Raw genomic sequence first — 219,131 nt, forward strand, 5'->3', positions numbered from 1 at the left:
GGAATGACGGACCGAACCGACGCCCCGGACCCCGCCCGCGACGGCGCCACCCTGTCCGGCCGCCCCACGGCGGCCCACGACGACGCCCGGTGCGCGCGGCCGCCCCTCCCCCGCCGGGATGACGGACCGGACCGACGCCGGAGTGACGGACCGGCCCGCCGCCGAGGTGACGGACCGGCCCGCCGACCCAAACCCCGCCCGCGACTGCCACCCTGTTCGGCCCGCCCCACGGCGGCCCCCCTGTCCGGCCCGCCCGGGGTGGCTGCCGCGTCCGGCCCCGTCCCGGGGCGGCGGGTGAGGCAGATCACGGCCGATCGGACCGGTTCCGCATGCAACCTTTCCGGCCAATGGCTGGTCATGTACGTGCAAACGCACGGCCAGACCGCGACCCCACCGCTCCGGCCTTCCCCGCCAACCGCTGCTCAATGCTGCAGCGCGTACGGACCCCGAAGAGGTCTTCATGAAGCTTCGCCGCGCACTCGCGGCCGCCGCTGCGACGGCCGCCATCGCTCCCGCCGCGCTTCTCGCGGCCCCGGCCGCGTACGCCGACACGCCCGAGCCGACTCCGTCGACCACCGCCTCGTCGACGTCCGAGACGCCGGCGCCGACGCCGTCCGCGACCACCGACCCCGCGCCGTCCGCCCCGGCCACCACGCCGGCCCCGACGCCCACGCCCACGCCCACCGCCTCCCAGAGCACCGGGACGCCGACTCCGACGCCCACGCCGACCCCGAGCGCCTCCCAGAGCACCGGCACGCCGACCCCGTCGCCCACGCCGACCGAGGACGAGGACCCGGTCTGCGAGGACGAGTCCGACGAGGCCATGATCAGCACCACCCTGCGCGGGCTGCCGAGCAAGGTCGTCGCCGGCTCCGGCTGGGTGAACTTCACCTTCCGCGCCACCAACGTCTCCGACAAGTCCATGAAGTCGGTCGACGCGTACGTCTCGCTCGGCGCGATCGACGCGGACGACTTCGACGACGTCTCCAAGTACCTCACGGTGCAGTGGTACGACGAGGAGAACGGCTGGACGACGATCGACGACGAGGTCGGCTACTTCGCCTCGATCGCCGAGCTGAAGGCCGACGAGTACGCGGACGCCAAGCTGCGCCTGAAGGTCGACGCCAAGACCCCGGGCAGCTACGGCTTCGCCGTCGCCATCGGCGCCTACCACGACGAGGACGACGTCTGCGGCTTCTCCGAGGCCATGGACTACGAGTTCGACGTGCTGGTCGCGGGCACCAAGCCGGGCGGCGAGGTGCCGCCGGCCGAGGGCAAGCCGAGTGACGAGACCCCCAAGCCGGCGCCTCAGGGCGGCCTGGAGGAGCTGCCGGTCACCGGCGAGCTCGCCGAGACCGGTTCCTCCTCCGCGCTGCCGACGATCGCCGTGATCGGCGGCGTCGCGATGGTCGCGGGCGCGGGTGCGATCTTCGTCGTCCGCCGTCGCCGTACCGCCGGCGCCGCAGCCTGACGTGACCGCGCGGGCGCCGCACGCGTGACCGCGGCGCCTCCCCGGCACTCCCTGTGAGGGGCCGTTTCCCGGACCGGTTCGGTTCCGGGGACGGCCCCTCACCGCGTCCGGGCGCGGGCCGCGGGCTACGCCGGCGCGGCCGCCTCCGGGTCGCCGTCCTCCGGGCCGGCGGCCCCGGGCCCCGGCTCCCCGGACGGCTTCGGCGGCACCACCGGCACCGGCACCGTGACCGTCAGCCGCAGCGCCCCGAAGGCGTCCGCCGGGACCGCCGGCCGGCGGGGCGGCACCGGCGCCAGCCGCCGGTAGGGGCGGCCCTGCTCGGGCCGGGGGTCCGGCTCGCCCTTGTTCGGCCACAGCGACATGGCCCGCTCCGCCTGCGCGGTGATGGTCAGCGAGGGGTTGACGCCCAGGTTGGCGGAGACCGACGCCCCGTCCACCACCGAGATGCCGGGGTGGCCGAACAGCCGGTGGTAGGGGTCGATGACGCCGTGCTCGGCGTCCTGGCCGATCGGGCAGCCGCCGAGGAAGTGCGCGGTCAGCGGGGTGCCCATCAGTTCGCCGACGTTGCTGCCCGCGATGCCGTTGATGGACTCGGCGAGCAGCCGGGCGCCCTCGGCGCCCTCGGGGATGTGGTCCGGGTTGGGTTCGCCGTGGCCCTGCCGGGCGGTCAGCAGGCCCTTGCCCGGTCCCTTCGCCCTGCGGTAGGTGGTGAGCGAGTTGTCGTGGGTCTGCATGACCAGTCCGATGATGGTCCGCTCCGACCAGCGGCGGTAGTTGACCATCCGGACCGCGTTGCCGGGCTGCCGCAGGTTGGCGCCGATGAACTGGAGCCAGCGCGGCACCTTCCCGCCGTACGGGATCTGCAGGATGGACAGCGGGGCCATCGCGTTGGAGCCCTTGCCGTACCGGACCGGTTCGATGTGGGTGGTCTCGTTGGGGTGGATGGACGAGGTGATCGCCACCCCCCGGCTGAAGTCCACCCGCCTGCCGAAGTCCACCTTGGCGCCGTCGCGCTTCCTGCGGTAGCGCCGGTCGGTGGTCTGCGCCCCGACCAGCGCCTCGGAGTTGGTGCGGGTCAGCTCGCCCAGTCTGGGCGAGATGCGCGGCAGCAGTCCGGCGTCCCGCATCCGGTGCAGCAGGGTCTGGGTGCCGTAGGTGCCCGCCGCGATCACCACCCGCCGCGCGCGGAGCACCGTCCGCCTGCCCTTGCGCCGCCGGTCGGTGGGGACGGTGACGACGCGGTACCCGCCGTCCGGCTCCTCGGTGACCGCGATCGCGGTGGTCATCGGGTGCACCACCGCGCCGGCCTGCTCGGCGAGGTACAGGTAGTTCTCGTTGAGGGTGTTCTTGGCGCCGTGCCGGCAGCCCGTCATGCACTCGCCGCACTCGGTGCACGCCCGGCGGGCGGGTCCCGCGCCGCCGAAGTACGGGTCGGGGACGCCGGCGCCGGGCTCGGCGCGCACCGCTCCCCCGGCGTCGTCGCCGTCGCCGAAGAACACCCCGACCGGGGCCATGTGGAAGGTGTCGCCGACGCCCATCTTCTCCGCCGCGTCCTTGAGGTGGACGTCGGAGGGGGTCATGGTCCGGTTGAGCCGCACCCCGAGCATCCGCTGCGCCTGCGCGTAGTACGGCTTCAGCTCCTCCTGCCAGTCGGTGATGTGGCCCCACTGCGGGTCCCGGAAGAACGGCGTGGGCGGGACGTACAGCGTGTTGGCGTAGTTGAGGGAGCCGCCGCCCACCCCGGCCCCGGCGAGCACCATCACCTTGCCCAGCACGTGGATGCGCTGGATGCCGTAGAGGCCGAGGGCCGGGGCCCACAGGTAGTTGCGCAGGTCCCAGGAGTTCTTCGGCAGGGTCTCGCGGGTGTAGCGGCGGCCCGCCTCCAGGACGCCGACGCGGTATCCCTTCTCGGTGAGGCGCAGCGCCGACACCGATCCGCCGAAGCCGGAGCCGATGACGAGGACGTCGTAGTCGGGACCGCCGGTCCCGGCGGTGCTGCGGTGGCCGCCGGCGGCGGGCCGGCCGGCCTGGTTTCGGGCACGCTTGACCCGTGACACTGGTACCTCCATCGGCTGCGTCCGGCCCGGGGGCGGATCGGGGGCGGCGGCAGGGAACGTGGTGCGTGCGGCGCCGGGGCGGCGGCGGGGTGCCGCCCCGGGCGCCGGATGTCAGCGCATGCGCAGGGCCTTCAGGGCGCGCAGGCTGTGGTTGAGGAACGCCGCGTACTTCTCGTCGTCCATGCCGAAGGCGGGGCCCAGTGGCAGCACGCGCTGGTGGGCGACGGTCTGCGCCTCGGTGTACTTCATGATGCCCTCGGAGCCGTGGCGGCGGCCCAGTCCGGAGTCGCCCATCCCGCCCATCGGGGCCCGGGCGCTGCCGTAGGCGGCGGCGTAGCCCTCGTTGACGTTGACCGTGCCGGCCCGCAGGCGGGCGGCGACCGCCCGGCCGCGGCGGCCGTCGGCGGTCCACACGCTGGCGTTCAGCCCGTACGGTGTGGCGTTGGCGAGCGCGACCGCCTCGTCCTCGTCGGTGAACCGGTAGACCGACACCACCGGGCCGAAGGTCTCCTCCTCGCAGACCGTCATCGAGGTACCGACGCCGTCCAGGATGGTGGGCTCGTGGAAGAGCGGGCCGATGTCCGGGCGGGCCCGGCCTCCGGCGACCACCGTGGCGCCCTTGTCGACGGCGTCCCGCACATGGCGGGTGACGGTCTCCAGCTGACGCCGGGAGACCAGGGAGCCCATGTCGGCGCCGTACGCCAGCGGGGTGCCCAGCCGCATCGCCCTGGTGCGGGCGGCGAACCGGGCCAGGAAGTCGTCGGCCACCGACGCGTGCACGTACAGCCGCTCGATGGAGATGCACAGCTGGCCCGCGGAGGAGAAGCAGGCGCGGACCGCGCCGGCCGCCGCCTTGTCCAGGTCGGCGTCGCGGAGCACCAGCATGGCGTTCTTGCCGCCGAGCTCCAGGGAGCAGCCCACCAGCCGGGCGGCGGCGCTCCGGGCGACCTCGCGGCCGGTGCGGGTGGAGCCGGTGAAGGAGACGTAGTCGGCGCGTTCCACGACGGCGGGCCCGATGACCGGGCCCTCGCCGACGACCACCTGCCACACCTCGGCCGGGAGTCCGGCCTCGATCAGCAGCTCGCGCGCCCACAGGGCGGTCAGCGTGGTCTGGGTGTCGGGCTTCATCACCACGGCGTTGCCGGCGGCGAAGGCGGGCAGCGCGTCGCCGACCGACAGTTCCAGCGGGTAGTTCCAGGGCACGATCTGGCCGACCACGCCGCGCGGCTGGCGCAGTTCGGTGACCTTGGTGAGGGTCGGGATGACGCCGAGGTGCGCCTTGGGCCGCAGATAGGCGGCGGCCTTGCGCCCGTAGTGGCGGGCGGCGACGGTGACGCTCTGGATCTCCTCGTGGGCGTGCAGCCGGGTCTTGCCGGTCTCCAGCTGGATGATGTCGAGGATCTCCGACTGCCGCCGGAGCAGCAGGTCGTGGAAGCGGAGGAGGACCGCGGCCCGGCGGCGCACCGGGGTGGCGGCCCAGGCCCGCTGGGCGTCGCGGGCCCGCTCGAAGGCGGTGGCCACGTCCTCGGGGGTGGACTCGGGCAGGTCGGCGAGCTTCTCCCCGGTGAAGGGGCAGTGGTTGGCGGTGCGGCCCGCCGTTCCCGGGGCGCCGCCGGGGGCCGCCCGGTCCGTTCCGGCCACCACGCCGCGGACGAGGCGGGCGACGAGTTCGGGGGTGACGACGTCGGCGGCGGTCCGGCTGCCGGGAGCGGCGACCGGGTTGCCGTCGGCCGGCGCGCCGCTCCGGGCGCCGTCGGCCCCGTCGGCCCCGGCCGGTGTGGTGTGCGGGCCGGTGCCGTTGCTGGCCGTCGCGGTTGCGCTGTCCTGCGAGTCCGTCATGCGGCGAGGGTATTCCGGCTGCGGAACTTTGGGTACCCGTCGGTAACCCCTTTTCCCAAATTGCGCCAGCAATCACTGGCGAGGAATGCCCTCCATGCAGGTCAGGACGGCGATTGGGTGATCTCCAGATGCTTCCGGGCATCTTCGAACAGCTGATCGCCGATCGCACGCGCGTCGCCGTCCGCCGGCATGCCCACGGTCAGCTCCCACACGATCTGCCGCTTCTTGTCCACCACCACGTGCTCGCGCAGGGCCTGCCGGGGCTCGTCCTCGGCGGCACCGTTGCCCCGGTAGACCGTGGTGACCTCGATGGCGTCGTAGCCCTCCTGGGACGACTCCGCCTTCTTGCTCTCGGCGCCGTCCATGTCGGTGTTCTCTTCGCTCTCGTACCAGCCGATGAGCTCGTTCGCGGCGTCGTCCGCCGACTTGACGTCGTTGCCGTCCTCGCGGTCCGTCCGGGTGACCGAGATGGTGAACACCCCACTGGGGTCGTGGAAGGTCACCGTGGTGCCGTCACCGTCGGCCGGGTCGCCGTCGTCCACCACCCGCCGGTAGTCCTCGGGCACCGCCACCGACGCGGACACCACCTCGGGGTCCTCGCGCAGCGTCCACCCCGACGGCAGCCCCGGCTCCCCCGCGAACGGGTCGAGGACGGCCAGCAGCACGGCGGCGGCCGCCACCAGCACCCCACCGCCGAGGACCGCCTGCGCCTTGCGGTTCCGGTGCAGCACCGGCGGTACGAAACGGCTCCCGGCGGACCCGCCGTCACCCCGCGCCCCGCCTCCCGCCTGCCCGGGGTGCGGCCGGGTGGCCAGGACGGTGGCCGGCTGCTGCGGCGGCCGGACCACCGACTCCAGCACCCGGCCGGCCTCGGCGGCCGACGGGCGGGCCGCCGGGTCCTTGCGCAGCAGCTGCATGATGAGCGTGCCCAGCGCGCCCGAACCGCGCGACGGGGTCTGCGGCTCGGCCGCGAGGATCGCCTGCAGGGTGGCCGGGGTGTGCGAGCGGCGGAACGGGGACATGCCCTCCACCGCCGCGTACAGCACCACGCCCAGCGACCACAGGTCCGACTCCGGGCCCGGCCGCTGGCCCAGCACCCGTTCCGGGGCGATGTACTCGGGCGAGCCGACGAACGCGCCGGTCTCGGTCAGCCCCTGCTCGCCCTCCACCTGGGCGATCCCGAAGTCGGTCAGCACCACCCGGTCGTTCCGGCCCAGCAGCACGTTGTCCGGCTTGACGTCCCGGTGCAGCACACCCTTCTCGTGCGCGGCGGTCAGCGCGCCCAGCACGGCCTCGCCGATCCGGGCGGCCTCCCGCGGGTCGAGCGTGCCCTCCTCCAGGCGGTCCGCGAGCGAGTGCCCGGTCACCAGCTCCATCACGATCCACGGCCGGCCGTCCTCGACGACCACGTCGTGCACGGTGACCACCGAGGGGTGGTCGATCCGGGCCGCCGCCCGCGCCTCACGCTGCATCCGCTGGTAGACGGTGTGCCGGTCCCGCTCCGGCAGCGTCTCCGGCACCCGGGGCTCCTTGACCGCGACCTCGCGGTCCACCACCAGGTCGTGCGCCTTCCACACGGTGCCCATGCCGCCGTGGCCCAGCCGCGCGACCAGCCGGTACCGGCCGCCGACCAGCCGGCCCGAATCGGGCTGCGCCGCGCCCGCGCCGACGGCGGGGGACGCCCCCGGGTGCGCGCCGGCCCCCGGCCGGCCGGCCGCGGGTGCGGCCGCGGCGGGCCCGGCACCGGAGTCCTGCGCCGGAACGTGGGCCGCTCCGGCGGGCGTCACGACGCCGTCCGCCGGATGCGGCGGCCGGAGCCCGTAGCTGGTGGGCTCGTCCGCCCGTCCCCCATGGTTCGTCATGACTCCATCATTACCGGTCGACACGACGCACCCGCCACCAGGTCCGGCCCGGTGGACGGGGCCGTGACGAACCCGTTGCGGCGGAGGTCAGCCGTTGCCGGGCACCGTTCCGCCGGGGCGGTCGAAGGTCGCGACCGCGGTGTCGAAGTACCGCTTGCCCTTCCCCTTCTGGGACACCGGCGCGGAGACCCACACGTCGCACATCCGGGTGCCCTCGTCCCAGCTCAGCTCGTAGGTCTGGCGTGACCCGCCGTCATCCGCCGCGCCGTCCCAGACGAACGCCCACAGGGCGGCGGGCAGCCCCCGGTACTCGGTCTCGATGACCTGCCCGCCGCGGTAGCCGGGGTAGTTCCGCGGGCCGTCGGCGTCCGCCTCCCGGCTCAGTTGCAGCGGGCCCTTGGGGTCCCGGGACTGGACGTGGATGCCGATCCGGAACTCCTTGCCCGGCGAGTAGTAGTAGACGCGCGGCGGCTCGTAGGACCGCTCGAAGCCCTCCGGGACGGCCACCCGGAACCCGGCCGGGTCGGACACCAGCGTGTAGCCGTCCGGCACCTCGCCGGACCCGCCGACGTCCGGCTTCCCGGACTTCCCGGCGTCCTTCCCGGTCCTCTCGCCCCCGTCCGCGGCGGGCCCCGACGGCCGGAGCGACGTCTTCCCGTCCGGCCGGCCGTCCGACGCGTCCGCGCCCGACCCGCCGCCCCGGAGCAGCAGGGCGGCCGCCCCGGCGCCCACCCCGATCAGCGCCACCACCGCGACCGCGGTGAGCACGGCGGTCCGGGTGTGCGAGGAGCGGCGCCGGCCGGCCGGGGCCCGGCCCCGGGCCGCGCCGGGCGGCTCCGGCTCCCCGGGGCCGGCCGGGCCCGGGGGCGGCGGCCCGGCGGCACCCGCCGGACCCGGGCCCGCCGCCGCGGCCGGCCGGGCGCCGGGGAGGTGTCGCGCCCCGTCCCCCGCCGGGCCGGCCGGTGAACCCGCCCCGGGCGCCACCGCCCCGCCCCCGCGGTACGGCGTCTCCGGCTCCGCGCCGTACGGCCCGGCACCGGGCGCCGGGCCCCCGGCCGCACCGGCCGGGGCCCCGGCGCCACCCGCGGCCCCGCTCCCGGCGGCCGCCCCGGGCCGGCCGTCCCCCCAGTACTCCACCGCGTACGCGACCGGCAGTTCCGGGGTGTCGCCCGCCGCCAGGCAGTCGCGCAGCAGCCGTTCCGCCGCGTACCCGTCCAACCGCCGCTCCCAGTCGCGGTCCAGCAGCCCCTCGATGACCGGCAGCAGCGGTCCGGCGGCGGCCGGCGGCCGGATCTCGTCGAACACCACGGCGTGCAGCACGCCGCCCAGGGAGTCCCGGCGGAACGGGGACTCGCCGCTCACCAGCGCGCACAGCAGCACGCCCAGCGACCACAGGTCCGACTCCGGACCGGTGCGGCGGCCGGACATCCGCTCCGGCGCGGTGTACTCCGGCGAGCCGACGAAGGACCCGGTCTCGGTGATCGTGGTGACCCCCGACACCTGCGCGATCCCGAAGTCCGTCAGCACCACCCGGCCGGTGCCCGCCTCCATCAGCACGTTGGCGGGCTTGATGTCCCGGTGCAGCACCCCGCTCGCGTGGGCCACCCGCAGCGCGCCCAGCAGGGCGGCCACGATCCGCGCCGCCTCGCGGGGTTCCACCGGACCGGAGGCGGCGAGCCGGTCCGCCAGCGACTCCCCGTCCACCAGCTCCATGACGATCCACGGACGCCGGTCCTCGTCCCCCTCCACGACGTCGTGGAGCACGATCACGTTCGGGTGCTTGAGCTGCGCGAGCGTCCGGGCCTCCCGGAGGGTGCGCTCCCGCTGCATCCGGGCGTCCAGACCGGACAGCCCGTCCTCCGGGTGCAGTTCCTTGACCGCGACCGCACGGCCCAGCAATTCGTCGACGGCCCGCCAGACCGTGCCCATACCGCCCCGGCCCAGCGGTGCCACCAGCCGGTAGCGGCCCGCGAGCATGCGCCCGTCTCCCCCGAAGCTACCCATGGCCTCATCTTGCCTCACGGTGACGACCCTCCACGGCCGGGAGGACCGGACCCCGCCAAGTCTCCGCAACACCCGCCCCAACACGCCCCGCCGCGGTCACCCGCCCGGCGCCGCGCGCCCGCCCCGCCGCGGGTCCGGCACCGGACCCGCCGGCCGGCAGCCGACCCGGCACCACCGGCCGCGCCGCACCCGGGGCCGTTCAAGGGGCCGTTCCCGCACCGCAGCCGGGGCCGTTCCCGCGCCGCAGCGTGGCCGTTCCCGGTGCCGTTCCCGGCGGAGAATGCCGGAGCTGACGGGCTGACGGGCTGACGGGCTGACGGTTCGGACGGCGGCCCGCCGGGCACACCCGCTGGCCCCCGGTGGGGCCGGTGCGTAGATTCCGCAGAGCGTCGGCGCGATCAGGCGGAGGGGGAGACGTGGACTGGGGCACGCTCGTCGCGACGGTCGGCGGTGGCACGATCGCCATGGCCGGGACGGTTCTGGCGGACCGGCTGCGGCACCGGCACGAGGAGGACCGGGGCGCCGGGGAGCGGAGGCGCGCGGTGTACCTGGAGTTCATCGCCGCCGTCGGGGAAGGCCACGCACGGCTGCGCCGGATCGCCGAGGAGGGCGGCGGCGAGCCGGGGCGGGCGGCGGGCGCCCGGGCGGCACTCCTGGAGTGCGGGGTGTACGAGGCCCGCGAGCGGCTGTTCATCGAGGCCACCGCGGCGGTCGCCGGGGCCGGGCAGACGATGTTCGAGCGGCTCCGCGCCCTCCAGCGGGCGGTCGCGGCGGGGGCCTCGCCGGCGTCGCCGGCCTTTCACGACGCCTACCACCCGTATCTCGGGGCGGTGTGGGCGTACCGGGTCGCCGTGCGCGAGGAGTCGGAGGGCAGGTCGCTGTCCCCCGGCACGTTCGGCTGGGGCGACTGGGACGGCCTGGACCGGTGCCCGGTCTGCCGCGGGGCGACCGCACCGGGCGCCTGACCGCACGGCCCGGCCCGCACGGCCGGGGCCGCGGAGGGCCGCCGAGGAACACCGAGCACCCCGAAGAAGACCCGGGACACCCAAGACACCCAAGAGACTGCAACACCGACGACCACCGACGACCACCGAAGAACGCCGAAGTTCCTCCGGGGGAGGCCGAGGCACGCAGCGGGACGCCGGGGGCGCGGGCCGCCCCGTGGCGGGGGAGCCACGGGGCGGTGGTCACGGGGGCGGTACGGCCGTGCCGGCGGGCGGTCCGTGCGCGCCGCGCGGAGGCGGCGTCCGCCGCCGGGGCCGGGCCGCCGGGGCGTCAGCCCTTCACCTTCCAGCTGCGGGTGTCGGTCAGCAGCTTGCGCAGGGCCGGGGCCTTGACGGACTTGGTGGTGTCGGTCGCCTTGGCGGTGATGGTGTGCTCCCGGCCGTCGGCCCGGACACCCAGGCTCTTGGGGGTGATCTCCGTCCGGCCCTTGGCCGCGGTGACCTCGATACCGTCCACCCGCCAGGTGATCACCGCGGAGTCCGGGATGTCGACCGTGAGCTTGGTGGTGCGGGAGAGCACGGTGTTCTTGGCGGTGCCACTGCTGATCACGCTGGCGTGCTGGTAGAAGCCCGCGATCATCGCCTCACGGCCGGGCAGGTTGAACTCGCGGCCCAGGGTGCGCATGATCGAGTTCTCGGTGGGGCGGTTGATGCCCTTGGGGTAGTAGCCGCCACCCTCGTACGCGCCCACCGTGCCACCGTCCGGCGAGGTCTGACCGATCCACCGGTACCACTTCTTCTTCTGGCTCTTCAGCTGCTCGGCACTGAGCTCACTGATGTTGGACTCGGTCGGTTCGGCGCCGTCGTAGGTCCCGTACTCGGGGTAGAAGTACTCGTCGGCGAGCTTGCCGAGCGAGTGCCCGGTCTCGTGCACGGCGACCTGGTCGGAGTCCGGGTTGTCGGAGGACGCGGTGGCGATGCCGTTGTAACCGGGCTTGGACGTGACGTCGTTGTAGCCCGCCCCGCCGTACTTCGCCGAGTTGGACAGCACCACCACCAGGTCCGCGGCCGGCGCCTTCACCGCGTACGACTCGACCTTCGCGTTGTCCACGCACAGCAGCCGCTCCAGACCGTCGCACCAGAAGTACGACTTGAGCGCGGTGTCCTTGACGACGTCCTTGGACGGATCGCCGGAGACACCGGACTGCCGGGACACCGCGTCCACGCTCCAGACGTTGAACAGGTCCCGGTAGGCGGCGTACGGCTGGACCGCGGACATCTCCGTCCACTTGGCGCGGACGTCGGCGTGGAAGTCCTCCTGCTGGTCCAGGGTGTAGCCGTCGCCGATGAACACCACGTCGACCTTGTCGGCGGTGGGGCCCTTCTCGACGATGGGGGTGACGTCGCCGTCGGCGGCCCGCTGTGCCGGGGACAGGGTGCCGCGCCCCTTGGTCAACCGGTCCGGGGCGGCGGCCGGGACCCTGGTGTGGCGCGGGTGCCCGCCGGGGCCGGTGAAGTACTCCACCTCGACCTCGCCGCCCGGACCGGCCGCCGGCCGCGTGTCGGCGGCGGACTCCGGGGACCCGGGGGTGGCGGTCGCGGTGGCGGACGCGGTGGCGACCACCGCGGCGCTCAGTGCGACACCGGCGGCCAGGGACACGGCACGGGCTCTGTTGCGTATACGACGGCTGGGCTGCTGAGGACTGCGCACGGCGGGATCTCCCGAAGTCGGCTCCGTAAGCGGCGAGTTAAATGCGATTTAGCGCTCTGGTTAACTCGCCGCTCAACCTAGGGGGTAGGCGGCCCGCCGGGCAATGGTCGCGGCGAAGAGTATCCGGCCGGACCGCCCGGCCCCGGCCGCCCGGCGACCCGGCCCGGAGCCGGCCGCGAGCGGACCCGGAGGCGGGTTCGACCCGGCCCCCCGGGGAGGCCGGGTCGCCGCGTCGCGTACCGGGACCGCCGCGCCTCCCCGGGGAGCCCGCCCCGGAACGGCTCCGGCTACGCGTCCCGCACCAGGTGCAGCAGCCGGTCCAGCACCCGGCGCCCGCCCGCCCGGACCCCGTCGTGCTCGAACTCGTCGGTGACCCAGGTGCGCAGGCCCCGGATGGCGCGGGCGGTGCGCAACGAGTGCGCGGTGTCGACGAAGAGGTCGTCGTGGTAGATCGCGGCGGCCACCGGCACGGTGTTGCGGGCCAGCCGCCCGGCGTCGTAGAGCGGCCCCCAGCCGGTGCGTTCGGCGAGCAGTTCGGCGGTGCGGCGCAGCGGGCGGAGGGCGGCGTGGGTGTCGAGCATCCAGGGGTGCACGGTCTCGCCGGTGAGGAGCACCGGGCGGCCTTCGGCGAGCGCCGCGGCGGCGTCGAACCGCGGGAACTCGGCCCGCACCCGGTGCGCCGACCAGCCGGTGGCCCGGCCGTCCTGGGCGTAGATGGACTCGTGGAGCAGGGTGTACAGGGGGCTGCCGGCCCGGGAGAGGACGCCCGCCACCTGCTCGGTGAAGGCGTCGCCGAGCCGCTCGCCGTCCACGGTGCGGACGAACGGATCCTCCAGGAGGTAGTGCAGACGGTGCGAACCGTCGCCGGAGCCGAGGAGGATACCCAGTTGCTGAAACGCTTCTGCAGTGAGCCGTGACCCGTCCGGGAGCACCACCTCGTGCTCCGCGAGGTGCGCCACGACCCGGCGGACGGTGTCCGCGTCCGCCGGGTACCGGTCGTAGTGCGCCAGCGTCTTGCGCTCCATCCGCGGATAGGCGGCGCGGTAGACCGCGTCGGCGTCCTCGTCCAGCGAGGGCAGCCCACCGGTGATCAGCGCCGCCGCCAGCCCCTCCGGCGCATGGCTCAGATAGCTGACCGTGCAGAACCCGCCGAAGCTCTGCCCCAGCACGGTCCAGGGGCGCCCGCCGGTGAGCCGGTGCCGGATCAGTTCGCAGTCCCGGACGATGGAGTCCGCGCGGAAGTGGGCCAGGTACCCGGCCTGTTCCTCCGGGGTGCCGCGCAGCGGCAGGGTCCGCCGGTCGGCCGGGCTGGACCGGCCGGTGCCGCGCTGGTCCAGCAGCAGCACCCGGTACTCCTCCAGCGCCCGGTCCAGCCAGCCCGAGCGCCCCACCGGCCGGTCGGCGCCGAACCCCGGCCCGCCCTGCAGATAGAGCAGCCACGGCAGGTCCGCGCGCGCCCGCCCGGCGCCGTCGGTGCTCCCGGTGGCCACCACTTCCCGTGCGTAAAGGGTGATCCTCTCCCCGTCGGGCGCCGTATGGTCGAGCGGGACGTCGAAGTGGTGGTCGGTGAGGACGAGCCCGGGCTGCCGGACGGTCGTCGCCTCACGCGGATCGGAACCCATCACCTTCGACATCTTTCAATCCTCACGTAAATGGACTTAGCTCAGTGGTTAACTGCACGATCAACTTACCGCCGGGGAGATGAGGGGCACGGTGGCCGAGACCAGTACCGGGGACGTACGGCCCGGCAAACCGCAGGACATCGGCCGCCGGGTACTGCGGATGCGTACCCGGGCGGGACTCACCCAGCGGCAACTGGCCGAACCCGCCTACACCGCGGCCTACGTCTCCACCCTCGAGGCGGGCAAGGTGCGGCCCTCCGAAGCGGCCCTGCGCCACCTCGCCGCCCGGCTCGGCACCAGCTACGAGGAGCTGGCCACCGGCCGTTCCCCGGCGGAGGCCACCCGGCTGCGCGCCCGGCTCACCGACGCCCGCCGCACCCTCGCCACCGGGTCCGCGGAGGACGCCGCCGCCCAGTTCGCCGAACTCGTCACCGAGGCGGAGCGGCTGGACCTGACCCCGGAACGGGCGGCGGCCCTGCTGGGCCTGGGCGACTGCGCCCTGGAGACCGGCGACCTCATCGCGGCCCGCGACGACTTCCAGGCCGCGGAGCAGCTGCTCGCCCACGAGCCGCTGCCGCTGCGCGTCCCGGCCATCCGCGGCCGGGCCCTGGCCCACCTGCTGGCCGGCGAACTCCGCTACTCCTGTTACCTGCTGGAGTCGGCCCTGGACGAGCTCAACGCCTCCGGACTCCACGACCCGGACGCGCTGCTGCTGCTCTACACGGCCTGCATCGCGCCGTACATGGACATGGGGGCGCACGCCCGCGCCGCCCACGCCGCCGAACTCGCCCTGGCCCTCGCCCCCCGGGTGGAGGACCCGGCGCTGATCGCCGGGATGCACCGCGGGGTGGCCCGCACCCTCATCGCCGAGGGACGCACCGCCGAGGCCGACGCCTCCCTCGCCAAGGCCCAGCAGCTGTACCAGCAACTGCGCATCAGGACCGAACTCGCGCACTGCCACTGGATGCGCGGCTACGTCCACGCCCAGGACGGCGACCTGGCCCGGGCGGAGCGCGAACTGCGCACCGCCCGCGACATGCTGGCCTCCAAGCGCGCCGCCCTGTTCACCGTGCAGGTGGAGGTGGAGCTGGCGGACGTGCTGCGCCGGCGGGGCCGGACGGCCGAGGCGGAGGCCCTGCTGCGCCCGCTGCTGACCCCGGCCGCCCCGGCCGAGGCCCCGCCCACGGCGTCGGCCACCGCCGCGGTGCCGCTCGCCACGCTGGTCCCGGGGGCCGGCGCGGGGGTCGGCGGGAGCACCGCCGCGCCGGTGCCCGCCCTGGCCGGGACGGCCGCGGGCGGCGGCGCCACCCGCCCGGGCCGGCCGGCGGCGCCCGGCCACCCGCGGGAGTCCCCGGACGGGCCCTGCGGCCGGGCGCTCGCCGAACGGGCCCGGCTGTCGGCCGAGCGCGGCGCGGTGCACGCCGGCGGCGCACACCGGCTGCTCGGCCTGATCGCCGAGGAGCGCGGCGACCGGGAGGCCGCCGAGGAGCACTACTGCGCCGCGCTGTCCCTGCTGGAACGCACCGGCGCGGCCGGTGACCTGGCCGACCTGTGCCGGCTGCTGGGTGACCTGCTGCGCCGGGAGGGCCGGGTGGAAGCCGCGCTGGACGCCTACCGCACCGGTCTGGGGCACCGCGCGGCGCCGGGCACCACGACGCTCGGGCCGGCCCCCGCCGAACCGCCGCTCTGACACGCGGGGCCCGGACCCGGCGGCCACCCGCGGGCGCGGGTCCCGGCCGGGGAGCCGGCGTGTGACTCGGTCCGCCCGTCGGCACGGGCCCCGGCCCGCCCGCCGGCGCGTGGCCCCGCACGGGAGCCGGTGCGGGAGCCGGCGCATGGCCCCGCACGGGAGCCGGTGCGGGTCCCGGCCGGGGAACGTACACATGGCCCGGTCCGCCCGTCGGCGCGTGACTTCACCGGGGAGCCGGCGTGTGACTCGGCCCGCCCGTCGGCGCGTGGCTCCGCCGAGCAGTCGACGCGTCACCCCGCACGGGAGCCGGTGCGGGTCCCGGCCGGGGAGCCCGAGCGTCGCCAGGCGCCGGTGCCGGGGTGCGGGCCAGGTGCGCGGTGCCCGGCCCGTCACGTGCGGGGCCGGGCACCACCGCGGGGACGGGACCGCGCACCGGCCGGTGCGCCGGTGCGGTCTACCCGGCCCACCACACCGCCTTGTCGGTGTCGTACCGCCGGCTCTCGCTCCGCGCCGCGCGGGTCCCGCCGTTGCACGGCTGGGCGCACAGCACCCGCAGGTTGTCCAGGTCGTTGGCCCAGCGCTTCGCCTCGGCCCGGCTGATCGCGTGCACCCGGCGGCCGCCGACCTGCCAGCTCATCACCTCGGCCCGGCTCTGCACATACGCGATGATCCCGGAGACGTGGTCGATGGTGACGTACCGGTTGCCGTCGTCGTCCCGGCGCGCCCCCAGGCGGGGGATGAAGGTGTCGCACACGGCGCACCGGTACTCCGTCCGCCCGTTCTCCACCCGGCTCTCGGTGCCGGCGAGCACGGCGGCCACCGTCTCCGGCGTGAACCCGATGTCGCGCCGGGTCCCGCTCCAGATGGTCTCGCCGGCGGGCCCCGCGACCGGCAGCTGCTGCGGCCGGGCCTCGGCCGGGTCGAAGCCCCGCTGCTCCTGCTGGCGCGCCGACCTCGGCCGGCCGGAGTAGGGGGAGTCGTTCGCCGCCCGCCGCCGCTCGCGGCGCACCGGCGCCCGCTGCACGACGGCGTCCCGCAGCGCGGCCGGCCCGCCCCGCCCGGCCAGCAGCCGTGCCACCGCCGCGTTGCCCGCGGTCCGCTGGAGGGCGGTGAGCACCGCGCCCGGCGGGGCCGCCGCCTCCCGGGCCGCGACGGCCGCGGCCCGGCGGTCGGGCCGCCCCGGCGTCCGGTCCATCGCCTGTTCGTCGTATGCGCGCACAGCGGTACCCCTCGGCTCGGCCGGCCGGGAACGGCCACGAACGTCCAGGCTCCTCCGCGGCCCGCTCCAGCGTCAACAGCGGCCCGTCGCACCTCGGTCACCCCCGGGCGCTCCGGGAGCGCCGGCGTCGGGCCCCGCCGTGTCCGGTGACGGCGTCCGGTGACACCCGCCGGAATCCTCACGTCCGGTGACACCCGCCGGAACCTCACGTCCGGCGACGGCCACCGGGACCGCCGTGGGTGGCCGCGGCGGCGCGGCCACCCACGGCGCACCGTCCCGTCCGGCTGGTCGGGCCGGACGGGACGTTCGAGCCGCGGCGCGGCGGGTCGTCTCCTCCGCGGCGCCGCGACGGCTTCCGGCAGCCGACCGGCCCCTCCCCCCGCGGGGGGCCGGTCAGCTGCTGGTCTCGTACGGGGCGCGGAGCTGACTCCGGCCGCACCGCGAATCGTGGTGGTCCCGCTCGCCGAGACCGTCCCGGGCCGCGGCCGGCCGCTCCCGGCCGGTGGGCACCCGGTCCCGGCCGGGCGCCGGGCGGTGCGTCCGGCGGTGACGGCCGGCGGGCGGCGGGACGACGGCGCCCGCGGACCCGGTCCGGCGGGCGTCGGGGTCCGGCGGCTGCGCACCGGCCCGGCGGACGCCCCCGGTGCGGCACTGCCGCCGAGAGTCCCCGGTGCGGCACTGCCCCCGGAAGTCCCCGGTCCGCGCGGCCCCCTCCCGCCGCGCGGCGTGCGGGACGGTCGACAGGCCGCCGCGTGTGGGGGGCGCGGCGGCCTGTGACCGGATGCCGCACTCCGCTGTCCACCCCGTGACGACGCCGGAGGCCGCCAGGGCCGCCACCGAGCGCCGTTGAGCGCGGTGGCACGAGGTGGAGCGGGCGGGGGTCAGGGTGGCCCCCGCGGGATCGTGCGGCATGTGAGGCACTCTGCCGGGTAACCGCCGGATACGAAATCCGCCGCTGGTCTTGCCCCACCCCCGCCACTCGGCGGGGGTGATCCCGCCCATGGACGGAGCCCAGGGCTCCACTTCCTTGGAGTCGTGGGGCACTCTTGGAACGCCCCGGGTGACGAAATGCGTCCACCGAGTCGACAGGGAAAAGGGAGCGGCTGGTGATCCGTGTTGCTGTGGTGGACGACGAGCAACTCGTCCGGTCCGGACTACGGCTGATCCTCGGGACGGCCCCGGACATCGAGGTCGTCGCCGACTGCTCCGGCGGTGACGCGGTGGACCGGGTGACGGGCAGCGGTGCCGACGTGGTGCTGCTGGACATCCGGATGCCCGACGTGGACGGGCTGACCGTGCTGGGGCAGCTGCGGGCCCGCCCCCGGCCCCCGGCGGTGGCCATGCTCACCACCTTCGACGCGCAGGAGTACCTCGCGGCCGCGCTGCGCGCCGGGGCGGCCGGCTTCCTACTCAAGGACACCGACCCGGAGCAACTGGTGCGGGCCGTCCGCACCCTCGCCCAGGGCGGCAGCGTGCTGGACCCGGGCGTCACCCGGGCGGTCATCGGCGGCTTCCTGGCCGCCGAGGCGGAGGCCACGGCGGCCACCGCGGTGCGGGCGCTGACCCCGCGGGAGCGCGAGGTGCTGGCGCTGCTCGGCGAAGGGCTAGCGAATCCGCAGATCGCCGCGCGGATGGGGCTCGCACCCAGCACGGTCAAGGACCACGTGCGGGCGGTGCTGGGCAAGCTGGGCGGGCTGAACCGGGTCCAGGCGGCGATCGTCGCCGACCGGGCCGGACTGGTGGCGGGCAGACCCGCCGCGGGCGGCACGATATGAGGCGGCCCGGAGCCGACGGCACGGACGGAGCCGCCGGAGCACACCCGGCCGCGGCGGGACGCCCCGAAGACTCCCAGCGTCCCGAGCAGGCCCTGCGTCCCGAACACACCCAGCAGCCCCAACACACCCAGCAGCCCCCACACACCCGGCGGCCCGAACACAGCCGGCCGCCGGCGGGCCCCGGGCTGCCGGAGCACATCCACCGGCCGGCGGACGCCGAACGGCCCGGCGGCGGACCGCCGGCGGACGGCGGGCGGCGCCGCGAGGGCCCGTGGAGCCGGCTGCGGCGCCCGGCGGCGCTGTACGTCCCGGTCCTGTTCGGCGTCGCCGACGCCCTGCTCGTCAACGGCGTCACCTTCGGCCTGGAGCTGAACGTCTCGCTGGTGGCGGCGGCCGTGCTGCTGTTCCGCCGCCGCTTCCCGGTCCTGGTCTTCCTCGCCACCCTGCCCGGCATCCTCATCGGCTACGTCTGGTTCGCGCCGATGATCGCCCTCTACACGGTGGCCGCACGCCGCACCGACCGGCGGCTGCCGGCTCTCTGCGCACCGCTCCTGGCCGCGGCGCACTTCGTGCCCTGGCCGGTCTCCGACCTCGAACTCACCGCCTACCGCGAGAACACCCTCACCCTGATCGACTCCTGCGTCACCTCGGTCGGCCCGATCGCCCTCGGCCTGCTGGTGCGCACCCGCCGCGAGCTCGCCGACCGGGTGGCGGAACTCACCCGCAGCCGCGCCCACGCGGACCGCCTGCTCGCCGAGCGGGTGGTGGGGACCGAGCGGGCCCGGCTCGCCCGCGAGATGCACGATGTGGTCGCCCACCAGGTCAGCCTGATCAGCCTGCAGGCCGGAGCGGTGCAGATCAGCACCGCCGACCCGAAGGCGCGGGAGGGTGCCCGGACCATCCGGGAGCTGTCCGTGCGGACCCTCGACGAGCTGCGCCACATGGTCGGCATCCTGCGCAAGGCGGGCGGCGGCGCGGTGGACCTCACCCCGCAGCCGCGCCTGGCGGACCTGCCCCGGCTGATCGAGGTGAGCGCGCTCGACGTGACGTACCAGGCGGACTACGCACACGGCGCCCCGGAGTGGGACGGCCGCCCGGAGGCGGTGGAGCGCGCGGCCTTCCGGACCGTCCAGGAAGCCCTGACCAATGTGCGCAAGCACGCGCCGGGAGCACGGGTCGAGGTGCGCGTCAGCGAGCGGGACCCGGCCGGGAACGGCCTCCTGGTCGAGGTCCGCAACGGGCCGCCGGACGCCGGCGCCACCGCTCCCCGGCTGCCGGGCGGCGGCCACGGCCTGGTCGGGCTCCGGGAACGGGCCCAGTCGCTGGGCGGGTCGTTCGACGCCCGCCCCACCCGCGGCGGCGGCTTCGTGGTGCGGGCGGACCTGCCGTGGCATGCCGCCCCGGCGGGCGGCCCCGGGGGCGGCAGCCCGCCGGGCACCGCGGACGACCGGGCGGGCTGACACCCGCCGCGGGCCGCGCCGCGGCCGGCGGCGGGCGCACTACGCGGCGGCCGCCTCGGTGGCCGCGGCCACGTCCGGGTAGACCTCGAACAGCCGGCGCACGCCGAGCGCCGCGAGGACCCGGTTCACATGGGAGCCGTCCGGCGCGTCCTGGGCCGGGAGGATCAGCCGCAGCCGGCCCGAACAGGAGCGCAGCAGCCGGCGCGTCGCTATCAGCACGCCCACCCCGCTGGAGTCGCAGAACCGGACCTCCGACAGGTCCAGGACCACGGCGTGGCGGCCGTCCGCCACCGCGTCGTGCACGTGCTGGCGGACGGCCGGGGAGGTCACCAGGTCCATCTCGCCGGAGACGCTCAGCACGGCCCACTCCCCCCGTACCGCCTCCGTCACCTTCAACATCACGCCCCGACGCCCTTCGCTCGCCATGAACCGGAATAGACCGTTCCCGAGTGCGGCTGCCCGCGCTCCCGCCCCCGAAACACCCCCGGTACCCGGCGGCGGCCGGGAACCGGGCGGACGTCGGGCGCCGGAACCCCCGGGGCCCGCGCGGCGCGGAGGGTGGTCACGCCCCCGCCCGCGGTCCCGGGCACCGCCCGGTGGCCCCCGCCACCCGGTGTCAACCGCAGACCACGACCCTACGTCCCGGGGCAACCCGGTGGCGCAACGTTTCCTCGCAAAGTGACGGGCCCAATACCATCCGCATCCACCCGCGCGGGGCACATTGCCCGGAACGGGCCTGTCCCATCGGTCGTTCGCACTACATTCGATGCGAGAAACGGCATAGTCGCGGCAGACTCCGCGGGATCCGGGGACGACTGCAGGGCTACCGACACTGGGATGGGGGCCGCATGGCGCACGACGCACCACCCCGCTGGGACCGCAGAATGCAGCAGCGGCTGGCACGTGGCGAGGCCGCCGCACTCGGTGAGCTGTACGACCGCTTCGCCTCGCTCGTCCACCATCTCGCCTACCGCATCCTGGACGACGAGGACGCCGCCGACCGCGTCACCCGCGAGGTCTTCGGCTACATCTGGGAACAGCCGGACGCCTACGACCCCAAGCACGGCTCGCTGCGCTCCTGGGTCGCCACCCTCACCCACCGGCACGCCGTCAACCGGCTCCGCGAGGTCGAGACCGCCTCGGTGACGGACGGCTGCCCGGCCTCCCCGCAGCAGGTCGAGGCCAAGATCCGGGACGCCTCCGCCGCCGCCCGCGCCGACTACATCGTCACCTCGATGCCCGCGCCGCTGCGCGCGGCGCTGGAACTCGCCTACTTCCACCGCCGCGACTACCGCCAGGCGGCCGCCGCGCTGGGTGTGACCGAGGACGAGGCACGGCGGCGGCTCCGGCTCGGCCTGCAACTGCTCTCCACGGCCAACGCCGGCCTGCCGGATCCCGCCGTACCGCCCGACCGTGGACGGGCGCTGTGAGCGGGGCGCGCGGACCGGACCGGCACCACGACCGCGAACCCGACGACCGCGAACCCGGCGGCCACGGCGGCTCCGAACGCTTCGACGGCTCCGAGCGCATCGGCGGCTCTGGCGGTCACGACGGCCACGGTGGCTCCGGCCGCTCCGACGGTGACGCCGGGTACGACGGTGACGCCGGGTGCGACGGCGGGCCGGGATGCGGGGACGGCGGCGGTCGGGGCACCCGCGGGCCCGGCGGCGGAGCCGGCTCCCACCGCACCGGCTCCGGCCCGGGCGGCGGCTCCGGCGGCGACGAGCGGCCGGCCGCCGCGGAGCGGCCCCGCATACCGCCACCGCGCGCGGCCGCCGAGGACGGCAGGCACTGGCCGACCGGACCGGGCCCGCGCCCCCGCGGCGCCGCGGCCCCACCGGAACCGGGCGCGCCGCGGGGAGCGGGTGCCGTACCCGCTGCCGGCGACGGCCCGGGCGCCCCGGACGGCCGGCGGGCCTCCGGCGCGGACCGCGCCGGAGCCGGGCCGCCCACCGGGGAACACCCCGGAGCACCCACCGGGGCCGGCGGACCGGACGCCGTGACACCGCACCCGCCGGAGCCGGCCGCCCCGGAGCGGCCGGGCGCCTCCGCGCCCGGAGGACCGCCCGGCCCGGCCACTCCCGCGGCCCGGGCCGAGCACCGGGCCGAGCGCTCGCACCGGGTGCTCAAGTCACTGCTCGGCGCGTGGGCGCTGGCCGCCTGCTCCGGCGAGGAGACGGCCGCGGTGGAGGCGCACCTCAACGACTGCGTGCCGTGCGCGGAGGAGGCGCTGCGGCTGCGTGACGCGGTGAGCCTGCTCCAGCCGGAGGGCAGTCTCGACCTCGACCCGATGCTCCGCGCCCGGGTGCTGGCGGGCTGCCTGGGCCGCCGTCCGGCCCGTATCCCGGTGCCGGAGTGGGCCGCCGCGTACGACGCCGAGGCCGCCCGGCTGGACGCGCTGCTGCGGGACATGGGTTCGGCCGAGTGGCGGGCCCCGGTCCGGCTGCGGTGGTTCGAGAGCGAGCGGCCCGCCGGCCGGGACACCACGGTCGCCGGGGTGATCGGGCACCTGTCGGCGGTGGACGGCATCCTGGCCACCGCCCTCGGCCTGCCGGACCCGCTCGGCCCGGACGCGCCCGCCGCCCCGGTCGCCCGGACCGAGGCGGCCTGGCGGCAGGACCCGGTGGAGCCGGCCGCCCCGGGCTCACCGCCGGACGTCGCCGGCTCCGGCCCCTTCCCGTCCGTCCCCGGCCGGTTCACCGGTGGCGGGGCCGGGCCCTTCGGGGCGGGCCCGGTGCAGGGCCGGTACCGCGGCGCCGGACGGCAGCCGGGTGACGTCCGGGAACCGTGGCGGGCGCAGGTCCACGCGCTGGTCCGGGCCGCGTCCTTCGCCGGGCGGCGGGTGCACACGCTCGCGGTCCCGTTCGGGGACCTGCGGCTGCCGCTGCCGGACGCCTACCTCGACCGGGCCTTCGGCTGCTGGGTGCACGCCGGCGACATCGCGGACGCCGTGGACTACCCGTACCAGCCGCCGACCTCGGCGCACTTCCACCGCATGGTGGACCTGTACGCGCGCCGGCTGCCGAAGGTCCTCGCCGACCGCCGGCGCTCCGGCCGGGCGGGCCCGCCCCGGCAGCTGGTGGCCGCCGGTACCCCGGGCCGTTCGCTGCGGCTGGAGGTGGAGGACTCCGGCGGCGGTGAGTGGTTCATCGCGCTGGACTCGCCCGGGGCCACCGCCGGCCCGGAGGGCGAGGTGGCGCACATCACCCTGGACCGCGAGACCTTCTACCAGCTGGCCGCGGGGCACGTGCCACCGCAGGAGGCGGCCGCCGGGCAGGTCGGGGACCCGCAGGCGATCCACGACGTACTGCTGGCGACGGCCTCGATGTCCCGCATGTGACGGCGGAGCCGGGGGCTCGCCCGGTCCGGCGCGCCGGGGCACCCCCGTTCCGGGGCACCGCGGTGACCCGGACCGCCGGCCGCCGGTCCGGGTGGGACCGCCGGGGCCGGGGCCCGGGGCGGCGTGGACGTCCCGGGCGGCAGCGGCCCCGGAGCGGCGTCAGGCGAGACGACGGTACGGGCCCCGGAGCGCGGCCGACCGAAGACGGCCGTACACGGGCGCCGGAGCGCGGTCGGGCGGAGACGCGCGGTCAGGCGAAGACGACGGTGCGGGCGCCGTTGAGCAGCACCCGCCGCTCGCTGTGCCACTTCACGGCCCGCGCCAGCGCCTGGCACTCCACGTCGCGCCCCACCGCGACCAGCTGGTCCGGGGTGACCTCGTGCCCCACCCGCTCGACCTCCTGCTCGATGATCGGGCCCTCGTCCAGGTCGGCGGTGACGTAGTGCGCCGTGGCGCCGATCAGCTTCACACCCCGGGCGTGCGCCTGGTGGTACGGCTTGGCGCCCTTGAAGCTGGGCAGGAACGAGTGGTGGATGTTGATGATGCGGCCGGAAAGCTCCTTGCACAGGGAGTCCGAGAGCACCTGCATGTAGCGGGCGAGCACCACCAGCTCCACCTGTTCGGCGCGGACCAGCTCCAGCAGCCGTTCCTCGGCCTCCGCCTTGGTCTCCTTGGTGACCGGGAGGTAGTGGAACGGCACGTCGTAGGAGGCGACCAGCTCCGCGAAGTCCTCGTGGTTGGACACCACGGCCGCGATCTCGATCGGCAGCGCCCCGATCCAGGTGCGGAACAGCAGGTCGTTCAGGCAGTGCCCGAACTTCGAGACCATCAGCACGACCCGCATCTTCTCGTCGGCCCGGTGGATCGCCCAGTCCATCCGGAAGGACTCGCCCACCGCGCCGAAGCTGGCCCGCAGGCTCTCCGGCGTGACCGGTTCCTCGGCCCGGAAGTGCACCCGCATGAAGAACAGCCCCGTGTCACGGTCGCCGTACTGCTGACTGTCCTCGATGCTGCAGCCGGTCATGAACAGGAAGCTGGACACGGCGTGCACGATGCCCTGCTTGTCGGGGCAGGACAGCGTGAGGATGTACTGGTCGGGGACGGCAGATCGCGACTCGCTCATGGGTCCATAGCGTGGCACACCCCGGCCGGAGCTCAGAAAGCGCGCGTCATCATGGCAAGAACATGCAACGGGTGCGGAGCCACGTCGGGGTCCTCGCCGTCGTTCGCCGCCAGCCGCACATGGGCGTCCCGGGCCGCACGGACAGCTTCCGGCCAACCGTGGTGTTCCAGGTAGGCGGAGACCGGCGCGTCCGCGCCCACCTGGTGCATGATGCGCAGCACCCGGAGCACGGCCACGTCGACGAGCGCGGCCTCCTGCGAGTCGCGGAAGATCGTCCCGACGTACTTCTCGGCCGACCAGTTGTCCAGCCAGGTGTCCTCCACCAGCCGGTAGACGGCGTCGGTGACGTCACCGTATCCGTCCTGCCCGGCCAGCCAGCACTCCTGCTGGAAGACCGGGTCGGAGAGCATGTGCAGCGCCGAGCGGACATTGCTGCGCCAGCGCCACCACGGCATGTCATTGAGCGGCATGGCGCCCATGGTGGTGGAGCGGCGGGCGCGACGGGAAGACTTCTCCGAACCTTGCACGGTCACCGATCGTACGTTCTTCACAGTTGCGCCGGTCCCGGCCCCCGCAATTCACCCCCAGGACATCTGGCGTCGATCTTACGGATCGCGGGCATTCCCGGGGGAACGCCAGGCTCCGCCACATGACCGGAACGCGGCGACCCAGCCCACGCTTCCTCCGCACATCCGCAGTGGCCCTGTGTTCGGTGGTCAGCGCGTCGCTGATGACCGGCTGCGGGTCGATTCCGGGGACCTCGGGGGGTCCCGGAAACGATCCGATCACCGTGATGACCTGGGCCCCCGAAGGTACCAACGCCACCAACATGCCGGGCATGCCCGCCATGGCGCAGGCATACGCCCGGTGGGTCAACGACACCGGCGGCATCCACGGCCGCCGGCTCAGGGTGATCACCTGCAACGAGCAGAACGACTACGTGCGGGCCGGGCACTGCGCGCAGCGCGCCGTGGACGAGGGCGCCGTCGCCGTCGTCGGCTCGTACAGCCAGCACGCCCGGGCCTTCATGGCGCCGCTGGAGGTGGCCGGCATCCCCTACATCGGCGGCTACGGGCTGTCCCAGGAGGAGTTCACCAGCCCGGTCTCGTTCCCGGTCAACGGGGGCCAGGCGGCCCTGCTGGCGGGCAACGGTCGGCAGCTCGCCGCCGTCTGCGACCGGGTCTCCCTGGTCCGCCCCGACACCATCGCCGGGGACGAGCTGCCCGACCTGCTCGACGCGGGCCTGGCGGCGGGCAAGCGCCGCCCGGCCACCGACGTCCGGGCCCCCGAGGACGCCTCGGACTACACCCGGCAGGCGCAGCACGCCCTGGACGGGGTGAGCGGCAGCCAGGGGCCGGACACCGTGGCGGCCGGGACCGGCGTGTCCGACCGGTCCTGCGTCACCGCGGCGCTCGGCAAGCGCACCAACACCTTCTTCGACTCCTTCCGCCGTCTGCGGAAGGACAACCCCAAGGTGCGGATCGCCTCCATCCTCGGCAGCGTCCGCCAGTCCCTGGTGGACAGCACCGGGGGGAAGCGGAGCGCGCTGGAGGGGGCGTACGCCACCGGCTGGTACCCGGCCGCGGACGATCCGCGCTGGCAGGAGATGAACCGGGTCATCAACCGGTACGCGTTCGAGGACGAGCGGATCGACCCGGCCGACCCGGGCTCCCAGACCACCTGGATCGCCTACACCGTGCTGCGGTCGGTCCTGCTGTCGCTGGACCGGGACGACGTCGGCATCGCCTCGGTCCGCCGCCAGCTGAACCGGGGACCCGCGGTCGACACCGGCGGGCTCACCCCGGCGCTGCGCTGGAGGTTCAGCGACAAGCTGGCCGTGCACCACTACCCGCGGATCGTGAACGCCAACGTCACCTACCAGGTGGTGCGGAACGGCCGGCTGGTCGCGGTCCGGGACGGCTTCGTCGACGTCAGCGAGACCCTGGCGGACTTCTCCCGGCGGAGCTGACCGGCGGCGTGCGGGCGGGCGGCGGGGATGCCGTCCGCCCGCGCACCGGCCGCCGCCGGGCCGCCCGGCGGCGGCACCGTCAGAGCTGGCCCGCCTGACGCTGGGTCAGCTTGTAGCGGGAGGCGATGCCGTTCCACAGCGTGGCGGCCTCCTCCTTGGCCTTGGTGGCCTCGCCGCTCGCCCGCTCGGCGAGCCCGACCTGACGGGTCGTCCGCGCCTTGCCCTTGTGGCAGCCCTTCTTGCCCTTGACCTGGTCGGCCCAGGCCGCGTAGTGGTTGTCCGCCGCCGCCGAGGACTTCCACGCCTTGTTCAGCGCGGCGGTCAGCTTGGCGTGGTCGGGGAGTTTGTCCACCGAGATCTCGCTCAGCCGCGTCACCAGGCCGTTGCGCTGCCCGGCGGCCGCGCGCAGGTCCTTGGCCGCGTTGGTCAGGTCCTTGCAGGTCCTGATGTTGCCGACGGCCTTGATCACCGAGGCGCGGCTGTCGTTGCTGTCCGCGAGCAGCTGGTCCAGCGCCTTCGCCTGCGTCTCGACCGGGTCGGCGGTCGGTGTCGGTTCCGGGCTCGCCGAGGTGGTGGGCGCCGTGCTCTTGGCGTCGTCCTTCTTCTTGTCGTCCCCGTCGTCGCCGCCGGCGCTGATCGCCGCGCCGGCCGCCAGGCCGGCGATGGCACAGCCCGCGACGACGATGCCGATCAGCACGGCGGGCTTGCGGCGGCGGGCGGGCCCGCCGCCGTCATCGCCGCCGTGCCCGCCACCGTGCCCGTAGCCGGGCCCGGCGGGCGGCTGGGCCGCGTCGTCGTAGAGCGGCAGCTGCTGGGTGGAGTCGGCGGGCTGGGCGCCGGGCGCGGCACCGGCTCCGTCGGCCCGGAACAGGCCGTCGAACTCGGCGGGCGGCTGCCGGTCCTCCGGGCGGCCGGGGCGGATGGCGTACGGGGCGCCGCCCGGGTGCGGCGGCTGCGGCCCGCCGTGGCCGGGCGCGCCGCCGTGGGCCGGGACCGGCCCCGGCAGCACCTGGGTCTCCTCCGCGGCACCCGGCGCACCGGCGCCCGCGGGCGGCCCGGTGATCCGGCGCAGCTGCGTCGTCGACTCGGCCGGGGACTCGGGGCGCCGGCGGCGGCCGCGGCCGGCGGTCTCCGGCGGCAGCGGCATCGCCGAGGGCTGGGCCTGGGCCTGCGGGGCGGGCGCGTTCTCCGGCGGCAGCGGCAGCGCGGCGCCGGTCGCACCCGGCACCGGGGCGATCAGCTGGGTCGCCTCGCTGTCGGCGGCACCGGGAGCGGGGACGGCGGTGGGGGGTATGAGCTGGGTGGCCTCGGCGTCAAACCCCTGGCTCCCGGCCGGGGGCGGGGTGTCCGCGGTGATGGGCCGCAGCACCCGGGTCTGCTCGGCCGGGGCCTGCCCGCCCGGAGCGGAACCCTGCGGCGGGTGCGGCTGGAGCCGGGGCAGCTGCGGCGAGGGCTGTGCGGGGGGCTGAGCCTGCGGGGCACCGGCCGGACCGCCGGGCAGGCCCGGCTGCGGCGCCGCGCCGGGCTGCGGCTGCCCGTAGGGCAGGCCCTGCGGCTGCCCGTACGGCTGGGGCTGCTGGGGCGCCGGCTGCGGCGGGCCGCCGTACGGCTGCTGCGGGGCCTGGCCGCCGGGCGCCGCCGCGCCCGGGTGGTACTGCGGGTCGTACGGTGACGGGCCGGGCTGCGGGTCGTACGGTGACGGGCCCGGCTGCGGGCCGCCGCCGTACGGTGCCTGCCCCGGCTGCGCGGACGGCGGCAGCTGTCCGTACGGCTGCTGCGCCGGAGGGAGCTGGCCGTACGGCTGCTGCGCGGGCGGCAACTGTCCCGGTGCGGGCGGCTGCGGGAGGGCCTGGCCCGAGGGCTGCTGCGGCCCGCCGTGCTGCGGCCCGCCCTCCGGTCCCCACGGCTGGCCCCACGGCTGGCCGCCGGCCGGAGCCGCCTGCTGCTCAGGGGCCCACTGGTCGCCGTGAGGGGGCAGCACGACGCCCTCGTGCGCGGGCGGGACCGCAGCAGGCTGCGGCTCATTTCCCTGTCCGCTCTGCGTCACCGGGACTCCTATGGCTGTTGCGGAACTTACGGAATCGTCGGCTCACGCTACCGGGTCGGCGGACGGCGCACTGCCACGGCAGGGGCCCGGCCGCACCACCCGGGCGGACCTTTGCGCAGGTTGTACGGCCTTCCGCCGCGCTGTCCTCTATCTCCCGGGCACCCGGCACGACCAGCGCTCGAGCCCGCCGCCCGATGGCGCGCCCCCGGCTACGCGCGTCATCCGTCACACCGCCCGGCCAGGGCCGGTGTTCCGGTCCTGCGCCGCGGGGCGCCTCGGCGCCCCGCCCGGGCCGGCGCCCGGTCCCGCCCGGGCCCGGCACGGCAGGAGGCCCCCGGCGCCCTCGCCGGGGACCTCCGCACACCGCACCGCGGTGGCGGCCCGGACGGGCCGCCGGCTCGGCGGCTACGCCGCGTACACCTCCAGGCGCTCGCCGAACTCCCGCACCACCGGCTCGTCCCGGAACGGCTCCAGCCGCTGCTGGAGGTCGTCCAGGTACTCCGCGCCCCGGTTGGACCGCAGACTGCCCAGGAGTTCCACCGCGCGGGTGCCGGTGTGGCACGCCTGCTCCACGTCCCGCTGCTGCACCTGGGCCGTCGCCAGCAGCAGCGTCGCGATCGCGCGCCGCCGTACGCGGCCTTCCGGGAGCCCCGCCAGGGTCTCCTCCGCGCGCTGCCGGGCCGACTCGGCCTGGCCGAGGTCGCGGTGGCAGTGGGCGAGTTCGTCGGCCAGGTAGGACCGGTCGAAGTGACTGATCCACTGCGGGTCGTCGCCCGAGTCGGCGGCCGCCTCGGCCCGGTCCAGCGCCTGCTGCGCCCGGCCGGAGGCCGACTCGGCGGCGCGGGCGTCGCCCAGCAGCGCGTGACCGCGCGCCTCGGCCGCGTGGAACATCGCCTCCGCGCGCGGCGGGACCTGCCCGCGCGCGCCCTCCTGCGCCGCCCTGGCCAGTTGGGCGATCTCCCGCGGGTTGCCCAGCTGGGCGGCGAGGTGACTCATGCTCGCCGCGAGCACGTAGCCGCCGTAGCCGCGGTCGCCGGCGGCCTGGGCCAGCCGCAGCGCCTGGATGTAGTAGCGCTGCGCCAACCCCGGCTGGCCGGTGTCGACCGCCATGTACCCGGCCAGTTCGGTCAACCGGGCCACCGCGGCGAAGAGTTCCCGCCCGACCGGCTCCCGGTAGGACCCGGCGAGCAGCCCGGAGACCACGCTGTTCAGATAGTGGACCACGACCGGGCGCACGTGCCCGCTGCCGTACCGGTGGTCCAGCTCGACGATCGCCTCGGTGGTGGCCCGCACCGCCGCGACGTCCGACATGCCCACCCGGGACCCGGCCGAGCGGGCCACCTGGGCGTCCGGCCCGGTGATCAGCCAGTCGCGACTGGGCTCGACCAGGGCCGAGGCGGCGACGGTGGTGCCGCTGAGGAAGTCGCGGCGGCCGACGTCGCTCCGCCACAGCTCGCAGACCTGCTCGATGGCGCCGAGGACGGTCGGCGAGAACTGCATGCCCACGCCCGAGGCGAGGTTCTTGCCGTTGGCCATGCCGATCTCGTCGATGGTGACGGTGCGGCCCAGCTTGCGGCCGAGCGCCTCGGCGATGATGCCCGGCGCGCGGCCCCTGGGTTGCTGGCCGCGCAGCCAGCGGGCCACCGACGTCTTGTCGTAGCGCAGGTCGAGGCCGTGCTCGGCCCCGCACATGTTGACGCGGCGTGCCAGACCGGCGTTGGAGCAGCCGGCTTCCTGAATGAGCGCCTGCAGCCTCTCGTTCGGCTGCCGCGCCACAAGCGGCCTAGCGGCCATGGCTCTACCCCCTGTGACTGCTGTGCGTTCAGGATGAACGCCGTCCCTGGTGATCACTGCCCAGCGGATATACGGAGAATGCAAGACTTGCCCGTATTCACCCGCATCGTGCGCGCGGCCGGAACGGCCGCCCCGCACCCGCGGTGAGGACGGGGAAGACGGAGGCCGCCCAGGGTGCGCAGTGCGGCCGGCGGACATTTCAACCCCCCATCACGGAAGGTGGCTACCCGTTCACGGCTTCGAAGTCCCCCACGCGCCCCCGCCCATGCACCCATGCGCCCCACGTGACCTGACGGTGCTCCCCGCCGTGCCGTGCCCCGTCCCGTAACCCCTGCCGACCGGGGAAGTTGAGACGGGCGTGGAAGAGACCGTGGAAGAGACCAGGGACGGCTCCGGCGACGTCGCCCGGGACGCCGCCGCAAGCCGCCGGATCCCCGTACAGCGTGGCGAGCGGCTGCCCGAGGCCGCGGTCCGCTACGCCGAGGAGCGCCACTGGGACGTCGTCCCCGGCACCTGGCTGGAGGCCGGCGCCGGCATGGAACGCTGCTCCTGCGGCGCCGCCGACTGCCCCTCCCCCGGCGCCCATCCGCTCTCCGCCGACTGGCCGGCGCAGGCGACCGGCAGCGCGGTGGCGGCCCGCCGGATGTGGCACCGGACCCCGCACGCCGCCATCCTGCTCCCCACCGGCCGCACCTTCGACACCCTGGACGTCCCGGAGAGCGCCGGCTTCCTCGCGCTGGCCCGGATGGAGCGGCTGGGCGTCGAACTGGGACCGGTCACCTGCACCCCGGACCGCCGCATCCACTTCTTCGTGCTCCCCGGCGCCGCGCCCAAGGTGCCCGGGCTGGTGCAGCGGCTGGGCTGGGCGCCGGCCTCGGTGGACCTGGTCCCGCACGGCGAGGGCGACTACGTGCTGGCGCCCCCGACCCGGGTCGGCTCGCGCGGCGCGGTGCAGTGGGTGTGCCGGCCCACCGCCACCAACCGCTGGCTGCCGGACGCGGAGGAGCTGGTGAGCGCGCTGGCGTACGCGTGCGGACGCTGACCCGGGCGGTGCGGCGCCGGGCGCGTCCGAACCCGCCGGCGGGCGGCGGCCGGTGACCGTTCCGTGACGGTACGGGCCGCCTGACCGCCCGTAGGGTGTGCCCGGAGGGGGTGCGACCGGCCCCCCACGCGTACGTCGAAAGGCACCACTGGTGACACGGCAGCCAGAGCACATCGAACAGACCTCGGCCGTCCCGGGCCCCGCGGTCCGGATCTCCGGTCTGTGGAAGCGCTACGGCGAGCAGGTCGCCGTCGCCGGCATCGATCTCGAACTCCCCGCGGGCCGGTTCGTCGGACTCGTCGGCCCCAACGGCGCGGGCAAGACCACCACCCTCTCCATGATCACCGGTCTGCTGCGGCCCGACACCGGCACGGTCGAGATAGCCGGGCACGACGTCTGGCGGGACCCGCTGGAGGTGAAGGCGCGGATCGGCGTCCTCCCCGAGGGCCTGCGCCTCTTCGAGCGGCTGTCCGGCCGCGAACTCCTGGAGTACATGGGACGGTTGCGCGGCCTGCCCGGTGACGAGGTCGACAAGCGCGCCACCCAGCTGCTGGAGGTGCTCGACCTGGCCGGGGCCCAGCACAAGCTGGTCGTCGACTACTCGACCGGCATGCGCAAGAAGATCGGCCTGGCCGCGGCGCTGCTGCACAACCCGGAAGTGCTGTTCCTGGACGAGCCGTTCGAGGGGGTGGACCCGGTCTCCGCGCAGACCATCCGCGGGGTGCTGGAGCGCTACACCGGGTCGGGTGCCACCGTCGTCTTCTCCAGCCATGTGATGGAACTCGTCGAGTCGCTGTGTGACTGGGTGGCGGTGATGGCCGGCGGCCGGATCCGCGCCCAGGGCCCGACCGCGGAGGTCCGCGGCGAGGCGGCCACCCTGCAGGACGCCTTCCTGGAGCTGGTCGGTGCCGGGGACCGCGGCGCCGGCCACGACCTGGACTGGCTGGGCGGCGGCGCCCGATGAGCCTTCCCGCCACCACCGGCCGGGACGGCGCCCGGGCGGCCGTGCCGTCCGACCGTCCGCGCACCGCGCCGGTCTCCGTCATCCTCCCCGTCTTCGTCCGGCTGAAGCTCACGCTGCTCCGCAACGGGCTGCGGCAGTCCGGCCGGCGGCGCGCCGCCTACGTCACCTCGATGGTGCTCGCGGTGCTCTTCGCCGCGCTGCAACTGCTGGGGCTGCTCGCGGTGCGCGGCAACGACCACGCCGCGGCGCTGGTCACCACCCTCGTCGCGGTGCTCGCCCTGGGCTGGGCGGTGATGCCGCTGTTCTTCTCCAGCGGCGACGAGACCCTGGACCCCAGCCGGCTGGTGATGCTGCCGCTGCGGCCCGGCCCGCTGATGGTCTCGCTGCTGGTCTCCTCGCTGCTCGGCACCGGCCCGCTGTTCACCCTGATCCTGGTCCTCGGCTCGGTCCTCGCCGTCGCGCACGGCGGGGCCGCCGCCGCGACCGCGGTACTCGCGGTGCCGCTGGTGCTGCTGGTGTGCGTGGCCCTCGCCCGTGCCGTCGCCACCGCCAACGTGCGGCTGCTGACCAGCCGCAAGGGGCGCGACCTGGCCCTGCTGAGCGGCCTGATCATCGCCGTCGGCATCCAGTTCGTGAACATCGGCATGCAGAAGCTGTCCGGCGAGAACGGGCTGTCCACCCTGGAACCGGCCGCCGACGTGCTGCGCTGGGTGCCCCCCGCCACCGCGGTCGACGCCGTCCAGGGCGCCGGCGACGGCGAGTGGGGCCCGGCGCTGGGCCAGTTGGCCCTCACCGCTGCCGCGCTGGTCCTGCTGCTCCTGTGGTGGCACCGGAGCCTCACCCGGCTGATGACCGCCCCGGACTCCTCCACCCTCCAGGCCGCCGAGTCCGGCCGGGCGCCCGGCGCGGGCCCGGCCGGGCGGGGCGCGCCGGCCCGCTTCCTGCCCGGCGGCCGCACCGGCACGGTCATGCTCCGCACCTTCCGCTACGCCTGGCGCGACCCCAAGACCAAGGCGGGCTGGGCCACCGCGCTCGGCGTCGGCCTGCTGGTCCCGGTGGTGACCCAGGTACAGGGCGGCGGCAGCATCTACGCGGCGTGCTGGGCCTCGGCGATGCTGGGCATGCAGATGTACAACCAGTTCGGGCAGGACACCTCGGCGTTCTGGATGGTGGCCCAGACGATCAGCACCTCGCGCGACGCCTACCTCGAACTCCGCGGGCGGGCGCTGACGGTGGCCGTGGTGGGGGTGCCGTACGTGACCGCCGTGGTGCTGGGCTCCGCCGCGCTGCTGGACGCCTGGTCCGACGCCGCCGAGGCGCTCGGCCTCTCGCTCGCCCTGCTGGGCGCCCTGCTGGCCACCGGAGCGGTGGGCTCGGCCCTCCACCCGTACACCATCCCGCAGGACAGCGGCTTCAAGAACGTCCACCCGAGCCAGGCCGGGCTGGCCACGCTGAGCATCTTCGGCGGCATGGTGGCCGGTGCCGCGCTGTGCGCGCCGGTCCTGGCGGCGACCATCTGGCTGCACACCTCCGGCACCCACGGGCTGCTGTGGCTGATCCTCCCGGTGGGCGCCGGCTACGGGCTCGCCCTGGTGGCGATGGCGCTGCGCTGGTCCGCGCCGCGGGTGGCCGACCGGCTGCCGGAGATCCTGGCGGCGGTCAGCAAGTAACGCACCCGCCGGCGGTGCCGGTACGCCCCCGGGCCCGCGACGTGCCGCGTCGCGGGCCCGCGGCCTGGGTCGGCGGCCCCGCGGCTGCCGTCGGGCGGGCCGGTGCGCCCGCGGCCGGCCCGGGCGGAGGAGGACAGCCGGTGACCTACTCGGCGGCTAGCGTGCGGCCCTCGCCGGCGGGGCGGACTCCCGCCGGCACCCGCCCGCCGACCACCGCGAGGGGACCAGCTTGCCCACCACCGGCACGGACTTGAAGAAGGTGCACCGGCCGCTCTACACGGCCACCGCCCGGCCCGGCCTCGTCGAGGCCCCGGAGTTACCGTTCCTGATGATCGACGGCTGCGGGGACCCGGGCGCCGATGACTACCGGAGCGCCGTCGAGGCCCTCTACGCGGCGGCCTACGCCGTCCGCTCGGTGCTGAAGGGCCGGCAGGTGCTGGAGTACCCGGTGATGCCGATGCAGGGCCTGTGGTGGACCGACGACGACCAGGGGTTCCGCCACGACGCGGACCGGGCGCACTGGCGCTGGACGATGATGATCCTGCAACCGGAGCAGGCGACCGAGGAGGTGACCGGGGAGGCCGCGGCCGCCGCCGCCCGGAAGAAGCCGCACGCCCCGGTGGCCCGGGTCCGCCGGGAACGGCTGCGGGAGGGGCTGTGCGGCCAGGTCCTGCACACCGGCCCCTACAGCACCGAGCGGGTGACCATCGACCGGCTGGAGGACTTCCTCACCGCCGAGGGGTACGCCGTCGCCGGGCGCCACCACGAGATCTACCTGAGCAACCCGGCCCGCACCGCCCCGGAGAAGATGCGCACCATCATCCGCTACCCGGTGGCCCCGGCGGGCTGAGGCGGCGTGGGGAGCGGGGCGCCGCGGCCGGCGGTCGACACGGTCCGGGGCGTCCGGTCGCCGCCGCGGCGGCGCCGGGCCGCCGGCCGGCGGACGCGGCGGGGCCGGATCCGGGCGCGGGTCCGGGAGCGCCGCCCGCGCGGTATGCGGGCGGCGGCTCATGCGGGCCGCCGGTCCCTTGCCCAGGGGCCGTCCCGCGCTGATCATGAAGGACCGATCCACGAACAAAGGCCGGTCCGTTGCGCAGACTCGTGTACTTCATCGCCGCCACCGTCGACGGTTTCATCGCCGGGCCCGACGGGGCCGACCCGACCGGTCCGGACGGCTTCTGGCCGATCCCGCAGGACTACATCCAGCACCTGGTCTCCGAGTACCCGGAGACCCTGCCGGCCCCGGCCCGGGCCGCGCTGTCCGTCACCGCCGCGGGCACCCGCTTCGACACCGTCCTGGAAGGCCGCCGGACGTACGAGATCGGGCTGCGGGCCGGGCTCACCAACGCCTACCCGCACCTGCGGCACCTGGTGTTCTCCCGGACGCTGGGGGAGAGCCCGGACCCGGGCGTGGAACTGGTCGCCGGCGACCCGGTGGCGACGGTGCGGGAGCTGAAGCAGGCGGACGGCAAGGACATCTGGCTGCTCGGCGGCGGCGAACTCGCCGGTGCCCTGCACGCCGAGATCGACCAACTGGTCGTCAAGCTGGCCCCGCTGACCATCGGCGCCGGCATCCCGCTGTTCTCCCGGCAGGCCGCGTTCGACGTGCACCTGTGGGAGCTGACGGACCACACCGTCCTGGACACCGGGGCGGTCTTCCTCACCTACGACCGCAAGGCCACCGCGCCCGGCTCCTGACGGCGGCTTCCCCCGGGGGCCGGTCCGGGCGCAGGACGGGCCGCCCGGGTCCGGCCCGGGGCCGCCGGCCGGGTCAGCCGGCCGCGACCACCAGGCCCAGCAGCGCGAGCACCACGCAGAACGGCGCGTACGCCCGCCGGTCGAGCCGGGTGTACACCTCGTTGCCCCTGCTCGCGACGAACGGCTCGACGAGGCCGCGCAGGGCCATGACGGCGACCAGGCCCCAGATGCCCGCGGTGTACGGCCAGTCGGGGAGGAAGCCGATGCGCAGCTCCTCCCGCTCCGCGGCCAGCGCCACGTACGCCGCCCCCACCAGCGCGGCGCCCACCAGGGCGGTGAGCGCCGGGGGCGGCAGCGCCTCGCGGTCGGTCAGGGTCCTGCGGGCCAGGTCCGCCTCGGAGGCCGCCGGCCAGTGGATCCCGGCGGCCCAGAGGAAGTGGAGGGCGCCGACCGCGAGGAGCGCGGCGGCGAGGAGCAGACTGGCGGCTAGGGTCATGCGGCGCTCCCGATTCCGTTGCCACGGCAGGACACGGCATTTCGTCCGGCGGACCCGACGATAGACCCCGGCCGCCCGGCCGCCGCGGCGCCCCCCGGGAACGCCCCGTTCCGCTGCCGGTCCGCGCCCGTCAGGCCGCGCGCCAGTAGCCGAGCGCGTCGACCCGGTGCTTGGGCACGGCGAGTTCCTTGCGGACGTACGCCGTCAGGGTGCGGGTGGTGGCCGCGTCGCAGGCGATCCACACGTACGCCTCGGCGGGGTCGCCGAGCCGTTCCGGCAGGCCGGCCCGGACCTGCTCGACCAGTTGCGCGCCCGCGCCGTTCCGGGGCACCCGGTGGATCTCGTGACGGGCCGGGTCCAGCCGTACCGGCAGTTCGCGGTCGTCGTCGTTCGGGGTCTCGAACCAGATGGTGGCGGGGGTCTGCGGGAAGGCGTCCAGCAGCGAGTTGAGCGCCGGCAGGGACGCCGGGTCGCCGATCACCAGCAGCCGGGCGGGCGGCGGCTCGGGGGCGGTGAAGCCGGTGCCCTGGACGGTGGCCTCGATGGTGTCGCCCGGCTTGGCGCCGCGCGCCCAGTCGCTGGCCAGTCCGTCGTGAAGGGCGAATTCCAGACTGAATGTGCCGGCCGCCGGATCGGGGTCGACCAGGGTGTAGGCGCGCTGGTGCGGCTTGTCGCCGCCGGGGAACCACAGCCGCACCCACATGGTGGGGTGCACCCCGGCCGCGGCGAGCAGCCCGCCGTCGGTCAGGTGCAGCCGCCGGTAGTGCTCGGTGACCTGCTCGTTCCCGGTCACCGTGAACGTGAAGTCCTTGCCGCGCAGCAGCTTGAGGACCACGCCCTCCCAGCCGTGTCCCATGAACTCTCCCTCCCCGCAGGCACCGGCCTGCCCTGGCTCGATTGTTTCCCTGAAGGCTATAGCTTAAGTTAGGTCAGCCTAACCTAAGGAATTTTGGGGAGCAGTGTGAGGATCGACGACGGTTCGGACGACGGCGCCACCCGCGGCGCCGCGGCCGGGGTGTACCGGGACGACTGGGGCATTCCCCATCTGCGGGCCGGCGACCCGCGGTCACTGGCCTTCGCCCAGGGCCGGAACGCCGCGCTGGACCGGGCCTGGCAGATCGAGGTGGAACGGCACCGCGTCCAGGGCACCACCGCCGCCTTCCTCGGCCCCGAAGCCGTCGCCTGGGACACCTTCGCCCGGCAGGCCCGGCTGGCCGACACCGCCCGCCGCTGCTTCCACCGCCTCGCCCCCGCCACCCGCGACTGGGTCACCGCCTACGTCGACGGCGTCAACGACGCGCTGCCCGAAGGGGCCCGCCGCGCCCCCCAGTTCGCGACCACCGGCACGGCCGCGGGGCGCTGGCAGCCGTGGACCCCGCTGGGCCTGTGGCTGTCCACCCACATCCTCTTCGCCGGGTTCCCCACCAAGCTCTGGCGGGAGGAGGTGGCCCGGCGCCTCGGCGACCACGCCATCGGGCTGTTCGCCACCGACGGACCGGCCACCTCCGGCAGCAACGGCTGGCTGGTCACCGGCGAACGCACCGCCACCGCGGCCCCGCTGATCGCGGGCGACCCGCACCGGTTCATCGAGGACCCCGGCGTCTACCAGCAGATCCGGCTGGCCTGCCCGGAGTACGACGTGGTGGGGCTGGCCGTCCCCGGCGTACCGGGCATCGCCCACTTCGGGCACACCGGTGGCGTCGCCTGGGCGATCACCAACGCGATGGCCGACTACCAGGACCTGTACCGGGAACGCCTCCGCCGCGACACCGGCGGGACCGGGGCCGGCTCCGCGGCGGCCGGCGTGTCGGCGCTCGGCCCGGACGGCTGGCGCCCGGCCACCCGGCACACCGAGACCATCGAGGTGGCCGGCGCCGATCCGGTGGTCGTCGAGGTGATCGAGACCGAGCGCGGCCCGGTGGTGATCGGCGGCCCCGACCAGGACGAGGCGATCAGCCTGCGCTACCCGCCCCGGGTCCGCGAGGACCTCGGTTTCGACGCGCTGCCCGCGTTGCTCTCCGCGACCACCGTCGCCGACGTGGACCGGGCGTTCGACCGCTGGGTGGAACCGGTCAACGTGGTGCAGGCCGCCGACACCGAAGGCGGCCTGCTGCACCGGGTCGCCGGCTACGTGCCCCGGCGCCACCCCGACAACCGCCTGCGCGCCGTGCCCGCCTGGGAACCGGGGCACGACTGGCAGGGCGCGCACGAGCCGCTGCCGCACCCGGCGGTCGACGGCATCGCGGTGATGGCGAACGAGCGCGGCCCGGCCGCGCCGTACGGCGTCGAGTTCGCGCCCCCGCACCGGGCCGCGCGGATCCGGGAGTTGCTGGAGGAGTCCGCCGAGTGGACCGCGCCCGGCATGGCGAAGGTCCACACCGACACCCGGCTGGACTCCGCCCGGCCGCTGCTGGCGATCCTCGCCTCGCTCGACGGGCTCAGCCCGGCCGCCGCCGCGCTGCGCGACCGGCTGACGCGCTGGGACCGCCGGATGGCGGCCGGCAGCACCGACGCCACCCGGTACGCGGCGGTCCGCGCCGCCGTGGTCCGCCGGCTGGCCGCCCACCCGGCGCTCGCCACCCTCACCGGCCTCACCCGAGCCGGCGCCCGCCCCGGCGGCGACCCGGCGGCCGGAGCGCGCCGGGCAGGGGCGGTACGGCCGCCCGGCGGTGCGCCCCCGGCCCCGGACGCCGCGCAGCCGTGGGCCGGCGGCGGCTACCCGGAGGTCTTCCTCCCCTGGCTCGCGCTCGCCCCGCGGGTCGGCTACGCCCTGGAAGGACTGCTCACCACCGCGCTGCTGCCGGACATCGACCGGGCCGGGACCGTGCGGGCCGCCGTCGAGGAGGTCGCCGCCGCCGGCGCACCGCCGGCCCCGTGGGGCTGGGTGCACCGGGTGGCGCCCTGGCAGGCGGTGCCGTCCGACCCCGCCGAGGACTGGCCGGGGGCGGCCGGGGACCACGACTGCGTGCTCTCCACCTCCAGCGTGCCCGGGGTCACCGACCGGTTCGCCCGGGGGCCCGCCGCCCGCTACGTGTGGGACCTGGCCGACCGCGCCGGGAGCCGCTGGGTGGTGCCCTTCGGCGCCTCCGGGGTGCCGGGCGACGCCCACCACCGCGACCAGTTGCCGCTGTGGCTGCGGGGCGATCTCGTGCCGGTGGTCACCGACTGGGACCGGCTCACCCGCGAGCCCGGCGACCCGCCCGGCCCGGCCGCGGGCTGAGCCCGCGCGCCCCGGCCGCACCGATCCGCCCTTCCCGAACCCAGATTCCGAGAACCGCACCACCAGGGAGAACCATGCCCACCCCGACCACCGCCGCGACCCCCCGGCCCGCCACCGGACCGGCCGCTCCGACCGCCGCCGAGGGCGCCGCGCCCGGCCCCCACCGCGGACGCCGCGCGCCCGTCCACGAGCAGACCGTCGGCGGCTTCGGCACGGTCCGCATCGTCCCGGTGGACCCGGAGCGCGACGCCGGTCTCCTGCACGGCTGGGTCACCGAGGAGCGGGCCCGGTTCTGGGGGATGGGCGACGCCGACCGGGAGCGGGTCCTGGAGATCTACTCCTACCTGGACTCGCTCACCACCCACCACGCCTACCTGGTGTACCGCGACGACACCCCGGTCGCGCTCTTCCAGACCTACCTGCCGGAGGCGGACCCGATCGGCGACCACTACGACGTGCGGCCCGGCGACTTCGGGGTCCACCTGCTGATCGGCCCCGCCGACGGCGCGCGGGAACCGGGCTTCACCGGAGCGCTGCTCACGGTGTTCCTCACCTTCGTGCTGGCCGACCCGGCCCGGAAGCGGATCGTGATCGAACCCGACGCCCGCAACGAGAAGGCGATCGCCCGGGTGGTGCGCGCCGGGTTCACCCTCGGCCCGCAGATCGACCTGCCGGAGAAGCGGGCGCAGTTGGCGTTCCTGGAGCGCGAGCGGGTCGTCCTGCCGGGGTGAGGCGGCGGGCGGCGGACGTCAGTCCAGGTACCGGCTGTAGACCCAGCCCCGGGTCCCGGCCGGTACGCCCGAACCGGTGCGCTTGACGATCTTCCCGTACGACCAGCTCTTGTTGAATCCGTCCAGCCCGCCACCGGCCCAGGTCCGGCAGAAGTACCGGAAGGTCTCCCCTTTACGGATCTTCCCCTTGGAGCCGTAACGGGTGCCCGGTCCCTTGCGCAGCGCGGTGCTGTTCACGTCGATCTTGAAGTTCACGTCCGGCGAATTGAACCGGCACGCCGAGGAACCCACCGTCCCGGCCGCGGCGGCGGTCGGCGCCAGCGCCACCGCACCGCCCAGCGTCATCGCCGCGGCGAGCGCCACTATCGATGCCTTGCCCTTGATCGCCACAATCTCCCCCGCGAGACGCACCGGAACGAAATCGGTCAGACTCTCGAAATCAGACTGCCGGAACAGTAACACCACGCGATTTCCTCCCTCCCGGGCCTGCCGGAATCCGTCCGGACGGTGCCGGAGGAACACCGCGGGAACGCCGGAGGAACAACCGGCTCCCGGTGAATACGCGGGCATTCCTCCCGGGCCCGGACGGCCGGAGGCGGACCCGCCCGCGGGTCCGCCTCCGCCACCGGTCAGCCGCGCCGCGCGGCCGCCGCTTCAGTTCGCCGCCGCCGCCGGCCCGCGCCAGCCGGGCAGCAGCTCGTCCAGCAGCGCCTCGGTACGCGGCGGCAGACCGCGGGCCGCGCCGCCCAGGGCCGCGTTGCGGGCCACCAGGTCGTCGGCGGTGGCGCGGAGCAGCTCCTCGTCGCCGGTGGCGTGGGCCGCGCGCAGCAGCCCGTGCCACAGCCGCTCGTCGGCCGGGGCGGTGGCCAGACCGGTGGTGAGGGCCTCCATCGCCCGGGCCGGACCGTCCGCCTCCAGGTGGTGCGCGGACAGCGCGAGCGCCACGTCCGCCACCAGCAGCGGCAGCTGGGCGTCGATGATCTCGTGGGTGAGCCAGGCGTAGCGGCCCTCGGGGCGGTCGGCGAGCAGCGGGCCGCGGGCCAGCGCGAGCGCGTCGGTGAGCAGCCGCTCCCGCACCTGGGCCCGGCGGGAACCGCGCCCCTCGGTCGCCTCGTAGTGCAGGGTCCGCAGCACGTCGAGATCGGAGACGACGGACTCGGCCAGGGTCAGCCGGCCGGTCTCGTCCGTCCGCAGCCGCGGCGTGCCGTCGGGGTCGCTGCCCAGCCAGCCGCGGAGCCGCTCGACGAGCGCGTCGCGGACGTCCTCGGTGGCGCCGCGCGGCCACAGGGCCGAGGCCAGCACCCGGGGGTGCACGCCCTCCCGGTGCAGCAGCAGCAGCGCCAGCGCCTCGTGGAGCAGCGGGCTGCGCTCCCCCTCCGGCTCCTCCAGGCCCATGACCTCGTACGGGCCCACCAGCCGCGCGTACACGGCGGGGCGGCCGCGCTCGCTGATGTCGACCATGAACGGCCGCGGCGACCCGCCGTCGCCGTCCGGCGAGGGGCCGGCGTCCGGGTCGGTGGCGGCGAAGAGTTCGGCGACCGCCCGGTGCTGGGCGGCGGGCAGCAGCTGGGCCCGCAGTTCGAGGTTGAGCAGCGGGGCGCGCAGCAGGCCGCCCGGGGTGATCTCCAGCTCCCAGGTGGCACCCGGCAGTTCGGAGCCCCCGGTGCCGACGAGGTAGCCGATCCCGAGCCGGCCGGAGTCGGCGGCCAGCTCGGCGAGCCGGTGCGCCTGCTCCTCGGTGGGTTCGGCGGCCAGCAGCACCAGGTGCGGGGCGCGCTGGGTGTGCTGCGGGCGGCCGGTGCGGCCGGTGAGCACCGAGTCGTGCCCCGCGGCGCCCAGCGCTCCGCGGCGCGCCTGGGTCTCCGCCTCCATCGTCTCCACCAGCGCCGCGACGTCCTCGACGTGGCGGATGCGGGTCGGGGCGAGCGGGCGCAGCTCCTCGCCGAACCCGACCAGGGTCACGGTGAGCCGGTCGGACCAGCCGTTGGTGGCGAGTTCGGCGGCGACCGAGGCGAAGACGGCGGTACGGTCCGCCTCCGCGCCGCGGAGCGAGACGATGCCGGGCACCGACTCCAGGTTGAGCAGCAGCCGCGCGTCGTCCAGGGTGCCGAGGCTGACCAGCCCCGGGTAGGGGGCGGTGGCCGCGTCGTCCGTGGCCGGGCGGACCGCCGCCACGTCGGCGCGCGGCACCCGCCAGAAGGTCTCGTCCTGGCCCAGCTGCCAGGGGGCCGGCGGGCTGCCGGCGGGGGCGGCGAGCTGGAGGTGGACCTCGGTGGGGGTGAGCCAGGCCGCGTAGACGACGGGCAGCTGCCGGCGCTCCTCGTCCAGCCCCGCGGAGAGCCCGCGCAGCGCGCTGTCCAGGTCCCGTACCGCGTCCGGGTCGGCGCCGACCAGCAGCGCGTCCTGGGCGTCGAAGGCGGCGCCGGTCGGGGTGAGGTCGAGGCCGCCACCGCGCCCCATGACGTTCATGGCCGACCGCCACAGCGCGGCGCGGCGGCTGCGGCCGAGCGCGGCGAGCAGCCCGGCGGCCAGCAGCGGGGCGCCCAGCAGCGCCTCGGGGAGGCCGAAGGAGGAGTCGTCGGACTCGGCGGCGGCCTCCGCGGGGGCCTGCTCCGCGGGCTGCCGGTGCTCCGGCAGCGGGGCGGGCACCTGCTGCACCGGCGGCGGGAGGTGCAGGTCGATGGTCGGCGTGGCGTGGTGGCCGTCGCCCGGCTTCTCGGCGCGCGGGCTGCTGCGGTCGTACTCGCGGATCTGCTCGCGCACCTCCTCGGAGACCTCGGGGGCTTCCTCGGGCATCTCGACGAGTTCGCCGCCGTGCGCGTCGGCGGGCATCTCCATGATCCAGCCGGGCCGGATCAGGCTCGCCTGGGAGAGCTTGGAGCCGTCCGGCTGCACCCGGTCCTTGTTGAGCTGGTAGATCTCCTTGTAGCGGCGGCCGTCGTCCAGGTGGCGCTCGGCGATCTCCCACAGCGAGTCGTGGTGCCGCCCCTCGGGGGGCTGGATCCGGTAGAACTTGGTGTTCTTCTGCTGGGTCACGGCCTTCCCGGCACGCTCGCCGGCGGACTGCTCGGCGCCGCCGCCCGCCGGGTCCACCGACGTCTTGCCCTGGGCCTGCTGCCCGCCCGGGGTCTGCTCCGCGGCGGCGACCGTGCCGCGCTGGTTGTCGGTGTAGGCGTTGCCCAGCTGGGACAGGCCCGGCGTCAGGCTGGCGGCGGTGGCGCCGACCAGCAGTACCGCGGCGACGAGTTGCCGGGCCAGCAGCTGGCTCGGCCCGGCGCCCGGGATCCGCGACGGCATGCCGACCCCGGACAGTTCCGCGCGGCCCTCCACCAGGACGCAGGCGGTGAACTGGGCCCAGGCGAGCCAGACCACCACGGTGAGCACCTTGATGAACACGGTCGCGGTGATCGGCTGCTGCACCGTGTCCAGCGACGGCACCTCGGAGGGCAGCGGCCAGCCGACGAAGTACGCCAGCGAGCCGGGTACCCCGACGAGCAGCACGCACAGCGCGATGAACGCCAGGAACGCTTTGACGAAGTCGCCGAAGGTGCGCTGCGGATTACGCGGTAGCGGCCTGGGCTGCGGCCCCGAACTCGGGGCGTTCCGTGGGTTGCGGGCTGTGCGCGCCATGGCGGTCTTCCTATGCCTTCGGTGGTCGCCGGGGGTGCGACAGGTGCTGGCGGGTGGTGGGAGGACAAGATTAGTCAGTACGTCCGACCGGGCCACGGGCGCCGGCCGGATCGCTCAGCCGGTGACGGACTCGGCTCTGGAGGTGCCGCGGACGGTGAGTTCACGGTCGTAGAACAGGCCGGTGAGGATGGGCCGGTAGCTGAGGGTGACCTCCACCTCCACCTGCTGCGCGTCCGCCCGCACGCAGCGGGCCGCCGCGCCGGGCAGCCCGGACTCGCGGGCGAAGGCGGCGACCCGGCTGCCGCAGTTCTGGTAGTTGATGGGCGCGTTCCGGCCTCCGCTGGCCCGCAGCGCCTCCTCGTCGATGTCCTGCGCGGCGTACCGGGCGGCCTGCTCGGCCAGGTCCGCGGCCCGCTCGCGCTGCGAGATCGACATCCCGCCGTCCACGACGAAGCCGGCCAGCGCCAGGAACAGCACCGCGAAGATGATGACCGCGGCCGCTCCCGACCCGCGGTCCTCCTCCGTCCGGGCCCACCGCAGCGCGGCCCACCGCCGGATCACCGACATGCCTGGTTCCCCTTCACGCCGCCCTCTTGTACGGGTCGATGGGCGAGGTGGCCTTGCCCCGGACGGTGCTGCCGATGTCCAGCCCCAGCATGTCCAGGCCGCGCACCTCGCAGCTGACCTCGACGGTGAAGAAGCCGCCGGGGCGGAAGTCGGTGCCGGTCATCCGTACCGACACCGAGCCCTTGCACACGTCCGCCAGGTCGGCCTCGGCCGCCCGGCGCGCCTCGCTCATCGCCACGCCGTAGTCGTGCTGGATGGAACCGGCCCGGGCCGCGTCACGGGCGGCGCCGTCCACCGCGCCGCGCCCCTCCACCAGTTGTCCGAAGGCCACCAGCACGAGGATGAACAGGATCATCACCGGGGCGAGGACGACCACCTCGATGGTGGACAGCCCGGCGTCGCCGGTGTGCCGTCCCGGGCCGGGCGCACCGGCCTCCGGGCACCGCGCGGTGGGCCCGGCGGCGCCGCCCGGCGGGCGGGCCGGCTGGGTGCCCGGGCTCATCCGAAGTCCTCCACGAACCGCTCCACCGGCCCCTGCGACCGGGCGTGCACGGTGAAGTCGAAGCCGGGGAAGACGGTGGGCACCTTGGCCTCCACCCGTACCCCGACGGTGTCCTGGGCCGGCTGCACGGTCACCACGCTCGGGCCGATCAGCAGCTGCGGGCCGAGCTGGCGGATGTAGGTGCGGGCCTGCGACTCGGCCTCGCCGCGCCACCCGCCCGGGTTCTCGTCCGCCTCCGCCCGTGCCTTGCGGGCGCCCGCCTGGGCCGCCGCCTGGGCGACGTGGTCGGCGAAGAAGTACAGCGCGAACTGCACGGTGGCGAAGATGAGGAAGAACAGCACCGGGGTGAGCAGCACGAACTCGATCGCGGTCATCCCGCTGTCGCTGGTCCGCCCGGCGCTGGCCCGGCCCGCGGACCCGCCCGGTCCGTCGGACGCGGCGCGGCCGGCGTTCGCGCCCACCACCGCGCCGCCGTCCCCGCGTGCGGCGTCCAGCCTGCGGTGTACGGCGCGGTGCAGCGCACCCGTTCGTCTCATACCCTCAGCTCAACTCGGTTCGGTCCGGCCCGGTACGGCCGGCTGCCGGGCTCTTCTCCGGTCCGGGGCCGCTCACCGCCCGGACTCCCCTCCGGCCCGGCCGGTGTGGCCGGATACCGCCGTTTCGTCAGCAGGTGCCCTGGGCGTTGGCGCCCTCGATGCAGTCGCCGACCTTCTCGGCGCCGTCGCTCAGCGCGCTGTTGATGATGGCGGCCACCACGCCGACGATCGCGACCACGACCGCCGAGATGATGACCCACTCCACCGCGGAGGCGCCGCGGTCGAGCTGCCCCGAGCGGGCCCGCTCGACCCGGCCGCGCAGGAAGGTGACGAGGAAGTCCACGGCCGGGTGGCCGGCGATCCGGGATCCGAAGTTCATGGTGGGTCCTTTCGAACTGGTGGGGGGAGGATCTGAAAAAGGATCGTATGACGATGAGTCTGGGCCTGCCCGGCGCCCCCCGGCACGTCGGACGGCCACTTGTGGCAGACCTGGAACACCCGTGTCAGACCTGGAACACGCGCACCGCCGCCGGGAAGATCAGGAAGACCAGGAACCCCGCACACAGCAGCAATTGCGCCACCAGCATCGACTGCGACTTCTCGCCCGCGCTCCCCTCGATCTCCGCCAGCTCCCGGTGCCGCATCGTCTCGGCGCGCGACGCCAGCGACTCCCGTACCTTGGCGCCGTCGTCCGCGACCAGCGCCAGCGAAGCGGAGAGGTCCTTGAGCTCCTCCACGCCGAGCTCCTCACCGAGGTTCCCCAGCGCCTGCCACTGGCTGATGCCGGTGATCCGGGCGTCGGCCAGGGTGTTGCGCACCCGGCGCAGCGCCCAGCCGTCGCTCACCTCGGCCGCGGCCATCAGCGCCTCCGGCAGACCGCGGCCGCCGGCGAGGTTCATCGACACCAGGTCCAGATAGGCCCCGATGACGCGCCGCAGGTCGCGCCGCTTGTCCGCGGCGTCCCGCCGGACCTCCAGGTCCGGCAGCATGAAGAACACCACGGCGCACAGCAACGCCATCCAGACCGGGATCACCGGCCCGCTGCCGAATCCCAGCGTCCACGCGATGGCGAACAGGAACGGCCCGAAGATCAGGCCGGAGGCGGCCAGCAGCACCTTCGTCGCCAGGAACGACTCCCAGCTGCGCTCCAGCACGTTCAGGTCGGCGCGCAGCGACCGCTGCTCCCAGCCCTGCTGGAGGTACAGCTGCGCGACCCGCTCGCCCACCCGGGCACGCAGCGTGCCCAGCCGGCCGTGCGCCTCGGCGGTGCTCTGCCTGCCCGTCCCGGCTCCGGCGTGCGCCGCGCCGCGCGCCCGCAGCGCGTCGATCTGCGCCACCCGGGCCACCGCGCCGCGCTTGCTCGGCATCAGCGCCCGGACCAGCACGAAGATGCCGAGACCGAAGACGGCACCGATCAGCACCGGTGCGGTCAGCTGACTGGTCATCGCGGCGCCACCTCCTCGTCACGTGAGCCGTACGTCCCCTGGCCGCCCGGCGCGGCCGGTCCCTCCGCCGCCGACCGCGGCCGGACGAACTGCACCGACGGCTCGTCCCGGGTCAGGAAGCGGTCCGGGGTCTCGATGCTGGACAGCTTGCGCAGCCACCAGAAGCCGAGCCCGAACAGTCCGCACACGCACAGCAGCACCAGCTGGCCCACCGGCGTGCCGTACGGCTCGACGAAGTCCCGGTTGAACACCGACAGGCCCAGCACGAAGGCGATCGACACCGCGATGACGATCTGCACGCTCCGCCGGGTGCTGGCGCGCTGCGCCATCACCCGCTGCCGCATGTCGACCTCCTCGCGCGCCGACTTGGCCAGCGCGCCCAGCACCTCGCGCAGACCCGGGCCGCGCAGCCGCGCGTTGAGGATGAGGGCCGCGACGATGATGTCCGCCGAGGCGTCGTCGATCTCGTCGGCCAGGTGCTGCAGCGCGTCCGGCAGCGGGGTGCGCGCCCGCAGCCGGTCCACCAGCGCGTCCAGGTGCGGGCGGAGGGCCGGCGCGGCGGCCCGCGCCGAGGCCGGAATGGCCTGCTCCAGGCCGACCGCGCCGGCGATGGTGTCCCGCAGCGACTCGGTCCAGGCGGCCAGCGCCTCGACCCGGCGCATCGCGGCCCGCTCCTCGGCGGCCCCGCCGAACAGCCGGTCCCAGAAGAACACCAGGACCGCGGAGGCCGCGCCGGCCACCGCCCAGCGGGTCAGCAGCAGCACCACCAGTCCGACGCCGATCGCCAGCGAGCCGCGCCGGCCGGCGAACTGGGCCAGCTCCGCGGCCCGCTTCCCGGCCCTGGCCTTCTCGTGGGCCGGCTTCGCGGGCAGCCCGCGGATCGCCACGACGAGCAGGGCCAGACCGCCGCCCACCACGACGCCGGACAGCAGCGCGTACAGCACCGGCAGCGACAGGAAGCCGCTCATCGAGGAAATGCCGTTCATGCCCTCACCCCCAGGTTCCGCTCGGGCGGTAGCCGAACGCCGTCAGCTCGTCGATGCAGGTGATCGGTGCGTGCGGCACCACCCGGCCGTCCGCGGCCTCGGTGAACACCTCGCTGGACAGCACCCGGCCGTCCACACCGTTGACCTCCCGTATGGAGGTGACCACGCGCTGGAGCCGGCCGCCCTGCAGATAGTCGTTGCGGCGTTCGACGAAGACCACGAAGTTCACCGCGCCCGCCACCAGCATCTGGCTCGCCTCGATCGGCAGCCGCTCGCTGGCCTGCAGCGCGTAGGTGGAAATACGGTTGAACACCTCGCTGGAGCTGTTGGCGTGGATGGTGGACAGCGAGCCGTCGTTGCCCTGCGACATCGCGTTGAGCATCGTCACGATCTCGTCACCCAGCACCTCACCGACGATGACCCGCGAGGGGTTCATACGCAGCGACCGGCGGACCAGCTCGGCCATGGATATCTGGCCCTGGCCCTCGGAGTTCGGCAGCCGCTCCTCGAAGGCCACCACGTTGGGGTGGAGGTCCGGGAACTGGTCCAGCCCCAGCTCCAGCGCCCGCTCCACGGTGATCAGACGCTCGTTGGGCGGGATCTCGTTCGCCAGCGCGCGCAGCAGCGTCGTCTTGCCGGCGTTGGTCGCCCCCGCGATCATGATGTTCTTGCGGGCCCGGACCGCGCAGGCCAGGAAGTTGCCCAGCTCCGGCGTGAGGGTGCCGTTGCGCACCAGGTCCGCCATGAAGACCTTGCCCAGCCGGGCGCGTCGGATGGACAGCGCCGGCCGCCGGGTCACGTCCATCACGGCCGAGAGCCGGGAGCCGTCCGGCAGCCGGAGGTCCAGCTGCGGGTTGGCCGAGTCGAAGGGACGCGAGGACAGACCGGAGTACGCGCCCAGCACCTGGATGAGCTCGACCAGCTCCTCGTCGGTCTCCGCCACCGGCTCGCCGCGCACCTCACGGCCGTCGGAGTAGCCCACGAACACCTGGTCGCAGCCGTTGATGTCGATGTTCTCGACGTCGGGGTCGTCCAGCAGCGGCTGGAGCCGGCCGACGCCGAACAGCGCCGCGTGCACGGCCGCCGCGTACTGCTCCTCGGTCTCCGCGTCCAGCGGCGTACGCCCGAGGTTGATCTCCTGGCGGGCGTACTCCTCCAGTATCTGGGCGATCACCGCCCGCGCGTACTGCCGCTCGTCCTCGGTGGACATCGGCGTCGCACCCGACGCCTGGTCGAGCCGCCGCTGCTCCGCGATGCGGTCACCGGCGTCCTGCCGGAACCGCTTGACGAGCTGGTGGTCGACAGCGCTCATCGGTACGCCCCCGGCGCCCCGGGCTGCGCCCACGCGGCACCGTAACTCTGGTGGAGGTCCCCGACGACCTTGCGGGCCGAGCGGATCAGCAGCGACTTGTCCAGCCGTCCCCGCCGGCGCCCGTTCAGCTGGTCCGCGCCGGCCGGGTCGTGCGCCATCACACCGACCACCCGCGCCCCGCACTGGGAGGCCACCAGCATGTCGTTGACCTGCCCGGCGAGCTTGGCGCCGGCACCCGACTCGGCGATCAGCAGCACCCCGATCAGCGGGGTGCCCAGCTGCGCGGCTCCGCGCTGGCCGCCGTGCAGCCGCCCGGACAGCGCGGCCGCCCGGTCCCGGATCCGGGCGAGGTTCTCCGGCTCGGTGCGCGACACCAGCAGCACCAGCGACGCCTGCGGGAACATCTCCACCACGGCCGAGTCGGCACCGATCCGCCCGCAGTCCGCGATCACGTCCGCGGCCCCCTGGGCGGTGTGCGCCAGCCCCGCGAAGGCGTGCCCGACCGTCGGCCACAGCCCGGCGAGCCCCGCCGACTGCTCCGACGTGCTCAGCCCCACCAGCACCTCCAGGCCGCCGGACATCGGCTGCGCGTGGTCCCACAACTGCTCGGCGGCGAGCCCGCGCCGGGCGGTGGCGGCGAGCGAGAGCATCCCCGTGTTGGGGTCCAGCGGCCCACCGTGCGCCGCGGCGCTCCGGTACACCAGGTCCCCGCCGGCCGGGTCCGCCTCGGCCAGCAGCACGCGCCGCGGCCAGACGGCGGAGATCGCGACGGCGGTGGTGGTGACACCGGGCGAACCCTTGTCGGCGGCGAGAGCGATAAGCGCCATGTCGTTACGTGTCCTCGTGTCCCTCTGAACTACCCGATCCGGACGGTCGGCCGACCGGTCCGGAGCCCGGCGGCACGGTCGGTGGAACGACCGGGCCGGCTGGGCGACCGATACGCGGCTGAGTGCCGGGCGCTCAGCCCTCTGTCGGGGGGACCTTGGCGAGCGCGACCTCACCGGCGGAGGCGTACCGGATCACCGGACCGGCCTGCGCCTGGTCGACCAGGATCGACACCGGCAGGTCACTGCTCGCGAACTGGCCGCCGCTGTCCTTGGTGGCCTTCACCACCTTCGCCCGGGTCACCAGAGGCGTGCTCGACGACGGCGGGTCGCCCGCGGAACCGGAGTCGCCCGAGGAGCCCCGCTGGTCCTTGTCGCCCACGTGGTAGGCCGCGACCACGTCGCCCGCCTCCAGGTCCGACGGGTACTGCCCGGCCTTGAGCGAGAGACCGACCAGGACCTTGCCGTCCGGCAGGCCGCCGTTCGCGTCGTTCGTCAGCATCTGGCCGACCAGCAGCGAGCCCTCGGGGATGTCGGTGGCGGCCCGGTACTTCGAGGTCGCCGCCTTGCGCTGCTCCCACTTCACGTAGTCGATCCCGGAGTCCTCCGCGACCAGCACGGAGGTCATCTGCTGCTCCGTGATCTGCTTCCCGGCGGTCACCTTGGCGGTGATCTTCACTACCTCGATACGGTCACCGGCGCGCAGCACCAGCACGGTCGCGCCCAGCGCACCGACGAGGATCAGCAGCACCGCCAGCGCGGCGAGCGCCGGCTTGCGCTCCCGAGGCGCGGAAGGCAGCCTCTCCCCCATCGGTTGAGCCGGCGCCGAACTCCCCCTGCCGTGCGCCGCCCCCGTGCGCTCCTGGATCTTCACGCCAACGCTCCCGCAAGTTATGTCCGAATTCAGGGATTTGCCCCGCTGCAGGCCCGCTCACGCTTCCATGCGCGTCTATGTCGGTGGCCTGAGGACTGTCAAGTCCTCGCACCGTATCAGCCACCCATATGGGCCTCAAGGCGCGTTCGGTAACGGCCGTGTCATTAGCGTGCAACCATCATGTATGCGCGCCACCAACGGCCGGGCCGATATCCGAACGCGCTTGATGCGCACGGAAGTTGGAAAGCCCCACCGGCATCCCTGCCGGTGCGGCAGCCCCGCTGACAAGCCGCAACGGACCTGACGGCAGGCGGGGACGGCCCGGACCCCGGCGACCAGGCAGTCACCGACGGAGCCCGGAAGAGACGCATATGAGCTCTCCCGCACCCACGCCGGGCATGGATGCGCCGGCCGACCGAAGACCGACCCACCAAGAGCCCGAATTACTCTTTCGCGAATCCGGAAACAGGTATCGGAAAAACGGATGCGGGCCCACGGCACAACGAGGAAGCGGCGTGCCCGGCGAACAGCGCATTCGCCGGCGGCACGCATTTCGAAGCAACGCCCCAAAAGGCCGCTTCATTGAGAGGAATCCCGGCGAGGCCGGCGACCTCGACGAGGAAGCCAGGGTGTCTCCGGTGGGCCGAGGGGGGCGACGGGCGACGCCGGCGGGGCCGCGCGCCGCCCGTGCCGGTCACCGGGCGGGCTGCGCGCCGTCCGGGGAGTCGGCCTCGGCCCGCTCCTCGGCCTCCAGCTGGGCCGCCACCGTGTCGGTGCGCTCGCGCAGCGCCCGCACCCGTTCGGCGGTCTTCACCTGGAGGGCGTTCGGGTCCGGCGGCACCACCGGCACGCCCTTGGCCTGGGCGGTGACGACCAGGCTGTGGGCGACGTCGAGCTGGTGGGCCAGGAGCGCGGTGGGGAAGAGGTTGGCGCGCAGGGTCTTCTCCCGGCCCAGTGCCCCCCGGTACACGATCTCGCAGCCGACGTTGACGGAGTCCAGGCGCTGGTCAGCCGCCTTCTCCAGGGAGGCGAGCACCACCGAGGCGAGTCCTTCCACCACCTTCGTCACCGCCCATTTGCGCCCCGGTATGGGCGGGAGGAGTTCCCGGATGCGGTCGATCTCGGCGTCCAGGGCGTCCGTCGTCATCGCGGTGAAGGCGTTGTGCAACTGGAGTCGGACGACCTTGTCCCAGGGGATGTCCTCGCCGTCGAAGCCGACCGACTCCGGGCCGAAGCGCAGTGCGCCGATCCCGTCCAGCGAGCGCAGGGCCTTGGCGGTCACGGCCGGGACCCGCGGGTGACGGCAGGCCAGGGCGCCCAGCGAGAACTCCCACTCCTCGGTTGCCGGGGAGGAGGGTGCGGGCAGTGCGGCGAGCACGCCGAGCACCCAGTCACCGGACGCCGCGGCACCGGATCGGCTTGCCTCGGTGCCGCGGTTCACCATGTCCCTGCCCGCGGCGGCAGCCGAGGTGACCGCGCCCCCGATCCTCTGGAACCTGTCCCGTACCCCCATGTGCTCATCGTCCCTTTCTCGGCAATCGTCAGGCCTGCGTGTTTCGCCCGGTGAACGAACCGGGGTGCCTCATCACTTCACGCGGACGGGCGGTCCGTGGTTCTGTCCGGCGGGTGGTCCGCCGGTAACGATACGAGCGGCCGGTGGTGCCCGCGAACACCGGACCGTTCAGCAGACCCGGGCCCGGCGGCGCCGTCCGTGCGCGGGGTGCCCGGACTTCGTAACAGCTGAGTATTGGTCACTCTGGCTGAATTCCCAGTGCTGCTGCCGTCCACGTACCATCAGCCGACTCTGATAACGCCGCAGCGGCGGAACGGGGATACCAGAGGAGCACCTCATGCGCATGGTCAGCCCGAAGGATCTGGAGCAGCTCGCCAAACTACTGGACGGCAAGGGCGGGCTCGGCGACAAGCTACGTGAAGCGTTCACCAGAGCGCAGTCGCTCGGCGTCAGCGACAAGCTGACGCCCATCAAACCGATGTCCACCTGGGTCGCGGACACCGCACCCGACCTGCGCAGCCGCGCGGGCATCGCGCGGGCGGACGCCGGGGACCCCTGGGGTGGCATGCAGTGGGCGGGCTTCACCAAGGAGGAGATGAAGGGCCAGGAGGGAAAGCTCGACCCCGACACCCTCATGCTGGTCAACGCGGCGGCCACCAGTGGGGACCCCGACTTCGACTGGGCGAAGCGGCAGCCGTACGAGGCGTGGGGCGACTACCTGGCGCGCATTCAGGGTGAAGCCGTCGGAAAGGTGACCGGCAACGAGAAGCTCGGCGCCGCCGTCACCACCTACATCAACGGCGTCGCCGACACCGCGGCGTTCTTCCGGGCGGCGAAGTACACGCTCTCCGGCCCGTGGAAAATCTACAAGCACTTCAAGGGCAAGCCCATCAACGCACCGGGCACGCTGATGGCGCGGCTGCTGACCAACCCGCGGGCCGCATCGGTCACCGGCCGCATACCCGCGCCCTTCGTGAAGTTCATGGCCGGGTCCGACGAGATGGCGCGGTTGTCCAACGGGCGTTTCTTCGCCGGCAGCAGCAAGTGGGCCCAGTTCTTCAATCCGCGGGCCGGCGCGCCGCGTGTCTACCACGGTTACCAGGCGAACCTGGCGAAGGTGGGCTGGAAAGCGGGAACCCGCAGCATGGCTGCGAACCCCTCGAAGTTCGCCGCGCTGCGAACCGGCCTGAGCGCGGCCGGGAAGACGGCCGGGTTCTGGCGGTTCGCCGGTATCGGCGGCAGCATCGCGGCCACCGGTCTGGGAGTGGCCGACCTGTGGGCCCAGGGCAACCCCGTCGAAGCCTTCAAGCGGGACAAGGCCGGCTACGTCAAGGACGTGTCGGGAGTGGCGTTCAACGCCTCGCTCACCGCGGCCATGATCGCCCCGAACCCCATCACCATCGGTGCCACCATCATCACCGGCGCCGTGTACGGCGGGGCGATCATCGTCGACAACTGGCCGAAGATCAAAGAAGGTGCCAAGAAAGCCAAGGACTGGGTCGGCGACAAGGCGAAGAAACTCGGCAGCGCGCTCAATCCGTTCGATTGACGCCCGGGAACCGGCCCGGCAGGACGACGGGCCAGGAGGAAGCACGATGACGAGCTTCACGTTCACGCTCCAGCCGTTCGAGGTACGGACGGGCAGCCGCACGTTCCACCGCTTCGGCCTGCGGGGTGAGGCCGGCCCGTTCGGGCAGGTGGAGGTGGAGTACCCGGTGGTCCGGGACGACGACACCGACCTGTTCCGGGCGGAGGTGCGCGGCGAGCGCGTCCCCACCGCCGGTCTCACCGGGCGTGCCTACTCCTACCTGCCGTCCCTGGGCAGCGCGACGCTCGACGTGGAAGGCCGCCCGGTGGCCCTGCGGCGCAACTGGTGGGCGCTGACCCGGCGTGCCCGCGCCCTGCACCTCGACACCGGGACCGACCGGTACACCTACACCGCGGTCGGCACCGGAAAGGACTTCGAACTCCGCAGGGCCGAGGCGGGCATTCTGCTCCGGCACCGCGGCTGGACGCGGAAACGCACCACGGTCGAGGGGCGCGCATCGGGCCCGGTGAATGCCGTCGACGTCGCGCTGGCGGTACTCCTCGAAGGAGTGGACACCCGGAATCTCACCTTCAGCAAAGCGGTGCGATGGGGTCCGTTCCGCGTGATGTACACGCTCTCCTGACCTCGGGGCCGGTCCCGAGCATCCGATCCCTCCATCCTCAACGCAACGCTCAGAAAGCACCGAAGATGCCCTCATTCGACATATCCCGCGACCGTTGCCGACTCGCGGAATCGCACATCTCCGTACTGGGTCACCTGGCCGATGACGAGCAGGTCCCCGAGGAACTCACGGAGGCGCTGGAGGAGCTGCGCGAGGTGGGCCTCGTCACCGAGGACGACCGCCCCTCCGCGCTTCTCGACGACCTGATCAACACGCTGGGCAACCCGGTGGTGGTCATCCAGGTGGAGATCACCGGCCCGCTCGGCATGACCGACCACGGAATCGTGGTCGGCCGGGACGTGATCCTGGCCCACGAGAGCTGGATCGGCGACGAGGAGTCCGAGTACGTCAAGCTGGTCCCCGCGCTGCTCGTCCCCGCGCTGGCGCGCATGGTCAACCTGCGCGAGCTGGAGCCCGCCTCCGGCACCGGCATCACGACCGTCGACACCTCCATGGGAGCGCTCGACGCCGCGTTCACCGCGCTGGCCGAGCTGCCGCTCGACGACATCGACACCTCCTCCGACGTCGCCCGGCAGGCCATCGCCGCCGCCGGCGGACCGGCCGAACCCCACCTGGCGCTCTTCGCCGACATGGTCGTCGGGCTCCGTGCCAGCTGGCGGGTGACCGCGGCCTGGCGCAGCGAGCGCGAGGGACAGGCCGGGATGGAGGTGCGCGGTATCGCGGTCTGGGACTGCGGCCCGCACGGCTACTGGCACCGGGAACTCCCGGAGGAGCCGGTGCTCGAAGGCGAGGTGACCGCGGAGTCCCCGCTGCGGCTGGCCCGGATCACGCCGAAGGAGCTGTGGGAGAAGCTCACGGACCTCCTGCCGGACCAGGAGGACCTGGCGCCGGGCATGTAGCCGCCCGCTCGGCCGCGGTGGCTCCGGAGTCCTTGCGGAGCCACCGCCCCTCGTCCTGCGCGCGGACGCCGCCGGCCGATCCGCCCCACGGGCGCCCGGCGGGCCCGTGAGCCCGGCCGCCCCGGACTGCCGGGCCGTCAGCGGCAGTCCGCGGTGGCACGCCGGCGGGCGGGCGGTCCCGTCACTTGTCCGATTTGTTGGTTGCCTTGGTGGCCTCGTTGTCGTACTCCGTGGCCTTGTCACGCAGCGCCTTGGCCACGCTCGTGCACTTGGTGTGCCACGTCTTCAGTTCCCCGCGCACCTTGTCGGCGTTGGGGCCGGCCCACTTCTTCATGGTGTTGGTGCTGTACGTCTTCGGCGAAGACACCAGTGAGTCGACGTGATCCGCGAGTGAGCGCAACTGCGTCGCACGGTTCTTCAGGTTCTGGATCTCAGGATCCGCCATCCCGTTTCCCCCTTGTCATACGGACGACCGGACACAACTTCGAGCCAGCGTACGCCCACCGGACACCGTCACCCACCTGCCGCATGCATCAGGCTCGCCACAGATACGGGGGCACACCGCCGGTGGCGCCCCAGCGCCCCCTCGCCGGCGGGAGGCCGGACGTGGCAGCCGGTGAGGCCGGCCCTCCGCGGGGAGGGCCGGCCCGTACCGGCAGGGGGTCACGGGGTACCGGCCCCGGACCGGATCAGCGCCGGGTCACGGTGCGCCGGAGCCGGCGTCCACCGGGAAGCCGGACGGGTTCTCGCCGTCACGCTGGCGGATCACCATGACGCATTCGCGGATACCGCTCGGCTCCTCCGCCGTGAGCACCAGCCAGGAGCCGTCGGCGAAGCGGATGCGGAACAAGCCGGTCTTCCAGCGGCCGCGCAGCGGATCCTGCACCACCGCCTCGTCCCCGGTGAAGGTGGTGATCACCTGCGCCTTCCGGTCCCGGCCGGCGCCGGTGCGACGTGGCGGGGCGGCCAGCACCAGGGTGCCGGCCGACATGATCACCAGGCGCTCGGGGTGGCTGGACCGGCCGTACCACTGCAACAGGAGGCGGCCGGCCGTGCCGTTCCAGTCGCCGTCGAAGACCCGGTCGAGCCGGTGCTCGGCGATGGCGGCGTCGCGTTCCTCCTGCTCCCGTACGAGCTTCAGCCGTGCCTTCTCCTCCGCCTCGCGCTTCGCCTTGCTCTGGAACACCTTCGCGGCGAGGGTCAGCAGGACTTCGATGAGCCCGGCGACCAGGCCGACCACCAGGGCGAGCAGCACCCAGACGTACTGGAGCGCTTCCAGCGGCCGGATGATCCCCGGCCGCAGCCGCCCGCCGCCGACCGCCGTGCGGACGTCCGCCGGCGGCTCGGGGATCCTGCCGATCGTGCACCAGTCACCCACGGCCGGCCGGTGGTGGCCGAGGAGTTCGGTGATCCTGCGCTGCAGTGTTGCCGATGCCATCGGTCCCCCCTACGGAGCGCTTCGCCGAGCGTGACCGGGGTCGGCGGCTGTGGCGCGCCCGCGGCCGGCCCGCGCTCTCGTCGTCTTCGCCATGGCTAGTCCTTCCCGCCCTTCTTCTCCTCGTCCGCCAGCTTCTTCCGGATGCGCTCCATCTCCGCCTTGGCGTGGCCCAGGGCGCTGCGCAGCTGCTTGCTCCGCCCGGTCCAGTCCTCGCGGAACCGGTCGCCCGCAGGTCCGCGCCAGGTGTTGTCGGTGAGGATGGTCTTCACCGCGTCCAGCGCGTTCTCCAGCTCCTGGGCGTAGCGGTTCAGGTCGCGGATGTCCTTCTCGCAGTCCGACAGCTTGCTCATGGGTACGGGTCCTCCGTTCCCCGGCCGGCGGGCCGGTGACCGCCGGACGTCACTGGGGGAGCTCCAGCAGCCGGCTGATGAGGGCGCCGAGGGACCGGGTCCCGTGCGCCCGGGCGACGATGCCTTCCGGCGACTGCGGGGCCTCCACTACCACGGACCACAGTTCCCGTTCGGTGGCGTAGGTGGTGACCAGCGGTCCGGGCTCGTCGGCCAGCAGCATCAGGCGTCCCACGACCAGCGCGTCGTCGATGACCCGCCGCAGCGGGGCGGGGACCGAGTCGCGGTCGAGGGCGTGCGGGTCGAGCGGGAGCGGACTGCCGTCCTTGGCCGCCACCCCGAACGGATCGACGGATGCCTGGATCAGTCCGGCGGCCGCCTCCCGGTCGTTGGTGAGGGTGAACAGGTGCAGCCCGCCGCTGGTGACGCGCTCGACGAGGAAGAGGTCCGCCGCGTGCACATAGACGCAGGCGTGCGAGGCGCCGCCGCTGGTGGCCAGCTCCACGGAGAGCAGCCGTTCCGCGTGCCGCCGCAGGTTCAGCACCAGGGCCGCCTCGTCGGCCATCCGGATCGACACCGGTGTCCGCTGCCGGAGGCTCGCCCCTTCACCGGCGGCGGCCTGCTCCGCCTCCTGGCGGCGCATGAGTTCCTCGAGCTCGTCGATGTCGTCGACCTCGATCAGCTCACGGGAGACGAGTGATCTCAGCGCCGTGGCCACCACCAGTTCCCGTTCGGTTTCCGAAAGGTTCGCCAGGTGCGGGGAGGGGACCAGGGCGCCCTCCGTCGCACCCGGGTCGATCACGGCGAGTTCCTCGTCGGTCAGCCGTAACAGGGCGCGGTGGCCGCCGCCCGCTTCCGCCAGCCCTTCGGACAGCATGGCGCGGATCTCGGCGAGTTCCGCCTCCGTGCCATCGGTGTCCGTGCCTGCTCCGGGCGTCATTTCGCTCCATCCTGTGACTGATCGCTTCTTCGGGCCGGCCGGCGGACCGGTGGGGCGTACGGCGGCCGTCACCAGAACTTCAGTTTCTTCACCGGCCCTGGCACCGAGACGTGTTTCTCTATCAGGCTTTTCGCGCCCGACAGCGTCTCCTTGGCCTTGTTCTTGCCCCAGTCGACCGCCTGTTTGGCGCCCGCCTTGATGTCGTCGCCCCACTTGTCCCAGGCCCAGCTCCCCAGGAAATAGGCGCCGGCGATTCCGAGCGCGGTCCAGCCGACCACCGGAATCGCCGAGGCCGCGGCGGCCGCTCCGCCCCACATTCCGTACATGACGCCGGCCGCGCCGCCCGCCTGTACCAGCCCCATGCCCCGGTCCACCCATCCCCGGGCACCGCCATGGGTCGGGGCGACGGCCTCCTTGAGACCGGTGACGAACGACAGCGGAACCAGTGCCTTGTCGAGAAGGCCCTTTCCCGGCGCGCTCCCGAAGACCTTGTCCACCGCCTGGGCGAGCTTCGGGAACCGCTTGAAGAGGCCCTCGGCGTGCTTCCATCCCTTGATGGCACCGCCCGCGGCCGACATGAACTTCCAGGGCTGGCGGTACAGCCGGCGCGCCATCGCCATGTCCCGCAACTTCGCGTTGTAGACGTCACGGAAGGCCTCGCTGAATGTCACCAGGCCCTTCAGGGTGCTGAGCCCCTTGGCCGCCACCCAGCGTTCCCGGAGCTGCTGGTACGCCTCGACCCCTTTGAAGATGGACAGGGTCTTCGCCAGCGCCAGCGCGTCCTTCTTCGCCTGGGAGTCACTGAGGCTCTCGGCTCCCTCGGCGACTTCCTCGGCGAAGTTCTTGCCCTCGTCCTTCGCCCACTCCCAGGTTTTGAGCGTCCCGGTGGCGGCAGCCATGATGATGACGGCCTCGGGGTCGTCTCCTAATATGCCCAGCCGCCTGCGAATGTCCTTGGCCTGCTCCTTACCCCAGGTGGACATGGAGGGGAACTTGGTCAGGGTCCCGGCCTGACCGCCCCACTTGGCCACGATTCCTCGAATCAGTCCGCCCTGGATCGCCAGCGCGCCACCTGAGACGTCGAGCGCGGCGGCCAGATTTCTGGCCTGCGTCGCGTCCATCCCCCTGAATGACATTCAACTCTCACCTATCGCGTAGTTTCCGAGCCAACTTCGCCATACGTCCGGAAAGTCGGTGTGCTCGGTTCCCCGGCTCACGGTGGAGCGAAGCCGGTGGTACCGCCTCCGGCCCCCCGGCTTCCCACGATAGTCAGCGGGACCGTCCGGTCTCAGGGCTTTCCCGGGTTGCCTGGCGTATGCATCAGGCTCGTCACAGAGGCGGACTCCCGTTACCCGTGTGCCGGTCGGTGCGGTAGCGTCCGTGCAGCGCAGGCGGAAAGACTGCCTGCTTCTGCACCGTACGGGGAGGAGTGCCATGGGTGACGACATGCGTGGCGCAGGCCTTGAGCAGCTGAAGAAGCTCTACCAGGACTTCGAGAAGAAGTCGACGGAGCTCCAGACGCTCATCAAGACGCTCAACACGGAGACCACCAGCAGCACCGGCTACTGGAAGGGCCCGAAGGCCAACAAGTTCCGTGACGAGTGGGCCAATGTGAAGCCCACGTTCGAGAAGTTCGTGCAGACGCTCAGCGACGCCAGCAAGGCCGCGAAGACGAACCACGACAACATCGAGCGCGCCACCTGATTCCAGGTCTCGCACCGGATACGCAACACACGAGGCCGGGTTCGCCAACCTTTCGGTTCGGCGCCCCGGCCTCAATGCTGTCCGCGTCGGTGGTGGCCGCTCAGCCCATCACTCCCTGAATCGGGATGGTGGAACCGCTCCGCACGAAGAGGCCGCTTCCCGGAGACCCGGCACCGCCGCTGTTCGCGGGAATCCGGATATTGAACACCTCGCCGTCGGAGGAACTCTGCGGCGTCAGGAGCATGCCGTTGCGGGTCTTGCGCGCTTCGGTGACAAAGCCGCGGTACTGCGAGGAGAACGTTTCCGTCTCGCCCGCCGCGATGAGCCCCAGACCGCCGTCCATTCCCTTGCGCAGCACGGCTTCGAGGGGCTCGTCCAGCGACTCGTCGTAGAGCAGTTCGGCGTCGTCGACGATGACCACATAGGGCTTGTCGGCCTTGTTCAGCACGCGTTCCAGGTCGTCGCCGTCGCTGTCGCCGCCGAGCACGCCCAGGACCCCTTCGGTGCCCTCCAGGTCCCGCAGCGGTGACCGGCGCGGCGTGATGATCGCGACCGGGGTGCCGCGCTGCAGCAGGAACCGCGCGGCCGTCATGAGCATCGTGGACCGGCCCGACTTGGGGGGACCGGCGATGACGAAGCCCGGTCCGGCCTCCTGCAGGTCGACACCGACCGGCTGCAACTCGTCGCCGCCGACGCCGATCAACGCCCACAGCGGGGACGGCACGGCGAACTCGGCGTCCAGCGCCAGCGCCTCCGCCATGGTGATCCGGGACGGCAGCGCGTCCACCCGCATCGGCCGCTGCGCCTTGGGGATGACCTCCCGGCGCTCCACGGCCGCGTGGCCGATCGCCCGCAGCGCCTCCACCTGGGCCTGACCCGCCGGGTCCGCGACGAGCAGCCCCAGCTGCGTCTCCTCGGCACCGTGATCGGTCACCCGCAGGGCACGTCCCGGCGGCATGTCCTTGGGGACGTCCCGCAGATGGAAGCCCGCGGTCGCGTAGTCGCTCGGGTCCGGCAGCCGCATCACCAGGCGCTCGCCGAAGACCGAGGCGACCTGGCCGGTGAGACCGCTGCGGTCGGCGGTCATCACGACCCGGAGCCCGACGGAGGCACCCTCCCGGAACATCCGGTGCATCGACTCGATCAACTGGCCGTAGTTGTAGCTCTCGAACGTCGAGACGAAGCCCTCCCACGCGTCGAGCAGCACCACCATCCACGGCAGCCGCTCGTCCTGCGGCGCCACCGCACGCTGCTCGCCGGCGCTGGAGGTGCCCTCCATGGCCAGCATCTGCTGCCGCCGGCTGATCTCCACCAGCAGGCGGTCGATCAGGCGGCGCACCCGGTCCGGCTGGTCCCGGGTCACCACCGCGCCGACGTGCGGCAGGCCGGTCAGCGGCAGCAGCGCGTTGGAGCCGCAGTCGATGGCGTAGATGTGGACGTCACGGGCGGAGGTACGGCTGACCAGCGAGCCCGCCAGGGTGCGCAGCGCGGTGGAGCGGCCCGAGCGCGGTCCACCGACCAGCATGGTGTGTTCGCCGTTGACCAGGTCGAGGGCGAACGCCGCGCGGCTCTGCTCGGCGGGCAGGTCGGTGAGGCCGAACGGCGCCGGGTGCACGTCTCCTTCCACCACCGCGGTGCCGCTGGGATCCGGCAGCTCGTCCAGGGTCACCTGGGTCGGCAGCGGCGGCAGCCAGGGGCTCCTGGGCTCCCCGAACCCCATCCGCGCCGAGCCGTCGCGTACCGCGTCCACCAGCACCGCGAGGTCGGTGACCATCGTGCCGTCGTCCTCCGCCTCGGCCGCCCGCGGCATGGGACGGGTGTAGGAGGAGCCGGCCAGCGGCACCAGCGTCGCCTTGGGGCCGACCTGCCCGGTGCTGGGGCGGCGGCCACCGATCCGCGCGGACTGCACGCCCACCAGGGACTGCGCACCGGACCGCACATACGCCCGGCCCGGGGTGGACTTGGAGATCGCGGCGGAGTTCGGGGCGTCGATGACGTCGTTGGACTCGGTGGCGTCGGTGACCCGCAGCGCGATGCGGAGGTTGGTGTTGGCCCGGATGTCGGCGCTCACCACACCTGCCGGGCGCTGGGTGGCCAGGATCAGGTGGACGCCGAGGGAGCGTCCACGACGTGCGATGTCGACCAGCCCGGCGATGAAGTCGGGCAGTTCGGCGACAAGAGAGGCGAACTCGTCGATGATGAGCACGAGCCGCGGCATGGGTTCCAGCTCCGGACGGAGCTTGCGCGTGTCGTTGTAGTCCTCGATGTCCTTGGCGCCGGCGTCGAAGAGGATCTCCTCGCGGCGCCGCAGTTCGGCGGCGAGGGAGGCCAGCGCCCGCTCCGTCAGGTGCGCGTCGAGGTCGCTCACCATGCCGACGGTGTGCGGCAGCCGGGCGCAGTCCTGGAAGGCGCTGCCGCCCTTGTAGTCGATGAGGACGTAGTTGAGCGCGTCGGGGCGGTTCACCACGGCGAGCGAGGCGATGATCGTCTGCAACAGCTCCGACTTACCGGCACCGGTGGTACCGGCGACGAGGGCGTGCGGCCCGTCCCGGCGGATGTCCAGCTGGAACGGCCCGTCCGCGGCGATGCCGATGGGGGCCTCGGTCGTCGATCCGCCGGCCCGCCAGATCCGCTCGATGTCCACGCCCGTCGGGTCCGGCAGGCCCAGCATGGAGAGCAGCCGCGCCGCGGTGGGCAGCGCGCTGTCGGCGTCGTCACGGCTCACGTCCCGTACCGGCGCCAGGGACCGGGCGACCAGCTCGCACCAGTCCGAGGTCACCCGGTCGGCCAGCACCTCGCCGACCGCCTCGAGACCGGATCCCCGCAGGTGGACCCGGGTGGGCGACTGCGGAGTCCAGCAGATCGCCGCCTTGCACTCCTCGGGGAGCAGCCGCTCGTCCTCGTCCAGGCAGAGGGCGAAGATCCCGTACCGGGGCCCTTCCTGGAGCAACTGCGGCACTCCGGGCATCCGGCGCAGCAGCCGGGCGCCGTCCAGGACGACGAGCACGAAGGGGTCGGGGCGGAGCGCCGCGGGCCCTCCGAACTGGTCCTTGGTCGCCTTGCGGCGCTCCAGCTCGGTCAGCAGTTCGTTGACCCGGCGGGCGACGGTCTCCGGATCGAACCCGAGCAGCGCGAGGCAGTCCTGGCCCAGCTGCGGGCCGGCGTGGGGCAGCCAGTGCGTCCAGTCCCAGGCCTCGCCGGACTCGGTCCCGGCGGTCAGCACCACCAGGGACAGGTCGCGCGGACTGTGCAGCGCCGCCGCCTGCACGGTGAGCCAGCGCACCGTGCTGAGGACGCGTTCCCGGTCCCCCGCCACACCGATGGTGCCCAGCTCCAGGTAGGACAGCGCGACCGGCACGTCCGGGAGCACCGGCGGGGGCGGCGGGTCCTCGTCGTAGCCGCCGCGCGCCATCACCAGCTCGATCTCGGCGGGCAGATCCGCCACCCCCAGGCGCAGCTGCATGGCGTCCGGGTCGGTGATCCGCCGCTCCCACAGCCGCCGGCGCGGGCCGGTGGCGAACAGCAGGACCTCGGCCGGGTCCGGGCTCGCGACGCGGCGCTCCCGCTGGTTCTGCTTGGCGAGCCGGGCCAGCTCCGTCTGGTGCTCGGCCATCTCCTGCTTGTACTGCTTCATGGACTTGCGGTGCTTCTTGCGCCCGTACCGCGCCTCGCTGACGTAGTGGCCCACGATCATCAGCGGGGACATGAGACAGAACAGCAGGGTGAAGACCTGCTTGGTCATGTAGTACATGAGCAGGCCGAAGCCGAGCGGGATGAGCGCGGAGAGCATCTCGAAGCGCGGCCCCTCGCCCTTGCCGGGCCGGGCCGGCACCGCCAGGCGGTGCCGGGGGATCTGCGGGGACAGCCGCGGCGGACGGTTGTAGGCGAGTCCGCCCTCGCCGGTGGGCGCGAGGTGGGCGTCGGGCTCCTGCGGCTCGTCGAGGACGAACAGCGAATCGCCCATCCTGAGCACCACGCCCACCGGCCACTCGCGCTCCCCCTCGACGGGCTCGTCGTCCAGGACCACCTGGACTCCGACGGCCCCGACGACGGTGACCCGGCCGTCCGCGCTCACCGTGACCCGCGCGGCCAGGGCCGGCAGGGCCGCGTCGGCCACCTGGAGGGTGGCCGGGTGCTGGGATCCGATGGTGGCCACTCCGGCCATCAGCCGGATGATCCGGCCGGTGCCCGGCCCGCCGGCCACCCGCAGCTCGTACCGCCCGGTGGGCTCGCCCGCGCGCAGATAGGGCCCGATGGCGTCGTCGACGGATATCCGCATGCCGTCGCGGAGCACCGAGCCCGCCGGCTCGCGCGGTTCGCAGGGGCGCCCGTCCACCCACAGCCGGGGCGCCACGCTCTCCCGGGCGCCGCCACCGGTGCGCGCGCCGGCGGCTCTGCCGTCGATGGGAAGCACCACCGCGGTCGGCCGGCCGTGGCCCCGCTGCCCGGCGCCGCCGAGTGTCGCCACCGCCTCCGCGACATCGGTGGCCGTGGCGGAGTCATCCGCAGTGACCATCACATCCTGCGGCTGGGCGCCCTCCCGGACGGCTGTCACCAGCACTCGCATGGCTGAATTCCTCCCGTCGGACCGGCTGCGGCCCGCTCACACTCACCAGCCCCGTGAGGCTATCCCGTCCGGAAATCTCCTGGCAGTGACCCCGGCGTGCGGAGTTTGTGCGGCAACAGTGGCGTGGCCGCCAGCCTCCGACGCCTCCGGACTGAACGCCCGCTGAACTGAGGCGTTGACGCCACAGCCGTTCGCGACAGCACGGTGTGAGGAATCTCCTGGCACACCGGAAGAGGCGGGCCGGCACCCACTCGAGACCTGGTACGACCTTATGATCGAAGTCAAGTGTCGCTCGGTGAAGGGCCGAACCATGGGGGACGATCGGCGCCAGATCAGCCCGAATGATGTGGAGCAGTTGGCCAAACTGCTCGATGGAAAAGGCGGCTTGGGGGACGGGCTCGACGAAGCGTTCAAACGTGCTACGACGCTAGGTGTGACCGACCAGTTGTCAGCACTGAAACCTCTGCGGGCATGGGTCACCACCACCGCTCCCGACCTGCGCAAGCGCGCCGCCATCGCGCGGCTGGACGACGGCGATCCCATGGCCGGTCTGCTGTGGGCGGGTTTCACCCCGGAGGAACTGAAGAACTACAAGGGAACCGTCCCGAGCGGGGAAGTGCTGATCCTGGCCAATTCGGTCGCGGCCAGTGACGATCCCGCCGCCTACGAGTTCCACAGGCGCCCGGAGGAGTCGTTCGACGAATGGGTCAAGCGCCTGTCCGGGCACGCCCTGACCCGCCTCCCGGGGCTGGAGGTCCATGAAGAGACCGCCATCAAGGTCATCGAAGGCGTCGCGGCCTGGGGCGGTGTCACCGCCGGAGCCGCGGTCGGGTTCGGCAGCGGAGGCGCTGCCGTGGTGACCTGGCTGAAGAACTCCGCCAAGGCCGGTCGGCTCGCAGGCCCGGCCACGACGTGGGCCGCGAGCAGCAACCCCGCGCTTCGGTCCATCGGTGGCTGGCTCAAGGGCGGTCCCATCCGCTCCCTCTCCGCTCCGGGCACCTGGATGGCCACCCAGTTGGGCACCCGTCTCACCGGTGCGCCGATGCTGCCTTGGCAGGCGGGCGCAGCGATCAACAGCAGTTGGGACGCGGTGCGTGCCAGCAGCGTCGCAAACGGCCGCACGCTCTTCGGTATCACCCCGATGGGATACGCCCAGGCGTTCGTCGGCTCCGACGACCTCGCCCGCATCTACGGCGGCGTGACGCACTCCGGCCAGGTACCCCGCGCCGCCCAGGCGAGTCTGTGGACCGTGTACAAGAACGCGTCGGGCTTGCAGAAGAGCGCCAACGCCGTGCTGCCCGCCGGCGAAGCCGCCTCCTCCCCCTTCCTCAAGGGGCTGTCGACCGCGGGCAAGACCGCCGGCGTCTGGCGGGCGGGCGGCATGGGGCTCTCCGCGTTCGGAGCCGCCTACGGCACGGTCGACCTCGTCTCGCAGGGCAATCCCGTTACCGCGTTCAAGAAGGACAAGGCCGGATACACCGCCGACGTCGCGGGCACAGCCTTCAACTACGCCATGACCGCGGCCCTGATCAATCCCAATCCGGTCTTCGTCGGAGCGGCTGCCGTGACCGGCCTCGTCTACGCCGGGGCGACCATCGTCGACAATTGGGAGGGCATCAAGAGCGGCGCGAAGAAGGTCGGCGGCTACCTCAAGGACAAGGGGGAGGCCGTGGTGAAAAAGATCGACCCGCGGAACTGGTGGTGACGGGCGACCACCTGCGTCGACCGGTGCCGTACCGACCACAGTCTCACGGCTCATGGAAGGAAGAATCTCACCGTGGATGGTCTCGTCTTCGAGCTCGAACACTATGTCGCCCCGCCGTGCCCCGGTGACGACAAGATCGCCCGCCCGCACGACGAGCCCTCGAAGTCGGGTTTTCGTGGCACCGTGGAGGGGCTCGGCGAGGTCGTCGTCGAGCACGAAGGCGTCGGACGCCGCGACGGCGGGCCGCAGCGGACCCGCGTGGAAGTCCGGGGAGCGGCGGTCCCTGCCGTCGTCCTGACCGGACGGGCCGTCTGGGGCGACCTACCCTCTCTCGACCAGGCGGAACTCACGGTGGACGGCGTCGCCGTCCCGCTGAAACTCAACCTGCTGGGCGCCAAGAAGACCCAACGCGCCCTCCGGTTCGCGCACCGGAACCGTTCCTACACCTACTCCCTGCTGCCCAAAGGGCGGCGGGAAGGCGCCGAACTCCGCCGCGACCAGGTGTGCGTACGCATGGAGTACTTCAAGAACCGCAAGGGCCTGCGCACCACCCGCGGCACCCGCGGCACCATCAGCGGAACGGCCGACGCACTCGATGTGGCCCTCGCCGTCCTCTTCGAACAGGTGGACACCAACCTGCTGTCCCTGGCCGGCGCGGCGGCCACCGCCCCCTTCCACCTCATGGACCGAATGATCAGGCCCTCTCAGTGGCCTGGCCAGTAGCGGACGCGAGCGATGTGGCACTCGCGGTCCCCCCGGAGCGCGTCGACACCGGACTGACCGACTCCAGCCGGCCCGGCGGCTCTGGTCCCCGCCCCGTCATGGACCGAATGATCAGGGCCCACGGGATGGCCCGTGCAGCGGCTCCGGCACTCGGGACATCGACACCCACCGAACGATCACCCCTCGTCGGTGATCTCCGCCTCGGAGGGAAGCAGGTCCGCCATCATCTCCCACAGCTCTCCCTTGGACACCCGGACCAGGGTGAGCGGGGTCTCCGGGCTCAGCTGTTCCGGCGCGATGGGCTCGGCCGGGCTGCGGCGGTGCCAGTAGCCGTGCGGACCGCAGTCCCAGACCGCCAGACCACGCACTTCCCGGAATGGCCCCTCGGACCGACCCGCCTGCCACGCGACCGAGATGCGCCAACTGGCCTTCAGCGAGGTGATCAGGTCCGCGAAGAGTGACTGTGCCGGTTCCTGGAGACCGCCCTTCTCGGCGAGCGTGGCTCGCGCACGCTCCCTGGCCACCCCCTCCCGCTCGATGTCTTCGGCCGGGAGTTGCCCCAGCTCCGCGAAGACCGCGTCGAGCACGCCGGTGCTGGTCTCGATGTCGAGGTGGTCACCGCCGTTCACGGGCTCCGAACGGCGCAGGTTCACCATGCGGGCCAACTCCCACATGAGCATCGCCGGTTCGATCGCCACGTACTCCGACTCTTCCTCCCCGGGCCACCCGGTGTGGGAGAAGACGCGCTCCGCTCCGACCAGGACTCCGGAGTTGAGCAAACCGTGCTCACCGCTGACTTCCACCTGGATGAGGACGACAGGAGCGTCGAGGACACCGAGAAGCTCGGACAGCAATGGCGATATCAGGTTGTCGGCGCTGACCAGGCCCGCGTGGCGCAGGTCGGCCAGGGACGGCTCCAGGTCATCCGGAAAAGGTGCGCCTCCCACCAGGTGGCCGAGTGCGGCGATGTGCCGGTCCGCCAGTCGGAACCGGTCGCGTGCACTGTCATATGAGGGCATGGGAATCTCTGACCTTCTCGATGGCTTCGGGTACGGGTGGCAAGCCCGAAGTGACGTACCTGCAGCGGCTCCGTACCGTTATACAGCGGTTCTCGGCAGGGCGGCGGAGCGCGGGTGGCCGACCAGCTGGAAGGGACGGCGGACCTCGGCAGGCCGGGCGGAGGACGTCACCCGGCCGTACCGGCGTGGGCTCGGCCACTGGCATTCGACGGTGACGAACCGGAACCTGGCCGGATAGCGTCTCGTCCCACAGGCATCATCCATGACAACGAGGAGTTCACCGTGGGCCGTCGCACCCTGTCCGCTCTGGCCGCCGCGGCGGCCACCGCACTGCTGATCGCGGGTTGCGGCGGCAGCGAGGACACCAAGGACGACAAGATCAAGGGAGCCGACAAGGGCGGCACGTCCTCTTCTTCGCCGACGCCGCGGAAGACGGTCGCCGCGGACCCCGACGCCCCCAAGGTGTCCTTCCCGGACGACTTCGAGTTCATCACCGAATTCGACCAGCCGGCCGATCCGAAGCAGGCCGCGGCGCTCGACGGAGCGGTGAACTTCGTCCGGGGCATCAAGCACGGGATCACCCGGCAGGACGTCAAGGACCCGGTGCACACATACTATTCCGACCCGATGGGCACGGCCCCCACCTACGCCCGGGACCAGATCACCAAGCACATCAAGGGCGGTTGGACACTGACCGGCAAGGACCGGTTCACCCGGCCGGAGGTCCGGCTTGCCAAGGGTGGGAAGCAGGCCGCGGTCACCTTCTGCGAGGACCAGTCGCAGATGTTCGGCAAGGAAGTGAAGTCCGGCAAGATCCTGCGCACCGAGCCGAGCGACAAGGACTACTACTACTTCGAGGTCACCATGGTGCCGGTGGCCAAGAGCACCGTGTGGCAGGCGAACTCGATCACGGTCAACGGGGAGGCAACCCAATGCAAAGGCTGAGAACGTCCGGACTGCTGCTGTGCGGGGTCATAACGGCCGCCGCCCTCACGGCGGCGACCCCCGCATACGCGGGCGGGCCGCTGGATTCCTCGGGCTCGTCCGAGCAGTCCGGCGGCCGGAGCGGCAACACCATCTACGCCAAGATCAGCTTCGACACCTCGAAGAACGGCTCCGGGAAGTCGACCGGCGGGCTGACCGTGAGCAACAGTGACTGGTCCCCGCCGCCGTGCTGGTTCGCGCCCCTGTGGGACCCGAAGCAGTTCGCCGACGCCACCGAAAAGGGCTTCCAGGACACCATCAACTACCCGGGCCAGCACAACTACGCCAAGCGGGCCGCCGCCGAGTACCGCGACAAGTACAAGGACGGCGAGTACAAGAACTACAACATGGACAAGCAGGGCGAGGGCATGTGGTGGGGTGTGGTGGAGAACCCCGACGAGCCCGACATCCTCAAGCGCCTGTCCTGCAACGACACCCTGCCCTTCTGGGTGGACAAGGGCGACACCCCGCCGGTGGAGAACGCCATCAGCCCGGAGATCCTGGCCGGTCTCGCCTACCAGCAGCTGCAGGTGCCGGACACCGACATCACCCTCAGCCCGAACGGGCAGCAGACCGTCAACCTGCCCACCTGGGCGTGGCTGGACAGTTCGACGTTCAAGCCGGTGTCGGTCACGGCGTCCCTCGACGGCGGGGCCGGGCTCAACATGTCGGCCACCACCACCGCCACTCCGGTCGCCCTCAAGCTGGAGCCGGGCACCGCCAACGCCGACCTGCACCCGTCCTCCGGTGAGTGCCCGATCAACGAGGACGGCAGCATCGGCACCCCGTACGTCAAGGGGTCCGGCGACAAGACGCCGCCGTGCGGCATGACCTACCTGCGCGCCACCCAGGGCGGCGCGCCGTACTCCATGAAGGCCACCATCACCTGGAAGGTGGACTGGACCGGCAGCGGCGGCACCGGGGGTGACCTGCCGGACGGCACCTTCGGCACCACCCAGAACCTGGTGGTCCGCGAGGTCCAGGCCGTCAACCGCTGATCGACGGGCCTGCCGGGGCCGGCGGTTCGCGCCCGCCCCGGCAGGTCACGGACTCCCCCGGCACGGGGCTACACCGGTACGGCTGCCTCCATGAAGGACTCGATGGCGCGGCGCCAGCCGTCGGGCTGGTCGTAGTGGATGAGGTGGCCGGCGTCGGGCACCTCGGCGTACTGCCCGCGCGGCAGCACCCGCACCATCTCCTGGGCCTCGGCACGGCCCAGCTCGCCGTCGAGTCCGCGGATCACCAGCGCGGGGCACTGCACCAGCGCCAGTTCCTCCCAGTGCGCGTCGTGCACCCAGGTCTCACGGGACGTCAGCATCTGCCGGCGGGAGAACACCGGCCGCCAGCCGTCCGGACGCTCCGTCATGACCTCGGTGTAGAAGGCGCCCCGGGAGGGTGACGGTCGCTCCAGCCAGGGGTCGTCCTCACCGAACCAGCGACGGACGTCGGCCAGGGTCGCGAAGGGCAGCGGCCAGGACGCGAACCAGTCGGCCCACTCGCGCTGCGAGGCCGCACCCAGCGCCGAGGCCCGCATGTCGCTGATCACCAGCGCCTGCACCAGGTCCGGTCGGCGGGCGGCGAGTTGCCAGGCGGTGAGCGCGCCCATGGAGTGGCCGATCAGGGTGACCGGGGCCAGGTCCAGCTGCTCGATCACCGCCTCCGCGTCGGCGACGTACGCCTCGCGGGTGAAGGGGCCGCCGGCGGGCTTCTCACTGCGTCCGTGGCCCCGCTGGTCGAGCGCGATCACGCGATGGCGGCCGGCGAGCCAGCGGGCCGTGTCCGCCCAGTGCGCGGCGCGGCCCATGAGGCCGTGGAGCAACAGCACCCCGGGCTCGCGGTCCTCGTCGCGGCCACCCGCCACTGCTCTGGGCGGGTCGGCGAACTCCCAGGCGGCGAGCCGTACACCGCCGGCTCCGGTTACGTCGATGCGCCGCACCACGTCCCTGGCACCTCCATTCCTTCGTCGTCTCGGGGTCTGGAGCTCATCGTGCGTCCCCAGGTTATCGAACGGCTATTCGAACACGGCGTTTTGGCGGCGAACACCCCTCTTTCGAGTGACGGGCTTCCGGGATTGTTCGGCCTGGTAGCGGGGAGATCTTCACCGGGAGGCGGACGGCTCGGGGAAGGGAGTCCGCCGAGGCAGACCCTGAGAGCTCGGGGCTTCGGGTCGCCACCGCCTCCGGCGGCACGGTTCGCGGCACCGCGGGTCCGACCGCCGGAGGCGGCGAGGGGTCAGCGGGGGGACGTGGGGAGGCGGGGCCCTGGCGATCCGGTGTGCCGGGGCCCTCGCACCGTACGGCTCCCCAACCCATGGCGCCCCTCCTCCGACCCGGTCGCACGCGGGCACGCGCCCGCCGCCCCGGATCTTCCGCTTGTCGCCGTACCGGACCGCGCCGACCGCACCCGCACGGCCGCGCGTACACCTGACGCTCCCCCAGTTGCGCCTGGCGCGCGCCCCCGCACCTCGTGGGAATCGCGCGTCAGCGACAGAGTGACATGCCCGGGGCGCCGCCGCTCGCTTTCCGGGAACTCCGATGGGCCGCCGCCTCCATTACCGCCGGTAGGCGCTTCCGTTTTCCCTCGGCGCACCGCACCGAGGGCCGGATGGCGGCCTCCCTCCCCCCGGACCGGGCCGGGCTCGGCGCCTTCCCGGTGGGCGGGTGCCGGTGGGCGGGTGCCGGTGCGCGGGCGCCGGTGCGCGGGGCGCCCGTGGGCGGGGCGCCGGTGGGCAGGGCGCCAGTGGGCGGGCGCTGGTTGACCGGCCCTCGGTGGGCTGCCCCCGGAGCCCCGGGGGCAGGTGCGGGGCCGCCGGATGCCTGGTGGGACGGGCGCAAGCGGGCCGGTGGGCCGGTGAGCGCCGGTGGGCGAGCGGGCCCTTGGGCGGTCAGGGTCGGTGGATGGGCGGGGCCGGTGGATGGGCGGAGCCGGTGGGTAGGCGGAGCCGGGTGGGTAGGCGGAGCCGGTGGGTAGGCGGAGCCGGGTGGGTAGGCGGAGCCGGTGGGTAGGCGGAGCCGGTGGGTAGGCGGAGCCGGGTGGGTAGGCGGAGCCGGTGGGTAGGCGGAGCCGGGTGGGTAGGCGGAGCCGGTGGGTGGGCGAGCGGGCGGTCCTGGGCTACGGCCGCCCCAGCGGCGAGGGCTCGTCCCGAGCGGGGCGGCCTGCCGCGGGCTGCATGCCGAGCGGGCGCCGCCGCGGGGATCCGTACCAAGGCGGGGCCGCCCCCGCTCGGCACGGCTCCGCTCCACCAGGGCTCCGCTTCGGCGTGGCAGGTCGTTCCGGGGGCGCGGGCGGGCAGGTCCGGCGGCGACGACGCCCGGCGACCGGCTGGGCGCTCACCCCGCGGACGCCGTGGGGCGGGCGATCACCGCACGCGGCGGGTGCGGGTCGGACCGGGGTGGGGCTGCCGGAGCGCGGACATGGACCGGTGCGCGGGCGGGGCCGACCTCGCCGGCCAGGCGGGCCGGCGGGCTATGGCCGGGCACGTACACGGCCGGACCCATGGCCCGGGAAAGGGCTGCGGCCGGTGTGCCACGCGGGTGCGACGGCCCCGGCGGGCCCAGGCCGGTGAACCCGGACGCCCCGGTCCCAGGATGAGCCCGAGCCCGGGCCCGTGGGGCCCGAGCCGGCGGGCCGGGCGAGTGCTACGCCGGTGTTCCCGGCCGGTGCCCCAGCCCCGCGGGCACAGACCGGTGGTCCGGGATGGTGAGCGTCACGCCGGCGATCCGGGATGGTGAGCGCCGCGCCGGCGATCCGGCCCCCGGCCGGTGGGCCGGGGCGATGAGCGTCACGCCTGTGGCCCAGGCCCGCGCCGGTGGTCCGGGCCGGTGAGCGCCGCGCCGGTGATCCGGCCCCCGGCCGGTGGGCCGGGCCCGCGCTGGTGATGCGGGCCGGTGAGCGTCACGCCGGTGATCCGGCCCCCGGCCGGTGGTCTGAGCCCAGGCCGGTGGTCCGGGCCCGCGCCGGTGGTGCGGGCCGCCGGGGGCGGTGGCGTGGGGGCGTGCACCGGTCGGGCCCGTGGCCCGGGGAAGGGCCGCGGCCGGTGGTCCGGGCCGGTGGGGGTTCAGCGCTTGGCGACGAAGACGTGCGCCGCGATGTCGGCGTCCAGTTCGGCCGCCTCGCCGCTGCTGCCCACCAGCACCCCGCCCGCCGACTCGGTGACGCTCACCACCGAACCGGGCTGCACTCCCGCCCGGCGGAGGGTGTACATCAGCTGGGCGTCGGTCTGGATGGGCTCGCCGATCCGGCGGACCACGACCGTCTTGCCCTCGGTGCCCGGGTCGAGGTCGGTGAGGCTGACCATGCTCTCGTCGAGGAACGGATCGGCTTCGGCCTTCTCCCCCAGCTCCTCCAGGCCCGGGATCGGGTTGCCGTACGGCGACTCGGTGGGGTGGCGCAGCAGCTCCAGCACCCGGCGCTCCACCGCCTCGCTCATGACGTGCTCCCAGCGGCACGCCTCGGCATGCACCTGCTCCCACTCCAGGCCGATCACGTCGACGAGCAGGCACTCGGCGAGGCGGTGCTTGCGCATCACGCGCGTCGCCAGCCGGCGGCCCTCGTCGGTGAGCTCCAGGTGCCGGTCCCCGGCCACCTGCACCAGGCCGTCCCGTTCCATGCGCGCGACCGTCTGGCTGACCGTCGGGCCGCTCTGGTCGAGCCGCTCCGCGATACGGGCCCGCATCGGGACCACACCTTCCTCCTCCAGCTCGAGGATGGTGCGGAGATACATCTCCGTGGTGTCGATCAGTCCTGACATGCGTGCCCCTCGATGTGTCGTGCGGTGGCCCTGCCCTCAATTCTGACGCATCCCACCGACAACCGGGCCCGTGCTCGGCCTGCGGGCCCGCACCGAGGCGGGGCAATGCCGACTTCCCGGACCGGCGTCCGGATTGACTCCGCGTTGACTCCGTATTGACAGAGCGCTGGTCCAGACCGCAACGTGATCGGCGCCACCAGCGTACGCACCCACGGAAAGGGCACCCGCCGGGATGAGCGAGAGCAAGTTGGCCGGGCAGTACTTCGACGCCGCGATCGGTCTGCTGCACAAGGTGCGGGACGAGGAGGCCGACAACATCGCGGCGGCCGGGGCCCTCATGGCGGACACCGTCGTGGCAGGCGGCCGCCTCTTCGCCTTCGGTGCCGGGCACTCCTCGCTGCCCGCCCAGGACGTGGTCTACCGGGCGGGCGGCCTGGCCCTGATGAACCTGCTGCAGGTGCCGGGCGTGGTCGGGGTGGACGTGGTCCCCGCCACCCTGGGCAGCGCGCTGGAGCGGGTCGACGGGCTCGCCGCCGCCGTGCTGGACACCAGCCCGGCCCGGGCCGGAGACCTGCTTTTCGTCATCTCACTGTCCGGACGGAACGCCCTGCCGGTGGAGATGGCGCAGAACGCGCGGGCCCTGGGGCTCACCGTGATCGGTGTGACGTCGGTGGCGTACGCGTCCCGCACCCGGTCCCGGCACTCCTCGGGCACCTTCCTGAAGGACCACTGCGATCTGGTGCTGGACAGCAAGATCGGGGTCGGGGACGCGGAGCTGACCGCCGACGGCGTGGGGGCACCCTTCGCACCCGCCTCCACGGTGATCACCAGCGCGCTGATGCAGGCGGTGGTGGCCACCGCGGCGGGCGAGCTGGCCGAGCGGGGCATCGACCCGCCGATGCTCCGGTCCGGGAACGTGGACGGCGGGCACGAGTGGAACGGCCGGGTGATGGCCGAGTACGCGGACCGGATCTTCTACCGGCACTAGGGCGTGTATCGGAAGTGGATCTGTCACGTGTCTAGTGGGAGTTCCAGCAGTTCATCTGGGAGCTGGAAGCCGGAGCGCCGCCAGAGGGGGCTGCTGCGCTCGGATGGCCAGACGATGAGAGTGTCGAAGCCAGTGCTGCGGCAATGCTGTTTCAGCGCCTCAAGCAGTGCCGAGCCGGCTCCCTTGTTCCGCTGTGACGGCGTGATGTAGAAGTTCGTCACGTAGCCGATCGGGGTGTTGTCGCTGTACGGATCCGGCATCCTCTCCACCCGGCAGAGGAAGACGTGACCGCAGACGTCGCCTCCGGTCTCCGCGACCCAGGCCAGCCAGTGGCCCCCGATGAGCCGGTCGTGGATCCAGTGCTCGGCCTCTTCCAGGGGCCGAGCCGACCGGGGTGGCTGTCCTTCGTGGTCCTCTTGCTTGAATTTCCAGCGGAGCTCGGCCAAGACGCGCGCATCGGCGGCTCGGGCCGGGCGCACGATGAAGTCTGTGGTCATGGGGCGAGTTTCCCGCCTCACCGTTGTGCGGTGAATCGATTTTCGTCCTGGTCACAGCCACTCGTTGATGGCCGCGACCAGGACGGTGGCTTCGTAGCGGACGGCGAGTTTCTCGTAGCGGGTGGCCACTGCCCGGTTCCTTTTGAGCCGGTTGATGCCGCACTCCACAGCGTGGCGCTCGCGGTAGTCGGTCCTGTCGAACTTCGGCGGGCGGCCGCCGCGGGCACCGAGCTTCCTGCGGTTGCGGATGTGGTCGGCCTTATCCGGGATGGTGCAGCGGATTCCGCGCTTGCGCAGGTAGGCACGATTCTTGCGGGAGGCGTACGCCTTGTCGCCCCGCTCGGTCGGGGCGGGTGCGGGGCGCGCCAGGACCGAGACGGCGTACCTTGATCCGCTTCAGCACGGCCTCAAACTGTGGGGAGTCCCCGTGTTGCCCGGGTGTGATCACGACGGCCATCGGCTTCTGTCCCTGCTCGACAGCCAGGTGCAGCTTGGTGGTCAGGCCGCCGCGCGAGCGGCCAAGCCCATGGTCGTCCGGCTCGCTATCGACACCACCGGGCGGCTCCACCTGCGCATCGCCCTTTCTTCGCGCCCCGGCGGCGTGCTGGTGAGCTCGGCACACAGTGGAGTCAACGTTGATGTCCCACGTGATCAGAGAACTTGCGTCGGCCTGGGTCTGTAACTCAGCCAGCACACGCCTCCAGGTGCCGTCCCGTTGCCAGCGACGGAACAGGTCGTACACCCGGCCCCAGGGCCCATACCGTTCAGGAACGTCCCGCCACGGCGCCCCAGTGCGTGTCCGCCACCGTATGCCGTCGATCAGCTTCCGCCGAATCCACCTCGGTGGCCGGCCCGGCTTCTTGCCGGTCGGTAACCACGGCTCCAGCCGGGCCCATTGCGCATCGGTTAGATCTCCACGGGACACAAAGTGGATCTTTACACCCAAAGATCCACTTCCGATACACGCCCTAGGGAGCGGGAGCCGAGCGGGCCACCGGCGGCACGGGCGGCACAGGCGCCGCCGGCCCCCGTGGCGGGCAGCGGCGGCGCCCCACGCCCCGGGCCGCCACACGCGCACCGCGCGCCCCGGTCCGCCACCGGCTGCACCGAACCCTCAGGTCCGTCACCGGCGGCCCGGGGTACCCCGGGCCGTCACCGGCGGCACGGCACACGCCCGAGCCGTCACCCGCGCCACCGAAACACCCCGGGGCCGTCGCCGGCGGCCACGCACGTCCGGGGCCGTCGACCGCGTCGCCGGGCGGCCCGAGCGCTCAGCCGATCAGCCGGGCCAGGTCCAGCGCAGCGGCCACCCGGACCGAGACGTCCTCGGCGTACGCGGCGTCCGACCGGTCGAAGGGGCGCCGGCCGGAGCCGCGCAGGAAGGTGGCGACGCCCAGGGTCCGGCCGCGGCTGCGCAGCACCGTGCAGAGCCCGTGCACGGTGCCGTCCGGCCACTTCCGGGCCTGTGCCCACTGGCCGGCGGCCGGTCCGTCCAGCCGGGCCGCGCTGATCCGCACCGAGCCGCAGCGTTCGGCGGCCTGGAGCGCCGGGTGTCCGTCCGGGTACGGCACCGGGATGCCCCCGGAGACCACCGGTCCGCACGCGCACGGGCCCAGCGCGGCGCCGCCGGCGGGCGTCGCCGCGGCCCGCACCAGCCGGAGCGGCGCGGGCGGGGTGTACGGCGGGTGGGCCGCCGGGCCGCCCCGTCCGGCGCGGGCGGCGGGTTCGGCGGGCCAGGGCGCCGCGGCCGGGTGCGGGGGGTGCTGCGGCAGCCGCGGTACGTCCGGGGTGTGGGGGTGGGCCGGGCCGGGTCCGGCCGGCTCCCGCACCAGGTCGATCAGCGCGTGGTCCGCGAAGCCCGCGAGGGCGAAGTCCAGCTGGACGGTGGCGGCCTCCAGCGGGTCCTCGCACTCGGCCGCGGCCCGGGCCGCCCGGTGCAGTTGGTTGCTGCGGAACCGGAGCCGGGAACCCTCCTGCTCCGCCTGCTTGCTCTCGGTCACGTCCCAGAAGACCCAGGCGACACCGAGCGGTACCGGGTGCTCGGCGAGCGGGGAGGCGAGCCGCAGGAAGCCGCTCCGCCAGCAGCGGCGCTCGGCGTCGGGGCCGGTCGGGCCGGGGTCGGGCTCGGGGGTCCGGCCGGCTCCCGGGCGGACCCGGCCGGCGCCGCCGCCGGGCCGCCGGCCGGGTAAGTCGGTGCGGCCCTGGTCCGGCCGCTGGCCGCCGCGCAGGGTCACCCACAGTTCGGCGGGCATGGGCGGGGTGCCGTCGGCCAGCACGTGCTGCAGGGCGTTCTCCAGTTCGTCGGCACCGTGCGCGAGGACGTCGCCGAGCGGGCGTCCGAGCAGGCTGCCGCGCCCGGTGCGCAGGGCGCGGGCGGCGTGGTCGTTGACGACCGCCGGGCGCAGGTCGGCGTCGACCACGACCACGCCCCAGGCCGCGTCGTCCAGCAGGACCTCGCTGAGCGCGACGGACCGCTCCAGGTCGATCTGGGTCTGCACCTCGCTGAACGCGCAGTAGACGCCGACGGGCCGGCCGCCGCGCTGCACCGGGGAGGTCTGGGTCCGGACCAGGACCCGGCCGCCGTCCTTGGTGAGCAGCGCGACGTCGTTCACCTGCCGGCCGGCCGTCCCCATGGCGGCCATCAGCCGGCTCTCCACGTCGTGCGCGTCGGCGCTCCGGGCGGCCCAGCCGCCGAGGCCGCGGCGGCCGACCGCCTCCGCGGCGGTCCAGCCGAGGATGCGTTCCGCCTCCCGGTTCCAGTGGGTGACCGTGCCGTCCGCGTCGAAGGCGCAGAGTGCCGCGTCCATGCCGTCGAGCAGGGCGGCCAGCAGGTCGGAGTCGTCGCGGTCCGGCCCCTCCCGCACCGGGGCGCCGCCCGGGTCCGGTGATGGCGCGGCCGACGTGGAGCCGACCGATTCAGGACGGTGCGAAGTGGTCACCGGACACCCCCAGCGAAACCCGGCCGCGTGAGCCGCACGGGCTGCGATTGCTGCCTCTGCTGCACGAGGGGCCATTCAACTCGAACGTGACGCGGACCACACCACCTTCGGCCAAATCGTTGTGCGCCGGAAATTCGGTTGAGCCGCGGTCCGGCGGTTCCTAGGGTGTGGAGCACACGAGAAGGGAGGTGGTTCGGCAGATGTATGGAAACCGGACGCGTGAGGTGGCTGCGGGCTAGCAGCCCTTCCCCGCGCTCCTGAGGAGCGGGGGGCACACCCATCGCGCACTGCGCGGTGCCGGCGGTTCGCCGGCCCAATTCCAAGCAGTCACCCGACCCGTGGGCTCGCCGGCACGTCCGGCCGGTTCCCTCTCCGAGGGATGCAGCCCACGGGTCGTCTGCGTTTCCCCGTGCCCGCCGGAGCGGGGTCCGGCGGGGTCAGCCGCCGTCGCGCCCGTCCGGCCCGGTGGCCATCCGGCCGAGCAGCAGTTCCACCCGGGCCCGGTGGTGGTCCGGCCGGAGGCGGTCGTGCTCGGCGAGGGCGGCCAGGCCGTGCAGGGTCCCCCAGAAGACCTCGGCGAGGGTCGCCGGGTCCTCCCCGCGGTCGGCGGCCACCGGCTCCAGCGCCCCGAGGAACTCCGCGAAGGACTCCTTCAGCGGGGCGGGGGACGCCTCGCCGTCGAATTCCACGTCCGTCCGGTGGACGAACATCGCCGCGTAGACGGCCGGCCGGGTCCGGGCGAAGTCCAGATAGGCGTCGGCGAGCGCCCGCAGCGCCGCCCGCGCGCCGGTGCCGGCGCCACCGCGGGCGGCGCGCAGCACGGTGGCGAGTTCGGCGAAGCCCTCCAGGGCGACGGCCGCCACGATCGCGTCCTTGGACGTGAAGTGGCTGTAGAGGACGGGCTGGCTGTATTCGACCCGCTCGGACAGCCGGCGGGTGGTGACCGCCGGCCAGCCCTCGGCCTCGGCCAGTTCCCGGGCGGCCGCGACGATCAGCCGGTGCCGTTCCGCTCGTTCGCGTTCCCGGCGCTGCTGTACTGCCATGGAAAGGAATCTAGCATCGCTAGACAGAAGAGCGTCGCTACTTCTAGCATCGACCCAGGAGCTAGCAGCGCTAGCTCCGCGAGGGCCCGGCACCCCTGGGCTCCGCCGACACCTTCTGTGGGGGATCACTCATGTCACGGCAGCGCATCACCACCGTCCTCGCGGTCCTGACCGGCGCCGCGGTCATGTTCTTCGGGCTCAACTTCCTGCTGAACCCCGGGGGCGCCGGCGCCGGGTTCGGCATCGACCCCTGGCCGCGGGGGAACGCCGACGGCTACTTCGTCGTGAAGGGGGTGCGCGACATCGCCGTGGCGACCACGGTCTTCGCCCTGCTCGCGCTCGGCCAGCGCCGCGCCCTGGGCTGGGTGATCCTCGCCGACGCCGTCATCCCGCTGGGCGACGCGCTCGCCGTCGTCACCCACGGCGGCAGCGTCGCCACCGCCCTCGGCGTCCATGTGTCGGCCGCGCTCGTGGTGCTGCTCACCGCCGGTCTGCTGCTGTCCGAGGGGCGGCCCGGTACCGCGCGGGCGGGGGCCGTCGTCACCCCGGCGCCGGGAGTCTGACCCCGGACGGGACCCAGGGGCCGGGTGTCCGAACCCGGACGGGACCCAGGCGCCGGGTGTCCGACCCCGACGGCCAGGTGCCCGACCCCGCACGGGGGCTCCCGCGCCGGGCGTCCGACCCCGCACGGGATCCAGGGGCCTGGCGTCCGACCCCGCACGGGACTCCGGCGCCGGGTGCCCGGCCCCGCACGCGGCTCAGGGGCAGAGGCGCTCCACCCGCCAGCCGTCCGCCTCGCGCACATACCGCAGCCGGTCGTGCAGCCGGTTCTCCCGGCCCTGCCAGAACTCCACCTCGGTGGGCACCACGCGGTACCCGCCCCAGCCCGGCGGCACCGGCACCTGCTCCTGCGGGTAGCGCTCCGCCAGCTCCGCGTACCGCAGGTCCAGCTCCTCCCGGGAGCCGACCACCGTGGACTGGGCGCTCGCCCAGGCGCCCAGCTGCGAGCCGTGCGGACGGGTCCGGAAGTAGGCGGCGGTCTCTTCCCGGCCGGTGCGCTCGGCGACGCCGGTCACGATGACCTGGCGGGCCAGCGCGTGCCAGGGGAAGAGCAGCGACGCATACGGGTTCGCGGTGAGGTCCCGGCCCTTGCGCGAGCCGTAGTTCGTGAAGAAGACGAACCCGTGCTCGTCGTAGGACTTGAGCAGCACCGTGCGGGAGCTGGGCCGGCCCGCGGCGTCCGCGGTCGCGACGACCATGGCGTTCGGCTCCGGCATGCCGCTCTCCACCGCCTGGATGAACCAGCGGGCGAACTGCTCGTAGGGGCTCTCCGCGAGCTCGCCCTCGGCCAGCCCCTCGGAGCGGTACTGCTTGCGCATGGTGGCCGGGTCGATGGTGACGCCGGCGAACGGGTCGTGCGGGTCGAGGTGAGGCACGCGCCTATCTTGCAGCATCGCCTCCGGCGCACCGCCCGGAGCGGTGGCTTCGCCGCCGGGCGGGCGGCTTCCGCGCTCGGCGCCCGTAACCTCTCCCCCGCCCACCGACGGCGTAACCCTCCCGGCCCCATATGGCCGCCTGTGCCGCTTATCACGCTTCCGCATACCTGCGGAAACCATCAAAATCATGTGCTGGCCCGCTGTGGCCGTGCGGAGGTCGACCGCTATCGTGTCCGGCCCGCACTACCTACCGCTGCGGCCGGGTGATCTCCGCCCGCACGGGGAACCCGGGGTGACCGGAGAAGGACCGCGAGTCGGGCAGGGCGACCGCGGAGCCGTCCCGGCGCTGCCAGCCACGACCACGAACCCTGATCCGACGCTGACGCCCCGGTCAAGAGCCGTCTGTCAACCGTCGACCACCTCATGAGGAGCCGCCTGATGTCCGACTTCGTTCCTGGACTCGAGGGAGTCATCGCGTTCGAGACGGAGATCGCCGAACCCGACAAGGAGGGCGGCGCGCTCCGCTACCGGGGCGTCGACATCGAGGACCTGGTGGGCAGCGTCTCCTTCGGGAACGTCTGGGGCCTGCTGGTCGACGGCGCGTTCAACCCCGGCCTGCCGCCCGCCGAGCCGTTCCCGATCCCGGTGCACTCCGGTGACATCCGGGTCGACGTGCAGTCCGCGCTGGCCATGCTCGCGCCGGTGTGGGGCCTCAAGCCGCTGCTGGACATCGACGTGGAGCAGGCCCGGGACGACCTGGCCCGCGCCGCGGTGATGGCCCTGAGTTACGTCGCCCAGTCGGCGCGCGGCCAGGGTCTGCCGATGGTGCCGCAGAAGGAGATCGACAAGGCCGACACCGTCGTGGAGCGCTTCATGCGGCGCTGGCGCGGCGAGCCGGACCCCAAGCACGTGGCGGCCGTCGACGCGTACTGGACCTCGGCCGCCGAGCACGGCATGAACGCCTCCACCTTCACCGCCCGGGTCATCGCCTCCACCGGTGCGGACGTGGCGGCCGCCCTGTCCGGCGCGGTCGGCGCCATGTCCGGCCCGCTGCACGGCGGCGCGCCGTCCCGGGTGCTGGGCATGATCGAGGAGATCGAGCGCACCGGCGACGCGGTCGCCTACGTCAAGCAGGCGCTCGACCAGGGTGAGCGGCTGATGGGCTTCGGCCACCGCGTCTACCGGGCCGAGGACCCGCGGGCGCGGGTGCTGCGCCGTACCGCGAAGGAGCTGGGCGCGCCCCGCTTCGAGATCGCCGAGGCGCTGGAGAAGGCCGCGCTGGAGGAGCTGCACAACCGCCGGCCGGACCGGGTGCTCGCCACCAACGTGGAGTTCTGGGCGGCCATCGTGCTGGACTTCGCCGAGGTCCCGGCGCACATGTTCACCTCGATGTTCACCTGCGCGCGCACCGCCGGCTGGAGCGCGCACATCCTGGAGCAGAAGCGCACCGGGCGGCTGGTGCGGCCGTCCGCCCGCTACGTCGGCCCGGGCGCGCGCGGCCCGCAGGAGATCGCCGGGTACGCCGACATCGCGCGCTGACCGCGGGCGGGCCGGGCGTCGCCCGCTTCCGCCCGCCGCCGTCCACCGGGTCCCCCGTCCTCGCCGGGCGGGGGACTCAGTCGTGCGGCCGGGGGCGCGGCGCGGCCGTGACGCCGGCGGCGGGCAGCGGGTGCAGGACGTCGTCGAGGACGCGTGCCCACTGGGCGACGATCCGCTCGCGGCGCGCCGTGTCGTCGGTGAGCAGGTTGGCCAGGCCCAGGCCGCGGCCCAGGTCCAGCAGTCCCTGCACGGTCTCCCGGACCCCCGGCACGCTCTCGTCGGCGCCCAGCAGCTGGACCGCCATCCGGTGGGTCTCCCGGCCGACCCGGGCCTCCAGGTCGACCACCCGCCGCCCCAGCTGCGGCTCGTTGGACGCGGCCACCCACAGCTGCAGCGCGGCGCGGAACAGCGGGCCGGTGTAGAGGTCGACCAGCTCCCCGACGATGGTCCGGGTCCGGGCGGTGGAACCGGTGGGCGGCAGATCGCGGGCGAGCGCCCGGAGCGCCGCCGAGCGCTTCTCCGCGACGTGCTCCACGGCGGCGGTGAACAGGTCCTCGCGGGTGGGGAAATGGTGCTGGGCGGCGCCCCGCGACACCCCGGCCCGCTCGGCGACCACCGCCACCGTGGAGCCCGCCCAGCCGTGTTCGGCCAGGCAGTCCACGGCGGCGGCGAGCAGCCGCTGCCGGGTGGCGCGGCTGCGGTCCTGCTTGGGCGGGCCGCCCGGCCGGGGCGCGGCGGCCGCCCGCCGTGCCCCGGCGGCGCGGGGTGCCGGGCCGCCGCGGTCGGGGCCGGAGCGCCCGGCGGCCTCGGTGCCGTTGCGGGCCCCGCTGTCCGCGCCGCGGCTCACCGCGCCCACTTCGGGTCCCTGCGCTCCAGGAACGCCGTCATGCCCTCGCGTGCTTCGGCGGAGCCGAAGAGCCGGGCCGACAGTTCGGCCAGCGGTTCGGCGTCCCGGTCGAAGGCCCGCAGCACCTCGGCGGTGACCAGCCGCTTGGACTCGGCCAGCCCCTGCGGGGAGCCGCGGCGCAGCCCGTCCAGGATCGGGCCCAGTGCCCGGTCCGGGTCGTCGGCGGCGAGGGTGACCAGCCCGATCCGGGCCGCCTCGGCCGCGTCGAACCGCTCGCCGGTGAGGTAGTAGCGGGCGGCGGCCCGCGGGTCGAGGCGGGGCAGCAGCGGCAGCGAGATGACGGCCGGGGCGAGGCCGAGGCGGGCCTCGGTGAGCGCGAAGTCGGCCGCCGGGCCCGCCACCGCGATGTCGCAGGCGCCGAGGAGGCCCAGTCCGCCGGCCCGGACGTGTCCGGTGACCCGGGCCACCACCGGCACCGGCAGTGCCACGATGGCGCGCAGCACGGCGATCAGGTCGCGCGGCCCGGACGGGCGGGCCTCGCGCAGATCGGCCCCGGCGCAGAAGGTGTTGCCGGTGTGGGTGAGCAGCACGGCCCGGGTGCCGGGGTCGGCGGCGGCCGCGGCCAGCCCGGCGGCGAGTTCGGTGACCAGCCGGGTGGAGAGCGCGTTGCGGTTGTGCGGGGAGTCCAGGGTCAGGGTGGTGACGCCGCGGTCGGCGGCGGTGCGGACCAGGGGCGCGCCGGCCGGCGCCTCCGGTCCGGCCGGCGACGGCCCGGTGGGCGCGGTCGGCGACGGGGGGCTCGGGTCGTTCATGGGGGTGTCGGACTCCCTTCCCTGGCGCGGAGTTCCCGCCGGAGGATCTTGCCGGCGGCGGAGCGTGGCACGGCCGGGACGAACTCCACCCGGCGCACCTTCTTGTACGGGGCCACCTGCCCGGCAACGTAACGGATCACCTCGTCCTCGGTGAGACCGGCTCCCTGCCGGGGCACCACGTAGGCCTTGGGGATCTCCTCGCCCCGCTCGTCGAGGACGCCGATGACCGCCGCGTCGGCCACCGCCTGGTGGGTGAGCAGCACGGCCTCCAGTTCGGCGGGCGCGACCTGGTAGCCCTTGTACTTGATGAGTTCCTTGGCGCGGTCCACCACGTACACCCAGCCGTCGGCGTCGATCCGGCCGATGTCGCCGGTGCGCAGCCAGCCGTCGGCGTCGATCATCGCCCCGGTCTCGGCGGGCCGGCCCAGGTAGCCCTTCATCACCTGCGGGCCGCGCACCCACAGCTCGCCGTCCTCGCCCGTCCCCAGGTCGGCGCGGTCGGCGCCGGGGTCGTCGGACAGCGCCACCACCCGCATCTCGGTGCCCGGCATCAGCTTGCCGACGGTGCCCGGCGGGGGGTTCTCGGCGTACCGGGGCACCGCGTGCGAGGCGGGCGAGAGTTCCGTCATGCCGAACCCCTGGAGCAGGGCGGGCAGTCCCAGCCGCCGGGCGCAGGCCGTCGCCAGCCGCGCGTCCAGCGGGGCAGCCGCGCTCAGCACCATGCGCAGCGAGGACAGGTCGTGGTCGGCCACCGACGGGTCCTTGGCCAGCGCGAGCACGATGGGCGGCGCGACGTACAGCATGGTGATCCGGTGCCGCTCGATGGCGGTCAGCAGGTGTCCGAGGTCGAAGCGGGGCAGCACGACGACGGCGGCGCCGTGCCGCAGTGGGGCGTTCATCAGCACCGTGAGGCCGTAGATGTGGAAGAACGGCAGCACCGCCAGCAGCCGGTCGTCCGCTTCGGCGGGGACCAGGGTGCTCTGCTGCACCAGGTTGGTGGCGACGCTGCGGTGGGTGAGCATCACGCCCTTCGCGGTGCCGGTGGTGCCGGAGGAGTACGGCAGGGCCGCCAGGTCCGTGCCGGGGTCGATCTCGACCACCGGCTCGGGGTCGGTGCACCGGAGCATGTCCGGTACCGAGCGGTGTCCGGGTGCCGCGTCGCAGACGAAGATCTCCCGCACCCCGCCGGCCAGTTCGGCGGCCTTCCGGGCCACCGGCAGCAGCGGTGCGAGGGTGACGATCCAGGCCGCGCCGGAGTCCCGCAGCTGCTTGGCGAACTCCCGCGGGGTGGCCAGCGGGTGGACGGTGGTGACCACCGCGCCGGTGCGGGTGGTGCCGTAGAAGACCTGCGGGTAGAGCACGGTGTTGGGGCTGTGCAGGGCCAGTACGTCGCCCTTGGCGACCCCGGCGGCGGCGAGTGCGGCGGCGATGCGCCGGGTGGCGTGGTCGAGTCGCCGGTAGCTGACGACGGTGCCGTCGAGGCCGTCGATCAGCGCCGGGCGGTCGCCGTGGTCGGCGGCGCGGCCGAGGACGGCGTCGTGGATGGGGAGGTCGACGGGCGGGACATCGGGGTACTCACTGCGGAACACCATGGCGACTCCTCCGGTCGGATCCGTCGGGCGGTCGGGCGACCGCGGCGCCGGGCCGCGGTCGCGTGCGTCCTGCGCCCAGGGTGCTCGTCTCAGTACGACTTGGGGAGCCCCAGCGTGGTGTGGGAGACGAAGTTGAGGATCATCTCCCGGCTGACCGGCGCGATCCGCGCCACCCGCACCCCGGTGACCAGGGAGGCCAGGCCGTACTCGGTGGTCAGGCCGTTGCCGCCGAGGGTGTGCACCGCCTGGTCCACCGCCCGCACCGCCGCCTCACCGGCCGCGTACTTGGCCATGTTCGCCGCCTCGCCGGCGGCCGTGTCGTCGCCCGCGTCGTAGAGGTGGGCGGCCTTCTGCATCATCAGCCGGGCCAGTTCCAGTTCGATGTGGGCCTGCGCGAGCGGGTGCGCGACGGCCTGGTGGGCGCCGATCGGTTCCTTCCACACCTGCCGGGTGCGGGCGTACTCCACGGCCTGCGCCAGCGCGCAGCGGCCCATGCCGATGGCGAACGCGGCGGTCATGACGCGCTCCGGGTTGAGGCCGGCGAACAGTTGCAGCAGCCCGGTGTCGGTGTCCTCGCCGACGAGCGCCCCGGCGGGCAGCCGTACCTCGTCCAGCACCAGTTCGAACTGCTTCTCCGGGGCGTGCACCTCCATCGGGATGAGGTGGTGGGAGAAGCCGGGGGTGTCCCGCGGGACGATGAACAGGCACGGCTTGAGCCTGCCGGTGCGCGCGTCCGCGGTGCGTCCCACGATCAGGGTGGCGTCGGCCGTGTCCACCCCGGAGATGAAGACCTTGCGGCCGGTCAGCAGCCAGTCGTCGCCGTCCCGGCGGGCGGTGGTGGTGATCCGGTGCGAGTTGGAGCCCGCGTCGGGCTCGGTGATGCCGAACGCCATCCGCAGCCGGCCGTCGGCGAGGCCGGGCAGCCACTGGCGCCGCTGCTCCTCGGTGCCGAACCGGGCGATGACGGTGCCGCAGATGGCCGGGGAGACGACCATCAGCAGCAGCGGGCAGCCGGCCGCGCCCAGTTCCTCCAGGACGATGGAGAGTTCGGCGATGCCCCCGCCGCCCCCGCCGTACTCCTCGGGCAGGTTGACGCCGAGGTAGCCGAGCTTGCCCGCCTCGGCCCACAGTTCGTCCGGCTGCCTGCCGTCCCGGACGACGCCGTTGAAGTAGCCGCGTCCGTAGCGCTTTCCCAGGGCGGCGACGGCGGCGCGCAGCGCGCGCCGCTCGGGGGTTTCGATGGTGCCGGTCATCCGGACTCCTCCAGTTCGCGTGGTGGTACGGACTCGTCCGGCTCCACGACCGCGAGGAGGGCGCCCACCTCGACCTGCCGGCCGGGGGTCGCGTGCAGCGCGGTGAGGGTGCCGGAGGCGGGGGCGGTGATCCTGTGTTCCATCTTCATGGCCTCCAGCCACAGCAGCGGCCGGCCCTGCCGGACCCGGTCGCCCTCGGCGAGGCCGTCGGCGATCCGCACGACGGTGCCGGGCATCGGGGCCAGCAGGGAGCCGGGGGCGGTGGCCGGTTCGGGGTCGGGGAAGCGCGGGAGCGCGGTCAGCGCGTACGCCCCGGCGGGGCCGTCCACGTGGACCCGGTCGCCGTACCGGCTCACCCGGTACGCCCGGACCACCCCGCCGGCCTCCAGCCGGACCACCTCCCCGGTGGCTTCCACGACGCGGGTGCCGGAGCCGTCGGCGGGTGCCAGGCCGCGGCGGGTCAGGTGGTACCGCACCTGGCGCACCTCGCCGGACGGCTCCACCCGGTAGGAGCGGGACTGCGGCTGGGCGGGGAGGTTCCGCCAGGCCCCCAGCCGCGCCGCGGTGCCGCCCGCCCGGGTGGCGGCCGCCGCGTCGGCCAGCGCGGCGGCCAGGGCGGCGAGCCCGGTGTCCCCGGGGTGGGGGGCGGTGAGCCGCTCCAGGTGCCGCTCGTAGAAGCCGGTGTCCAGCCGGGCGGCGGCGAAGTCCGGGTGGCGCAGCGAGCGGACGAGCAGGTCCCGGTTGGTGACCGGCCCGTGGATGCGGGCCCGCTCCAGGGTGCGGGCCAGGATCCGCACCGCCTCGTCGCGGGTGGCGGCCCAGGCGATCACCTTGGCCAGCATCGGGTCGTAGTACGGGCCGATCTCGTCGTCGGCGCCGTACCCGGCGTCCACCCGGACCGCGCCCCGGGCGGGCCCGCCGGTACCGAAGCCGCCGCCGGTCGCGGAGTCGCCGCCGGTCGCGGGCGCGCCCGGTTCCGGGGTGCCGCCGATCTCCAGCCGGTGCAGCACGCCGGTCTGCGGCCGCCATCCGCGCCCCGGGTCCTCGGCGTACAGGCGGGCCTCCACCGCGTGGCCGGCCGGGCGCGGCGGGTCCGCTTCGGGCAGCGGGCGCCCTTCGGCGATCCGGATCTGCCAGGCGACCAGGTCCAGCCCGTACACCGCCTCGGTGACCGGGTGCTCGACCTGGAGCCGGGTGTTCATCTCCAGGAAGTACGGGCGGTCCCCGGCGACCAGGAACTCCACCGTGCCGGCGCCCCGGTAGCCGACCGCGCGGGCCGCCGCGGTGGCCGCGTCCCGCAGCGTCCGGTCCAGCGCGGCGCCCAGGGCGGGGGCGGGGGCCTCCTCGATGACCTTCTGGTGGCGGCGCTGGAGGGAGCAGTCGCGGGTGCCCAGCGCCCATACCGTGCCGTGCCCGTCGGCGAGCAGCTGCACCTCCACATGGCGGCCCAGTTCCAGGTAGGGCTCGACGAACACCTCGCCGTCCCCGAACGCGGCGGCCGCCTCGGCGGCGGCGGCCGCCAGTTCGCCGGCGAGCGCGGCCGCTTCGCGGACCACCCGCATGCCCCGGCCGCCGCCGCCGGCCGCGGCCTTGACCAGCACCGGCAGGTCCGCCCCGGTGATTTCGGCCGGGTCCAGGTCGGCCAGCAGCGGTACCCCGGCGGCCGCCATCAGGGCCTTGGCGCGGGTCTTGGAGGCCATCGCCTCGATGGCCTCCGGTGGCGGCCCGATCCAGGTCAGGCCCGCGTCGCGGACCGCGCGGGCGAAGCCGGGGTCCTCGGAGAGGAAGCCGTAGCCGGGGTGGACGGCGTCCGCGCCGGCCGCCAGCGCCGCCCGGACGACGAGGTCGGCGCGCAGGTAGGTGTCGGCGGCGGCCCGGCCCGGCAGCCGCACCGCCGCGTCGGCCTCCCTGGTGTGCGGCGCGGTCTCGTCGGCGTCGGAGTACACCGCGACGGTGGACAGGCCCAGGTCGCGGCAGGTCCGGAAGATCCGGCGGGCGATCTCGCCCCGGTTGGCGACGAGCACCGTCTGGATGGCATCAACCACGGTCAACCTCACAGGCCACGGGAAACTCACGGTCCACGGAACAGCGCACGGTCCTCACATCCGGAAGACGCCGAAGCCACCGCGCACGCCCTCGACCGGCGCGGTGTGGACGGCGGACAGGCACAGGCCGAGGACGGTCCGGGTGTCCCGGGGGTCGATGACCCCGTCGTCGTACAGCCGCCCGGACAGGAACATCGGCAGCGACTCGGACTCGATCTGCCGCTCCACCATGGCGCGCAGCGCGGCGTCCGCCTCGTCGTCGTAGGGCTGCCCCTTGGCGGCGGCGGAGGCGCGGGCGACGATGGACAGCACCCCGGCGAGCTGCTGCGGGCCCATCACCGCGGACTTGGCGCTGGGCCAGCTGAACAGGAACCGCGGGTCGTAGGCCCGGCCGCACATGCCGTAGTGCCCGGCCCCGTACGACGCGCCCATCAGCACCGACAGGTGCGGCACCCGGGAGTTCGACACCGCGTTGATCATCATCGAGCCGTGTTTGACGATGCCGCCCTGCTCGTACTCCCTGCCGACCATGTAGCCGGTGGTGTTGTGCAGGAACAGCAGCGGGATGTCGCGCTGGTTGGCCAGCTGGATGAACTGCGCGGCCTTCTGCGACTCGGCGCTGAACAGCACCCCCTGGGCGTTGGCCAGGACGCCGACCGGATAGCCGTGCAGGGTCGCCCAGCCGGTGGCCAGGCTGGGCCCGTAGAGCGGCTTGAACTCGTCGAAGTCGGAGCCGTCGACGATCCGGGCGACGACCTCGCGCGGGTCGAAGGGGACCTTCAGGTCGCCGGGGACGATGCCGAGGAGTTCGTCGGCCGGGTACCGGGGCGGCTCGGCCGGGCCGGGATCGGGCTGTGCCTTGCGCCAGTTGAGCCGGGCCACCACCCGGCGGCACTGGCGCAGCGCGTCCGGTTCGTCGACGGCGAAGTAGTCGGCGAGGCCGGAGGTCCGGGCGTGCATCCCGGCGCCGCCGAGTGACTCGTCGTCGCTCTCCTCGCCGGTGGCCATCCGCACCAGCGGCGGCCCGCCGAGGAACACCTTGGACCGCTCCTTCACCATGATCACGTGGTCCGACATGCCGGGGATGTAGGCGCCCCCGGCGGTGGAGTTGCCGAACACCACGGCGATGGTGGGGATCCCGGCGGCGGACAGCCGGGTGAGGTCGCGGAAGAGCGCCCCGCCGGGGATGAAGATCTCCTTCTGGCTGGGCAGGTCGGCGCCGCCGGACTCCACCAGGCTGATCAGCGGGAGCCGGTTGGCGTAGGCGATCTCGTTGGCGCGCAGCGCCTTCTTCAGCGTCCAGGGGTTGCTGGCCCCGCCGCGTACCGTCGGGTCGCTGGCGGTGATCAGGCATTCGACGCCCGCCACCACGCCGATCCCGGTGACCAGGGAGGCGCCCACCGTGTGGTCGGTGCCCCAGGCGGCGAGCGGGGACAGCTCCAGGAACGGCGTGTCCTGGTCGAGCAGCAGCTCGATCCGGGTCCGGGCGAGGAGCTTGCCGCGCCCGAGGTGCCGGGCCACGTACTTCTCACCGCCGCCGGCCAGCGCCTTGGCGTGCTCGGCCTCGACGTCGGCGAGCCGGGCGAGCATCGCGGCGCGGTTCTCGGCGTATTCCGGGCCCGACGGGTCGAGCGCGGAGGCGAGGACGGTCACAGCAGAACCTCCGGGATGTCCAGCCGGCGGGAGCGCAGCCACTCCCCGACGGCTTTGGCCTGCGGGTCGAACCGGGCCTGCGCGGCGACTCCGGCGCCGAGCAGCCCGTCCACGGTGAAGTTGACCGCGCGGAGGTTCGGCAGCAGGTGCCGTTCCACCGGGAACCCGGCGGTCTCCGGGAGCAGTTCGCGGAGGAGGCCGGTGGTGAGGGTGTGCGCCAGCCAGCGCCAGGCGTCGTCGGTGCGGACCCACACGCCGATGTTGGCCGCGCCGCCCTTGTCGCCGCTGCGGGCCCCGGCGACGAGGCCGAGCGGTACCCGCCGGGCCGGGCCGGGCGGCAGCGGTTCGGGCAGCGGGGGCGGCAGCGCGGGCAGCGCCGGTGGGCTGCCTTCCGGGCGCGGCGCGGGCGGCACCGGGAGCCGCCGTCCGTCCGGCAGCACGGCCAGGTGCGGCACCTCCGCCGCGGCCACCGGCACCGCCTCGAAGACCCCGTACGGGGTGCCCTTGCCGGGCGGGGCGGTGAGGTGGAAGCCCGGGTAGCCGGCCAGCGCCAGCTCCACGGCGGCGTCGCTCACCGCCCGGCCGGCCTTCGCCGGGTCCCGGTCGCGCACCACCAGCCGCAGCAGCGCGCTCGCCTCCTCCTGCACGTCGGCGTCCGCGCGGTCGGTACGGGCCAGCGTCCAGCGCGCCTCGGCCGGGCCCTGCGGGCCGGTCAGCGCGGCCGCCATCTGGTCGCGGACCAGTGCCGCCTTGGCGTCCACGTCCAGCCCGGTGAGCACGAAGGTGATCTCGTTGCGCCAGCCGCCGATCCGGGTGAGCCCGGCCTTGAGCGTGGGTGGTGGGGCCTCGCCGCGCACCGGGGCGATGCGGACCCGGTCCGGGCCTTCCTGACTGAGCCGGACGGTGTCCAGCCGGCTGGTGGCGTCGGGCCCGGGGTAGCGGGCGCCGGCCGTCTCGTAGAGCAGCTGTGCGGTGACGGTGCCCACGGTGACCGCGCCTCCGGTGCCGGGGTGCTTGGTGATGACCGAGGAGCCGTCGGCGTGGAGTTCGGCGAGCGGGAATCCGGGGCGGCGTACGTCGTGTTCCCGGAAGAAGGCGTAGTTGCCGCCGGTGGCCTGCGGGCCGCACTCCAGCACGTGCCCGGCGACCTGGGCCCCGGCGAGCGCGTCCCAGTCGTCGGCGGCCCAGCCGAAGTGGGCCGCGGCCGGGCCGGTGACCAGCGCCGCGTCGGTGACCCGGCCGGTGACCACCACGTCCGCCCCGGCCCGCAGGCAGGCGGCGATGCCGGCGCCGCCGAGGTAGGCGTTGGCGGTGAGGACGTCCGTGCCCCAGCCCGCCCGCCCGGCCCGGTCCCGCAGGTCGTCGCCCTCCACATGGGCGACGCGCACCGGCAGGCCGAGCCGGTCGGCGAGTTCCCGGATGGCGTCGGCGAGCCCGGCCGGGTTGAGGCCGCCGGCGTTGGTGACGATCCGCACGCCGCGCTCGACGGCGAGGCCGAGCCCGTCCTCCAGCTGGCGCAGGAACGTCTTCGCGTAGCCGAGTCCGGCTTCCTTCATCCGGTCGCGGCCGAGGATGAGCATGGTCAGTTCGGCGAGGTAGTCGCCGGTCAGGACGTCCAGCGGCCCTCCGGTGAGCATCTCGCGGAAGGCGTCGAAGCGGTCCCCGTAGAACCCGGAGGCGTTCCCGATGCGCAGCGGCCCGGGCGCCCGGGCACCGGGGGCGGTGGCCGGTTCCGGTCCGCCGGGCAGGCCGGGGCCGGTCATCGGGCATCGCCGCCGGTTCCGGCGGGCGCCCGGTGCGGGCCGGCGGCGGGGCCCCGCGGCGGGCGGCCGGGGCCGGGCGGGCCGGCGAAGGCCTGGGCGATGTCCAGCCAGCGGTCCGCTTCCGGGCCCTCGGCGCGGAGCGCGAGGTCGTCGCGGTGCGCCCGCTGGGTCACCAGCAGGCAGAAGTCGAGGGCCGGCCCGGTGACCCGGTCCGGGCCCGGGCGGCCAGGACCGGATCCCGGCGCGGGGCCGGCCGGGCCGTAGCTCCACACCTCGCCGTCCGGGGCGCTGAGTTCGACCCGGAACTCCTGCTCGGGAGGGGTGAGGCCGCGCACCGCGTAGGCGTAGTCCCGGGCGCGCACCCCGATCCTGGCGACGTGCCGCAGCCGCGCGGTGGGGGTGCGGCGCACGCCGAGGGCGTCGGCCACGTCCTGGCCGTGCGCCCAGGTCTCCATCAGCCGGGCGGTGGCCATCGACAGCACGCTCATCGGCGGCCCGTACCAGGGCAGCCGGGCCCGGGGCGGCTGTGCGGCGAGCGCCCGGAGCAGCCGGTCCCGGCCGGTCCGCCAGTGTCGCAGCAGGTCGGCGGGGGCCCGCCGGGCGCCTTCGGCGGCTCCCTCGTCGACGAAGCTGTCCGGTGCCGCGGCGGCGCGCGCCGCCTCTCCGGCGAAGCCGGCCGGGTCGGTGGCGGCCTGCAGGGCGCGTTCGTCGGTCCAGGCGAGGTGCGCGATCTGGTGGGCGATCGTCCAGCCCGGCGCGGGGGTCGGCGCGGACCAGGCACGGTCGCCGATCCCGGCGACCAGGGCATCCAACTCCTCTCCTTCGGCACGCAGTTCGCCGAGCAGGGCGGCCGGATCGGACACGGTGGTCTCCCCTCGTCGGGGTCGAGGGTGGCAGCCCGCCAAAAAACAATCAAGCGTGATTGCATGGTTTTTTCGGCCATCGCCCGGCGGGCCGGAACGCGAACGGGCCCCCGGTGAACACCGGGGGCCCGCAGGGGCGTTGGCGGCCGCGGGGTCAGCGCCGGCCGAGCACCTTCTTGATCTTCTTGCCCGCCGGGGACTCGTCCAGCGTCTTCCACAGCCGGTCCGAGCTGGTGGAGGTGTAGACGCCGGGGGCGCCCTGCCCGCCGCAGCCCTCACCGTAGGAGACGATGCCGATCTGGTACTGGGTGGCCCGGCCCGGCACCGTGCGGAACAGCGGACCGCCGCTGTCGCCCTGGCAGGAGTCCTTGCCCTCGACGCCCGCGCAGACGTTGACCTTCGCGTCGTACTCGGCGTAGCTCACCTTGCACTCGTCGTGCGAGAGCAGCGGGACCTTCACCTCGCGCAGCCGGTCCGGGAACTGCGGCATGTCGACGTCGGTGTTGCCCCAGCCGGTGACGGTGGCCTTCTGTCCGGGGCGCAGCAGCGCGTCGGTGCCCTGGGTGGGCAGCTTGACCGGTGCGATGCCCTTCACCGGCTTGTCCAGCTCGATGAGCGCCATGTCGTAGGCGGCGTTCCTGGCGTAGCGCGGGTGGACGACGATGCCGCCGGGGTCGCCCTGGCCCAGCGACGGGCGGACCTGGCGCACCTGGCCCTGCTTGGAGTTCGACAGCACGGTGCGGCCGACCACGATCTCCATCGTCTTCGGGGTCTCCCCCTCGACGCAGTGGGCGGCGGTGAGGATCACCCGCTGGTTGATCAGGCTGCCGCCGCAGAACTGGCGGTCGACCGGGCTGCCCTTGCCCTTGCTGAGCAGCGCGGCCATGAACGGGTACGTGTCGTTCGGGGTCTCGACGCCGCCGATGATGGGCCTGACGGTGCGCTCGCCGGACCGCTCGCCGGTCGCGGCCTGCGCGCCCGGGGCGGCGGTGCCCAGCAGGGCCAGGGCGGCGCCGGCCGCCGCCGCGCCGGTGGATATGTGTCTGATGCGGCGGAGGCCGCCGGGAGAAAGGCGCATGGGGGTTGTCCTTCTCGTAGGGATACGGGACATCCCCGGGGCCGGCGCGGCGCCGCGAGCGGATCCGGGCGATGCGCGGATCACCTCGGCACGGCAGGGCCGTGCGGGGCAGGGCAGCGCGGGTCGCCGGTACCGCCGGGCGACGGACACCACCACCCTGGGGAATACGTGACGGCTCGCCACATTAGAAGTGAATTCGCACAGCCGTCAATCAATCTGGCCATGCCAACTCCATTGCCGCCAAAGGGTGTTAGTCGGGCCTTTCTCTCAGATGCGCAATCCGGCCGGGAGGTTCACTCCGTTCCCGGATTTCTTCCGGCGTTCCCCGGCGGCAGCCCCTCGGCGAGCAGTTCCGCGAGGTGGTGCGCCCGGCCGCCGGCGAGCTGCGCGATCTGGGTGCGGCAGGAGTACCCGTCGGCGAGGATCCGGGCGCCGTCCGCCGCCTGCCGGACGGCGGGCAGCAGCTGTTCCTCCGCGCAGGCCACGGACACCTCGTAATGGCCGCGCGCGAAGCCGAAGTCGCCCGCCAGCCCGCAGCAGCCGCCGCTCAGTTCCCCCACCAGGCCGGCCCGCTCCCGCAGCCGCCGCTCGGCGGCGTCGCCGAGCACGGCGTGCTGGTGGCAGTGGGTCTGGCCGACCACCGGACGGTCCAGACGCGGCGGCCGCCAGTGCGGCGCGAACTCCTCCAGCGCCCCGGCGAAGGTGCGGACCGCACCCGCGAGCCGGCCCGCCCGCGGGTCGTCGCCGAGCAGTTCGGGCAGGTCGCCGCGGAGCGCGGCGGTGCAGCTGGGTTCGAGGCCGATCACCGGCAGTCCGGCGTCCAGCGCCGGCCCCAGCACCCGGAGGGTGCGCCGCATCACGGTACGGGCCTGGTCCAGCTGACCGGTGGAGACCCAGGTGAGCCCGCAGCACACCGGGGCGGGGGGCACCACCACCCGCAGCCCGGCGTCCTCCAGCACGGCGACCGCCGCCCGGCCGACCCGCGGCGACAGGTAGTTGGTGAAGGTGTCCGGCCAGAGCACCACGGTGCGCCGGTCCCCGCCCGCGCCACCCGGCGGCCCCTGGGCGGCCCCCGTACCGGGCCGGCCGGCCGCCGCCTCGCCACCGGCCCGGTTGCCGCCGCGCTCCCGCCACCACCGGGTGAAGGGCCGCGCCGCCAGCTCGGGCACGGCCCGCTGCGGCGCGATGCCGCCGAGCCGCTTGCCGACCGCGGCGATCGGCTCGACCTTCGCCAGCCCGTTGAGCACCGGGGCCGCGCGCACCGCCGCGGCGGCCCGCAGCCAGCGCGGCAGCCGCCCCATGACCAGGTGCGCGGCCGGGCGGGCCCGCCCCCGGTAGTACTGGTGCAGGAACTCCGCCTTGTAGGTGGCCATGTCCACCTCCACCGGGCAGTCGCTGCGGCAGCCCTTGCAGGACAGGCACAGGTCGAGCGCCTCGCGCACCTCCTCCGAGCGCCAGCCGTCCTCGATCACCTCACCGGCCAGCATCTCGTGGAGCAGCCGGGCCCGGCCGCGGGTGGAGTGCCGCTCCTCTCCGGTGACCCGGTACGACGGGCACATCACCGCGGATCCGGCGGGCTCGGTGGTCCGGCACTTGGCGACCCCCACGCAGCGCCGGACGGCGGCGGTGAAGTCCCCGCCGTCGCGCGGGTAGCCGAACGCCACGTCCACCGGGCGGCCGGGCAGCACCGCGAAGCGCAGGTTCTCGTCGAGCGGCCGCGGCCGCACCAGCACCCCCGGGTTGAGCCCGCCGGCCGGATCCCACAAGTCCTTGACGTGCGCGAACAGCCGGACCAGGTCGTCCCCGTACATCCGCGGGAGCAGCTCCGCGCGCGCCATCCCGTCGCCGTGCTCACCGGAGAGCGAGCCGCCGTGCGCCACCACCAGGTCGGCCAGCTCCCCGGAGAAGGCCCGGAACCGGGCGATGCCCTCCGGCCCCAGCAGGTCGAAGTCGATACGGACGTGGATGCAGCCGTCGCCGAAGTGCCCGTACGGCGCGCCGCGCAGCCCGTGCTCCGCCAGCAGGGCCCGGAAGTCCCGCAGATAGGCGCCGAGCCGGGCCGGCGGCACCGCGCAGTCCTCCCAGCCGGGCCACGCCTCGGTACGGTCCGGCATCCGGGTCGCGGTGCCCGCCGCGTCCTCCCTGACCCGCCACAGGGCGCGCTGCCGCGCCGGGTCGGTGACGACCGTGAAGCCCCCGGACCGGACCCCGCCCGGGCCGCCCACGGTGCCGCCCGCGCAGGCGTGCAGCAGCCGGTCCGCCGCCGCCCGCGCCTCCGCCGGGCTGTCCCCGCCGACCTCCGCGAACAGCCATGCCGCGCCTTCCGGCAGCAGCTCCCGGGCGCTTCCCACCAGATCCGCGGCCATGCCCTCGACGGTCAGCGGCCGGTACGGCAGCACGGTCGGCGCCGCGTCGGCGGCGGTGCTCTCGTCCGGGTAGCCGAGCACCACCAGGGCCCGCGCCCGGGGCGCCTCCACCAGCCGCACCTCGGCCTCGGTGAGGACGCCGAGGGTGCCCTCGCTCCCGGTGAACGCGCGGGCCACGTCGCGCCCCCGCTCCGGCAGCAGGGCGTCGAGCGCGTACCCGGAGATACGGCGCGGCAGCTCGGGGAACCCGGTGCGCAGCAGCGCCAGGTGGGCGTCGGTGAGGGCCCGCAGACCGTCCCGGAGCCGGGGCGGCAGACCGTTCAGGCCCCTGCCCAGCCGCAGCGCCTCCCCGCCGTAGCCGACCGCCCGCAGACCGTGCACGTTGTCGGCGGTGGTGCCCCAGGCCACCGAGTGCGAGCCGCAGGCGTTGTTGCCGATCATCCCGCCGATGGTGCAGCGGCTGTGCGTGGACGGGTCGGGGCCGAAGGTGAGCCCGTACACGCCGACCGCCGACCGCAGCGCGTCGAGCACCACACCCGGCTGGACGACGGCCGTCCGGGTGTCCGGGTCGACGGCGAGGATCCGGTTCATGTGCCGGGTGAAGTCCAGCACCACGCCGGTCCCGGTGGCCTGCCCGGCGATCGAGGTGCCGCCGCCGCGCGGCACCACGGGCACCCCGTGCTCCCGGCACACGGCGAGCGCGGCGGCCACGTCCTCGGCGTCCCGCGGCGCGACCACCCCGGCCGGGACCCGGCGGTAGTTGGAGGCGTCCATGGTCATCAGCGCCCGGTCGGCGGCGGCGAAGGACACCTCCCCGCGGACCGCCGACCGCAGGGCACGGGCCAGACCGTCGTCTCCGCTGTGCTGTGGCATACCCCCAGCCTGCCCGCCCGGCGGGCGGTGTACCGGGCGGGCCGGGCCGGATCAGGCACGCCCCCGGCCGGACGGCTCCCGGCGCTCCCGGAACGGGAGCAGCAGCAGGGCCAGCAGCGCGGTCACGGCGAGGATGGTGCCGACGTTCGCCAGTGCCGCGGTGACCCAGGTGCCGCTCTCGCCGTCCAGCGTGCCGACCCCCGCCAGCGTGCCGGTGCCCAGGCCGCTGAGGGTGGCGGTGCGTACCGCGATCGGCGGGTAGCGAAGCTCCTTGAGCAGGCTGACCGCCGTGCCGAGGACGAAGCCGTCGATCAGCGCCCAGACGAGCAGGTTGAGCACGCCGAGGACGGCGGCCGGCACCCACGGCAGGCCGGTCTCCTGGACGGCGATGGTGGCGCACACCGGGGCGAGCAGCACGACCCCGCAGCCGAGCATCCCGATGTCGTCCCCGTACCCGCCGTCGTGCGTGTTGCCCATCAGCAGGACCGCGACGAGCACCGGGGCGAGCGCGGCCACCCAGAACACCATCGTGGGGCCGAGGGAGCTGGTTCGGGTCAGCAGCACGCCGGTGACGACGGCGGTGACCGGTGCGCTCACCGCCCAGACCCCGAGGGCCCGGAGCCCGCCCGACAGGCTGCGCGCGAACCGGCCGCGGGATCCGCCGTCCGGGTCCCGGTCGAGGTACAGGGTGGCCCCGGGGCCTGGGTGCCGTACCGAGACGCGGTGCAGGCGGGACGACAGGGCGGACTCCCGGGCCCGGCCGGGGACGGCGGGGGCGGACGGCTGTGTCGGGGGGTGCGGGACGGGGTGCGCCGGCCCGGGCGGCGGGGGCGCTCCGGGCGCCGCCGGCGCGGGCCGTGCCGGTGCCGGTCGTGCCGGTGCCGGTCGTGCCGGTGCCCCTTGGGTCAGGGCGGCGGCGTCCGGTGCGGCGGGGGCCCGGTGCCCGCCGGGGAGCCCGGGTCCGGGTGGCTGCGGGGCCGGATCCACCGGGGCGGTGGCCAGCCGCTCGCTCACCCGGGCCGCGCTCGCCGGGCGCTCGGCGCGGTCCTTCGCCAGCAGGTTCAGGACCAGTCGGTCCCATGCCGGGGGCAGGCCGGGCCGCTTCCGGCTGGGCGGGGCGGGGGTGTCGTCGAGGTGGCTCCGGAGGATGCCGTACAGGGAGACGGAGGAGAACGGCGGTTCGCCGGTGAGCATCGTGTACAGCAGGCAGCCCAGGGCGTACAGGTCGCTGCGGGCGTCCAGCACCGCTTCCCCGCGCACCTGCTCGGGCGACATGTAGGCGGGTGTGCCGAGGGTGGCGCCCAGAGTCGTGAGCTGGGCGGGATCCGCCGTGGCGTCGAACGAGCGGGCGATCCCGAAGTCCAGGACGGTCACCAGGCCGTCCGCGCCCACCAGCACGTTGCCCGGCTTGAGGTCGCGGTGCACCACTCCGGCCCGGTGGGCGACGGTGAGTGCGGCGCAGATCTGCCGGCCCCAGTCGGCCACCTGTGCCAGGGAGGGCCGGTTGCCGGCCGGCAACCGGTCGGGCGGGTGCCCGTGCAGCAGTTCCATCACCAGGTACAGCACGGTCTGGTCGTCGACCGTCGCCTCGCCGTAGTCGTGCACCGTGACGATGTGCCGGCTGGACAGCGCGGCGGCCAGCCGGGCCTCCCGGCCGAAGCGCGCCACCAGCCCGCCGGCCGCGGCGCCTCCGCTCAACCCGGTGATGGTCTTCACCGCGACCGTCCGCCCGAGCGTGAGGTCCGCCGCCTGCCAGACGGTGCCCGTACCGCCCGATCCGATCCGTGCGCCCAGCCGGTACCGCCCGCCGAGCAGTGTCCCCTTCACCGCGCGTCCTCCCCCTGCCGGGACCCGCGGCGCGTGCCGGGGCCGGCCCCCTCGGACCCGGGCGGAGGCCGGGTCCTCCGGGAGGACCTTCCAGCCCGGGACGCGTGCCAAACGCCCGCCGGGACGCGGCGGCGGGGCCGGCGGCGCGATCAGGGGTGCTCCGGGCGCCGCCGGCGCGGGCCGGGTCAGTGCATGGTGTGCGTGCCCAGCACCGACAGGTTCTCCAGCACGTCCTCGGCCGGGTCGTCGACCTGGCCGACGTCGATCAGGACGAAACGCGAACCGTTGTGGGAGTTGACCGGGGACTCGTCGGCCAGCGCCGGGCCGGTTCCCAGCGCGCAGACCACCAGGGCGGCCGCCGCCGTGGCCGCCCACCGGGCCAGGTTCCGGGCCCCGCTCCGCACGCCGCTGATCCCGCTCATATCCGTCTCCCTACGCCTTCCGGCGCGGTCCGCACCGCGCTCCGGTGTGGTTATCGATGGGTACGGCAAGAAGTTACGGAGGATCATCAGACCGAACGAGGCGTGTGTGTTCCCCCCGTTCCCGGCCGTTCCCGGCTGTTTGCGACCGTTTGCGGACACACCGTCTCAACGGCTGGACGCACCGCCGGGGGCGCCACCGCGACGGACTAGGCTGCGGCCGTGGCCGAGATCCAGATTCCCGCTGACATCAAGCCCGCCGACGGTCGCTTCGGCTCGGGCCCCTCCAAGGTGCGCACGGAGGCGCTCAGCGCCCTGGCCGCCACCGGCACCTCCCTGCTGGGCACCTCGCACCGCCAAGCCCCGGTCAAGAACCTGGTCGGCAAGGTGCGGGACGGCGTGAGCCGGCTGTTCTCGCTGCCCGAGGGCTACGAGGTGGTGCTGGGCAACGGCGGCTCCACCGCTTTCTGGGACGTGGCGACCCACGGTCTGATCGAGAACAGGTCGCAGCACCTGACCTTCGGCGAGTTCTCCTCGAAGTTCGCCAAGGCCGCGAAGCTCGCGCCGTGGCTGGCCGAGCCGAGCGTGATCTCCTCCGACCCCGGCACCCACCCGGAGCCGCGGGCCGAGGCCGGGGTGGACGTCTACGCCCTCACCCACAACGAGACCTCCACCGGGGTCGCCGCGCCGCTGCGCCGGGTCGCCGGGGCCGACGAGGGCTCGCTGGTGCTGGTGGACGCCACCTCCGGGGCCGGCGGCCTGCCCGTCGACATCGCCGAGACCGACGTGTACTACTTCGCCCCGCAGAAGTCGTTCGCCGCCGAGGGCGGCCTGTGGCTGGCGGTCTTCTCGCCCGCCGCGGTGGAGCGCGCCGAGCGGATCCACGCCTCCGGCCGGCACATCCCGGAGTTCTTCTCGCTGCCGACCGCGATCGACAACTCGCGGAAGAACCAGACCTACAACACCCCGGCGCTGTCCACCCTGTTCCTGCTCAACGAGCAGCTGGAGTGGATCAACGGGCAGGGCGGCCTGGACTGGGCGGTCGGCCGGACCGCGGCCTCCGCGCAGGCGCTGTACGGCTGGGCCGAGGCGTCCAAGCACGCCACGCCGTTCGTCACCGACCCGGCCAAGCGGTCGCAGGTCGTGGGCACCATCGACTTCAACGACGACATCGACGCCGCCGCGATCGCCAAGGCGCTGCGCGCCAACGGCATCGTGGACACCGAGCCGTACCGCAAGCTGGGCCGCAACCAGCTGCGGGTGGCGATGTTCCCGGCCGTCGACCCGGCGGACGTGGCGGCGCTCACCGCCTGCGTCGACTACGTCATCGAGCGGCTCTGACCGCGAGGCCGCCCCGGGCGCCGACCACCTGACCGTGCCCCGTCCCGCGCCGCCCGCCGGCGGTGGGACGGGGCACGGCCCGTACCCCCCGCCGGGCAAGGCGGTCAGCCGGCCCGGTCGAACCGGGCCAGCACCCGCGGCAGCGCCTCCCGCACCGACCCGTTGTGGTCGACGTCCCCCACGTCCGTCAGCCGGTGCCGGGCGCCGTTGTCCGCCAGCTGCCGGGTGCAGTGCAGCGCGTGCGAGTACGCCACATCGGCGTCGCCGGAGGCGTGGTAGAGGTACACCGGCACCTCCGGCCGCCAGTCGCAGGTGGTGTCCAGCACGTTCAGCCGCTCCCGCAGTTCTCCGGCCGGGTGGCGGACCCGGTCCCGGAACTCGTCGGTGAACAGCTCCTTCGACGTGGTCGGCAGCGCCGCGGCGATCTGCGCCGGGGTGTGGTGCCCGTCGAAGAGGTTCTCCACCTCCTTGTCGTACGGGGCCCGGAACGCCTCCCCGGGCTCGTCGTAGATGCCGTACATCCGCTGCCACGCGGTGGCGAAGTAGGCGAGGTACAGCGGGGCGTTCCGCAACTCGTCCGCGGCGGCCCCGGCCTCGAAGGTGCTCAGGTCGAACGGGCCGGCCACCGGGGCCAGCGCGCCCGGCCGGAAGTACGGGTCGGCGCCCTGCTGGAGGGCCTTGCCGAGCATCATCGTGGCCGGTCCGCCCTGCGAGAAGCCGCTGATCAGCACCCGCCGGTCCAGCGAGTGGCCGTGCTGCCGGGCGAGGGACCGGGCGGCGCGCAGCGCGTCGAGCGAAGCGGAGACGGTGGCCTCCGGATGGCCGTAGGGGTGGTGGCCGGGGCCCTCGCCGAGGCCGAGGTAGTCCGGGGCGGACACCAGGCGGCCGGATCCGGCGAACAGCAGCGCGGCGGCCCGGTCGCTCGAATCCGCCTTCACCGAGGCCACGTCGCCCCGGAAGACGGTGGTGCCGTGGAGCCAGGAGACGACGCGGAGCCGGTCCCGGCCGGTCTCCGGGACGGCCACGAGCTGGCTGGCCGTGGTGGGCCTGCCGTCCTGGTCGACGGTGCGGTACACGACCCGGTAGGCCCGCACGGCGTGGGAGGCGGCCGGCGCCTTGGTGAAACCGGCGCCCGCCAGCCGCTCGTCGACCTCCGCGGCCGACAGGTCCTCCACCTGCGTGACCGACACCACCGTGCCGCGCCAGGTCTGCTCCCCGGCCGCGCCGGGGCGTTCGGCGGCCGGCCGCCGCGGGGTGTCGCCCTGCGCGGGTGACGTCGTCATCAGCAGTGCCGCGGCGCATCCGAGGGCTAACGCCCCCGGCAGCAGCGCCTTGCGTCGGTTGTTTCCGTTCATGGCCCTCACCCTGCCGTCCGGCGGCCGGCGCCACACTGGTGGCAGCACCCGGACCGGGCCGGGGGCCCGCCCCTCCACCGTTCGGTGGACGGCGGGTCGGCCGGCGGGTCGGCCGGACGGACGACCGACGGGACGGCGGCGGGCGGCGCGGGCGGCGGGGGCGGGCGGCCGGTGGGGACGGCGGCGTGCGGCGGGGGCGGCGGGCGGCCGGTCGGGGGCCACCCGGGCCCGCGCCGGACCGTACCCGCCGCCCGGCCGGAGCGGCTCAGCGGCTCAGCCGCTGGAAGCGCCGTACCGCCAGCGGCAGGAACACCGCGGTGATCACCAGCGGCCAGACCACGGCCATCAGCAGCGCGTGCTGCTCCACCCAGCTCCCGCCGAGTCCGGCCGTCGGGGTGCCGCACAGCTCCCGGACCGCGTTGGCGGTCGAGGAGACCGGGTTCCACAGGGCGATCGCCCCCAGCCAGTCCGGCATCATGGCCGGCGGGGTGAAGACGCTGGAGATCATGCCGAACGGGAAGGCCACCGCGAAGAGGTTGCCGGCCGCCTCCTGGTTCGGGACCAGCAGCCCGAGGAGCACCCCGACCCAGGTCAGCGCGAACCGCAACAGGATGAGCAGGCCGAACGCGCCCAGCACGCCGCCCGGATGGCCGTCGGGGCGCCAGCCGACGGCGAACGCGATCGCGGCGAGCACCGCCAGGTCCAGGCAGGCGCCGATGACGTCGGCCACGCCGCGGCCGCTGACCACGGCGGACGGCGCCATCGGCATGGAGCGGTAGCGGTCCATCACGCCGCGCTCCCGGACCACGGCGACCACCACCGCGGTGCTCATGAAGCCGTTCGCCATCGTCATGGCGAACATGCCGGGCAGCGCGTAGTCCCGGTAGTCGGCGCCGTCGCCCACCACCATGGCGCTGCCGAAGACGTAGACGAAGAGCAGGACGAAGACCACGGGGGTGCCCAGCTGCCAGGCGATGGTGGAGGGCCGCCGGGCGATGTGGGTGAGTTCGGTGCGGACGATGGTCAGGCAGTCCGCCACCGCCCAGTAGGCCCGGCGTTCCGGGCCGGTGAGGACGTTCCGCAGGTCGAGTGTGCCGCTCACAGTTCCGCCGCCTCCTTGTCGTCGGTGGGCTCGGCTGCCGGGTCCGCCGGCTCCGCCGTCGGCCCGTCGGTGCGCTCCGGGTGGTCCGCGCCGGCGGCGTCCCGGTCCGGTCGCCGGCCGGTCAGCCGCAGGAAGACCTCGTCCAGGGTCGGCCGCCGCAGCCCCAGGTCCTCCAGCTCGACGCCCTGGCCGTGCAGCGTCCGGGCGGTGCCGGTGAGTGCCGGGACGGGGTCGGTGACCGGGGCGGACGCCCGGCGGGCCGCCGGGTCCGCCTCCGGCGGGGCGCCGGCGTCCGCCACCCGGGCCAGTGCGGCGACCGCGGCGGGCAGGTCGGCGGCGTGCCGCACCACGACTTCGATGCGCGCTTCGCCGACGGCCCGTTTGAGCCCGCCGGGGGTGTCGTCGGCGATCTTGCGGCCGCGTTCGATGACCGCGATCCGGTCGGCGAGCCGGTCGGCCTCGTCCAGGTACTGGGTGGTCAGCAGCACCGTGGTGCCGTCGGCCACCAGGGCCCGCACGGCCTCCCACACCTCGTTGCGGCCGCGGGGGTCGAGGCCGGTGGTCGGTTCGTCGAGGAAGAGCACCTGCGGGGCGAGGATCATGCTCGCGGCGAGGTCGAGGCGGCGCCGCATGCCGCCGCTGTACCCCTTGACGCCCTGGTCGGCGGCTTCGGTGAGGCCGAACCGGTCCAGGAGTTCGGCGGCCCGCCGGTGGGCCGGCTGCTTGCCCAGGTGGAACAGGCGCCCGAAGGTCACCAGGTTCTGGCGGCCGGTCAGCACCTCGTCGACCGCCGCGTACTGGCCGGCCAGCCCGATCCGCCGGCGCACCTCCCGGGGCCGGCTCCGGACGTCGAACCCGGCCACCTCGGCCCGGCCGCCGGTCGGCCTCAGCAGGGTGGACAGGATGCGCACCGCAGTGGTCTTGCCGGCCCCGTTGGGGCCGAGCAGCCCGTACACGGTGCCCGGCGGTACGGCCAGGTCGAAGCCGTCGAGGGCGTGGTGCTCGCGGTACCGCTTGCGCAGCGCCTCGGCGTGGATCGCGTAGCGGGGGTTTCCGGGGGGACTCACGGCGGCCTCCTGGGTCCGGCCGCACCCGGCCGGCACGGGGCGGTCGCCGCCCGCACGCTAACTGGGTACGGTGTATGCAGATACCGGGCAGCGTACACCGTACTCAGTTTCTGTCCAGCAGGGAGCCGGGAGATACGATGAGTGGCGAGATGACGACCGAACACAGCGGCAGCGGAGACGTGTCCCGCAGCCTGGAGCTCCTGTGGGGGCTCGGCGAGCGACCCACCCGCGGCCCCAAACCCGGCCTGGAGCTGGACCGGATCGTCGCCACCGCGGTGCGGATCGCGGACGCGGAGGGCCTGTCCGCGGTGTCGATGCGCCGCCTCTCCACCGAACTGGGCGTCGGCACCATGTCGCTCTACCGGTACGTCCCCGGCAAGGCCGAACTCCTCGACCTGATGCTCGACCACGTGGCGGGGTTCAGCGCCGACGACCACGACCCGGCCCTCGGCTGGCGGCAGGTCATGGAGCACGTCGCACACGGCGTCTGGGAGCTGTACGGACGGCATCCCTGGCTGCTCCAGGTGGACCAGGCCCGGCCGATCATGGGCCCGAACGCCATGGAGGGCCTGGAGTTCGCGCTGCGCGGGCTGGACGGCCTCGGGCTCACCGACCGGGAGCGGATGAACATCATCGTCGCGGTCGACGGCTTCGTCAGCGGCACCGCGCGCAGCCACCTCAACGCCGTCATGGCGGAACAGCGCACCGGCGTCAGCACCGAGGAGTTCTGGAACGCGCAAGCCCCGGTGCTCTCCCAGGTCATCTCCGGCGGGCGGTTCCCGGTCCAGGCGCGGCTCAGCATGGACGCCTTCGCCGGGACGGGCGAGGAGATCTTCGGGTTCGGGCTCAAGAGCCTGCTGGACGGGATCGAGGCGTTCATCGCGGAACGCGCCGGCGGCACGCGGCCGGCCTAGGGTCGCGCGCCGCCGCAACGCTCACGGGCCCCGGTGACCCCGGCGGCCGACGGTGGTCCTGGTGGTCCCGGCGGCCGACGGTGGTCCCGGTGGTCCGGGGTCCCGGCGGCCCGGTGGCGTCGGCACCCCCGGTGACCGCGGGCGCTGCGCCCCGGCGCTCCCGGTGGCCCCGGTGCTCGCAATGGTCCCGGTGCTCGCGATGGTCCCGGTGCGGAACGCGTCCGGCAGGCTCCGGACGGTGGCCGCGCGGCGGCCCCGGGGCCGCCACCCAGCCGCATTGGTCGTCGCCCGGTTTCTGTGCATCCATGGACGTATGGCCCGTTCGCACAGCCCCCGCACCCCACGGGATCCGCACGGCCCGCAGGACCCCCGGGCGAGCCGCCCGACGATCTCGCAGTTCGCCAAGCAGCACACCGTGCTGCTGACCACCTACAAGCGGGACGGCACCCCGGTCGGCACCGCGGTGAGCATGGCCGTCGAGGGCGACCACGCCTACATCCGCACCTACGGCAGCGCCTGGAAGGCCAAGCGGATGCGGAACAACCCGGTGGTGGCCATCGCGCCGGCCACCCTGAGCGGAAGGCCGACCGGCCCCTCGGTGCCGGCCCGCACCCACCTGCTGAAGCAGGGCAGCGGCGAGGCCCGGCACGCGGCCCGGATGCTCACCCGGAAGCACCCGGTGCTGCACGGTGTGCTCGTCCCGCTGGGCCACCGCCTCAAGCACGAAACGACCCTGCACTACGAGGTCCGGCTGGTCGCCGAGGACGAGCGCTACCCGGAGGCGGGCGGCACCGGCCCCGCGCCGGGCCCCGCCACCGGACCGGACCCCACCGGCTGAACCACCCCCGCACCACCGGACCGGGCCCCGCCGGCCGAACAACCCCGGCACGACCGGACCACCCCGGCGCGACCGGACCGGACCCCGGCGCCTGAACCGCCCCCGGAACGGCCCGGCGCCCACCGCGCGGCCGGGACCGCACCCGGCCACCGCCCGGAACCGGCGCGGGCGACCGTCAGCGGGCCGGCCGCTCAGCCCCGGCGGCCCCGACGGCCCCGGTGGCCCCGCCCGCCCCGCCTGCCCCGGACCGCCCAGAAGCCGACGGCGATCACCGCGACCACCGCCCCGCCGATCAGCAGGCTGTCGTCGCCGGAGTCCGCGCCCCGGTCACCGGCCGCGTCACCGCCCCGCCGGTCGCCGCCGTCGCCACCGCCGTCCTCCCGGTCCCGCTGCTTCGCCGTCGCGTCGGGCAGCAGGTCCCCCTCCAGCTCGACCGCGGTGACGCGGCTGCCCGCCCCCTCCGTCCCGTACAGCAGGGTGCCGCCGTCCGGGCTGAACGTGACGGCCTCGCCCTGCCGTTGGATCGGCAGCGACGGCTCCTCCGGGAGTTCCTCGCCCAGGCCGTCCTTCCCCCACCGGTACTCCGCGACCCCGAAGTAGGCGCGCAGCACCAGCCGGCTGCCGTCCGGGGCGAACGCCCCGTCGGTGACCTCCATGTCGAGGTCGGAGACCCGCCGGAACACGTTCATCCGCGACGCGGAGAGGGTGGCCGGCCCCTGGTAGAGCCCGGCGTCCTCCTCGCTCTTGCTCGCGATGTAGACCCGGCCGGTGCGCGGATCCACCATCATCGCCTCGGCGTTGCGCGGCCCGCCCTGGTACTGCACGTCGAACTGGGTCGCGTCCACGGTCGTGTCGCGCAGCCGTTCCGGCTCCGGGAAGCGGTAGATCCACACCTTGGTCCAGGTGCCGCCCAGGTTGTCGCCGATGTCGCCGACGTAGACGTTGCCGTCCGGGCCGACGGAGACCGCCTCCACGTCACGCGGGTCGCCGATGCCGCGCAGGGTTACGGTGGCGACGGTGCGCCCGGTCTTCCCGTCGACGGCGAACACGTACGGGCCGTCGTCGCTGTCGTTGTGCGTCCAGTAGACGCCGGGGTGCGCCCGGCTGGCGGCGAGGCCGCTGGACTCGGTGATCCGCTCGTCCTCGATGGTGAAGGAGGACGGGGCGTTGTCGTCGGCGGCGGCCGGCGAGACGGCGGGCAGCGCGAGCAGCGCGGCGGCACCGAGCACAGACAGAAGCGAACGCATGGGCCAAGCCTGCCATATCACCGACCGCAAGTAATCGCCGGATTAGTTGGCCTGTTCCCCGGATTATTTGGCACAAAATTTATCGGCCATTGACGGCAAAGTGGACAGCCGCGTTGCAGAGGAGAATCGCGCCGCCCTACGGTCTCTTCCCATGAGTGGATACGGTCAAAACTCTTACACCCCTGCCCCGTCGGGCGCGCCGTCCGGCGGCCAGGCCGGCGGAGTCGACAAGATGGTGATCATCGCGATCGTCGGCGCGGTCATCGCATTCATCGGCACGTTCCTCAACTGGTCGTACTCCGACACCGCGAGCGGGGGCGTCAAGGGCAAGGAGTTCACCGACGGCATCATCGTCATGATCACCGCCGGGCTCGCGGCGGCGGCCCTGGTCGGCGTGATCGTCGCCAAGAAGGCTCAGCTCACCATCGCCGGTGCCGGGCTGGCCCTGATCTCGCTGGTCATCGGCGCGCTCAACCTGTTCGACCCGGACCGGGCGGCCATCGCCAAGGCGGAGGACGAGAACAGCGACCAGGGCGAGCAGTTCAGCAGCGAGCAGATCGAGGAGGCCATCAAGGCCCTCGACTTCTCCGCCGCACCGGGTGTCTACATGGTGGTCATCGGGGCGCTGGCCGCGGCGGTCTGCGGATTCCTCGCGTTCAAGAACTCCCGCGCCGCTCGATAGCCACGGAATTAAACAGGAATTCATCACCCCGGAATCCGGTGGCCGGTATTCTTGACGCGAGCTGCACATCAAGAATGCGGGCCACCGGGTTTCTGCATTTTCTGTGAACCTTCTGTGTACCCGCCCGGCCTCGGCCGGCCCGCCGGCCCGGCCCGCCCGGCGCGGTCCACCTGGCGGTCGGCGGCCCGGGCTTCCGTCCCGGGGCCGTCCCGGGGCCGTCCCGCGGCACGCTCCGGTCCGTGTGCCTGGCGTCACGCGACGCCCCGGTACCTGGCGGGCGGAGCCCCCGTGCATACTTCACCGATGCGCATCATGTTCGTCGGTGACTCGATGACGATCGGCAGTGCCGGCGACTTCACCTGGCGTTACCGCATGTGGGAGCACCTCAACGCCACCTTCGGCGGCCCGTACGCGATCGTCGGTCCGCGCAGCGAGGTCTACGACGCCCACGCCGGAGCCCCCGTCTCGCACGAGTACGCCGACCCGGGCTTCCCGCAGCGCGCCCGCCGCCATCTGGCCGGCTGGGGCGAGGGGTGGCTGCACATGGCGCCGCTGATCGAGGACGCGGTCCGCGCCCACCGCGCCGACACCCTGCTGATCTCGCTCGGCCTGATCGACCTGGGCTTCTACACCGGCGCCGAGGACACCGCGGCCAACGCCCGCCGGTTCCTCACCGCCGCCCGGGCCGCCAACCCGCGCGTCCAGGCGGTGCTGTTGCCGGTGATACCCAACGTCCGGGCCGAATCCGACGCCCTGTTCGCCGCCGAGGTGGACCGCTTCAACGAACTCCTCGCCAAGACGGTCGCCGACCTCGACTCCCCCGCCTCGCCGCTGCTGCTGGTCTCCCGGCCCGAGGAATACCTCATCCACCGCGACACCTACGACGGCACGCACCCCAACGCCTCCGGCGAACACCGCATCGCCGCCGCCTTCGCCGACGCCATGCACCAGGCGTGGGGGGTCGGCGCCCGGTACGCGCCCCGGGTGCCGGCCGCCGGCCACCGCTGACGCCCGGGACACCCGGCCCCCGCCGCCCGGGTCCCGCCTCCCGGACACGGACCGGGCACCCTTGCCTGGAGCGCACTCCAAGGCGTTGGGTGGAGCGCATGAAGTACACGCAGCTGGGCCGCACCGGACTCAAGGTCAGCCGACTGGTGCTGGGCACGATGAACTTCGGCCCGCAGACCGACGAGGCCGACAGCCACGCCATCATGGACGCCGCGCTCGACGCGGGGATCAATTTCTTCGACACCGCCAACGTCTATGGGTGGGGCGAGAACAAGGGCCGCACCGAGGAGATCATCGGCAGCTGGTTCGCCAAGGGCGGCGGCCGCCGGGAGAAGACGGTGATCGCCACCAAGGTCTACGGCAACATGGGCACCGAGGGCGAGCCGTGGCCCAACGAGGACCGGCTGTCCGCGCTCAACATCCGGCGCGCCGTCGACGCCAGCCTCAAGCGGCTGGGCACCGACCACATCGACCTTTACCAGTTCCACCACGTCGACCGCCGGACGCCGTGGGAGGAGATCTGGCAGGCCGTCGACGTCCTGGTCCGGCAGGGCAAGATCCTCTACGCCGGTTCCTCCAACCACGCCGGCTGGCACATCGCCCAGGCCAACGAGACCGCGCGGCGGCTCGGCGGCTACGGGCTGGTCAGCGAGCAGTGCCTGTACAACCTGGCCGAGCGCCGCGCCGAGATGGAGGTCGTGCCGGCCGCCGAGTCCTACGGGCTGGGGATCATCCCCTGGTCGCCGCTGCACGGCGGACTGCTCGGCGGGGCGATCCGCAAGGAGCGGGAGGGCGGGGCGGCCCGCACCACCCAGGGCCGCAGCGGGGACGCGCTGAAGAACACCGCGCTGCGCGAGAAGGTCCAGGCGTACGAGGACCTGCTCGACGAGCACGGGCTCGAACCGGGCGAGGTCGCGCTGGCCTGGCTGCTGACCCGGCCCGGGGTGACCGGCCCGATCGTCGGCCCGCGCACCGCCGAGCAGCTGGCGTCCGCGCTGCGCGCGGTGGAGCTGGAGCTGGGCGCGGAGGTGCTGGCCGGGCTGGACGAGATCTTCCCGGGCCCGGGGCCCTCGCCGGAGGCGTTCGCCTGGTGACCGCGGGCCACCGTCGGGGGCGGCCCGCGACGGTGGCGCGGTGGCCGGGCCGCCGGGCGCGCCGGTGACCCGGCGCGCCAGTGGGAACGGCCGCGGGGCGGCCGCCCCGGGCGTGCCCGGCGGCGGCCGGACGGGTCACTGGAGGGCGGCTGCCACCACGACGACGACGAGGATCACCACGAAGGCGCCACGCATGATCAGGGTTCGGGTCTTGGCATCCACCCCTTGAGGTTAACCGGGCGGGTCAGCGGCCCAGCGGCCAGCTCCCCACCGTCTCGTAGACCGGCTGCGCGCCGGGGGTGCCGCCGCCGGGCAGCCGGCTGCGCATCAGCCGCAGTTCGCCCTCGGTCCACGCGGCCGTCGTGAAGTCCGCGAGCGCGGCGACGAACGGGACGAGGTCGGCGCCGTCGGCGCGGCCGCGGGCGATGGTCAGGTGCGGCGCGTACGGGCGGTGCTCGCGCGGCGCGACCCCGGCCCGGCGCCCCGCCGCGGCGGTGGCCCCGGCCAGTCGGCGCATCGCCTGGCGGTCCCCTTCCGCGCCGATCCACAGCACCCGGTGGCCGAACCGGCCGCCCGCGGCGAGCCGGAGGTCATAGGGGTGGTGGCGGTGCGCGGCGCGGGCGAGGCGCTCCGCCAGCTCCGGGACGGTGTCCTCGGCCACCTCGCCGTAGAAGGCGAGGGTGAAGTGCCAGCCCTCCGGCCCGCTCCAGCGCAGCCGGTCCGCTCCGGGGAGCCGCCGCAGCGCGCCGACCGCCCCGGCGAGCTCGGCGAGCGCCGCGGGCGGCGGGACGGTGGCGGCGAAGAGTCTCATGGGGTGAGTCTGCCGGGTGCCGCCCGCGCCGCGCGGCGGTCCGCCGTGCGGCGCGCGGGCGCGGTCACACCCCGGTGGTGACCCGCTCCGGGGTCACCGGCTCGCGCGGCACGAAGGCGATCACCTGGCGGCCGCGGCGCAGGTCCACCCGGAGCCGGAGGCCGCCGATCCGGGCCAGTACCAGGCCCACCACCAGCGCGGCCAGCGCGGAGACCAGGCCGCCGGCGAGGAAGCCGACGCGGGCGCCGTAGGTGTCGGTGAGCCAGCCCACCAGCGGCCCGCCGATCGGCGTACCGCCGACGAAGACCATCATGAACAGGCTCATCACCCGCCCGCGCATGGCCGGGTCGGTCGCCATCTGGACGCTGGCGTTCGCGGTGACGTTGATGGTCAGGCCGAAGACGCCGATCGGCACCATCAGCGCGGCGAACAGCCAGAACGTCGGGGCGAGGGCGGCGGCCATCTCCAGGACGCCGAAGAGCACGGCGGCGCCGACCACCAGCCGCAGCCGCGAGGTGGCGCGCCGGGCGGCGAGCAGGGCGCCGGTGACCGAGCCGACCGCCATCAGGGTGTTGAGCAGGCCGTAGGTGCCCGGTCCGGCGTCGAAGACGTCGTCGGCGAAGGCGCTGAGCCAGATCGGGAAGTTGAAGCCGAAGGTCCCGATGAAGCCGATCAGCACGATGGGCCAGATCAGGTCGGGGCGGGCGGCGACGTACGCCAGGCCCTCCCGCAGCTGGCCCTTGCCGCGGGGCGCGCGTTCGACCTTGTGGAGTTCGGCGGGGCGCATCATCAGCAGGCCGACGAGCGGGGCGCCGAAGGACAGGCCGTTGAGCAGGAAGGCCCAGCCGCTGCCGACGGCGGTGATCAGGACACCGGCGACGGCGGGCCCGATCAGCCGGGCGGACTGGAAGTTCGCCGAGTTCAGGCTGACCGCGTTGCGCAGCTCGGCCGGGCCGACCATCTCGACCACGAACGCCTGGCGGGTCGGGTTGTCGACGACGGTGACCATGCCGAGCAGGAAGGCGAAGAGGTAGACGTGCCAGACCTGGACGTGCCCGCTCAGGGTCAGCGCGGCCAGCGCGAGGCCGCAGGCGCCCAGTGCGGTCTGGGTCATCAGCAGGATGCGCCGCTTGGGGTAGCGGTCGGCTATGACGCCGCCGTACAGGCCGAACAGCAGCATCGGCAGGAACTGCAGCGCGGTGGTGATGCCGACGGCGGTGGAGGAGCCGGTGAGGCTCAGGACCAGCCAGTCCTGCGCGATGCGGGACATCCAGGTGCCGGTGTTGGAGATCACCGCGCCGGTGGCGAAGAGGCGGTAGTTGCGCACCCTCAGTGAGCTGAACATGCCGCGCGCGGGTGCGTCGCCCGGGCCGGGGGCGGGGATCTTCCCGGCGGGTGCGGCGGTGGTCCCGGCGGGTGCGGCGGTGCCCGTGGGTTCGGCGGTCCCGGCGGGCGCCTCGGTGGCGGGCCCGGGGGCGGTGCCGGCGGGCGCGGGCCGGGCGGGGGCCGGGTCGGCGGAGCTACGGGTGGCGGGAGTGGTGGGGGTAGTGGGGGTGAGGGGAGTGGTGGGGGCGGTGGGGGTGGGAGTGGTGGGTTCGTCGGCGGGTTCTGGTGCGGGTGCGGAGTCTGCTCCGGGTCCCGGACTCACAGGGGTTTCGCCTCCTCACGGCGGGTGTCTACAGGTTCGCCAGCTTCTCCAGCACGGGCGCGGCCGCGCGCAGCGCCGCCCGCTCCTCCGCGTCGAGCTTGCCGGCCAGCTCGGCCAGCCAGGCGTTCCGCTTGCGGCGGCTCTCTTCGAGCATGGCCTCGGCCCGCTCGGTCTGCGAGACCACCTTCTGCCGGCGGTCCTCCGGGTGCGGGTCGAGCCGGACCAGGCCCTTGGACTCCAGCAGTGCCACGATGCGGGTCATCGACGGGGGCTGGACGTGCTCCTTGCGGGCCAGTTCGCCCGGGGTCGCGGACCCGCAGCGGGCGAGGGTGCCGAGCACCGACATCTCGGTGGGGCTCAGCGACTCGTCCACGCGCTGGTGCTTGAGCCGGCGCCCCAGCCTCATGACGGCGGATCGCAGCAGGTCGACGGCGTCGGCGTCGGTGACGGTCGGGGCGCTGGACCCTTCGGCGGCGTGCGGGCTCCCGTCGGCGGCGCGTTCCGCGCGTTCGGGAGGCTCCTTGGCCGAAGACTGGGGATGGGACGGTTCCGGCATGGTCTTTAGCATAACTCATTACCTCGGCTAATGAAACCGGGATGTGCCGCGTGGCGGCGGCTCACCCGAACGAGTGAGGAACGGTCGGAAAGTGACGCGGCCGAGCAGCCTCTCCGGCGACCCTGACCGGCATGGGATCGACAGTGCTCAGCCTGCGCATAGACGGGGAACTGCTGGAGCGCGTCCGGCAGCATGCCGCGAAACGCGGAATGAGCGTCCAGGACTACGTGGTCCGGACGCTCATCCGCGACGATTTCGACGAACGGTTCACCTCGTCGGTGGACGAGACCGAGCGCTTCTACCGCGAAGCGATGTGATCACCCGCCCCGGCGGCACCGGCCCGGCCCGCCCCGGCTCACTTCACCCCGAGCACCTGCTCGATCGGGTCGAGCAGGAAGTAGACGAGGAAGCACAGCCCGACCGCACTCAGCAGCCAGGGGATCTCCCGGGTCCGCCGGTCCGCGATCCGCAGCAGGATGAAGGCGAGCACACCGATGCCGATGCCGTTGGTGATGCTGTAGGTGAAGGGCATCGAGACCATGGTCAGGAACGCCGGCACGGCGATCGTGAAGTCGCTCCAGTCGATCTCGCGGACGTTCGCCGCCATGATCAGGAAGCCCACCACGATCAGCGCCGGGGTCGCGGCCTGCGACGGGACCACCCGCGCCAGCGGGGTGAAGACCAGCGCGAGCAGGAAGAGGCCGCCGGTCACCAGGTTCGCCAGACCGGTCCGCGCGCCCTCCCCGACACCGGCGGTGGACTCCACGAAGCAGGTGTTGGCGGACGCCGAGCCGAAGCCGCCGCCGGCCACCGCGACACCGTCGACCATCAGGATCCGGCCCATGCCGGGCATCTGGCCCTTCTCGTCGTCCATCAGCCCGGCCTCCTCGCCGACGCCGATGATGGTGCCCATCGCGTCGAAGAAGCCGGACAGCAGCACGGTGAAGACGAACAGGCTGCCGGTGAGGATGCCGACCTCGTGGAAGCCGCCGAAGAGGCTGACGTTCCCGATGAGCCCGAAGTCCGGGGTGTCCACGATGCTGTCCGGGACCCGGGGCACGCTCAGCCCCCAGTTCTCGTCCGGGATCTCCGCGATCGAGTTGATGACGACCGCCGCGAAGGCCATCACCACGATGCCGATCAGGATCGCGCCGCGCGTCCGGCGGACCACCAGGATGAAGGTGAGCGCCAGGCCGACCACGAAGATCAGCACCGGCCAGCCCTGGAGCCGCCCGTCGATGCCCAGCCCCATCGGCACGGTGGTGTGCGCGGCGTCCGGGTTGCGGGTCACGAAGCCGGCGTCGACCAGCCCGATCAGCGCGATGAACAGGCCGATGCCGATGGCGATCGCGCGCCGCAGACCGCCGGGGATGGCGTCCATCACGCGCTGCCGCAGACCGGAGGCGACCAGGATCATCAGCACCAGACCGGCGAGCACCACCATGCCCATCGCGTCCGGCCAGCTCATCTCGGGGGCGAGCTGGAGGGAGACGACGGCGTTGATGCCCAGGCCGGCGGCGAGCGCGATCGGCACATTGCCGATGACGCCCATCAGGATCGTGGTCAGCCCCGCCATCAGGGCGGTGGCCGTCACCAGTTGGCCGTTGTCCAACTGGTGACCGAATTTGTCGGTACCCGCGCCGAGGATGATCGGATTCAGCACGATGATGTAGGCCATCGCGAAGAACGTGGCGAGCCCGCCACGGATCTCCCGGGAGACCGAAGACCCCCGCGCGGTGATCTGGAAAAACCCGTCCAGACGATTGGTGGGCGGAACCGGTGGCTGCTGCTGGGCGTCGACCGGAGCCGTGGCCGAGGGGGGCATGAATGACCTCAGTGGTGCGCGTACACAAGTAACTGGGTCTTTCCTGGATATTCATACGAGAAAATCCAGTCAGACCCAGACCGTTTCAGTATGAATGCATAGCGCAAAGATCGCTATCTCCGCGCGTAGACCCCTGATGTGCCCGGCTTCCCGGACCGCCCGGGCCACCGGTGTGCCCGCTTCCCGGACCGGACCACCGGTGTGCCCGCTTCCCGGCCCGCCCGTCGCCGGACGCCGGAAGCCCCGCCGCCGGGCCGGGTGGGGTGGGGCGGGGGCGCCGTACCGCGGCGGCCGACGGCCCCGGACACCGCCCGGGGCCCGGCCCGTAAGCTGTCCGCATGACGAAGTGGACCCCCGAGCACGAGGCGCCGGAGCCCCTGGAGGGCAATGTCGTCGCCACCATCACCGGCGGCACCGTCGTGTGGTTCGTCCTCTTCCTCGTCCAGCTCCCCTTCTACGGCTGGTTCGACGACCACGGCCATCTGTGGTGGCTGTGGACCTGCCTGGCCGGCGGCGGGCTGGGGCTGCTCGGCATCTGGTACGTGCGCAGGCGGGACGCGGCGATCCGCCGCGCGGCGGCCGGTGCCGGCGGGACCGCCGACGCCGCCGGGTGACCCGGCGCGGCGCCGCCCCGCCGCACGCCTCGCCTCACACCGCACGCCGACCGCCGACCGCCGACCGCCGACCGCCGACCGCCGACCGCAGCGTCCCCGACGTCCGCAACCCCGACGGCCGCAGCACCCCGACCGCGGCATCCCGACGGCCGCCGCACCCTCGACGGCCTCCGCGCCCCTGGGGCCGCGCCCCACCACCGTCGCCGCCGGGTGAACCGCCGCGGTATCCGGGCCCGCCCCGGCTGGTACCTGAGTCTGATCTTTGGCCGTCCGGCCCCCCCGATTCCGGCAGTCACCGCGTGAACCCGGCCGCGCGCCCGTACCGTCGGATCCATGACGCATCAGGCGCAGGTCGACACCTCTGAGCCCGATCCCCCGGCGCGGACCGCCCACCCAGGACTCACCTCGGCCGAGGTCGCCGAGCGCGTGGCGCGCGGTGAGGTCAACGACGTACCGGTGCGGTCCTCGCGGTCCACCGCCGACATCGTCCGCGCCAACGTCTTCACCCGCTTCAACGCCATCATCGGCGTGCTCTTCCTGATCATCCTGGTGGTGGGGCCGATCCAGGACGGCCTGTTCGGATTCGTGATCGTCGCCAACACCGCGATCGGCATCATCCAGGAGCTGCGCGCCAAGAAGACCCTGGACAGCCTGGCGGTGATCGGCGAGGCGAAACCCACCGTCCGCCGGGACGGCACCGCCGCCGAGATACCGACCTCCGGCATCGTCCTCGGCGACCTGGTCGAGCTGGGGCCGGGCGACAAGGTCGTGGTCGACGGCGAGGTGACCGAGGCGGACGGGCTGGAGATCGACGAGTCGCTGCTCACCGGCGAGGCGGACCCGGTGCTCAAGCAGCCGGGCGACCCGGTGATGTCCGGCAGCTTCGTGGTGGCCGGCGGCGGCGCGTTCACCGCCACCAAGGTCGGGCGCGAGGCGTACGCGGCGCAGCTCGCCGAGGAGGCCTCCCGCTTCACCCTGGTCCACTCCGAGCTGCGCAGCGGCATCAGCCAGATCCTCAAGTACGTGACCTGGATGATGGTGCCCACCGCGATCGGCCTGATCATCAGCCAGCTGGTGGTCGAGGAGGACGACTGGCGGGAGGCGGTGCGCCGGATGGTCGGCGGGATCGTCCCGATGGTGCCCGAGGGCCTGGTGCTGCTCACCTCGGTCGCCTTCGCGATCGGCGTGATCCGGCTGGGCCGCAAGCAGTGCCTGGTCCAGGAGCTGCCCGCCATCGAGGGGCTGGCCCGCGTCGACGTGGTGTGCCTGGACAAGACCGGCACCCTCACCGAGGGCGGCATGGACGTCACCGAGCTGCGGCCGCTGGCCGGCGGTGACCGGGCGGAGCTGCGGCAGGTGCTCGGCGCCCTCGGGGCCGCCGACCCGCGGCCCAACGCCAGCCTGCAGGCGATCATCGACGCGTTCCCGGACGGCCACGGCGCGGACACCGGAGCGGACGGGCGGCTGCGTCCGGTCGCCACCCTGCCGTTCTCCTCCGCCCGCAAGTACAGCGGGGCCACCCTGCACGGTCCCGACTCGCAGCGCACCACCTGGCTGCTCGGCGCCCCCGACGTGCTGCTGCCGGACGGGGATCCGGCGGGCGGCGAGCGGGACGCCGGCATCGAGGAGCTGAACGCCCAGGGGCTGCGGGTGCTGCTGCTGGCCCGGACCGATCGCCCACTGGACGATCCGGAGGTGGCCGAGGGGGCGCGCCCGGCCGCGCTGGTGGTGCTGGAGCAGCGGCTGCGCCCGGACGCCGCCGACACCCTGCGCTACTTCGCCGACCAGGACGTCGACGCGAAGGTGATCTCCGGCGACAACGCGGTCTCCGTCGGGGCGGTGGCGGGCAAGCTCGGCCTGCCCGGCGCCGAGGCCCCGGTGGACGCCCGCAAGCTCCCCGCCGCGCCGGAGGCGATGGCCGCCGAGCTGGAGCGGGGGGCGGTCTTCGGCCGGGTCACCCCGCAGCAGAAGCGGGACATGGTCGGCGCCCTCCAGTCACGCGGCCACAACGTCGCGATGACCGGCGACGGCGTCAACGACGTACTGGCGCTCAAGGACGCGGACATCGGGGTCTCGATGGGCTCGGGCAGCGAGGCGACCCGTGCGGTGGCCCAGATCGTGCTGCTCGACAACAGCTTCGCCACCCTGCCGTCGGTGGTCGCCGAAGGACGCCGGGTCATCGGCAACATCGAGCGGGTGGCCAACCTCTTCCTGGTCAAGACGGTCTACTCGGTGCTGCTGGCGCTGCTGGTGGTCTGCTCGCAGGTGCCCTACCCGTTCCTGCCGCGGCATCTGACGCTGCTGTCGACGCTCACCATCGGGGTGCCCGCCTTCTTCCTCGCGCTGGCCCCCAACAAGGAGCGGGCCAAGCCGCGGTTCGTCCGGCGGGTGATGCGCTACTCCATCCCGGTGGGGCTGATCGCGGGCACCGCCACGTTCCTGTCCTACCTGGTGGCCCGGCACCACTACCGGGGTGAGGACGCGCTGGACGCGGAGACCAGCGCCGCGACACTGACCCTGTTCCTGATCGCCATGTGGGTGCTGGCCATCATCGCCCGCCCCTACACCTGGTGGCGGGTCGGCCTGGTGCTGACGATGGCCCTGGGGTTCGTGATCGTACTGGTCACCCCCTGGCTACAGGACTTCTTCGCCCTGCGGCTGGTGGGCACCGAGATGCCGTGGACGGCGGTGGGCATCGCGGTGGCCGCGTCGGCGCTGCTGGAGGTGGTGTGGCGGCGGATCGCCGCGAACGGCGGACGCGCGTCCTGACCGGGCCGCCGGGGCGCCCGGCGGGCGGCGCCATGCCGTGCCCGGCCGGTGAGCCGGGCGCCGGACACCCGAGCGGGACACCGGGAGCCGGGAGCCGGGAGCCGGGTGCCGGACGCCCCGAGCGGGAACCAGGGAGCCGGCCGCCCCGACCCGGAAGCCGGGGACCGGGAGCCGGACGCCGGGCCGCCCGTCGCGGGCGGCCCGGCGTCGTCACGTCGGGTCCGGTGCGCCGGGATTACTGCACGTCGACGAGGTCGCCGCCCGCCTTGGCGGGGGCGGTGGTGGAGATGCCGGCGTAGTTCCAGCGCCAGTAGCCGTCGGTGGCGGCGGTGACGGTCGTCTTCAGGGCGCCGCCGGTGGTGGTCTTCACCGTCTTGACGGTGGTGTAGGTGTCGGTGCCCTGCTTGCGGAACTGCAGCTGGACCGACTGGTCCTTGTGGCCGACGTAGCCGTGGCTCCGCCAGTCCGCGCGGGTCAGGTTGCCGGTGACGGTGATCGTCTTGCCCTTCTTCACCGGCTCGGGCGAGGCGTTGACGGTGAGCTTGGACTGCCGCTGGACCCGGAACGAGGCGGCCTTGGCGTTGCTGTGGAAGTCGCCGTCCTCACCGTCGGCCCAGGTACTGACGTACCAGGTGCCGGCCGGGCTGTTGTCGACGAAGTCCGTGCGCGGGTCCATGGTGAAGCTCGCCGAGCAGGTGGAGGTGGTCTCGTTCACCACGGTGCAGCGCACCCGCGACGCGGGCGACTCGAAGCCGCCCTCCGGGCCTTCCAGGTCGAGGTAGTTGAGGCCCTGGATGCCGGAGTCGTCGGTGGCGGTGACCGAGACGGTGAAGGTGGTGGCGGTGGTCGCGTCGATGACGACCGGCTTGCCGCCGTTGACGACCACCTGGGTGATCGCCGTGTCGCCGTGCCCGTCCGCCTGGGCCGCCGGGGCGGTGAGGCCGGCCGTCGCGGCCGCGGCGGCCGCGGTCAGCACGGCCATGGTGGTGCGCTTGCGCATCTGTCCCCCACAGGAAAGAAGAGGCTCCGTCCGGTTGCCCGCGCTCTCCGGGGCCTGAGGTGGCGTCACGCGCCGCACCGGCCGCAGGGCGGCATGGCCGGGACCGAGCCTGAAGTGGAACAACTGTACGATCTTCACCCGGCATTCACAATGGTCTCACCGGCGGAATGGTTTGCCTCGCCGCCACCGGTGGTCGGTCCGGGTGGCCGGGGCGGATCGCGCCAGCGCGGCCGGTCCGGGGGCCGGGCGGATCGCACCACCGCGGTCGGTCCGGGTAGCCGGGGCGGATGGCGCCAGCGCGGCCGGTCCGGATGGCCGGGGCGGATCGCGCCGCCCCGGCCGGGCCGGTCAGTCGAACCAGCGCGCCTGCTCCAGCTCGTCGGTACGGGTCAGGTCCTCCAGCAGCGCGGCCGCCTCGAACCGGCGGTGCCACTCGCCGGCCGCCCACGCCAGCCCCGCCGCGACCCCCTCCAGGGTAGCGGCGTGCAGCACTCCGTCGGGGGTGCGGCGCCAGTCCAGTTCGACACCCGCCACGACCAGTTCCTCGTGCTCCACATAGGACTCCGGGGCGCCGGGCAGCAGCACCCGCACCGCTTCCGGTACGTCCCGCGGCTCGCCGTCCGGCGGCACCGCGGTGTCCGCGTGGACCTCGCTCAGCCGCCGCACCTGGAACAGCTCCGCCAGCTCCGCCGCCCGGCCGGGCCGCACCGGCAGCAGCGGCAGACCGGCGGCGAGCGGGATCAGGTCGGGGGCGTCGGCGACCAGCGCCTCGCCCGCGTCCACCACCGTCACCCGGCCGTCGACCACGGCCCGCAGCTCGTCCGGCAGGGTGACCTGATCCGGGTCGAGGTCGGCCAGCAGGCCGTAGACCGCGTGCAGTTGGGCGGCGGTCACCGCACGGGCCGGGTCGGCGAGCCTGCCCAGCAGCTCGGCCGCGCCGCCCGGTTCGTCCAGCAGGGCCGCCACCGAGGTCCGCACGCCCAGCGCGCGCAGCACCTGCTCGTCGTCGAACCCGGTGGCGTCCGCCGCCTCGTACAGACCGGCCAGCAGCGGATCGCCACCGGCCGCCCGGAGACCGGCGGGCCGGCGCCCGTCGAGCACCGGATGGCCGCGCAGCCACCAGGCGGTGTACGGGCGGACCGTCTCCGTCGTGCCGTCCGGCAGCAGGATCCGGACGGGGGTGGTGAGGGCGTCCCGCAGCGGCGGGCGGGCCAGCATCGCCAGCGCCTTCGGCCAGGCGTCGTCGGCGACCAGGTCCAGGTCGCGCACCGCGACGATCTCGGTGGCCACCGGCGGCACCGGGCTGTCCGGCAGCCGGTCCAGCACGTCCTCGCACCACACGTCGACGGCGTCGAGCAGTCCGGCGTCGTCCGGTTCGGCGAAGTCCCCGTCGCGCGGGTCCAATTCGTCCGGGTCGAGCACCACGTCGGTGGCGCGGACCAGCTGGAAGCCGGCCAGCACGCCGACCGCGGTCAGCGGCTGCTCGCCCCATCGCTCGGCGAGTTCCGGGTCGCAGCGGGCCAGTTCGCCCTCCACGATCACCGCCTCGAAGTCGCTGCCCGGCAGCACCAGTTCGCCCGCCGGGGCCGGCTCGCCCTCGTCGTCGGGGAGCGCCAGCGCGGCCAGCCACGGCTCGTCCCCCGGGGCCAGCCGGGCGTCCCGGACCAGCCCCAGCACGGTCTCGGCCAGCTCCTCGGCGTCCAGGCCCGCCCGGTGGCCGTCGTCCTCGGCGTCCGCGTCGTACCAGTGGTCCTCGTCGTCCAGCGAGGCGGCCACCGCGGCCCGCACCTGCGGGGTGGTGAGCACGGCGCGCGGCGTGGCGGGTGTCGCGCCCAGCTTCTCCAGCAGCGGGTGCGCGGCCTCCGGGTGCGCCACCTTGAGCCCGAGCCGGGCCAGCGTGCGGTGCCGGGCGGCCGTCTCCGCGGCGTCGTCCCGGTCCGGCGCGCCGAAGCCGCCGTCGGCCGGGGCGGGCCGGCCGGCCCGGCCGGCGCCCCGGTCGTACCCCCCGGTGATGTCCGCCAGGTCCTCGGGCAGGCCACCGCCGGGCAGCGGCAGCAGCACCTGCCGGGGGCCGATCGCGACGCCGCGTCCCCCGGCGCCACCGCCGGCCAGCGGCACCGGCAGGCCGCTGAGCCGGTCCGGGTCGGTACCGGCGAGCGAGTCGTACAGCCGCCACCACCAGGCGGCCGGACGCTCCGCCCCGGCCAGCCGGTCGATCAGTTCACCCAGCGGCACCCGCGCCACGCCCAGCGCCCGCAGCTCCGGCCGGCGTTCCAGACCGGCGGGCAGCAGCCCGGGGAACAGCTCCGCCAGCACCAGCACGGTCTCGGCGCCGGCCCCCTCCACGATCTCCGCGTCCAGCGGCCGCAGCGCGTACGGCTCCCCGCCCGGCCCTGCCGGAGCGCCGGACTCCGGCCACGCCTCCAGGTCCGGGACGCGCCGCGCCGCGGCGTCGGTGCCGGGCCGGGCGGCCGGTGCCGGGCCGGCGGCCGGGCCGGCGCCGCCGGACGGCCGGGCCGACCAGGCGTCCGGGCCCTCGCCCCACAACTCGCCGAGCGCGCCGCCCTCCTCCTCCGGGGCGCCCGCCGTGGAGGCCGCCGCGCCGGGCAGGAACGCCACCCGGGGCAGCCGCTCCAGGATCCCGCGGCGCAGTTCCGCGTCCAGCTCGCCCTTGCCCAGCGGGCCGGGCACCAGGTCCAGCGTGCCGACGGTCACCGGGTACCAGTCGCGCAGCAGCGCCGCGTACGCCTCGGCGGCCTGCTCCAGCAGGAAGCCGGTGAGCGGGCCGGGCGCGGTGTGGCGGCGGGTGGGGTCCAGCGGGAAGGAGGCGATGAGCAGGGCGGGCAGCCCCAGTTGCTCGTCGGTGGGGGTCGGGGCGTGCACCACCGGCGCGGTGCCGGGGCGTACCGGGGAGCCCGTCTCGTCCACCGGAACCGCCCAGGTCACCGACCAGAACGGGCGGGTGCGCTCCTCGACCGGGCGGTCCGCGAGCAGCGCGGCGTCCAGCCGGCCGCCGACCCGTTCGGTCCGCCAGCGGGTGACGCCGCGGGCGGCGGCGCTGTCCTCGACCGCCACGTACGGGCCGTCCACCTGCCGGCGCAGGGTCCGTACCCCGTCCGGGGTCTCCACCACGACCTCGGTGAGCCCCGGCAGGGTGAGCAGCAGCGCGTCGTCGATGCCGGCCAGCAGCCGCCGCGCCACGTCCTCGGCGGCACCGTCCCGCAGCGGCAGCACCACGACGGTGTCGTAGCCCTCGGGCGCGGTGCCCTCGGCGGGCAGCGGCAGGCGCAGCAGCGGCACATGGCCGTCGCGGCGGCGCAGCTCGTCGGCGAGGTCGGGGTTTGTCTCGGCCACCGCGCGGGTCAGCTCCCGCGCCTCGGCGAGCGACCAGCGGACCCCGCCGGTCCGGCCCACCACGGCGGGCTCGTCGGTGACCGCCAGCACGGCCGCGAAGCCGACGCCGAACCGGCCGACCGGCCCGGCCGGCTCCCCGGGCCCGCCGGCCCCGCCGTCGTCCCGCTTGGCGGAGGCCCGCAGGGTGGCCAGCGACTCGACCCCGGCGGCGTCCAGCGGGGCACCGGTGTTGGCCGCGGCCAGCACCGCCGGGTCGTCGCCCGCGGCGGGATGCAGGGTCAGCCGGAGGCGGCCGGGGACCCCGGCGCGGGCGGCGGCGTCGGCGGCGTTCTGGGCGAGTTCCACCACGAGCCGGTCGCGGTAGCCGCCGAGGGCGAGATCCTCCTCGGCGTTGGCGTCCTCGCGGAAGCGGGCGGACGACGCGGCCCAGGCGTCGAGCACACCGCGGCGCAGCCGCGCGGTGCCGAACGGGTCGGCGTTCTCGGTCGCGCCTCGCACCATCGCCGTGCTGCTCACGTTCGCCTCCGGGTTCCTGGTCGGTGATTCCGGTACCCGCGCGGTCCCCGCCCGCGCGCCTTGCCAGCGGCGAACGTACCGCCACTTCGATCGTGCGCTCGCCCGCCCCCTCCGCTCCACCGCTGCCGGGCGGCCCCGGCCCGGGACGCCGGCGGCGCGAGGTGGCGGGGGCGCGCAGCGCCGGACGGCGCCGCCCCGGACCGGGGCGGCGCCTTCGCGGGTGGCACGGTACGCGGCCGTCGGCCGCCGCGGGGCCGCAGGTCTCACGGCGCGCTCAGGCCCGGGAACCGGACCGGAGCCGCGCCCGCCACATGACGGCCGGACCTGAGCCTCGCCCGCCGCATGACGGCCGGGCCGGAGCCGCGCCCGCCGTACGGCGGCCGGAGACCGGAGCCGCGGCGGTCACCGGGCGGCCGGGTTCGGGCCCCGGGCGGCGGGCCGCGGTCAGGAGTGCCCGAGCTCTTCCGCGGGCGTGTCGGGCTCGACCGAACCGCCGGTGCGGTCCGGGTGCAGCGGCATCGGTTCGACGACCGTCTCGTCGATCACCGGCGGCGCCGGGCGCGGCGGCTTCGGCATCACGGCCGCCTCCGAGTGCCCGCCGCAGCCGTAGGACAGGGAGACCACCCGGCCGTCCGCCGGGCTGAACTCGTTGGCGCACACGCCGAACGCCTGCTTCAGCGAGCCGCTGAGCGGCATCAGGAAGCCGCAGCTGACGCAGGCGGCCGGGGCGGCCTGTGCCATCGGGGTCTTCGGGCCGAACGACTCGTCCCAGCGGTCGGCCGCGGTGTGCAGGCCGTAGCGGGACAGCACCCGGGCGCGGCGCATGCCCAGTTCCTCGGCGACGGCCGTGACGCTGCCCCGGGTCGGGGCGGTCGGCTGCGCGGCCGGCGACCCGGGCGTCACCTCCGCGTCCTCCGCCTCGACCAGCTCCGCCATCTCCGCGGAGACGGCGGAGTTCGGCGGCGGGACGTCGGCCGCGGTGTAGCCGGGCTCCAGGCGCAGGTCCTCGGCGTCGGTGGGCAGCAGGTCGCCCGGCCCCATGTCGCCCGGGCGGAGCCGCTCGCTCCACGGCACCCACTCCGGTGCCAGCAGGGCGTCCGGGCCGGGCAGCAGCACCGTCTCGTCGACGGTCACGAGCTTGGCGCGGGAGGCCCGGGCGACGGTGACGGCCCAGCGCCAGCCGCGGTAGCCCGGTTCCTTGCTCTCGAAGAGATGGGTGACGACGCGGTCGGCGTCGGCGACGGTGGCGACGTGGTCGCCGACCATCCCGGGGAGCGCAGCTTCCTCGGCCGCCTCGCGGGCGAGATCGACGGCCTCGGCGCACAGGCGGTCCGGGGTACGGCTTCGCATCGCAGCACTCACAAGAATCGATTCTCTCCTACGCCGTCTCACGAGTGCGCCTGCCATGCGGCCGGGACGGCGGACGGAGCGGACCGAAGGGCCGCGTCGACGTCCGCGCCCGTTCGGCCTTGGGCGCACCTGCTACGTCCCATTCTGCGGGATCGCGACTCGGTGCGTGGCCAGGAACGACCGTCGGAGGCGCGGAAGGCACGCTACCTTGTCCGGCCCACCGCGCCCTACCCCCGGGTGCCGTCATGAACCTGCCGACGGGGCGGCGCACGCCTCCTCGACCACCGGGCCACCGACCGGTTGACTGCCGGGTGAGCCGTGTCCGCGCCCGGCCGGGGCGGTGGCCGACCGCCCCGGAAGGCAGTGTGGGACCGGGGGCCGGTACCTCGCCGGGCCGGCGCGGAAGACCTCGCGCGGTACCGCGCGAGGGATGGCGCAAGCCCGTTCGCCGGGGTAGGCAGAAGGCATGGCACGAGTTTCGTAAACCCTTCGCAAAGCACCGGAAAGGCTCACCCCCGTGCGGGGTAGGCGGGACCATGGTCGAGTGAAAGATCGGGTGACAGCCATCAGCGCCAGCCGTTTCCGCGAGGACGTCCGGGCCCGGGGACGGGGCCGGCGGCTCGGCCGTGTGCTGCGGCACCCGCTCGCCGCCACCGGACGCGGCATCCGCCGCGCCACCCACGCGCACGGCGCGGGCGAGTCCGGTCTCGGCAAGCTGATCGAACTGCACGCGGTGAACTCCGCGGGCGACATGATGGTCACCATCGCGCTCGCCTCCACGGTCTTCTTCTCCGTCCCCACCGACGAGGCGCGTGGCCGGGTGGCGCTGTACCTGGCCATCACCATGGCCCCGTTCGCGCTGCTGGCGCCCGTGGTCGGCCCGCTGCTGGACCGCATCCCGCACGGCCGCCGGGCCGCGATGGCCACCGCGATGCTCAGCCGGGCGGTGCTCGCCCTGCTGATGTCGACCGCCGTCGCGGGCGGCGGGCTGGAGCTGTACCCGGCGGCACTGGGCGTACTGGTGGCGTCCAAGGCGTACGGCGTGGTGCGGTCCGCCGTGGTGCCCCGGCTGCTGCCGCCGCGCTTCTCGCTGGTCAAGGCGAACTCACGGGTGACGCTCTCCGGGCTGCTGGCCACCGGGCTGGCTGCCCCGCTGGGGGCCGGGCTGCATCAGCTCGGGCCGGAGTGGCCGCTGTACGGGGCGTGCGCGGTGTTCGCCATCGGCACCTTCCTCTCCTTCACCCTGCCGCACAAGGTGGACTCGGCGAAGGGCGAGGCGAAGGCCCGGCTCACCTCCGGCGAGCACCATCTGCACCTGCCGTCCACCCGGCACCGCGCGGCCGCCGCTGCGGGGCGGAGCGCGCTCGCCACCCGGACGCCCGCCACCGGGACGGCGGCCACCGGGACGGTCGCCGCCGCCCCGGGGACGACGGCGGAGGACACGGGGACGACGGCCGGGGCCCCGGGGACGACGACCGGGGACGCGGAGACGGCGGCCGGGGTCCCGGGGACGGCGGCCGAGGACGCGGGGGCGACGACCGGGGACGCGGAGACGACGACCGGGGTCCCGGGGTCGGCGGCCGGGGACGCGCCGGCCCCGGCCGCGACCGGAAAGGCCGTCAGCGGCGGCCGGACGCGGCGTCCCGGGCTGCGCACGGTCGGGCCGTCGGTGCTGCACGCCCTGGAGGCGTGCTCCTCGCTGAAGGCGCTGTCCGGGTTCCTCACCCTCTTCCTCGCCTTCCTGCTGCGCGAGCATCCGCTGCCCGGGCTGAGCCCGGAGGTGTCGCTGGGGGTGGTGGTCGTCTCGGCGGGCCTGGGCAACGCGCTGGGCACGGCCATCGGCGCCTGGCTGAAGGCGCGCGGCCCGGAGCGGATCATCGCCGTGGTGCTGCTGAGCGCCCTGGGGGTGCTGGTGGTCACCGCCGTGCTGTTCAGCACGGTGCTGGTGGCGGCGGTCGCGGCGACCGCCGGGATCTCGCAGGCGCTGGGCAAGCTGTCGCTGGACGCGCTGATCCAGCGGGACGTGCCGGAGGAGGTCCGCACCTCGGCGTTCTCCCGCTCCGAGACCACCCTGCAGATGGCCTGGGTGGTCGGCGGCGCGATCGGCATCGCGCTGCCGCTCAACGGGGTGCTGGGCATGGCGGTCGCCGCCGGGCTGATCGCGCTGGGCGCCCTCGCCGCCGTACGGGGACTGCTCGGCGCCGGCCGGCGCGGCTCGCCGTACCCCCGCGTGGCGTGAACCGGGCGGCCCGGTAGCCTGCCCGCATGACCGTTGCGCTGTTTTCCCGGGGCAAGGCCAGTCGTGCCGCTGCCGCCGCCTGTGCCGTGACCCTGGGGCTCGTCGCCCTCACCGCTTGCGACAAGCCGACTCCGGTGGCGACGGTCACGGTCGGCTCCCACTCCGAGGTCTCCGAAGCCACCAAGGGCTGCTACGACGAGGACGGGATCTCCAAGAAGGACATCAACACCTGCCTCAACAAGGAGACCGGTGAGACGCTGACCGTCCACCCGGGCGAGAGGGTCCGCATCGGCGTGGACCCCAAGATCGCCGAGGACGGCTGGGTCGTGGTGACGGGCCCGGAGCCGGTCATGAACGACGAGAGCACCGAGACCTACCGCAGCTTCGACGGCGAGAAGCTCTTCGAGACCCGCAACCAGATGGGCCAGACCGAGATCCGCGACGAGGTCACCCTGGCCGTCGTGCAGCTCGGCGAGAAGGACACCGCCCCGCCCGTCGGCATGTGGCACTTCAAGCTGAAGCTGGAGCCCTGACGGACACCGCGCGGCGGCCGGCGGGCCGGTCCGGCAGGGCCGCCCGGCCGGGCGGCGCCGACCGGCCCGCCGGCGCGCCGCCGGCCGCGCGACGAGCTGCCGGCACCCCGTCCGCGGCGGCACGGCCGGCCGGTCACGGGCACCCTGCAACCGGAGAGCGCTGATGCGGGTCCTGGTGGTCACGGCGGTTGCCGCCGAACGGGACGCGGTCGCCCGCGGACTCGCCCGGTCCGCCGCGCCGCCGGCCACCCCGGCCGGTACCGCGCACCCCGGCCGTCCACTGCCGGACACCCCGGCATCGCGGCACCCCGCCGGGGCGCCGCCGCCCGGTAGCGCCGGGACGCCATCCGGACCGGGCGGTGCGGAAACGCCGTCGGCACCGGGCAGTACCGGAGCATCGCCGCTGCCGGGCAGTACGGGAGTGCCGCCGGTGCCCCTGCCGCTCCCCGGTTACGGCACCGGGCGGCTGATCCGCGCCCTGTGCACCGCCCCGCCCACCGTCCCGCCCCCCGCCCCGTCCCCCGGGCCGTCCGCGCCGGCGGCCGCCCCCGGCGGCGGCGCCGGGACTGCCGGAGCCACCTTCGACGAGCCGCTCCCGGCCGGGGACCCCGACCGCCCGCGCCCCGGCCCCCGGCCCCTCGGCGGCCTGACCGTCGAGGTGCTGGACGCCGGTGTCGGCCCGGCCGCGGCCGCCGCGGCGACCGCCACCGCGCTGACCGCTGCCGCCCTCCGCGGCGCCCCGTACGAGCTGGTGGTGTCCGCCGGCATCGGCGGCGGCTTCGCCCCGGCCGCCCCGCCGGAGTCGGTGGTGGTGGCCGACGTGATCACCGCCGCCGATCTCGGCGCCGAGACTCCGGAGGGCTTCGCGCCGGTCACCGAACTGGGCTTCGGCACCGTCGAGCACCGGCCGCCGGAGGCCCTGGTCCGGGCGGCGGCCGAGGCCACCGGCGCGGTGCGCGGCACCGTCCTGACGGTGTCCACGGTGACCGGCAGCGCCGCACGCGCCACCGGACTGCGCACCCGGCACCCCGCGGCCGTCGCCGAGGCGATGGAGGGGTTCGGGGTGGCCGAGGCGGCCGCGGCGCACGGTGTGCCGGTGTGCGAAGTCCGCACCATCTCCAACCCGGTGGGCCCCCGCGACCGCGCGGCCTGGCGCATCCGCGAGGCGCTGGACGCGCTGTGCGACGCCTTCCGGGAGCTGGTCCCGGTGCTCGCCGCGGCGAGCGCTCCGCCGCCCGGGGGCCCGGCCGGGACATCACCGAACTGAGGAGGCCATCCCCCATGGACACGCAGGCAGACACTCGGGCGGACACCCGGGCACCGGACGCCGGGCCGCTGCGCATCGCGTACTCGCCGTGCCCCAACGACACCTTCGTCTTCCACGCCTGGGCCCACGGCCTGGTGCCCGGCGCCCCGGCGCTCGATGTGACCTTCGCCGACATCGACCTCACCAACGGGATGGCGGAGCGCGGGGAGTTCGACGTACTGAAGGTCTCCTACGCGGTGCTGCCCTGGGTGCTGGACGAGTACGCCCTGCTGCCCTGCGGCGGCGCGCTCGGCCGGGGCTGCGGGCCGCTGGTGCTGACCCGGGAACCGCCGGCCGCGGGCGCCGGCGGGCTGACCGGCCGGACGGTGGCCGTGCCGAGCGAACGTTCGACCGCCTACCTGCTGTTCCGGCTGTGGGCCGCGGACCTGGTCCCGGGCGGGATCGGCGAGGTGGTGGTGCTGCCGTTCCACGAGATCATGCCCGCGGTCCGGGAAGGGAAGGTGGACGCCGGTCTCGTCATCCACGAGGCCCGCTTCACCTATCAGGAGTACGGGCTGCACCGGCTGGCCGACCTGGGCGAGTACTGGGAGGACACCACCGGCCTGCCGATCCCGCTGGGCGCCATCATCGCCAGGCGCTCGCTGGGCCCGGAGCGGCTGCGGGCCCTGGCCGAGGCGGCCCGCACCTCGGTGCGGATGGCCTGGGACGACCCCTCGGCCTCACGCCGCTACGTGCTGGAGCACGCGCAGGAGATGGACCCCGCGGTGGCCGACCAGCACATCGGGCTCTACGTGAACGAGTTCACCGCCGGCCTCGGCGAGGAGGGCTACGCCGCGGTGCGCGGGCTGCTGACCCGCGCCGCGGCCGAGGGGCTGGTTCCGCCCCTCGACCGGGAGGCGCTGGACTTCGGGTGACGCCGGGCGGCGGCGGGGGTGACGGGGGCGGGCCGCGGCGGGCCGGCCGCCGTCCCGCCGGCAAGCGCGGCCGCGCGTCGCGACCGCCGCGCGCCGGGCGCCGTGACCACCCGGGGCCGGGCCGGGCCGGGGGTCAGACGTCGAGCTGGTCGGCGACCGCCCGCAGCATGCCCGCGATCTTGGAGCCGTGCGCCTTGTCCGGGTAGCGGCCGCGTTCGAGCTGCTGGGTCACGTTCTCCAGCAGCGTGGTGAGGTCCTGCACGATCGACGCCAGCTCGTCGGGCTTGCGGCGCTGGGCCGCCGCCACGGACGGGGTCGGATCGAGGATGACCACGGAAAGTGCCTGGTCCCCGCGGTTCCCGGCCACCACGCCGAATTCGACGCGCTGTCCTGGCTTCAGCGAGTCCACTCCGGCCGGAAGTACCGACGAGTGCACAAAGACGTCGCCGCCGTCGTCGCGGGAGAGAAAGCCGAAGCCCTTCTCACTGTTGAACCACTTGACCTTGCCGGTAGGCACGTCTGTCCTCGTCCTCGTCACTCGTCGGAAATCACGGAAAAACAGCTCTGGATAGCACTACAGCGGGTCGCAAGACCCGCCACCACCAAGGCTAATGGTCCGGAGCCCGGTGACAAGACGTACCCGGGTGGTTCCTGCGCGCTTTCGACCTACCCTGGTGCGGTGAGTGACACACCTCGATCCCAGGACCCTGCCCCCGGCGACGGGCTGGTGCGGCTCGGCGCCGTCGTCTTCATGGTCGGCGCCGTGGCCACCATGGCCACCGTCGCCCCGCTGCTGCTCGGCGCGGACCCCCTGCCCACCGCCGCGTACCTGGTCAGCATGTTGATGGGAGTGGGTTTCGCGCTCGCCGCCGCCGGGATGCTGCGGTCGATCGCGGCCCAGCGCCGTCAGGCCAGGTCGGTGGCGGAGGCGTCGCCGGCGGCCCGGGCAGCGGCGGCCGGGCCCTCGCCTTCGAGCCCCGCCTGACCGCCCGCCGCACCGACCTCGCGCGCGTAGCGTTTCAGCCAGGCCGGGAAGGCGGCCAGATCGGGCAGCACGACGTCGGCACCGGCCGCGCGCAGCTCCGCCGCGTCACACGGGCCGGTGGCCACCGCCACCGACAGCGCGCCCGCGGCGCGCGCCCCGCGCACGTCCCCGGTGTGGTCCCCGACGTACACCGCCGCGCCGTACTCGCGCAGCGCCTCCGCCTTGGCCTCCGCCCACAGCCAGCCGATGACGGCGTCCGCCTCGATCCCGAGGTGCGCCAGGTGCAGCTTGGCGTTCGGCTCGTGCTTGGCGGTGACCACGATGGCCCGGCCGCCCAGTCCCCGCACCGCGGCCACGGCCTCCCGGGCGCCCGGCAGCGCGGGCGTGGCGGCGATCGCGTACTGCGGGTAGAGCGACCGGTAGAGGTCGCCGACCTGCTGGATGCGCTCCTCGGGGAACCAGTACGCCAGCTCCTGCTCCAGCGGCGGCCCCAGCCGGGTGATGGCGAGGTCGGCGTCGATGTGGGTACCGGTGCGGGCGGCGAGCTCCTCGTATGCCGCCTTGATACCCGGCCGTGAGTCGATCAGGGTCATGTCGAGGTCGAAGCCGACGGTGAGTCCGGCGGTCGTCGTACCGACCGGTGTGGGGTGCGCAGCCATGCCCGCCATTCTGCCGTGGCCCACCGGCCGCGCTCAGCCTCGCTCACTTCGCCCGCAATGGGCGATGATCAGCCATTTCCCGGCACTGTCCACGATCTGGGCACCGGGCGCGGCGGGCCACGGCCGACCGGTGTCCGGCCGGTACCGACCGGTGTCCGGCCGGTGCCTCCGCACCCCGCCTCACCCCGCTGCGCCTCGGCCGGTGCCGCCGCGCCCCGGCCGGTGCCGCCGGACCCCGGCCGGGCGGCTCCGGCCGTCGGTGCCACGTCCGCGGCCCGCTCGCCGGCGCCCGGCGACCCCGCGCCGGGCACAGCGGGGTGGGGCGGGGTGGGGCCGGGTGCAGCTGGAGTGCGGCGGGGCGGGGTGGGGCCGGGTGGGGCCGGGCGAGGCCGGGCGGGGCCGGGCGGGGCCGGGTGCAGCGGGGTGGGGCCGGGTGCAGCTGGAGTGCGGCGGGGCGGGGGTGGGCCGGCTGTCAACGCGCCGCGGCGGCCGGTCGCACCCGGTCGGCGCCGCCGCCGAGACCGCGGCCGCCCCACCGGGTCCGCTTCCGGCAGGCCGGCCCGCCCTCCGGTCGGGAGAGCGGCACCCCGGGGCGATATGGCCATTTCTGATCGCTGGTCCGGACCTGGCATCGACCGCCGGATCCGGGTCCGGAGTGGCGCGACACCCCGGTTCCCGTTCCGGGATGGAGCGAGGCCCGTTTCCGGGAGCGGCGCGCGGCCCGGTCCAGGGGTGGGCGGGGCTCCCGGACCAGAGCCTGGGCGGGGCTCCGGACCAGCGGCGGGGGCTCCAGGCAGGAGGGGCCAGCGGCGGGGCGGGGCTCCGGGCCGGGGGTGGGCGCCCGCGGCCCGGCGGCGTCGCCGGGCGGCGGGACGGAGGAGTCGGCGGCCCGGAACCGCACACCACCGCAGAGCGCGGCCGGGACGGGACAGGACGGCCGCCGGGGCGGCGGGTGAGTAAAGACGGATGCCCGGCCGGGGTGAGCGGCGGTGAACGCCCGGCAGGGGTGAGCGGCAGTGGACCCCCGGCCGGGGTGAGCGGCGGTGGACACCCGGCCGGGGTGAGCGGCGGTGGACACCCGGCCGGGGTGAGCGGCGGTGGACGCCTGGTCGGCGGGTGAGCGGCGGTGAACGCCCGGCCGGGGTGAGCGGCAGTGGATGCCGCCACGAACGGCGCGCGGGGCGGCCCGCGCGCCCCCGTGAGCTCCCAGCCGCCCCGGACAGAGGGCGCGGCCCGCCGTGGGACGTTCGCCGTCCTCGGGTCAGCCCTGCCGCCGTCGCCTCGCCCGCCAGAGCAGGAAGAGCGCCGACACCACGGCGGCGGTGCGGACGACCACCGGCCAGGTGTCCTTGAGTACGTCGCCCAGGCCGCCCTCGGGGATCGGGTCCCCCCAGCGGCCGTCCAGCCGGCCCCACACCCACACCATCGCCGCCGCGGCGACCAGGCCGGGCAGCACCAGCACCGCCAGCTTGGCTTCCTTGGGGCCGAGCCGGCACAGGTAGTAGGCGACCAGCCAGCCGATCGCCAGCACGATGATGTTGCCGAGGAACGCGCCGGCGAGCAGCAGTCCGATGGCGGGCACCACCATCAGACCGGCACCGGCACCGGCACCGGCACCGGCGGCTTTGCCGCCTCCGTCGCCGTCGCTCTGCGGGGCCTTCCGGCCGCGGCGGCGCAGGGCGCGGCGCAGCAGTCCCCGGCGCGCGGTCCCGGCGCCCCCCGCGCTCCCGGCCGCGGCGTCCCCGTCCCGCACGTCCTGCTCGACGGCGGCCGGGTCCCGCTCGGCCTCGTCCTCCTCGGCGGGCGGCGGCTTGAGCAGTTCGGGCAGCTCGATGCCCCCGGTGAAGCCGTCCACGGTGCCGAACGTGCTGTCCCGCCGCTCCGCGAACGGCCCCGGGTCGGTCCGCCACCAGTCGGGGTCGGACTCCCGCGAGCTCAACTCGTCCTCGCCGGCCAGGTGCGGCGGTGACGCCCCGCGCGGCCGGTCGGCCTCCGCGCCGCGCAGCGGGTCGGCGCCGGCGCGCGGGCCGGGCACGCCCTTGCCGGTCAGTCCGTTCCGCCCGGCGAACCCGGTCAGCCGCTCCCGGGCGGTACGGGAGATCCGCCGTGCGGCGGGCTCCCGCGCGTCGGGCGCCGCCGCGGGCTCCGCGGGCCCGGACGGCCGGGCCTCCGCCGCGTCCCGGCGCGGACCATCCGCCTCGCGGCTCGGACGCGGATCATCCGTCTCCCGGCTCGGGCGCGGCGCGTGGGGCTCCGTGTCCTCGTGAGAGTGAAGGGGCTCGCGGGGCCGAGGGGTCTCGGACGGATCGGGCGGCATGGGCGTCCCGGGCCGTTCCGAAACCCCGCGCGACCGCCGGCCGGCCTGCCCGGCGGACCCGGCCCCGCGGTCGCGCGGGCCGGGGACCCCGGGCGCGTCGCCCGCCGTGCCGCCGGACCGGCCGGCGTCACGGGTCGCGCCGCCCCGTCCCAGCCGTCCGCCGAGGCCGCGCAGGGCACCCGCGGGACCCGTGGGAAAGGACGGGCCCCGGGCCGGGCCACCGTCGTCCGAGTCGTCGGCCGCCGTGCCGGCCGGGCCCGGGGCGCCGGCCGGGACGTCCGGCCCGGCCGCGGTGCCACCCGCCTCGGCCACGACGTCCGCCGGGGTGCCCAGCCGGCCGAGGATCCGCTTCACCCCGGCCTCGGTCAGGCCGGCCGAACCGGCGCCGGCCCGCCGCTGCTCGATCTCCGAGCGCAACGAGGCGACCAGGCGCATCCGGTCGCGGGACGGCAGCCCCCGCTGCTGAGCCAGGTCGCCGACCTGGCTCAGGTAGTCGTACACGAGCCGATCGCTTTCGATCCCCACCAAAACCCCTGCGGACGCGCACCCTTGGTGTCCCGCCGCTGCGGAACCGTTCCGACGGTACCGCGCCGGCCCCGGAGCGGTGCCCGTCCGCGCTCCCGGCCACCCGCCCTGACCACCCGCTACTGTGGGTCGAATGACCATCTCGCGGACCCCGGGAACCCCTCCGACTCCCGGGAAAGGAAGCGGCCGGGACGGCGGGCCGACGGCCGGACGGACCGGTGACGCCGCCCCGCGCACCCTCGCCGAAGAGCTGCGTACCCGCCCCGACGAGGCCCTCACCGCCCTGCTGCGCGCCCGGCCGGATCTGCTCTCGCCGGTGCCCGGCGACCTGACGCAGTTGGCCACCCGGGCCGGGACCCGGGCCTCCGTGGTGCGCGCCGTGGAACGGCTGGACCGGTTCGCCCTGGAGACCGCGGAGGCGCTGGCGGTCGCCCCCGACCCCTGTGCGTACCCGGCCCTGCGGGCGCTGATGACCGGCGACGACCCGGCCGGCCCGGCCGCGGCCGCCGACTCGCCGGGGGCCGGCGGTCCGCCCGGAGCCGGTGGGACCGCCGGGGCCTCGGCGGCCGCTTCCCCGCCCGCGGCCGGGGATCCGGCGGAGCCCGCCGCCGGCTATGGCGATCCGGGAGCCGCCCTCGGCGCCGCGGTCGCCGCCGAACTGCCGCGTGCGGTCGCCGTGCTCCGCGAGCAGGCCCTGGTGTGGGGCGGCGACGACCGGCTGCGGCTGGTCCGTACCGCCCGGGAGCTCCTCGCCCCGTCCAGCACCAACCCCTCGCCGACCGGCCTGGGCCCGACCGTCGCGGAGGCGACGGCCGGCATGTCGCCCGGCCGCCTGCAGGAACTGCTGACCGGGGCCGGGCTGCCCACGACCCACGATCCGGTGACCGCCGTCGGCGCGTTGACCGCCCTGTTCGAGGACCGGACCCGGATGGCCGGGCTGCTGGCCCAGGCACCGCCCGAGGCGGTCACCGTCCTCACCCGGCTCACCTGGGGACCCCCGTACGGCGAGGTGTCGGTCGACTCGCCCGGCCCGGCGGTGCGCTGGCTGCTCGACCGGGGCCTGCTGCTGCCCTCCGGCGCCCGCCATGTGGTGCTCCCCCGGGAGGCGGCGCTCCATCTGCGCGGCGGGCGGGCGCACCGCGCCCCGGAACCGCTGCCGCCCGCGGTCCGGCCCTCGGCCGAGCACCTTCCACAGGCTGTGGACGCCGCCGCGGCCGGGCAGGCGCACACCGCGCTGGCCACCGTCGAGGAACTCCTCAAACTCTGGGACACCGGAGGGCCGCCGGTACTGCGCGCCGGCGGGCTGAGCGTCCGCGACCTCAAACGCACCGCCACCGCACTCGACGTGACCGAGCCGGTGGCCGCGTTCTGGATCGAACTCGCCTACGCGGCCGGGCTGCTGGCCTCGGACGGCGACGCGGACGAGCGTTTCGCCCCCACCCCGCGCTACGACGACTGGCTCCGGCTGCCCGCCGAGGAACGCTGGACGGCCCTCGCCACCCCGTGGCTGGCGTCCACCCGGGCCGCCGGACTGGTCGGCACCCGGGACGCCAAGGGCCGCACCCTCTCCGCCCTCGGCCCCGAGCTGGACCGGTCCCCGGCTCCGGAAGTGCGCCGCCGCGTCCTGGAACTCCTCGCCGGGCTGCCGCCCGGCGCAACGGCCGCCGAGGAGGCGCTGCTGGCACGGCTCCGCTGGGAACGGCCGCTGCGCGGGGGCGGCGGCACCTCCCGGACCGGGGTGCGCCCCGGCGCCTCCATACAGCCCGGTGCCCGGTCCGGCGGTACCGGGGCGGGTGCCGGCCCGGGCAGGGGCGCCGGTTCACCGGGCGCACCCGACGCGCCCGGGCCCGCCGGCGAACCCGGCGCGGCGGCCGCCCCGCCCGGCGACCTCCGCTCCCGGCTGGCCCGCTGGGCCCTGACCGAGGCGGAGCTGCTGGGGGTCACCGGCCGCGGCGCGCTGGCCGCCCACGGCCGCGCCCTGCTGGGCTCCGGGCGGCCCGCGGCGGCCGCCCCCGGCCCGGCCGCCGCCCCCGCGGCGAGCCCGGCGCACGCCCCCGCGGCCGCTCCGGCCCCACGGCCGCTCGGCCCCGCCGAGGCCACGGCCCGGGCGGCGGAAGCGGCCGGGGTGCTCGCGCCGCTGCTGCCGGAACCGCTCGACCACGTCCTCCTCCAGGCCGACCTGACCGCGATCGCCCCCGGCCCGCTGGAGCGGCACCTGGCGGACGCCCTGGGGGTGCTGGCCGAGGTGGAGTCCAAGGGCGGCGCCACCGTCTACCGCTTCACCCCCGCCTCGGTCCGCCGCGCCCTGGACGCCGGACGCTCCGCCGCCGACCTGCACGCCTTCCTCGCCGAGCACTCCCGCACCCCGGTCCCGCAACCGCTCAGCTACCTGATCGACGACGTGGCCCGCAAGCACGGCCTGCTGCGGATCGGCACCGCCTCGGCCTACGTCCGCTGCGACGACGACGCGCTGCTCGCCGAGATCCTCGCCGACCGGCGTTCCGCGAACCTGCGACTGCGCCGGCTCGCGCCGACCGTGCTCGCCGCCCAGGCCCCGCCGGAGGCCCTGCTCGACGGTCTGCGCGCGATGGGGTACGCGCCGGCGGCCGAGTCCGCCGAAGGCGACGTGCTGGTGACCCGGCCGGACGCGCACCGGACTCCGTCACGCACCGCCCCGGCGCCGGTGCCGGACGGCCCGCCGGTGCCGGACGACACCCTGCTCGGCGCCGCGGTACGGGCCATCCGCGCCGGTGATCTCGCCGCGACCACCCCGCACAAGCCGGTCCCGGCTCCCGCGGCCCGCGCCGAGGCGGCCGTCACGGCCGGCGGCCTGCCGCGCACCACCACCGCCGACACCCTCGCCCTCATGCAGGCGGCCGTCCTCACCGGGACCGCCGTGTGGATCGGCTACGTCAACGCCGAGGGCGCGGCCAGCCAGCGGGTGATCGCGCCGATCCGGGTGGAGGGCGGTTTCGTCACCGCGTACGACCACACCGCCGACGAAGTCCGCACCTATCCGCTGCACCGGATCACCGGAGCCGCCGAACTCGCCGACGAGGACGGGTAGCCGGGCCCCGGCTCCGCCGCCCGCCCGGTCCGCGCACCGCCCCGACCGGGCAGCCGGCACGCACGGGGGCACCTCACCGGCGCGGACGGTGGTAGGCCAGCCACCGGCACACGCGAGGGCGGGTGGCCGGCACGCACGGGGTGGCAGGTCACCGGCATGCACTTCCGGCAGGCGTCGACGGGCGCGTACCGCGGGCCGGCGGCGGGTGCCGGCGGGTACGGCGCGAACCGCGAGGCGGCGGGTGTCGACACGTATGGCGCGTAGGGCGCGTACCGCGGGCCGGCGGGTACGGCGGCCGGGCGCGGCGCTACCGGCGGGCCGCCGTCGCTCACCGTCCGTCGAAGCTTTCCCGACATCCACCGCGATGGGGGACACTGGTGGTTTGGCCACTCCAGCTCGCCAGGCCAGGCGCGCACCGCAAGCGGAACGGAAAGGGCTCATCCGCGTGACCGGACCACTCATCGTCCAGAGTGACAAGACTCTCCTCCTGGAGGTCGACCACGAGCAGGCCGACGCCTGCCGCCGCGCCATCGCCCCGTTCGCGGAGCTGGAGCGGGCCCCCGAGCACATCCACACCTACCGGGTGACCCCGCTGGGCCTGTGGAACGCGCGTGCCGCCGGCCACGACGCCGAGCAGGTCGTGGACGCGCTGGTGTCCCACTCGCGCTACCCCGTCCCGCACGCCCTGCTGGTCGACATCGCCGAGACCATGGCCCGCTACGGGCGGCTCCGGCTGCTGAAGCACCCCACCCACGGGCTGGTGCTGGAGACCAGCGACCGCCCGGTGCTGGAGGAGATCCTGCGGTCGAAGAAGGTCCAGCCGCTGGTCGGCGCCCGGATCGACCCGGACACCGTCGCGGTGCACCCCTCCGAGCGCGGCCAGATCAAGCAGACGCTGCTGAAGCTGGGCTGGCCCGCCGAGGACCTCGCCGGATACGTGGACGGCGAGGCCCACCCGATCGAGCTGCGGGAGGACGGCTGGGCGCTGCGCCCCTACCAGAAGCAGGCCGTGGAGGGCTTCTGGCACGGCGGCTCCGGCGTCGTGGTGCTGCCCTGCGGTGCGGGGAAGACGCTGGTCGGCGCGGGCGCCATGGCGACCGCCAAGTCGACCACGCTGATCCTGGTCACCAACACCGTGTCGGCCCGGCAGTGGAAGCACGAGCTGGTGAAGCGGACCTCGCTGACCGAGGACGAGATCGGCGAGTACAGCGGCACCCGGAAGGAGATCCGGCCGGTCACCATCGCCACCTACCAGGTGCTGACGACCAAGCGGAAGGGCGTCTACCCGCATCTGGAGCTGTTCGACTCCCGCGACTGGGGCCTGATCGTCTACGACGAGGTGCACCTGCTGCCCGCGCCGGTCTTCAAGTTCACCGCCGACCTTCAGGCGCGCCGCCGTCTGGGCCTCACCGCGACCCTGGTGCGCGAGGACGGCCGGGAGTCGGACGTCTTCTCGCTGATCGGCCCTAAGCGGTTCGACGCGCCGTGGAAGGAGATCGAGGCGCAGGGCTACATCGCGCCCGCCGACTGTGTCGAGGTGCGGGTCAACCTCACCGACTCCGAGCGGCTCGCGTACGCCACGGCGGAGACCGAGGAGAAGTACCGCTTCTGCGCCACCACGGCTTCCAAGCGGCACGTCACCGAGGCGCTGGTCGCCAAGCACAAGGGCCAGCAGACGCTCGTCATCGGGCAGTACATCGACCAGCTGGACGAGCTCGGTGAGCATCTCGACGCACCGGTGATCAAGGGCGAGACCACGAACGCCCAGCGCGAGAAGCTCTTCGACGCCTTCCGGCAGGGCGAGATCTCGGTACTGGTGGTGTCCAAGGTCGCCAACTTCTCCATCGACCTCCCCGAGGCGACGGTCGCCATCCAGGTCTCGGGCACCTTCGGTTCCCGCCAGGAGGAGGCCCAGCGGCTGGGGCGGGTGCTGCGTCCCAAGGCCGACGGCCACCCGGCGATCTTCTACTCGGTCGTCGCCCGGGACACCATCGACCAGGACTTCGCGGCGCACCGCCAGCGGTTCCTGGCCGAGCAGGGCTACGCGTACCGGATCGTGGACTCCAGCGCGCTGCTGGCGGGCGACGAGGTCTGACCGCCTCCCCGGGGCTGGCTCCCCAGGACCGCCTCCCCGGGGCCGCCGCCCCCGGTGCACCACCGGTCCGACCCCCGGGCCCCGGCCGCACGCGCCCGCAGGCCGGGCCGGCCGGTGGCTCGGGGCCGGCCGGACCTCACGGCTCGGGGCCGGGAGTCCGGAGCGTCCCGGCTCACGGTGGGGTGCTCCGGTGCGGTGCCCGGGGCGGTACTCAGCGTGCGGGGTGCATCTCCTCGCCGTACTCGCCGAGGACGACCACGCTGAAGGCCGTCGCGGCGAACACCTTGACCGCGCGCAGGGCGTTGCCGAGGAGGTGGCGGGGGTGGCCCTCGGCGTCGTCGCGGAGAGCGGTGGCACCGTGGGCCGCGGGGCCGGGAACGGGGTTGACGACTGCTGTGCTCATGTATCCAGGATGCTGCTCACCCGTCCGGAGCACATCGGTCTGCCGATGTAACCGCGGTCGTCGGCAGGTACGACCAGAGGACCGGCCGACCCCTACGGGAGCCCGGGGGCAACCCTGAGGCGCGGTGAATATTCGTTCGCGTGCCCCGCCCCCCGTGGCTACAATCGCGCCTTCCCCGGATTCGTCCGGTGCCCGGTCCCGTCCGGCGCCCCGGCTCCCTCCGGGGCCACCTCCAGCCGCTCCCGCACGGCCCGCTCGGGCCTGCCCGGGGAGAGCCGCCGCCCGGACGGAAACCGGGCGGCACGCGCACGGGCCGCCGCCCGCGCGACCTTCCTGCGTTACCGGACAGCCGTACCCAGCCGGAGGCCCCGCCGTGCCCTCGCACGCTCCTGAACAGCACGATCCGCACCGCGCGCACGACCTCGCGGAGGCGCCCGCCGACCCGCCCGGCCCTCCGGGGCCGCTGGAACGGGAGCAGGCCCATCTGGCCGCCTCCCGCACCGCGTTGCGCGCCATGCGGGCCGACGTCGAGGCGCTCGACATCAAGGACGTCACCGCGAACTGGGTCAACGCCCAGGTCCTGCAGCGCCAGATCGACGAGCGGATCGCCGCGCTCGCCGACCTGGCGCACACCCCGCTGTTCTTCGGCCGGCTGGACTACCTGAACCCGCCCGGCGCGGACCGGGCCGAGGGCGCGGAGGGCGAGAGCTTCTACATCGGTCGCCGCCATGTGCACGACGCCGAGGGCGACCCGATGGTGATCGACTGGCGGGCGCCGGTCTCCCAGCCCTTCTACCAGGCGTCCAAGAAGCAGCCGATGGAGGTCGCGCTGCGCCGCCGGTTCGGCTACACCGGCGGCGAACTCACCGCGTACGAGGACGAGAACCTCACCGACCCGGCCGAGGACGAGCAGACCGGCAAGCTGCTCCAGTCCGAGATCGAGCGTCCGCGCGTCGGCCCGATGCGGGACATCGTGGCGACGATCCAGCCGGAGCAGGACGAGATCGTCCGGGCCGGGATCGGGGGCACGGTGTGTGTGCAGGGGGCACCGGGCACCGGGAAGACGGCGGTGGGCCTGCACCGGATCGCGTATCTGCTCTACGCGCACCGGGAGCGGCTGTCCCGGACCGGCACCCTGGTCATCGGCCCGAACCGGTCCTTCCTCCAGTACATCGAGCAAGTGCTCCCCGCGCTGGGCGAGTTGCAGGTCAAGCAGGCCACGGTGGACGACCTGGTGGCGCGCGAGGGCGTGCTGGTGCGGGGGGCCGACGACCCCGAGGCGGCGCGGCTCAAGGGAGACGCGCGCCTGGCCGAGGTGCTGCGGCGGGCGGTGCGGTCGCACGTCACCATGCCCACCGAGGCGTGCGTGGTGGTACGCGGTTCACGCCGCTGGCGGGTGCCGGCGTACGAGATCGAGGAGATCGTCGGCGAACTGCTGGACCGGGACATCCGGTACGGGGCGGCCCGGGAGGCCCTGCCGCAGCGGATCGCGCACGCCGTGCTGGTCCGCATGGAACAGGCCGGCGAGGCGCCGGACGACCGGGTGCAGGACGCGGTCGCGCGCAACGCGGCGGTGAAGGCCGCGGTCAAGGCGATCTGGCCGCCGGTCGACCCGGCGAAGCTGGTGCTGCGGCTGCTGGCCGAGCCGGAGTTCCTGGCCGAGCACGCCGAGGGTCTGCTCACCGCCGACGAGCAGAAGGCGATCGGCTGGACCAAGCCCGCCCGGAGCGTGCGGAGCGCGAAGTGGTCCCCGGCCGACGCGGTGCTGATCGACGAGGCGGCCGACCTGATCCAGCGCACCCCGTCCCTGGGGCACGTGGTGCTGGACGAGGCCCAGGACCTGTCGCCGATGCAGTACCGGGCGGTGGGCCGCCGCTGCACCACCGGTTCCGCGACCATCCTCGGCGACCTGGCACAGGGCACCACCCCCTGGGCGACCGGCAGCTGGCGGGAGGCGCTGGACCACCTCGGCAAACCGGACGGGCTGATCGAGGAGCTGACCCAGGGCTTCCGGGTGCCGCGCGAGGTGATCGCCTACGCCTCCCGGTTGCTGCCCGCGATCGCCCCCGGCCTGTCGGAGGCCACCTCGATCCGTGAGGCCCCCGGCGACTTCACGGTCCGGGCCGTGGCGCCCGAGGCACTGGACGCCGAGGTGGTGGCGGCCTGCCGGACGGCGCTGGACCACGAGGGCTCCATCGGCCTGATCGCGGCCGACGCCCGGATCCCGGCCGTGTCCGCCGCCCTGAGCGCGGCCGGGCTGACCTGGCTGGCGCCCGGTGAGGAGACCACGGCCGAGTCCCGGCTGACCCTGGTGCCCGCGACGCTCGCCAAGGGCCTGGAGTACGACTACGTGGTGCTGGACGAACCGGCCGCCGTGGTGGACGGCGAACCGGACGAACGCACCGGCCTGCGCCGGCTGTACGTGGCGCTGACCCGAGCGGTGTCCGGTCTCGCGGTGGTCCACGCCGCGCCCCTGCCGGAGCGACTGGCCGCCGCCGGACGCTGACCGCGGCCACCCGCAGGGCCCGCCGCCGGGCCCGGGGTACGCGCCGTGCCCCGTACCGCGCGCGGTACGGGGCACGGGGCACGGGCTACGGGGCTCAGCCGTGGTGGCCGTGCCGGCGGCTCGCCCCCGGGTTGGTGAGCAGCCCCCGGGAGAGTCCGGTCTGCAGCAGGGCGAGCAGCCGGATCATCGGTATCGCCGTGGCCAGCAGCACCACACCCATGGCCGTGTTGAACGCGATGTCGGCCAACCGCGAGTCGATGCCGAACATCAGGTCCAGCAGCCCGGTCTCGTCCTCGTCACGCGGAAGTGACCAGGACCAGGTGGCGTAGAGCGTCTGGCCGACGCCGCCGAGGGTCCAGGTCACCGCGACGCTGAAGCACACCACTCGCAGCGGGAACGAGACCACCATGTGCAGCAGGTCGCGCCAGGACTGCGGATCGCGCAGCGCACGCAGCCACCCGCTGACGCCGGTCCCGCCGGCCTCCCGGTAGTGGTGCGGGGGCAGCGCGCGGCCGGTGACCGCCTCGACCCGGCGGCGCTCCGCTCCGGCGAAGCCCCGCGCGGCGGCCAGGGTGCCCATCAGGACCGGCAGCCCGAGCACGGTCACGAAGGTGCCCACGCCGAGCGCGAATCCGGTGACCGCGACCGTGAACGCGCATATCCCGAGCGGCAGTCCGACCAGCAGATAGCCGAGTTCCCGGCCGAAGCGGCCGAGGCGGCCGGGGGCGGGGCGGTCCCAGGCGGAATCCCGCCCGGCGTCCCATCCGGCATCGCGTCCGGCGTACGAGCCGGCATCGCGTCCGGCGTACGAGGAAGAGGCGCGGGACGCTGCGAACGACGGTGTCATCTCGGTCATGACTCCACTGTCGTGGGGAACGGGCCCCGATCCCATACGGCGGGCCAGTCTCCTCGGGGTGGGGGTAGCCCTACCCCGCCAGGGGGCCTGGACCGACCCCCGGCCGCGCCTGGGCCGGCCCGGGACGCGACGGGCCGGACGGCGACACCGCGGAGGGGCCCGCCGTGCACCGGAACCCCGCCCGCACCGGCGGGACGGCGACACCGAGGGCCCGTCACACGCCGGAGCCCCGCCCGCCCCGGGACCCGGCCACCTCACGGCCGCCCTTCGCGGCCCCGGCCGGCACCACGGCCCCCGGCCCGGCCGGATTCAAGGGGCCGTGCTCGCCCGGCCCGCACCGCGGCCGTGCTCCACCGGCCCGGTCCGCACCGCGGCAGCGCCGACCGGCTCCGCCGGAACCGCGTGCGCCCTCCGGGACCGGAGAGATCACGCCCCGCTCCGTCAGAGCGGCGCCGGCACCGCCGGGTCCGCGCCCGGCACCGTCACGACCGCCTCCGGACCGCCGGGACCGCCTCCGGACCGCCGGGACCGCCTCCGGACCGGCGTCCGGCTAGCGCACCGCCACGACCGGCGCGTCGAGGGCTTCGCGCCAGCGCCGTACCGCCGCCGCGTCGACCGGGCCGGACCATCCGGCGGGCCGGCTCGCCCCACCGATGTGGAAGGCGTCGACGCCGGCCGCGCGCAGCGCGGGGAGATGGTCCAGCCGGAGTCCGCCGCCCGCCATGATGCGCGGCCGGTAGCCGGGCTCCGGCTGCCCGTTCCCCGGCCCGCCGGACCGGCCGGCGCCGCGCGCCGCCTCCTCCAGCAGCACCGGCAGACCGTCATCCACCCCTCGTGCCGACCCCGCCGTGAGATAGGTGTCCAGGCCGGGCACCTCGGCGAGCTGCTTGCGGAGCGCCTCGCGGTCGGCGGCCCGGTCGATGGCCCGGTGGAACGTCCACCGGGGGGCGGCGGCACCGGCCGCCGGGGCGTCCCGGCGCGCCCCCGGGTGTCCGGGGCCCGGTGGCGAGGTCACCGCGGTGCCCGCCGGCGCCGCCGGGCCCGGTGCCGACCGCGCGGTCGGCACCGCTCCGGAACCCACGGCGACCGGGCCGCCCGCGCCCCCGGGGCCGGCGCCCGGAACGTCCGCGACGCCGCCCGGGCCGGTGCCCGCGGCGCCGAGGCCGGCGTGCCAGAGGCCGGGAGCGGTTTCCGCGCCGCCTCCGGTGCCCGCCCCGATGGCTTCGGTGAGCGCGACCACGGCGGCCAGGTCCGGTCGGCCGTCGGCGGTGAGGAAGCCCAGGACGAACTCCTCCGCGCCCTCCGCCCGCAGTTCCCGGGCCGTCCGGCAGAGCGCGTCCAGTGCCGCGTCGCCGCCGGCGCCGAACCCGTCGCCCGCCCGCAGCATCACCCGGAGCGGCAGGTCGACCGCGGCACGGACCGCGGCGAAGGTCTCGCGGGTGGGGGTGAGCCCGTCGGCGGCCATGTCGGTGACCAGTTCGAGGCGGTCGGCGCCTCCGGCCTGGGCTGCGACCGCGTCCACCGGGTCGAGAGCGATCACCTCAAGAATTGGTCTAGACATATCGCACAGCCTGCCACAGTCGCGGCGGCGCGGAAACACCGCCTCACCTCGGCGTCCGGGTGACCGGGGGCCGCCGGCCGTCCCGGGTGGCGGAACGGAAGCCGGTTCACGGAGGGGCGAACCCGCCGAAGAGCGGAAGAATGGCCGCATGGCCACGCCGCAGCCCCGACCCCAGCCGTACCCCGCCCATGCCGAGCTACTCGCCCGCTGGGCCGATCTGCTCACCGAGGCGCGCGGCGGTGCCGCGGACCCCGACCCGCTGCCGTACGGCGAGAACCTGCTCGCCCGCTGGGGCGAACCGCACCGCCACTACCACACCACCGCCCATCTGCTCGCGGTCCTCGACCACATCGACCTCCTCGAGGCCCATAGCCGGGACGCCCCTCCCACCGCCCCGGGCACACCCGACGCGCAGGCCGCTCCCGCCACACCCGACGCGCAGGCCGCCCCGGCCCCCGACCTCGCGGCGGCGCGCCTCGCCGCCTGGTTCCACGACGCCGTCTACCTCCCCGAACGGTCCACCAACGAGGAGGCCGGCGCCCGGCTCGCGGAGCGGGCCCTGACCGAGGCCGGCGTACCCGCGCCGCGCGTCCGGGAGGTCTGCCGGCTGATCCTGCTGACCGTCGATCACGACCCGCGGCCCGGCGACATCGCCGGCGAGCTGCTGTGCGACGCGGACCTCGCGGTCCTCGCCGGTTCACCGCAGCAGTACGCGAGCTACGCGGCGGCCGTCCGCCAGGAGTACGGCTTCGTACCCGACGAGGCGTTCCGCGAGGGCCGCTCGGCCGTGCTGCGGCACCTCCTCGGCCTGCCCCGGCTGTACCGGACGCCGTACGGCCGGGAACACTGGGAGCGCACCGCCCGTTTCAACCTCAGCACCGAGCTGGAGCTGCTGACGGCGGCGGGTTGAGCGCGCCGCGCCGGCCGGCCCGGGCGGCGGTTTCCGCACGCCTGACCGGGAATGCCGTCCCGGCGCGCCGGGTTGGCATATGACATGCCCATCGCCGTCTATGTCCTCGGCCTGTCCGTCTTCTCCCTCGGCACGTCCGAGTTCATGCTCAGCGGTCTGCTCCAGCCCCTCGCCCGCGACATGGGCGTCTCCATCCCCAAGCCGGGCTGCTGGTCTCCGCGTTCGCGATCGGCATGGTGGTGGGCGCCCCGGTGCTCGCCGCCGCCACCCTCCGGCTGCCCCGCCGCACCACGCTGATCACGCTGCTCGCCGTCTTCGGGCTCGGCCAGGTGGCCGGGGCGCTGGCGCCCGGCTACGGCGTGCTGTTCGCCTCCCGCGTCGTCAGCGCGCTCGCCTGTGCCGGATTCTGGGCCGTGGGAGCGGCCGTCGCGGTGTCGCTGGTGCCGGTGAACGCGCGGGCGCGCGCCATGGCGGTGATGATCGGCGGGCTGAGCATCGCCAACATCGCGGGCGTTCCGGCCGGCGCGCTGCTCGGCCAGCACGCCGGGTGGCGGGCCGCGTTCTGGGCGGTCGCCGCACTGTCCGCGATCGGCCTGGTCGGCGTGGTGGCCCTGGTGCCGGGCACCGAGGTGCCCAGCGGCGAGGACCGGCCGCAGCTCCGCGCCGAGCTGCGGATCTACCGCGACCGGCAGGTCTGGGTGGCGCTGATCACCACCGCGCTCAACGCGGCCGCCGTGTTCTGCCTGTTCTCCTACCTGGCGCCGCTGCTGACCGAGGTGGCCGGGATGTCGGAGAGCTGGGTGCCGACGGTGCTCGCGCTCTTCGGGGTCGGTGCGCTGATCGGTACGGTCATCGGTGGGCGGATCGCCGACGCCCATCTGTTCGGCACCATGTACGGCGGTATGGCGGCGGCCGCCGGAGTGCTGGCCCTGCTGGCGGCGACCGCCCACCACCCGATCGCCGCCGTCGGCCTCTCGCTGCTGCTCGGCGTGGCCGCGTTCGGTACCGCGCCCGCGCTCAACGCCCGTATGTTCGACGTCGCGGACGCCGCGCCGACCCTGGCCGGCGCGACCACCACCGCCGCCTTCAACATCGGGAACACCCTCGGGCCCTGGCTCGGCGGCCTGGTCATCAGCGCCGGGTGGGGCTACCGGGCCGTGGCGCTGACCAGTGCCGGGCTCGCCGTCGCGGCGGTGGCCGCCACGGCCGTCGCGGACCGGCTGCACCGGCGCACCGCGGCGGACTCCCGGGTGGTGGTCCGGTCCCCGTCGGCCGGCCCGGCGGAGGGACCACGGCCGCGGGAGCGGGCGGGCACCGGGCCGGAGCCGGCGGACGCCGACGCCCGCTGACGGCGGGCCGCGAAGGGCCCGGGCCTCGGAGCGACCCCGGGCCTCGGCAGGACGCCTGCTCGTGACCTCCTCAGCCCCCGTGGTACTCGGGGCGCCGCAGCCCCGCCGCGACCAGCCGGCGGACCAGCTCGTGGCTGCCGACCTCCATCGCACCGGCCCGGACCGCCTCCCCGTACAGCTCGCTCGGCACGTCGTAGTGGTCGCGCTCGAAGCCGCCGCGCGGCGCGCCGATGCGGTCGGCGAAGGCGTGCAGTTCGTCGTAGGACACATCGCTGACCAGGTGCGACCACATCCGGCCATGGCTGGGCCAGACCGGAGGGTCGATGTAGAGCGCCATCAGTCCTCCCCGCTCCCCGCGCTGCCCAGGGAGCCCACCCGGGCCACCGCGACGGCCGTCTTGGCACACACCCAGTGCGGGTCCGGGCCGAGTTCGGGTTCCACATCGAGGGCGTGCGGGTCGCCGCCGTCGACACACACCGGGCACAACGGCCACCGGCCGTAGCGCTCCAGCAGCGCGTCCTGGACGTCCTGGGCCACCAGGCCCGCCACGAAGGCGGCACCTTCCGGCCACTGCTCGACCCACCACCGGCGGTGTGCGATCGCGTCCTCCACCAGGGAAACGATGTCAGCCTGGGCAACCTGGCCCGCCGCGAGATCCGCGAGGACCAGCGCCCGCGCCGCGTGCAGTGCCTGTTCGAGCTCCATACCGGCCATTGTCCCGCCGAACGGGGGGTTGACGCTCCCCGCGGGCCGAAAATACTTTTCACGAATGAGCAGTCCACTGAAGGAAACTTTCCCGAGGGCCCGGGACGCGCTGGCCGCCTCCCCCAACCCGCCGCCGAGCCACGCCGCATCCCCCAACCCGCCGCCGCGCCATGCCGCCGCCCCGAACCCGCCGCCGCGCCAGGCCGCCGCCGCCGCGCCGGCGAGGCGGGCCGGCGCCCCCGCCGCACCGGCCAGGGCCGTGGCACCACCGCCCCTGACCGCCGCCGCGGCACCGGCTCCGCCCGCGCCCGGGGCGCTCGCCGCGAAGGTCCGCACCCTCGCACCCTCCATGACCCGGTCGATGCAGCGCGTCGCCGAAGCCGTCGCCGGTGACCCGGCCGGGTGCGCCGCGCTCACCGTCACCGGCCTGGCCGAACGGACCGGCACCAGCGAGGCCACGGTGGTCCGCACCTCGCGCCTGCTGGGTTACCCCGGCTACCGCGATCTGCGGCTGGCGCTCGCCGCGCTCGCCGCCCAGCAGGCCGCCGGACGGGCCCCCGCGGTCACCGCCGACATCGCGGTCGACGATCCGATGGCCGACGTGGTGACCAAACTGGCGCAGGAAGAGCAGCAGTGTCTGGCCGACACCGCCGCCGGGCTGGACGTCGGCCAGCTGGAAGCCGCCGTGGCGGCACTCACCTCCGCCCGCCGGACCGACGTGTACGGGATCGGCGCCTCCCATCTGGTCGGCCAGGACCTGGTACAGAAGCTGCTCCGGATCGGCCTGATCGCCCACGCCCCCGGCGACCCGCACCTGGCCGTGACCAACGCCGTACAACTGCGCGCCGGGGACGTGGCCATCGCGATCACCCACTCCGGGGGCACCACCGACGTGATCGAACCGCTGCGCGTCGCCTTCGAACGCGGGGCGACGACGGTGGCCATCACGGGACGGCCGGACAGCGCCATCGCCCAGTACGCGGATTACATACTGACCACCTCCACCGCCCGGGAGAGCGAGCTGCGGCCGGCCGCGATGTCCAGCCGGACCAGTCAACTGCTGGTGGTGGACTGCCTGTTCATCGGGGTGGCCCAGCGCACCTTCGAGAGCGCCGCCCCCGCCCTGTCGGCCTCCTACGAGGCCCTCGCGCACCGGCACGGCGCCCGCGCCGCCCGCTGACCCCCGCCCCGTCACACCGACCCGCCCACCGATCCCCGCACCCCGCCCCCGGCCGCGGTCCCGGCACACCGACCGGGCGCGGCGCCCGCCCCGGCCGCCGTGCCGCGGGACGGCTCCGTGCGCGCAACCGCCCCACTCCCCCGGCCTCATCGGCCACGCCCACCGTCCACCGACCACCAGCGACCCCCCACCCCGTTACGGAAAGAGCCGCCGTTCCCATGTCTGCCACCCCCGATTCCGCAGATCTGCGTGCTCAACTCGACACCCTCACCACCGAGGCGTTCCGCCCCGAGCTGGCCGAGATCGACCGGCTCGGCACCGCCGAGATCGCCCGCATCATGAACAGCGAGGACGCCGGTGTACCCACCGCCGTCGCCGCCCAACTGCCCCGGATCGCCGCGGCCATCGACGCCACCGCGGCGCGGATGGCGCGCGGCGGCCGGCTGGTCTACGCGGGTGCCGGCACCGCCGGACGCCTCGGGGTGCTCGACGCGAGCGAGTGCCCGCCCACCTTCAACACCGCTCCCGGCCAGGTCGTCGGGGTGATCGCGGGCGGGCCGGAGGCGATGGTGACCTCGGTCGAGGGCGCGGAGGACAGCGCAGAGCTGGCCGCCGCCGACCTCGACCGCCTCGGTCTCACCCCCGACGACACCGTCGTCGGGATCTCCGCCTCCGGCCGCACCCCGTACGCCGTCGGTGCCGTGGACCACGCCCGCCGCCTGGGTGCCCTCACCATCGGCCTGTCCTGCAACGCCGGTTCGGCCCTCGCCGCCGCCGCCGACCACGGCATCGAGATCGTCGTCGGCCCCGAGCTGCTGACCGGCTCCACCCGGCTCAAGGCCGGAACGGCCCAGAAGCTCGTGCTCAACATGCTGTCGACGATCACCATGATCCGGCTGGGCAAGACCTACGGGAACCTGATGGTCGACGTCCGGGCTTCCAACGAGAAACTGCGGGCCCGCTCCCGGCGCATCGTCTCGCTCGCCACCGGCGCCGACGAGAAGATCGTGGTGGACGCGCTGGCCGCCACCGAAGGAGAGGTGAAGCCCGCCATCCTCACCATCCTCGGCGAGGTGGACGCCTCCACCGCGAACCGGCTGCTCGCCGAGGCGCACGGCCATCTGCGCGCCGCCCTCGACGCGGCCGGCCATCCCACCGGGAGTCGCTGACGCCCGCCGCGCCGGCCGCGGTACCGGCGTGCCACGGCCGGCCGGGGCACCCGGCGGTCACCCCGTGAACGTCGAGGTGTCCAGCTCGGCCCCGAAGGGCTCCGGCAGCTCGATCACCTTGCCGAACGGCACCTGGACGCTGCTCTGGTACACGCCCCCGCTCGGGTCGGAGAACAGGGTGACCGTGGGTCCTCCCTCATGCCACCGGTCGACGAGCAGGTACAGCGGTACCGGGGCGTGGGCGTACGCCCAGAGCTTCTTCGTACGGTCGTCCCTGGCGTTGCTCCTGGAGGTGACTTCGACGATCAGCGAAGCGTCGGCCGCATCGACGGACGCGGCGTCCTCCTCCTCGGCCGCGGTGATCGCCGTCCGCTCCATGACGACCAGATCCGGCACGTACAGTCTGTCCAGCGGGGCGATGTGCACGCCGAGGGTCTGGAACACCTCCTGTCCGGCGGGCAGGCATCGGTAGAGCACTCGCTGCACATCGACGGCGATCATGTTGTGCCGGAGGCTCGGCGGCGGTACCAAGGTGATGCTTCCCTCGTCGATCTCGGCGCGCCACCCCTCGGGCACGTCCAGCTCCTGCCACGTCCGCACGAGGTATTCCCACGTCCGGTGGCCGTGCTCACGGTCGGGTTCGACCATCGCGGCGGTCATCGCGGGGTCTCCTTTCTGTGGCTCTGACGCAGGCAGCCTAGGCAAGCGGTTCGGTACGCCGGGTTGCTACCGGCCAGCGTCCCACGACGGTGTGAACGGCGCACCGGGTGGCGGCCTCAGCCGGCCGTTCCGGTACCCGTGCGGCGCAGCAGGAGCAGGGCGATGTCGTCCGGGGCCGGCTCGGTGCCGACCGAGGCGACCACCTGGTCGGCCAGCGCGTTCAGGTCACGCGGCACCCGCCGCACGCCGCCGGCCGGCTCCCCGGCACCGGTCGGCCCGGCCGCACCCGGTTCCCCAGCCCCATCCGACGGCCCGGCCGCACCCGGCAGTCCCTCGCCGCCCGGCACCGCGGGGGCCGGTTCCTCGAAGGCCCAGCGGGTCAGCGACCGCGTCAGCCCGGCCAGGGAGTCCCCGAGGTCCTCGCCCCGCTTCTCCACCAGCCCGTCGGTGTACAGCAGCAGCGTGGCCCCCGGCGGGAGCTCCCGTTCCGTCAGCGGGTACTCCTGCTCCGTGAAGCAGCCCATCGGCACCCCGCCCGGGGTCTCGACCTCCCGGACCCGGCCGTCCGGTTCGATCAGCAGCGGGTGGGCGTGTCCGGCACGTGCCACCCGGATGCGGTCCCGGGCGGCGGAGACCTGGACGGCGACGCAGGTGGCGAACCGGTCGGTGTCCACCTCGCACAGGATGTTGTTGCCCCTGACCAGCAGTTCGGCCGGGTCCATGTCTCCGCCGGCGTGCGCGCGCATCGCCACCCGGACGTGCCCCATCACCGCGGCGGCCTGGGCACTGTGCCCCTGCACATCGCCGACCAGGAGCATCACCCGGCCGTCCGGCGCGGGCACCACGTCGTACCAGTCGCCGCCCACGTCCAGCCCGCGGGAGCCGGGCAGGTAGCGGACGGCGATCTCCAGGCCGGGCAGTTCCGGGATGGCGACGGGCAGCATCAGCCGCTGCAGATCGGTCATCTGGCGGCGCCGCTCGTCCGACAGCCGGGACCGGCCGACGGCCTGGGCCAGTACGCCGGCCGCCGCGATGCACAGGGCCTCGTCGTCCTTGGTGAAGACGTGCGGCCGGTCGAAGCTGATCACGCAGGTGCCGACCGGGCCCTCGGCGGTGATCAGCGGCAGGATCGCCCATGCCTCCTGGCCGGGCAGCCGCGGCAGTTCCTGGGTGTACACCGCGTGGTAGTCGGCACGGGTCTCGCAGAACATCGGTCTGCGGGCCAGCGCCGTCAGCAGCTCGGGGTCCTGCGGCACCTCCTGGGCCTGCGCCTCCAGCGCCGCCAGCTCCGCTTCGTCGAAGCCGTGGGTGGCGGCCACCGCCAAGCCGCCGCCGTCGTCGACGTAGACGGTGATGTGGGTGGCGCCCAGCGTCGGCAGCACCATCGCCGCCGCGGTGTCGATGACCTCCTGGGTGGACAGCGCACCGGTGATCGCCCGGGTGACGCTGAGCAGGAACTCACGGCGGGCGGTGTCCCGGGCGTACCGCTGGTGCTCCTCGGTGCGGTCCTGGACGATCCCGAGCATGCCCTGCGGCCGGTTGTCGGCGTCCCTGAAGATCCGGCCCTCGGCCTTGACCCAGCGCACCTCGCCACCGGGGTGCACCACGCGGTGCGCCACGGCGAACTTCCCGGTCGCCAGCCCCCTGGTCAGTTCCGCCTCGACGGCGGGCCGGTCGTCCGGGTGGAGCACCCGGTAGAAGGACTCCACCCGCTCGTCGAACTCGTGCGGCGGCACCCCGAAGATCCGGCACAGCCGTTCGTCCCAGACCACCCGGTGGGTGTCGAAGTCCCAGTCGAAGAAGCCGATGTCCGCGCTGGAGACGGCCATCTGCAGCCGGGCGCCGCGCGAGCGGCTGTCGATCCGGCGGACCGCCTGGCCCAGGTCCGGGGTGCCGGCCCGGCCGGCCGCGCCGCCCCGGGACAACAGGTGCTCCAGGCGGTGCGCGCAGACCGCGGTGAGCAGGTTGAGGTCCTGCTCCTCGGCCTCGCCGGGGGGCCTGGGCGCGATCTCCAGCAGGACCGCGCCCAGGCACCGGTCGTCGGCGAGCAGCGGGAAGCAGATGTATCCGACGGGCTCCCAGAAGGCGTCCACCTCCGGGTAACTGGTGCGGAAGTACTCCGCGGGCGCGAAGACCGGGCGCCGCTCCCGGATCGAGCGCGGGGCGGGCAGGTCGGCGTGCGGCGAGACCGACTGGAACCTGACCTGCATGTCCTCGCGGTAGCCGCGGCTACTCGCGAGCCGCAGCCAGCCGTCGTCCCGCAGCAGGTACACCGCGCCGCGCCCACCGCGCACCCGGGCCAGGCACGCGTCCAGCGCCAGCTCGAGCAGGGCGGAGGTGTCGGCGCAGGCCAGCATGGCGAGGACCGCCTCGCGTGCGGCGGGGGCGGGGTCCTCCGGGCCGGGCCCCGGCACGGGGCGCGGGGGCTCCGGCGGGCCGCCGCCCGCGGTGGCCCCCGGTGCCGGGGGCGCGCCCGGCACCGGCTCGTCGCGCCGCCGGCGCGCGGCGGGCGGCGGGCCGGGGACGGCCTCCTCACGGCGTGGTTCGCCGCCCTGTGCTCGCACGGTGTCTCGCCTTCGACGTAAGGCCTCCCGCGAGCGCGCACGCGACAACCGACCGGAGCGCCACGGCCCCGTGGCCTTGCACGGCCCGCGAGATCAGGATAAGACGCGCATTTCGGAGGCGCCGCCGGGCGGTTTCCTCCGTGGAACCGGAAACGCCGCTGGGGCGGCACCCTCCGAAGAGGATGCCGCCCCAGGGCTTGAAGGACGCTTGACCGACCGAGTCGATCAGAAGTCCATGTCACCGCCCGGCATGCCGCCCGGAGCGGCCGCGGCGGCCTTCTCCGGCTTGTCGGCGATGACGGCCTCGGTGGTGAGGAACAGCGCGGCGATGGAGGCGGCGTTCTGCAGCGCGGAACGGGTCACCTTCGCCGGGTCGATGATGCCCTCGGCGATCATGTCGACGTACTCGCCGGTGGCGGCGTTCAGACCGTGGCCGACGGCCAGGTTGCGCACCTTCTCCACGACGACGCCACCCTCGAGACCACCGTTGACGGCGATCTGCTTGAGCGGGGCCTCCAGGGCCAGCTTGACGGCGTTGGCACCGGTGGCCTCGTCGCCGTCGAGCTCCAGCTTCTCGAAGACCTGGGACGCCTGGAGCAGGGCCACGCCACCACCGGCGACGATGCCCTCCTCGACGGCGGCCTTGGCGTTGCGCACCGCGTCCTCGATGCGGTGCTTGCGCTCCTTGAGCTCCACCTCGGTGGCGGCGCCGGCCTTGATGACGGCCACGCCGCCGGCCAGCTTCGCGAGGCGCTCCTGGAGCTTCTCGCGGTCGTAGTCCGAGTCGGAGTTCTCGATCTCGGCGCGGATCTGGTTCACCCGGCCCTGCACCTGGTCGGCGTCACCGGCGCCGTCCACGATGGTGGTCTCGTCCTTGGTGACGGTGACCTTGCGGGCGCGGCCGAGCAGGTCGATGCCGGCGCTCTCCAGCTTGAGGCCGACCTCCTCGGAGATCACGGTGCCACCGGTGAGGATGGCGATGTCGCCGAGCATGGCCTTGCGGCGGTCGCCGAAGCCCGGGGCCTTGACGGCGACGGACTTGAAGGTGCCGCGGATCTTGTTGACGACCAGGGTCGCCAGGGCCTCGCCCTCGATGTCCTCGGCGATGATCAGCAGCGGCTTGCCCGACTGCATGACCTTCTCCAGCAGCGGGAGGAGGTCCTTCACGTTGCTGATCTTGGAGTTGACGATCAGGATGTACGGGTCGTCCAGGGACGCCTCCATACGCTCCATGTCCGTCGCGAAGTACGGGGAGATGTAGCCCTTGTCGAAGCGCATGCCCTCGGTGAGCTCCAGCTCGAGCCCGAAGGTCTGCGACTCCTCGACGGTGATGACGCCTTCCTTGCCGACCTTGTCCATGGCCTCGGCGATGAGCTCGCCGATCTGGGTGTCGGCGGCGGAGATGGAGGCGGTGGAGGCGATCTGCTCCTTGGTCTCCACGTCCTTGGCCTGCTCGAGCAGGGCGGCGGAGACGGCCTCGACGGCCTTCTCGATACCGCGCTTGAGGGCCATCGGGTTGGCGCCCGCGGCGACGTTGCGCAGACCCTCCTTGACCAGCGCCTGGGCGAGGACGGTCGCGGTCGTCGTGCCGTCACCGGCGACGTCGTCCGTCTTCTTCGCGACCTCCTTGACCAGCTCGGCGCCGATCTTCTCGTACGGGTCCTCGAGCTCGATCTCCTTGGCGATGGACACACCATCGTTGGTGATCGTGGGGGCGCCCCACTTCTTCTCAAGGACGACGTTACGACCCTTGGGGCCGAGGGTGACCTTGACGGCGTCGGCGAGCTGGTTCATCCCGCGCTCGAGGCCGCGCCGAGCCTCCTCGTCGAACGCGATGATCTTGGCCATGTGAAGTGGTCCTCCCAAGACGACGGGGGTCCCTCCCACTCCCTTGAGGCAGTGGGGGCGGATTGCTCCGGACCGCGCCTGGCGCCCGCGACGGACGGCCTGCCTGCCGTGCGGTTCCTTGCCCCGCCCGGCCTGCGGGCCTCACCGACCCGGTCCTTCTTTGTCACTCTCACTCTCAGAGTGCTAACGCCAATGATTAGCACTCGCCCCCCGAGAGTGCAAGCGAATCGAAGGGTCTCGGTGGGGGGTGGCGGCCCACCGACGGGCTCCGGCGAGGCGCACCGACGGGGCGACGGGCCGCGGCGAGAGGGCACCCGGGCGCCGGACCGGCGGGCGGCCCGAAGGGTCACGACGGGAGGTGACGGCCGGTCGGCGGACGGCCCGCAGGGGCACGGCGGGCGGTCCGAAGGGGCACGGCGGGAGGCGACCGACGGTCGGCAGGCGGCCCGCAGGGGCACGGCGGGAGGCGACGGACGGTCGGCAGGCGGCCCGCACCGTCACGGCGGGAGGCGACGGACGGCCCGCAGGGTCACGGCGAGAGGCGACGGCCGGCCGCCGGACGGCCCGCACCGTCACGGCAAGAGGTGACGACCGTCGACACGCACTCCGGCGAGCGGCACCGACGGGCCGACGGGCCACGACGAGAGGGGCGGCCGAGCGCCCGGCCGGCGGACGGCCCGCAGGGTCTCGGCGCGGCCGGGGCGCGGGAGGGCCGTCCGGCCGCGCCCAGGGGAGGGAGTCACCCGGTGCGGCGCCCCGGCCGCGCCGGGGCCCCGCCGTCACCCGCGCGGCCGGGGTCCCGGCGCACCGGAAGGGCCCGCACCCCACGGGGTGCGGGCCCTTCCGTTCGCCGACATCAGCGATCTGCGTCTCGGCGCTCAGGCCGACTAGGCGCTCAGGCCGACAAGCGGACCATGTCCGCCTGCGGCCCCTTCTGGCCCTGCGAGATCTCGAACTCGACCCGCTGGCCTTCCTCGAGGGTGCGGTAACCGTCCATCTGGATCGCGCTGTAGTGGACGAACACGTCCGCACCACCGTCGACCGCGATGAAGCCGTACCCCTTCTCCGCGTTGAACCACTTGACGGTGCCCTGAGCCATTCCTAACTCCCCTATTACTGGCCCTTGCGCAGGACCGCACTCCGCGGACCCGGGTCAGACCTCACCCCCCAGGTCAGTGGGGAGCGTGCGCCGGAACGCGTCGACCGCCGCTGAATGTATCTGCCCAACTGCCCAGCGCAACAGGTCAATCGGACGAGAATTCTGCAGGCGGCCCAGCGGCGTTAAGTGGAGAATTACCTGGATTCCAGGGCAAGTCGGGCCGGGCATACGTCACCAACCCGGCAATTTGCGCACACACTTCGTGCACAACTTGACGGGTTCTCATATGCGGGCGGCGCGGCACCGGAGGGGGAATCGGTTCAACTGTATCGCGATTCAACACACGGAATCGCCCCGTCCGCTTTATGGGACGGGGCGATTCCGACGGGTGCCGGGGTCCGCGGCCGGGGCGGTGACCAGCGCGGGTCACCGGACGGTGGGTCAGCCGGCGCCCCCGGGTGGTCAACCGGACGGGCGGCGGGGCCGGTTCAGCCGCCGGCGACCGCCGGGATGATCGAGACGCCGGCGCCGTCCGGGGTGGCCGTCGCCAGCCCGCCCTCGAACCGCACGTCGTCGTCGTTGACGTACACGTTCACGAAGCGGCGCAGCTTGCCCTCGTCGTCCAGGACGCGGGCGGCGATGCCCGGGTGGTTCTTCTCCAGCGACTCGATGACCTCGGCGAGGGTCGCGCCCTCCGCGGCCACCTCGGCCTGGCCGCCGGTGTAGGTGCGGAGGATGGTGGGGATACGGACGTTGACACTCATGCGGCTTCACCTTCGGTGAGAGGAGCGGGTACTTCGGTGCGGGGCCGACGGCCGCCGCCGGTCGCCGTGCGGACCCGGCCGGCCCGTGGTCGTGGTCGGGGCCGGCCGGGGCCGGGGCCGGACGTCAGCCGGCGAGACCGGCCTGGCGGAACGCGTCGAGGCTCGGGCGGATGGTCGCCGTGGGGCCGGTGGTGGGCGCGACGGCGTCCAGCGTCTTGAGGCCGTCACCGGTGTTCAGTACGACGGTGGTGAGGGCCGGGTCGAGCAGGCCGGTCTCGATGAGCTTCTTCGTCACGCCCACGGTCACCCCGCCGGCGGTCTCCGCGAAGATCCCCTCGGTACGGGCGAGCAGCTTGATCGCGTCGACGATCTGCGCGTCGTCCACGTCCTCCACCGCACCGCCGGTACGGCGGGCGATGTCCAGCACGTACGGGCCGTCGGCCGGGTTGCCGATGGCGAGCGACTTGGCGATGGTGGCCGGCTTGACCGGCCGCACCACGTCGTGCCCGTCCTTGAAGGCGCGGGAGACCGGGGAGCAGCCCTCGGCCTGGGCACCGAAGATCTTGTACGGCTTGTCGGCGACCAGGCCGAGCCGGATCAGCTCCTTCAGCCCCTTGTCGATCTTCGTCAGCTGCGAGCCGGAGGCGATCGGGATGACGATCTGGTCCGGCACCTCCCAGCCCAGCTGCTCGCAGATCTCGTACGCCAGCGTCTTGGAGCCCTCGCCGTAGTACGGGCGGAGGTTGACGTTGACGAAGCCCCAGCCCTCGCCGAGCGGGTCGCCGATCAACTCGGAGCAGAAGCGGTTGACGTCGTCGTAGGTGCCCTCGATGCCGACCAGGTCGCCGCCGTAGACCGCGGCCATGACGACCTTGCCCGCCTCCAGGTCGTGCGGGATGAACACGCAGGAGCGGAAGCCGGCGCGGGCCGCCGCGGCACCGACCGCGCCGGCCAGGTTGCCCGTCGAGGAGCAGGACAGCGTGGTGAACCCGAAGGCGCGGGCCGCCTCCACGGCGATCGCGACCACCCGGTCCTTGAAGGAGTGGGTCGGGTTGCCGGAGTCGTCCTTGATGTGCAGGGCGCCGGTGATGCCCAGTTCGCGGGCGAGGTTGTCGGCCTTGACGAGCTTGGTGAAGCCCGGGTTCAGGTTGGGCTTGTCCGCCACGTCGGCGGGCACGGGGAGCAGCGGGGCGTAGCGCCAGATGTTGTCCGGACCGGCCTCGATCACCTTCCGCAGCGCCTCCGGATCGCCGCCGGGCAGCTCGTAGGCGACCTCCAGCGGCCCGAAACACGCCTCGCAGGCGAAGATCGGACCGAGCGCGAAGCGCTCGCCGCACTCGCGGCAGGAGAGTGCCACGGCGGGGCCGAGGGACACGTTCGCGGAGGTGGTGGAGGGTTCGACAGCTTGCACAGCCATGGAGGCGAGGCCCTTTCTCCTCATCTTCCTCACGACGCATCTCGTCATGAGACGGAATTGGCACCTTCCCTAGCCGGGGAGCCTCGCGAAGTACCACGCGTCCGGAGGACACCAGCGGACGTGGTGGCCTGGAGACGGGTCGGCGAGTGACCGACTGGAGGGTTGCCGGGGCTTCAACGGGCCGTATCCCTCTGCCCCTCTGGATGAGCGGTATGGCACCGGGTGCGTGACCCGGGCGTTTGTCCGCGGAAACGACCCCCGGCGTGCGGGGGGCATCCGCGTTGTTAAGACTGTAACCGAAGCGCCGGACGGCGGAACCCGTCGTCCGAACCGCGAGATGCGTCACGGACACGTCGCCGCCTGGGGTTCACCCCGCGGCCACCGCCGGGTAGCCCGTCGATCGAGGGCACCGCCCAGAGTCTCCGACCCGACGAAGGGCACCGGATCAGCACCAAGGTCGGCACTGGGGTCACACTGGCCCCAACAGCCGACCGCAACAGCAGGGGAGTCGAAACGTGCTGGAAGAGGTTGAGCGCTGGTGGACGCGGCGGTCCTGGTCCGCAGCCGACCGTCCGCTCGCCCAGCTCCTCGCTGCGAAACACGCCCTGGGCACCACGGTGAGCGTGGTGCTCCCCGCCCTCAACGAAGAGGCGACCGTCGGGACGATCGCCGCCACGATCCGGCGCGACCTGATGTCCCCGGACGTCCCGCTCGTCGACGAGCTGGTCGTGCTGAACTCCGGCTCCACGGACCGCACCGCCGTGGTCGCCGCCGAGGCCGGGGCGCGCGTGGTCCACCGCGACCTGGTGCTCCCCCGGCTGCCCGCGCTGCCCGGCAAGGGGGAGGTGCTGTGGCGCTCGCTGCTGGTCACCAGCGGTGACATCGTCTGCTTCATCGACGCCGATCTGCGCGACTTCTCGTCCCGCTTCGTCTCCGGGATCGTCGGGCCGCTGCTGACCGAGCCGGACGTGCACTTCGTCAAGGCGATGTACGACCGGCCGCTGGGCTCCGCCACCACCGAGGGCGGCCGGGTCACCGAGCTGGTCGCCCGGCCGCTGCTCAACCTCCACTGGCCGCAGCTGGCCGGGTTCGTCCAGCCGCTGGGCGGCGAGTACGCGGCCCGCCGCGGGCTGCTGGAACAGCTGCCGTTCCCGGTCGGGTACGGCGTCGAGCTGGGCCTGCTGGTGGACGCGCTGCACACGGTCGGGCTGGACGGGCTGGCCCAGGTCGACGTGGGGACCCGGAAGCACCGGCACCAGGACGGGCAGGCGCTGGGGCGGATGGCCGCGGCGATATACCGCACCGCCCAGCTGCGGCTGGCCCGTGGCCACCTGGTGCGGCCGCAGCTCACGCAGTTCGACCGGACCGAGGACGGCTTCACCCCGCACACCACCCAGGTGGACACCGAGGAGCGGCCGCCGATGGCCGAGATACCCGAGTACGCGGCCATCCGCGCCGCGTGACCGCACCACCGGCGCCGGGTCCGCCGCGGACGCGACCGGACGGTGCCGGGCCCACGCCGTGACGGCCACCCGCACCGGGCCCGGGCCGTGAACCACCCGCCGGTACCGGGCCCGGGCCGGATGGCCGCCCGCCGGTGCTCGCCCCCGGCCGTGACCGCCCACTGGTTCCGGGCCGGGGCCGAGAACCACCCACCGGCTCCGGGGCCGGGCCGAGAACCGCCTACCGGTTCCGGGGCCGGGCCGAGGACAGCAGGACGGTGCCGGGCCCGGGCGTCTCCGGCCGGACGGTACCGGGCCCGGGCCGTGGCCGGCCGGGGACGGCACCCCACCTGGTGACCGGACCCGCCTGGTGACAGGACCCATCTGGTGGCCGGCCGCGGCGGCGGCCCCGCCGCCCGTGGCGGCGCCCCGCCCAGCCGCGGGTGGGTCGCCCGTGCCGCCACCGGGCCCGGTCGCCGCACCCGGTCTCCGGCGGTCCCCTCGCGGGCCGGGCCGGACCACCCGGATGGCGCAACCCCGGCCCGGCCGGACCCGGCGGCCGACGGGCCCGCGGTGACCACCGGCGCGGCTGCCGCCCGCGCTCCGGCGGGGCGGGCGCATGAGTCCGCCGTCACGTTTGCACGGCGTGCCGCGGGGCTAGGCTCGCGGCATGGCCTTCGACCGCTCTGGTACCGGTGCCCGGGTCCTCGTCGCGTCCAACCGCGGCCCGGTCTCGTACACGCTCGGTGACGACGGTCCCCCCGGGTCCGGCGGCCCGGACACCGCGACGCTCACCGCCCGGCGCGGGGGCGGCGGGCTGGTCTCCGGGCTCAGCGCCATCGGACCGGACGCGGGCGCGGTCTGGGTCTGCGCGGCGCTCGGCGAGGGCGACCGGGAGGCGGTCCGGCGCGCGGCGGGCGGCCACCTGGACCCGGCCGACACCGGCGGCCAGCGGGTGCGGATGCTGGACATCGCGCCGGAGGTCTTCACCGCGGCCTACAACGACATCGCCAACTCGGTGCTGTGGTTCGTCCACCACCTGCTCTACCAGACCCCGCTGGACCCCGTGTTCGACGACCGGTTCCGGGCCCGCTGGGCGGCGTACGAGAACTACAACGCGGCGTTCGCGGACGCCCTCGCCCAGGAGGCCGCCGACGGCGCGACCGTCCTGGTCCAGGACTACCACCTGGCCCTGGTCCCCGGTCTGCTCCGCGATCTCCGCCCGGACCTGCGGATCGGGCACTTCTCGCACACCCCGTGGGCCCCGCCGGACTACTTCCGGCTGCTGCCCGACGACATCGCCGCGCAGCTGCTGCGGGGCATCCTCGGCGGCGACCGGGCCGCGTTCCTCACCCGCCGGTGGGCGGACGCGTTCGCGGACTGCTGCGCGGCGGTGCTCGGCGCGGAGGTGGAGCGCGGCGAGGAGCCGGAGGGCAGGGCGGCCGTCGGCACCGGGCCGGGGGCGGTGATCGCCGGGCCGGGCGTCCGGTTCGAGGGGCGCACCACCCGGCTGGGGGTGCACGGGCTGGGCGCGGACGCCGACTTCCTGCGGCAGCGGTCGCGCCGGCCGGACGTGGACGAGCGGCTGGCGGCGCTCCGCGAGCAGATCGGCCCGGGGCGGAAGACCATCGTGCGGGTGGACCGTACCGAGCTGTCCAAGAACATCGTGCGCGGGCTGCTGGCGTACCGCAGGCTGCTGGAGCGGCAGCCGGAGTGGCGGGGCCGGGTGGTGCACCTCGCCTTCGCCTACCCCTCCCGCCAGGACCTGGCGGTCTACCGGGAGTACACCGACGAGGTGCGCCGGGTCGCCGAGGAGATCAACGCGACGTTCGGCACCGCCGACTGGCAGCCGGTCGCGCTGCACGTGAAGGACGACTTCGCGCGCTCCCTGGCCGCGTACCGGCTGGCGGACGTGGCCCTGGTCAATCCGATCCGGGACGGCATGAACCTGGTCGCCAAGGAGGTCCCGGTGGTCTCCGAGAAGGGCTGCGCGCTGGTGCTGTCCCGGGAGGCCGGCGCGTTCGCGGAGCTGGGTGCCGACGCCCTGGTGGTCAACCCGTACGACGTGGAGGCCACCGCGCGGGCGCTGCACGAGGCGCTGCTGATGCCGGACGCGGAACGGGCCGGGCGCAGCGGGCGGCTCGCCGCGGCGGCGACCGCGCTGCCGCCCAGGGACTGGTTCCTGGCCCAGCTGAGGGCGCTGGGCGGATGAGCGGCGCCGGGCGGCCGGAGCCGGGCGGCGGACGGGCACCCGGCACCCTGCGGGTGCTGACCTGGAACGTGTGGTGGCTGTTCGGGGCCTGGCGGGAGCGGCGCGAGGCCATCGCCGCGGTGCTGCGCGAGGTGCGGCCCGATGTGATCGGGCTACAGGAGGTGTGGGGCCGCGACGGGGAGACCCTGGCCGGGGAGCTGGCGGCGCGGCTGGCTCCCGGCGGGTGGCACTGGACGTGGGCCGCTTCGGACGCGCCGGACCGCTGGCGGCGGCGGATCGACGAGCCCCCCGCGGACGTCGGCAACGCGGTGCTCAGTCGGTGGCCGATCGTCGGCCGCGAGGTGCTGCGGCTGCCGGTGGCGGGCGGCCGGGACGACGGGCGGCTGGCGCTGCACGCGATGATCGACGCGCCCGGAGCCCGGGTGCCGTTCTTCACCGCCCATCTCAACTCCGTGCCCCACGAGTCGGCGGTGCGCTGCGCGCAGGTCACCGAGCTGGCCGGGTTCGTCGCCGCGCACAGCTCGGACACCGACTTCCCCCCGGTGGTCACCGGGGACTTCAACGCCCGGCCCGAGTCCGACGAACTCCGGTTGTTCGGGGGCCATCTGACGGCGCCGGCGGTGCCCGGTCTGGTGATGGTCGACGCCTGGGCGTACGCGGACCCGGGCGCTCCGGAGCTCACCTGGGACCGGGCCAACCCGCATGTCGCGGCGAGCCTCGAACCGAGCGCCCGGATCGACTACATCCACGTCGGGCTGCCGGGGCCGGGCGGGGCCGGCAGCGTACGCGCGGTGCGGCGGACCGGGGACGCGCCCGTGGCGGGGGTGTGGCCGTCCGATCACGCGGCGGTCGTCGCCGACCTGGCGCTCCGGCCGCCGGACGGCCCGGCGGACGCACCGTAGGCACCGCGAGACACGGCACGCACCGCGGGGCACGGCACGGGCGCGGGGCCGGCCCCGTCAGGAGTCCGGCGCGGACCGGTCCAGCGCGGCCGCCAGGGCCGTCAGCAGTCCGACCACGCCGGTCGGGCCGTCCACCACCAGATCGGCCCGGTCGGCCAGCTCGGTCACCTCACCGCTGCCGCTGCACACCAGCAGCCCCGGCAGCCCGTCGGCGCGCGCCCGCTCCACCGCCGCGAACGCCGCCAGATCACCGAGGTCGTCCCCGGCGTACAGCACCGCCCCGGCGCCCGTCTCGGCCAGGTAGTCCGTCAGCGCGACACCCTTGTCCATGCCGGGCGGGCGCAGTTCCAGCACCATCCGGCCGGGCTCGACGATCAGCCCGTGCCGCTGCGCCAGCCGCCCCAGCGGCTCGCGCAGCGCCTCGAACGCGGCCTGCGGGTCAGCGGCCCGCCGGGTGTGGACGGCGACGGCACGGTCGCCCTTGTCCTCGATGTACGCGGACTCCGCCGTGTCCCGGCCGGCACCGGCGTCGAGGCCGGCGAGGACGCCGGGCAGCTCGGCCCGGACGGCCGCCACACCGGGGTGCGGGGCGGGCGCCTGGACGGCGCCGCTCGCGGCGTCCCACCGCTCGGCGCCGTAGTGGCCGAGGACGACGAGACGTTCCAGGCCCGGCGCACCGGCGAAACCGCCGTAGCGGACCGCGACCTCGGCCGGCCGGCCGGTGATCACCGCGACGGAGCCCAGCCGCGGAGCGAGCCGGGCCAGCGCCGGTACCGTGTCGGGGTGCGCCCGGGCCTGGTCGGGGTCGGGCACGATGTCGGCGAGGGTGCCGTCGAAGTCCAGCGCGACGACGGTCCGCTCGGGGTGTGCCAGCAGTGCGGCGAGGCCGTCGCGGCCGGCCGGGGTGGCGGGTTCCGGAACGTGGCTGCTGCCCATGCGGCGACCATACCGGGGTGCGGCGGCAGGTGTCCGGACCACCCGCGGCCCGCACCCGGCGGACCGGCCGCCGGAAGCCGGCGGCCGCCCTCGGACCGGCCGCCGAACCCGCCGCCCGTTCACGGACCCACGGCCGGGCCGGGTTCCGAACCTGGCCGGGTGCTCCGGGCCTAGTGCTCCGAACCTGGCCGGGTGCTCCGGGCCGAGTGCTTTGAACCTGGCCGGGTGCTCCGGGCCGGGTGCTCCGGGCCGGGCGTTCCGGGCCGAGTGCTCCAGGCTGGGCGTTCCGGGCCGGAACGCCGGACCCACCGGCCAATAGACCCCCGGCCGGGCCGGGTGTTCCGGGCCCGGTTCGCCGGGCCAGGCCGCACCGGGCCGGCCGCCGGTCAGCGATGGGCGCGGCGGGTCTCCCGGATCCGGCGGAGGCGGTTGACGGTGACCGGGTCGTGGGCCAGCGCCGCCGGATCGTCGAGGAGGGCGTTGAGCAGCTGGTAGTAGCGGGTCGGGCTGATGCCCAGCTGTTCACGGATCGCGCGCTCCTTGGCGCCCGGTCCCGGCCAGCCGCGCCGCTCCACCGCGAGCATGGCGAGGTCCCGCTCGGACAGCGCCGCCTGCTCGGGGCGCGGGTCGCCGCCGGCCGGTAGGGACTCCTCCGCCGGCCCGGACCCCCCGGTCGGCCGGCGCTCCCCGGTCGGGTCGGCCTCCCTCGCCGGGTCCGACCGCCCGGTCGTGTCCGCCTCCCCCGCCGGTTCGGACCGCCCGGTCCGGTCGGCCTCCCCCGCCGGGTCGTTCCGGCCGGGGTCGGGCTGCTGATCAGGGCTCGCGGTCACCCGTCCACCTTGCCACCGGGCCCCGGCCGCTGTCCGCGGCGGTCGTCACATCCGGCCCGGTCCGGGCGGGGCCGGGCGGTCACCGGCTGGTGATCTCCGCCTCGTCGCCCATGCGCTGCAGCTCCCCGAGCACGCTCACCGGGTCGCCGCCGTCCGCCACCACGGCGCCGATCTTCTGCTTGACGCCCTGGCTCACGGTGGCCCAGGAGGTCTTGCTGTACGGGAGGAACTCCGCGTACTCCAGCTGGTCCAGGAACTGCCACAGCCGCTTGTGCTTCCGGTCGCCGCGCATCGCCTGGGAGGCGTCGGCGGTCACCGGCAGCAGGTCGTAGCGGGTGGCGAAGTCCAGGACGTTGTCCTTGGCGTAGACGAAGTCGAGGAAGCGGCCGATCTGCTCCTGGCGGCCGTTCTGCTTGAACGCCATCATCCAGTCGGCGATGCCCATGGTGGACCGCGTCTTGCCGCGGGAGCCGGGCAGCGGCGCCATGGCGTACTTCAGGCCGTGCTTCTCGGCCTGCTTCATCAGGGTCGGGTGGCCGTTGAGCATGCCCACCTCGCCGCGGGTGAAGGCGTCGAAGAGCTGCTGGCGGTTGGTGCGGCCGGGCGCGTTGGGGCCGGTGAGGCCCTCGCCGACCAGTTCGTCGCGGAGCCATTCGAAGGTCTTGACGTTCTCCGGCGAGTCCAGCGTGTAGGCGCCGTTGGTGTCGGTGTAGCCACCGCCGCCGCTGAGCATCCAGAGCATGGTCTCGGCCGGGGCCTCCTCGGGCCCCAGCGGCAGCCCGTAGGGGATCTTCACGCCGGCCGCCTTGAGCTTGCCGGCGGCCTCCTTCAGCTCGTCCCAGTCCTCCGGCGCGGAGCTGATGCCGGCCTCGTCGAAGAGGTCCTCGTTGTAGAACAGCAGCCGGGCGCTGGCCACGAACGGCAGGCCGTACTGGAGGCGGCCCACCTCGCCGGCCGCGGCTATCGACTCGATGAAGCTCGCCTGGGTGGATATGGAGAGCAGCTGGTCGGCGCGGTAGAGCTTGCCGTCGGCGGCGAAGTCCGCGTAGGCCCCGATCTGCGCCAGGTCCGGGGCCTCGCCCCGGCGGACCAGCTCCGCGACCTTCCGGTCGACGTCGGTCCAGCTGTAGACCCTGACGTCGATCTTGATGTCGCTGTTCCGGGCCTCGAAGGCGCGTGCCAGCTTGTCCCAGTACGTCCGGGAGGTGTTGGCCGCGCTGTCGCCGTAGTCGGCCGCGACCATGGTGAGCGTGACCTCACCGTCGCCGCCGTCGCCGCCGCCGCAGGAGGCCAGCGCCGGGGTTACCGCCGCGGTGGCCGCGCCCGCTGCCGTGAGACTCAAGAACCGCCGCCGCTGCACAGCCGGTACCCGCCCTTGTCGATCGCTTGCGTTTTTCATCGGTGCACCGGAGCTTCTGGTGGAAGTCACGGCGCGGTAAGCGAGTGTTTCCCGCAAACCTCCACAAGGTCTACACCATGACACGCCGCCGCCGAGTACCGGCCCGCGCCTCGCAGGGCGGGGCGGACGCCCGGCGTCCGGTTCCGCGCCGCCGCTTCGCGCCGGGCCGCCGCCAACTGCCGTCCGCGCGGGGGGCCATGGGCCGCCCCGGCGTCGTGGCCCGGCCCCGCCGGCCGGCCCCCGTGAACACCGCGCGCCCGACACAACCCGTGAGTGGACTAGACCTCTCCCGGGAAGTCGGGCGACACTGTTCCCCGTGAAACACGTCATCGCCCTGGATGTGGGTGGCACCGGAATGAAGGCCGCCCTGGTCGCCGCGGACGGCGAGCTGCTGCACGAGGACCGCCGGCCCACCGGCCGCGAGGCGGGCCCGGACGCCGTCGTCGCACGGATCCTCGACTTCGCCGACGAGCTGCGCGCGCTCGGCGAGCAGCGGTACGGGGTCCCGGCGTCGGCCGCCGGGGTGGGCGTGCCCGGAGTCATCGACGAGGCCCGCGGCATCGCCGTGTTCGCGGCCAACCTCGGCTGGCGGGACGTGCCGCTGCGGGCCCTGCTCTCCCAGCGGCTGGCCGGCATCCCGGTCGCCCTCGGACACGACGTACGCACCGGGGGGCTCGCCGAAGGCCGGATCGGCGCGGGCAACGGCACCGGCCGCTTCCTCTATGTGGCGCTGGGCACCGGGATCGCGGGCGCCATCGGGATAGACGGCCGCATCGAGCCCGGCGCCCACGGCTCCTCCGGGGAGATCGGGCACGTCATCGTCCGGCCCGGGGGCCCGGCCTGCGGCTGCGGGCAGTCCGGCTGCATGGAGCGGCTGGCGTCGGCCTCCGCGGTGGGCGGCGCCTGGGCGGAGGTGTGCGGCGACCCGACGGCGGACGCCGCCGACTGCGCCAAGGCCGTCGAGTCCGGCGACCCGCGCGCCCGGGCGGTCTGGTCCGAGGCCGTGGCGGCGCTCGCCGACGGCCTGGTCACCGCCGTCACCCTGCTGGATCCGGAGATGCTGATCATCGGCGGCGGGCTCGCCGAGGCGGGCGAGACGCTCTTCGCCCCGCTGCGGGCGGCGGTCGCGGACCGGATCACCTTCCAGCGTCAACCCGTCATCGTCCCCGCGGCCCTCGGGGACACCGCCGGATGCCTGGGCGCAGGGCTGCTCGCCTGGGATCTTCTCTCCACGGAGGTAACCCCCTGATGGTGCAACGAACGGTTCTCGCGGGCGCCCGCACGGTGCTGCCGTCCGGGGTCGTCGAGGACGGACGGGTGACGGTCGAAGGGCGCCACATCCTCGCCGCGGAGGCACCGGCCGCGGGCCCGGCGCCGGGCGGTGCGGGAGCGGCGGCCGGCCCGGGTACGGGCGGGGCCGCCGCGGCCCCCGCCGCCCGCACCCTCGACCTGACCGGCCACTGGGTGGTCCCCGGCTTCATCGACGTCCACGTGCACGGCGGCGGCGGCGCGTCGTTCTCCGCGGGCACCGCCGAGGAGGCCCTGACCGTCGTCCGGACGCACCGGGCGCACGGAACCACCACCATGCTGGCGTCCACGGTCACCGGTGACCTGGACGACCTGGCCCGGCAGGCGGCCGTCCTGGCCGAGCTGACCGAGCAGGGCGAGCTGGCCGGAATCCACTTCGAGGGCCCGTTCATCTCACCGCACCGCTGCGGCGCCCACCAGCCGGAGCTGCTGCGCGAGCCGGACCCCGCGGACGTCCGGAAGCTGCTGGACGCCGCCCACGGCGCCGCCCGGATGATGACCCTCGCCCCGGAGCTGCGTGGCGGTCTGGACTCGGTGCGGCTGCTCGCCGAGCACGGGGTGATCGCCGCGGTCGGGCACACCGACTCCGACTACGCCGCCACCCTGGAGGCCGTCGAGGCGGGCGCCACCGTGGCCACCCACCTGTTCAACGCGATGCCCTCCCTGCTGCACCGGGCGCCCGGCCCGGTCGCCGCGCTGCTGGAGGACCCGCGGGTCACCGTGGAACTGATCAACGACGGCACCCACCTGCACCCCGCGGTCCTCCAACTGGCCTTCCACCGGGCCGGCGCCGACCGGGTCGCGTTCATCACCGACGCCATGGGGGCGGCCGGCATGGCGGACGGGATGTACCCGCTCGGCCCCATGAACGTCGAGGTCAAGGAGGGGGTGGCGCGGATCAGCGAGGGGCCGACCGCCGGTTCCATCGCGGGCTCCACCCTCACCCTGGACCGGGCGTTCCAACGCGCCGTCACCCTCGACGGGCTGACGGTGGAGCAGACGGTGCGCGCCCTGTCCGGCACCCCCGCCCGGCTCCTGGGCATCGCCGACCGCACCGGCTCGCTGGAGCCGGGCAAGGACGCCGACCTGGTGGTGCTGGACGAGGCGTTCCGGGTGGCCGGGGTCATGCGGCACGGCGAGTGGGTCATCGAGCCGCCGGCCGCTCCTTCCTGACCGGCCCTCGGGCGCCCGCCGGGCTCCGGCGGGGACGGGCTCCGGCCGGTGTCCCCGGCTCCCCTGGCCGGCCGGCGCCCGCCCGGCGCTCCGCCGGCTCCGGAGCGCTCCGCGAGACCCGGAGTGCTCCGGAGCGCTCCACAGGGCACCGGAACGCTCCGGAACCCTCCCGAAAGGGAGTGACCGGAGATAACAGAGGGAGCACGAGGGGTCGCCGACCGGGATGCGCAGTGGCATGATCGCTGGCGCAACGCATCCGTCGGGGAGACCTGGCCGGCCGGGAAGAGCCATGGGAGAGGGGACACCAGGGTGATCCTCACGGTCACGCTCAACGCTGCCCTCGACATCACCTACCGGGTGCCCCGGCTGCGGCCCCACGGCACACACCGCGTCTCCGAGGTCATCGAGCGGCCCGGCGGCAAGGGGCTCAACGTGGCCCGGGTGCTGGCCTCCCTCGGCCATGAGGCCGTCGTCACCGGGTTCGCCGGCGGCGGCACCGGCGACGCGCTGCGCCGGCTGCTCGCGGAGTCCGGCGGGGTCACCGACGCGCTGATACCGGTGGCGGGCGCCACCCGGCGCACGGTGGGCGTGGTGGATGCGGCGTCCGGCGACACCACGCAGCTCAACGAGCCCGGTCCGCAGGTGACCGCCGCCGAGTGGGACGCCTTCACCGAGCGCTTCACCCGGCTGCTCGGCGGCGCGGCGGCGGTCGCGCTGTGCGGGAGCCTGCCGCCGGGCCTGCCGGTCGGCAGCTACGCCCAGCTGGTCCGCGAGGCGCACACCGCCCGGGTGCCGGTGCTGCTGGACACCAGCGGCGAGGCGCTGCGGCGGGGCATCGCCGCTCGACCCGACCTGGTCAAGCCCAACGCCGAGGAACTGGCCGGGCTGACCGGCTCCACCGAGCCGCTGCGCGCCGCCCGGGACACCCGCCGGCGCGGGGCGCGGGCGGTCGCCGCCTCGCTGGGCCCGGACGGCATGCTGCTGATCACCACGGACGGTGCCTGGCGCGCCGCTCCCCCGGGCCGGCTGACCGGCAATCCGACCGGTGCCGGCGACTCCGCCGTGGCCGGTCTGCTCTCCGGTCTGGTGGACGGGGTGCCGTGGCCGGACCGGCTGGCACGGGCGGTCGCCCTGTCCGCCGCGACGGTACGGGCCCCGGCGGCGGGCGAGTTCGACCGCGCCACCTACGAGGATCTGCTGCCGCGGGTCACGGTGGCCGAGCAACCGGCGGCGGCGTGACCCCGGGGGCCTCCGGCGGCGGTACCTCGGCCGGCGCCCGGCCGCCCCGCCGCCCCGGCCTCCCGTCGCGCCCGCGCCCGGCCCCGCCCCCACCTCCTCGGTAAACCAGCTGGCAACGGGTCGGATCCGGCCCGGGATTGGGAGACCGTATGCCCCTCATCGGTACGGCCGAACTCGTCACCGCGGCCCGCGCCGCCGGACACGGTGTCGCCGCCTTCAACGTCATCACCCTGGAGCACGCCGAGGCGATCGCCGCCGGGGCGCAGGCCGCCGGCCGGCCCGCGATCCTCCAGGTGTCGGAGAACGCCGTGAAGTTCCACGGCGGGCAACTCGGCCCGCTGGCGGCCGCGGTGACCGCGGTGGCACGCGCCTCGGACGCCACGCTCGCCCTCCACCTCGACCACGTCAAGAGCGTCGGGCTGCTGCGGTCGGCGTATCCGAACGGCTTCGGCTCGGTGATGTTCGACGCCGCCGAACTGCCGTACGCCGAGAACGTCAAGGCGACCGCGGAGGCGGTGCGCTGGGGGCACGAGCACGGCATCTGGGTGGAGGCCGAACTGGGCCGGGTGGGCGGCAAGGACGGCGAACCCCCGCTGGACGCGCACGCGCCGGGGGTGCGTACCGACCCGGCGGAGGCCGCCGCCTACGTCGCGGACACCGGGGTGGACGCGCTGGCCGTCGCGGTCGGCAGCTCGCACGCCATGACGGAGCGGACCGCGGCGCTGGACCACGGGCTGATCGGGCGGTTGCGGGAGGCCGTACCGGTGCCGCTGGTGCTGCACGGCTCCTCCGGCGTGCCGGACCCGGAGATCCGGCGGGCCGTCGCCTCCGGCATGGTGAAGATCAACGTGGGGACGGCGCTGAACACCGCCTTCACCGCGGCGGTCCGGGCCGGGCTGGCCGAGGACCCGGCCGTGGCCGACCCGCGCCGGTACCTGGCGCCGGCCCGCGACGCGATGGCCCGCACGGTGGCGCACTTCCTCGGCCTGCTGGACGGCGGCACCGGCCCGGACGGGCAGACCGCCCCGGCACCGCGGACGGGCGCCCCGTCCTGAGCGCGGCCGGCGCCGCGCGGGGCCGGGTCGCCGCCGCGCGGCGGGCCCGGCCGGCGGCTACTTCTTCAGCCAGACCTGGTCGAGGTTGACCTGGCACTTGTCCCCCGCCTGGCAGGAGATCACCACCGTGTTCGTGCCCTTGTTGAGCTCCACGATCGCGTAGGTGTGCGTCCAGCCCTTCGTCCAGTCGCCCTTCTTGGCCAGCGCGAAGTTCGCCATGTTCAGCGCCCGGTTCTCACCGCTGTTCACACTGAGCGACAGACTCTGGTCCTCGCCCGGCACCCCGTAGCCCACGTAGAGCTTGTAGGTGCCGGCCTTGTCGACGTTGACGCTCCAGGTCGCCGACGCGCCCGGGGTGTTGATGCCCCCGACGTAGGTGCCGTCCTCGGCCTTGGCGCCCTCGATGTCGCTCGCGGTGGCGGCCCCGCCCGCCAGGGTCAGCGCGCTGGCGTCCTGGGTGGGCAGCGGCTTCGGCTTGCCGGGCTTGGACGAGCTCTTGGGCTCGGTGGGCTCGACGGTCGTGCCGGCGCTGGGGGTGGCGGTCTGGTCCGCCTGGCCCTCCTTGCCGTCGCCGGAACCGTTGGTGAGCAGTGCCGCGCCGATGCCGGCGACGACGACGGCCACCACCGCTATCGCGCCGATCAGCAGGCCCTTGACGTTGGGGCCGCGGCCACCACCGGAACCCGCGCCGCGGCCGGACGGTGCCCCGGCCGGCCGGCGGGGCGCCCCGCCGGGCAACGTCTCGGGCGCGGCGTAGTGGGCGTTCTGGCGGCCGTAGCCGGGCTGGCCGGCCCCCGGCCCGTAGCCCTGCTGCTGCCCGTACCCGGGCTGCCCCTGGCCCGGCTGGGCCGGGGCGGGGTGGCCCTGCTGGCCGGCGAAGGACTGCTGGCCCCCGTAGCTGCGCTCGCCGACCGCCCGGACGTGGTTGTAGGAGGTGCGCGGCACGCCCGGCTGGTGCGGGGTCCCGGGGCCGGGGTACCCGTAGCCCCCGGTGCGGGGTGCGGCCGTCCCCGTCGGGCCCGCCTGGCCCGACTGACCTGGCTGCTCGCCTTCCTGCCGGTACAGGTAGGCGAAGGGGTCGTCGTTCTCCGGCGTGCCCGGGCCGTTGTTGCCGGCCGTCATCCCTCTCGTCACTCCCCAATGCATATGGGCCGTCGGTGCGCGGCGTGTGCCGCGCACGGCTGCACGCGGTGGAACAGCTCCTACCAGAGCGCGGGCGTCATCGACAGACCCCGGCTGCCCGGACGGCCAATATTCATGATCGATTCACCGTCGGCGACACCGCCGACCTGGCGCAGCCTACCTCTATCGGGTGAGCCCACGCGGGGATCACCGCATCATCCGGCTCGCCGGCCGGCCTTGGAACGGGACCGCTTCTCCACATACATCCGCTGGTCCGCGGATTGCAGGACCTCCTCGGCGGACATCCCGCAACTGGCCCATCCGATGCCGAAACTCGCCCCGACCCGGACCGCCCGGCCGTCCACCCGGATCGGCGGGATGATGGCGTTCCGCAACCGGACGGCGAGGTCCTGGGCGTCGGCCCGGCCCAGACCGTCGGCGAGCACCACGAACTCGTCCCCGCCGAGCCGGGCCACGGTGTCGCCGTCCCGGACGCCGTGGGTGAGCCGGCGGGCCACTTCGATCAGCACGGCGTCCCCGGTGTGGTGCCCGAACCGGTCGTTGATCGACTTGAAGCCGTCGAGGTCGCAGAAGAGGACGGCCAGCCCCTTGTGCCCGTCGTCGACGTCCTCGTCGGGCGCGTAGGTGTGCACATGGTGCTCGAACGGCACGCCGTCGGCGTTCACCGGGGTGCCGCCGGTGAAGCCCTCGGCGCCGAAGCCGTCCATGGTGTACCCGTCGGTGTAGCCGTCGCGGTAGTCCGCCCCGGCGCCGGTGCCGGCCGCGGCGTCCGGGGCGCCGGGCGGCCCGGAGCGGGGCGGGTGCCCGCAGAGCCGGGCGGACAGCCGGGCGCGGAGTTCGGCGCTGTTGGGCAGGCCGGTCAGGGAGTCGTGGCTGGCGCGGTGGGCGAGCTGGATCTCGTGCCGCTTCCGCTCCTCGATGTCCTCGACGTGGGTGAGCAGGAACCGCGGGCCGTCGGCGGCGTCGGCGACCACGGAGTTGCGCAGCGACACCCAGACGTAGCTGCCGTCCCGGCGGCCCAGCCGCAGCTCGGCGCGGCCGCCCTCGGCGGAGGTGCGCAGCAGGGTGCCGATGTCCTCGGGGTGGACCAGGTCGGAGAAGGAGTAGCGGCGCATCACGGAGGCGGGGCGGCCCAGCAGTCTGCACAGCGCGTCGTTGGTGCGCAGCAGGCGGCCGTGCTGGTCGCCGCCCATCTCGGCGATCGCCATGCCGCTGGGGGCGTACTCGAACGCCTGCCGGAAGCTCTCCTCGCTGGCCCGGAGCGCCTGCTGCTCACGCTCCAGGCGGACCAGCGCCCGCTGCATGTTTGCGCGGAGCCGGGCGTTGCCGATCGCAATCGCGGCGTGGAACGCGTACATCTGGAGGGCCTCCCGGCCCCAGGCGCCCGGCCGGCGCCCGTTGCGGGGCTTGTCGACCGAGATGACCCCGATGAGTTCCCCGGCGGAGGCGCCCGCCGCGTACATCGGGGCGAAGAGGCGGTCCATCGGGTGCCACTCGTCGACGAACCGGGGCGCCGGGCCGGCGGTGTGCCACTGCGGGACGTCGTCGTCGTCCAGCACCCAGCCTTCGGTGTACGGGATGAAGCGCAGGTCGCCCCAGCGGTCGCCCATCGCCAGCCGCCGCTCCCAGGAGCTGCGGGAACCGACCCGCCCGGCCATCAGCGCTTCCGCCCCGGGGCTGCCCGCGACGGCGGCGACCACGAGGTCGCCGTCCGGCCGGACCAGGTTGACGGCGGACAGCTCGTAGCCGAGCCCGGCGATTATGCCGTCGGCCACCGTCTGGAGGGTGTCGGCGAGGCTGCGCGCGGTGTTCAGGTCGGCGACCACTTGATGCAGCTGCCGCAGCGTCGCAAGGCGGATGTACGGCTCCGACTCGGTCTCCATCGCTGCTCTCCCCCGAGACCTCGACAGCAACTCCTGGCTTCTTGTCGTCCGATTGCCACGGCCACTGAATCACAGCGAGCTGCCCACTCGGTACACAGGGTCAACAATTCCAGCCTGCTGTGACTCATGTCACAGTCCGTATAGCGGTGCTGGACAGAGGGTGTGGGAGCGCTCCGATTTTTTCGGAACGCAAATAAGCGCCGTTTAACCACGGCCGGAACTCGGTATCCATCGTGTCCCCGCAGGGCGTCGATCCGGCCTCCACTCCGACCCTTTCCGGCCTCGGTCCGAAATCCATCGCCGCCCGGCCGGAAATCCTCGCTGCCTCCACTCGGCACCGGCCGGATCTCCAGCCGCATTCCAGTCGCCGCGGCGGCCTCCACCCGGGCTCCACCCGCTCCATACCCGGCCTTGGCCCGCCACCCGGCCCCGCCTCCACCCGGCCTCGACCACAAGGCTCCGGGAACGCCGGTCCGGCCGCGCCCCGCGCCCACCGGCGCCCGCCCGCCACCCCCGGACGGGCGGGCCGGGCCGTCTCACACTCGGCCATCGGTCCTAAGCCCCGGCTGGTCCCGGGGCCCGATACCCGGACCCGGGCGGCCCGGTTAGCGTGCTGGGTGTGCTGCAGAAAACGCCTTCCGTACCCGCCGAGTCCGCCGTGCCCCATGCTGGTGGGGTGAGCGACGACCAGTTCCGTGCCGCGCTGTCGCGGCTGGCCGCGGGCGTGGTGCTGGTGACGGCACACGACCCGGACGAGGGCCCGCACGGCGAGGACGTCGGCATGACCGCCACCGCGTTCATGTCCGTCTCGCTCGACCCGCCGCTGGTCATGGCCAGCGTGCGAACCGGCGCCCGGATGGACGAGCTGCTGGAGCGGCAGCCGCTGTGGGCGGTGTCGATCCTCGCCGAGGACCAGCGCCAGGCCGCCGGACGGTTCGCCATGAAGGGGCGGATCAGCGACCGGCTGCTCTTCCAAGACCTGCCGCACCACCGCGGCGCGGCCTCCGGCGCCCCTCTGGCCGACCAGGCGCTGGCACAGCTGGAGTGCCACACCGAGCAGCGGGTGACGGCCGGCGACCACACCCTGGTCATCGGCCGGGTGCTCACCGCCGCCACGCCCGGCACGACGACCGAAGGCCCGCTGACCTACTTCCGCGGCCGGTACCGGCGACTGGGCTGAGCCGCGCCCCCGCCTCGCGCCCGCGGGTCTCGCCCCGGCGGGACGGCAGCCGGGGCGAGACGCGGGATCGCGGGTCAGCGACGGTTCAGCGGGTCATCCCCAGCAGCTGCCCGACGAGACCGGCGTACCGCTGCTGCTTGACGGTGCTCTTCGCGTCCTTCGCGTCGTTCCCGTCCGTCATGCCCTGGGTCTTGGCCTGCTCCCTGCCCTGGCCCTGACCCTTGGCGTGGCCGCCCTGGTCCTTCACGTAACCGCCCTGGTCCTTGGCGTGGCCGTACCCGTGGCCCTTGCCGCCGCAGTCGGTCCTGCCGTGGTCGGGGGTGTGGCCGTGGCCACGCTCCCGCTGCTGCTCGTAGGCCGGCAGGATCCGCCCGTACTGGGCGTACTGGTCCTGGAGCTGCTGCCGCTGCTCGGCCTGCCGGTCCGGCTGGGCGGGCTGGATCTGCTGGTTCGGCTGGGCGGGCTGGATCTGCTGGTTCGGCTGGGCGGGCTGGACCTGCGGCTGCCGGCGCTCGCCGTACTGCCCCTGCTCGCGTCCGCCGTGGTGGCCGTTCTCACAGCCGGTGTGCTGGACGCCGCTCTGGTGGTGGCCGCCGTTGTGGTGGGCGTTCTGGTGGTGGGCACCGTTGTGGTGGTGGGCGTTCTGGTGGTGCCCGCTGTGGTGATGGGCGGGCTTCCCCTGGTCGTGGCCCTGGTGCCCGTGCCCGCCGGTCTTCTCGTGCCCGTTACCGGCGGGCTTGCCCTGCTTCACCGGCTTACTGGTCTTGCCCTGCCCTTGGCCACCGGGCTTGCCCTGCTTCACTGGCTTACTGGTCTTGCCCTGCTTGCCCTGTTTGGCGGGCTTCGCGGGCTTGCCGGTCTTGCTCGGCCCCTGGCCGGCGGCCTTGTCGGGGTCGTGGCTGCCCTTCCCCGGGTCGGCCGTGGCGTGCCCCGGAACCGGGAGGAGCGCGGATCCCGGGGCCGCGTACGCCGCACCGGCCACCGGAAGGAAGAGGGCTGCCGCCACACCGAGAATCGCTGGACCACGGCGGATCGTCTGGAACATCAGGCCACCTTCTACTTAGAAATGAAGTCCGTGATGTCCTAAATAACGAATTTTCAGGAGCGAGGGCGGAGGTCACCCGGTGTGGCAGCGGAACCGACCGGCCGAACCACCGGAATGCAGCAACCGGGGCGCACCGCGCGGCCCGGGTCAGACCCGGCCGGGCCCGGCCGGGTCAGGACCAGTCACGGCCGCTGCGTCCGCGCTTGGTCTCGCCGCGCTGCTTCTTCTCCCGCAGCCGCCGCTCGTTGATCCCGCGCGGGATGCGGGTGGGGCGACGCGGCTTGGGCGGCGGCGCGGAGGCCTCGGCCAGCAGCGAGGCGAGCCGGACCGCGGCGGCCTCCCGGTTGCGCCACTGCGAGCGGTGCTCGGACGCCCGCACCGACACCACCCCGTCGACCAGCCGGCCGGCCAGCCGCTGCAGCGCCCGTTCCTTCCACACCGGCGGCAGGGCCTCCGTGGCCGCCAGGTCGAACCGGAGTTCCACCTGGCTGTCGCTGGTGTTCACGTGCTGTCCGCCGGGACCGGAGGAACGCGAGAAACGCCACATCAGCTCGGCCTCCGGCAGGGAGACCGAACCACGGATGACGTAAGGCCCGGACATGCCCACATCATCCCCCGTTCCGGGTCGATACGTCACCGGTATTTCCCCCGCCGGGGCCGCGGCCCCGGCCCGGCGGCCACCCGCCCGGTAAAGAAAGCAAAGAGTTCTGGAACCTCGTGGTCCCTGATTCGCGTTGTGGGGAGTGACGGTAGCTTCGTCGCCAGTCACGAAGCCCGACGAACCGAGAACGAAAGGGACTCCCCATGGCTGTAAGCCTGTCCAAGGGCGGCAACGTCTCCCTCACCAAGGAGGCTCCGGGCCTGACCGCCGTCACGGTCGGCCTCGGCTGGGACGTCCGCACCACCACGGGCACCGACTTCGACCTCGACGCGAGCGCGATCGCCGTCAACCCGAGCGGCAAGGTCTACTCCGACCAGCACTTCGTCTTCTTCAACAACAAGGCGACCCCGGACCAGTCGATCGTGCACTCCGGCGACAACCTCACCGGCCAGGGCGAGGGCGACGACGAGCAGATCAACGTCAACCTGGCGGCGCTGCCGGCCGACGTGGACAAGATCGTCTTCCCGGTCTCCATCTACGACGCCGGGTCGCGCAGCCAGAACTTCGGCCAGGTGCGCAACGCGTACATCCGGGTCCTGAACCAGGCCGGCGGCGCCGAGATCGCCCGCTACGACCTGAGCGAGGACGCCGCGACCGAGACCGCCATGGTCTTCGGTGAGCTCTACCGGCACGGCGCCGAGTGGAAGTTCCGCGCGGTCGGCCAGGGCTACGCGGCCGGCCTGGCGGGCATCGCCCAGGACTTCGGCGTCAACGTCTGAGTCCGGCGCTCCGCCCCGGGGAACCCGTCGTCGGGCCGTGCTGAGTCAGCACGGTCCGGCACGGGGTGACCCAGTCACCACGAAGACCCCCCGACGTCTCTTGGGGGGTCTTCGTCGTGCTGCGATCAGGCGTGCCCCGAGCGGCCCGCACGGCCTCTTCCGGGGCACCGCGCCTGAGGGCGGTAGCCGGTCCCCGTCGGGGGTGCTGACCACCCCTTCCGCTCTCCCCTCCGGGCAACCGAAGCCGAGCGCCCCGGCCGGAACATGACGACCGGGGCACTCGGCCACATGAAGGTGCACATGCAGCAACGGCGGTGGTGGGGGGAACGGTGGCAAGCTCCCGGGCGAGCCGTGGCCGGTCCCGGACGAGAAGCCGTCCCCCGACGGCGGCCCGCGTGTGATCGCCTGATCCATGACGTCACTCGCCACGTGTGGCCGGCGATCCATCCCCTTCGCGTGGGTGGCATGCGTGCTGGACCAGCCGTCCGCTCGCCCGCCCGTGGCGGCACCATGACGAGGGGCCCTCGTGTCGCACGGGGGCCCATCCCCGTTCCCGGACGGCACCGGACGCTCTCAGGGCCCGGGGGCGGGCTCCGTGGCCTGCAACGCCGCCGCTTCCTTCACGACCTCCTGCGCCTCGTTCCTCCGGTGCAGGTTCTGCAGGTCGATGCTCAGGTTCTTCAGTGCGGTGGCGAGCTTGGGGCGGTGGGTCGCCGAGTCCTTCTCCACCAGTGTCCGCAGCAGGCTCACCGCCTCCACGTCCGCCTGGTGCGCCTCCTTGTGCCGCGCCAGGTGCGTCAGGTCGGCGCCCACGTCGAGCAGGGCGTCGGCGAGCTCGGCGGAGTAGCCGTCCGGGTCCTCCTCGGCCAGTACCCGGAAGATGTCCACGGCGGCGTCCGCCGCCGCGTAGGACTTCTCGTAGCCGTCCATCTTGCTCAGCAGGCTGCTCGTGGCCAGCAGCGCCCGGGCGAGCGGCGCGCTGTGCAGCTGCGGCTCGTCCGCCGCGAGCTCCCGGTACAGTGCCACCGCCTCCTCGGCGACCGCCAGGGCCCGTACCGGCTGGTCGAGTTCGCCGAGGGTATGCGCCAGCCGGTCCAGCAGCCCGGCCAGCTCGCTCCGTTCGGCCTTCCCGTCCTGCACGGCGTCGCGGAGGAGACCGGCCGCCTCCTCGTAGACCGGCGCCGCCTTGGCGTGCCGTCCGAGGTCCATGAGGAGGGACCCCAGTTCGCCGAGGGCGTCCGCCAGGCCGTCGCGGTAGTCACCGTGCCGCGGCGCGTCCCGTTCGTCCGGTGCGCGGAAGAGACGGACCGCCTCTTCGAGGTCGGCCCGCGCCCCCTCCTTGCGGCCCAGTTCCCGTTTGTCGTAGCTCAGGTCGACCAGGGCCCAGCCCAGTTCCAGCCGGCGGATCGGGTCCTGCCGGGCCATCGCCCGGCAGGTGGCCACCCCTTCGGCGGAGGCGGCCCGGGCTTCCTCGTGGCGGTCCGCCTCGGTCAGCGTCACGCTCCAGTCGTGCAGCGCGTCGACGAAGGCCACCCCGTGTTCCATGAGGTCCTGCTGCGTCAGTGTGCGGTAGGCGGTCACCGCTCCTTCGAGATCGCCCTCCTTGCGCAGCTGGCCGGCCTCCGCGCTCAGCTCGGTGAACTGCTGGGCGGGCGCGGCCGGTTCCTCCCCGACGGCCGGTGCGGCGGGGTCCGGGACCTGCGGGACGGGTTCCGGGTCCGGGTCCGGGCCCGGCGGGGGGACGGCGGCGGGCTGCGAACGGTTGGCGGCGAGCACCAGTTCCTGGGCCGTCTCGGTGCCGCAGCGCTGCGGGGCGGGCAGTCCGCGGGCGGTGAGGGAGCGGTGGAGTTCGCGGTAGAGGGCGTCCAGGGTCAGCCCGTCCGGCTCGCGCGGGATCCCGTTCCGCAGCAGGGTTATCAGTTCCCCGGTGAAGGCGGTGTGGGTGGCCCCGGGGGCGACCAGGGCGGGTTCGTTGGCCGCCGCCGAGGTCAGGATGTACGTCCCGGAGATCTCGATCTGGCCGACCATCGCCGACACCTCGTCCGAGAGCTGCTCGCCGATGGCCCGGCCGGAGAAGCAGCAGTCCAGCAGCAGGATCCGGCTCTTCGCCGGGCTGGTGAGGAAGGCCTCGCGGACCCCCTCGAAGGACATGGCGGTGTAGAACAGCGCGTCCGGGTCGGTCTCGCCGAGCGCCAGGTACAGCTCCCGGCGGCGGCGGCCCACCAGCCCGTGTCCGGCGAAGTAGACCAGGAAGACGTCCTCGGCCGCCCGGGCGGCGTGCAGCAGCTGGCGTCCCAGGCTGTGCCCGTCGACCGGGTCGTTGATCTCGACGCAGTGCTCCGGGTGGAAGGCGCCACCGCCGGTGCGGGTCAGCTCCCGGCGCAGGTCCCGGACGTTGTTGTGGACCGCGGGCACGTCGGGCAGGTCGGCGTCGGCGTACCGGCCGACGCCGATCAGTACGGCCCGCGAGCGGTCCCGGTCAGGCAGCCGCACGGTCACCGGCCTCCTGCCGGCTCCCCGTCCGCGTCCGCGTCCGGTGTGCCGTCGTGCGCGTGCAGGGCGGCCCGCAGCAGGTCCTCCACCTCGGCGAGGCTCTTCACGTGCTCGGCGGACACCTCGGTGCGCCGCCCGTCCGGGGCGACGATCTCCACCCGGGCGTTCCGGCGCCGCGGCTGCCTGAGGTAGACCGCCAGGGTGCGCGCCAGCACGGTGAGCGTCCCGCCGCTGGTCAGCGTGACCACGAGCGTGTCGGCCCAGCCCGCGCCGAGTTCACCCGCGCGCGGGGCGGCCGGCCCTTCCGTCACCCTGCCGCGCAACTCGGGCTCGTCCGACAGCCAGGCGGCCAGCTCCACCCGCTCCTCGATCCGGTCCGCGCCCTCCACGGCCAGCCAGGACTCCACGGCGCCCCCCTCTTTCTCGTCACAGCCCCGGGCCCGGCTCCGCGCCCGGCTCCGACGTGATCGCTGTCTGTGAGACAAGTGTGCCGTCAGTCACCGGCGGGACGGAAACCGCGTCGGGTTCCCATGTCGGGTGCGTGCGGCGGGCGTTGCCGGGGGGAGCCGCCATGCAAACGCCCCCGGTCCCTGGGAAGTTCCAGGGGCCGGGGGCGTCCGGGCGCCGGTGCGTGCTGCCTCACGCGGCCGCGGCGGCCACCTGCGGCTCGCGGGCGTCCAGCGGCTCGTCCAGCGGGGAGGACTTGGCGCTCGCGTAGGCCTCGCGGTCCAGGATCCGCTCGCGCGCCGAGACCAGCACCGGGACCAGCGCCTGCCCGGCCACGTTGGTGGCGGTGCGCATCATGTCCACGATCGGGTCGATGGCCATCAGCAGGCCGACGCCCTCCAGCGGCAGGCCCAGGGTGGACAGGGTCAGGGTGAGCATCACCGTGGCGCCGGTGAGACCCGCGGTGGCGGCGGAGCCGACCACCGACACGAAGGCGATCAGCAGGTAGTCGCCGAAGTCGAGCTGGACGTCGAAGATCTGGGCGATGAAGATCGCGGCGATCGCCGGGTAGATGGAGGCGCAGCCGTCCATCTTGGTGGTGGAGCCGAACGGCACCGCGAAGGACGCGTACTCCTTGGGGACGCCCAGCCGCTCGGTGACCTTCTGGGTGAGCGGCATGGTGCCGACCGAGGAGCGGGAGACGAAGGCCAGCTGGATCGCCGGCCAGGCGCCGCGGAAGAACTGCAGCGGGTTGACCTTGGCGACGGTGGCCAGCAGCAGCGGGTAGACGCCGAACATCACCAGGGCGCAGCCGATGTAGATGTCGGCGGTGAAGGTGGCGTACTTGCCGATCAGGTCCCAGCCGTACTCGGCGATGGCGTAGCCGATGAGGCCGAGGGTGCCCAGCGGGGCGAGGCGGATGACCCACCACAGCGCCTTCTGGAGGAGTTCCAGGACGGCGTTGCTGAGGCTGAGGATCGGCTCGGCCTTCTCGCCCAGCTGCAGGGCGGCGATACCGGCGACGGCGGCCATGAAGACGATCTGCAGCACGTTCAGCTCGGTGAACGGCGTGATGACGTTCTCCGGCACGATGCCGGTGAGGAAGTCCAGCCAGGAGCCGGAGTGTTCCGGCTTGGCGCCGTCCTTGGGGGTCAGTCCGGTGCCCGAGCCCGGGTCGGTGAGCAGGCCGATGGCGAGGCCGATGGCCACCGCTATCAGCGAGGTGACCATGAACCAGAGCAGGGTGCGGCCGGCCAGCCGGGCGGCGTTGTTGACGTTCCGCAGGTTGGTGATGGACACCAGGATGGCGAAGAACACCAGCGGCGCGACGGCCAGCTTCAGCAGCTGGACGAAGATCGAACCGATCTTGTCGAGGGTGGTGACCAGCCAGTCGACGTCACCGCTGCGGGCGGCCCAGCCGAGCAGCACACCGAGGACCAGACCGCCGAGGATCTGGGCCCAGAAGGGCACCTTGGGCAGCCGGAAGGGGGCCGAGGGGGACGGGGTGGAGTCCGTCGTGGTGACGGACCCGGAGGAGGACGCGGACGACTCCGAGGACAACGGACACTCTCCGGGGACGGGAGGCGGACATGCGGGTGGGGTACGGGTGGCCAGGCTCCGGGGGGCCGGGGCGTGACCGAGCCGGGAGGTCCTTGACGGATCTCCGGCCGCTGCGCTTGGACGGGGACGGTCTCAGCGGCGGCGACAGGCCGCGGGCAGACAGCGGCGGCGACAACAGGTCGCGGACAGACTGGGGGCGCCTCCCACTCGGGCGGAGCCGAGAGTTCGGGGGAGGCGGGGATCGACGTGCAGGCGCGCCACGAGCGGGACGCTCGCGGGGTTGTGGTGCGCAGCTGCTGTCTTCATGGCACTCACATTAACATCGGTGCTTTGGGTGTCTCAAAGTAAATCTTTGAGCGGGCGGTGGACGGCAGGCGGAAAAAACGCCAACGCCCCGCCGGCCAGCGGATGCTGGCCGGCGGGGCGGGCGGGGAGACGCGGGCGGGGTGTGAGGAGGCTTACACGCCGTCCTCCTGGCTCCGGCTGGCCTGGAACTTGCCCTTGACCTGATCGACCTTCTCCACCAGCTGCTCCGACATGGCGTCCCGCTGCTTGCGCAGCAGCACCAGGCTGAGCGGCGCGGAGACGACGAGGGCGAGCAGCAGCACCCAGAAGAAGTTGGAATCGTTGGCACCGGCCGGCGCGAGCCCGAAGTGCACCAGGCCCCACATGACCAGGAAACAAGCGACGAAGATACCCAGGCGCATGGCGGTATAGCGCAGCGCGGCGCTCGACTTGGCAGGCACGGCTGGACTTCTTTCTGCTGGGAGATCCTGAACAACCAGACAACCAGTGAATCACGCCCGCTTCCGGATCATTTCAGCGGCAGCCACATCATGATGTCGTCGCGGAACTCGCCGCCGGCGACCCGGATCGCGTCGGGCATCCGGCCGATCTCCTCGAAGCCCACGGCGGCGTAGAAGTCCTCCACCCCGCGGCCGCTGCGCACGCCCAGCCGGAGGGCGTCGAAGCCCAGGTCGCGGCCCATGTCGATGACCTCGTTCAGCAGCCGCTTGCCGTGCCCGCCGCCCTGCAGGCCGGGGTCGACCATGACGGTGACCACCCAGGCCCAGTGCCGCATCAGGCGGTGGGCGTTCAGCTTGAGGTAGGCGGTGCCCACCAGCGCCCCGTCCTGGTGGGCGGCGACCAGCCGAAGCTCCCCGGCGCGGACCCCGGCGGCCTGCTCGTCGGCGACCGGCCGGACGTCCGCGGCGGTGACCGGGGGGACGAAGCCGACCGCGCCGCCGGCGTTGGTGACCCGGGTCCAGAGCTGGACGATCTCTTCCCGCAGGGCCGGGGTCAGGTCCGGGTCACGCGTGAAGGCAACGGGCACGGCAGCGGGCCCGGCAACAGGCACAGCATCAGGCACGGTAACAGGCGCAGTAATAGGCACACAGCGAGCCTAGCCATTACAAGATGGCGTGCCCACCCATTTCTCACGGACTGAGAACCACCAGGTCACCCCCGGGCCGGAGCCACCAGCCGGCTCAGCCCAGGGCCTCGGCCACCACCCGCAGATCGGCGACCAGCCCCCGGTAGACCGCCTCCCGGTCGTCGGCCCGGAGCACGGCGGAGGGGTGGACGGTCGCCACCACGCACTCGCCGCGCGGCTCCTCGCCGTCCAGCGCCGGGCAGGGCAGCAGCACACCGCGCTGCCTGGTGACCCGGAACGAGGGGCCGAGCAGCGACTTGCCGGCCGTCGCGCCGAGCGCGACGATCAGCTCGGGGTCGATCAGCCGCAGTTCGGCGATCAGCCAGGGTTTGCAGGCGGTCAGCTCGCGCAGGCCGGGCGCCTTGTGGATGCGCCGCTTGCCGCGCTCGGGCACCACCTCGAACTTGAAGTGCTTGACGGCGTTGGTGACGTAGGTCTCGGCCGGGTCGATCCCGGCCTCGGCCAGGGCCCGGGTCAGCACCCGCCCGGCCGGGCCGACGAACGGCCGGCCCTCGCGGTCCTCCTGGTCACCGGGTTGCTCGCCGACGAGCACCACCCGCGCGTCGGCCTCACCGGCACCGAAGACCGTCCGGTCGGCGGCGCGGTGCAACGGGCACCCCCGGCAGTCGGCCGCGGCGCTCCGCAGCGCCGCCAGGTCCGCCCGTTCGGGGACGAACGGCGCCGCGGTGTACGCCTCCTCCGGTCCGCCGGCGGGGGCGTGCCCGCCCTCGCTCCGGCCCGCCGGGCTGCTCGCCATGCGCCGCCGGGTACCCGGTCAGCCGCGGGTCACACCCGCATCGGCTGCGGCGACTCGCGGCGCTCCGGGTCCGGCCCCGGGTACTCGCGGATGACCTGGTAGCGGGTGTTCCGCTCCACCGGGCGGAAGCCGGCGTCGCGGATCAGGTCGAGCAGGTCGTCCCGGGTGAGCTTGTTCGGGGTGCCGAAGTTGTCCGCGTCATGCGTGATCTTGTATTCGACGACCGAGCCGTCCATGTCGTCGGCGCCGTGGTTGAGCGCCAGCTGGGCGGTCTGCACCCCGTGCATCACCCAGAAGACCTTCACGTGCGGGACGTTGTCGAACAGCAGCCGGGAGACCGCGAAGGTCTTCAGCGCCTCGGCCCCGGTGGCCATCGAGGTCCGCGCCTGGAGGCGGTTGCGGATCTTGCCGTCCTTCATGTCCACGAAGTCGTGCTGGTAGCGCAGCGGGATGAAGACCTGGAAGCCCCCGGTCTCGTCCTGCAGCTCCCGCAGCCGCAGCACGTGGTCCACCCGGTGCCGGGGCTCCTCGACGTGCCCGTAGAGCATGGTGCACGGGGTCTTCAGGCCCTTGGCGTGCGCCAGCCGGTGGATGCGCGACCAGTCCTCCCAGTGGGTGTCGTGGTCGACGATGTGCTGCCGCACCTCCCAGTCGAAGATCTCCGCGCCACCGCCGGTCAGCGACTCCAGACCGGCGTCGATCAGCTCGTCGAGGATCTCGTCGGCGGACAGCCCGGAGATCTTCTCGAAGTGGTGGATCTCGGTGGCGGTGAAGGCCTTGAGGGAGACCTGCGGCAGGGCCTCCTTGAGCGCCTTCAGCGAGCGCGGGTAGTAGCGCCAGGGGAGGTTGGGGTGGAGCCCGTTGACGATGTGCAGCTCGGTGAGGTTCTCCCCCTCCATCGCCTTGGCGAGGCTGACGGCCTCCTCGATGCGCATCGTGTACGCGTCCTTCTCGCCCGGCTTGCGCTGGAAGGAGCAGTAGGCGCAGGACGCGGTGCACACGTTCGTCATGTTGAGGTGGCGGTTGACGTTGAAGTGGACGACGTCGCCGTTCTTCCGCGTCCGCACCTCGTGGGCGAGCCCGCCCAGCCAGGCCAGGTCGTCGCACGCGTACAGGGCGATGCCGTCCGCGCGGGACAGCCGCTCCCCGGCGTGAACCTTCTGCTCCAGCTCACGCTTGAGTCCAGCGTCCATCCTCCGGCCGCCTCCCGTACGTCTGCGTTTGTGGCCTGGTGAGGAGCCTACTCCCCCGGTTTCCGGCCGGACGCGGCCCCCTGGGCGCGTCGCCCGGGGAGCCGTCCGGCCGGACCGGCGGCCGCCTGCTCAGACCTGCTCGGGCAGTTCGCCGACCCGGTTCTCCCACTTGGTGGAGAGCACGATGGTGGTCCGGGTCCGGGACACCCCGCGGGTGCCCGACAGCCGGCGGATGGTGCGCTCCAGCCCGTCCACGTCGGTGGCCCGCACCTTGAGCATGTAGGAGTCGTCGCCCGCGATGAACCAGCAGTCCTCGACCTCGGCGAGTTCCCGCAACCGGTGCGCCACGTCCTCGTGGTCGGTGGCGTCGGACAGCTGGATGCCGATCAGGGCGGTGACGCCCAGGCCCAGGGACGCCGCGTCCACGGTGGCGCGGTAGCCGGTGATCACCCCGGCCGCCTCCAGGCGGTTGATCCGGTCCGTGACGCTCGGCCCGGAGAGGCCGACCAGCCGGCCGAGCTCCGCGTACGAGGCCCTGCCGTTCTCCCGGAGGGCCTGGATGAGCTGCCTATCCACCGCGTCCATATGCCTGGCGCCTTCCATTGTTCTGCGATCTCAAGGATTTACATGTAGAATCTAAGGCATGCAGGGGCCGATGCCCTGCAAATCTTTCATACGATCAATGACGATCCTCAGGAGATGAGTCTCACCGTGTACACGATCGAGATGGCCTACGCCCGCATGCGCGAGCTGCAGGAGCTGGCCAGCCGCTCGCGTGCCCACCAGTCCGCCTCTCCGCGCCGGGCGCCCGCCGCGCAGCGCCGCACCGCCGCCAAGAAGCGCTGACCCTTCGTCTCCCACCTCCGACGGAGACACGTCCGCGCGACCTATCCCTTCCCCCGGGAGCCGGCCCCACCGCCCAGCTCCCCTTCCCAACGGCGGTACAGCTTGTGCGGCACCCCTGCCGCGTCCAGCACCCGCCCGGCGACGAAGTCCACCAGATCCTGGATGTGCGTCGCACCCGCGTAGAACGCCGGCGAGGCGGGCAGCACCACGGCGCCCGCCTCGTCCAGCGTCACCAGGTGCCGCAGCGTCTGCCCGTTCAGCGGGGTCTCCCGCACCGCGACCACCAGCGGCCGCCGCTCCTTGAGCGTCACGCTCGCCGCCCGCTGCAGCAGGTCCTTCGACAGCCCCAGCGCCACCCCGGCCACGCACGCCGTGCTCGCCGGCACGATCAGCATCCCCTTGACCGGGTACGACCCCGAGGACGGCCCGGCGGCCAGGTCCCCGGCCGCCCAGTGACGCACCCGGGAGACGTCCACGTCGAAGGCGTCCGGCGCGCCGTCGGCGCCGCGCGCCAGCCAGCTGCGCAGATCCTCCCGCCAGTGCGCGTCCCGGTACGCGATGCCGGTCTCGTCCAGCAGGGTCAGCCGGGACGATCGGCTGACCACCAGATCGACGTCCTCGCCCGCGTGCAGCAGACCGCGGAGCACCGAGGCGGCGTACGGCGTGCCGGACGCCCCGGAGACACCGACCACCCAGGGGCGGCGGGCGCCCGGCCCGCCGCGTCCCTCACTGCCCTGTTCGCTGTGCTGTTCACGCGGCTCCACGCCATCGAGCCTATCCGGCACCCTCCGTCGCGCCTCACCCGCGCGGTCCTCACCCGCTCAGCCCGCGGACCAGCAGGTCCAGCAGCGCACAGCAGAACAGCGCGATACCGATGAAGCCGTTGACGGTGAAGAACGCCCGGTTCAGCCGGGACAGGTCACCGGGCTTCACGATGGTGTGCTCGTAGCCGAACGCCGCGATGACGATCAGCAGGCCGGCCCAGAAGAACCCCCCGGCGTCGGTGGCCAGGCCGTACCAGCCCAGCAGCGCCACCGTCAGCACATGGCAGCCGCGCGCCCCGTACAGCGCGCCCGGCACGCCGAACCGGGCCGGCACCGACCTCACCCCGTGCGCCTGGTCGGACGCCACGTCCTGGCAGGCGTAGATCAGGTCGAAGCCGCCGATCCAGATGCCGATCGCGGCCCCCAGGATCACCGCGTCCCACGACCACTCGCCGGTCACCGCGATCCAGGCGCCGACCGGGCCCATCGCCTGCGCCAGCCCCAGGATGGCGTGCGGGTAGTGGGTGAACCGCTTGCCGTACGGATAGACCACCATCGGCACCACCGCCACCGGCGCCAGCGCCAGGCACAGCGGGTTGAGCAGCGCCGCCGCGCCCAGGAAGACCACCAGCGCCACCAGCGCCCCGGTCCACGCCGACCGCACCGACACCGCCCCGGTCACCAGCTCCCGGCCCGCGGTACGCGGGTTGCGGGCGTCGATCTCCCGGTCGATGATCCGGTTGCAGGCCATCGCGAAGGTGCGCAGCCCCACCATCGCCACCGTCACCAGCAGCAGCCCCAGCCAGTCGACCTCGCCGTCGTCCAGCAGCATCGCGGTGAGCGCGGCCATGTAGGCGAAGGGCAGCGCGAAGACCGAGTGCTCGATCATCACCAGCCGCAGGAAGGCCCGCACCCGGCCGCCGGCCGGCCTCGGACCCCGCCCGACGACTCCCTCGGCCGCGCTCACAGTCGGTATCCCTTCACAGCCCGTATTCCTTCCAGCGACGGTCGACCAGCGCCGCCGTGCTCGGGTCCGACTCGACCATCTCCGGCCAGCCGCCGTCCCGGGTGTAGCCCTCCTCGGGCAGCTTGCGGGTCGCGTCGATGCCCGCCTTGCCGCCCCAGAACTGCTGGTAGGAGGCGTGGTCGAGATGGTCCACCGGGCCCTCGACCACGGTCAGGTCGCGGGCGTAGTCGGTGTTGCCCAGTGCCCGCCAGGACACCTCGTGCAGATCGTGCACATCGCAGTCGGCGTCGACCACGACGATCAGCTTGGTCAGCGACATCATGTGCGCGCCCCAGATGGCGTGCATCACCTTCTGCGCGTGCTTGGGGTACTTCTTGTCGATCGAGACGATCGCGCAGTTGTGGAAGCCGCCCGACTCCGGCAGGTGGTAGTCGACGATGTCCGGGACGACGATCTTGAGGAGCGGGAGGAAGAACCGCTCGGTGGCCCGCCCCAGCGGCCCGTCCTCGGTCGGCGGCCGGCCCACCACGATGGACTGCAGCAGCGGGCGGCGCCGCATCGTGACGCAGTCGATGGTCAGCGCCGGGAAGTCCTCCTGCGGGGTGTAGAAGCCGGTGTGGTCCCCGAACGGGCCCTCCGGCAGCATCTTCCCCGGCTCCAGCCACCCCTCCAGTACCACCTCGGCGTGCGCCGGGACCTGGAGCGGCACCGTCTTGCAGTCGACCATCTCCACCCGCTTGCCCTGGAGGTAGCCGGCGAACAGGTACTCGTCGATGTCACCCGGCAGCGGGGCGGTGGAGGCGTACGTCACGGCCGGCGGCGCGCCGAACGCGATCGCGACCGGCAGCTTCTCGCCGCGCCGCGCGGCCACCTGGTAGTGGTTGCGGCTGTCCTTGTGGATCTGCCAGTGCATCCCGATGGTGCGCCGGTCATGGCGCTGGAGGCGGTACAGACCCAGGTTCCGCACCCCGGTCTCCGGGTCCTTGGTGTGGGTCAGGCCCAGGTTGAAGAAGGACCCGCCGTCCTTCGGCCAGGTGAACAGGGCCGGCAGCGTCTCCAGGTCGACCTCGTCGCCGTGCAGCACCACTTCCTGGACGGGGGCGTCCCGGACCTTCTTCGGCGGCACGTGCGACACCCCGGCGAGCTTGCCGAACGCCTCGCGCAGCCCGCCGATCCCCTGCGGCAGTTCGGGCTTGACCAGGCCGCCGATCCGCTCGCTGATCTCCGCGTAGGAGCGCAGACCCAGCGCCTTCAGCAGCCGCCGGTCGGTGCCGAAGACGTTCATGGCCAGCGGCATCGACGAGCCCTTGACGTTCTCGAAGAGCAGCGCCGGGCCGCCCGCCTTGTTCACCCGGTCGACGATCTCGCCGACCTCCAGACGGGGGTCGACTTCGGCCTTGACGCGCTTGAGGTCGCCTTCTCGGTCAAGTGCCCGCAGAAACGAACGAAGATCGTCGTATGCCATGCCGTCCAGTATCCGCCATGGCCCCCGGCCCCCCGGCGCCGGGCACACCAACGCCGCCGCGCCGTCCGCGAAGGGCCGCCGCCGGCCGGCCCGGGCCGCCCCCGGGCAGCGCGGCGGAACGGCCCCGGGCGCGCGCGGACTACTCTGGTGCCCGTAACCCAGGGCCCGCGCTTCGGGGCCCGTACACCACACGCAGGGGGGACGGCCTCATGCTCCGGGTGCTGATGATTCTGGTGCCGCTCGCGCTCAGCATCTACGCGTTCATCGACTGCATCACCACCGATGAGCAGGACGTCCGCTACATCCCCAAGCCGATCTGGGCGATCCTGGTGCTGCTCTTCCCGGTCGTCGGCTCGGTCTCCTGGCTGATCGCCGGGCGCAAGCGCACCCCCGCGCAGGGAGGCGGCGGCCGGGCCGGCCGGCGGCGCGGCGGCTGGGTGGCCCCGGACGACAACCCCGAGTTCCTCGAATCCCTCAAGGACCGCGGGGCGCCGCGGGACCCCGGTCCGGCCGGGGCGGACGAGGAGCCGGCGAGCGACCGGGAGGCCGAACTGCGGCGGCTCGAGGAGGAGCTGCGGCGCAAGGACGACGGCCCCGAGGACACCCCGCCGAACCGCTGACCCCCGGCGCCCGGCGCCGCGCCGCGGTCCTGCCCGGGCCCACGCCACGGTCCCGCACGGTGCAGCGCCACGGTCCCGCACGGTGCAGCGCCACGGTCCCGCCCGGGGTCGTCCGGCGCCGCCCGGACGACCGCGGCCGGTCCCGGTGACCGGGGTCGCGGGGGACCTGGGTCACCGGAACCGGCCGGGGCGGGTTCGGTCGGCGGGACGTCCGGCGTCGCTCAGACGCCGGAGTACGAGTGCTTGCCGGACACGAAGATGTTGATGCCGTAGTAGTTGAACAGGTAGCAGCCGAACGCCAGCAGCGCGAGGTACGCCGCCTTGCGGCCCTTCCAGCCGGCGGTGGCGCGGGCGTGCAGGTAGCCGGCGTACGCGACCCAGGTGATGAAGGACCAGACCTCCTTGGGGTCCCAGCCCCAGTAGCGGCCCCACGCGGCCTCGGCCCAGATCGCGCCCGCGATGATGGTGAACGTCCACAGCGGGAAGACCGTGGCGTTGATGCGGTACGAGAACTTGTCGAGCGAGGCGGCGGACGGCGTCCGGGCGAGCACCGAGCTGACGAAGTTGCCGTACTGCTTGCCCTCGGGGTTCTCCAGCCGGGTCTCGTAGCTGTCCCGGAAGAGGTACAGCAGCGCGGAGACCGAGCCCAGGTAGAGCGCCGCGCCGGAGACGATCGCGCAGCTGACGTGGATCCACAGCCAGTACGAGTCCAGCGCGGGGACCAGCTGGTCGTTGTCGGTGTAGAGGACCGACACCGCCAGGCCCAGGTCGAGCAGGACCGTGGTGGCCAGCGGCAGGCCGATCCAGCGCACGTTCTTCTTCAGCGCCAGCAGGGTCAGGTAGGTGCCCACCGCGACCATCGCGAAGGTCGTGGAGAACTCGTACATGTTGCCCCAGGGCGCCCGTTCCACGGACACCGCGCGGGACACCACGCCACCGGCGTGCAGCAGGAAGCCCAGCACGGTCAGGCCGACCGCGATGCGCCCGTACACGTCGCCCTGCTCGCTGGTGCCCGCGGCGCCCGGCCCGTCCGGCACGTCGCGGCTGCCGGGCGCGGAGCGGGTGATGACCGTGGGGCGCTCCAGCACCGTGGTGCCGCCGCCCTTGGTGGCGACGGTGACCGTCACCTTCGCCTGGTCCGCGGAACGGTCCGTGGCGATCGCGGCCGCGGTGCGGCCCACGGCGCTGCGACTGCCGAAGACCCATTCGGCGATGTGGGCGAGGAAGGCCAGGGTGTAGACGGCCATCGCCGAGTAGATCAGCACGTTGCTGGTCTCGGCCAGGCTCTCGTTGGCTGCGGCGAGGTTCACGCGCGCGCTCCTTCGGCAGGGTCTGCGGAGTCGCCGGGATCGGCGGGTTCAGCGGGATCGGCCGAATCATCGGATTCGGCGGAGTCAGTGGGTTCTGCGGGCCGCGCGGCCCGGTCGGCGTCCGCGGCCGCGCCGGACTTCCCGGCGCCCCCGGTCGTGCCGGAGGCCCCGGACCCGCCGGGCTCACCGGACGCCTCGGACTCGCCGTCCCCCGGGGTCTCGGAGCCGTCCCCGGCGCCGGCGTCGTCCCCGGCACCGGCCTCCGGCACCGGCGGGGCGTCCGACTGGAGGTCGACGGCCAGGTCGGCCAGTTCCTCGGGCAGCTTGGCCGACTCGCTGCGGCCCAGCCCGGCCATCTCCACCAGAGTGGTGCCGTCCGGCTGGGTCACCGCCCGCACCCACACCCGGCGGCGCTGGATGAACAGCGAGGCGGCGAGCCCGACCAGGGCCGCGACCGCGCCGACGAGCGCGCCCGGGGTGCCCGGCTTGTGGGAGATCTGGAAGGTCGCCCACTCCTTGATGCCGGTGAACTCCAGCGTGCCGGCGCCGTTCGGCAACTCCATCTCGTCGCCGACCCTGAGCAGCTCACCGCGGTTCTTCTTGCCGTCGCCGGTGCCGAACTGCTTCATCCGCGAGGTGTCCAGCTGGTACACGTTCTGCGGCGTGCCGCCGCTGATGCCCAGGCTGCCGCGGTACGCGGTGAGCACCAGCGCCGGATTGTCCAGCGCCGGGAACTGGGAGAACATCGTGCCGGTGCTCAGGTCGAGGGTGGGTACGAAGAATCCCTGGAAGGCGATCTGGTCCTTCTTGCCGTCCTTGCCCCGGTAGTGCGGCACCTTGATGACCACGTTCTCGGTCAGGTTGGCGCCCTCCAGCGGCAGCGACGGCACCGGCCCCTTGAAGGCGACGTCGCCCTGGCCGTCCCGCACCGTGACCACCGGCGCGTAACCGTGGCCGAGCAGGAAGACCTTGTAGCCGGCGACCTCCAGCGGATGGTTGACCTCGATGGTCTTCTTCCGCTCCGGACCGTCCACGCCCTCCCAGTACCTGACGTGGGCGCGGAAGGTGGTCGGGGTGCGCATCTGCGGGCCGCTGCGCACGTAGTCCGCCTCGAAGTCGTCCAGCTCGAAGCCGAACGGCGCCATGTCGTCGGTGTCGAACCACGGGCCGGACTGGATGTTGTCGTACTGGGTGAGGCCGTTGGTGAAGCCGTCACCACTGCCCTCGACGATCAGCTTGCCGCCCTCGGACTTCCACAGCTGCCCGGCGGCGAACGACACCAGCATCACGATCAGCGCCAGGTGGAAGACGAGGTTCCCGGCCTCGCGCAGGTAGCCCTTCTCCGCGGCGACCGCGTCGCCCGCCACGTGGTTGCGGAAGCGCCGGCGCCCGATCGCCGAACCGGCGGCGCGCAGCACCTCCTCGGGGGCGGCCCGGGTGCGCCAGCTGGTGTAGGCGGGCAGCCGGGTGAGGTCGCGCGGGGCGGCCGGCGGGCGGCCGCGCAGCTGGCCGATGAACTGCCAGGTACGCGGGACGATGCAGCCGATGAGCGAGATGAACAGCAGGATGTAGATCGCCGAGAACCACACCGAGCTGTAGACGTTGAACAGCTGCAGCTTCTCGTAGAGCGGCGCCAGCGTCTCGTGCCGGGCCCGGAAGTCCTCCGCCTTGAGCGGCTCCACGCTGTCCTGCGGGACGAGCGAGCCGGGGATCGAGGCCAGCGAGAGCAGGAACAGCAGCAGCAGCGCGACCCGCATCGAGGTCAGCTGCCGCCAGAACCAGCGCAGCCAGCCCAGGACCTCGCGGCCCAGCCACTGGGCGCCGCCCAGCGCGCCGGGCCGGCGCACCCCGCCGAACGAGCCGGGCACGGCCTGGCCGCGTTCCTCCACGGGCGCCGTGGAGAGCTGCGACCCGGCCTCGCCGAGGTCGCCGTCGCCGTCCTCCGGCGCCCGGCCGGGGTCGTCCCCGGCCGGGTGGACGTCCTCGGGGGCGTCCTTCGCCGTGGCGTCGGTGTCAGTGGTGGCCATGGATCAGATCCCCACGTTGAAGCTGCTCGTCCACACCTGCATGTCGCTGATCATGCGGTCCCAGGCCCCGGTGACGAGCAGCACGCCGAGAACCACCAGCATGCCGCCGCCGATCCGCATCACCCACACGTAGTGGCGCTTGACCCAGCCGAACGCGCCGAGCGCGCGCCGGTAGGCGATGGCCACCACGATGAAGGGCAGTCCCAGTCCCAGACAGTAGGCGACGGTCAGCAGCGCACCGCGACCGGCACTCGCCTCGTTGAAGGACAGGGCGGTGACGGCGGTGAGCGTCGGCCCCAGGCACGGCGTCCAGCCGACCCCGAACAGCACGCCCAGCACCGGCGCGCCCACCAGCCCCAGTGTGGGCTTGACGTGGAAGCGGAACTCGCGCTGGCCGAACCGCTTGAGCAGGCCCATGAAGGCCAGGCCCATCAGGATGGTGACCGCGCCCAGCACCTGGGAGATGGTCTCCCGGTGCTCCTGCAGCTCGCGTCCGGCGTACCCGAAGAAGGCGCCGGTGGAGACGAAGACGGCGGTGAAGCCCAGGATGAACAGCGAGGCCCCGGCGAGCATCCGGCCGCGCCGCGCCTCCGCCAGGTCCGCGCCGGTGATGCCGGTCACGTACGACATGTAGCCGGGGACCAGCGGCAGCACGCAGGGGGAGAAGAAGGAGACGAGACCGCCGAGGACGGCGACCGGCAGCGCCAGCAGCAGCGCCCCGCTGAGGACGGTCTCGTTGACCGCGGCGTCGGCGAGAGTGATCACAACGGTCACTTCTCCGCGAGGATGGGGTCGATCATCTCCCGCAGCTTCTCCTCGTTGAGCGGCCGGATCGCGCGGGCCGCGATCTTCCCGTCCCGGTCGAGGATGATCGTGGTCGGGATGAGCTGCGGGTTGAGGCTGCCCTTGGGGAAGCGCAGCATCAGCTTCCCGATCGGGTCGTAGAAGCTGGGGTAGGAGACCTCGTTGTCCCGCTCGAACTTGCGTGCGTTGGCGGGGTCGGGGTCACGGGTGTTGATGCCGACGAACTGCACGCCGTCCGCCTCGGTGGCCTTGGCGACCTTCGCGAAGTGCGGCGCCTCGGCGATGCACGGCGCGCACCACGAGCCCCAGACGTTGAGCACGATGATCTTGCCCCGGTAGTCCCCGACGCTGAGCGGCTTGCCGTGGATGTCCTTGCCGGTGAGATCCGGCGCGGCTTGGCGGTCACCCTTCGGGACGGTGTCCAGACCGCCCTTGCCGGTGACGAATCTGGTGTCGGACGATCCTCCGGAGACGCCCGAGCCACAGGCGGACAAGGTCAGCGCGGCGACAACGGCCCCGATGGCCGGCACGATGGCGCGACGGCGGGTCGCGAGGCCCCGAGGGGCGCGGCAGGCACTCATGTGAAAAGTTTCGCATGGGCGGTTTAGGGATCATCCGCACCCCCCTGTGGTGCCGATCGAACGGCGCCCGGCGGCGCGGCCGCGCAGGTCGGCGGGGGTGACGGGGGTGACGGCGGGGCCAGGCAGGAACCAGCGGCGGGGCCGGGCAGGAACCAACGGCGGGGCCGGGCGGTCCGGTGCCGGACCGCCCGACCCGGCACCGGACCGTTTCCCGCACCCTTGGGCGCGGCCGGCCCGGGCCGGCCGCGGTCAGGCGCCGAACCCCTTGGAGGCGCCCTTGATCGAGCCCTTGCCGAACCGCCGCTGGGCCCCGGCCAGCAGATGCGTGGGCACCAGGTCCCGGGCCGGTTCGCTGTAGCCCACCGACACGATCCGGTCGCCCCGGAAGGTGAACGTGGTCAGGCTGGCCAGGGTGCACTGCCGCTGACGCGGGTCGTGCCACAGCCGCCGCTTCTCGGCCCAGCTGCGCACCACCCAGATCGGCAGCTGGTGGCTGACGCACACCGCCTCGTGGCCGCGCGCCGCGTCCCGTGCCGCGCTCAGCGCGCCCATCATCCGGACCACCTGGTCGACGTAGGGCTCGCCCCAGGAGGGCCGGAAGGGGTTGGTGAGGTACTTCCAGTTCGCCGGCTTCTTCAGGGCGCCGTCCCCGACGCCGAAGGTCTTGCCCTGGAAGATGTTGTCCGCCTCGATCAGCCGCTCGTCGGCGGCCAGCTCCAGGCCGTGCGCCTCGGCGATCGGCTGCCCGGTCTCCTGGGCGCGCTCCAGCGGCGACGCCACGACGTACCTGACGTCCCGCCCGGCCAGGTGCTCGGCCACCCGGTCGGCCATCTTCCGGCCCAGCTCGGAGAGGTGGTAGCCGGGCAGCCGCCCGTAGAGCACCCCGTCCGGGTTCTCCACCTCACCGTGCCGCATCAGGTGGACGACGGTGAGGTCGCTGTCGGTCTTCGTCATGTCACCCATCATCCAGTGGCTTCGGCGGCGGCCTGCGCGGCCCCGGGCAGTGCGGCGGCGATCCGCTCCACCGCCCGCGCGTCGTGCGCCGTGGAGACGAACCACGACTCGAACGCGGACGGCGGCAGGTAGACGCCCTGGGCCAGCATCGAGTGGAAGAACGCGGTGAAGCGGAAGCTCTCCTGCTGCTTGGCGTCGGCGTAGTTCCGCACCTCGTCCTCGGTGAAGAACACCGAGAACATGTTGCCCGCGGTCTGCAGCCGGTGCGCGACGCCCGCCTTGGCCAGCGCCTCGGTCACCAGCCCCCGGATCTCCGCGGAGACCGCGTCCACCCGCGTGTACGCCGCCTCGTCCAGCAGTCGCAGCTGCGCCAGCCCGGCGGCGGTGGCGACCGGGTTCCCGGACAGCGTGCCGGCCTGGTAGACCGGGCCGGCCGGGGCGAGGTGCGCCATCACGTCGGCGCGGCCGCCGAACGCCGCCGCGGGGAAGCCGCCGCCCATGACCTTCCCGAAGGTCATCAGGTCCGGCCGCACCCCGTCCAGGCCGTACCAGCCGGCCCGGCTGACCCGGAAGCCGGTCATGACCTCGTCGGAGATGTACAGCGCGCCGTTCTCCCGGCAGAGCCGCTGCAGGCCCGCGTTGAAGCCGTCCCGCGGCGGGACCACGCCCATGTTGCCCGGCGATGCCTCGGTGATCACACAGGCGATCTCCCCGGGGTGCGCGGCGAAGGCGGCCCGCACCGCGTCCAGGTCGTTGTAGGGCAGGACGACGGTGTCCCCGGCCTGCGCCCCGGTCACGCCCGGCGTGTCGGGCAGCGCGAACGTCGCCACCCCGGACCCGGCGGCGGCGAGCAGCGCGTCCACGTGGCCGTGGTAGCAGCCCGCGAACTTGATCACCTTGGCGCGGCCGGTGAAGCCGCGCGCCAGCCGGATCGCCGACATGGTCGCCTCGGTGCCCGAGGACACCAGGCGCACCTGCTCGACGGGCCCCACCCGGGCGACGATCTCCTCGGCGAGCGCGACCTCGCCCTCCCCCGGCGTGCCGAAGGACGTCCCGCGCGCCACGGCGGCCTGCACCGCCGAGATCACCTCGGGATGGGCGTGTCCGAGGATCATCGGTCCCCAGGAACACACGAGGTCGACGTACTCCCTGCCGTCGGCATCGGTGAGGTACGGACCATCACCGGACACCATGAAACGGGGCGTACCGCCCACGGCGCGGAACGCGCGCACAGGAGAGTTCACGCCGCCGGGCGTCACGATGGCCGCGCGGTCGAATAGCGTCTGCGAAACTGGTGCTGCGTACGGATAGGGATTGCTCACGCATGCCATGGTGTCAGAGGCTGATGGGGACGTGCGTCCGGGCGTTTCACCGCCCGCACGCGGGGGAGGTCTCAGACACGATGATCGGGTTGCGCGGCGGGGACCGCGTCTCCCAGAACAGCACTCGGGTGGAGATATGCATCGCGGTGGCGAACTGGGTGAAGGGACCGACGACCGGGGTCCCGAGCGCGCCCGCCCTAGACGCCCCGGTCGCCACGGGCGCCATCGACGCGAGGACGTGAACGGCACGGCGAGGGAAAACAGGGGCGGGCGCATGGGGGTGACCTACAAGTACTTCGGTGCGCCGGACGGCGCCACCGCGGCACGGGTCCCCATCTCCATGCGTCCCGAGGAGCTCGGCGGGGACGAGCTCGGCATGGGCGGCATGTTCACCAAGATCAAGCCGGAGACGGTGGCCGCCATGGTCCTCACCGGCATCGAGGGCATACCGCTGCACAAGGTGCCCCCGCTGGAGCTCGTCGTCCTGCACCCGGACTACGCGGTGGTCAAGCTGCCCATGACCGTCGTCGACCCGCTGCGCGGTGTCGGCGAGGAGGCGGTGGGCGCGGCCGCGTTCATCTGGTCCACCGTGCCCGACCGCGGCGGCCCCCGCGACGCCTACACGGTCTACCAACTCCTCCACGAGTGGCAGGACTTCTCGCACCGGCTGCACGAGGCCGGACACCAGGCGTACTGCCTGGTCTGGCCCTGAGCCGGCGCCTCCGCCGGCCGGGCGCCCGGATCGGTCACGGCCCCCGCGTCGGGGCCGGACCGGACGCGGACGGTGCCGGGCCGCGACCGACCCGGGCGTGAGACCCGGGCGTGGGTCCCGGGCGTGACCGAGCCCGGTGTGGCCGATCCCGGCGACCGGACGGCCGCGGACGCCGGCCGGGACGGGCCCCCTCGGCGGCCCTCGGTGCCACCCCGTGTTGCCACACGTTGCCGGGCGGCCCGTTGCCCGGCGCAACACCGCGCCGGGGCGGCAGTCTGCTACCGGCCGGGCGACCGGCCTGAGCCGATCGGCGACCGACCGGGCGCCACCGCGGTGCGGGAGACATGAGGTGTGCTGTGCGACGTCCGCTGCTGTCCATGAGGGCGGCCCTGGTGCTGTTACTCGCCGTCCTCACCGGCCTGGGCGCCGGGCTGCTCGCCGGCCTGGGCGGCACCCCCGGCCCGGGGTGCGTGCTGTACGGGGCGGGGGCGTTCGGGGTGGCGGTGGGGTTCTTCGACCGGCTGGTCGGCGACCCGGACGCCCGCCCGGCACCCGGCGGCACGGCGCGGGACGGCTCCGATGGGTGAACTGAGGCCCCTGGCGGACGGACTGGCCCCCGAGTGCCGGGAGTTCGCCGCCGCGCTGCGGGAACTCTTCACCGGCCTGGACGTGTCGGTACGGCGGTACGCGGCGCGCCGGTACCGCGACGCCGGGACCATCTCCCGCTATCTGAGCGGCACCCGCGTACCCCCGTGGGAGTTCGTCTTCGACCTGCTCACCGATCTCGCGGAGGTCCGGGGCTCGGCGGTCACGCCGGGCACCATCGAGCTGGTGCGCGAGCTGCACCGGGCGGCCGTGCGGACCGGCAGCTCCGCGGGGCACGCGGTGGAGGTGCTCCAGCACCAGCTGGCCGACGCCGACCGGGAGGCCCGCACCTCCAGCGCCACCGAGGACGTGCTGGGCGAGGCGCTGCTGGACCGCCGGCACCGGATCGCCGACCTGGAGGTGCGGCTGAGCCAGCTGGAGGCGGACCGGGCCGCGGACCGGGCCCGCGCGGAGACCCTGGAGCAGGCGTTCCCCGACCTCGCCGGACTGCTGCGCGAGCGGGACGCCCTCCAGCGGGAGGTCCGGCGGCTGGCCGGCGAGCTGGAGGAGGTCCGGCGCCGCGGCATGCTGGCGGAGGACCGCTGCCATCTTCTGGAGCGGCAACTCGCCGCGGTGGAGGCCCAGGCCGCGGCGGCGCGGACACCGTCCGCGGAGGTCCCTCCCCCGGCACGGCCCGGCCCGCCGACCGAGGACGAGGCCCTGGCCGCGCCCGGCCCGGCACCCGGGGACGAGACCCTGTCACAACCCGGCCTGCCGCCCGGGGACGAAGCGGCCCTGGCACAGCCCGGCCCAATGCCCGCGGACGAAGCGGCCCTGGCGCGGCCCGGCGGGATAACCGGGTACGAAGCGGCCCTGGCGCGGCCCGGTGCGACCTCCGCGGACGAACCGGTTCCGGCGCGGCCCGGCCCGCCGCTCCCGCCCGCGGACTCGCCCGTACCCGTCCCGGCCGGACGACCGCCGAAGATCCTGCTGGTGGACGACCAGGAGGACAACCTGCTGGCCCTGCGGGCGGTCCTGGCCACCCTCGGCCAGGACATCGTCTCGGCCACCTCCGGGCGGGAGGCGCTGAAGGCCCTGCTCGACCACGACGACTTCGCGGTGATCCTGCTGGACGTGCAGATGCCGGAGATGGACGGCTACGAGACCGCCGCGCAGATCAAGCGGCGGCGGCGCAACCGCGACATCCCGATCCTCTTCCTCACCGCGATGGGGACCGACCCCGAGCACTCCTCGCGCGGCTACGCCGCGGGCGGCGCCGACTACATCTCCAAGCCCATCGACCCGTGGGCGCTGCGGGCGAAGGTCTCGATCTTCACCGAGATCTGCCTCGAACGGCGCCACTACGCCCGGCACCTGGGGCACCCGCCCGAGCCGCCGGCCCCTGCCCCGGACGGGCCCGTGCCGTACCCGCCCCACCCCCGGCCCGCCGCCGGGCCCCCGGCCCCCTCCGGGCCGTCCCCGGCCCACGGTTGAGCCCCGGGCCGGCCCACCGCCGAGCCCGGCCGACCCACCGCCCACTCTCCGCGCCGTCCGCTGCCGGGGCCGGCGGCCCGCGGCGCCTCCCGGGACTCCGCGGATCCTTCGCGCATCGCGATCGCCCGGCCGCCCGGCACCGGGGCACGGCAGCGGGCCGGGCCGCGGCGGGGCAGGGCTCAGGAGACCCTGAGGTGCCGCATCAGCCGCTCGAACACCGTCCAGGCGGTGCCCGACATGCCGTCACCGAGCGGATAGTACAGGGCAGGGGCGGCCGACGGGCCGAGTTCCACCGGCCCGGCGGCGGCCGGAGCACGCACCGCACGGTCGGCCCCGACCTCCCGGACCCCCTCGGCGCCGAGCACGAACCCCACCGGGACCGGCGGTGGCTCCAGGTGGCCGGGGGCCGTCAGGTCCATCCGGCCGGACCGCACCTGGGCGACCATGGACACCAGCCGGTGCTCGCGGACCAGGCTCTCGGCGAGGCCGGGCAGCAGGTCCACCGGGGGCTCCTCGCCCGGTCCGTGACCGACCGCGAGCGTGAGGTGTTCCTCGACCCCTCCGGTGGTCCGGGAGACGGCGAGGGTGGCCACGGCGGGACGGGACCGCGGGTCCCCCACGGCGACGAACCAGCTGGGGGCGGGCGACCGGTCCCAGGCGCGCTCGGTGAGCCGGCCGCGCGACCACGGGTACCGGGCCGGCTCCGCGGTGCCCCAGCCGGCCGGCGGGGCGCCGGTCAGGGCCCGGCACACGGTCTCCAGCGCTCCGCCGAGCAGCAGCCGGTCGTCCGCCGGGTGCCGGGTGTGCGCGGAGATCAGCAGCTGCCGCTCCCCCGTCTTCGCCACGTTCTCGAACGCCTGGTGGACCGGTGTGCCGTCGGGCGGGGCGCCGACCGGCGTGAAGGCCCCGTCGCGCCAGCGCAGCACCGCGCCGGAGAGCCCGTCGTAGTAGCCTCCCCGCCCGTCCCGGACCACCCAGCGGCAGGCCGGTCCGGTCAGCAGCGACCTGGTCGGCAGGGACAGCCGGGACTGTGCGCCCGTGACGATCTGCAGTCCGCGGTCGCTCGCGAACGCGGCCGCCAGGGCGTCCGACAGCCAGGCCGTCATGGCGATCACCGGCCGGTCCTGGAGCACCACCGCGACCTGGTCGGTGAGCACGTCCACGGCGGGCTGCGCGGCGGCGGGCGCGGGTGCCGGGGTGACGCCCGTGATGCGGACCGGAGCGCCGATGCCTGTCCGAGGAACCGCGTCCGGCGGCCAGACCCGCCCCTGGAGCTGGTGTGCCAGCCTGCCGGCGAAGACACCGGCGATCCGTTCCGCGTCCTCCACCGCGGTGGAGGCCCGGGCCTCCACCCACCAGACCGGGCCACTCTGCGCGGGTGCGCCGTCCCCGAGGAGCCGGGCGGCCTCGCCCGGGACGCGGACCAGGAAGGGCGTCTCGACGGACACCAGGGGGCGTCCCGCCTCATCGCAGAGCTGGATGACCGCGTCGTCGGCGGCGGTCCGCACCTCCAGCTCCGGCCCACCGGCGAGCAGCCCGGCCAGCATCGTCCAGATGTCCGGCATCCGCTCGGTGAGGACGATCACGTCCTTGGTCATCGCTCGCCTCCGTCCGTCGGCTCGGCCCGCTCGGCCATTGCCGTCTGCACCAGCCGGTCGGCTGTCCCCCGGCGGATGAACGTTCCCCGGCCGGGTGGCCGGGCGGCGGCGTACACCCCGGGGAACAGCTGCCCCTCGGTGCGGTCGCCGGTCATCACCAGGGCGGACGTCCCGCTTTCCCGCAGGGTCGTCAGGAACGGCTCGTACAGCGCGCGTGCGGCGCCGGACACCCGGCGGGTGACGACGAAGTGCAGGCCGATGTCGGGGGCGGACGGGAGGTACGGCAGGAAGGGCGCCAGTGGCTGCCGGCCCGCCGTGGTCAGCACGTCGTAGTCGTCCACCAGGATGACGATCCGGGGTCCGCCGCCCCAGTTGCCGGGGGCCGGCAGGTCCGGTCCGGCGGCGTCGTCCGGCATGCGCTTGTCCAGTTCGGTGGCGATGCCGGTGGCGAGCGCCTCGGCGAGCCTGCCGTTGTAGGCGTAGCCGCCCCGGTAGGGCTCCGGCACCACGTCCCGCAGACCCCGCCGCGGATCCATGATCCCGAAGACCAGCTCGTCCTCGGTGTACCGCTCGGTCAGGCCCTGGGCGATCAGCCGCAGCAGATTGGTCTTGCCGCATTCGCTGTCACCGAGGACGAGCAGGTGCTGATCGTGTCCGAACAGGTCCAGCAGGACCGGGTCGAGAGCGGTCTGGTCGAGACCGACGGGCACCCGTCGCGGCTCCGCGGCGACCGACGGCAGCACATGGGCCGGTACCCGGGCGGGCAGCACCCGTACCTGCCGCGCCGGCTCGCCCGGCCACGCGGACCGGATCGCCCGTGCCGCGTGGTCCACGGCCGCGCCGAGGTCCGCGGTCTCGGGCAGCCCGTCGATGCGGGGCAGCGCGACCTGGACGAACCGCTTCCCGTCGGTCAGGGCGCGGCCGGTGTCCTCGGGGGTGAGCGTCTCGGCCAGCTTCCGGTCGACGGTGCTGTCACCGGGCTCGTTGAGCCGGAGCTCCACCTGCGTGCCGAACGTCGACTGGTGGGCGATCCGTACGTCGTTCCAGCGCAGCATGCCCGCCACGACGTGGATCCCGTAGCCGCCGCCCCGTTTGAGGAGGTCGCCCACCCCGTCGTCGAGCCCCTCGAAGTCGTCCCGCAGACCGCCGAAGCCGTCGATGAGCAGCACGATGTCGGTCGACGGCAGTTCGGGAAGGCCGCCCGCGGCCCGCAGTTCCCGCAGCCTGTCCACCGAGTCGATGCCGTGTTCACGGAAGATCTCCTCCCGGGCGGCGAGCATGCCGTGCACTTCTTCCACCGTCCGTGCGGCCCGTTCCCGGTCGGCCCGCCCCGCTACCCCGCCCACGTGCGGCAGGGCGGTGAGCGCCTGGAGCCCGCCGCCGACCAGGTCGAGTCCGTAGATCCCGACCTCGCGGGGCGTGTGGGTCATCGCCAGGGACAGGGCGAGGGTGCGCAGCAGGGTGGTCTTTCCGGACTGCGGGCCTCCGATGACCGCCGCGTGGCCACCGGCCACCGTGAGGTCGAGGAGCCACTGACCCTGCCACTGCCGCGCCGGGTCGTCGAGCAGGCCCAGCGGCACCCGCAGGGTCCCGGGGTGCCGTACGAAGCGCAGCCCGCGGTCGTCGACCGTGACCGGGCCGCCGGCGCGGTCCAGGGTGAGGGCGTCCGGGAGCGGCGGCAGCCAGATCCGGCGCACCGGCGGGGCGGCGTCGCGCAGCTGGTCCACGATCACGGACAGGACCGTGGGCCCGGTGTCGCGGTGCCGCGCGGCCGGCTCGTCCCCGCCTGCGCCCGACTCCGCCGGATCGGGCGCGTGGTGCGCCGGGTAGGGCAGTACCGGCGGGCCGGCGGTGTCCGCGTCCCGTCGGGCCGGCCCCTGGTAGGGCCCGGAGACGAAGCTCGCCTTGAACCGCTCGTAGGCGCTGGTGTCGACCTTGAGATAGCCGAAACCCGGGAGCGGCGGCAAGTGGAAGGCGTCGGTGGTGTCCAGGACGGTACGGCTCTCGTCGGCGGAGAAGGTCCGCAGTCCCAGCCGGTAGGAGAGGTAGGTGTCCAGGCCCTTGAGCTTCCCGCCCTCGATGCGCTGGCTGGACAGCAGCAGATGGACGCCGATGCTCCGGCCGATCCGGCCTATGGACAGGAACAGGTCGATGAAATCGGGTTTGGCGGTGAGCAGTTCGCCGAACTCGTCGATGACGACGAACAGGTGTGGCAGCGGCGGCAGTTCCGGCCGCGACGCCCGAAGCGCCGCGTACCGCGCGATGTCCGCGACGTGTCCGGCGTCCTTCAGCACCTGCTGGCGGCGCTTCACCTCGCCGGCGAGGCTGGCGTGCACCCGCTCGACCAGGCCCGCGTGGTTCTCCAGATTGGTGATCACACCGGCCACGTGCGGAAGTCCCTCGAACGGGGCGAAGGTCGCGCCGCCCTTGTAGTCGACCAGCACCAGTGCCAGGTCGTCCGGCGGGTGGCCCGCCACCAGTGCGAGCACCAGGGTCCGCAGCAGCTCGCTCTTGCCCGAGCCGGTCGCCCCGACACACAAGCCGTGCGGCCCCATGCCCAGCTCGGCGGATTCCTTCAGGTCCAGCAGGACCGGCTCGTGGCCGTCGCTCACCCCGATCGGCACCCGGAGGAAGGCCCGCTCCCCGCGCGGCGCCCACATCCGGTCGAGGTCCAGACGGGCCGGATCCTCGATGCCCAGCAGTCCGGCGAAGTCCACCGGTCCGGACAGCGGAGCGTCCGCCAGGGACTCGGCCGACAGCCGCAGCGGCGCCAGCATCCGTGCCAGGCCCTCCGCGCCGGCCGCGGTCAGCGCGTCCAGGTTGCCGCGCGCCGTCACCGGTTCCGCTCCCCGCAGGTCCTCCACGAGCACCCGGTCCCCCTCGACGGTGATCCGCACCGACACCTGGCCGGGCTCCGCCACCCGCTCCGCGACCAGGTGCAGCACGGTGACGCCCATGTCCGCCAGGCCGACCGCCTCGTCCGGGACGGGCAGCTCCTTGGCGACCTGCCCGTAGCCGTCGCTCACCACCAGCAGCCGGGCCGCCATGACCAGGGCGTCCCGGCCGGAGAGCCCCCGCCGGATCTCCGCCGCGTACGAGGCCCGGCCGCGCAGGTCGCGGCCGATCGACCGGGCCAGTTGGGGAAGACCGGGGGCGATGCGCCGGGCGGCCACCGGCCCGTCCCGCTCCTCCGAGGAGAGGATGTGCGGCAGCCACTTCACCCACTCCCAGTCGGCTGACCGGTCCTCGGGCACGGCCACCGCGAGCGCGGCGTCGTCCGGAGCGTGGAACACCGCGCTCTGTACCAGGACCGCCCGGGCCACCTTCAGCACCGCGTCCCGCTCACCCACGACGCTGACGTTGCCCACCCGGTCCAACGGCACGGTGAGCGGCAGGTCGGCGGCCGTGCCGAAACGGTCGGTCAGCGCCCGGGCCTCGTTCAGCATGAACCGGTCGGGGGGAGTGAGCACGCTGCCACCCTGCTGGGCCACGGTCAGCGTGCCCGCGGGCATCTCGCCGCTGCCGATCCGCACCCGGAGGAAATCCAGGTCCGCCCGGCGTCGCTCCCACAGCCGGGCGGGATCGGACACGACGTCGTACAACGCCTGCGGAGGCGGATCCAGGACCCGCGCCGAAGCGCGGCGTTCCCGTTCCCGCGCGCCGAGTTCCTCCCGGAGCTCCTCCACGTACTCCAGATAGCGCTCCCGCTGCCGGCGGCGGGTGCGCTGCGCCTTGCCCCGCTGGGACAGGAGCAGCACGACCGCGCCGACCACGGTGACCACCAGGACGATCGCGCCGATGACCGCGAACTGGCTGTTGCGCACCATGGTCATCATGACGACCGAACTCGTCACCCCGGCGATGGGCATCAGCGTCATGGCGAAGCCGCCGGTCCTGCCCTCGGGAAGGTTGGGCGGCGGCTCGATGGCGCGCGGCTCCGGCGTGACCAGCGGGCGGGTGCCGCGCGCGGGCCGGTGGACCAGGCGGGTGGTCATCGTGCCTTCTCCGATACGTGGTGGGCGTGGTCGGCGGTCATCGTCCCTTCCCGACCGCCCGGTCGAGGAGCGCGGCGGCCAGCCGGCCGGCGGCCATCCTGGTCTCCTGGCCCAGCAAGGAGGCCCGGATCGGCCCGCCCGCGGCGAGATGCCTGTCGTACGGCACCGCCACCACCCGGACGCCCGCGGCCTCCAGGTGCCTGGCCGCCGCGGTCGGGTCGATCGCCGCGTCCGGGGAGTGCGCGGTCAGCGCGACGACCGTGCCGGGCAGCATCCGGGGGTGCGGCACATCGGCCATCCAGTCCAGCACCGCCCGGGTGGTGGCCACACCCTCCACCGTGGCGGGTGCCACCAGCACCCGCGCCTGCGCCGCGGCGAGCGCGGTGCGGGCCAGTGGGTTCGGCAGGGTCTCGCAGTCCACCACGGTGATCCCGAAGTAGCGCCGCAGCGCCACCATCACGGCGCGGTAGTCGGCGAGTTCCAGCCGGGTCCCGACCCTGCCCTGACTGCCGGGCAGCAGCCAGCCGCCCTCCTCGACCTGCACCAGGTAGCCGGTGATCTCGGCGAACTGCATCGACGGTGAGATGACCTGCGCCAGGTCGGAGCAGGTCCACCGCACGGAGGGCGCGCCGAGTCGGATGGGCAGGGTGCCCAGCGCCGGATCCGCCTCCACGACCAGGACCGGGTCCTGCCGGTAGTGCGCGTAGGTCAGGTTGAGGAGCGCCGCCACGGTCGTCTTCCCGGCGCCGCCGCGGATGCTCGTCACCACCAGCTGACGTCCGGTGGTGACCGGCTGCTGCAACCCCCGTGCGACGCCGGTGGCTTCGGCCACCTGCCGGGAGGCGGACGACGCCAGCAGCCGGCGCAGCGACCGGCTCGTCCGGCGCACGGCCGAATCGCCGCTGCGGGACCGGCGCTGGGCCGGGGCCAGATCCGGATCGACGCTCGGTACGGGCGTCGGGGAGGGGATCGCGGGCGGCCGGGCGGCCGGCCCGGAGACGGACCGCGGCACGGCGCCGGGTCCGACGGCGGGCAGGACAGCGCCCGGCATCACCAGGCCGGAGCCGTCCGCCGGGCCGGCCGAGAACTCCGATGCGGCGGAGAGCGCGGGCCCCGCCATGGTCACGGGGGCCACGGGTGCCGTGGGGTCCGCCGGGACCGGGGCGGGGGCGGGCTCCGGGCGGACCGCAAGGTCCGGATCGGGCCCGGGGGCAGCAGGCCCGGGGGCGGGCAGCCGCCCATCGGCCTGCGCCGCACCGTCCTCGCCCCGCAACTGGCGGAGCACGTCCCGCTGCCAGTCGGCGCCACTCACCGGCCGTATCCCCCTTTCACCTGCTGGAAGCCCCCGTTCGATCAGCCACCCGACCGGTGACCGGACCTCAGAACGCGTCGAGCAGCCGCCCGTACACGCCGAACGCCCCGACAGCGAGGGGGAAGAGGGCGAGCACGCCGACCGCCTCCACCAGGTCCACCGCCCGGCGCATCCGCACCCGCACATGCTCCGGCGGCTGCACCACCAGCACGGCGAGCGGCAGCAGCGCGGCACCGGCCAGCACTGCCAGCGGCCCGTACGGCGTGCCGTCGGCGGTGTCGATCCACAACGAGACCAGCCGGACCAGCAGGACGACCGCTCCGCCCAGCAGCACCACGACCTCGGCCACCAGCGGGTAGGCGCGTGACCGCGACAGCATCACCACGGCGAGCACGGCCGTGAGCGGGACCGTCCACCACGACGGCGCGGCGGTGGCCGCCAGCCCGGCGGCCACCGCGGAGACGGTCACCACGACCGTGGCCAGCACCAGCCCGCGATGGGTAGCGGCCAGGGCGGTCTCCACCTGGTGCCGGCTCACCGAGGCGCCACCGGAGCGCCGGTCGTCCAGTCCGGTGAGCCCCGCGCCGGCCAGGGCCAGCCGCGGCAGCACCCCCAGCAGGAGTGCCGACACCACCCCGCAGACCGCCCCGACCAGCGCGATGTCGTCCTGGAGCGCGGCGGTCAACTCCCACACCCCGACCATTGCGGCCACCACCCCCGCACCGACCAGCCCGCCCCGGCCGACCACGGAGAACACCCCCAGCAGCGCCGGCATGACGACGAGCGCCCCGCCCACCCCGGCCAGCCGCGCCGGACCGTCCCAGCTCTCCGCGTCCGCCAGGTACCAGGCCCCCAGCACGCCCAGCGCGCCCCCGCCCAGGATCAGCGTGGCGCCGAGCGGGGCACTCCCCCACCGTGACGCCAGCGCTCCCAGCACGAAGAGCACGCCCGCGCACCCGACGACCGGTACGGCGACATCGGCGGCCCCGAGACTGAGCCGGGCCAGCACCGCGACCGTGGCCGCCAGCCCCACGGCCGACACCCCCGCGGTCCACAGCCGGGCCGTCGGGCCCCACCGCCACGCCCGGACATCGAGGTCCTCGGCCACCTCGTCGGTGACGTCGTGCACCACGGGCGCGGCGGGAGTGTCCTCCTCCCGGACCAGCCGCAGTACCGCACCGTCCGGAACGGCGGCCGAAGCGAGCGTGGCGTCCGGCGCCAGCACGGTGCCGTCGGTGGTGACGATGTGCCGCAGCATCGGGTGCTCGGCGACCGGGTCGTCCAGCAGCCGCATGATGTCGGGGAGCAGCCGCCCGATCGGCTCGTCGGCGGGCAGCACCAGATCCACCCGCCGCCGGTCCCCGACCAGCGTGACCCGGCTCAACTCCACTCGCTGTGACGCCCCCCGCACACTCAGCACTCGATCGAACCTATCATCGGCCCGTCTCCGTCACCGCCGTGGGCACCGGCCGGACACCCGGCCCCGACGTGCCCTTCTCGCCCATCTTGTCCGAGACGAACGACCACCCGACGCACCCGGCACACAGCACCGCGGTGAGCGCGATCCCCCCGAACGCCTTGCCCAGCCCCTCGTCGGTGGCCCGCCGCCCGCGCTGCGGACCGTGCAGCAACGCGTCCCGCAACCGCCGACGCCGGACCGAGACCGACTCCAGGAGCTGACTGTCGTAATCCTGCGCCGTCACAGCTATCCGCCGCTCGTTTCCCGTGCTACTGGTATCAAGTCGGGAATTCACCCAGCCAGGCGCGACTGAGTAGATGCTTTGGGATGTAGTCGGACTCTACCTCGATCGGGCGACCCGCGTCGTAGGCCAAGCACGCGATGGCAAGGGGGCCGAGCGCAAGATATCCCGCGACACTCCCCTCTCGTTTCTCATCCGCCATCCAATACGACTTGTGGCACTCAAGCGCCTCGACCAGTGCCTGGTTGAAGCCTTCGCGATCCTTGCGCAGGAAATGGTAGAAGAGATTGATCGGCTGGTAGAGAACCTTCTGAAGCAGTTCCCGAGGAGCGATCGTAGCCACCTCCGGATGAGACGCCTCGATGGCTGCGGTCAGCTTCTCGGCCAAGCCCGGCCGCTCTAGCCAGTACGACTGCAAGGCATCGACCCAGTGGTAGATGTACTCGTCGTACTCCGAGCCTGAGGCACGCAGCAGGCCGAGCGGTACGTGACACAGTTGAGTCATGCGATTCTGATCCCGGCAGACGACGGCGAACCAGAATGCTGTGAGCCAATTACCGGCATTCGCAAAGTGCTGCGACCCCGCGGTCGGAATGGTCCGCATCTCGTGATTGATGCGGCACTCCACCGTCGCACCCGCCTCGGCCGTTGACGCGAACAATGCCGAACCCACCTGCATCGCCGCGACTACGGCTTCCCAGGTGTCGATACCGGACGCCTCAGGGTCGACCGCAAGGCGCGCTTGCACGTGCACGAGCGCCTCATCCATGGCGATATCGAACATACGCGGCGACTGTTCCAGCATCTGAATGGTGTCAGCCAGTCCTTCACCGAGATCCTGCGCGTAGCCCTCGTCATCGGGGCCGGGACTTCCGTGTCGAGCCACCTTGAGCGTCACCAGGCTCTCCCCTCACCCAATGTCGAACTTGCGCATGGTGTAGCCAGCATACCGGCCAGTGTTGCGGTTTCCCCTGACGAGGATGTAATCCAGCTTACCCTGCGAAAGAGCCATCTTCAGCTCTCTCGCCAGTCGGCGTTCCTGCAAATTCTCGCGCCCTCGCTCACGCATTTCCCGAAGTATATCGTTAAAATATTGCCTGGTCCCCTGATTGGCTCGTGTTCCATCTGGCATGTTGCGATGACCGAGATCTGTTTTGACGCCACCCTTGGCTTCGACCACAACAAAGCCGCCGTCTTCTCGCCGCCACACCTGATCGAACTGATCGTTACCGTTCTCGGGGCCGGCAAGATCTTCTTTAGTCGCGTTCGGGTAGTGCTCGGGAATCACGTGATGTTCGGCTATGGCCTCACCATAGTCCTCACTGGACTTTGTCATGTGCTTGTGCAGTGGCTTGTGCGCAGCCTCAGCGGTATGCACAGCCGCCTCGTTGGCCGGGTTGGCGTCCGCCTCGAACGCCTCCCTTGCTGCCTTCAGTTGCCTCTCCGCGTGCTGGTCAGCGGCTATTGCGGAATGGCGAGTCTGCGCTGCAGCGTCCAGCGCCCCGACGACCTCGGGGCTTACGGTTTCGCGACCTCTCTCGAGGGAGCCCCCGAGATATCGCTCCGGGAGAGGAGGAGGTGCGTCCGACGCCGATATCCACCTTCCTGTTGTCGGATCCCTTACCAATTGAGGTGGAACAAAGCCACTCTCATCGGCTATCGAGGTTCTGTTCCGGTACCCATTGCACTGGTAGTACTTCTTGAAGTAGGCGGGATCATTATTGGCACGTTCCACCTGCCGACGCATGATCTCGTGCGGATCCGCCGACGAACCACCCCGGCCACCAGCTGCATCCTGACCGCTCGCCGTCCCGCCGCTGCCTCCCCGCTGATCAGAACGGGCGCTGTGATCAGCTCCTCCGGCGGCACCGTCGCCGGACGCCGGTCCGTGAGCGCCGTGTTCCGGCGATGACGGCAGGCCGTTCCCGCCGTGCTGCTGCGAGTGGCCGCCCGGGTGTCCCGAAGGCCCGCTGCCGGTCGCCCCGGGAGGGTCGCCCGCCTGGTTCGTGGCGTTCAGTTCGTTTCCGCGGCCGCCCACTCCGGCTAGTTCGTGGTCCTGGGCAAGGGACGTGTCGGACGGGTCCCCATGCTGGGTTCGGTCGGCGGCCGTGCCCTCGTGCGGGGCGTCGTTCGCGTGCTGGAGCCGGGTGCCGTCGGCCGCGTAGTGGCCGCCTTCGCTGAACGCGGTGCCGTCGGGGAGGACCACCGTGTTGTCGGCGCGGACCACCGTGCCGTCGGGGAAGCGCAGGGAGCCGTCGGGGAGGTGCGCGTAGGAGCCGGCGTAGACGTTCTTCAGGCCGGCGATCACGTCCGGGATCTTGATCTTCGCGACGTCGCCGGCCTTGCCCACGGCCTTGGTCACGTAGGTCATCGGGTCGACGAGCCGGCCGCCCTGCCGGACGGCGTTGATCGCCTTGCCGGTCTTGCTCACCGCGTTGGCGGCCGCCCCGGCCTTGGTGGGGGCGGCGACGATGGTGCCGATGTTGAACAGCGTGAGACCGGCGGCGCGGCCCTTGTCCCCGGATTTCCACTCGTCGTAGGCGATGAGGCTCTTGCCGACTTCGCGGGTCACCGCCTTGCTGTTGCGCATCCATCCCGGCAGTTGGTCGTCGGGGATGTCGCGCAGTCCGGGGACGGTGTACAGGGTGATGCCGACGCCGAGCTGTGCCAGGCCCTTCCAGGCGGCCTTCGCCTCGTCCCAGCCGTGGAAGCCGGCGAGGGTCAGCAGGCCGTTGACCGTTCCCCACACGCCGTCGACGATGAAGCCGTCCCACACGACGCTCTTGACGTTGTGCGGGTCGTACCATTCGTATTTCTTCTGCTCGGGCTTGCCCCACGGCAGCTTCTCGGAGTGGGCGTAGTCGTCCTCGCTCCAGCCGTAGGCGTTGGCCTTCTTGGTGCCGTCGTTGACTTCGAGCCGGGCACCCCCGTGCAGGGCGGCGATGGCGTTGTGGGCCCGGCGCTCCGCCGCCTGGAAGGCGGCGACGGCCGCGGCGACACCGTCCCAGATGGCCTGGTGTTCCTCGACCTTGTCGTGGTCCTTCTGCCAGTCGTCGTCCCCGGTGTTCTCGGCTTCGAAGGCGGACGCCTGACCGGCCAGGGAGGTGAGCTTCTGGACGAGCGGGCGGATCTCCTCCTCGTAGGACGTCAGTGCCGAGCCTATGGACTCCAGTTCGCCGGCGAACTCGTCGGCGGTGTCACGCACCGGCACGGTCGTCGCGAACAGTTGCTCCGCCTCCGGGGCGTCGTAGAAGGACTTCAGCCCCTGGAAGCCGGTGTGGATGTCGGAGCCGGTGTTCCGGATCGATTCCGCGACCGAGGTGAACGACGCGGCGTCGATCATCAGTTGCATGAGGTCGCCGGTGAAGACCGGGACGTCCTTGCCGTGGATCACGCCTCGCCCTTCCCCCCGGCCGGGGGCGCGGCGATGCCCTCCGGTACGGCCGGCGCCTTCCCCGGCAGCCGGAACGCCTCGAAGCCCTCCGGCGCCGTCACCGCCTTCCGCTGGGCGTCCGCCGCCATCTCCAGATCTCCGTCGATGTACGCGCTGGTGGCGTCCATCGCCCCTTGGAGCGACTGGCCGGCCCGCGCCGCGATGAACGCCAGCTGCGTTCCGCGGGCCTGGAAGTAGGCGGCCAGCGCCCCCGCGACCGGCCCCATCCCGCCCTGCCGGTCCTTCGCGGGCACGCTGTCCGCCATGATCGTGCCGGCCGAGGCCGCGGCGCTCTCCACCAGGGCGCTGAGGGTCTTCCCGTGGCCCTCGACGTCCTTCGCGGACCCCGCCGTCTTCAGCAGCACGCCCTTGACGCCCGGTGGATCGATGTCCCAGTTGCCGTCCTTGCCCACAGCAGTCCCCCCTGAAGTGGTTCGTTCCCTCCGGGGCGTCGCCCCGTCCCTCCGGCGGCCGGCCCTGCCCGCGACCGGTCCGCGACAGCGGTGCCTGGCGGCCTCAGCCGATGCCGTCGACCGCGGCCTTCGCGCGGGCGAGGGTCTGCTGGGCGGTCGCGTCGTTCTTCTCCAGCGTGGTGCGCACCAGCTGGATGATCGACCGCACCTCGGCGGCGGCGCGGTTCCACCGGAGTTCCTTCGCGTGGTACTCGTCCGCCACCCCGTCCGCGGTGAAGTCCGCCATCGCGGCCTTCACCGCCCGGTCGCGGTCGCCGAGCACCTGCTCCAGCCGGGCGATGACGACGCCGATGTTGCCCTGCGCCTCGCCGGAGGCGCCGGAGTCGTAGCTGCGCCGGTCCTGGTTGCCAGCCATGTCTGCCCCCGCGTCAGCGCCCGGAGAACCGGGCGGAATCGAAGTTCGCGGCGGCCATGGTGGTCCGCGCGTTGTCGGCCGACTCCTGGTCGCCGGAGCCGAAGGCGGTGTCCATCCCGGACTGACCGCCCAGGATCTGCTGAAGCGAGCCGTTCAACGCGGCGGTGATGTCGTCCGCGTTTGCCTTGAACATGTCGAAGGCCGCCTTGCCGGCTCCGTTGAAGCGCCCTTCCAGCGGCTCCGCGGCCGCGATCAACTGCCGGATCAGCAGGCCCAGGTCGGTACTGGATCCCGATGTCTGACTCGTCAGGTTCGACAGCGCCGTGCTGCCCATGTCGAACTTCATGCCCCACCCCGTGTCCGATCAGGTCGTGCTGCCGAGCGACCGGCTCCGGGGCGTGCCTCGGCCCGACCACGTGGCACCTACAACACTCGTGTTATCACCATACAGACGGTCAGCATTCGTCACGCAACCGAGTTGTCGGGGCGGCGTGTTGCGGTAATTCGTACGGAATTCAAGGAGGTTTCGCCTCCGGCCCCGCGGTCGCGCCGGAAACGCCCGTGGCGGGGCCGGGGCTGCCGCCGGGGGCGCCTCCCGTGGTCCGGGGTTACCAGCCCGGGCGGGCCGAGACGCCGCCGTCGACCACCAGGTCGTGGCCGGTGATGAAGGAGGCCATGGGCGAGGCGAGGAAGACGCAGGCGTCGCCGATGTCCTCGGGGCGGCCCAGCCGGCCGGCGGGGGCGGCCGCCCGCCAGCGCCGCACGCCGTCCGGCCACGCCTGCTCGATCCCGTCCCGGGCGATCAGGCCGGGCGAGACGGTGTTGACCCGGATGCCGTACGGGCCGTACTCCAGCGCCGCGGCGCGGGCGTGCATCAGCACGGCGGCTTTGGAGGCGCTGTAGTGGGCGTGGCCCGGGGCCGGGCGGTTGCCCTCGATGGAGCCGATGTGGGTGACCGTCCCGCCGCCGGCCTCCCGCATCACCTCCGCGGCGGCCTGGGTGCAGCCGAAGACGCTCAGCGTGTTGGTGTCGGTCACCGTCCGCCAGTCCTCGGCGGTCATGCCGGGGAGGTCCCGCACCGGCTGGGTGCCCGCGTTGTTGACCAGCGCGGTCAGGGTGCCGCGCCAGTCCGCCGCGGCCCGGACCAGGTCCCGGCAGGCCCGCTCGGTGGTCAGGTCCGCGCGCAGCACCAGTGCGGCGCCGCCGTCCCGTTCGATCCGGTCCGCCAGGGCCCGGGCGGCGCCGGCGCTGTCCCGGTGGTGGACCACCACGGCCGCCCCGGCGGCGGCGAAGCGCAGCGCGATGCCGTGGCCGATGCCGCCGCCGGCGCCGGTCACCAGGGCCACCTGGCCGGTGAGGTCGGGCAGCGGCCGGGGAGCGGGGTGGTGCTCGGCGGGGTGGTGCTCGGCGGGGCGGGGGCGGTCGGTCATCGGGCGCTCCGGTCCGGGGCTCAGCGGGTCAGGGTGGCGATGCGGGCCGCCTCGTGCGGGTAGCGGGCCGTCAGTTCCGCCGCGTCGCCGTGCTCGTAGTCCGGGTAGGTGAAGCCGGGCGCCATGGTGCAGCCGAAGAACGTCCAGGCGCCGCCGTCGGCCACCCGGGCGCCCATCCAGGTGCCCGCGGCCACGGTGAACTGCACGTGCTGGCCGCCCAGCACGTCCGGGCCGAGCACCGCCGTACGGGAGGTGCCGTCCGGGGCGAGCAGCAGGAGTTCCAGCGGGTCGCCGAGGTAGAAGTGCCAGACCTCGTCGCGGGGCAGCCGGTGCAGGGCGGAGAAGTCCCCCGGGGCGGCGGTCAGCAGCATCACGATGGCCGAGCCCTCGGGCCGGCCGTCGGTCCGCTCGGGGCCCGCCCACAGCCGCCGGAAGAGGCCGCCCTCCTCGGGCAGCGGCTCCAGCCGGTAGAAGGCGGCGAGCGCTTCGGGGGTCGGCGGGGACGGTGTGCCGGCGCCGGGTGAGGACGGGGCTGGTGTGCCGGGGCCGGCGGTACGGGGGGTGGGTTCGCGGACCATGCGTGTCCCTCTCGTCCCGGGCCGGCGGCTGCCTGCCCGCTGTCCGCGATCCCTCGGGGCCGCGGCCGGCGGGTCCGGCGTTCAGCGTAGCCGTGCGGCGGGCGGCCTGGGGGTGGTCGCGGTCGGCTACCGGGCGGACTGTCAGTCCAGACCTGGGGCCGGGGCCGTCAGTCCGCGCCTGAGGCTGGGCCGCCGGTCAGCACCTGCCGCAGCCTTCAGTCCACACCGGGCCGGAGCCGTCAGTCCGCGCCTGGGGCTGAGCCGCCGGTCCGCACCTGCCGCAGCCTTCAGTCCACACCTGGGGCCGGGGCCGTCAGTCCGCGCCTGGGGCTGGGCCGCCGGTCCGCACCTGCCGGGGCCGCCGGTCCACACCGCGCCGAGGCCGTCAGTCCACACCTGGGGCCGGGGCCGCCGGGCCGCGCCCGCCCGGGGCCGCTGCGATCATGTACGCGTCGCGCGACTCGGGCGGGCGGCCGCGTCGGAGCCCGTCATATCCTGCGATCCGGACGTGACGTCCGCACCGTGCCCGACCGTCCCCCAGCACGCAGGAGGCCCCTCATGACCACCCGTACCGCCGTCGTCACCGGTGCGAGCAGCGGCATCGGGGCGGCCACGGCCCGGCAGCTCGCCATGGCCGGTTTCCGCGTGGTGCTCACCGCGCGCCGCAAGGACCGCATCGAGGCGCTGGCCGCCGAGCTGAGCGACGCCGGGCACGAGGCCACCGCGTACGCGCTGGACGTCACCGACCGGGCCGCGGTGGACGCCTTCGCCGCCGACGTCGCCCGCGGGGGCCCGGTACACGTTCTGATCAACAACGCGGGCGGGGCGCTCGGCACCGAGTCCGTCGCGACCGCCGACCCGGCCGACTGGCGCGCCATGTACGAGGTCAACGTGCTGGGCGTGCTCAACGTGACGCAGGCCCTGCTGCCGGCGCTCACCGCTTCCGGGGACGGCACGGTGCTGGTGCTGTCCTCCACGGCGGGACTGGCCACCTACGAGGGCGGGGGCGGTTATGTGGCCGCCAAGCACGGCGCCCACGTCATCGCCGAGACGCTCCGCCTGGAGCTGTGCGGCTCCCCGGTCCGGGTCATCGAGATCGCGCCGGGGATGGTGAAGACGGAGGAGTTCGCGAAGGCCCGTTTCCGGGGTGACGAGAGCAAGGCCGCCGCGGTCTACCAGGGGGTCGCCGAGCCGCTGCTGGCGGAGGACGTCGCGGACACCATCACCTGGGCGGTGACCCGGCCCGCGCACGTCAACGTGGACCTTCTGGTGGTCCGGCCGCGCGCCCAGGCGTCCAACTACAAGGTGCACCGGGAGAGCTGACGTCCGCTCCGGCCCGGGCCATGCCGCCCGGGGCCGACCGGGGCGTCGCGAGGCGCGTGTCCGACCGGGGCGTCGCGAGGCGCGTGTCCGGCGGTCCGGCCGGTCCGGCCCGGTTCACGCTGCCGGGAACCGGCGGGTCCCGGAGGGTACCGGGGCCCGCCGGGAGGCGGTCAGCCCTTGACGCAGACGAGCTGCCGGAGCTTGGCGACCACCGCCACCAGGTCCCGCTGCTGCTCGATGACCTGCTCGATCGGCTTGTACGCGCCGGGGATCTCGTCGACCACCCCGGCGTCCTTGCGGCACTCCACGCCCCGGGTCTGCTCCTCCAGGTCCCGGGTGGAGAACCGCTTCTTCGCGGCGTTGCGGCTCATCTTGCGGCCCGCGCCGTGCGAGGCGGAGTTGAAGGAGTCGGCGTTGCCCAGGCCGCGCACGATGTACGAGCCGGTGCCCATGGAGCCGGGGATGATCCCGTACTCGCCGCTGCCCGCGCGGATCGCCCCCTTCCGGGTCACCAGCAGCTCCATGCCCTCGTACCGCTCCTCCGCCACGTAGTTGTGGTGGCAGGAGATGACCGGTTCGAAGGTGACCCTGGCCTTCTTGAACTCGCGGCGCACCACGTCCTGGAAGAGCGCCATCATGATCGCCCGGTTGTACTTCGCGTACTCCTGGGCCCAGAAGAGGTCGTTCCGGTAGGCCGCCATCTGCGGGGTGTCGGAGACGAAGACGGCCAGGTCGCGGTCGATCAGCCCCTGGTTGTGCGGCAGTTTCTGGGCCTGGCCGATGTGGTACTCGGCCAGCTCCTTGCCGATGTTGCGGGAGCCGGAGTGGAGCATGAGCCAGACCGACCCGGTCTCGTCGAGGCAGAACTCGATGAAGTGGTTGCCCCCGCCGAGCGATCCCATCTGCTTCACGGCGCGTTCCCGGCGGAACTTGACCGGGTCCGCGATTCCGTCGAAGCGCGACCAGAAGTCGCCCCACCCGGAGGTGGGGAAGGCGTGCAGCCGCCCGGGGTCCACCGCCTCGTCGTGCATCTCGCGCCCGACCGGAATGGCCGCTTCGATGCTGGAACGGAGCCGGGAGAGGTCGCCGGGCAGGTCGTTGGCGGTCAGCGAGGTCTTGACGGCCGACATCCCGCAGCCGATGTCGACGCCCACCGCCGCCGGGCAGACCGCGCCGTGCATCGCGATCACCGAGCCGACCGTGGCGCCCTTGCCGTAGTGGACGTCCGGCATCACGGCCAGGCCCTTGATCCACGGGAGGGTGGCGACGTTGTGCAGTTGCTGCATGGCGACACCCTCGACCGTCGCCGGGTCGGCCCACATACGGATCGGCACCCGGGCACCGGGCACCTCGGTGTACGTCATAACTTACTCATTCCCCCATAAACGACAGAAATAGCAAAAGCCGGGCGTCGGGCTGTATTCACGACAGCGAACCGGCGGATGCGGTGTGCGTGCGATAGACATTGTCTTCACCCCCCGCCGTGCGGCGGCAAGCAGTTTTCGCTCGAAGGGAGCCCGCGGACCGTGCAGCCAGGGCAGCGAAAGACGTATGGAACGGGTACCGCGCCGGCCGTCGCCGCACTGGCCGTGATCGCCGCCGCCGTCAGCGGCTGCACCGGCCAGTCCGCGCCACCCAACATCCAGGGCGGCGAGCCGGACAGCGCCGGCGGGGCGGCCGTCGTCGAGCCGGGGAAGTACCAGACGCTTCCCGAGGCGTGCGGCACGGTGAGCCTGAAGACGCTGCGCGCCCTGCTGCCCGGCGCCGACGCCGCCGCCGAGACCTCGGAGGAGGCGGAGCAGGCGTACGAGGGCGAGGCCACCGTCACCTATGACACCGACCGGCGCGTCGGATGCCGCTGGAAGGTGCAGTCGCCCGCCGGCAGCCGGCACCTGACGCTGGACTTCCAGCGGGTGGTCTCCTACGACGCGGCGGTCAGCGACGACGACCGGGCACTGCAGCGATATGCCGAGAAGGCGGTCGCGGCCCATGTGCCGGACGCCGACCGGATACCCACCGCGAACGCCTCCGGCACGCCCACCGGCAAGCAGAGCACCCCGGGGCAGGGCAAGGGCGAAGGGTCGGAGACGGCCGGCCCGGGCGGCGACGAGCCGGGCGCGGGCACCGGCACCGGCACCACCCCGGGTTCGCAGACCGGCGGCGGCACCGGCCCGGGGTCCGCTTCCGGCTCCGGGGACCCGGACGGGCCGGCGGGAGCGCCGACCATCGACGCGCCCCGCTCCCTGGAGGACCTCGCCGACAACGCCTTCCTCGACGACCGGCTGGTCACCGGCGACTCCGGGGTGCACCGCGACATCACCGTGGTCTTCCGCTCCTCGAACGTGATCGTGACCATCGAGTACGACAAGTGGTCGAGTGACAAAGCACACATTCCCAGCAGTGAAGAACTCCAGGCGAGCACCGAGGATCTGGCTCACGAGCTGACCGGACACTTCGACGAGTAGCCCGGAGAGGACCCCGGGCGACCGAACGGGCGCCCGCACCGGCCGCGTACGGTGCTCTGTAGCCACGAGGGCGGGACCGCCGCCCCGCGACCGAGATTGAGCAAAGGACCATGCACCGAACAGCCTCGCGACTCGCCCGTATCCTCGCCTGCGCCGCCGTACCGGTGATGCTCGTCGCCGGCTGCTCGTCCGACTCCGGCTCGGACTCCGACTCCCCCGCCACGCCCGACGGCAAGAAGAGCGCGTCGCCGACGGCGAGCCGCACCCCGACGGTCGCCCCGGCGAAGTACGGCAAGCTGCCCCAGGCGTGCGAGAGCCTGTCGAAGAAGACGATCGAGAAGCTGGTCCCCGAGGCCGACCCGAAGAAGGGGAAGCTGCTCCCCTCCTCCGGTGACGGCGAGGCGGGCAGCTGCCTGTGGAGCGGTCTGGGCAGCGACTACCAGTACCGCCTGCTCTCCGTCTCCTACAAGCGCTTCGCGTCCGACGTCGCCATCGGCTCCGGTGAACAGCGCGCCGAGAAGTACGCGGTCGAGCAGGTCGGCAAGGCGCAGGTCGCCGACGGCGCCAAGAACGCCAAGACCGGGACCGCCGCCATCGGCGACTCGGCGACCACCGTCCAGACCAAGATCAAGAAGGACGACGAGGACTTCCGCAACCAGACCGTGGTGGTCCGTACCGCCAACGTCGTGGTGACGGTGGAGTTCGACGGCGCCGGCTACGAGGACGGCGAGACGCCGGACGCCAAGAAGCTCCTGAGCAAGGCCGGGGACGCGGCCAAGGAGGCCGTGGAAGCGGTCGACGCCGCCAACAAGAAGTGACCCGGAGCGGGGGCGGCGGACCGGGCGCGTCCGGCCCGCCGCCCCCGCGCCGGTTCGCGGATGACGCCCGCCCGGGCCGGGCGGGCGACCTCCGCCGGGACGACGCCGGTACCGGAGACGGGTGACGGCCCTGCCGTCACCCGTCTCCGGCCGCCCGGCCCGGTCCCCCGGCCGGGACGGCGCCCCTTCCCGTCCGGGCGAGTTGACGTGTATGCGACCCTGGGCGCGCCGATTTCCGAGGGCGGGGAGGGATCGCGGGTGGCCGCGATGCAGCTGACACGTACGCACCGAATACTCATCGGGGTGGTGGTCGCCGGTGCGGTGGTGATCGCCGCCATCGGCTTCGCGGGCTCCTACGCGGCGGTCCGCGACCTCGCCGAGAAGAAGGGCTTCGGCGAGTTCTCGAAGGTCTTCCCGATCGGCATCGACGCGGGCATCGTGGTGCTGCTCGCCCTCGACCTGCTGCTCACCTGGATCCGCATCCCGTTCCC

Annotated in this window: 177 protein-coding genes, 3 pseudogenes and 1 riboswitch; of the genes and pseudogenes, 65 read left to right on the forward strand and 115 right to left on the reverse strand. The window is 74.1% G+C overall.

The features are described 5' to 3' along the window. Positions 1-460 precede the first annotated feature (460 nt). Positions 461-1,471 (forward strand): LAETG motif-containing sortase-dependent surface protein, encoded by a 1,011-nt coding sequence (locus tag ACH4B3_RS17170; protein WP_398463663.1) that lies wholly within the window; start codon positions 461-463, stop codon positions 1,469-1,471. 125 nt (positions 1,472-1,596) lie between these two features. Here ACH4B3_RS17170 and ACH4B3_RS17175 read toward each other — a convergent pair whose 3' ends face one another. From ACH4B3_RS17175 to ACH4B3_RS17190, 4 genes are all read right to left on the reverse strand, one after another. Beyond that, positions 1,597-3,528: a GMC family oxidoreductase N-terminal domain-containing protein gene (locus ACH4B3_RS17175; RefSeq protein ID WP_398463664.1), complete on the reverse strand. Its 1,932-nt coding sequence runs from the start codon at positions 3,526-3,528 to the stop codon at positions 1,597-1,599. Between the two features lie 111 nt (positions 3,529-3,639). Next, positions 3,640-5,367: a succinic semialdehyde dehydrogenase gene (locus tag ACH4B3_RS17180; protein WP_398463665.1), complete on the reverse strand. Its 1,728-nt coding sequence runs from the start codon at positions 5,365-5,367 to the stop codon at positions 3,640-3,642. A gap of 101 nt (positions 5,368-5,468) precedes the next feature. After that, complete coding sequence (locus ACH4B3_RS17185; RefSeq protein ID WP_398463666.1) at positions 5,469-7,229, reverse strand: serine/threonine-protein kinase; 1,761 nt, start codon at positions 7,227-7,229, stop codon at positions 5,469-5,471. Positions 7,230-7,316: 87 nt separating this feature from the next. Next, positions 7,317-9,233: a serine/threonine-protein kinase gene (locus ACH4B3_RS17190; protein WP_398463667.1), complete on the reverse strand. Its 1,917-nt coding sequence runs from the start codon at positions 9,231-9,233 to the stop codon at positions 7,317-7,319. A 416-nt stretch (positions 9,234-9,649) separates the two neighbouring features. On the opposite strand from ACH4B3_RS17190, the gene ACH4B3_RS17195 reads away from it, so the two are divergent. Then, a complete protein-coding gene (locus tag ACH4B3_RS17195; protein ID WP_398463668.1) occupies positions 9,650-10,198 on the forward strand; it encodes a CchlQ in 549 nt (182 codons plus the stop codon). A gap of 310 nt (positions 10,199-10,508) precedes the next feature. On the opposite strand, the gene ACH4B3_RS17200 is transcribed toward ACH4B3_RS17195, so the two are convergent. Together ACH4B3_RS17200 and ACH4B3_RS17205 are read right to left on the reverse strand one after the other, a co-directional pair. Beyond that, complete coding sequence (locus ACH4B3_RS17200; protein WP_398463669.1) at positions 10,509-11,837, reverse strand: M64 family metallopeptidase; 1,329 nt, start codon at positions 11,835-11,837, stop codon at positions 10,509-10,511. Positions 11,838-12,175: 338 nt separating this feature from the next. Continuing rightward, positions 12,176-13,522, reverse strand: coding sequence for an alpha/beta fold hydrolase (locus ACH4B3_RS17205; protein ID WP_398463670.1), 1,347 nt, complete (start codon positions 13,520-13,522; stop codon positions 12,176-12,178). A gap of 67 nt (positions 13,523-13,589) precedes the next feature. On the opposite strand from ACH4B3_RS17205, the gene ACH4B3_RS17210 reads away from it, so the two are divergent. Then, on the forward strand, positions 13,590-15,200 hold the full coding sequence (locus ACH4B3_RS17210; protein WP_398463671.1) for a helix-turn-helix domain-containing protein: 1,611 nt from the start codon (positions 13,590-13,592) through the stop codon (positions 15,198-15,200). A gap of 454 nt (positions 15,201-15,654) precedes the next feature. Here ACH4B3_RS17210 and ACH4B3_RS17215 read toward each other — a convergent pair whose 3' ends face one another. Next, positions 15,655-16,419, reverse strand: coding sequence for a hypothetical protein (locus tag ACH4B3_RS17215; RefSeq protein ID WP_398463672.1), 765 nt, complete (start codon positions 16,417-16,419; stop codon positions 15,655-15,657). A gap of 1,106 nt (positions 16,420-17,525) precedes the next feature. Here ACH4B3_RS17215 and ACH4B3_RS17220 point away from each other — a divergent pair. Further along, positions 17,526-18,194 carry a response regulator gene (locus ACH4B3_RS17220; protein WP_398463673.1) on the forward strand — a complete coding sequence of 223 codons (669 nt, stop codon included), beginning with the start codon at positions 17,526-17,528 and terminating at the stop codon, positions 18,192-18,194. Further along, positions 18,191-19,654 carry a sensor histidine kinase gene (locus tag ACH4B3_RS17225; RefSeq protein WP_398463674.1) on the forward strand — a complete coding sequence of 488 codons (1,464 nt, stop codon included), beginning with the start codon at positions 18,191-18,193 and terminating at the stop codon, positions 19,652-19,654. The genes ACH4B3_RS17220 and ACH4B3_RS17225 overlap by 4 nt, the downstream gene beginning before the upstream one ends. A gap of 39 nt (positions 19,655-19,693) precedes the next feature. Here ACH4B3_RS17225 and ACH4B3_RS17230 read toward each other — a convergent pair whose 3' ends face one another. Continuing rightward, entirely contained in the window at positions 19,694-20,080 is a 387-nt protein-coding gene (locus tag ACH4B3_RS17230; RefSeq protein WP_398463675.1) for an STAS domain-containing protein, read from the reverse strand. Positions 20,081-20,502: 422 nt separating this feature from the next. Here ACH4B3_RS17230 and ACH4B3_RS17235 point away from each other — a divergent pair, with 422 nt between their 5' ends. Together ACH4B3_RS17235 and ACH4B3_RS17240 are read left to right on the forward strand one after the other, a co-directional pair. Continuing rightward, positions 20,503-21,084, forward strand: coding sequence for an RNA polymerase sigma factor (locus ACH4B3_RS17235; RefSeq protein ID WP_398463676.1), 582 nt, complete (start codon positions 20,503-20,505; stop codon positions 21,082-21,084). A gap of 569 nt (positions 21,085-21,653) precedes the next feature. Continuing rightward, complete coding sequence (locus tag ACH4B3_RS17240) at positions 21,654-22,994, forward strand: zf-HC2 domain-containing protein (RefSeq protein WP_398463677.1); 1,341 nt, start codon at positions 21,654-21,656, stop codon at positions 22,992-22,994. A 250-nt stretch (positions 22,995-23,244) separates the two neighbouring features. On the opposite strand, the gene purU is transcribed toward ACH4B3_RS17240, so the two are convergent. Beyond that, positions 23,245-24,117 carry a formyltetrahydrofolate deformylase gene (purU, locus tag ACH4B3_RS17245; RefSeq protein WP_398463678.1) on the reverse strand — a complete coding sequence of 291 codons (873 nt, stop codon included), beginning with the start codon at positions 24,115-24,117 and terminating at the stop codon, positions 23,245-23,247. 32 nt (positions 24,118-24,149) lie between these two features. After that, positions 24,150-24,650, reverse strand: coding sequence for a hypothetical protein (locus tag ACH4B3_RS17250; protein ID WP_398463679.1), 501 nt, complete (start codon positions 24,648-24,650; stop codon positions 24,150-24,152). Positions 24,651-24,766: 116 nt separating this feature from the next. Here ACH4B3_RS17250 and ACH4B3_RS17255 point away from each other — a divergent pair, with 116 nt between their 5' ends. After that, complete coding sequence (locus ACH4B3_RS17255; RefSeq protein WP_398463680.1) at positions 24,767-26,086, forward strand: ABC transporter substrate-binding protein; 1,320 nt, start codon at positions 24,767-24,769, stop codon at positions 26,084-26,086. A gap of 79 nt (positions 26,087-26,165) precedes the next feature. On the opposite strand, the gene ACH4B3_RS17260 is transcribed toward ACH4B3_RS17255, so the two are convergent. Further along, positions 26,166-28,133 (reverse strand): hypothetical protein, encoded by a 1,968-nt coding sequence (locus tag ACH4B3_RS17260; RefSeq protein ID WP_398463681.1) that lies wholly within the window; start codon positions 28,131-28,133, stop codon positions 26,166-26,168. Between the two features lie 405 nt (positions 28,134-28,538). Beyond that, on the reverse strand, positions 28,539-29,927 hold the full coding sequence (locus ACH4B3_RS17265; protein WP_398463682.1) for a transcriptional regulator: 1,389 nt from the start codon (positions 29,925-29,927) through the stop codon (positions 28,539-28,541). Between the two features lie 370 nt (positions 29,928-30,297). Between ACH4B3_RS17265 and ACH4B3_RS17270 the strand changes: the two genes are divergently transcribed. From ACH4B3_RS17270 to ACH4B3_RS17290, 5 genes are all read left to right on the forward strand, one after another. Beyond that, complete coding sequence (locus tag ACH4B3_RS17270) at positions 30,298-30,969, forward strand: bifunctional DNA primase/polymerase (RefSeq protein WP_398463683.1); 672 nt, start codon at positions 30,298-30,300, stop codon at positions 30,967-30,969. Positions 30,970-31,120: 151 nt separating this feature from the next. Next, positions 31,121-31,933, forward strand: a complete 813-nt coding sequence (locus tag ACH4B3_RS17275) for an ABC transporter ATP-binding protein (RefSeq protein WP_398463684.1) — start codon at positions 31,121-31,123, stop codon at positions 31,931-31,933. Then, positions 31,930-33,603, forward strand: coding sequence for a transporter (locus ACH4B3_RS17280; protein WP_398463685.1), 1,674 nt, complete (start codon positions 31,930-31,932; stop codon positions 33,601-33,603). Before ACH4B3_RS17275 ends, ACH4B3_RS17280 begins: the two co-directional genes overlap by 4 nt. 229 nt (positions 33,604-33,832) lie before the next feature. Continuing rightward, positions 33,833-34,453, forward strand: coding sequence for a GyrI-like domain-containing protein (locus ACH4B3_RS17285; RefSeq protein ID WP_398463686.1), 621 nt, complete (start codon positions 33,833-33,835; stop codon positions 34,451-34,453). A 239-nt stretch (positions 34,454-34,692) separates the two neighbouring features. Next, a complete protein-coding gene (locus tag ACH4B3_RS17290; RefSeq protein ID WP_398463687.1) occupies positions 34,693-35,301 on the forward strand; it encodes a dihydrofolate reductase family protein in 609 nt (202 codons plus the stop codon). A 73-nt stretch (positions 35,302-35,374) separates the two neighbouring features. On the opposite strand, the gene ACH4B3_RS17295 is transcribed toward ACH4B3_RS17290, so the two are convergent. After that, on the reverse strand, positions 35,375-35,797 hold the full coding sequence (locus tag ACH4B3_RS17295; protein WP_398463688.1) for a DUF3995 domain-containing protein: 423 nt from the start codon (positions 35,795-35,797) through the stop codon (positions 35,375-35,377). Positions 35,798-35,927: 130 nt separating this feature from the next. Then, positions 35,928-36,653: a siderophore-interacting protein gene (locus tag ACH4B3_RS17300; protein ID WP_398463689.1), complete on the reverse strand. Its 726-nt coding sequence runs from the start codon at positions 36,651-36,653 to the stop codon at positions 35,928-35,930. Between the two features lie 105 nt (positions 36,654-36,758). Between ACH4B3_RS17300 and ACH4B3_RS17305 the strand changes: the two genes are divergently transcribed. After that, a complete protein-coding gene (locus tag ACH4B3_RS17305; RefSeq protein ID WP_398463690.1) occupies positions 36,759-39,017 on the forward strand; it encodes a penicillin acylase family protein in 2,259 nt (752 codons plus the stop codon). Positions 39,018-39,091: 74 nt separating this feature from the next. Beyond that, complete coding sequence (locus tag ACH4B3_RS17310) at positions 39,092-39,748, forward strand: GNAT family N-acetyltransferase (RefSeq protein ID WP_398463691.1); 657 nt, start codon at positions 39,092-39,094, stop codon at positions 39,746-39,748. Positions 39,749-39,766: 18 nt separating this feature from the next. On the opposite strand, the gene ACH4B3_RS17315 is transcribed toward ACH4B3_RS17310, so the two are convergent. The 12 genes from ACH4B3_RS17315 to ACH4B3_RS17370 all read right to left on the reverse strand — a co-directional run bounded on the left by ACH4B3_RS17315 (position 39,767) and on the right by ACH4B3_RS17370 (position 51,937). Further along, a complete protein-coding gene (locus ACH4B3_RS17315) occupies positions 39,767-40,213 on the reverse strand; it encodes an SH3 domain-containing protein (RefSeq protein ID WP_398463692.1) in 447 nt (148 codons plus the stop codon). Between the two features lie 189 nt (positions 40,214-40,402). Continuing rightward, positions 40,403-43,378, reverse strand: coding sequence for a hypothetical protein (locus ACH4B3_RS17320; protein WP_398463693.1), 2,976 nt, complete (start codon positions 43,376-43,378; stop codon positions 40,403-40,405). 114 nt (positions 43,379-43,492) lie between these two features. Beyond that, on the reverse strand, positions 43,493-43,945 hold the full coding sequence (locus ACH4B3_RS17325) for a TadE/TadG family type IV pilus assembly protein (protein ID WP_398463694.1): 453 nt from the start codon (positions 43,943-43,945) through the stop codon (positions 43,493-43,495). 13 nt (positions 43,946-43,958) lie between these two features. Then, complete coding sequence (locus ACH4B3_RS17330; protein ID WP_398463695.1) at positions 43,959-44,447, reverse strand: TadE/TadG family type IV pilus assembly protein; 489 nt, start codon at positions 44,445-44,447, stop codon at positions 43,959-43,961. Then, positions 44,444-44,983 (reverse strand): TadE family protein, encoded by a 540-nt coding sequence (locus tag ACH4B3_RS17335; RefSeq protein ID WP_398463696.1) that lies wholly within the window; start codon positions 44,981-44,983, stop codon positions 44,444-44,446. The genes ACH4B3_RS17330 and ACH4B3_RS17335 overlap by 4 nt, the downstream gene beginning before the upstream one ends. A gap of 127 nt (positions 44,984-45,110) precedes the next feature. Further along, positions 45,111-45,362 (reverse strand): hypothetical protein, encoded by a 252-nt coding sequence (locus tag ACH4B3_RS17340; protein WP_398463697.1) that lies wholly within the window; start codon positions 45,360-45,362, stop codon positions 45,111-45,113. A 124-nt stretch (positions 45,363-45,486) separates the two neighbouring features. Continuing rightward, positions 45,487-46,428: a type II secretion system F family protein gene (locus ACH4B3_RS17345; RefSeq protein WP_398463698.1), complete on the reverse strand. Its 942-nt coding sequence runs from the start codon at positions 46,426-46,428 to the stop codon at positions 45,487-45,489. Beyond that, the gene (locus ACH4B3_RS17350; protein WP_398463699.1) at positions 46,425-47,414 is read right to left on the reverse strand and encodes a type II secretion system F family protein; all 990 of its coding nucleotides are present in this window, start codon (positions 47,412-47,414) and stop codon (positions 46,425-46,427) included. Before ACH4B3_RS17350 ends, ACH4B3_RS17345 begins: the two co-directional genes overlap by 4 nt. 4 nt (positions 47,415-47,418) lie before the next feature. After that, positions 47,419-48,726, reverse strand: coding sequence for a CpaF family protein (locus tag ACH4B3_RS17355; RefSeq protein ID WP_398463700.1), 1,308 nt, complete (start codon positions 48,724-48,726; stop codon positions 47,419-47,421). Continuing rightward, the gene (locus ACH4B3_RS17360; RefSeq protein ID WP_398463701.1) at positions 48,723-49,553 is read right to left on the reverse strand and encodes a hypothetical protein; all 831 of its coding nucleotides are present in this window, start codon (positions 49,551-49,553) and stop codon (positions 48,723-48,725) included. The genes ACH4B3_RS17355 and ACH4B3_RS17360 overlap by 4 nt, the downstream gene beginning before the upstream one ends. A gap of 133 nt (positions 49,554-49,686) precedes the next feature. Further along, positions 49,687-50,361, reverse strand: a complete 675-nt coding sequence (locus ACH4B3_RS17365; RefSeq protein ID WP_398463702.1) for a hypothetical protein — start codon at positions 50,359-50,361, stop codon at positions 49,687-49,689. A 757-nt stretch (positions 50,362-51,118) separates the two neighbouring features. Continuing rightward, a complete protein-coding gene (locus tag ACH4B3_RS17370) occupies positions 51,119-51,937 on the reverse strand; it encodes a hypothetical protein (RefSeq protein WP_398463703.1) in 819 nt (272 codons plus the stop codon). A gap of 337 nt (positions 51,938-52,274) precedes the next feature. On the opposite strand from ACH4B3_RS17370, the gene ACH4B3_RS17375 reads away from it, so the two are divergent. The 3 genes from ACH4B3_RS17375 to ACH4B3_RS17385 all read left to right on the forward strand — a co-directional run bounded on the left by ACH4B3_RS17375 (position 52,275) and on the right by ACH4B3_RS17385 (position 55,007). Further along, complete coding sequence (locus tag ACH4B3_RS17375) at positions 52,275-53,486, forward strand: mucin-2 (RefSeq protein WP_398463704.1); 1,212 nt, start codon at positions 52,275-52,277, stop codon at positions 53,484-53,486. A gap of 46 nt (positions 53,487-53,532) precedes the next feature. Continuing rightward, positions 53,533-54,108 carry a hypothetical protein gene (locus ACH4B3_RS17380; RefSeq protein ID WP_398463705.1) on the forward strand — a complete coding sequence of 192 codons (576 nt, stop codon included), beginning with the start codon at positions 53,533-53,535 and terminating at the stop codon, positions 54,106-54,108. A 65-nt stretch (positions 54,109-54,173) separates the two neighbouring features. Next, positions 54,174-55,007 (forward strand): hypothetical protein, encoded by an 834-nt coding sequence (locus tag ACH4B3_RS17385; protein ID WP_398463706.1) that lies wholly within the window; start codon positions 54,174-54,176, stop codon positions 55,005-55,007. 181 nt (positions 55,008-55,188) lie between these two features. Here the strand turns inward: ACH4B3_RS17385 and ACH4B3_RS17390 are convergent, their stop codons facing one another. From ACH4B3_RS17390 to ACH4B3_RS17410, 5 genes are all read right to left on the reverse strand, one after another. Further along, entirely contained in the window at positions 55,189-55,374 is a 186-nt protein-coding gene (locus ACH4B3_RS17390) for a hypothetical protein (RefSeq protein ID WP_398463707.1), read from the reverse strand. A 333-nt stretch (positions 55,375-55,707) separates the two neighbouring features. Continuing rightward, positions 55,708-56,445: a hypothetical protein gene (locus ACH4B3_RS17395; RefSeq protein WP_398463708.1), complete on the reverse strand. Its 738-nt coding sequence runs from the start codon at positions 56,443-56,445 to the stop codon at positions 55,708-55,710. A gap of 95 nt (positions 56,446-56,540) precedes the next feature. Continuing rightward, a complete protein-coding gene (locus ACH4B3_RS17400; RefSeq protein WP_398463709.1) occupies positions 56,541-56,795 on the reverse strand; it encodes a hypothetical protein in 255 nt (84 codons plus the stop codon). 49 nt (positions 56,796-56,844) lie between these two features. Next, positions 56,845-57,732, reverse strand: a complete 888-nt coding sequence (locus ACH4B3_RS17405; RefSeq protein ID WP_398463710.1) for a hypothetical protein — start codon at positions 57,730-57,732, stop codon at positions 56,845-56,847. A gap of 68 nt (positions 57,733-57,800) precedes the next feature. Beyond that, the gene (locus ACH4B3_RS17410; protein ID WP_398463711.1) at positions 57,801-58,715 is read right to left on the reverse strand and encodes a hypothetical protein; all 915 of its coding nucleotides are present in this window, start codon (positions 58,713-58,715) and stop codon (positions 57,801-57,803) included. 451 nt (positions 58,716-59,166) lie between these two features. On the opposite strand from ACH4B3_RS17410, the gene ACH4B3_RS17415 reads away from it, so the two are divergent. Then, entirely contained in the window at positions 59,167-59,436 is a 270-nt protein-coding gene (locus ACH4B3_RS17415) for a WXG100 family type VII secretion target (RefSeq protein ID WP_398463712.1), read from the forward strand. 100 nt (positions 59,437-59,536) lie between these two features. On the opposite strand, the gene ACH4B3_RS17420 is transcribed toward ACH4B3_RS17415, so the two are convergent. After that, positions 59,537-64,003 (reverse strand): FtsK/SpoIIIE domain-containing protein, encoded by a 4,467-nt coding sequence (locus ACH4B3_RS17420; protein WP_398463713.1) that lies wholly within the window; start codon positions 64,001-64,003, stop codon positions 59,537-59,539. A gap of 271 nt (positions 64,004-64,274) precedes the next feature. On the opposite strand from ACH4B3_RS17420, the gene ACH4B3_RS17425 reads away from it, so the two are divergent. Both ACH4B3_RS17425 and ACH4B3_RS17430 read left to right on the forward strand, forming a co-directional pair. Continuing rightward, positions 64,275-65,708 carry a PE-PGRS family protein gene (locus tag ACH4B3_RS17425; RefSeq protein ID WP_398463714.1) on the forward strand — a complete coding sequence of 478 codons (1,434 nt, stop codon included), beginning with the start codon at positions 64,275-64,277 and terminating at the stop codon, positions 65,706-65,708. Between the two features lie 72 nt (positions 65,709-65,780). Beyond that, positions 65,781-66,431: a hypothetical protein gene (locus ACH4B3_RS17430; protein ID WP_398463715.1), complete on the forward strand. Its 651-nt coding sequence runs from the start codon at positions 65,781-65,783 to the stop codon at positions 66,429-66,431. Positions 66,432-66,607: 176 nt separating this feature from the next. Here the strand turns inward: ACH4B3_RS17430 and ACH4B3_RS17435 are convergent, their stop codons facing one another. Further along, the gene (locus ACH4B3_RS17435) at positions 66,608-67,450 is read right to left on the reverse strand and encodes a hypothetical protein (protein WP_398463716.1); all 843 of its coding nucleotides are present in this window, start codon (positions 67,448-67,450) and stop codon (positions 66,608-66,610) included. Between the two features lie 282 nt (positions 67,451-67,732). Here ACH4B3_RS17435 and ACH4B3_RS17440 point away from each other — a divergent pair, with 282 nt between their 5' ends. Together ACH4B3_RS17440 and ACH4B3_RS17445 are read left to right on the forward strand one after the other, a co-directional pair. Beyond that, on the forward strand, positions 67,733-68,395 hold the full coding sequence (locus ACH4B3_RS17440; protein ID WP_398463717.1) for a hypothetical protein: 663 nt from the start codon (positions 67,733-67,735) through the stop codon (positions 68,393-68,395). Next, complete coding sequence (locus tag ACH4B3_RS17445; protein ID WP_398463718.1) at positions 68,383-69,432, forward strand: hypothetical protein; 1,050 nt, start codon at positions 68,383-68,385, stop codon at positions 69,430-69,432. Before ACH4B3_RS17440 ends, ACH4B3_RS17445 begins: the two co-directional genes overlap by 13 nt. A gap of 68 nt (positions 69,433-69,500) precedes the next feature. Here ACH4B3_RS17445 and ACH4B3_RS17450 read toward each other — a convergent pair whose 3' ends face one another. Together ACH4B3_RS17450 and ACH4B3_RS17455 are read right to left on the reverse strand one after the other, a co-directional pair. After that, positions 69,501-70,373, reverse strand: a complete 873-nt coding sequence (locus ACH4B3_RS17450) for an alpha/beta fold hydrolase (RefSeq protein ID WP_398463719.1) — start codon at positions 70,371-70,373, stop codon at positions 69,501-69,503. 2,118 nt (positions 70,374-72,491) lie between these two features. Continuing rightward, complete coding sequence (locus tag ACH4B3_RS17455) at positions 72,492-73,184, reverse strand: metal-dependent transcriptional regulator (RefSeq protein WP_398463720.1); 693 nt, start codon at positions 73,182-73,184, stop codon at positions 72,492-72,494. 232 nt (positions 73,185-73,416) lie between these two features. Here ACH4B3_RS17455 and ACH4B3_RS17460 point away from each other — a divergent pair, with 232 nt between their 5' ends. After that, the gene (locus tag ACH4B3_RS17460) at positions 73,417-74,172 is read left to right on the forward strand and encodes an SIS domain-containing protein (RefSeq protein WP_398463721.1); all 756 of its coding nucleotides are present in this window, start codon (positions 73,417-73,419) and stop codon (positions 74,170-74,172) included. A gap of 23 nt (positions 74,173-74,195) precedes the next feature. On the opposite strand, the gene ACH4B3_RS17465 is transcribed toward ACH4B3_RS17460, so the two are convergent. From ACH4B3_RS17465 to ACH4B3_RS17480, 4 genes are all read right to left on the reverse strand, one after another. Then, a complete protein-coding gene (locus ACH4B3_RS17465; RefSeq protein ID WP_398463722.1) occupies positions 74,196-74,669 on the reverse strand; it encodes a GNAT family N-acetyltransferase in 474 nt (157 codons plus the stop codon). 51 nt (positions 74,670-74,720) lie between these two features. Beyond that, a protein-coding gene (locus ACH4B3_RS17470; protein WP_398463723.1) for an IS5 family transposase occupies positions 74,721-75,594 on the reverse strand; the annotation gives its coding sequence in 2 pieces (ribosomal slippage) (positions 74,721-75,006 and positions 75,005-75,594; 876 coding nt in all). A gap of 346 nt (positions 75,595-75,940) precedes the next feature. Continuing rightward, positions 75,941-77,608 (reverse strand): PAS domain-containing protein, encoded by a 1,668-nt coding sequence (locus tag ACH4B3_RS17475; RefSeq protein WP_398463724.1) that lies wholly within the window; start codon positions 77,606-77,608, stop codon positions 75,941-75,943. A gap of 437 nt (positions 77,609-78,045) precedes the next feature. After that, positions 78,046-78,651 carry a TetR/AcrR family transcriptional regulator gene (locus ACH4B3_RS17480; protein ID WP_398463725.1) on the reverse strand — a complete coding sequence of 202 codons (606 nt, stop codon included), beginning with the start codon at positions 78,649-78,651 and terminating at the stop codon, positions 78,046-78,048. Positions 78,652-78,782: 131 nt separating this feature from the next. Between ACH4B3_RS17480 and ACH4B3_RS17485 the strand changes: the two genes are divergently transcribed. Then, on the forward strand, positions 78,783-79,214 hold the full coding sequence (locus tag ACH4B3_RS17485; protein ID WP_398463726.1) for a DUF4267 domain-containing protein: 432 nt from the start codon (positions 78,783-78,785) through the stop codon (positions 79,212-79,214). A gap of 195 nt (positions 79,215-79,409) precedes the next feature. Here the strand turns inward: ACH4B3_RS17485 and pdxH are convergent, their stop codons facing one another. Further along, positions 79,410-80,105, reverse strand: coding sequence for a pyridoxamine 5'-phosphate oxidase (gene pdxH, locus ACH4B3_RS17490; protein WP_398463727.1), 696 nt, complete (start codon positions 80,103-80,105; stop codon positions 79,410-79,412). 420 nt (positions 80,106-80,525) lie between these two features. On the opposite strand from pdxH, the gene ACH4B3_RS17495 reads away from it, so the two are divergent. Next, the gene (locus ACH4B3_RS17495; RefSeq protein WP_398463728.1) at positions 80,526-81,626 is read left to right on the forward strand and encodes a citrate synthase 2; all 1,101 of its coding nucleotides are present in this window, start codon (positions 80,526-80,528) and stop codon (positions 81,624-81,626) included. A 76-nt stretch (positions 81,627-81,702) separates the two neighbouring features. Here the strand turns inward: ACH4B3_RS17495 and ACH4B3_RS17500 are convergent, their stop codons facing one another. The 12 genes from ACH4B3_RS17500 to ACH4B3_RS17555 all read right to left on the reverse strand — a co-directional run bounded on the left by ACH4B3_RS17500 (position 81,703) and on the right by ACH4B3_RS17555 (position 99,020). Beyond that, entirely contained in the window at positions 81,703-82,482 is a 780-nt protein-coding gene (locus ACH4B3_RS17500; RefSeq protein ID WP_398463729.1) for a TetR/AcrR family transcriptional regulator, read from the reverse strand. Continuing rightward, a complete protein-coding gene (locus tag ACH4B3_RS17505; RefSeq protein WP_398463730.1) occupies positions 82,470-83,285 on the reverse strand; it encodes an enoyl-CoA hydratase family protein in 816 nt (271 codons plus the stop codon). The genes ACH4B3_RS17500 and ACH4B3_RS17505 overlap by 13 nt, the downstream gene beginning before the upstream one ends. Further along, positions 83,282-84,877, reverse strand: a complete 1,596-nt coding sequence (locus tag ACH4B3_RS17510; protein WP_398463731.1) for a 4-coumarate--CoA ligase family protein — start codon at positions 84,875-84,877, stop codon at positions 83,282-83,284. Before ACH4B3_RS17510 ends, ACH4B3_RS17505 begins: the two co-directional genes overlap by 4 nt. A gap of 89 nt (positions 84,878-84,966) precedes the next feature. Beyond that, positions 84,967-86,130, reverse strand: coding sequence for an acyl-CoA dehydrogenase family protein (locus tag ACH4B3_RS17515; protein WP_398463732.1), 1,164 nt, complete (start codon positions 86,128-86,130; stop codon positions 84,967-84,969). Beyond that, positions 86,127-88,175, reverse strand: a complete 2,049-nt coding sequence (locus ACH4B3_RS17520; RefSeq protein WP_398463733.1) for a biotin carboxylase N-terminal domain-containing protein — start codon at positions 88,173-88,175, stop codon at positions 86,127-86,129. Before ACH4B3_RS17520 ends, ACH4B3_RS17515 begins: the two co-directional genes overlap by 4 nt. Before the next feature lie 54 nt (positions 88,176-88,229). Beyond that, positions 88,230-89,828 carry an acyl-CoA carboxylase subunit beta gene (locus ACH4B3_RS17525; RefSeq protein ID WP_398463734.1) on the reverse strand — a complete coding sequence of 533 codons (1,599 nt, stop codon included), beginning with the start codon at positions 89,826-89,828 and terminating at the stop codon, positions 88,230-88,232. Next, on the reverse strand, positions 89,825-91,591 hold the full coding sequence (locus tag ACH4B3_RS17530; RefSeq protein ID WP_398463735.1) for an acyclic terpene utilization AtuA family protein: 1,767 nt from the start codon (positions 91,589-91,591) through the stop codon (positions 89,825-89,827). Before ACH4B3_RS17530 ends, ACH4B3_RS17525 begins: the two co-directional genes overlap by 4 nt. Beyond that, positions 91,588-92,454, reverse strand: coding sequence for a TIGR03084 family metal-binding protein (locus ACH4B3_RS17535; protein WP_398463736.1), 867 nt, complete (start codon positions 92,452-92,454; stop codon positions 91,588-91,590). Before ACH4B3_RS17535 ends, ACH4B3_RS17530 begins: the two co-directional genes overlap by 4 nt. Positions 92,455-92,608: 154 nt before the next feature. Next, entirely contained in the window at positions 92,609-93,532 is a 924-nt protein-coding gene (locus ACH4B3_RS17540) for a S1 family peptidase (RefSeq protein ID WP_398463737.1), read from the reverse strand. Positions 93,533-93,825: 293 nt separating this feature from the next. Further along, complete coding sequence (locus ACH4B3_RS17545; protein ID WP_398463738.1) at positions 93,826-96,771, reverse strand: FAD-binding and (Fe-S)-binding domain-containing protein; 2,946 nt, start codon at positions 96,769-96,771, stop codon at positions 93,826-93,828. Positions 96,772-96,822: 51 nt separating this feature from the next. Next, positions 96,823-98,598, reverse strand: a complete 1,776-nt coding sequence (locus ACH4B3_RS17550) for a serine/threonine-protein kinase (RefSeq protein WP_398463739.1) — start codon at positions 98,596-98,598, stop codon at positions 96,823-96,825. A 185-nt stretch (positions 98,599-98,783) separates the two neighbouring features. Continuing rightward, complete coding sequence (locus ACH4B3_RS17555) at positions 98,784-99,020, reverse strand: hypothetical protein (RefSeq protein WP_398463740.1); 237 nt, start codon at positions 99,018-99,020, stop codon at positions 98,784-98,786. Between the two features lie 219 nt (positions 99,021-99,239). On the opposite strand from ACH4B3_RS17555, the gene serC reads away from it, so the two are divergent. Then, complete coding sequence (gene serC, locus ACH4B3_RS17560; RefSeq protein ID WP_398463741.1) at positions 99,240-100,358, forward strand: phosphoserine transaminase; 1,119 nt, start codon at positions 99,240-99,242, stop codon at positions 100,356-100,358. A gap of 104 nt (positions 100,359-100,462) precedes the next feature. Here serC and ACH4B3_RS17565 read toward each other — a convergent pair whose 3' ends face one another. The 3 genes from ACH4B3_RS17565 to ACH4B3_RS17575 all read right to left on the reverse strand — a co-directional run bounded on the left by ACH4B3_RS17565 (position 100,463) and on the right by ACH4B3_RS17575 (position 103,882). Further along, entirely contained in the window at positions 100,463-101,713 is a 1,251-nt protein-coding gene (locus ACH4B3_RS17565) for a hypothetical protein (protein ID WP_398463742.1), read from the reverse strand. A gap of 265 nt (positions 101,714-101,978) precedes the next feature. After that, a complete protein-coding gene (locus ACH4B3_RS17570) occupies positions 101,979-102,815 on the reverse strand; it encodes an ABC transporter permease (RefSeq protein WP_398463743.1) in 837 nt (278 codons plus the stop codon). Continuing rightward, a complete protein-coding gene (locus ACH4B3_RS17575; RefSeq protein ID WP_398463744.1) occupies positions 102,812-103,882 on the reverse strand; it encodes an ATP-binding cassette domain-containing protein in 1,071 nt (356 codons plus the stop codon). Before ACH4B3_RS17575 ends, ACH4B3_RS17570 begins: the two co-directional genes overlap by 4 nt. Before the next feature lie 149 nt (positions 103,883-104,031). Here ACH4B3_RS17575 and ACH4B3_RS17580 point away from each other — a divergent pair, with 149 nt between their 5' ends. After that, positions 104,032-104,796: a TetR/AcrR family transcriptional regulator gene (locus tag ACH4B3_RS17580; protein WP_398463745.1), complete on the forward strand. Its 765-nt coding sequence runs from the start codon at positions 104,032-104,034 to the stop codon at positions 104,794-104,796. A gap of 313 nt (positions 104,797-105,109) precedes the next feature. Next, positions 105,110-105,634 carry a PPOX class F420-dependent oxidoreductase gene (locus ACH4B3_RS17585; RefSeq protein ID WP_398463746.1) on the forward strand — a complete coding sequence of 175 codons (525 nt, stop codon included), beginning with the start codon at positions 105,110-105,112 and terminating at the stop codon, positions 105,632-105,634. A 191-nt stretch (positions 105,635-105,825) separates the two neighbouring features. On the opposite strand, the gene ACH4B3_RS17590 is transcribed toward ACH4B3_RS17585, so the two are convergent. After that, positions 105,826-106,881 carry a hypothetical protein gene (locus ACH4B3_RS17590; RefSeq protein ID WP_398463747.1) on the reverse strand — a complete coding sequence of 352 codons (1,056 nt, stop codon included), beginning with the start codon at positions 106,879-106,881 and terminating at the stop codon, positions 105,826-105,828. A gap of 151 nt (positions 106,882-107,032) precedes the next feature. Here ACH4B3_RS17590 and ACH4B3_RS17595 point away from each other — a divergent pair, with 151 nt between their 5' ends. The 3 genes from ACH4B3_RS17595 to ACH4B3_RS17605 all read left to right on the forward strand — a co-directional run bounded on the left by ACH4B3_RS17595 (position 107,033) and on the right by ACH4B3_RS17605 (position 109,665). Next, a complete protein-coding gene (locus ACH4B3_RS17595) occupies positions 107,033-107,563 on the forward strand; it encodes a hypothetical protein (protein WP_398463748.1) in 531 nt (176 codons plus the stop codon). 303 nt (positions 107,564-107,866) lie between these two features. Beyond that, on the forward strand, positions 107,867-108,571 hold the full coding sequence (locus tag ACH4B3_RS17600; protein WP_398463749.1) for a GDSL-type esterase/lipase family protein: 705 nt from the start codon (positions 107,867-107,869) through the stop codon (positions 108,569-108,571). Between the two features lie 98 nt (positions 108,572-108,669). Further along, complete coding sequence (locus ACH4B3_RS17605) at positions 108,670-109,665, forward strand: aldo/keto reductase (RefSeq protein WP_398463750.1); 996 nt, start codon at positions 108,670-108,672, stop codon at positions 109,663-109,665. Between the two features lie 244 nt (positions 109,666-109,909). Here ACH4B3_RS17605 and thpR read toward each other — a convergent pair whose 3' ends face one another. The 3 genes from thpR to ACH4B3_RS17620 form a co-directional block, all read right to left on the reverse strand. Then, positions 109,910-110,476, reverse strand: a complete 567-nt coding sequence (gene thpR, locus ACH4B3_RS17610; protein ID WP_398463751.1) for an RNA 2',3'-cyclic phosphodiesterase — start codon at positions 110,474-110,476, stop codon at positions 109,910-109,912. A gap of 64 nt (positions 110,477-110,540) precedes the next feature. Further along, positions 110,541-112,124, reverse strand: coding sequence for an MFS transporter (locus ACH4B3_RS17615; RefSeq protein ID WP_398463752.1), 1,584 nt, complete (start codon positions 112,122-112,124; stop codon positions 110,541-110,543). A 28-nt stretch (positions 112,125-112,152) separates the two neighbouring features. Next, the gene (locus ACH4B3_RS17620) at positions 112,153-112,530 is read right to left on the reverse strand and encodes a MarR family winged helix-turn-helix transcriptional regulator (protein WP_398463848.1); all 378 of its coding nucleotides are present in this window, start codon (positions 112,528-112,530) and stop codon (positions 112,153-112,155) included. Positions 112,531-112,811: 281 nt separating this feature from the next. Here ACH4B3_RS17620 and ACH4B3_RS17625 point away from each other — a divergent pair, with 281 nt between their 5' ends. Continuing rightward, positions 112,812-112,997, forward strand: a complete 186-nt coding sequence (locus ACH4B3_RS17625) for a ribbon-helix-helix protein, CopG family (protein ID WP_398463753.1) — start codon at positions 112,812-112,814, stop codon at positions 112,995-112,997. A 38-nt stretch (positions 112,998-113,035) separates the two neighbouring features. Here the strand turns inward: ACH4B3_RS17625 and ACH4B3_RS17630 are convergent, their stop codons facing one another. After that, a complete protein-coding gene (locus tag ACH4B3_RS17630) occupies positions 113,036-114,505 on the reverse strand; it encodes an NCS2 family permease (RefSeq protein ID WP_398463754.1) in 1,470 nt (489 codons plus the stop codon). Positions 114,506-114,843: 338 nt separating this feature from the next. Here ACH4B3_RS17630 and ACH4B3_RS17635 point away from each other — a divergent pair, with 338 nt between their 5' ends. Next, the gene (locus tag ACH4B3_RS17635; protein ID WP_398463755.1) at positions 114,844-115,119 is read left to right on the forward strand and encodes a DUF2530 domain-containing protein; all 276 of its coding nucleotides are present in this window, start codon (positions 114,844-114,846) and stop codon (positions 115,117-115,119) included. Between the two features lie 333 nt (positions 115,120-115,452). Next, the gene (locus ACH4B3_RS17640) at positions 115,453-117,888 is read left to right on the forward strand and encodes a cation-translocating P-type ATPase (RefSeq protein ID WP_398463756.1); all 2,436 of its coding nucleotides are present in this window, start codon (positions 115,453-115,455) and stop codon (positions 117,886-117,888) included. A gap of 235 nt (positions 117,889-118,123) precedes the next feature. Here ACH4B3_RS17640 and ACH4B3_RS17645 read toward each other — a convergent pair whose 3' ends face one another. From ACH4B3_RS17645 to ACH4B3_RS17655, 3 genes are all read right to left on the reverse strand, one after another. After that, positions 118,124-118,888, reverse strand: a complete 765-nt coding sequence (locus tag ACH4B3_RS17645; protein WP_398463757.1) for a calcium-binding protein — start codon at positions 118,886-118,888, stop codon at positions 118,124-118,126. Between the two features lie 348 nt (positions 118,889-119,236). Continuing rightward, entirely contained in the window at positions 119,237-122,743 is a 3,507-nt protein-coding gene (locus ACH4B3_RS17650; RefSeq protein WP_398463849.1) for a sacsin N-terminal ATP-binding-like domain-containing protein, read from the reverse strand. Positions 122,744-123,202: 459 nt separating this feature from the next. After that, positions 123,203-124,108 carry a DUF3027 domain-containing protein gene (locus ACH4B3_RS17655; protein ID WP_398463758.1) on the reverse strand — a complete coding sequence of 302 codons (906 nt, stop codon included), beginning with the start codon at positions 124,106-124,108 and terminating at the stop codon, positions 123,203-123,205. 565 nt (positions 124,109-124,673) lie between these two features. Between ACH4B3_RS17655 and ACH4B3_RS17660 the strand changes: the two genes are divergently transcribed. From ACH4B3_RS17660 to ACH4B3_RS17675, 4 genes are all read left to right on the forward strand, one after another. Next, positions 124,674-126,347: an MFS transporter gene (locus ACH4B3_RS17660; protein ID WP_398463850.1), complete on the forward strand. Its 1,674-nt coding sequence runs from the start codon at positions 124,674-124,676 to the stop codon at positions 126,345-126,347. Between the two features lie 26 nt (positions 126,348-126,373). Next, a complete protein-coding gene (locus ACH4B3_RS17665; RefSeq protein ID WP_398463759.1) occupies positions 126,374-126,880 on the forward strand; it encodes a hypothetical protein in 507 nt (168 codons plus the stop codon). A 430-nt stretch (positions 126,881-127,310) separates the two neighbouring features. After that, positions 127,311-128,147 carry a futalosine hydrolase gene (locus tag ACH4B3_RS17670; protein ID WP_398463760.1) on the forward strand — a complete coding sequence of 279 codons (837 nt, stop codon included), beginning with the start codon at positions 127,311-127,313 and terminating at the stop codon, positions 128,145-128,147. Positions 128,148-128,161: 14 nt separating this feature from the next. Continuing rightward, entirely contained in the window at positions 128,162-129,061 is a 900-nt protein-coding gene (locus ACH4B3_RS17675; RefSeq protein WP_398463761.1) for a 1,4-dihydroxy-6-naphthoate synthase, read from the forward strand. Between the two features lie 133 nt (positions 129,062-129,194). Here the strand turns inward: ACH4B3_RS17675 and ACH4B3_RS17680 are convergent, their stop codons facing one another. Then, on the reverse strand, positions 129,195-129,578 hold the full coding sequence (locus ACH4B3_RS17680; protein WP_398463762.1) for a cold-shock protein: 384 nt from the start codon (positions 129,576-129,578) through the stop codon (positions 129,195-129,197). A gap of 162 nt (positions 129,579-129,740) precedes the next feature. Here ACH4B3_RS17680 and ACH4B3_RS17685 point away from each other — a divergent pair, with 162 nt between their 5' ends. Continuing rightward, a complete protein-coding gene (locus ACH4B3_RS17685; RefSeq protein WP_398463763.1) occupies positions 129,741-130,046 on the forward strand; it encodes a hypothetical protein in 306 nt (101 codons plus the stop codon). Here ACH4B3_RS17685 and ACH4B3_RS17690 read toward each other — a convergent pair. Continuing rightward, positions 129,968-130,714, reverse strand: a complete 747-nt coding sequence (locus ACH4B3_RS17690) for an HAD family hydrolase (RefSeq protein ID WP_398463851.1) — start codon at positions 130,712-130,714, stop codon at positions 129,968-129,970. The genes ACH4B3_RS17685 and ACH4B3_RS17690 overlap by 79 nt on opposite strands. Before the next feature lie 1,252 nt (positions 130,715-131,966). After that, positions 131,967-133,547 (reverse strand): hypothetical protein, encoded by a 1,581-nt coding sequence (locus ACH4B3_RS17695; protein ID WP_398463764.1) that lies wholly within the window; start codon positions 133,545-133,547, stop codon positions 131,967-131,969. Between the two features lie 133 nt (positions 133,548-133,680). Here ACH4B3_RS17695 and ACH4B3_RS17700 point away from each other — a divergent pair, with 133 nt between their 5' ends. Then, complete coding sequence (locus ACH4B3_RS17700) at positions 133,681-136,614, forward strand: helicase-associated domain-containing protein (protein ID WP_398463765.1); 2,934 nt, start codon at positions 133,681-133,683, stop codon at positions 136,612-136,614. Between the two features lie 445 nt (positions 136,615-137,059). Then, positions 137,060-138,709 (forward strand): DNA repair helicase XPB, encoded by a 1,650-nt coding sequence (locus ACH4B3_RS17705; RefSeq protein ID WP_398463766.1) that lies wholly within the window; start codon positions 137,060-137,062, stop codon positions 138,707-138,709. A 211-nt stretch (positions 138,710-138,920) separates the two neighbouring features. Here ACH4B3_RS17705 and ACH4B3_RS17710 read toward each other — a convergent pair whose 3' ends face one another. Beyond that, entirely contained in the window at positions 138,921-139,112 is a 192-nt protein-coding gene (locus ACH4B3_RS17710; protein ID WP_398463767.1) for a hypothetical protein, read from the reverse strand. Between the two features lie 373 nt (positions 139,113-139,485). On the opposite strand from ACH4B3_RS17710, the gene ACH4B3_RS17715 reads away from it, so the two are divergent. Beyond that, positions 139,486-141,618: a HelD family protein gene (locus ACH4B3_RS17715; protein WP_398463768.1), complete on the forward strand. Its 2,133-nt coding sequence runs from the start codon at positions 139,486-139,488 to the stop codon at positions 141,616-141,618. Between the two features lie 94 nt (positions 141,619-141,712). Here the strand turns inward: ACH4B3_RS17715 and ACH4B3_RS17720 are convergent, their stop codons facing one another. The 3 genes and pseudogenes from ACH4B3_RS17720 to ACH4B3_RS17730 form a co-directional block, all read right to left on the reverse strand. Further along, a complete protein-coding gene (locus tag ACH4B3_RS17720) occupies positions 141,713-142,474 on the reverse strand; it encodes a sensor domain-containing protein (protein ID WP_398463769.1) in 762 nt (253 codons plus the stop codon). A 550-nt stretch (positions 142,475-143,024) separates the two neighbouring features. Next, positions 143,025-143,417: pseudogene (locus ACH4B3_RS17725) on the reverse strand (copper homeostasis protein CutC); the annotation flags it as partial. A 168-nt stretch (positions 143,418-143,585) separates the two neighbouring features. Beyond that, positions 143,586-144,035, reverse strand: a pseudogene (locus ACH4B3_RS17730) (copper homeostasis protein CutC); the annotation flags it as partial. Between the two features lie 148 nt (positions 144,036-144,183). Here ACH4B3_RS17730 and ACH4B3_RS17735 point away from each other — a divergent pair. Continuing rightward, the gene (locus ACH4B3_RS17735) at positions 144,184-144,945 is read left to right on the forward strand and encodes a hypothetical protein (protein ID WP_398463770.1); all 762 of its coding nucleotides are present in this window, start codon (positions 144,184-144,186) and stop codon (positions 144,943-144,945) included. 84 nt (positions 144,946-145,029) lie between these two features. Continuing rightward, a pseudogene (locus ACH4B3_RS17740) lies at positions 145,030-146,294 on the forward strand (Cmx/CmrA family chloramphenicol efflux MFS transporter). 70 nt (positions 146,295-146,364) lie between these two features. Here the strand turns inward: ACH4B3_RS17740 and ACH4B3_RS17745 are convergent. Continuing rightward, on the reverse strand, positions 146,365-146,631 hold the full coding sequence (locus ACH4B3_RS17745) for a DUF4031 domain-containing protein (protein ID WP_398463771.1): 267 nt from the start codon (positions 146,629-146,631) through the stop codon (positions 146,365-146,367). After that, entirely contained in the window at positions 146,631-146,999 is a 369-nt protein-coding gene (locus tag ACH4B3_RS17750) for a hypothetical protein (protein WP_398463772.1), read from the reverse strand. The genes ACH4B3_RS17745 and ACH4B3_RS17750 overlap by 1 nt, the downstream gene beginning before the upstream one ends. A 259-nt stretch (positions 147,000-147,258) precedes the next feature. Here ACH4B3_RS17750 and ACH4B3_RS17755 point away from each other — a divergent pair, with 259 nt between their 5' ends. Together ACH4B3_RS17755 and murQ are read left to right on the forward strand one after the other, a co-directional pair. Continuing rightward, a complete protein-coding gene (locus ACH4B3_RS17755) occupies positions 147,259-148,179 on the forward strand; it encodes a MurR/RpiR family transcriptional regulator (RefSeq protein WP_398463773.1) in 921 nt (306 codons plus the stop codon). 218 nt (positions 148,180-148,397) lie between these two features. Further along, the gene (gene murQ, locus ACH4B3_RS17760) at positions 148,398-149,348 is read left to right on the forward strand and encodes an N-acetylmuramic acid 6-phosphate etherase (protein WP_398463774.1); all 951 of its coding nucleotides are present in this window, start codon (positions 148,398-148,400) and stop codon (positions 149,346-149,348) included. A 57-nt stretch (positions 149,349-149,405) separates the two neighbouring features. Here the strand turns inward: murQ and ACH4B3_RS17765 are convergent, their stop codons facing one another. From ACH4B3_RS17765 to thrC, 6 genes are all read right to left on the reverse strand, one after another. Further along, positions 149,406-150,008, reverse strand: coding sequence for a Uma2 family endonuclease (locus ACH4B3_RS17765; protein ID WP_398463775.1), 603 nt, complete (start codon positions 150,006-150,008; stop codon positions 149,406-149,408). Positions 150,009-150,124: 116 nt separating this feature from the next. After that, the gene (locus ACH4B3_RS17770) at positions 150,125-152,572 is read right to left on the reverse strand and encodes a SpoIIE family protein phosphatase (protein WP_398463776.1); all 2,448 of its coding nucleotides are present in this window, start codon (positions 152,570-152,572) and stop codon (positions 150,125-150,127) included. Positions 152,573-152,797: 225 nt separating this feature from the next. Continuing rightward, the gene (gene groL / locus ACH4B3_RS17775; RefSeq protein ID WP_398463777.1) at positions 152,798-154,420 is read right to left on the reverse strand and encodes a chaperonin GroEL; all 1,623 of its coding nucleotides are present in this window, start codon (positions 154,418-154,420) and stop codon (positions 152,798-152,800) included. Positions 154,421-155,315: 895 nt separating this feature from the next. After that, on the reverse strand, positions 155,316-155,519 hold the full coding sequence (locus ACH4B3_RS17780) for a cold-shock protein (protein WP_004929928.1): 204 nt from the start codon (positions 155,517-155,519) through the stop codon (positions 155,316-155,318). 488 nt (positions 155,520-156,007) lie between these two features. Further along, positions 156,008-156,283 carry a ubiquitin-like small modifier protein 1 gene (locus tag ACH4B3_RS17785; protein WP_398463778.1) on the reverse strand — a complete coding sequence of 92 codons (276 nt, stop codon included), beginning with the start codon at positions 156,281-156,283 and terminating at the stop codon, positions 156,008-156,010. A gap of 124 nt (positions 156,284-156,407) precedes the next feature. Next, positions 156,408-157,700 carry a threonine synthase gene (gene thrC, locus ACH4B3_RS17790; protein WP_398463779.1) on the reverse strand — a complete coding sequence of 431 codons (1,293 nt, stop codon included), beginning with the start codon at positions 157,698-157,700 and terminating at the stop codon, positions 156,408-156,410. A gap of 17 nt (positions 157,701-157,717) precedes the next feature. Then, a riboswitch (SAM riboswitch) is annotated at positions 157,718-157,910 on the reverse strand. Between the two features lie 305 nt (positions 157,911-158,215). On the opposite strand from thrC, the gene ACH4B3_RS17795 reads away from it, so the two are divergent. The 3 genes from ACH4B3_RS17795 (at position 158,216) to ACH4B3_RS17805 (ending at position 162,256) form a co-directional block, all read left to right on the forward strand. Then, the gene (locus ACH4B3_RS17795) at positions 158,216-159,163 is read left to right on the forward strand and encodes a glucosyl-3-phosphoglycerate synthase (protein WP_398463780.1); all 948 of its coding nucleotides are present in this window, start codon (positions 158,216-158,218) and stop codon (positions 159,161-159,163) included. 649 nt (positions 159,164-159,812) lie between these two features. Beyond that, entirely contained in the window at positions 159,813-161,354 is a 1,542-nt protein-coding gene (locus tag ACH4B3_RS17800; protein ID WP_398463781.1) for a trehalose-6-phosphate synthase, read from the forward strand. Next, entirely contained in the window at positions 161,351-162,256 is a 906-nt protein-coding gene (locus ACH4B3_RS17805) for an endonuclease/exonuclease/phosphatase family protein (protein ID WP_398463782.1), read from the forward strand. The genes ACH4B3_RS17800 and ACH4B3_RS17805 overlap by 4 nt, the downstream gene beginning before the upstream one ends. Before the next feature lie 57 nt (positions 162,257-162,313). Here the strand turns inward: ACH4B3_RS17805 and otsB are convergent, their stop codons facing one another. The 3 genes from otsB to ACH4B3_RS17820 all read right to left on the reverse strand — a co-directional run bounded on the left by otsB (position 162,314) and on the right by ACH4B3_RS17820 (position 165,382). After that, complete coding sequence (gene otsB, locus ACH4B3_RS17810) at positions 162,314-163,192, reverse strand: trehalose-phosphatase (protein ID WP_398463783.1); 879 nt, start codon at positions 163,190-163,192, stop codon at positions 162,314-162,316. Between the two features lie 386 nt (positions 163,193-163,578). Beyond that, positions 163,579-163,797 (reverse strand): DUF3263 domain-containing protein, encoded by a 219-nt coding sequence (locus tag ACH4B3_RS17815; RefSeq protein ID WP_398463852.1) that lies wholly within the window; start codon positions 163,795-163,797, stop codon positions 163,579-163,581. Positions 163,798-164,101: 304 nt separating this feature from the next. Continuing rightward, positions 164,102-165,382 (reverse strand): extracellular solute-binding protein, encoded by a 1,281-nt coding sequence (locus tag ACH4B3_RS17820; protein WP_398463784.1) that lies wholly within the window; start codon positions 165,380-165,382, stop codon positions 164,102-164,104. Positions 165,383-165,737: 355 nt separating this feature from the next. On the opposite strand from ACH4B3_RS17820, the gene ACH4B3_RS17825 reads away from it, so the two are divergent. The 4 genes from ACH4B3_RS17825 to ACH4B3_RS17840 all read left to right on the forward strand — a co-directional run bounded on the left by ACH4B3_RS17825 (position 165,738) and on the right by ACH4B3_RS17840 (position 170,196). After that, a complete protein-coding gene (locus tag ACH4B3_RS17825) occupies positions 165,738-166,670 on the forward strand; it encodes an ROK family protein (RefSeq protein ID WP_398463785.1) in 933 nt (310 codons plus the stop codon). Then, positions 166,670-167,902 (forward strand): N-acetylglucosamine-6-phosphate deacetylase, encoded by a 1,233-nt coding sequence (gene nagA, locus ACH4B3_RS17830; RefSeq protein ID WP_398463786.1) that lies wholly within the window; start codon positions 166,670-166,672, stop codon positions 167,900-167,902. The genes ACH4B3_RS17825 and nagA overlap by 1 nt, the downstream gene beginning before the upstream one ends. Positions 167,903-168,211: 309 nt before the next feature. After that, positions 168,212-169,141 (forward strand): 1-phosphofructokinase family hexose kinase, encoded by a 930-nt coding sequence (locus ACH4B3_RS17835; protein ID WP_398463787.1) that lies wholly within the window; start codon positions 168,212-168,214, stop codon positions 169,139-169,141. Between the two features lie 149 nt (positions 169,142-169,290). Further along, positions 169,291-170,196 (forward strand): ketose-bisphosphate aldolase, encoded by a 906-nt coding sequence (locus ACH4B3_RS17840; RefSeq protein ID WP_398463788.1) that lies wholly within the window; start codon positions 169,291-169,293, stop codon positions 170,194-170,196. Between the two features lie 57 nt (positions 170,197-170,253). On the opposite strand, the gene ACH4B3_RS17845 is transcribed toward ACH4B3_RS17840, so the two are convergent. Continuing rightward, complete coding sequence (locus ACH4B3_RS17845) at positions 170,254-171,318, reverse strand: carbohydrate-binding protein (protein ID WP_398463853.1); 1,065 nt, start codon at positions 171,316-171,318, stop codon at positions 170,254-170,256. Positions 171,319-171,533: 215 nt separating this feature from the next. Next, positions 171,534-173,222: a diguanylate cyclase CdgB gene (gene cdgB, locus ACH4B3_RS17850; protein WP_398463789.1), complete on the reverse strand. Its 1,689-nt coding sequence runs from the start codon at positions 173,220-173,222 to the stop codon at positions 171,534-171,536. Between the two features lie 619 nt (positions 173,223-173,841). On the opposite strand from cdgB, the gene ACH4B3_RS17855 reads away from it, so the two are divergent. Continuing rightward, positions 173,842-174,402, forward strand: coding sequence for a flavin reductase family protein (locus ACH4B3_RS17855; RefSeq protein WP_398463790.1), 561 nt, complete (start codon positions 173,842-173,844; stop codon positions 174,400-174,402). 85 nt (positions 174,403-174,487) lie between these two features. Here ACH4B3_RS17855 and ACH4B3_RS17860 read toward each other — a convergent pair whose 3' ends face one another. Further along, positions 174,488-175,447 carry a hypothetical protein gene (locus ACH4B3_RS17860; protein WP_398463791.1) on the reverse strand — a complete coding sequence of 320 codons (960 nt, stop codon included), beginning with the start codon at positions 175,445-175,447 and terminating at the stop codon, positions 174,488-174,490. A 172-nt stretch (positions 175,448-175,619) separates the two neighbouring features. Next, positions 175,620-176,048 (reverse strand): alternative ribosome rescue aminoacyl-tRNA hydrolase ArfB, encoded by a 429-nt coding sequence (arfB, locus tag ACH4B3_RS17865; protein ID WP_398463792.1) that lies wholly within the window; start codon positions 176,046-176,048, stop codon positions 175,620-175,622. Between the two features lie 203 nt (positions 176,049-176,251). Here arfB and ACH4B3_RS17870 point away from each other — a divergent pair, with 203 nt between their 5' ends. After that, complete coding sequence (locus ACH4B3_RS17870; protein ID WP_398463793.1) at positions 176,252-176,827, forward strand: TerD family protein; 576 nt, start codon at positions 176,252-176,254, stop codon at positions 176,825-176,827. A gap of 573 nt (positions 176,828-177,400) precedes the next feature. Here ACH4B3_RS17870 and ACH4B3_RS17875 read toward each other — a convergent pair. From ACH4B3_RS17875 to ACH4B3_RS17910, 8 genes are all read right to left on the reverse strand, one after another. After that, complete coding sequence (locus ACH4B3_RS17875; protein WP_398463794.1) at positions 177,401-179,320, reverse strand: caspase family protein; 1,920 nt, start codon at positions 179,318-179,320, stop codon at positions 177,401-177,403. A 2-nt stretch (positions 179,321-179,322) separates the two neighbouring features. Beyond that, positions 179,323-179,727, reverse strand: coding sequence for a hypothetical protein (locus tag ACH4B3_RS17880; protein WP_398463795.1), 405 nt, complete (start codon positions 179,725-179,727; stop codon positions 179,323-179,325). 232 nt (positions 179,728-179,959) lie between these two features. Then, positions 179,960-181,246: a dicarboxylate/amino acid:cation symporter gene (locus tag ACH4B3_RS17885; protein WP_398463854.1), complete on the reverse strand. Its 1,287-nt coding sequence runs from the start codon at positions 181,244-181,246 to the stop codon at positions 179,960-179,962. Positions 181,247-181,785: 539 nt separating this feature from the next. After that, a complete protein-coding gene (locus ACH4B3_RS17890) occupies positions 181,786-182,073 on the reverse strand; it encodes a DUF4229 domain-containing protein (RefSeq protein WP_398463796.1) in 288 nt (95 codons plus the stop codon). 68 nt (positions 182,074-182,141) lie between these two features. Continuing rightward, complete coding sequence (locus ACH4B3_RS17895; RefSeq protein WP_398463797.1) at positions 182,142-182,660, reverse strand: GNAT family N-acetyltransferase; 519 nt, start codon at positions 182,658-182,660, stop codon at positions 182,142-182,144. A gap of 154 nt (positions 182,661-182,814) precedes the next feature. Continuing rightward, positions 182,815-183,516: a UdgX family uracil-DNA binding protein gene (locus ACH4B3_RS17900; RefSeq protein ID WP_398463798.1), complete on the reverse strand. Its 702-nt coding sequence runs from the start codon at positions 183,514-183,516 to the stop codon at positions 182,815-182,817. A 29-nt stretch (positions 183,517-183,545) separates the two neighbouring features. Then, positions 183,546-184,709 (reverse strand): aminofutalosine synthase MqnE, encoded by a 1,164-nt coding sequence (gene mqnE / locus ACH4B3_RS17905; protein ID WP_398463799.1) that lies wholly within the window; start codon positions 184,707-184,709, stop codon positions 183,546-183,548. A 129-nt stretch (positions 184,710-184,838) separates the two neighbouring features. Continuing rightward, positions 184,839-185,294: an Lrp/AsnC family transcriptional regulator gene (locus ACH4B3_RS17910; RefSeq protein WP_398463800.1), complete on the reverse strand. Its 456-nt coding sequence runs from the start codon at positions 185,292-185,294 to the stop codon at positions 184,839-184,841. A 114-nt stretch (positions 185,295-185,408) separates the two neighbouring features. Between ACH4B3_RS17910 and ACH4B3_RS17915 the strand changes: the two genes are divergently transcribed. Beyond that, positions 185,409-185,555, forward strand: a complete 147-nt coding sequence (locus ACH4B3_RS17915; RefSeq protein ID WP_398463801.1) for a hypothetical protein — start codon at positions 185,409-185,411, stop codon at positions 185,553-185,555. Positions 185,556-185,596: 41 nt separating this feature from the next. On the opposite strand, the gene ACH4B3_RS17920 is transcribed toward ACH4B3_RS17915, so the two are convergent. From ACH4B3_RS17920 to ACH4B3_RS17930, 3 genes are read right to left on the reverse strand one after another with little or no spacing between them, the layout of a single operon-like run. Beyond that, positions 185,597-186,319 (reverse strand): UbiX family flavin prenyltransferase, encoded by a 723-nt coding sequence (locus tag ACH4B3_RS17920; RefSeq protein ID WP_398463802.1) that lies wholly within the window; start codon positions 186,317-186,319, stop codon positions 185,597-185,599. A 49-nt stretch (positions 186,320-186,368) separates the two neighbouring features. Then, a complete protein-coding gene (mqnP, locus tag ACH4B3_RS17925; RefSeq protein WP_398463803.1) occupies positions 186,369-187,286 on the reverse strand; it encodes a menaquinone biosynthesis prenyltransferase MqnP in 918 nt (305 codons plus the stop codon). Between the two features lie 13 nt (positions 187,287-187,299). Next, positions 187,300-188,751, reverse strand: coding sequence for a menaquinone biosynthesis decarboxylase (locus tag ACH4B3_RS17930; RefSeq protein ID WP_398463804.1), 1,452 nt, complete (start codon positions 188,749-188,751; stop codon positions 187,300-187,302). A gap of 209 nt (positions 188,752-188,960) precedes the next feature. On the opposite strand from ACH4B3_RS17930, the gene ACH4B3_RS17935 reads away from it, so the two are divergent. Continuing rightward, positions 188,961-189,371, forward strand: coding sequence for a PLD nuclease N-terminal domain-containing protein (locus tag ACH4B3_RS17935; protein ID WP_398463805.1), 411 nt, complete (start codon positions 188,961-188,963; stop codon positions 189,369-189,371). A gap of 221 nt (positions 189,372-189,592) precedes the next feature. On the opposite strand, the gene ccsB is transcribed toward ACH4B3_RS17935, so the two are convergent. From ccsB to hemL, 6 genes are all read right to left on the reverse strand, one after another. Beyond that, positions 189,593-190,681, reverse strand: coding sequence for a c-type cytochrome biogenesis protein CcsB (gene ccsB / locus ACH4B3_RS17940; protein ID WP_398463806.1), 1,089 nt, complete (start codon positions 190,679-190,681; stop codon positions 189,593-189,595). Next, positions 190,678-192,708, reverse strand: a complete 2,031-nt coding sequence (locus ACH4B3_RS17945) for a cytochrome c biogenesis protein ResB (protein ID WP_398463807.1) — start codon at positions 192,706-192,708, stop codon at positions 190,678-190,680. The genes ccsB and ACH4B3_RS17945 overlap by 4 nt, the downstream gene beginning before the upstream one ends. 3 nt (positions 192,709-192,711) lie before the next feature. Continuing rightward, on the reverse strand, positions 192,712-193,482 hold the full coding sequence (locus tag ACH4B3_RS17950) for a cytochrome c biogenesis CcdA family protein (protein ID WP_398463808.1): 771 nt from the start codon (positions 193,480-193,482) through the stop codon (positions 192,712-192,714). Beyond that, positions 193,479-194,093, reverse strand: a complete 615-nt coding sequence (locus tag ACH4B3_RS17955) for a TlpA family protein disulfide reductase (RefSeq protein WP_398463809.1) — start codon at positions 194,091-194,093, stop codon at positions 193,479-193,481. The genes ACH4B3_RS17950 and ACH4B3_RS17955 overlap by 4 nt, the downstream gene beginning before the upstream one ends. A 249-nt stretch (positions 194,094-194,342) precedes the next feature. Next, positions 194,343-195,047: a histidine phosphatase family protein gene (locus tag ACH4B3_RS17960; protein WP_398463810.1), complete on the reverse strand. Its 705-nt coding sequence runs from the start codon at positions 195,045-195,047 to the stop codon at positions 194,343-194,345. Positions 195,048-195,055: 8 nt separating this feature from the next. Then, positions 195,056-196,378, reverse strand: coding sequence for a glutamate-1-semialdehyde 2,1-aminomutase (hemL, locus tag ACH4B3_RS17965; RefSeq protein WP_398463811.1), 1,323 nt, complete (start codon positions 196,376-196,378; stop codon positions 195,056-195,058). Between the two features lie 127 nt (positions 196,379-196,505). Here hemL and ACH4B3_RS17970 point away from each other — a divergent pair, with 127 nt between their 5' ends. From ACH4B3_RS17970 to ACH4B3_RS17980, 3 genes are all read left to right on the forward strand, one after another. Continuing rightward, positions 196,506-197,081, forward strand: a complete 576-nt coding sequence (locus tag ACH4B3_RS17970; protein ID WP_398463812.1) for a hypothetical protein — start codon at positions 196,506-196,508, stop codon at positions 197,079-197,081. 356 nt (positions 197,082-197,437) lie between these two features. After that, entirely contained in the window at positions 197,438-197,668 is a 231-nt protein-coding gene (locus ACH4B3_RS17975; protein WP_398463813.1) for a hypothetical protein, read from the forward strand. Continuing rightward, on the forward strand, positions 197,661-199,160 hold the full coding sequence (locus ACH4B3_RS17980; protein ID WP_398463814.1) for a response regulator: 1,500 nt from the start codon (positions 197,661-197,663) through the stop codon (positions 199,158-199,160). Before ACH4B3_RS17975 ends, ACH4B3_RS17980 begins: the two co-directional genes overlap by 8 nt. Before the next feature lie 179 nt (positions 199,161-199,339). On the opposite strand, the gene ACH4B3_RS17985 is transcribed toward ACH4B3_RS17980, so the two are convergent. The 12 genes from ACH4B3_RS17985 to ACH4B3_RS18040 all read right to left on the reverse strand — a co-directional run bounded on the left by ACH4B3_RS17985 (position 199,340) and on the right by ACH4B3_RS18040 (position 214,034). Continuing rightward, positions 199,340-200,758 carry a DUF6177 family protein gene (locus ACH4B3_RS17985; RefSeq protein ID WP_398463815.1) on the reverse strand — a complete coding sequence of 473 codons (1,419 nt, stop codon included), beginning with the start codon at positions 200,756-200,758 and terminating at the stop codon, positions 199,340-199,342. Further along, positions 200,755-204,753 carry a type VII secretion protein EccCa gene (eccCa, locus tag ACH4B3_RS17990; RefSeq protein ID WP_398463816.1) on the reverse strand — a complete coding sequence of 1,333 codons (3,999 nt, stop codon included), beginning with the start codon at positions 204,751-204,753 and terminating at the stop codon, positions 200,755-200,757. Before eccCa ends, ACH4B3_RS17985 begins: the two co-directional genes overlap by 4 nt. 37 nt (positions 204,754-204,790) lie before the next feature. Next, positions 204,791-206,065, reverse strand: a complete 1,275-nt coding sequence (locus tag ACH4B3_RS17995; protein WP_398463817.1) for a hypothetical protein — start codon at positions 206,063-206,065, stop codon at positions 204,791-204,793. Positions 206,066-206,132: 67 nt separating this feature from the next. After that, entirely contained in the window at positions 206,133-207,482 is a 1,350-nt protein-coding gene (gene eccD, locus ACH4B3_RS18000; RefSeq protein ID WP_398463855.1) for a type VII secretion integral membrane protein EccD, read from the reverse strand. A gap of 16 nt (positions 207,483-207,498) precedes the next feature. After that, the gene (locus ACH4B3_RS18005; protein WP_398463818.1) at positions 207,499-207,768 is read right to left on the reverse strand and encodes a hypothetical protein; all 270 of its coding nucleotides are present in this window, start codon (positions 207,766-207,768) and stop codon (positions 207,499-207,501) included. A gap of 34 nt (positions 207,769-207,802) precedes the next feature. Next, positions 207,803-208,663, reverse strand: coding sequence for an immunity 49 family protein (locus ACH4B3_RS18010; protein WP_398463819.1), 861 nt, complete (start codon positions 208,661-208,663; stop codon positions 207,803-207,805). A 12-nt stretch (positions 208,664-208,675) separates the two neighbouring features. Then, positions 208,676-211,159: a hypothetical protein gene (locus tag ACH4B3_RS18015; protein WP_398463820.1), complete on the reverse strand. Its 2,484-nt coding sequence runs from the start codon at positions 211,157-211,159 to the stop codon at positions 208,676-208,678. Beyond that, entirely contained in the window at positions 211,156-211,611 is a 456-nt protein-coding gene (locus ACH4B3_RS18020; protein WP_398463821.1) for a DUF6507 family protein, read from the reverse strand. Before ACH4B3_RS18020 ends, ACH4B3_RS18015 begins: the two co-directional genes overlap by 4 nt. Positions 211,612-211,714: 103 nt before the next feature. Beyond that, on the reverse strand, positions 211,715-212,026 hold the full coding sequence (locus ACH4B3_RS18025; protein WP_398463822.1) for a pore-forming ESAT-6 family protein: 312 nt from the start codon (positions 212,024-212,026) through the stop codon (positions 211,715-211,717). Positions 212,027-212,039: 13 nt separating this feature from the next. Then, positions 212,040-212,372 carry a hypothetical protein gene (locus ACH4B3_RS18030; RefSeq protein WP_398463823.1) on the reverse strand — a complete coding sequence of 111 codons (333 nt, stop codon included), beginning with the start codon at positions 212,370-212,372 and terminating at the stop codon, positions 212,040-212,042. Positions 212,373-212,634: 262 nt separating this feature from the next. Then, a complete protein-coding gene (locus tag ACH4B3_RS18035) occupies positions 212,635-213,456 on the reverse strand; it encodes an SDR family NAD(P)-dependent oxidoreductase (protein ID WP_398463824.1) in 822 nt (273 codons plus the stop codon). A gap of 20 nt (positions 213,457-213,476) precedes the next feature. After that, positions 213,477-214,034: a cupin domain-containing protein gene (locus tag ACH4B3_RS18040; RefSeq protein WP_398463825.1), complete on the reverse strand. Its 558-nt coding sequence runs from the start codon at positions 214,032-214,034 to the stop codon at positions 213,477-213,479. Positions 214,035-214,592: 558 nt separating this feature from the next. On the opposite strand from ACH4B3_RS18040, the gene ACH4B3_RS18045 reads away from it, so the two are divergent. Beyond that, the gene (locus tag ACH4B3_RS18045; RefSeq protein ID WP_398463826.1) at positions 214,593-215,357 is read left to right on the forward strand and encodes an SDR family oxidoreductase; all 765 of its coding nucleotides are present in this window, start codon (positions 214,593-214,595) and stop codon (positions 215,355-215,357) included. A 170-nt stretch (positions 215,358-215,527) separates the two neighbouring features. Here the strand turns inward: ACH4B3_RS18045 and ACH4B3_RS18050 are convergent, their stop codons facing one another. After that, on the reverse strand, positions 215,528-216,721 hold the full coding sequence (locus ACH4B3_RS18050) for an RtcB family protein (RefSeq protein ID WP_398463827.1): 1,194 nt from the start codon (positions 216,719-216,721) through the stop codon (positions 215,528-215,530). A gap of 162 nt (positions 216,722-216,883) precedes the next feature. Here ACH4B3_RS18050 and ACH4B3_RS18055 point away from each other — a divergent pair, with 162 nt between their 5' ends. The 3 genes from ACH4B3_RS18055 to ACH4B3_RS18065 form a co-directional block, all read left to right on the forward strand. Continuing rightward, positions 216,884-217,822 (forward strand): DUF3558 domain-containing protein, encoded by a 939-nt coding sequence (locus tag ACH4B3_RS18055; protein WP_398463828.1) that lies wholly within the window; start codon positions 216,884-216,886, stop codon positions 217,820-217,822. Positions 217,823-217,932: 110 nt separating this feature from the next. Further along, positions 217,933-218,640, forward strand: a complete 708-nt coding sequence (locus ACH4B3_RS18060; protein WP_398463829.1) for a hypothetical protein — start codon at positions 217,933-217,935, stop codon at positions 218,638-218,640. Between the two features lie 258 nt (positions 218,641-218,898). Continuing rightward, a partial coding sequence (locus ACH4B3_RS18065; RefSeq protein ID WP_398463830.1) for a DUF2637 domain-containing protein occupies positions 218,899-219,131 on the forward strand: 233 nt, incomplete at its 3' end.

Source organism: Streptomyces sp. NPDC018031 (assembly GCF_044327625.1).
Taxonomy (GTDB): domain Bacteria; phylum Actinomycetota; class Actinomycetes; order Streptomycetales; family Streptomycetaceae; genus Streptomyces.

Excerpts from the sequence above, each read along its gene's own strand:
- ACH4B3_RS17495 (WP_398463728.1), top strand. The coding sequence starts at position 80,526 with ATGTCCGACTTCGTTCCTGGACTCGAGGGAGTCATCGCGTTCGAGACG.
- purU (WP_398463678.1), bottom strand. The coding sequence starts at position 24,117 with ATGAGCGAGTCGCGATCTGCCGTCCCCGACCAGTACATCCTCACGCTG.
- ACH4B3_RS17700 (WP_398463765.1), top strand. The coding sequence starts at position 133,681 with ATGACCATCTCGCGGACCCCGGGAACCCCTCCGACTCCCGGGAAAGGA.
- ACH4B3_RS17385 (WP_398463706.1), top strand. The coding sequence starts at position 54,174 with ATGCCCTCATTCGACATATCCCGCGACCGTTGCCGACTCGCGGAATCG.
- ACH4B3_RS17365 (WP_398463702.1), bottom strand. The coding sequence starts at position 50,361 with ATGGGGGAGAGGCTGCCTTCCGCGCCTCGGGAGCGCAAGCCGGCGCTC.
- ACH4B3_RS17320 (WP_398463693.1), bottom strand. The coding sequence starts at position 43,378 with ATGGCGCGCACAGCCCGCAACCCACGGAACGCCCCGAGTTCGGGGCCG.
- ACH4B3_RS17690 (WP_398463851.1), bottom strand. The coding sequence starts at position 130,714 with ATGGCGGGCATGGCTGCGCACCCCACACCGGTCGGTACGACGACCGCC.
- ACH4B3_RS17945 (WP_398463807.1), bottom strand. The coding sequence starts at position 192,708 with ATGGCCACCACTGACACCGACGCCACGGCGAAGGACGCCCCCGAGGAC.
- ACH4B3_RS17750 (WP_398463772.1), bottom strand. The coding sequence starts at position 146,999 with ATGGAGCTCGAACAGGCACTGCACGCGGCGCGGGCGCTGGTCCTCGCG.
- ACH4B3_RS17335 (WP_398463696.1), bottom strand. The coding sequence starts at position 44,983 with ATGAGACGAACGGGTGCGCTGCACCGCGCCGTACACCGCAGGCTGGAC.
- ACH4B3_RS17170 (WP_398463663.1), top strand. The coding sequence starts at position 461 with ATGAAGCTTCGCCGCGCACTCGCGGCCGCCGCTGCGACGGCCGCCATC.
- ACH4B3_RS17360 (WP_398463701.1), bottom strand. The coding sequence starts at position 49,553 with ATGGCGCTTATCGCTCTCGCCGCCGACAAGGGTTCGCCCGGTGTCACC.
- ACH4B3_RS17640 (WP_398463756.1), top strand. The coding sequence starts at position 115,453 with ATGACGCATCAGGCGCAGGTCGACACCTCTGAGCCCGATCCCCCGGCG.
- ACH4B3_RS17955 (WP_398463809.1), bottom strand. The coding sequence starts at position 194,093 with ATGAGTGCCTGCCGCGCCCCTCGGGGCCTCGCGACCCGCCGTCGCGCC.
- cdgB (WP_398463789.1), bottom strand. The coding sequence starts at position 173,222 with ATGGAGACCGAGTCGGAGCCGTACATCCGCCTTGCGACGCTGCGGCAG.
- nagA (WP_398463786.1), top strand. The coding sequence starts at position 166,670 with ATGGTGCAACGAACGGTTCTCGCGGGCGCCCGCACGGTGCTGCCGTCC.
- ACH4B3_RS17425 (WP_398463714.1), top strand. The coding sequence starts at position 64,275 with ATGATCGAAGTCAAGTGTCGCTCGGTGAAGGGCCGAACCATGGGGGAC.
- ACH4B3_RS17800 (WP_398463781.1), top strand. The coding sequence starts at position 159,813 with ATGGCCTTCGACCGCTCTGGTACCGGTGCCCGGGTCCTCGTCGCGTCC.
- ACH4B3_RS17380 (WP_398463705.1), top strand. The coding sequence starts at position 53,533 with ATGACGAGCTTCACGTTCACGCTCCAGCCGTTCGAGGTACGGACGGGC.
- ACH4B3_RS17735 (WP_398463770.1), top strand. The coding sequence starts at position 144,184 with ATGGCCACGCCGCAGCCCCGACCCCAGCCGTACCCCGCCCATGCCGAG.
- pdxH (WP_398463727.1), bottom strand. The coding sequence starts at position 80,105 with ATGCTGCAAGATAGGCGCGTGCCTCACCTCGACCCGCACGACCCGTTC.
- ACH4B3_RS17330 (WP_398463695.1), bottom strand. The coding sequence starts at position 44,447 with ATGAGCCCGGGCACCCAGCCGGCCCGCCCGCCGGGCGGCGCCGCCGGG.
- ACH4B3_RS17205 (WP_398463670.1), bottom strand. The coding sequence starts at position 13,522 with ATGTCGAAGGTGATGGGTTCCGATCCGCGTGAGGCGACGACCGTCCGG.
- ACH4B3_RS17845 (WP_398463853.1), bottom strand. The coding sequence starts at position 171,318 with ATGACGGCCGGCAACAACGGCCCGGGCACGCCGGAGAACGACGACCCC.
- ACH4B3_RS17295 (WP_398463688.1), bottom strand. The coding sequence starts at position 35,797 with ATGACCCTAGCCGCCAGTCTGCTCCTCGCCGCCGCGCTCCTCGCGGTC.
- ACH4B3_RS17980 (WP_398463814.1), top strand. The coding sequence starts at position 197,661 with ATGGGTGAACTGAGGCCCCTGGCGGACGGACTGGCCCCCGAGTGCCGG.
- ACH4B3_RS17545 (WP_398463738.1), bottom strand. The coding sequence starts at position 96,771 with ATGCCACAGCACAGCGGAGACGACGGTCTGGCCCGTGCCCTGCGGTCG.
- ACH4B3_RS17665 (WP_398463759.1), top strand. The coding sequence starts at position 126,374 with ATGACCGTTGCGCTGTTTTCCCGGGGCAAGGCCAGTCGTGCCGCTGCC.
- ACH4B3_RS17765 (WP_398463775.1), bottom strand. The coding sequence starts at position 150,008 with ATGACCGCCGCGATGGTCGAACCCGACCGTGAGCACGGCCACCGGACG.
- ACH4B3_RS17970 (WP_398463812.1), top strand. The coding sequence starts at position 196,506 with ATGCATCGCGGTGGCGAACTGGGTGAAGGGACCGACGACCGGGGTCCC.
- ACH4B3_RS18040 (WP_398463825.1), bottom strand. The coding sequence starts at position 214,034 with ATGGTCCGCGAACCCACCCCCCGTACCGCCGGCCCCGGCACACCAGCC.
- ACH4B3_RS17805 (WP_398463782.1), top strand. The coding sequence starts at position 161,351 with ATGAGCGGCGCCGGGCGGCCGGAGCCGGGCGGCGGACGGGCACCCGGC.
- ACH4B3_RS17185 (WP_398463666.1), bottom strand. The coding sequence starts at position 7,229 with ATGACGAACCATGGGGGACGGGCGGACGAGCCCACCAGCTACGGGCTC.
- ACH4B3_RS17230 (WP_398463675.1), bottom strand. The coding sequence starts at position 20,080 with ATGGCGAGCGAAGGGCGTCGGGGCGTGATGTTGAAGGTGACGGAGGCG.
- ACH4B3_RS17600 (WP_398463749.1), top strand. The coding sequence starts at position 107,867 with ATGCGCATCATGTTCGTCGGTGACTCGATGACGATCGGCAGTGCCGGC.
- ACH4B3_RS17720 (WP_398463769.1), bottom strand. The coding sequence starts at position 142,474 with ATGACCGAGATGACACCGTCGTTCGCAGCGTCCCGCGCCTCTTCCTCG.
- ACH4B3_RS17645 (WP_398463757.1), bottom strand. The coding sequence starts at position 118,888 with ATGCGCAAGCGCACCACCATGGCCGTGCTGACCGCGGCCGCCGCGGCC.
- mqnE (WP_398463799.1), bottom strand. The coding sequence starts at position 184,709 with ATGGACGCTGGACTCAAGCGTGAGCTGGAGCAGAAGGTTCACGCCGGG.
- ACH4B3_RS17300 (WP_398463689.1), bottom strand. The coding sequence starts at position 36,653 with ATGGGACACGGCTGGGAGGGCGTGGTCCTCAAGCTGCTGCGCGGCAAG.
- ACH4B3_RS17505 (WP_398463730.1), bottom strand. The coding sequence starts at position 83,285 with ATGAACGACCCGAGCCCCCCGTCGCCGACCGCGCCCACCGGGCCGTCG.
- ACH4B3_RS17340 (WP_398463697.1), bottom strand. The coding sequence starts at position 45,362 with ATGAACTTCGGATCCCGGATCGCCGGCCACCCGGCCGTGGACTTCCTC.
- ACH4B3_RS17860 (WP_398463791.1), bottom strand. The coding sequence starts at position 175,447 with ATGTTCCAGACGATCCGCCGTGGTCCAGCGATTCTCGGTGTGGCGGCA.
- ACH4B3_RS17370 (WP_398463703.1), bottom strand. The coding sequence starts at position 51,937 with ATGGGGGTACGGGACAGGTTCCAGAGGATCGGGGGCGCGGTCACCTCG.
- ACH4B3_RS17580 (WP_398463745.1), top strand. The coding sequence starts at position 104,032 with ATGACGACCGAACACAGCGGCAGCGGAGACGTGTCCCGCAGCCTGGAG.
- ACH4B3_RS17410 (WP_398463711.1), bottom strand. The coding sequence starts at position 58,715 with ATGTCCACCTGGGGTAAGGAGCAGGCCAAGGACATTCGCAGGCGGCTG.
- arfB (WP_398463792.1), bottom strand. The coding sequence starts at position 176,048 with ATGTCCGGGCCTTACGTCATCCGTGGTTCGGTCTCCCTGCCGGAGGCC.
- ACH4B3_RS17595 (WP_398463748.1), top strand. The coding sequence starts at position 107,033 with ATGAGTGGATACGGTCAAAACTCTTACACCCCTGCCCCGTCGGGCGCG.
- ACH4B3_RS17400 (WP_398463709.1), bottom strand. The coding sequence starts at position 56,795 with ATGAGCAAGCTGTCGGACTGCGAGAAGGACATCCGCGACCTGAACCGC.
- ACH4B3_RS17650 (WP_398463849.1), bottom strand. The coding sequence starts at position 122,743 with ATGGTGCGAGGCGCGACCGAGAACGCCGACCCGTTCGGCACCGCGCGG.
- ACH4B3_RS17585 (WP_398463746.1), top strand. The coding sequence starts at position 105,110 with ATGGCCCGTTCGCACAGCCCCCGCACCCCACGGGATCCGCACGGCCCG.
- ACH4B3_RS17515 (WP_398463732.1), bottom strand. The coding sequence starts at position 86,130 with ATGACCGGCACCATCGAAACCCCCGAGCGGCGCGCGCTGCGCGCCGCC.
- ACH4B3_RS17465 (WP_398463722.1), bottom strand. The coding sequence starts at position 74,669 with ATGACCACAGACTTCATCGTGCGCCCGGCCCGAGCCGCCGATGCGCGC.
- ACH4B3_RS18025 (WP_398463822.1), bottom strand. The coding sequence starts at position 212,026 with ATGGCTGGCAACCAGGACCGGCGCAGCTACGACTCCGGCGCCTCCGGC.
- ACH4B3_RS17675 (WP_398463761.1), top strand. The coding sequence starts at position 128,162 with ATGGACACGCAGGCAGACACTCGGGCGGACACCCGGGCACCGGACGCC.
- ACH4B3_RS17180 (WP_398463665.1), bottom strand. The coding sequence starts at position 5,367 with ATGACGGACTCGCAGGACAGCGCAACCGCGACGGCCAGCAACGGCACC.
- ACH4B3_RS17265 (WP_398463682.1), bottom strand. The coding sequence starts at position 29,927 with ATGGCCGCTAGGCCGCTTGTGGCGCGGCAGCCGAACGAGAGGCTGCAG.
- thpR (WP_398463751.1), bottom strand. The coding sequence starts at position 110,476 with ATGAGACTCTTCGCCGCCACCGTCCCGCCGCCCGCGGCGCTCGCCGAG.
- ACH4B3_RS17710 (WP_398463767.1), bottom strand. The coding sequence starts at position 139,112 with ATGAGCACAGCAGTCGTCAACCCCGTTCCCGGCCCCGCGGCCCACGGT.
- ACH4B3_RS17540 (WP_398463737.1), bottom strand. The coding sequence starts at position 93,532 with ATGCGCCTTTCTCCCGGCGGCCTCCGCCGCATCAGACACATATCCACC.
- murQ (WP_398463774.1), top strand. The coding sequence starts at position 148,398 with ATGTCTGCCACCCCCGATTCCGCAGATCTGCGTGCTCAACTCGACACC.
- ACH4B3_RS17325 (WP_398463694.1), bottom strand. The coding sequence starts at position 43,945 with ATGTCGGTGATCCGGCGGTGGGCCGCGCTGCGGTGGGCCCGGACGGAG.
- ACH4B3_RS17435 (WP_398463716.1), bottom strand. The coding sequence starts at position 67,450 with ATGCCCTCATATGACAGTGCACGCGACCGGTTCCGACTGGCGGACCGG.
- ACH4B3_RS17935 (WP_398463805.1), top strand. The coding sequence starts at position 188,961 with ATGCTCCGGGTGCTGATGATTCTGGTGCCGCTCGCGCTCAGCATCTAC.
- ACH4B3_RS17745 (WP_398463771.1), bottom strand. The coding sequence starts at position 146,631 with ATGGCGCTCTACATCGACCCTCCGGTCTGGCCCAGCCATGGCCGGATG.
- ACH4B3_RS18045 (WP_398463826.1), top strand. The coding sequence starts at position 214,593 with ATGACCACCCGTACCGCCGTCGTCACCGGTGCGAGCAGCGGCATCGGG.
- ACH4B3_RS17780 (WP_004929928.1), bottom strand. The coding sequence starts at position 155,519 with ATGGCTCAGGGCACCGTCAAGTGGTTCAACGCGGAGAAGGGGTACGGC.
- ACH4B3_RS17455 (WP_398463720.1), bottom strand. The coding sequence starts at position 73,184 with ATGTCAGGACTGATCGACACCACGGAGATGTATCTCCGCACCATCCTC.
- ACH4B3_RS17345 (WP_398463698.1), bottom strand. The coding sequence starts at position 46,428 with ATGACCAGTCAGCTGACCGCACCGGTGCTGATCGGTGCCGTCTTCGGT.
- ACH4B3_RS17530 (WP_398463735.1), bottom strand. The coding sequence starts at position 91,591 with ATGACCGGCCCCGGCCTGCCCGGCGGACCGGAACCGGCCACCGCCCCC.
- ACH4B3_RS17620 (WP_398463848.1), bottom strand. The coding sequence starts at position 112,530 with ATGAGGCTGGGGCGCCGGCTCAAGCACCAGCGCGTGGACGAGTCGCTG.
- ACH4B3_RS17630 (WP_398463754.1), bottom strand. The coding sequence starts at position 114,505 with ATGCCCCCCTCGGCCACGGCTCCGGTCGACGCCCAGCAGCAGCCACCG.
- ACH4B3_RS17210 (WP_398463671.1), top strand. The coding sequence starts at position 13,590 with ATGAGGGGCACGGTGGCCGAGACCAGTACCGGGGACGTACGGCCCGGC.
- ACH4B3_RS17355 (WP_398463700.1), bottom strand. The coding sequence starts at position 48,726 with ATGAGCGCTGTCGACCACCAGCTCGTCAAGCGGTTCCGGCAGGACGCC.
- ACH4B3_RS17460 (WP_398463721.1), top strand. The coding sequence starts at position 73,417 with ATGAGCGAGAGCAAGTTGGCCGGGCAGTACTTCGACGCCGCGATCGGT.
- groL (WP_398463777.1), bottom strand. The coding sequence starts at position 154,420 with ATGGCCAAGATCATCGCGTTCGACGAGGAGGCTCGGCGCGGCCTCGAG.
- ACH4B3_RS17280 (WP_398463685.1), top strand. The coding sequence starts at position 31,930 with ATGAGCCTTCCCGCCACCACCGGCCGGGACGGCGCCCGGGCGGCCGTG.
- ACH4B3_RS17625 (WP_398463753.1), top strand. The coding sequence starts at position 112,812 with ATGGGATCGACAGTGCTCAGCCTGCGCATAGACGGGGAACTGCTGGAG.
- ACH4B3_RS17190 (WP_398463667.1), bottom strand. The coding sequence starts at position 9,233 with ATGGGTAGCTTCGGGGGAGACGGGCGCATGCTCGCGGGCCGCTACCGG.
- eccCa (WP_398463816.1), bottom strand. The coding sequence starts at position 204,753 with ATGACCACCCGCCTGGTCCACCGGCCCGCGCGCGGCACCCGCCCGCTG.
- ACH4B3_RS17420 (WP_398463713.1), bottom strand. The coding sequence starts at position 64,003 with ATGCGAGTGCTGGTGACAGCCGTCCGGGAGGGCGCCCAGCCGCAGGAT.
- hemL (WP_398463811.1), bottom strand. The coding sequence starts at position 196,378 with ATGGCATGCGTGAGCAATCCCTATCCGTACGCAGCACCAGTTTCGCAG.
- otsB (WP_398463783.1), bottom strand. The coding sequence starts at position 163,192 with ATGGGCAGCAGCCACGTTCCGGAACCCGCCACCCCGGCCGGCCGCGAC.
- ACH4B3_RS17225 (WP_398463674.1), top strand. The coding sequence starts at position 18,191 with ATGAGGCGGCCCGGAGCCGACGGCACGGACGGAGCCGCCGGAGCACAC.
- ACH4B3_RS17930 (WP_398463804.1), bottom strand. The coding sequence starts at position 188,751 with ATGGCATACGACGATCTTCGTTCGTTTCTGCGGGCACTTGACCGAGAA.
- ACH4B3_RS17635 (WP_398463755.1), top strand. The coding sequence starts at position 114,844 with ATGACGAAGTGGACCCCCGAGCACGAGGCGCCGGAGCCCCTGGAGGGC.
- ACH4B3_RS17985 (WP_398463815.1), bottom strand. The coding sequence starts at position 200,758 with ATGACCAAGGACGTGATCGTCCTCACCGAGCGGATGCCGGACATCTGG.
- ACH4B3_RS17590 (WP_398463747.1), bottom strand. The coding sequence starts at position 106,881 with ATGCGTTCGCTTCTGTCTGTGCTCGGTGCCGCCGCGCTGCTCGCGCTG.
- thrC (WP_398463779.1), bottom strand. The coding sequence starts at position 157,700 with ATGGCTGTGCAAGCTGTCGAACCCTCCACCACCTCCGCGAACGTGTCC.
- ACH4B3_RS17235 (WP_398463676.1), top strand. The coding sequence starts at position 20,503 with ATGGCGCACGACGCACCACCCCGCTGGGACCGCAGAATGCAGCAGCGG.
- ACH4B3_RS17910 (WP_398463800.1), bottom strand. The coding sequence starts at position 185,294 with ATGGACGCGGTGGATAGGCAGCTCATCCAGGCCCTCCGGGAGAACGGC.
- ACH4B3_RS17555 (WP_398463740.1), bottom strand. The coding sequence starts at position 99,020 with ATGAGCGGGATCAGCGGCGTGCGGAGCGGGGCCCGGAACCTGGCCCGG.
- ACH4B3_RS18060 (WP_398463829.1), top strand. The coding sequence starts at position 217,933 with ATGCACCGAACAGCCTCGCGACTCGCCCGTATCCTCGCCTGCGCCGCC.
- ACH4B3_RS17310 (WP_398463691.1), top strand. The coding sequence starts at position 39,092 with ATGCCCACCCCGACCACCGCCGCGACCCCCCGGCCCGCCACCGGACCG.
- ACH4B3_RS17415 (WP_398463712.1), top strand. The coding sequence starts at position 59,167 with ATGGGTGACGACATGCGTGGCGCAGGCCTTGAGCAGCTGAAGAAGCTC.
- ACH4B3_RS18030 (WP_398463823.1), bottom strand. The coding sequence starts at position 212,372 with ATGAAGTTCGACATGGGCAGCACGGCGCTGTCGAACCTGACGAGTCAG.
- ACH4B3_RS17655 (WP_398463758.1), bottom strand. The coding sequence starts at position 124,108 with ATGCGAAGCCGTACCCCGGACCGCCTGTGCGCCGAGGCCGTCGATCTC.
- ACH4B3_RS17405 (WP_398463710.1), bottom strand. The coding sequence starts at position 57,732 with ATGACGCCCGGAGCAGGCACGGACACCGATGGCACGGAGGCGGAACTC.
- ACH4B3_RS17350 (WP_398463699.1), bottom strand. The coding sequence starts at position 47,414 with ATGAACGGCATTTCCTCGATGAGCGGCTTCCTGTCGCTGCCGGTGCTG.
- ACH4B3_RS17510 (WP_398463731.1), bottom strand. The coding sequence starts at position 84,877 with ATGGTGTTCCGCAGTGAGTACCCCGATGTCCCGCCCGTCGACCTCCCC.
- ACH4B3_RS17785 (WP_398463778.1), bottom strand. The coding sequence starts at position 156,283 with ATGAGTGTCAACGTCCGTATCCCCACCATCCTCCGCACCTACACCGGC.
- ACH4B3_RS17605 (WP_398463750.1), top strand. The coding sequence starts at position 108,670 with ATGAAGTACACGCAGCTGGGCCGCACCGGACTCAAGGTCAGCCGACTG.
- ACH4B3_RS17840 (WP_398463788.1), top strand. The coding sequence starts at position 169,291 with ATGCCCCTCATCGGTACGGCCGAACTCGTCACCGCGGCCCGCGCCGCC.
- ACH4B3_RS17485 (WP_398463726.1), top strand. The coding sequence starts at position 78,783 with ATGTCACGGCAGCGCATCACCACCGTCCTCGCGGTCCTGACCGGCGCC.
- ACH4B3_RS18035 (WP_398463824.1), bottom strand. The coding sequence starts at position 213,456 with ATGACCGACCGCCCCCGCCCCGCCGAGCACCACCCCGCCGAGCACCAC.
- ACH4B3_RS17960 (WP_398463810.1), bottom strand. The coding sequence starts at position 195,047 with ATGACGAAGACCGACAGCGACCTCACCGTCGTCCACCTGATGCGGCAC.
- ACH4B3_RS17565 (WP_398463742.1), bottom strand. The coding sequence starts at position 101,713 with ATGAACGGAAACAACCGACGCAAGGCGCTGCTGCCGGGGGCGTTAGCC.
- ACH4B3_RS17480 (WP_398463725.1), bottom strand. The coding sequence starts at position 78,651 with ATGGCAGTACAGCAGCGCCGGGAACGCGAACGAGCGGAACGGCACCGG.
- ACH4B3_RS17915 (WP_398463801.1), top strand. The coding sequence starts at position 185,409 with ATGAGTCTCACCGTGTACACGATCGAGATGGCCTACGCCCGCATGCGC.
- ACH4B3_RS17395 (WP_398463708.1), bottom strand. The coding sequence starts at position 56,445 with ATGGCATCGGCAACACTGCAGCGCAGGATCACCGAACTCCTCGGCCAC.
- ACH4B3_RS17255 (WP_398463680.1), top strand. The coding sequence starts at position 24,767 with ATGACCGGAACGCGGCGACCCAGCCCACGCTTCCTCCGCACATCCGCA.
- ACH4B3_RS17870 (WP_398463793.1), top strand. The coding sequence starts at position 176,252 with ATGGCTGTAAGCCTGTCCAAGGGCGGCAACGTCTCCCTCACCAAGGAG.
- ACH4B3_RS17900 (WP_398463798.1), bottom strand. The coding sequence starts at position 183,516 with ATGGCGAGCAGCCCGGCGGGCCGGAGCGAGGGCGGGCACGCCCCCGCC.
- ACH4B3_RS18050 (WP_398463827.1), bottom strand. The coding sequence starts at position 216,721 with ATGACGTACACCGAGGTGCCCGGTGCCCGGGTGCCGATCCGTATGTGG.
- ACH4B3_RS17375 (WP_398463704.1), top strand. The coding sequence starts at position 52,275 with ATGCGCATGGTCAGCCCGAAGGATCTGGAGCAGCTCGCCAAACTACTG.
- ACH4B3_RS17445 (WP_398463718.1), top strand. The coding sequence starts at position 68,383 with ATGCAAAGGCTGAGAACGTCCGGACTGCTGCTGTGCGGGGTCATAACG.